Annotated in this window: 223 protein-coding genes, 5 tRNA genes, 3 rRNA genes, 9 pseudogenes and 1 riboswitch (1 of these 241 running past the window's edge); of the genes and pseudogenes, 179 read left to right on the forward strand and 61 right to left on the reverse strand. The window is 55.1% G+C overall.

The features are described from left to right. Positions 1–142 precede the first annotated feature (142 nt). Together I5P96_RS05330 and I5P96_RS05335 are read right to left on the reverse strand one after the other, a co-directional pair. Positions 143–1924, reverse strand: a complete 1782-nt coding sequence (locus tag I5P96_RS05330; protein ID WP_223383493.1) for an AAA family ATPase — start codon at positions 1922–1924, stop codon at positions 143–145. Between the two features lie 122 nt (positions 1925–2046). Then, a complete protein-coding gene (locus I5P96_RS05335; RefSeq protein ID WP_223383494.1) occupies positions 2047–2397 on the reverse strand; it encodes a multiprotein-bridging factor 1 family protein in 351 nt (116 codons plus the stop codon). 320 nt (positions 2398–2717) lie between these two features. Between I5P96_RS05335 and I5P96_RS05340 the strand changes: the two genes are divergently transcribed. From I5P96_RS05340 to I5P96_RS05400, 13 genes are all read left to right on the forward strand, one after another. After that, positions 2718–3074 (forward strand): sigma-70 family RNA polymerase sigma factor, encoded by a 357-nt coding sequence (locus I5P96_RS05340; RefSeq protein WP_263286904.1) that lies wholly within the window; start codon positions 2718–2720, stop codon positions 3072–3074. Between the two features lie 794 nt (positions 3075–3868). After that, positions 3869–4717: a PRD domain-containing protein gene (locus I5P96_RS05345; protein ID WP_223383495.1), complete on the forward strand. Its 849-nt coding sequence runs from the start codon at positions 3869–3871 to the stop codon at positions 4715–4717. 88 nt (positions 4718–4805) lie between these two features. Further along, positions 4806–6881: a PTS transporter subunit IIABC gene (locus I5P96_RS05350; protein ID WP_223383496.1), complete on the forward strand. Its 2076-nt coding sequence runs from the start codon at positions 4806–4808 to the stop codon at positions 6879–6881. A gap of 216 nt (positions 6882–7097) precedes the next feature. Continuing rightward, entirely contained in the window at positions 7098–8603 is a 1506-nt protein-coding gene (locus I5P96_RS05355; protein ID WP_223383497.1) for a DNA methylase, read from the forward strand. Next, on the forward strand, positions 8584–9087 hold the full coding sequence (locus I5P96_RS05360) for a hypothetical protein (RefSeq protein WP_223383498.1): 504 nt from the start codon (positions 8584–8586) through the stop codon (positions 9085–9087). The genes I5P96_RS05355 and I5P96_RS05360 overlap by 20 nt, the downstream gene beginning before the upstream one ends. Positions 9088–9177: 90 nt before the next feature. Then, positions 9178–9393: an HFLK protein gene (locus I5P96_RS05365; protein ID WP_223383499.1), complete on the forward strand. Its 216-nt coding sequence runs from the start codon at positions 9178–9180 to the stop codon at positions 9391–9393. Between the two features lie 117 nt (positions 9394–9510). Beyond that, entirely contained in the window at positions 9511–10236 is a 726-nt protein-coding gene (locus I5P96_RS05370) for a MerR family transcriptional regulator (RefSeq protein WP_223383500.1), read from the forward strand. Positions 10237–10337: 101 nt separating this feature from the next. Beyond that, positions 10338–10715 (forward strand): desulfoferrodoxin family protein, encoded by a 378-nt coding sequence (locus I5P96_RS05375; protein ID WP_223383501.1) that lies wholly within the window; start codon positions 10338–10340, stop codon positions 10713–10715. Positions 10716–10984: 269 nt separating this feature from the next. Beyond that, positions 10985–11650: a DNA/RNA nuclease SfsA gene (sfsA, locus tag I5P96_RS05380; protein ID WP_223383502.1), complete on the forward strand. Its 666-nt coding sequence runs from the start codon at positions 10985–10987 to the stop codon at positions 11648–11650. Positions 11651–11893: 243 nt separating this feature from the next. Then, a complete protein-coding gene (locus I5P96_RS05385; protein WP_223383503.1) occupies positions 11894–12331 on the forward strand; it encodes a radical SAM mobile pair system MarR family transcriptional regulator in 438 nt (145 codons plus the stop codon). Beyond that, complete coding sequence (locus I5P96_RS05390) at positions 12328–13020, forward strand: radical SAM mobile pair protein A (RefSeq protein WP_223383730.1); 693 nt, start codon at positions 12328–12330, stop codon at positions 13018–13020. The genes I5P96_RS05385 and I5P96_RS05390 overlap by 4 nt, the downstream gene beginning before the upstream one ends. Further along, complete coding sequence (locus tag I5P96_RS05395; RefSeq protein ID WP_223383504.1) at positions 13005–13928, forward strand: radical SAM mobile pair protein B; 924 nt, start codon at positions 13005–13007, stop codon at positions 13926–13928. Before I5P96_RS05390 ends, I5P96_RS05395 begins: the two co-directional genes overlap by 16 nt. A 91-nt stretch (positions 13929–14019) precedes the next feature. Next, entirely contained in the window at positions 14020–14463 is a 444-nt protein-coding gene (locus I5P96_RS05400; protein WP_223383505.1) for a GNAT family N-acetyltransferase, read from the forward strand. Between the two features lie 241 nt (positions 14464–14704). Here I5P96_RS05400 and I5P96_RS05405 read toward each other — a convergent pair whose 3' ends face one another. Genes I5P96_RS05405 through I5P96_RS05420 form a run of 4 tightly spaced genes read right to left on the reverse strand, consistent with a single transcriptional unit; the run spans position 14705 to position 20616 of the window. Further along, the gene (locus tag I5P96_RS05405; RefSeq protein WP_223383506.1) at positions 14705–16306 is read right to left on the reverse strand and encodes a glycoside hydrolase family 36 protein; all 1602 of its coding nucleotides are present in this window, start codon (positions 16304–16306) and stop codon (positions 14705–14707) included. Continuing rightward, entirely contained in the window at positions 16299–17684 is a 1386-nt protein-coding gene (locus tag I5P96_RS05410) for a glycoside-pentoside-hexuronide (GPH):cation symporter (protein ID WP_223383507.1), read from the reverse strand. Before I5P96_RS05410 ends, I5P96_RS05405 begins: the two co-directional genes overlap by 8 nt. Continuing rightward, positions 17675–20056, reverse strand: coding sequence for a glycoside hydrolase family 2 protein (locus I5P96_RS05415; protein WP_223383508.1), 2382 nt, complete (start codon positions 20054–20056; stop codon positions 17675–17677). Before I5P96_RS05415 ends, I5P96_RS05410 begins: the two co-directional genes overlap by 10 nt. Continuing rightward, a complete protein-coding gene (locus I5P96_RS05420) occupies positions 20053–20616 on the reverse strand; it encodes a TetR/AcrR family transcriptional regulator (protein WP_055191230.1) in 564 nt (187 codons plus the stop codon). Before I5P96_RS05420 ends, I5P96_RS05415 begins: the two co-directional genes overlap by 4 nt. A gap of 248 nt (positions 20617–20864) precedes the next feature. Here I5P96_RS05420 and I5P96_RS05425 point away from each other — a divergent pair, with 248 nt between their 5' ends. The 9 genes and pseudogenes from I5P96_RS05425 (at position 20865) to I5P96_RS05460 (ending at position 24975) form a co-directional block, all read left to right on the forward strand. Further along, complete coding sequence (locus I5P96_RS05425) at positions 20865–21383, forward strand: ClbS/DfsB family four-helix bundle protein (RefSeq protein ID WP_223383509.1); 519 nt, start codon at positions 20865–20867, stop codon at positions 21381–21383. A gap of 130 nt (positions 21384–21513) precedes the next feature. Further along, complete coding sequence (locus I5P96_RS05430) at positions 21514–21963, forward strand: low molecular weight protein-tyrosine-phosphatase (RefSeq protein ID WP_223383510.1); 450 nt, start codon at positions 21514–21516, stop codon at positions 21961–21963. A 12-nt stretch (positions 21964–21975) separates the two neighbouring features. Further along, positions 21976–22095, forward strand: a pseudogene (locus I5P96_RS05435) (pentapeptide repeat-containing protein); the annotation flags it as partial. Positions 22096–22133: 38 nt separating this feature from the next. Beyond that, a complete protein-coding gene (locus I5P96_RS05440; RefSeq protein ID WP_223383776.1) occupies positions 22134–22310 on the forward strand; it encodes a hypothetical protein in 177 nt (58 codons plus the stop codon). Positions 22311–22394: 84 nt separating this feature from the next. Then, positions 22395–22976 (forward strand): methyltransferase family protein, encoded by a 582-nt coding sequence (locus I5P96_RS05445; protein WP_117950083.1) that lies wholly within the window; start codon positions 22395–22397, stop codon positions 22974–22976. Between the two features lie 58 nt (positions 22977–23034). Then, complete coding sequence (locus I5P96_RS14195) at positions 23035–23166, forward strand: hypothetical protein (protein WP_263286906.1); 132 nt, start codon at positions 23035–23037, stop codon at positions 23164–23166. 48 nt (positions 23167–23214) lie between these two features. Beyond that, a complete protein-coding gene (locus I5P96_RS05450) occupies positions 23215–23841 on the forward strand; it encodes an alpha/beta fold hydrolase (RefSeq protein ID WP_223383511.1) in 627 nt (208 codons plus the stop codon). Positions 23842–23873: 32 nt separating this feature from the next. Further along, positions 23874–24263: a C-GCAxxG-C-C family protein gene (locus I5P96_RS05455; RefSeq protein ID WP_223383512.1), complete on the forward strand. Its 390-nt coding sequence runs from the start codon at positions 23874–23876 to the stop codon at positions 24261–24263. 184 nt (positions 24264–24447) lie between these two features. Beyond that, complete coding sequence (locus I5P96_RS05460; RefSeq protein ID WP_156057662.1) at positions 24448–24975, forward strand: isochorismatase family protein; 528 nt, start codon at positions 24448–24450, stop codon at positions 24973–24975. Here the strand turns inward: I5P96_RS05460 and I5P96_RS05465 are convergent. Further along, entirely contained in the window at positions 24897–25328 is a 432-nt protein-coding gene (locus I5P96_RS05465; protein ID WP_223383513.1) for a hypothetical protein, read from the reverse strand. The genes I5P96_RS05460 and I5P96_RS05465 overlap by 79 nt on opposite strands. A 75-nt stretch (positions 25329–25403) precedes the next feature. On the opposite strand from I5P96_RS05465, the gene I5P96_RS05470 reads away from it, so the two are divergent. From I5P96_RS05470 to I5P96_RS05485, 4 genes are all read left to right on the forward strand, one after another. Continuing rightward, positions 25404–26186, forward strand: a complete 783-nt coding sequence (locus I5P96_RS05470; protein WP_097774740.1) for a ZIP family metal transporter — start codon at positions 25404–25406, stop codon at positions 26184–26186. Between the two features lie 246 nt (positions 26187–26432). Continuing rightward, positions 26433–27044, forward strand: a complete 612-nt coding sequence (locus I5P96_RS05475) for a class I SAM-dependent methyltransferase (RefSeq protein WP_223383731.1) — start codon at positions 26433–26435, stop codon at positions 27042–27044. 132 nt (positions 27045–27176) lie between these two features. Then, the gene (locus I5P96_RS05480) at positions 27177–28019 is read left to right on the forward strand and encodes a class I SAM-dependent methyltransferase (RefSeq protein ID WP_118552579.1); all 843 of its coding nucleotides are present in this window, start codon (positions 27177–27179) and stop codon (positions 28017–28019) included. Further along, positions 28016–28309 carry a GNAT family N-acetyltransferase gene (locus I5P96_RS05485; protein ID WP_223383514.1) on the forward strand — a complete coding sequence of 98 codons (294 nt, stop codon included), beginning with the start codon at positions 28016–28018 and terminating at the stop codon, positions 28307–28309. Before I5P96_RS05480 ends, I5P96_RS05485 begins: the two co-directional genes overlap by 4 nt. A 133-nt stretch (positions 28310–28442) precedes the next feature. Here I5P96_RS05485 and I5P96_RS05490 read toward each other — a convergent pair whose 3' ends face one another. Next, a complete protein-coding gene (locus I5P96_RS05490) occupies positions 28443–28850 on the reverse strand; it encodes an argininosuccinate synthase domain-containing protein (protein WP_317850515.1) in 408 nt (135 codons plus the stop codon). A 183-nt stretch (positions 28851–29033) separates the two neighbouring features. Between I5P96_RS05490 and I5P96_RS05495 the strand changes: the two genes are divergently transcribed. Then, positions 29034–29720: a sigma-70 family RNA polymerase sigma factor gene (locus I5P96_RS05495; RefSeq protein WP_223383515.1), complete on the forward strand. Its 687-nt coding sequence runs from the start codon at positions 29034–29036 to the stop codon at positions 29718–29720. A gap of 28 nt (positions 29721–29748) precedes the next feature. On the opposite strand, the gene I5P96_RS05500 is transcribed toward I5P96_RS05495, so the two are convergent. Both I5P96_RS05500 and holA read right to left on the reverse strand, forming a co-directional pair. Then, entirely contained in the window at positions 29749–30366 is a 618-nt protein-coding gene (locus tag I5P96_RS05500; protein WP_097793328.1) for a toprim domain-containing protein, read from the reverse strand. Continuing rightward, positions 30363–31391, reverse strand: a complete 1029-nt coding sequence (holA, locus tag I5P96_RS05505) for a DNA polymerase III subunit delta (protein ID WP_223383516.1) — start codon at positions 31389–31391, stop codon at positions 30363–30365. The genes I5P96_RS05500 and holA overlap by 4 nt, the downstream gene beginning before the upstream one ends. A gap of 271 nt (positions 31392–31662) precedes the next feature. Between holA and I5P96_RS05510 the strand changes: the two genes are divergently transcribed. Continuing rightward, complete coding sequence (locus I5P96_RS05510; RefSeq protein WP_207686422.1) at positions 31663–32349, forward strand: rhomboid family intramembrane serine protease; 687 nt, start codon at positions 31663–31665, stop codon at positions 32347–32349. A gap of 60 nt (positions 32350–32409) precedes the next feature. Here I5P96_RS05510 and I5P96_RS05515 read toward each other — a convergent pair whose 3' ends face one another. Both I5P96_RS05515 and I5P96_RS05520 read right to left on the reverse strand, forming a co-directional pair. Continuing rightward, entirely contained in the window at positions 32410–33285 is an 876-nt protein-coding gene (locus I5P96_RS05515; RefSeq protein WP_223383517.1) for a UTP--glucose-1-phosphate uridylyltransferase, read from the reverse strand. A 41-nt stretch (positions 33286–33326) separates the two neighbouring features. Next, a complete protein-coding gene (locus tag I5P96_RS05520) occupies positions 33327–34307 on the reverse strand; it encodes an RING finger protein (protein WP_223383518.1) in 981 nt (326 codons plus the stop codon). A gap of 311 nt (positions 34308–34618) precedes the next feature. Between I5P96_RS05520 and prfB the strand changes: the two genes are divergently transcribed. Continuing rightward, positions 34619–35740, forward strand: coding sequence for a peptide chain release factor 2 (gene prfB, locus I5P96_RS05525; protein ID WP_097793334.1), 1122 nt, complete (start codon positions 34619–34621; stop codon positions 35738–35740). A 56-nt stretch (positions 35741–35796) separates the two neighbouring features. Here prfB and I5P96_RS05530 read toward each other — a convergent pair whose 3' ends face one another. Further along, positions 35797–36345 carry a DUF1836 domain-containing protein gene (locus tag I5P96_RS05530; RefSeq protein WP_097793335.1) on the reverse strand — a complete coding sequence of 183 codons (549 nt, stop codon included), beginning with the start codon at positions 36343–36345 and terminating at the stop codon, positions 35797–35799. Positions 36346–36505: 160 nt separating this feature from the next. Between I5P96_RS05530 and I5P96_RS05535 the strand changes: the two genes are divergently transcribed. The 18 genes from I5P96_RS05535 (at position 36506) to I5P96_RS05620 (ending at position 58074) form a co-directional block, all read left to right on the forward strand. Further along, the gene (locus I5P96_RS05535; protein ID WP_097793336.1) at positions 36506–37345 is read left to right on the forward strand and encodes a DegV family protein; all 840 of its coding nucleotides are present in this window, start codon (positions 36506–36508) and stop codon (positions 37343–37345) included. 68 nt (positions 37346–37413) lie between these two features. Further along, positions 37414–38943: a cardiolipin synthase gene (cls, locus tag I5P96_RS05540; protein ID WP_223383519.1), complete on the forward strand. Its 1530-nt coding sequence runs from the start codon at positions 37414–37416 to the stop codon at positions 38941–38943. A gap of 152 nt (positions 38944–39095) precedes the next feature. Continuing rightward, on the forward strand, positions 39096–40112 hold the full coding sequence (locus I5P96_RS05545) for a hypothetical protein (RefSeq protein ID WP_223383520.1): 1017 nt from the start codon (positions 39096–39098) through the stop codon (positions 40110–40112). Positions 40113–40341: 229 nt separating this feature from the next. After that, positions 40342–41181 carry a transporter substrate-binding domain-containing protein gene (locus tag I5P96_RS05550; protein ID WP_223383733.1) on the forward strand — a complete coding sequence of 280 codons (840 nt, stop codon included), beginning with the start codon at positions 40342–40344 and terminating at the stop codon, positions 41179–41181. 87 nt (positions 41182–41268) lie between these two features. Continuing rightward, positions 41269–41916 carry an amino acid ABC transporter permease gene (locus I5P96_RS05555; RefSeq protein ID WP_187116962.1) on the forward strand — a complete coding sequence of 216 codons (648 nt, stop codon included), beginning with the start codon at positions 41269–41271 and terminating at the stop codon, positions 41914–41916. Between the two features lie 15 nt (positions 41917–41931). Then, on the forward strand, positions 41932–42714 hold the full coding sequence (locus tag I5P96_RS05560; RefSeq protein WP_097793340.1) for an amino acid ABC transporter ATP-binding protein: 783 nt from the start codon (positions 41932–41934) through the stop codon (positions 42712–42714). 105 nt (positions 42715–42819) lie between these two features. Beyond that, complete coding sequence (locus tag I5P96_RS05565) at positions 42820–43701, forward strand: D-alanyl-D-alanine carboxypeptidase family protein (protein ID WP_223383521.1); 882 nt, start codon at positions 42820–42822, stop codon at positions 43699–43701. Between the two features lie 197 nt (positions 43702–43898). Beyond that, positions 43899–45254, forward strand: a complete 1356-nt coding sequence (locus I5P96_RS05570; protein WP_223383522.1) for an MATE family efflux transporter — start codon at positions 43899–43901, stop codon at positions 45252–45254. Positions 45255–45350: 96 nt separating this feature from the next. Then, positions 45351–47573, forward strand: a complete 2223-nt coding sequence (locus tag I5P96_RS05575; protein ID WP_223383523.1) for an ATP-dependent RecD-like DNA helicase — start codon at positions 45351–45353, stop codon at positions 47571–47573. A 141-nt stretch (positions 47574–47714) separates the two neighbouring features. Further along, complete coding sequence (locus I5P96_RS05580) at positions 47715–48740, forward strand: rod shape-determining protein (protein WP_097793345.1); 1026 nt, start codon at positions 47715–47717, stop codon at positions 48738–48740. A gap of 159 nt (positions 48741–48899) precedes the next feature. Then, on the forward strand, positions 48900–49256 hold the full coding sequence (locus I5P96_RS05585) for an OadG family protein (protein ID WP_097793346.1): 357 nt from the start codon (positions 48900–48902) through the stop codon (positions 49254–49256). A gap of 15 nt (positions 49257–49271) precedes the next feature. After that, positions 49272–50480, forward strand: coding sequence for a sodium ion-translocating decarboxylase subunit beta (locus I5P96_RS05590; RefSeq protein WP_118552563.1), 1209 nt, complete (start codon positions 49272–49274; stop codon positions 50478–50480). A 160-nt stretch (positions 50481–50640) separates the two neighbouring features. Beyond that, positions 50641–53280 carry an ATP-dependent helicase gene (locus tag I5P96_RS05595; protein WP_223383524.1) on the forward strand — a complete coding sequence of 880 codons (2640 nt, stop codon included), beginning with the start codon at positions 50641–50643 and terminating at the stop codon, positions 53278–53280. Positions 53281–53283: 3 nt separating this feature from the next. Continuing rightward, positions 53284–54060: an FAD-dependent thymidylate synthase gene (gene thyX, locus I5P96_RS05600; protein ID WP_223383525.1), complete on the forward strand. Its 777-nt coding sequence runs from the start codon at positions 53284–53286 to the stop codon at positions 54058–54060. Then, positions 54057–54731: a dTMP kinase gene (locus I5P96_RS05605; RefSeq protein ID WP_118552560.1), complete on the forward strand. Its 675-nt coding sequence runs from the start codon at positions 54057–54059 to the stop codon at positions 54729–54731. The genes thyX and I5P96_RS05605 overlap by 4 nt, the downstream gene beginning before the upstream one ends. Positions 54732–54793: 62 nt before the next feature. After that, the gene (locus I5P96_RS05610) at positions 54794–55606 is read left to right on the forward strand and encodes a hypothetical protein (protein WP_223383526.1); all 813 of its coding nucleotides are present in this window, start codon (positions 54794–54796) and stop codon (positions 55604–55606) included. A gap of 13 nt (positions 55607–55619) precedes the next feature. Beyond that, positions 55620–56756 (forward strand): endolytic transglycosylase MltG, encoded by a 1137-nt coding sequence (gene mltG, locus I5P96_RS05615; protein ID WP_223383527.1) that lies wholly within the window; start codon positions 55620–55622, stop codon positions 56754–56756. A gap of 97 nt (positions 56757–56853) precedes the next feature. After that, positions 56854–58074, forward strand: a complete 1221-nt coding sequence (locus I5P96_RS05620) for a peptidase U32 family protein (protein ID WP_223383528.1) — start codon at positions 56854–56856, stop codon at positions 58072–58074. A 53-nt stretch (positions 58075–58127) separates the two neighbouring features. Here the strand turns inward: I5P96_RS05620 and I5P96_RS05625 are convergent, their stop codons facing one another. From I5P96_RS05625 to htpG, 5 genes are all read right to left on the reverse strand, one after another. After that, positions 58128–58895 carry a copper homeostasis protein CutC gene (locus tag I5P96_RS05625; RefSeq protein ID WP_223383529.1) on the reverse strand — a complete coding sequence of 256 codons (768 nt, stop codon included), beginning with the start codon at positions 58893–58895 and terminating at the stop codon, positions 58128–58130. A 91-nt stretch (positions 58896–58986) separates the two neighbouring features. After that, on the reverse strand, positions 58987–60486 hold the full coding sequence (gene galT / locus I5P96_RS05630) for a UDP-glucose--hexose-1-phosphate uridylyltransferase (protein WP_223383530.1): 1500 nt from the start codon (positions 60484–60486) through the stop codon (positions 58987–58989). Then, positions 60483–61769 carry a galactokinase gene (locus I5P96_RS05635; protein WP_223383531.1) on the reverse strand — a complete coding sequence of 429 codons (1287 nt, stop codon included), beginning with the start codon at positions 61767–61769 and terminating at the stop codon, positions 60483–60485. The genes galT and I5P96_RS05635 overlap by 4 nt, the downstream gene beginning before the upstream one ends. 299 nt (positions 61770–62068) lie before the next feature. Beyond that, the gene (locus tag I5P96_RS05640) at positions 62069–63190 is read right to left on the reverse strand and encodes a 5-bromo-4-chloroindolyl phosphate hydrolysis family protein (RefSeq protein WP_223383532.1); all 1122 of its coding nucleotides are present in this window, start codon (positions 63188–63190) and stop codon (positions 62069–62071) included. 99 nt (positions 63191–63289) lie between these two features. After that, a complete protein-coding gene (gene htpG / locus I5P96_RS05645) occupies positions 63290–65218 on the reverse strand; it encodes a molecular chaperone HtpG (protein WP_118552552.1) in 1929 nt (642 codons plus the stop codon). Between the two features lie 213 nt (positions 65219–65431). On the opposite strand from htpG, the gene I5P96_RS05650 reads away from it, so the two are divergent. The 3 genes from I5P96_RS05650 to I5P96_RS05660 all read left to right on the forward strand — a co-directional run bounded on the left by I5P96_RS05650 (position 65432) and on the right by I5P96_RS05660 (position 67337). Further along, the gene (locus tag I5P96_RS05650) at positions 65432–66217 is read left to right on the forward strand and encodes an alpha/beta hydrolase (RefSeq protein ID WP_223383533.1); all 786 of its coding nucleotides are present in this window, start codon (positions 65432–65434) and stop codon (positions 66215–66217) included. Between the two features lie 124 nt (positions 66218–66341). Then, complete coding sequence (locus I5P96_RS05655) at positions 66342–66776, forward strand: hypothetical protein (RefSeq protein ID WP_223383534.1); 435 nt, start codon at positions 66342–66344, stop codon at positions 66774–66776. 33 nt (positions 66777–66809) lie between these two features. After that, entirely contained in the window at positions 66810–67337 is a 528-nt protein-coding gene (locus I5P96_RS05660) for an HD domain-containing protein (RefSeq protein ID WP_223383535.1), read from the forward strand. A gap of 63 nt (positions 67338–67400) precedes the next feature. Here I5P96_RS05660 and I5P96_RS05665 read toward each other — a convergent pair whose 3' ends face one another. Beyond that, positions 67401–70595 (reverse strand): ABC transporter ATP-binding protein/permease, encoded by a 3195-nt coding sequence (locus I5P96_RS05665; protein ID WP_223383536.1) that lies wholly within the window; start codon positions 70593–70595, stop codon positions 67401–67403. 378 nt (positions 70596–70973) lie between these two features. Here I5P96_RS05665 and I5P96_RS05670 point away from each other — a divergent pair, with 378 nt between their 5' ends. The 5 genes from I5P96_RS05670 to I5P96_RS05690 all read left to right on the forward strand — a co-directional run bounded on the left by I5P96_RS05670 (position 70974) and on the right by I5P96_RS05690 (position 77574). After that, the gene (locus tag I5P96_RS05670; RefSeq protein ID WP_097793362.1) at positions 70974–71276 is read left to right on the forward strand and encodes a hypothetical protein; all 303 of its coding nucleotides are present in this window, start codon (positions 70974–70976) and stop codon (positions 71274–71276) included. After that, positions 71266–72018, forward strand: a complete 753-nt coding sequence (locus tag I5P96_RS05675; RefSeq protein WP_223383537.1) for a response regulator — start codon at positions 71266–71268, stop codon at positions 72016–72018. The genes I5P96_RS05670 and I5P96_RS05675 overlap by 11 nt, the downstream gene beginning before the upstream one ends. 15 nt (positions 72019–72033) lie before the next feature. Continuing rightward, positions 72034–72831, forward strand: coding sequence for a sensor histidine kinase (locus I5P96_RS05680; protein ID WP_223383538.1), 798 nt, complete (start codon positions 72034–72036; stop codon positions 72829–72831). Between the two features lie 410 nt (positions 72832–73241). Next, positions 73242–76169: an acyl-CoA dehydratase activase gene (locus I5P96_RS05685; RefSeq protein ID WP_223383539.1), complete on the forward strand. Its 2928-nt coding sequence runs from the start codon at positions 73242–73244 to the stop codon at positions 76167–76169. 85 nt (positions 76170–76254) lie between these two features. Further along, a complete protein-coding gene (locus I5P96_RS05690; RefSeq protein WP_223383540.1) occupies positions 76255–77574 on the forward strand; it encodes a 2-hydroxyacyl-CoA dehydratase in 1320 nt (439 codons plus the stop codon). A gap of 87 nt (positions 77575–77661) precedes the next feature. Here the strand turns inward: I5P96_RS05690 and I5P96_RS05695 are convergent, their stop codons facing one another. Together I5P96_RS05695 and I5P96_RS05700 are read right to left on the reverse strand one after the other, a co-directional pair. Then, a complete protein-coding gene (locus tag I5P96_RS05695) occupies positions 77662–78888 on the reverse strand; it encodes a 6-phosphofructokinase (protein WP_118552543.1) in 1227 nt (408 codons plus the stop codon). A 91-nt stretch (positions 78889–78979) separates the two neighbouring features. Further along, the gene (locus tag I5P96_RS05700; protein ID WP_118552542.1) at positions 78980–80203 is read right to left on the reverse strand and encodes a 6-phosphofructokinase; all 1224 of its coding nucleotides are present in this window, start codon (positions 80201–80203) and stop codon (positions 78980–78982) included. Between the two features lie 350 nt (positions 80204–80553). On the opposite strand from I5P96_RS05700, the gene I5P96_RS05705 reads away from it, so the two are divergent. Then, the gene (locus I5P96_RS05705) at positions 80554–81600 is read left to right on the forward strand and encodes a GDSL-type esterase/lipase family protein (protein WP_223383541.1); all 1047 of its coding nucleotides are present in this window, start codon (positions 80554–80556) and stop codon (positions 81598–81600) included. A gap of 53 nt (positions 81601–81653) precedes the next feature. On the opposite strand, the gene I5P96_RS05710 is transcribed toward I5P96_RS05705, so the two are convergent. Both I5P96_RS05710 and typA read right to left on the reverse strand, forming a co-directional pair. Next, entirely contained in the window at positions 81654–82181 is a 528-nt protein-coding gene (locus I5P96_RS05710; protein ID WP_223383542.1) for a nitroreductase family protein, read from the reverse strand. Between the two features lie 179 nt (positions 82182–82360). Beyond that, the gene (gene typA / locus I5P96_RS05715; RefSeq protein WP_223383543.1) at positions 82361–84184 is read right to left on the reverse strand and encodes a translational GTPase TypA; all 1824 of its coding nucleotides are present in this window, start codon (positions 84182–84184) and stop codon (positions 82361–82363) included. 261 nt (positions 84185–84445) lie between these two features. On the opposite strand from typA, the gene I5P96_RS05720 reads away from it, so the two are divergent. Further along, complete coding sequence (locus tag I5P96_RS05720) at positions 84446–86053, forward strand: MBL fold metallo-hydrolase RNA specificity domain-containing protein (protein ID WP_223383544.1); 1608 nt, start codon at positions 84446–84448, stop codon at positions 86051–86053. A 39-nt stretch (positions 86054–86092) separates the two neighbouring features. Here the strand turns inward: I5P96_RS05720 and I5P96_RS05725 are convergent, their stop codons facing one another. The 4 genes from I5P96_RS05725 to I5P96_RS05740 are packed head-to-tail and all read right to left on the reverse strand — an operon-like array spanning position 86093 to position 88721. Beyond that, complete coding sequence (locus I5P96_RS05725) at positions 86093–86683, reverse strand: HD domain-containing protein (protein WP_223383545.1); 591 nt, start codon at positions 86681–86683, stop codon at positions 86093–86095. Positions 86684–86698: 15 nt separating this feature from the next. Further along, on the reverse strand, positions 86699–87331 hold the full coding sequence (locus tag I5P96_RS05730; RefSeq protein ID WP_223383546.1) for a CatA-like O-acetyltransferase: 633 nt from the start codon (positions 87329–87331) through the stop codon (positions 86699–86701). Between the two features lie 18 nt (positions 87332–87349). Then, a complete protein-coding gene (locus I5P96_RS05735) occupies positions 87350–87724 on the reverse strand; it encodes a PAS domain-containing protein (RefSeq protein ID WP_207686453.1) in 375 nt (124 codons plus the stop codon). A 13-nt stretch (positions 87725–87737) separates the two neighbouring features. After that, on the reverse strand, positions 87738–88721 hold the full coding sequence (locus I5P96_RS05740; protein WP_223383547.1) for an RluA family pseudouridine synthase: 984 nt from the start codon (positions 88719–88721) through the stop codon (positions 87738–87740). 170 nt (positions 88722–88891) lie between these two features. Here I5P96_RS05740 and I5P96_RS05745 point away from each other — a divergent pair, with 170 nt between their 5' ends. The 4 genes from I5P96_RS05745 to I5P96_RS05760 all read left to right on the forward strand — a co-directional run bounded on the left by I5P96_RS05745 (position 88892) and on the right by I5P96_RS05760 (position 95124). After that, positions 88892–89617, forward strand: a complete 726-nt coding sequence (locus I5P96_RS05745; RefSeq protein WP_223383548.1) for a RadC family protein — start codon at positions 88892–88894, stop codon at positions 89615–89617. A gap of 361 nt (positions 89618–89978) precedes the next feature. Then, a complete protein-coding gene (gene uvrB / locus I5P96_RS05750) occupies positions 89979–92036 on the forward strand; it encodes an excinuclease ABC subunit UvrB (protein WP_223383549.1) in 2058 nt (685 codons plus the stop codon). Beyond that, positions 92023–94956 (forward strand): excinuclease ABC subunit UvrA, encoded by a 2934-nt coding sequence (uvrA, locus tag I5P96_RS05755; protein WP_223383550.1) that lies wholly within the window; start codon positions 92023–92025, stop codon positions 94954–94956. Before uvrB ends, uvrA begins: the two co-directional genes overlap by 14 nt. A 90-nt stretch (positions 94957–95046) precedes the next feature. After that, a tRNA-Pro gene (locus I5P96_RS05760) sits at positions 95047–95124 on the forward strand. Between the two features lie 134 nt (positions 95125–95258). Here the strand turns inward: I5P96_RS05760 and I5P96_RS05765 are convergent. Next, positions 95259–96356, reverse strand: coding sequence for a tyrosine-type recombinase/integrase (locus tag I5P96_RS05765; RefSeq protein WP_223383551.1), 1098 nt, complete (start codon positions 96354–96356; stop codon positions 95259–95261). 14 nt (positions 96357–96370) lie between these two features. After that, positions 96371–96958: pseudogene (locus tag I5P96_RS05770) on the reverse strand (MFS transporter); the annotation flags it as partial. 88 nt (positions 96959–97046) lie between these two features. Here I5P96_RS05770 and I5P96_RS05775 point away from each other — a divergent pair. Then, the gene (locus tag I5P96_RS05775) at positions 97047–97910 is read left to right on the forward strand and encodes a helix-turn-helix domain-containing protein (protein ID WP_223383552.1); all 864 of its coding nucleotides are present in this window, start codon (positions 97047–97049) and stop codon (positions 97908–97910) included. Positions 97911–98028: 118 nt separating this feature from the next. Here I5P96_RS05775 and I5P96_RS05780 read toward each other — a convergent pair whose 3' ends face one another. From I5P96_RS05780 to thiT, 3 genes are all read right to left on the reverse strand, one after another. Continuing rightward, positions 98029–98937: a DUF4300 family protein gene (locus I5P96_RS05780; protein WP_223383553.1), complete on the reverse strand. Its 909-nt coding sequence runs from the start codon at positions 98935–98937 to the stop codon at positions 98029–98031. A 465-nt stretch (positions 98938–99402) separates the two neighbouring features. Continuing rightward, positions 99403–99478, reverse strand: a tRNA-Ala gene (locus tag I5P96_RS05785). Positions 99479–99629: 151 nt separating this feature from the next. Then, positions 99630–100202: an energy-coupled thiamine transporter ThiT gene (thiT, locus tag I5P96_RS05790; RefSeq protein ID WP_097793405.1), complete on the reverse strand. Its 573-nt coding sequence runs from the start codon at positions 100200–100202 to the stop codon at positions 99630–99632. Positions 100203–100288: 86 nt separating this feature from the next. After that, positions 100289–100391: riboswitch (TPP riboswitch) on the reverse strand. A 110-nt stretch (positions 100392–100501) separates the two neighbouring features. Here thiT and I5P96_RS05795 point away from each other — a divergent pair. Beyond that, on the forward strand, positions 100502–100750 hold the full coding sequence (locus I5P96_RS05795; protein ID WP_097793406.1) for a sporulation transcriptional regulator SpoIIID: 249 nt from the start codon (positions 100502–100504) through the stop codon (positions 100748–100750). 54 nt (positions 100751–100804) lie between these two features. Here the strand turns inward: I5P96_RS05795 and sigG are convergent, their stop codons facing one another. The 3 genes from sigG to I5P96_RS05810 all read right to left on the reverse strand — a co-directional run bounded on the left by sigG (position 100805) and on the right by I5P96_RS05810 (position 103250). Further along, complete coding sequence (sigG, locus tag I5P96_RS05800; RefSeq protein ID WP_223383554.1) at positions 100805–101569, reverse strand: RNA polymerase sporulation sigma factor SigG; 765 nt, start codon at positions 101567–101569, stop codon at positions 100805–100807. Positions 101570–101651: 82 nt separating this feature from the next. Beyond that, the gene (sigK, locus tag I5P96_RS05805) at positions 101652–102341 is read right to left on the reverse strand and encodes an RNA polymerase sporulation sigma factor SigK (protein WP_223383734.1); all 690 of its coding nucleotides are present in this window, start codon (positions 102339–102341) and stop codon (positions 101652–101654) included. An 81-nt stretch (positions 102342–102422) separates the two neighbouring features. Beyond that, positions 102423–103250, reverse strand: a complete 828-nt coding sequence (locus I5P96_RS05810) for a sigma-E processing peptidase SpoIIGA (protein WP_223383555.1) — start codon at positions 103248–103250, stop codon at positions 102423–102425. A 250-nt stretch (positions 103251–103500) separates the two neighbouring features. On the opposite strand from I5P96_RS05810, the gene I5P96_RS05815 reads away from it, so the two are divergent. From I5P96_RS05815 to I5P96_RS05845, 7 genes are all read left to right on the forward strand, one after another. Further along, positions 103501–103577, forward strand: a tRNA-Asn gene (locus I5P96_RS05815). A gap of 475 nt (positions 103578–104052) precedes the next feature. Beyond that, positions 104053–106443: a peptidase domain-containing ABC transporter gene (locus tag I5P96_RS05820; RefSeq protein WP_223383556.1), complete on the forward strand. Its 2391-nt coding sequence runs from the start codon at positions 104053–104055 to the stop codon at positions 106441–106443. A gap of 105 nt (positions 106444–106548) precedes the next feature. Beyond that, on the forward strand, positions 106549–106989 hold the full coding sequence (locus tag I5P96_RS05825) for a hypothetical protein (RefSeq protein WP_097793411.1): 441 nt from the start codon (positions 106549–106551) through the stop codon (positions 106987–106989). 885 nt (positions 106990–107874) lie between these two features. Beyond that, positions 107875–108240 (forward strand): endonuclease domain-containing protein, encoded by a 366-nt coding sequence (locus I5P96_RS05830; protein ID WP_223383557.1) that lies wholly within the window; start codon positions 107875–107877, stop codon positions 108238–108240. Positions 108241–108296: 56 nt separating this feature from the next. Then, complete coding sequence (locus I5P96_RS05835) at positions 108297–108752, forward strand: hypothetical protein (RefSeq protein ID WP_097793412.1); 456 nt, start codon at positions 108297–108299, stop codon at positions 108750–108752. A 2-nt stretch (positions 108753–108754) separates the two neighbouring features. After that, positions 108755–109864, forward strand: coding sequence for an HlyD family secretion protein (locus tag I5P96_RS05840; protein ID WP_223383558.1), 1110 nt, complete (start codon positions 108755–108757; stop codon positions 109862–109864). Between the two features lie 40 nt (positions 109865–109904). Further along, positions 109905–111398 (forward strand): Ig-like domain-containing protein, encoded by a 1494-nt coding sequence (locus I5P96_RS05845; RefSeq protein WP_223383559.1) that lies wholly within the window; start codon positions 109905–109907, stop codon positions 111396–111398. An 81-nt stretch (positions 111399–111479) separates the two neighbouring features. Here the strand turns inward: I5P96_RS05845 and I5P96_RS05850 are convergent, their stop codons facing one another. After that, positions 111480–111998, reverse strand: a complete 519-nt coding sequence (locus I5P96_RS05850; protein ID WP_223383560.1) for a GNAT family N-acetyltransferase — start codon at positions 111996–111998, stop codon at positions 111480–111482. Between the two features lie 312 nt (positions 111999–112310). Here I5P96_RS05850 and I5P96_RS05855 point away from each other — a divergent pair, with 312 nt between their 5' ends. From I5P96_RS05855 to rmuC, 3 genes are read left to right on the forward strand one after another with little or no spacing between them, the layout of a single operon-like run. After that, a complete protein-coding gene (locus I5P96_RS05855; protein WP_223383561.1) occupies positions 112311–113411 on the forward strand; it encodes an alpha/beta hydrolase in 1101 nt (366 codons plus the stop codon). A 25-nt stretch (positions 113412–113436) separates the two neighbouring features. After that, positions 113437–114918 (forward strand): transglutaminase-like domain-containing protein, encoded by a 1482-nt coding sequence (locus I5P96_RS05860; protein ID WP_223383562.1) that lies wholly within the window; start codon positions 113437–113439, stop codon positions 114916–114918. 59 nt (positions 114919–114977) lie between these two features. Then, positions 114978–116333, forward strand: a complete 1356-nt coding sequence (gene rmuC, locus I5P96_RS05865) for a DNA recombination protein RmuC (protein WP_223383563.1) — start codon at positions 114978–114980, stop codon at positions 116331–116333. A gap of 297 nt (positions 116334–116630) precedes the next feature. On the opposite strand, the gene I5P96_RS05870 is transcribed toward rmuC, so the two are convergent. Continuing rightward, the gene (locus I5P96_RS05870) at positions 116631–117011 is read right to left on the reverse strand and encodes a helix-turn-helix transcriptional regulator (protein WP_223383564.1); all 381 of its coding nucleotides are present in this window, start codon (positions 117009–117011) and stop codon (positions 116631–116633) included. A 407-nt stretch (positions 117012–117418) separates the two neighbouring features. Here I5P96_RS05870 and I5P96_RS05875 point away from each other — a divergent pair, with 407 nt between their 5' ends. Then, positions 117419–118378 (forward strand): calcium/sodium antiporter, encoded by a 960-nt coding sequence (locus tag I5P96_RS05875; RefSeq protein ID WP_112147770.1) that lies wholly within the window; start codon positions 117419–117421, stop codon positions 118376–118378. A gap of 281 nt (positions 118379–118659) precedes the next feature. Here I5P96_RS05875 and bilR read toward each other — a convergent pair whose 3' ends face one another. Genes bilR through I5P96_RS05890 form a run of 3 tightly spaced genes read right to left on the reverse strand, consistent with a single transcriptional unit; the run spans position 118660 to position 122763 of the window. Then, positions 118660–120585, reverse strand: coding sequence for a bilirubin reductase, long form (bilR, locus tag I5P96_RS05880; protein ID WP_223383565.1), 1926 nt, complete (start codon positions 120583–120585; stop codon positions 118660–118662). Positions 120586–120615: 30 nt separating this feature from the next. Further along, a complete protein-coding gene (locus I5P96_RS05885) occupies positions 120616–121371 on the reverse strand; it encodes an alpha/beta hydrolase family protein (RefSeq protein WP_097793439.1) in 756 nt (251 codons plus the stop codon). Between the two features lie 3 nt (positions 121372–121374). Continuing rightward, positions 121375–122763 carry an MFS transporter gene (locus tag I5P96_RS05890; protein ID WP_223383566.1) on the reverse strand — a complete coding sequence of 463 codons (1389 nt, stop codon included), beginning with the start codon at positions 122761–122763 and terminating at the stop codon, positions 121375–121377. Positions 122764–122977: 214 nt separating this feature from the next. On the opposite strand from I5P96_RS05890, the gene I5P96_RS05895 reads away from it, so the two are divergent. The 3 genes from I5P96_RS05895 to I5P96_RS05905 all read left to right on the forward strand — a co-directional run bounded on the left by I5P96_RS05895 (position 122978) and on the right by I5P96_RS05905 (position 124430). Beyond that, a complete protein-coding gene (locus I5P96_RS05895) occupies positions 122978–123808 on the forward strand; it encodes a helix-turn-helix domain-containing protein (RefSeq protein WP_223383567.1) in 831 nt (276 codons plus the stop codon). Then, entirely contained in the window at positions 123805–123981 is a 177-nt protein-coding gene (locus tag I5P96_RS05900) for a hypothetical protein (protein ID WP_223383568.1), read from the forward strand. Before I5P96_RS05895 ends, I5P96_RS05900 begins: the two co-directional genes overlap by 4 nt. Positions 123982–124241: 260 nt before the next feature. After that, positions 124242–124430, forward strand: coding sequence for an antitoxin VbhA family protein (locus I5P96_RS05905; protein ID WP_005939815.1), 189 nt, complete (start codon positions 124242–124244; stop codon positions 124428–124430). Positions 124431–124689: 259 nt separating this feature from the next. Here I5P96_RS05905 and I5P96_RS05915 read toward each other — a convergent pair. Further along, a tRNA-Ala gene (locus tag I5P96_RS05915) sits at positions 124690–124751 on the reverse strand. A 383-nt stretch (positions 124752–125134) separates the two neighbouring features. On the opposite strand from I5P96_RS05915, the gene I5P96_RS05920 reads away from it, so the two are divergent. Both I5P96_RS05920 and I5P96_RS05925 read left to right on the forward strand, forming a co-directional pair. Then, on the forward strand, positions 125135–125323 hold the full coding sequence (locus tag I5P96_RS05920) for an antitoxin VbhA family protein (protein WP_005939815.1): 189 nt from the start codon (positions 125135–125137) through the stop codon (positions 125321–125323). Positions 125324–125325: 2 nt separating this feature from the next. Next, the gene (locus tag I5P96_RS05925; RefSeq protein WP_223383569.1) at positions 125326–125934 is read left to right on the forward strand and encodes a Fic/DOC family protein; all 609 of its coding nucleotides are present in this window, start codon (positions 125326–125328) and stop codon (positions 125932–125934) included. Between the two features lie 154 nt (positions 125935–126088). On the opposite strand, the gene I5P96_RS05930 is transcribed toward I5P96_RS05925, so the two are convergent. Genes I5P96_RS05930 through I5P96_RS05940 form a run of 3 tightly spaced genes read right to left on the reverse strand, consistent with a single transcriptional unit; the run spans position 126089 to position 129895 of the window. Continuing rightward, on the reverse strand, positions 126089–128638 hold the full coding sequence (locus tag I5P96_RS05930) for a S8 family peptidase (protein WP_223383570.1): 2550 nt from the start codon (positions 128636–128638) through the stop codon (positions 126089–126091). Beyond that, positions 128620–129645: an AAA family ATPase gene (locus tag I5P96_RS05935; RefSeq protein ID WP_223383571.1), complete on the reverse strand. Its 1026-nt coding sequence runs from the start codon at positions 129643–129645 to the stop codon at positions 128620–128622. Before I5P96_RS05935 ends, I5P96_RS05930 begins: the two co-directional genes overlap by 19 nt. Positions 129646–129694: 49 nt before the next feature. Continuing rightward, positions 129695–129895, reverse strand: a complete 201-nt coding sequence (locus I5P96_RS05940) for a helix-turn-helix transcriptional regulator (RefSeq protein WP_223383572.1) — start codon at positions 129893–129895, stop codon at positions 129695–129697. A 133-nt stretch (positions 129896–130028) separates the two neighbouring features. Here I5P96_RS05940 and I5P96_RS05945 point away from each other — a divergent pair, with 133 nt between their 5' ends. The 28 genes and pseudogenes from I5P96_RS05945 to I5P96_RS06085 all read left to right on the forward strand — a co-directional run bounded on the left by I5P96_RS05945 (position 130029) and on the right by I5P96_RS06085 (position 149856). Beyond that, positions 130029–130283, forward strand: a complete 255-nt coding sequence (locus tag I5P96_RS05945) for a hypothetical protein (protein WP_097793444.1) — start codon at positions 130029–130031, stop codon at positions 130281–130283. A 4-nt stretch (positions 130284–130287) separates the two neighbouring features. Next, on the forward strand, positions 130288–131151 hold the full coding sequence (locus I5P96_RS05950) for a DUF6017 domain-containing protein (protein WP_223383573.1): 864 nt from the start codon (positions 130288–130290) through the stop codon (positions 131149–131151). Positions 131152–131155: 4 nt separating this feature from the next. Next, positions 131156–131983 (forward strand): ParA family protein, encoded by an 828-nt coding sequence (locus I5P96_RS05955; RefSeq protein ID WP_223383736.1) that lies wholly within the window; start codon positions 131156–131158, stop codon positions 131981–131983. Then, a complete protein-coding gene (locus I5P96_RS05960; RefSeq protein ID WP_117554525.1) occupies positions 131940–132869 on the forward strand; it encodes a ParB/RepB/Spo0J family partition protein in 930 nt (309 codons plus the stop codon). The genes I5P96_RS05955 and I5P96_RS05960 overlap by 44 nt, the downstream gene beginning before the upstream one ends. Positions 132870–132928: 59 nt before the next feature. Continuing rightward, the gene (locus I5P96_RS05965) at positions 132929–133378 is read left to right on the forward strand and encodes a hypothetical protein (protein ID WP_223383574.1); all 450 of its coding nucleotides are present in this window, start codon (positions 132929–132931) and stop codon (positions 133376–133378) included. Positions 133379–133385: 7 nt separating this feature from the next. After that, the gene (locus I5P96_RS05970) at positions 133386–133823 is read left to right on the forward strand and encodes a DUF3846 domain-containing protein (RefSeq protein WP_223383575.1); all 438 of its coding nucleotides are present in this window, start codon (positions 133386–133388) and stop codon (positions 133821–133823) included. A gap of 24 nt (positions 133824–133847) precedes the next feature. Beyond that, the gene (locus I5P96_RS05975) at positions 133848–134312 is read left to right on the forward strand and encodes a PcfB family protein (protein WP_223383576.1); all 465 of its coding nucleotides are present in this window, start codon (positions 133848–133850) and stop codon (positions 134310–134312) included. Beyond that, positions 134309–134611 (forward strand): annotated as a pseudogene (locus I5P96_RS05980) (conjugal transfer protein TraG); the annotation flags it as partial. The gene I5P96_RS05975 and the pseudogene I5P96_RS05980, both read left to right, overlap by 4 nt. Positions 134612–134660: 49 nt before the next feature. Then, positions 134661–136508, forward strand: a complete 1848-nt coding sequence (locus I5P96_RS05985; RefSeq protein WP_207732025.1) for a recombinase family protein — start codon at positions 134661–134663, stop codon at positions 136506–136508. A gap of 79 nt (positions 136509–136587) precedes the next feature. Then, a complete protein-coding gene (locus I5P96_RS05990) occupies positions 136588–136782 on the forward strand; it encodes a transposon-encoded TnpW family protein (protein WP_071143486.1) in 195 nt (64 codons plus the stop codon). A 154-nt stretch (positions 136783–136936) separates the two neighbouring features. Then, on the forward strand, positions 136937–137239 hold the full coding sequence (locus I5P96_RS05995; RefSeq protein WP_071143485.1) for a hypothetical protein: 303 nt from the start codon (positions 136937–136939) through the stop codon (positions 137237–137239). 70 nt (positions 137240–137309) lie between these two features. Then, positions 137310–137921 carry a recombinase family protein gene (locus I5P96_RS06000; RefSeq protein ID WP_071143484.1) on the forward strand — a complete coding sequence of 204 codons (612 nt, stop codon included), beginning with the start codon at positions 137310–137312 and terminating at the stop codon, positions 137919–137921. Positions 137922–138216: 295 nt separating this feature from the next. Continuing rightward, positions 138217–138477 (forward strand): annotated as a pseudogene (locus tag I5P96_RS06005) (topoisomerase C-terminal repeat-containing protein); the annotation flags it as partial. Between the two features lie 133 nt (positions 138478–138610). Continuing rightward, positions 138611–138850 carry a peptide-binding protein gene (locus tag I5P96_RS06010; RefSeq protein WP_000635249.1) on the forward strand — a complete coding sequence of 80 codons (240 nt, stop codon included), beginning with the start codon at positions 138611–138613 and terminating at the stop codon, positions 138848–138850. A gap of 48 nt (positions 138851–138898) precedes the next feature. Beyond that, on the forward strand, positions 138899–138982 hold the full coding sequence (locus tag I5P96_RS06015; protein WP_001814874.1) for a 23S rRNA methyltransferase attenuation leader peptide: 84 nt from the start codon (positions 138899–138901) through the stop codon (positions 138980–138982). A 124-nt stretch (positions 138983–139106) separates the two neighbouring features. After that, positions 139107–139844: a 23S rRNA (adenine(2058)-N(6))-methyltransferase Erm(B) gene (gene erm(B) / locus I5P96_RS06020; protein ID WP_001038795.1), complete on the forward strand. Its 738-nt coding sequence runs from the start codon at positions 139107–139109 to the stop codon at positions 139842–139844. After that, positions 139789–139967: pseudogene (locus I5P96_RS06025) on the forward strand (rRNA adenine methyltransferase); the annotation flags it as partial. The gene erm(B) and the pseudogene I5P96_RS06025, both read left to right, overlap by 56 nt. A gap of 861 nt (positions 139968–140828) precedes the next feature. Then, positions 140829–141203: a hypothetical protein gene (locus I5P96_RS06035; protein WP_072851246.1), complete on the forward strand. Its 375-nt coding sequence runs from the start codon at positions 140829–140831 to the stop codon at positions 141201–141203. Positions 141204–141305: 102 nt separating this feature from the next. Next, entirely contained in the window at positions 141306–141641 is a 336-nt protein-coding gene (locus tag I5P96_RS06040; RefSeq protein ID WP_071143482.1) for a DUF3847 domain-containing protein, read from the forward strand. A 214-nt stretch (positions 141642–141855) separates the two neighbouring features. Further along, positions 141856–143370: a MobQ family relaxase gene (mobQ, locus tag I5P96_RS06045; RefSeq protein WP_071143644.1), complete on the forward strand. Its 1515-nt coding sequence runs from the start codon at positions 141856–141858 to the stop codon at positions 143368–143370. Beyond that, on the forward strand, positions 143367–145250 hold the full coding sequence (locus I5P96_RS06050; protein WP_071143481.1) for an AAA family ATPase: 1884 nt from the start codon (positions 143367–143369) through the stop codon (positions 145248–145250). The genes mobQ (I5P96_RS06045) and I5P96_RS06050 overlap by 4 nt, the downstream gene beginning before the upstream one ends. Before the next feature lie 137 nt (positions 145251–145387). Continuing rightward, positions 145388–146866 (forward strand): annotated as a pseudogene (locus I5P96_RS06055) (VirD4-like conjugal transfer protein, CD1115 family); the annotation flags it as partial. A 134-nt stretch (positions 146867–147000) separates the two neighbouring features. Then, positions 147001–147141, forward strand: coding sequence for a Maff2 family mobile element protein (locus I5P96_RS06060; protein ID WP_044954258.1), 141 nt, complete (start codon positions 147001–147003; stop codon positions 147139–147141). A gap of 245 nt (positions 147142–147386) precedes the next feature. Further along, on the forward strand, positions 147387–147899 hold the full coding sequence (locus I5P96_RS06065) for an RNA polymerase sigma factor (protein ID WP_118564522.1): 513 nt from the start codon (positions 147387–147389) through the stop codon (positions 147897–147899). Further along, complete coding sequence (locus I5P96_RS06070) at positions 147892–148596, forward strand: zf-HC2 domain-containing protein (RefSeq protein WP_005946129.1); 705 nt, start codon at positions 147892–147894, stop codon at positions 148594–148596. Before I5P96_RS06065 ends, I5P96_RS06070 begins: the two co-directional genes overlap by 8 nt. 116 nt (positions 148597–148712) lie before the next feature. After that, a complete protein-coding gene (locus I5P96_RS06075) occupies positions 148713–149213 on the forward strand; it encodes an RNA polymerase sigma factor (protein WP_003533431.1) in 501 nt (166 codons plus the stop codon). Beyond that, the gene (locus I5P96_RS06080; RefSeq protein ID WP_117465429.1) at positions 149191–149388 is read left to right on the forward strand and encodes a helix-turn-helix domain-containing protein; all 198 of its coding nucleotides are present in this window, start codon (positions 149191–149193) and stop codon (positions 149386–149388) included. Before I5P96_RS06075 ends, I5P96_RS06080 begins: the two co-directional genes overlap by 23 nt. Before the next feature lie 42 nt (positions 149389–149430). Further along, on the forward strand, positions 149431–149856 hold the full coding sequence (locus tag I5P96_RS06085) for a hypothetical protein (protein ID WP_117823063.1): 426 nt from the start codon (positions 149431–149433) through the stop codon (positions 149854–149856). 102 nt (positions 149857–149958) lie between these two features. On the opposite strand, the gene I5P96_RS06090 is transcribed toward I5P96_RS06085, so the two are convergent. After that, positions 149959–150252, reverse strand: coding sequence for a hypothetical protein (locus tag I5P96_RS06090; protein WP_181968636.1), 294 nt, complete (start codon positions 150250–150252; stop codon positions 149959–149961). Between the two features lie 43 nt (positions 150253–150295). On the opposite strand from I5P96_RS06090, the gene I5P96_RS06095 reads away from it, so the two are divergent. The 17 genes and pseudogenes from I5P96_RS06095 (at position 150296) to I5P96_RS06175 (ending at position 164122) form a co-directional block, all read left to right on the forward strand. Then, positions 150296–150694 carry a plasmid mobilization protein gene (locus I5P96_RS06095; RefSeq protein WP_192919790.1) on the forward strand — a complete coding sequence of 133 codons (399 nt, stop codon included), beginning with the start codon at positions 150296–150298 and terminating at the stop codon, positions 150692–150694. Next, entirely contained in the window at positions 150666–152285 is a 1620-nt protein-coding gene (locus I5P96_RS06100; RefSeq protein WP_202191447.1) for a relaxase/mobilization nuclease domain-containing protein, read from the forward strand. Before I5P96_RS06095 ends, I5P96_RS06100 begins: the two co-directional genes overlap by 29 nt. A gap of 174 nt (positions 152286–152459) precedes the next feature. Then, on the forward strand, positions 152460–152654 hold the full coding sequence (locus tag I5P96_RS06105; protein ID WP_006573562.1) for a hypothetical protein: 195 nt from the start codon (positions 152460–152462) through the stop codon (positions 152652–152654). Beyond that, positions 152644–153384, forward strand: a complete 741-nt coding sequence (locus tag I5P96_RS06110) for a phage replisome organizer N-terminal domain-containing protein (protein ID WP_117568906.1) — start codon at positions 152644–152646, stop codon at positions 153382–153384. The genes I5P96_RS06105 and I5P96_RS06110 overlap by 11 nt, the downstream gene beginning before the upstream one ends. Continuing rightward, entirely contained in the window at positions 153381–154220 is an 840-nt protein-coding gene (locus I5P96_RS06115; protein ID WP_008402238.1) for an ATP-binding protein, read from the forward strand. The genes I5P96_RS06110 and I5P96_RS06115 overlap by 4 nt, the downstream gene beginning before the upstream one ends. Positions 154221–154232: 12 nt before the next feature. Further along, entirely contained in the window at positions 154233–154424 is a 192-nt protein-coding gene (locus tag I5P96_RS06120) for a transposon-encoded TnpW family protein (protein WP_005946147.1), read from the forward strand. A gap of 134 nt (positions 154425–154558) precedes the next feature. Then, entirely contained in the window at positions 154559–156166 is a 1608-nt protein-coding gene (locus I5P96_RS06125) for a recombinase family protein (protein WP_223383579.1), read from the forward strand. An 87-nt stretch (positions 156167–156253) separates the two neighbouring features. Next, positions 156254–156349: pseudogene (locus I5P96_RS06130) on the forward strand (Maff2 family mobile element protein); the annotation flags it as partial. 214 nt (positions 156350–156563) lie between these two features. Beyond that, positions 156564–157430 (forward strand): VirB6/TrbL-like conjugal transfer protein, CD1112 family, encoded by an 867-nt coding sequence (locus I5P96_RS06135; protein WP_223383580.1) that lies wholly within the window; start codon positions 156564–156566, stop codon positions 157428–157430. A gap of 13 nt (positions 157431–157443) precedes the next feature. Beyond that, on the forward strand, positions 157444–157809 hold the full coding sequence (locus I5P96_RS06140) for a PrgI family protein (protein ID WP_112146658.1): 366 nt from the start codon (positions 157444–157446) through the stop codon (positions 157807–157809). Then, a complete protein-coding gene (locus I5P96_RS06145; protein ID WP_117950435.1) occupies positions 157781–160153 on the forward strand; it encodes a VirB4-like conjugal transfer ATPase, CD1110 family in 2373 nt (790 codons plus the stop codon). Before I5P96_RS06140 ends, I5P96_RS06145 begins: the two co-directional genes overlap by 29 nt. Continuing rightward, a complete protein-coding gene (locus I5P96_RS06150; protein ID WP_223383581.1) occupies positions 160150–161883 on the forward strand; it encodes a C40 family peptidase in 1734 nt (577 codons plus the stop codon). The genes I5P96_RS06145 and I5P96_RS06150 overlap by 4 nt, the downstream gene beginning before the upstream one ends. Positions 161884–161897: 14 nt before the next feature. Continuing rightward, complete coding sequence (locus I5P96_RS06155; protein WP_117930454.1) at positions 161898–162161, forward strand: DUF4315 family protein; 264 nt, start codon at positions 161898–161900, stop codon at positions 162159–162161. After that, positions 162145–162879: a DUF4366 domain-containing protein gene (locus I5P96_RS06160; RefSeq protein ID WP_117930453.1), complete on the forward strand. Its 735-nt coding sequence runs from the start codon at positions 162145–162147 to the stop codon at positions 162877–162879. The genes I5P96_RS06155 and I5P96_RS06160 overlap by 17 nt, the downstream gene beginning before the upstream one ends. A 61-nt stretch (positions 162880–162940) precedes the next feature. Beyond that, positions 162941–163258 (forward strand): annotated as a pseudogene (locus tag I5P96_RS06165) (toprim domain-containing protein); the annotation flags it as partial. 88 nt (positions 163259–163346) lie between these two features. Next, positions 163347–163607, forward strand: coding sequence for a DUF6061 family protein (locus I5P96_RS06170; protein WP_081028504.1), 261 nt, complete (start codon positions 163347–163349; stop codon positions 163605–163607). 158 nt (positions 163608–163765) lie between these two features. Next, positions 163766–164122: a hypothetical protein gene (locus I5P96_RS06175; RefSeq protein ID WP_055187024.1), complete on the forward strand. Its 357-nt coding sequence runs from the start codon at positions 163766–163768 to the stop codon at positions 164120–164122. 190 nt (positions 164123–164312) lie between these two features. Here the strand turns inward: I5P96_RS06175 and I5P96_RS06180 are convergent, their stop codons facing one another. The 5 genes from I5P96_RS06180 to I5P96_RS06200 form a co-directional block, all read right to left on the reverse strand. Further along, on the reverse strand, positions 164313–164828 hold the full coding sequence (locus tag I5P96_RS06180) for a hypothetical protein (RefSeq protein WP_055187025.1): 516 nt from the start codon (positions 164826–164828) through the stop codon (positions 164313–164315). Positions 164829–165023: 195 nt separating this feature from the next. After that, the gene (locus I5P96_RS06185; protein WP_055187026.1) at positions 165024–165413 is read right to left on the reverse strand and encodes a hypothetical protein; all 390 of its coding nucleotides are present in this window, start codon (positions 165411–165413) and stop codon (positions 165024–165026) included. A gap of 31 nt (positions 165414–165444) precedes the next feature. After that, a complete protein-coding gene (locus I5P96_RS06190) occupies positions 165445–166191 on the reverse strand; it encodes a hypothetical protein (RefSeq protein WP_133300985.1) in 747 nt (248 codons plus the stop codon). Positions 166192–166456: 265 nt separating this feature from the next. Beyond that, positions 166457–166591 (reverse strand): cyclic lactone autoinducer peptide, encoded by a 135-nt coding sequence (locus I5P96_RS06195; RefSeq protein ID WP_165852945.1) that lies wholly within the window; start codon positions 166589–166591, stop codon positions 166457–166459. A 68-nt stretch (positions 166592–166659) separates the two neighbouring features. Then, positions 166660–167238, reverse strand: coding sequence for an accessory gene regulator B family protein (locus I5P96_RS06200; protein WP_097783063.1), 579 nt, complete (start codon positions 167236–167238; stop codon positions 166660–166662). A 179-nt stretch (positions 167239–167417) separates the two neighbouring features. On the opposite strand from I5P96_RS06200, the gene I5P96_RS06205 reads away from it, so the two are divergent. The 16 genes from I5P96_RS06205 to I5P96_RS06280 all read left to right on the forward strand — a co-directional run bounded on the left by I5P96_RS06205 (position 167418) and on the right by I5P96_RS06280 (position 181583). Next, a complete protein-coding gene (locus I5P96_RS06205; RefSeq protein WP_097783064.1) occupies positions 167418–168116 on the forward strand; it encodes a LytR/AlgR family response regulator transcription factor in 699 nt (232 codons plus the stop codon). After that, complete coding sequence (locus I5P96_RS06210; protein ID WP_097785098.1) at positions 168113–169381, forward strand: GHKL domain-containing protein; 1269 nt, start codon at positions 168113–168115, stop codon at positions 169379–169381. The genes I5P96_RS06205 and I5P96_RS06210 overlap by 4 nt, the downstream gene beginning before the upstream one ends. A gap of 75 nt (positions 169382–169456) precedes the next feature. After that, on the forward strand, positions 169457–169774 hold the full coding sequence (locus tag I5P96_RS06215; protein WP_055185906.1) for a DUF3847 domain-containing protein: 318 nt from the start codon (positions 169457–169459) through the stop codon (positions 169772–169774). Between the two features lie 269 nt (positions 169775–170043). Next, entirely contained in the window at positions 170044–171618 is a 1575-nt protein-coding gene (gene mobQ / locus I5P96_RS06220; protein WP_117527543.1) for a MobQ family relaxase, read from the forward strand. A 783-nt stretch (positions 171619–172401) separates the two neighbouring features. Continuing rightward, complete coding sequence (locus tag I5P96_RS06225; protein WP_117527459.1) at positions 172402–172584, forward strand: hypothetical protein; 183 nt, start codon at positions 172402–172404, stop codon at positions 172582–172584. A 93-nt stretch (positions 172585–172677) separates the two neighbouring features. Continuing rightward, positions 172678–174303 carry a recombinase family protein gene (locus I5P96_RS06230; RefSeq protein WP_223383582.1) on the forward strand — a complete coding sequence of 542 codons (1626 nt, stop codon included), beginning with the start codon at positions 172678–172680 and terminating at the stop codon, positions 174301–174303. Continuing rightward, positions 174290–176116: a DNA topoisomerase gene (locus I5P96_RS06235; RefSeq protein ID WP_411703510.1), complete on the forward strand. Its 1827-nt coding sequence runs from the start codon at positions 174290–174292 to the stop codon at positions 176114–176116. The genes I5P96_RS06230 and I5P96_RS06235 overlap by 14 nt, the downstream gene beginning before the upstream one ends. Next, positions 176116–177387 (forward strand): YodL domain-containing protein, encoded by a 1272-nt coding sequence (locus I5P96_RS06240; RefSeq protein WP_223383584.1) that lies wholly within the window; start codon positions 176116–176118, stop codon positions 177385–177387. The genes I5P96_RS06235 and I5P96_RS06240 overlap by 1 nt, the downstream gene beginning before the upstream one ends. Further along, positions 177377–177580 carry a transposon-transfer assisting family protein gene (locus I5P96_RS06245; protein ID WP_117930574.1) on the forward strand — a complete coding sequence of 68 codons (204 nt, stop codon included), beginning with the start codon at positions 177377–177379 and terminating at the stop codon, positions 177578–177580. The genes I5P96_RS06240 and I5P96_RS06245 overlap by 11 nt, the downstream gene beginning before the upstream one ends. A 110-nt stretch (positions 177581–177690) precedes the next feature. Continuing rightward, on the forward strand, positions 177691–178440 hold the full coding sequence (locus tag I5P96_RS06250) for an SDR family NAD(P)-dependent oxidoreductase (RefSeq protein WP_223383585.1): 750 nt from the start codon (positions 177691–177693) through the stop codon (positions 178438–178440). An 86-nt stretch (positions 178441–178526) separates the two neighbouring features. Further along, positions 178527–178874, forward strand: a complete 348-nt coding sequence (locus tag I5P96_RS06255) for a DUF6054 family protein (protein WP_223383586.1) — start codon at positions 178527–178529, stop codon at positions 178872–178874. Between the two features lies 1 nt (position 178875). After that, positions 178876–179235 (forward strand): DUF2500 domain-containing protein, encoded by a 360-nt coding sequence (locus I5P96_RS06260; RefSeq protein ID WP_154259971.1) that lies wholly within the window; start codon positions 178876–178878, stop codon positions 179233–179235. 33 nt (positions 179236–179268) lie between these two features. Continuing rightward, positions 179269–179991, forward strand: a complete 723-nt coding sequence (locus I5P96_RS06265) for an AAA family ATPase (RefSeq protein ID WP_005921747.1) — start codon at positions 179269–179271, stop codon at positions 179989–179991. Between the two features lie 21 nt (positions 179992–180012). After that, positions 180013–180948, forward strand: a complete 936-nt coding sequence (locus I5P96_RS06270; protein WP_223383587.1) for a hypothetical protein — start codon at positions 180013–180015, stop codon at positions 180946–180948. 61 nt (positions 180949–181009) lie between these two features. Beyond that, positions 181010–181339: a hypothetical protein gene (locus I5P96_RS06275; protein ID WP_223383588.1), complete on the forward strand. Its 330-nt coding sequence runs from the start codon at positions 181010–181012 to the stop codon at positions 181337–181339. 82 nt (positions 181340–181421) lie between these two features. Beyond that, entirely contained in the window at positions 181422–181583 is a 162-nt protein-coding gene (locus tag I5P96_RS06280) for a hypothetical protein (protein ID WP_015537708.1), read from the forward strand. Positions 181584–181585: 2 nt separating this feature from the next. Here the strand turns inward: I5P96_RS06280 and I5P96_RS06285 are convergent, their stop codons facing one another. Continuing rightward, complete coding sequence (locus tag I5P96_RS06285) at positions 181586–182308, reverse strand: hypothetical protein (protein ID WP_223383589.1); 723 nt, start codon at positions 182306–182308, stop codon at positions 181586–181588. A 130-nt stretch (positions 182309–182438) separates the two neighbouring features. Between I5P96_RS06285 and I5P96_RS06290 the strand changes: the two genes are divergently transcribed. The 16 genes and pseudogenes from I5P96_RS06290 (at position 182439) to I5P96_RS06365 (ending at position 197629) form a co-directional block, all read left to right on the forward strand. Beyond that, the gene (locus I5P96_RS06290; protein ID WP_223383590.1) at positions 182439–182795 is read left to right on the forward strand and encodes a TnpV protein; all 357 of its coding nucleotides are present in this window, start codon (positions 182439–182441) and stop codon (positions 182793–182795) included. Between the two features lie 161 nt (positions 182796–182956). Continuing rightward, complete coding sequence (locus I5P96_RS06295; RefSeq protein ID WP_411703511.1) at positions 182957–188728, forward strand: DEAD/DEAH box helicase family protein; 5772 nt, start codon at positions 182957–182959, stop codon at positions 188726–188728. Then, a complete protein-coding gene (locus tag I5P96_RS06300; RefSeq protein WP_117930520.1) occupies positions 188725–189057 on the forward strand; it encodes a plasmid mobilization protein in 333 nt (110 codons plus the stop codon). The genes I5P96_RS06295 and I5P96_RS06300 overlap by 4 nt, the downstream gene beginning before the upstream one ends. After that, positions 189020–189442, forward strand: a complete 423-nt coding sequence (locus I5P96_RS06305; protein WP_411703512.1) for a hypothetical protein — start codon at positions 189020–189022, stop codon at positions 189440–189442. The genes I5P96_RS06300 and I5P96_RS06305 overlap by 38 nt, the downstream gene beginning before the upstream one ends. Before the next feature lie 53 nt (positions 189443–189495). Beyond that, positions 189496–190881, forward strand: a complete 1386-nt coding sequence (locus tag I5P96_RS06310; protein ID WP_117930519.1) for a relaxase/mobilization nuclease domain-containing protein — start codon at positions 189496–189498, stop codon at positions 190879–190881. A gap of 242 nt (positions 190882–191123) precedes the next feature. Next, positions 191124–191336, forward strand: a pseudogene (locus tag I5P96_RS14285) (site-specific DNA-methyltransferase); the annotation flags it as partial. Positions 191337–191467: 131 nt separating this feature from the next. Continuing rightward, entirely contained in the window at positions 191468–191656 is a 189-nt protein-coding gene (locus I5P96_RS06320; RefSeq protein WP_002596317.1) for a helix-turn-helix domain-containing protein, read from the forward strand. Further along, entirely contained in the window at positions 191649–192341 is a 693-nt protein-coding gene (locus tag I5P96_RS06325) for a response regulator transcription factor (protein WP_008705950.1), read from the forward strand. Before I5P96_RS06320 ends, I5P96_RS06325 begins: the two co-directional genes overlap by 8 nt. A 5-nt stretch (positions 192342–192346) precedes the next feature. Further along, on the forward strand, positions 192347–193264 hold the full coding sequence (locus tag I5P96_RS06330) for a sensor histidine kinase (protein WP_117930518.1): 918 nt from the start codon (positions 192347–192349) through the stop codon (positions 193262–193264). A 134-nt stretch (positions 193265–193398) separates the two neighbouring features. Beyond that, positions 193399–194325, forward strand: coding sequence for an ABC transporter ATP-binding protein (locus I5P96_RS06335; RefSeq protein WP_117930517.1), 927 nt, complete (start codon positions 193399–193401; stop codon positions 194323–194325). Continuing rightward, positions 194318–195103, forward strand: a complete 786-nt coding sequence (locus I5P96_RS06340) for an ABC transporter permease (protein ID WP_024738632.1) — start codon at positions 194318–194320, stop codon at positions 195101–195103. Before I5P96_RS06335 ends, I5P96_RS06340 begins: the two co-directional genes overlap by 8 nt. Positions 195104–195105: 2 nt before the next feature. Further along, positions 195106–195885: an ABC transporter permease gene (locus I5P96_RS06345; RefSeq protein WP_055186327.1), complete on the forward strand. Its 780-nt coding sequence runs from the start codon at positions 195106–195108 to the stop codon at positions 195883–195885. A 7-nt stretch (positions 195886–195892) separates the two neighbouring features. Beyond that, on the forward strand, positions 195893–196354 hold the full coding sequence (locus I5P96_RS06350; protein ID WP_055186328.1) for a hypothetical protein: 462 nt from the start codon (positions 195893–195895) through the stop codon (positions 196352–196354). A 208-nt stretch (positions 196355–196562) separates the two neighbouring features. Continuing rightward, a complete protein-coding gene (locus I5P96_RS06355) occupies positions 196563–196736 on the forward strand; it encodes a hypothetical protein (RefSeq protein ID WP_223383592.1) in 174 nt (57 codons plus the stop codon). A 104-nt stretch (positions 196737–196840) separates the two neighbouring features. Then, entirely contained in the window at positions 196841–197272 is a 432-nt protein-coding gene (locus tag I5P96_RS06360; RefSeq protein ID WP_223383593.1) for a winged helix-turn-helix domain-containing protein, read from the forward strand. Positions 197273–197410: 138 nt separating this feature from the next. Continuing rightward, positions 197411–197629, forward strand: a complete 219-nt coding sequence (locus tag I5P96_RS06365; RefSeq protein WP_117930408.1) for a hypothetical protein — start codon at positions 197411–197413, stop codon at positions 197627–197629. Positions 197630–197716: 87 nt separating this feature from the next. Here I5P96_RS06365 and I5P96_RS06370 read toward each other — a convergent pair whose 3' ends face one another. Next, positions 197717–198076, reverse strand: a complete 360-nt coding sequence (locus I5P96_RS06370) for a helix-turn-helix domain-containing protein (protein WP_394803416.1) — start codon at positions 198074–198076, stop codon at positions 197717–197719. 422 nt (positions 198077–198498) lie between these two features. Here I5P96_RS06370 and I5P96_RS06375 point away from each other — a divergent pair, with 422 nt between their 5' ends. The 9 genes from I5P96_RS06375 to I5P96_RS06415 all read left to right on the forward strand — a co-directional run bounded on the left by I5P96_RS06375 (position 198499) and on the right by I5P96_RS06415 (position 203737). Continuing rightward, on the forward strand, positions 198499–198723 hold the full coding sequence (locus I5P96_RS06375; protein WP_223383594.1) for a hypothetical protein: 225 nt from the start codon (positions 198499–198501) through the stop codon (positions 198721–198723). Beyond that, positions 198713–199039 (forward strand): helix-turn-helix domain-containing protein, encoded by a 327-nt coding sequence (locus tag I5P96_RS06380; protein WP_223383595.1) that lies wholly within the window; start codon positions 198713–198715, stop codon positions 199037–199039. Before I5P96_RS06375 ends, I5P96_RS06380 begins: the two co-directional genes overlap by 11 nt. A 412-nt stretch (positions 199040–199451) precedes the next feature. Then, positions 199452–199697, forward strand: coding sequence for a hypothetical protein (locus tag I5P96_RS06385; protein WP_223383596.1), 246 nt, complete (start codon positions 199452–199454; stop codon positions 199695–199697). Beyond that, the gene (locus tag I5P96_RS06390) at positions 199675–200664 is read left to right on the forward strand and encodes a hypothetical protein (RefSeq protein WP_223383597.1); all 990 of its coding nucleotides are present in this window, start codon (positions 199675–199677) and stop codon (positions 200662–200664) included. Before I5P96_RS06385 ends, I5P96_RS06390 begins: the two co-directional genes overlap by 23 nt. Beyond that, the gene (locus I5P96_RS06395; RefSeq protein WP_223383598.1) at positions 200661–201458 is read left to right on the forward strand and encodes a DUF6551 family protein; all 798 of its coding nucleotides are present in this window, start codon (positions 200661–200663) and stop codon (positions 201456–201458) included. The genes I5P96_RS06390 and I5P96_RS06395 overlap by 4 nt, the downstream gene beginning before the upstream one ends. A 5-nt stretch (positions 201459–201463) precedes the next feature. Then, positions 201464–201874, forward strand: a complete 411-nt coding sequence (locus tag I5P96_RS06400) for a type II toxin-antitoxin system PemK/MazF family toxin (RefSeq protein ID WP_097783512.1) — start codon at positions 201464–201466, stop codon at positions 201872–201874. Beyond that, positions 201846–202007, forward strand: coding sequence for a hypothetical protein (locus I5P96_RS06405; RefSeq protein ID WP_154244677.1), 162 nt, complete (start codon positions 201846–201848; stop codon positions 202005–202007). Before I5P96_RS06400 ends, I5P96_RS06405 begins: the two co-directional genes overlap by 29 nt. Before the next feature lie 117 nt (positions 202008–202124). Continuing rightward, on the forward strand, positions 202125–202829 hold the full coding sequence (locus tag I5P96_RS06410; RefSeq protein WP_223383599.1) for a recombinase family protein: 705 nt from the start codon (positions 202125–202127) through the stop codon (positions 202827–202829). After that, positions 202826–203737 (forward strand): zinc ribbon domain-containing protein, encoded by a 912-nt coding sequence (locus I5P96_RS06415; protein WP_223383600.1) that lies wholly within the window; start codon positions 202826–202828, stop codon positions 203735–203737. Before I5P96_RS06410 ends, I5P96_RS06415 begins: the two co-directional genes overlap by 4 nt. Before the next feature lie 188 nt (positions 203738–203925). Here the strand turns inward: I5P96_RS06415 and I5P96_RS06420 are convergent. After that, positions 203926–204001 (reverse strand) — tRNA-Ala (locus I5P96_RS06420). Positions 204002–204310: 309 nt separating this feature from the next. Between I5P96_RS06420 and I5P96_RS06425 the strand changes: the two genes are divergently transcribed. The 5 genes from I5P96_RS06425 to I5P96_RS06445 all read left to right on the forward strand — a co-directional run bounded on the left by I5P96_RS06425 (position 204311) and on the right by I5P96_RS06445 (position 209621). Beyond that, entirely contained in the window at positions 204311–205057 is a 747-nt protein-coding gene (locus tag I5P96_RS06425) for a YkgJ family cysteine cluster protein (protein ID WP_223383601.1), read from the forward strand. 158 nt (positions 205058–205215) lie between these two features. Then, positions 205216–206229, forward strand: a complete 1014-nt coding sequence (locus I5P96_RS06430; protein WP_223383602.1) for an ABC transporter substrate-binding protein — start codon at positions 205216–205218, stop codon at positions 206227–206229. A gap of 142 nt (positions 206230–206371) precedes the next feature. Next, positions 206372–207313 carry an ABC transporter permease gene (locus I5P96_RS06435; RefSeq protein ID WP_223383603.1) on the forward strand — a complete coding sequence of 314 codons (942 nt, stop codon included), beginning with the start codon at positions 206372–206374 and terminating at the stop codon, positions 207311–207313. Further along, on the forward strand, positions 207306–208100 hold the full coding sequence (locus I5P96_RS06440) for an ABC transporter ATP-binding protein (RefSeq protein ID WP_223383604.1): 795 nt from the start codon (positions 207306–207308) through the stop codon (positions 208098–208100). The genes I5P96_RS06435 and I5P96_RS06440 overlap by 8 nt, the downstream gene beginning before the upstream one ends. A gap of 33 nt (positions 208101–208133) precedes the next feature. Continuing rightward, on the forward strand, positions 208134–209621 hold the full coding sequence (locus I5P96_RS06445) for a GGDEF domain-containing protein (protein ID WP_223383605.1): 1488 nt from the start codon (positions 208134–208136) through the stop codon (positions 209619–209621). 67 nt (positions 209622–209688) lie between these two features. On the opposite strand, the gene I5P96_RS06450 is transcribed toward I5P96_RS06445, so the two are convergent. The 3 genes from I5P96_RS06450 to I5P96_RS06460 form a co-directional block, all read right to left on the reverse strand. Next, entirely contained in the window at positions 209689–211026 is a 1338-nt protein-coding gene (locus I5P96_RS06450; RefSeq protein ID WP_223383606.1) for an FMN-binding protein, read from the reverse strand. 234 nt (positions 211027–211260) lie between these two features. After that, on the reverse strand, positions 211261–212349 hold the full coding sequence (locus I5P96_RS06455) for a sugar kinase (protein ID WP_118554189.1): 1089 nt from the start codon (positions 212347–212349) through the stop codon (positions 211261–211263). A 687-nt stretch (positions 212350–213036) separates the two neighbouring features. Continuing rightward, a complete protein-coding gene (locus I5P96_RS06460; protein ID WP_223383607.1) occupies positions 213037–213954 on the reverse strand; it encodes a radical SAM protein in 918 nt (305 codons plus the stop codon). Between the two features lie 134 nt (positions 213955–214088). Between I5P96_RS06460 and I5P96_RS06465 the strand changes: the two genes are divergently transcribed. The 7 genes from I5P96_RS06465 to I5P96_RS06495 all read left to right on the forward strand — a co-directional run bounded on the left by I5P96_RS06465 (position 214089) and on the right by I5P96_RS06495 (position 224559). Continuing rightward, on the forward strand, positions 214089–216095 hold the full coding sequence (locus I5P96_RS06465; RefSeq protein ID WP_223383608.1) for a fructose-1,6-bisphosphatase: 2007 nt from the start codon (positions 214089–214091) through the stop codon (positions 216093–216095). 270 nt (positions 216096–216365) lie between these two features. Then, complete coding sequence (locus I5P96_RS06470) at positions 216366–217652, forward strand: UDP-N-acetylglucosamine 1-carboxyvinyltransferase (RefSeq protein ID WP_223383609.1); 1287 nt, start codon at positions 216366–216368, stop codon at positions 217650–217652. Positions 217653–217805: 153 nt separating this feature from the next. Continuing rightward, positions 217806–218594 carry an MBL fold metallo-hydrolase gene (locus I5P96_RS06475; protein ID WP_223383610.1) on the forward strand — a complete coding sequence of 263 codons (789 nt, stop codon included), beginning with the start codon at positions 217806–217808 and terminating at the stop codon, positions 218592–218594. Between the two features lie 531 nt (positions 218595–219125). Beyond that, positions 219126–220636: ribosomal RNA gene (locus I5P96_RS06480) — 16S ribosomal RNA — on the forward strand. A gap of 266 nt (positions 220637–220902) precedes the next feature. Next, a 23S ribosomal RNA gene (locus I5P96_RS06485) occupies positions 220903–223737 on the forward strand. A 125-nt stretch (positions 223738–223862) separates the two neighbouring features. Beyond that, positions 223863–223979, forward strand: a 5S ribosomal RNA gene (rrf, locus tag I5P96_RS06490). The 16S, 23S and 5S rRNA genes sit together here, the layout of an rRNA operon. 61 nt (positions 223980–224040) lie before the next feature. After that, positions 224041–224559: a GrpB family protein gene (locus I5P96_RS06495; RefSeq protein WP_223383611.1), complete on the forward strand. Its 519-nt coding sequence runs from the start codon at positions 224041–224043 to the stop codon at positions 224557–224559. Between the two features lie 66 nt (positions 224560–224625). Here I5P96_RS06495 and I5P96_RS06500 read toward each other — a convergent pair whose 3' ends face one another. Both I5P96_RS06500 and I5P96_RS06505 read right to left on the reverse strand, forming a co-directional pair. Then, entirely contained in the window at positions 224626–225957 is a 1332-nt protein-coding gene (locus tag I5P96_RS06500) for an MATE family efflux transporter (RefSeq protein WP_223383612.1), read from the reverse strand. Between the two features lie 198 nt (positions 225958–226155). Then, the gene (locus tag I5P96_RS06505; RefSeq protein ID WP_223383613.1) at positions 226156–226887 is read right to left on the reverse strand and encodes a hypothetical protein; all 732 of its coding nucleotides are present in this window, start codon (positions 226885–226887) and stop codon (positions 226156–226158) included. A 169-nt stretch (positions 226888–227056) separates the two neighbouring features. Between I5P96_RS06505 and yfcE the strand changes: the two genes are divergently transcribed. Then, positions 227057–227602 carry a phosphodiesterase gene (gene yfcE / locus I5P96_RS06510; protein ID WP_118552796.1) on the forward strand — a complete coding sequence of 182 codons (546 nt, stop codon included), beginning with the start codon at positions 227057–227059 and terminating at the stop codon, positions 227600–227602. Between the two features lie 42 nt (positions 227603–227644). On the opposite strand, the gene I5P96_RS06515 is transcribed toward yfcE, so the two are convergent. Together I5P96_RS06515 and I5P96_RS06520 are read right to left on the reverse strand one after the other, a co-directional pair. Further along, positions 227645–228091: a DUF6773 family protein gene (locus I5P96_RS06515; RefSeq protein ID WP_223383614.1), complete on the reverse strand. Its 447-nt coding sequence runs from the start codon at positions 228089–228091 to the stop codon at positions 227645–227647. A 3-nt stretch (positions 228092–228094) separates the two neighbouring features. Beyond that, positions 228095–228292: a helix-turn-helix transcriptional regulator gene (locus I5P96_RS06520; protein ID WP_097792410.1), complete on the reverse strand. Its 198-nt coding sequence runs from the start codon at positions 228290–228292 to the stop codon at positions 228095–228097. Between the two features lie 304 nt (positions 228293–228596). Here I5P96_RS06520 and I5P96_RS06525 point away from each other — a divergent pair, with 304 nt between their 5' ends. After that, complete coding sequence (locus I5P96_RS06525) at positions 228597–228854, forward strand: heavy-metal-associated domain-containing protein (protein ID WP_118552798.1); 258 nt, start codon at positions 228597–228599, stop codon at positions 228852–228854. Positions 228855–228874: 20 nt separating this feature from the next. Here the strand turns inward: I5P96_RS06525 and I5P96_RS06530 are convergent, their stop codons facing one another. Beyond that, a protein-coding gene (locus I5P96_RS06530) for an ATP-dependent DNA helicase (RefSeq protein WP_223383615.1) crosses the window boundary here: on the reverse strand, positions 228875–230686 show its 3' portion. Its footprint extends 696 nt past the window's final position; 1812 of the gene's 2508 nt are visible here — the last part of the coding sequence; its start codon lies beyond the right edge, outside the window — the gene reads right to left on this strand; it ends in the stop codon at positions 228875–228877.

A 230686-nucleotide genomic window follows, 5' to 3' on the forward strand; every position in this document is an offset into this window, starting at 1 on the left:
ATCAGAATAATTGAAACAGAATGATTCCATAACGAAAGCCCGTCTGCGCTGCCACATATCGTGGCTTGCAGACGAGCTTTTTCGTTTGGCCGGAGAAAAATTACCATACCTCACATGCGAAGCATAGATGGAAAATCGGGCCTTAAAGATTTCGAAGGTATTCTTCAACGTTTTGGTATTGGATGCCGTTCAGGATCTGATCTTCACCACGGTAGAGAACAAATTTTCCGGTGATGGGACCATAGCGATGTTCTGTTTGGGCACATTTTTCAGAGTCGATCAAATGGCGGTATTGGAATGGGGCGATTTCCCTACTGTGCTTGATCTCAAAAATCTGGCAGGAACCGGCGGCAGGATCGAACACCACCATATCAAATTCACCAATAGGAAACTGAAGTACAAAAACTTCCTTTCCGGGGTTTGCTATCTTGGTTTCCAAAAGAACAATGTCTTCCAGCATTCGTCCTTTGATCTCAGTGAGAATACGCTCTTGTACGGCAGTGCGTTCCGGCAGGGAGAGGGCACTGAAGGTTTCATCCAGAAGAAGACTGTGAATCAGTGCGGATGCCTGAGCGTAACGGAGACCGGGTTGAGCGATAACGGTTCGAGTGGACTTCGTATTTACCTTTGGAAGATGACGGATATCAATATCCCGTGTGAGATCCAATAGGTCCAGATATTCTTTGATTTCTGCTGCATGGTCTTCATCCAAAACCACAGTTTGTTCTGATTTGTTGAGAATTTCCAGAAGATCCCGTAAACGGTCTGTTACCGCAGAAAGATCAATGTGGTCGAGGATGTCTATAGGATTGCTGCGGTCCCGGCGAAGGTTGTTTGCGGAAACACCGAGATCATGAGATTTGAAATCCTGTGTTAATACCTCCAGCGTAAAGCGGTGATTGATATCTTTGACAACGCGATTGATGGCACTGGTTAACTCATTTTTATCGTATAGGTCGCGTAAATTTCGGAAATGGTCTTCATATTGATAGCAGCGCAAAGAGTGTTGAATGTTATGCGCGATGGCTGTGTCTACATATTCATCGGCGCGTTCTTTGCTGGCAAATGTGGAGCTCTCATTATAATGAACACCGCCAAGGCTCATTGTACCGCCATAACGGATGTATTCATCAATGCCGTGAATCCCCAGAACGGATTCAAATTCGCGGTAGGGAATAAAGGTAGTGTGCAGAAGAATACAACGGTCATAAAGCTGTTCGTCCTCGGTAAACAGAAAGCCGAGAGAGTCTGTGCCTGAAAGTACAATTCTCATGCCGCTTGCTGCAAAAATATCAGAAAACAGTGCAGCACCCTCGATGAAATCGTCCAGCAGGGTGACTTCATCCAGGAATACATATTGAAAGCCCTGCGATTCCAAAACCTTTAAGTCGGTATTTAAGGCAGCAAGCGTATCCTGAGCAGTGATTTGGATGAATGCAGACTTCATCAAGTCTGTATCATTCATTTCGGCGAGGGCTTGCCGAATCATAGTTGTTTTTCCGGTTCTGCGCAAACCATAGAGAATAAAAACTTTGTCCTGTGCTTCACCGTATAGAAAATTATGCAACTGTTGAAAGCACTCTCGTTTTTTGTATCGTTTGACAGAAGCAGAGAATGTGCGCAGAGCGGCACCAATGCGGACATTTGTGGTAAAAGCAGCAACGTGAGTCGGTGCTGCCTTCGGCAACATCTTTTTCAGTGCCTTCAGCTCCTGCTCTAACTCTTTTCGCTGCTCAATCTGTGCGCGAAAAGAATCTAACACTTCAGCGGGGATGTACTTTTCATGGCGCTTCTTATTTTCTGTCCAGCGATGATAATAATATTCGCGCCCGGTTACAGTTTTCTTTACAATCGAACCGGGAGGAAGCATGGCGATTTTTTGCGCCAACTCGTTCATGTGAACCTGCAATTCGCTCTGTTCCATAAGGTGCCTCCTATTCTGTTGAAATAGCGTCTATAAGTATTATACCCCCTTGTACCCTTTTACACAAGGGTATAAAGGGGTATAATGAAAAATTCTTTTGACCGGAGAAAAATTACCATACCTCACATGCGAAGCATAGAAAGAAAATCGGGCCCAAGATTTTCGGCCAGAAGCCGGAAACACTTTTGGCTGATGGTTTTCTGTCCGGTCTCCCAGCAGCGAATACTTGTCCTGCCTACCTTGGTATGGTCGGCAAGCTGCTGACGGTTCCAGCCTTTTGTCTCCCGGTATCTGCGGAGGAAGTCTCCTCTGCCCCGGTGCAGAAACAGGGTGTAGTCGTCCAGAATATCCTCCACCGGGATGCCGTAAAGGGCGGCGAGCTTGTCCGCAAGTTCGGGCGTGAAGCTGCGGTGAAATGCGCCCGCTTTCCAGATCCCGATAGAGCCATTCCTCCATGCCCACCATGGCAGCAACCTCTTTTTGCAGCAGGTCAAGACCATAGCGGCACCAACGCAGACGGTCCCATGGGTTCGGGATGTCGGCGTAAGAATGGTACATACGGTAGAACGCCTGCGCCTCTACGGTGGTGCGGGGGCCTGCCAAAGTTACCTGTAAGATGTATAGAGGGGTTAGACCACGACCCTCACATGACACCCTCTGAAGTAGAAAAAAGGAACCGCTCTCTCGGCTCCAAAAAAATCTATTTTGACGTAGATGCGTCATTGCGTGAAAGAGGTGGATTCTCTTTTCCATCCCAAAGTGCGCTGGGGAGAGGATAGCAAATGAGCTGCGGATGCATTTTCGCAGGGAGCGCAGAAATGGTGTGGTCGTTTCCCTGCAGGAAACACTGGAAGCGGGAAAGGAGGACAGCGCACTGACCCTCTCGGACGTGCTGCAGGACGGCTTCTGCATGGAGGACAGCTGTGAGCAGCAGGACGAGGCCCGGCGGCTGCGGCAGCTCATCGAAGGGCTGCCGGCGCGGGAACGGAAGCTGATCCTGCTGCGGTACGGCCTGGCCGGTCAGCCGCCGCTGACCCAGCTGGAGACAGCAAAGCTGCTCCAGATCAGCAGAAGTTATGTCTCAAGGCTCGAGACCCACGCACTGGATCAGTTGCGCAAAGGCTGGCCTCAAGAATCACCGGGAGAATAAAGGAACGGCAGATGGAATATATCCTGTGAACCGGGTGGCTTATCTGGTGGGGCACCACCATAGACCGGAGCAGATCAACGGCATCGACTACCAGATTTTGATTGAGGCAGATTATATCGTCAATGCATCCGAAAACGGGTACAGCCAGCAGGCGATCCGATCTTTTATGGAACATACCATGAAAACAGTGTTTGGAGTATAACAGAGAAGTTTGCCGCAAAACGCGAAAAAAAGATTCCATAAGCAAGTGACCTGAAAAGGACACCACCAAGAAAACCCAGACCCGATAAACAAATATCGCCGAGGACTCTTCCCATTGTGGAGGTGTCCTCGGCGGCTTTTTTGTATATAGGGCAGCAATTCTTGACCGTTTTTTGTGAAGGTGATAAGTTACGAGATGGAGCTCAGCTTTCTCCGCAATAATCTCGATTGAAAACAACGGCACATATAAAGCAAAAAAGGAATATTCTTACTTGTCAATTTGCTGTAGAAAATCACCTGAGTTTGGGTAAAATTGACAAAGTCAAAAAGAACCCCCGTTTCTATCTTGACACTCCACAAAGAATATGGTATTGTAACTAAGCATAGAATAAATTTCCATTTAAGTGTTTAATTTGTTCGTGCTTTACAAAAAAGAAAATTGTACGTGAGCAGCGTCGTTGGATTGTTACCGTTTGGCGGGCTAGACCAACTCTGCATAGCACAAGCCGAAAGCGTGTTTCAGCCTTCGGTATGTTTGCTGTGTCGAGAGTGGTCTTTTTTTATTGCCTTTTTCAACCTGAGGAGGAGAAACAATGCAATATACCGTCAAAAAACCGATCAACAACAACATTCTGCGCGTGGTGGACCCCACGGGCTGTGAGTTGATCGTCACCGGGCGCGGTCTGGGCTTTGGCGTTAAGCCGGGCTATAAAATTGAGGCTGAAACCGTGGAGCGCAGCTACCGCATGACCAGCCCTGCCGTGCAGCAGAAGTTGGTGGAACTTCTGGAACAGATCCCGTATGAGCATCTGCTGCTCACCGATGAGCTGGTGGCAATGATCCGCAGCCGGGTGAACTACCCGCTGAACGAGAGCCTGCTCATCACGCTGGCCGACCACATCAGTTTTGCCATCCAGCGCAGCGAGCAGGGGATTCGCTTTTCCAACCCGCTGATGGCTCCCATTCGGGAATTCTACCCGGAAGAGTATCGCCTTGGCATGGAGTGCCTTGCCGCCATCCGCCAGCGCTGCCATGCAGACCTTTCGGACGACGAGGGCGGCTTCATTGCGCTGCACATCGTCAACGCAGAGCTCAACACCACCATGAGCGTGGTGAACGATGTCACCCGCTTTGTGGATGGCTGCGTGCAGGTAGTGGAATACTTTTACAACTGCCATTTTGACCGGGATGCACTGGATTTCAGCCGCTTTACCGTGCATTTGCGCTTTTTTGCACAGCGCGTATTTCAAGGAAAACAGGAGCAGGAAAACGATACCCACGACGAAGTGTTCCGCGCCCTGATCGCCCGCAATTGCAGCGAACACTACAAATGCGCCTGCTGCATTGCGGAGTATGTCCGCAACACCTGGCACAAGGAGCTTTCGGACGAGGAACTGGTGTTCCTTACGATCCATCTGAAACGGATTCGGATGGGGAAGTAAGCTTTCTTGCTTCACCTTTGATTCTTCACAGGTCTTTCCTGTGTGGATATATATGCTGGATACGAACTTGAGAAAAGGAGAACTGAAGATGAAAGACAAGATCTTTGGCGTGCTGCAGCGCGTGGGACGCAGCTTTATGCTGCCCATTGCACTGCTGCCTGTAGCGGGCCTGCTGCTGGGTATCGGCAGCTCGTTCACCAACGAAACCATGCTGGCGGCCTATGGCCTGAACAGCGTCATCCACCCCGGTACCCTGATCTACACCATTCTGGACGTGATGAGCCAGACTGGCAGCGCCGTGTTCAACAATCTGGCGCTGCTGTTCGCCATGGGCGTGGCCATCGGCATGGCCCGCAAGGAAAAAGAGGTCGCGGCCCTGTCCGGCGCAGTGGCCTATATCATTATGAATACAGCCATTCAGGCCATGATCAATGCGGCAGGCGGCGTAGAAGCGATGCCTGCCAACTCCACCACCACCATGCTGGGCATCACGACCCTGCAAATGGGTGTGTTCGGCGGCATCGTGGTCGGTCTGGGCGTGGCGGCGCTGCACAACAAGTTCTATAAGATCGAGCTGCCGCAGGTGCTGGCCTTCTTTGGCGGTACACGCTTTGTGCCCATCATCAGCTCCATCGTGTATTTGGTGGTCGGCATTGCCATGTTCTATATCTGGCCGGTGGTGCAGAGCGGAATTGCCGCGCTGGGTGCACTGGTACTGGCTTCCGGCTACGCAGGTACCTTTATTTACGGCCTGCTGGAGCGTGCGCTGATCCCCTTCGGGCTGCACCATGTGTTCTATATGCCGTTCTGGCAGACTGCTGTGGGCGGCACCGCCATCGTCGATGGCGTCACCGTGACCGGCGCACAGAACATCTTCTTTGCCGAGCTGGCTTCCAAGTCTACCACGGTGTTCTCGGTCAGCGCTACCCGTTTCATGGCCGGTAAGTTCCCCTTTATGATGTTCGGTCTGCCCGGCGCAGCGCTGGCGATGTACCAGTGCGCCAAGCCGGAAAAGAAAAAGGTGGCAGGCGGCTTGCTGCTTTCCGCAGCCCTGACCGCTTTCCTCACCGGCATCACCGAGCCGCTGGAATTTACTTTTATCTTTGTGGCACTGCCCATGTACGCAGTGCACTGCGTGCTGGCAGGTCTGTCCTTCATGCTGATGCACATCCTGAATGTGGGTGTGGGCATGACCTTCTCCGGCGGTCTCATCGACTTGGTGCTGTTCGGTGTGATGCAGGGCAACGCCAAGACCCACTGGGTGTGGGTGGTCGTGGTCGGCGCGGTGTACTTTGTACTGTACTACATCATTTTCCGCTTTATGATCTCCAAGTTTGACTACAAGACCCCGGGCCGCGATGATGCCGAGGAAGTCAAGCTGTACACCCGTGCGGACGTGAACGCCCGCAGCGCCGCTTCCGGCAGCACCGCCCCCGCAGGGGATGATCCGGTCAGCGCCCTGATCGTGGAAGGTCTGGGCGGTACCGCTAATCTGTCCGACGTGGACTGCTGTGCCACCCGCCTGCGCTGCACCGTCAAGGACGCTGCGCTGGTCAAACAGGATGTGCTCAAGGCCTCCGGTGCCTCCGGCGTGATCTGCAAGGGCAACGGTGTGCAGGTGGTATACGGCCCCAAGGTGGCCGTCATCAAGGCAAAGCTGGAAGATTATCTGGAAAATGCACCTAAGACCCCGGCGGCCCACGCAGCAAATGATACCGTGCTGTCTGCCTGCCTGAACGGCACTGTAGTGCCGCTGGCCGATGTGAAGGATGAAGCCTTTGCCAGCGGTGCACTGGGCGACGGCATTGCCATTGAGCCCACCGATGGTGAACTGGTGGCACCTGCTGACGGTGAGATCTCCTCCACCTTTGAGACCCACCATGCCGTAGGCATGACCACGACTGACGGTGCCGAACTGCTGATGCACATCGGCATCGATACGGTCAAGCTGGGTGGCAAGCACTTTACCTACCTCGTCAACGAGGGCGATAAGGTGAAGAAAGGTCAGCCGTTGATCCGCTTTGAACTGGAAGCCATTAAGGCCGAAGGCTATCCTGTGACCACACCGCTCATTGTCTGCAACACTGATGACTATGCCGCTGTCGCGGCTAAAGCCAGTGGCACCGTAAAGCAGGGCGATGCGCTGCTGGAACTGAAGCACTAAGCGTTTTTCTTCAACTGTAAGGCAGGGTTGTTATAAAGGGGGGCTGCTGCAAAATAGCCCCAACGAAAAAATGAGATAGACTTTCCCGAAAGGGGGGCCTATCTCATTTTTTGTTGTCTGAATTACGGATAAAATAGCCGCTCCATCTTGAAAACGGCGTAAAGATTTATTATAATAAGATAAATAGTTGTGAATTTTGCAAAGGAGGGCTGAATCATGGCAGCGCAGCGCACCTATCTGGCAATCGACCTGAAAAGTTTCTATGCCTCGGTGGAGTGCGTGGACCGCCATCTGGATCCCCTGACCACCAATCTGGTGGTGGCGGATGCCTCCCGCACTGAAAAAACCATCTGCCTTGCGGTGTCGCCCTCCTTAAAAGCCTACAAGATCCCCGGCAGAGCACGGCTGTTTGAAGCCGTTCAGCGTGTCCGGGAGGTCAACGCCCAGCGGTTGCAAACTGCCATCCGGCAGAAAAAGGCAGTCCGGGGAGAGGATGGCAAGTACCACTTTGCCCGCACCTCTTTCGATGCCAATGCCCTGAACGCAGACCCGACGCTGGGGCTGAGCTACATCGTTGCGCCGCCCCGGATGCAGCGATATCTGGACGTGTCCACCCAGATCTACAAGACCTACCTCAAATATGTGTCCCCGGCGGATATCTACCCCTACTCCATCGACGAGGTTTTTATTGATGTGACAGGCTATCTGCCTTATTATCACATGAGCGCCCATGAACTTGCCATGACCATGGTGCGGGAGGTGCTGACCAACACCGGCATCACCGCAACGGCAGGCATCGGCACCAACCTCTACCTTGCAAAGCTGGCCATGGACATTGTGGCAAAACACATCCCGGCGGACAAGGACGGCGTCCGCATTGCAGAGCTGGACGAGCAGTCCTATCGGTATCTGCTGTGGAACCATCGCCCGCTGACGGATTTCTGGATGACCGGCCCTGGTACCGTCAAACGGCTGGAAGCCCACGGCATTTATACGATGGGGGATTTGGCACGGTTTTCCATCCATGGAGAAGATCGTCTGTATGAAATTTTTGGCGTGGATGCGGAAATTCTCATTGACCACGCATGGGGCTATGAGCCATGTGGCATGGAGCAGATCAAAAGTTACAAGTCCAGCACCAACAGCATCAGCGAGGGACAGGTGCTGACCTGCCCCTACCCCAACGACAAAGCCAAGCTTATCGTTCGGGAGATGGCAGAGATTCTGATGTTCCGGCTCACCGAAAAGAAACTGGTGACGGAATCCCTGACTTTAGAGGTAGGCTACGATCGGGAGAACGTGGACAACGGCGGCTATCGTGGTCTGACCCAGACCGACCGCTACGGCAGGATCCTCCCCAAGGCAGCCCACGGCACGGTTCGGTTTGATGTCCCCACCAATCTGGGCAGCACCCTCATCAACGAAAGCGCAAAGCTGTTTGAGCGCATCACCGACCCGGCGCTGACGGTGCGGCGCATTACCCTCAACGCCAACAAGGTCACGCCGGATGAGGGTATCTATCAGGTGGACTTTTTCACCGACACCAAGAAGCTGGAAAAGGAGAAAAAGCTCCAGCAGGCCATGCTGGGCATCAAGAACAAATACGGCAAAAACGCCGTGCTGAAAGCCAGCAGCTACGAGGAAGGCGCCACCATGCGCCAGCGAAATGCGCAGATCGGCGGTCACAGCGCAGGAGGTTCAGATGGAAAACTACAAAAATAGCAAAATCGGGCGGGAGACCGCCCAAAAGTACGGGGACATCCTGGAAATGGAGCGCCCTCAGACCGAAGAATCCCTCCGCAAGCACCCTCGCATGACCCTTCAGAACCGTGCCAAGATCTTCTCGCCCTTCTCTCCGCTGCGGGGCTATGACGAGCAGCTTGCCGCAGAAAAGCAGCGCACCGAGCGGGTGCCCAAGCGCATTCTGACCGAGGAAGAAATGTCGGCTCTGTCTGATCGACTGATGCAGGTCACCAAGGGCATGACCATCACGGTGCGGTATTTCAAGGAGGACACTACCCACCCGGAGATTCCCGCAGTGGGCAACTACATCACCCTGACCGGCAAGGCAGACCGCATCGACCCGGTGTTCCGCACTTTGCAGGTGGGAGACACCGTGGTACCCTTTGAAGATCTGGTGGAGGTCAGCGGGGAAGGCATCATGGACATTGATGCGTATCTGGGAATCGGGGAAGGATGCGTTTGAAAAAATACCGAAAGAGAGTTTTATGGGACATCGCTTTCGGTAAAATGACCTCAGAAGAAGCAAAACACACTTCGGATGGAGGAAAATACAATGGCAAACGGTGATTACGGCTACTTTGGCAAAGGCGACACGGGCTATGCCCAGTACATGACGGCCTTCAACCGCAACTTTGGCGGTTCGTCTGGCGGCGGTGGCGGCGGAAACCACAACAATGGCGGCGGTGGCGGGGGAGATGGCAGCGGCTGCGGCTGCCTCATCGCCATTGCGGTGGTGGTCGTGCTGGTGCTCCTCGGCATGGGAAGCTGAGGGCATCCCCACGGTGCAGAGCTGCTTGTGGTAAACGACGGAAAAAACTAAAAAAGCACTTGACCCTGACGTTGCGTCATAGCGTATACTGAGCTTGTCGCAAGGGAGGAAAACGAAATGATGACTGTCAAGGAAGTGAGCAATCTGACCGGGGTGAGCATTCGGACGCTGCAATATTACGATAAAATCGGTCTGCTGCATCCGGCGCATCGAACGCAGGCAGGCTATCGCCTGTATGATGATGCTACACTGGAACGATTGCAACAGATTTTGCTATTCCGAGAACTGGAATTTTCACTGGAGGATATCCGAAAAATTCTGAAAAACCCGGAATTTGATCGGGAAAAGGCACTGGAACAGCAGATCACTTTGCTGACCCTGAAAAAACGGCATCTGGAAAAGTTGATCGCTCTTGCGGAGAAGATTCGGACAACAGGAGGAAATGTTATGGACTTCAACGCATTTGACACACAGAAGATCAGGGAATACGCAGAACGTGCAAAGAAAGAGTGGGGCGAAACCACAGAGTATCAGGAATTCGAGGCAAAAAACGCCCGGCGGACGCAGAAGGAATCTGGCAGCATCAACGAGCAGTTGATGGGGCTCGTAGCGGCATTCGGAACGCTGCAAACCAGAGAACCGGCAGACCCCGCAGTACAGGCACAGGTGAAGAAGCTGCAGGACTTTATCACGGAAAACTACTATACCTGCACGAAGCCCATTCTGCATCAACTTGGACAGATGTATGGTGCCGGCGGCGAGTTTACGGAGAACATTAACGCTGCCGGGGGAGAAGGCGCTGCAGAATTCGCACAGAAAGCCATTGAAATTTATTGCCGATAAGCAAGATTGTCTTGCGTGACCCGGTCACAGAAAATCCAACTAGGAAATGTTATCATATAGTCACAGGAAACACCAACAACATTCCGATGGAGGATTTGAATATGAAAGCAAAGTTTTATATCTGTGAGCACTGTGGCAATCTGGTCACCACCATCCACAACGCAGGCGTTCCGCTGGCCTGCTGCGGCGAAAAGATGAAGGAGCTGCTCCCCAACACGGTGGAGGCCAGCGGCGAAAAGCATCTGCCGGTGGCAGGGCTTTCCGGCAGCACCCTCACTGTTGCGGTGGGTGCAGTGGAGCACCCCATGGTGGATGTGCACCACATCCAGTGGCTCTTTGTGGAGACCGAAAACGGTGGACAGCTCCGCTACCTCGCCCCCGGGCAGGCACCCAAGGCGGTATTTGAGCTGGGCACCGAAAGGCCGGTGGCGGTCTACGCCTACTGCAACCTGCATGGTCTGTGGATGACGAAGCTGTAAGAAATAAACGGGCTCCTGCCAGTGGTTGAACGCTTGCAGGAGCCTGTTTTTTGCGTGCAACCAGAGGATCGATGCAGCGTTGAAAATGTTCTGCTTGACCTTGTGCAGAGGATGAAGTAATATACTCGTAAAAAACCAACGTACGAGGATATTGTACCGTGGCGGATTGGCTGCAACGCCACACCGACTGCGATAGGAAGGTTATCTTCTGCTGCTTTGATGCCCGGACGGCGCAGGCGGATCAGACAAAAATGAAAATGGAGTAAACATTGAAATACAGAGAGATCGTGGACGGTATTTTTCTTGACCGTCCCAACCGTTTTATTGCCCATGTGGACGTGAACGGTGCAGTGGAAACCGTCCATGTCAAAAACACCGGGCGGTGCAAGGAACTGCTGCTGCCCGGTGCAGCAGTGCGTCTGGAAGTGTCGGACAACCCGAAACGCAAGACAAAATACGACCTTGTGGCGGTCCACAAGCAGGAACTTGGCTGGGTCAATATGGACAGTCAGGCACCCAACAAGGTGGTAGGAGAATGGCTCTCAAAGCAGGAGTTTGACCTTGTCCGGCCGGAGTTTGCCTACGGAAAATCCCGCATCGACTTCTACATGGAAAAGGGCGAACAGAAATACCTGCTGGAAGTCAAAGGCTGCACACTGGAAGTGGGCGGTATCGGTTATTTCCCGGATGCGCCCACCGAACGGGGCGTGAAGCACTTGCACGAGTTAGCACAGGCACAGCGGGCAGGGTATCGGTGCGCAGTGGCCTTTGTGATCCAGATGGAAGGCATCACCGAGGTGAGGCCGAATGTTGGTACGCAGCCGGAGTTTGGCACAGCGCTGGCCGAAGCGAAAGCCGCAGGCGTGAGCGTGCTGTTCCTGCTTTGCCATGTCGGGCGGGACAGCCTGGAAATCGTGGAGCAGAGAGAAGCGTAAAAAAGGGAGGGAATGAAAGAACACTCTGTTTGCGTTCGTTCGATCATGAAGAAGGATCTCACAGAGATTGTTTTTATCCTTGACCGCAGCGGCTCTTTTTCGTGCAGGAACGTTTCTGTAGGGAGAAAGTGTGGTATACTGAACTCGACGAATCGGAATTTACTTCTACTTAGACATACAAACTGTTGACAGTAAAACTCCTATATAGTATTATTTGATAAAATACTATATAGGAGTTTTTGTGTGAAAATGAATGGCGGATTTCTTGTTACCAAAATAAAACAACTTGGAGATCGAATCTTTGAGAAGATTCTCAGCGAAAAGAATATGGATGCGTTTAACGGAGCCCAAGGGCGTATTCTTTATGTACTGTGGCAGGAAGATGGAATCTCAATCAGGTCACTCTCGATTAAATGTGGATTAGCGATAACTTCTCTTACTACGATGCTGGAAAGAATGGAAAATCAAGGGCTGATAAGACGTGTTCAGTCTGAAACGGACAAAAGGAAAACACTCCTGTTTCTGACTGAAAAAGCACATGCCTTAAAGGACGAATACGATTCTGTATCTGATAAAATGGGCAGTATTTACTACAAAGGTTTTTCGGAGGAAGAAATTACCCAGTTTGAGGAATGCCTCGACCGTATCAGAAAGAATCTTGAGGAGTGGCAGAAATCATGAGTGTTTGCATCAAAGATCAGATTCAAAACATGAATCTCGTCATCGGATGTACAGTGGGGTGTGCATATTGCTATGCCCGCAATAATGTGAAACGCTGGCATATGATTGATGACTTTGCTGACCCTGAATTCTTTCCGGGTAAGCTCAAGATGATGGAAAAGAAACGTCCGCAGAACTTTCTTCTTACCGGTATGAGCGATCTTTCCGGCTGGAAGTCAGAATGGAGAGACGAGGTATTTGAAAAAATCCGTGAAAATCCACAGCATCAGTTCCTGTTCCTTACAAAGCGACCAGATCTGCTGGATTTTGATACAGATTTGGAAAACGCATGGTTTGGTGTTACGGTGACGAGAAAAGCAGAACTGTGGCGTATTGACGCACTACGGGAAAATGTCAGAGCAAAACATTACCATGTTACCTTTGAGCCGTTATTCGACGATCCCGGCACAGTTGACCTTTCCGGAATCAATTGGATCGTTGTCGGCACCATGACCGGAGCTCAGAGCAGGAAGATTCATACGGAGCCGGAATGGGCATGGTCTCTGGCGGACCAGGCACATAAGCTCGGCATTCCGGTGTTTATGAAGGAAGACCTTGTTCCTATCATAGGGGATGAAAATATGATTCAGGAAATGCCGGAAGAATTTAATAAAGTGTTAGAGGTACAGAAATCATGGAAGAAGAAATAAATGGAATCCTCATTCGTGAGGTGGAAACAAAGAACATCATGACTAAGTCTAGTCTGCCGGTAGGTGGTTACTCGGTCAATCCCTATGTGGGCTGTACACATGCCTGCAAGTATTGCTATGCTTCTTTTATGAAGCGCTTTACCGGGCACACGGAAGAATGGGGCACTTTCCTTGATGTGAAGCATTGGCCGGAAATTAAGAATCCGAAGAAATATGCCGGACAGCGGGTGGTCATCGGTTCTGTGACAGATGGCTACAATCCACAGGAGGAGCAATTCGGGAATACCAGAAAACTTCTGGAGCAGCTGATCGGCAGTGACGCAGATATTCTGATCTGCACAAAGTCGGATCTTGTGGTACGAGATATTGATCTGCTGAAGAAGCTTGGACGAGTAACCGTTTCATGGTCGATCAACACACTAGATGAAAATTTCAAGAACGATATGGACTCTGCTTCTAGCATTGAGCGCCGTATCGCTGCTATGAAGCAGGTATATGAAGCAGGTATCCGTACAGTCTGTTTCGTATCTCCGGTATTCCCCGGTATCACGAATTTTGAAGCAATCTTTGAGCGGGTAAAGGATCAGTGCGATCTGTTCTGGCTCGAAAATCTCAATCTTCGAGGCGGTTTCAAAAAGACAATTATGGATTATATCGCCGGAAAATATCCTGATCTTGTACCACTTTACGACGAGATCTATAACAAGCATAACCGCAGCTACTTTGAAGCACTTGAAGTAAAAGCTGAGGAAATGGCTAAGAAGTATGATTGTCCCTTTGTGGATAATGAAATGCCTTATGGCAGAGTCCCGCAGGGACATCCGGTGATCGTAGATTATTTCTATCATGAGGAAATCCGAGGGACAGAAAATACCGGAAAAAGAAATCGTTCAACAGAAATTTTGTAAGAACTTTGAACGAGGGAGACTCCTTGTCCGAAGGGCAAGAAGGTGCAACCGAGAAGATTTAGAACAATTCCAGTTTGACGGAGTAATGAATATGAAAATCCGAGAAGTGAATGAGAATAAAAAGCAGTTTATATCATTATTGTTATTAGCTGATGAACAGGAGAGCATGGTTGATCGGTATCTTGAAAAAGGAACTATGTATGTGCTTGAAGACAATGATGTAAAAGCTGAATGTGTTGTCACCGATGAAGGTAATGAAATACTTGAAATCAAGAATATCGCAGTCGATCCGGAAAATCAGGGAAAGGGCTATGGCAAAGCACTAATTGATTTTCTTGCCGGTAAATATGCAGATGAATATTCTGTTTTGCAAGTTGGAACAGGTGACAGTCCATTGACGATACCATTTTATGAAAAATGTGGATTTGTTCGTTCTCACAAGATTCCCAATTTCTTTACCGATAATTATGACCACCTAATTAATGAGGGCGGTATACAACTAATAGATATGGTATATTTGCAAAGACATATATAACTTCCAGTTTACCACACGGGTACAGAGCTTTTGCTGCGGTACAAAACAAGCCGGGCGGTGAGATGAATCGCCGTCTGGCTTGTTGGCTGTGAGGGAAAGGCCACGATGGACCTTCCTGCATGGGGGTAAAACGCTGTCTCTGATGCGGCACTCCGGTCTTTTGCAGCCTGCTCCTTGCCAGAGCTGTGTGCAAAGCACAGTACACGGGCGGGTGCTGTTTTGTTGGGGTTTGTTCATGCCGTCAGAAGGGGGTAAAACATAATTTTTGCGGTGTTCCGTCCAGCAGATACCGGATATAGAGACGGTCGTTTTCCGCTTCTGCCTGCACCTGGGTGGCGTGCTCAAAGAGGGTGCGCAGACGGCGGTACTCTGCCCGCTGCGCATCCGTGTAGCGGGACGGCATATCCGAGGTAAGGAACACATTGCCCAGCAGGGCGTTGACCGTGGCAAGGGTGCGTTTTTGCTCTGCCGTCAACTTGCAGTTTTCCTCCCGGAGGAAGAACACATCCGGGTCGCTGCCATAGGCACGGCCATTGAGCTGCCGCCGGAATAGCGTGTTGTTGAGCGCCTGCTTTGTGGACACCCGCTCCCGGTGGAACAGGCGCATATACCACACATCGTCCCAGTCCAGCCCTACGTCACAGCTGACACGGCAGTAATCCACCAGCCCGAAAGCCGGCATCACCGGTACGCCGCAGCCGAGAATCTGCTTTTGCCCGCACCATGTGCGCAAAAGCTCCATAGCACGGTACATCCGGGCTGCCCGGCTCTCGCGGGCGTTGCCAAAGGGGGCAGCACCGTACAGAAAATCCAGCTTGACAAGGTCGAAGCCCCAGTCGTTCAGCACCCGGTCAAATACCCGGCGCAGATAATCCAGCACGGCCGGGTTGTCGATGTCCAGCGCATAAAAGCCGCTCCAGTTGCAGCCGCAGCACCACGGTGCACCGTTCACCTTCAGCAGCCAGTCCGGGTGCTGAAGGAAAAGGGCAGAGTCCTTTTCGCACACAAAGGGTGCAAGCCATAGCCCAGCCTGAAATCCGGCGGCGTGAATTTCCTCCACCATGCCTTTCAACCCGTGGGGGAATTTCTGTGCATCCGTTTCCAGCCAGTCGCCTACCTTCGGCTCCCAGCCATCGTCGATCTGGAACAGGTCTCCCAGACAAAGCAGGCTGCGACATCCGGTCAGATCCTCCCGGATGGTGTCCTCGGTGATGTCCTGATAGCGGTTGTACCAACTGGAATAGCCTGCCAGCTTCTTTTCAGTCCGGGGCTTGATGCCCATAGCCTGAAACCAGCCGTCGAACACCTCGGTCTCGCCGCCCTCGGCAAAAAACAGGTCAAGGAGTGGGAAACTGCCGCCGGGATGCTCCACCCCGGCGCAATCCCGCTCCAGCGTCAGCAGGGCGTTGCCGCTGTCGTAGCGGAGGATGGTGTAGCCCGGCTTCTCGTCCAGCGATGCGACCAGCCGAAACTGCTTGCCCTTGCGGAAATAGCAGTAGGAAAAGCCGTGGCTCTGCCCCTTTTGATGCCCATAAGGCGCAAAATGATAATCGCCGTAGCGGTCAAAGGCGTATTTCTTGCGCAGAAAGCCGGGGATGTGGTCGGTGCCGCGCAGCTTGCCGTTCCGGTCCAGCTCCGGGCTGTAGGTCCATGTCTGGTAGCCGTTCATGAACAGACGCTCGTCTGCTTCCATCGTCCACGGCAGCGTGGCACGCACCGCCTTCAGCGTCCCGGCGGGCAGGTCTGCCGTCAGATGCAGCGCACCGCCATTCTCCGTGACCGTGCAGTTGCCTGTCTGTACGCCGCCGGAAGTTTCCGCGTACCAGTGCAGCATTTCAGTCATGGTGCGTTTCCTCCCCGTGGAGCTGTGCGCTGATCTCGGCAGCGCGGGCATCGGTCAGAACAAACTTGCGGCGGAACAGCACCAGCGCACCAGCCAGCACCAGCATGGGCAGAACGGTCATCATCAGGCGCAGACCCAGCAGGGTTCCGGCGCTTTGTACTGCCACCGGGCCGGTCTCCTCCGTGTTGCCCACAAGACCGATGAGGTCCAGCCCGATGCCGGTCAGGAATACCGCCACGCCGGAGGCTGCCTTGACCACAAAGGTCTGCATGGAAAAGATCACGCTCTCCTCCCGGCGTCCGGTCTTGAGCTGACCGTAATCCACGCTGTTAGAAAGGAACAGGGTGGTCAGCACGGTCAACATTCCGTTGCAGGCGAACACCACCACGCCCGGAATGCACAGCAGCGCAAGGCTATGGGACAGGCCGGTCAGGCAGAACACCAGCAGGGTGGCGTAGCCGCACAGCGCCAGCACAAGGCTCAGATGGAATACCTGCGTGCTGCTGAACTTTTTGCGCAGCAAGGGGTAAAGCACCATCATGCCAAGGATCTGCGCCGCACCGCCCACGGTGGAAAACAGAGTGTAGGTGGCCTTCCAGCCCTCGCCGCCAAAGTCATATTTGAAGAAATAGATGATAAAGTTGGAGGTCAGATACAGTGCCGAGTTGATCAGCACGATGCTGCCCACCACGACCATAGCCTGATCGTTGCGGAACAGGGCGGAGAACATCTCCTTTACGGTGGCGGTCTTCATCTCACTGGGGGTAGTTTCTTTCATGGAAATGCAGCACACCAGCTCTGTCACTGCAAAAATTACCGCTACGATCAATGCCACCCAGCGGAAGCCGGCGCGCTCGCTGTCGCCGCCAAGGATGCCCACCAGCAGCATGGTGAACATGGCAATCAGGGCAGAGCCAACGCCTGCACAGGTACGGCCCACCATGGAGAGGTTCTCCCGGTCTTTTGGGGTGCGGGTCACGGCCGGGATCATGGACCAGTAGGGGATATCCATCATGGTATAGGTAACGCCCCACAGGATGTACACCACGCTGAAGTAGACCATCAGCGCTGCTTCGTCCAGCACCGGGGCGGCAAACAGGGCGTAGAGTACCAGCGCATTGAGCAGCGTGCCGGAAAAGATCCACGGACGGAACCGCCCCCAGCGGGTGCGGGTCTTTGCCACCAGAACCCCCATGAAGGGGTCGTTGAAGGCATCAAAGAACCGGGCAGCCATGAGCACGACGCCCACAAAGCTGGCCGAAAGCCCCAGCACATCCTGATAATAATACATGACGTAAGAAGCCGACAGGGCATATACCATATCCTTGCCCACGGCACCAATACCAAATGCGGTTTTCTGTTTCAGGGTCAGTTCCATACAGCGTCCTCCTTTTCAATGGTAAACCGCAGCACAACGGGCTGGGTCTGCGGTGCAGAAACAGTCAGCAGGGCTTCTCCGGCAGTGCCCACGGTGCGCAGATAGGTTCCGGTCATGCCGCCCTCGGCAACGGCGGTCTGTGGACCCACAAGGGCGGCGCTGCCCTCCACCGCAAACTGCACCGGGAACTGTGCATAGGGGGCTGGGGTGCCGTTCTCGTCCAGAATGCGCACCCGGACAGCCGCCATATCGTAAGTGTTTTTTTCCCGAAGAGCCGTCCGGCTGACCTTAACTTCCAAGTGCAGCTTTGCACTGGGGCAAAGGGTCACGCTGCGCACCACATTGCCGTCCTGTACAGCATCGAACCGCCAGCGGGTAGCCTCGCCGCCCCAGTTGCCGACGTACCTGCCGTAGAGGGCTACGCCATCCTCAAAGGTCATTTTGTAGTGCAGCATACACCAGCCGAATTTAACCTTGTAGGCAAGCGGCAGCCCCGCCAAGCCGTATTTCCCGGCAGCCAGCAGGCAGTCCCGCACAGCGGCCGCTTTGGACGGCGAAAAATGCTCCTGCGTTTCCAGCAGCTCGCCAATGGGATCGTCCATCACAAAGGGCGGATGCGGTAGGGCTGTCCACTCGCTGCGGCGCAGGGCGGTGACGAACACATCGTTTTTGTATAGCTTTACCTGCTGGGCATTGCTGAAAACATAGGCTGTGCCCAGCTGTCCGGCGGGGTTATCGCCGATGTCCATGGAGGAGCTGACCGCCAGCACCGGGTCAGCGTCACCCTGACTGGCATAGACTGCTGCCGCCAATTTGGGGTTGCGGAAGCTGTCCAGCACCCCGTGGTAGCAGATGCGGTCGCCGGAGCCGAAATCCTTATGGGTCTGGTAGTCGAACATACACCAGCCGAAGCACCCGGCGTGTTCCCCGCTGGCATAGGCGGCGTTCTGCACCCGGACATGCCGCAGGGCGTGCTCCTGCCGGTGGGGACCATCGTCAAAGGCTTTTGTGGGGTACATGTGACCGTTGCACTCCGAGATGAGCAGCGCCTTGCCCATATCCGGGGTCACGTCCTTTTTGGGCTTTGCGCCGGGCGTTACGCCGTTGTGGGAAAAATCGTTGTAGGCATAGACATCCTCCAGCAGATGGCTCTTTTCCAGATACCGCACGCCGGAGGTGGCGCGGCTTGGGTCCAGCTGATGGGCAATTTGATTGGTGCGGGTGTAGAAGGCATCGTCGTCCACGCTTTCGTTGATGCGTACGCCCCACAGGATGATGCTGGGGTGGCTGCGGTTTTGCAGGAGCATCTCTCGCAGCATCTCGCAGGCGGCGTCCTTCCAGTTGTCATCCCCGATGTGCTGCCAGCCCGGCAGCTCGGTGAATACCAGCAGACCCCGCCGGTCGCACTCATCCAGAAAATACGGACTTTGGGGGTAGTGGCTGGTGCGCACGGCGGTGCAGTGCAGTTCCTCCCGCAAAATGCGGGCATCCTCCCGCTGTAGGCTTTCCGGTGCGGCGTAGCCGATGTAGGGGTAGCTCTGGTGTCGGTTCAACCCCCGCAGGAAGGTCTTTTTTCCGTTGAGGTAAAAGCCATCCGCCCGGAACTCTGCGGTGCGGAAGCCAAACGTCACCTGTTTTCGGTCGATGGGCTGTCCGGCTGCGTTCAAAAGCTCTGCCACGGCATGATGTAGTACTGGGTGCTCGGTATCCCACGGCTGTGCGTCCGGGACGGAAAGCTGCATCTTCCCGGTTTCTGCCGCCTGTGCGGTCTGCTCTGCCAGCAGGGTGCCGTCTGCGGTCTCCAGCCGGATGCGGACCGCTACGGCTGCGGGCGCAAGCTCTGCCGTCCACTGCACCACAGCCTCTCGCAGGGTGGGCGTGTAGACGAACAGATCGGTCAGGCGGCTCTCTGCCGTAGCTTCCAGCCAGACCTCCCGGTACAGCCCGCCGTAGGTCAGGTAGTCGATGACAAAGCCAAAGGGTGGAATGGCCGGGTCTTCACGGGTATCCAATTGCACGGTCAACAGATTTTCACCCTCCCGGTCCACAAGGTCGGTGATCTCCACCGTAAAGCCGGTATAGCCGCCCCGGTGCTGCCCGGCAACCCTGCCGTTGACCCGCACCACCGCCTGATGGGCGGCTCCGTCAAAGCGGAGGAACAGCCGGGGCGCAGCCTGTACCGGCGGCACCCGGAACCGTTTGCGGTAGCCGCAGACCATCTCGTAATCGGCAGGCGAGGCATAGTGCAGCGGCACCTCCCGGCAGGTATGGGGCAAGCGAACGGCTTGTTGTTTTGGTACAGGCAGCCCCTTGCCAAAGGCTTCTGTCCAGTGTCGTGTAAACTCCCAATCCTCGCAAAAACTGTGTTTCATCGCGGCAGCACTCCTTCCAGTAAAATCGAGATCATTTCCTCCAGTACAGCCACATACTGCACCCCGCTTTCTGCCAGACTGCGGTCTGCCAGAAAGCTCTCGATGGACGCGGTGATCATCTGCCGCAGCACCGGCAGGGACACCGGACGCATGACCCCTTCAGCCACAGCCTGCTCCAGCAGCGCCATGGTGGGTTCCCACCCGTTTTCCAATTGACTGCGCACCCGCGCCGCCACCACCGGATATTTCTCGTCCAGCTCCTTCATCTGCCGCAGGTCCAGCGCAGCATATTCCGTCGGCATGGCAATGATGACTGCCCGCAGCTTCTCCTGCAAAGTGCCGCTGCCCGCCAGAATTTTCTGCTTGCAGTGGTGGATCTCCGCAAAGGCATGGTCTACCATATCCAGCAAAAGCGCCTCCTTGGAGGGGTAAACGGTGTAGATGGTCTTTTTGCTGATGTGCAGCGGCTCTGCTACCTGCTGCATGGTGAAATGCAGCCCCTGTTGACGGAATAACTGCATGGCCTGCGTGCGCACCAGCGCATCGAGCTTTTCCTGCATGAGCGTCCTCCTTGTGGAAACTGTGCTTGCTTTTCTGGTTTCCATTCTAGTGCGGAAACCGAACTAAATCAAGCAGTTTCCGCATTTTCTGCGTTCTGCCAAGAAAGTGCAGACATTTTGCAGCAGAATGACAAAAAGAACCCCGGCGTGCTTTGAAAGCTGCCGGTTTTTTTGCGTGCGAAAGCTTTTCAGTGGGGAGAAGGCATGGTATACTGGGTGCAGCGATATGGAATTCCGGAGGTGTTTTTTTGAGAACATACAACAACAAGGAAGAGCTCAAGGCTGAGATCAATAAAGCATTCGAGAAGTATATTTCAGAGTTTGATGACATCCCCGAAGCCTTAAAGGATAAACGGGTCGAGGAGGTGGACCGGACACCGGCAGAAAACCTTGCGTATCAGGTGGGCTGGACGACACTGGTTTTGAAATGGGAAACGGATGAACGAAACGGTCTACCGGTAAAAACGCCGTCGGAGGACTTCAAATGGAATCAACTGGGCGGATTGTATCAGTGGTTCACGGATACTTATGCACCGTTATCCCTGCAGGAGCTGAAAGCCCGATTGAAGGAGAATATGGATCGGCTCAATGCAATGATCGATGCCATGAGCGAGGAGGAGCTGTTCCAGCCGCATAAGAGAAAATGGGCGGATGATGCCACGAAAACAGCGGTGTGGGAGGTGTACAAGTTCATTCACGTCAACACGGTCGCTCCCTTCGGGACCTTTCGGACTAAGATCCGGAAATGGAAAAAGCTTGCGCTGTGATCTCCGCATTGCTGCACAGGATAAATATAAAGCGTATCTGGATTATTTTAGGATCAGGTATTAAGAAAAAGCATAGAAGCTGCGCTGAAAAACAGAAATTTGCAGAAACTTATGGAGGAATATAGAGATTATGATAAAAGTGCTTTTTATCTGCCACGGCAATATCTGCCGCAGCCCCATGGCGGAATTTGTGATGAAGGACTTAGTGGAAAAGGCGGGGCTTTCCGGGCAGTTTGAAATTGCCTCGGCAGCCACCAGCACCGAGGAGATCGGCAACCTGGTCTATCCGCCTGCCCGGCGCAAGCTGGCAGAGCACGGCATTTCCTGTGATGGCAAAACCGCCCGGCAGATGACCCGGCGGGACTATGAGAGCTACGACTATCTCATTGCCATGGACCACAACAACCTGCGGAACATGACCTGCTTTGTGGGCAGCGACCCCGATCACAAGGTGTCGCTGCTGATGGACCACACCCGCCGCCCCGGCGATGTGGCAGACCCGTGGTACACCGGGGATTTTGAAGCCACCTGGCAGGATGTGCTGGAGGGCTGCACCGCCCTGCTGGAAGAACTGCGATAAAAGGGGAAAAGTATGACGGAACGTTACTGCGAAGGCGAACGGTTTACCGGCCTGTCGTTTGCCGGGGAAATCTTTGAGCGCTGCGATTTTGCAGACTGCCTATTTGTGGACTGCTCCTTTACAAAATGTGAGCTGGACCACACCACCCTGAACGAGTGCCGGTTCGTGCGGTGCGAGATCACCGGGCTGCGGAGCGCATCCTCACCGGACAGGACCCGGAGAAGGTGGAAACCAAAGAGGTGCACATCAACGAGTACGGCACCGACGATTACAGCCGCCTTGCGCTGACCCGCCTGATGTACGACACCCGCATGAGCTGGGGCATGAAGTTTGCGGGCGAGGTGTAAGCACACACCTTGCCGCAAAAGGCTTTTTTGCGTGCGGAGACTATGGCATACGGAGAGCGACAACTCGGAATTTGGAGGTACACGATGATAATAAAAATTGTTACAATTTCACTGATGGCAGTGTTCTACATCTGCTATTTTGCAAAGCTGATTAGTCAGAAAAAGCAAGGCATAAAGACAGACCAATTAGGAAAAGGAAAAGAGGGATTTGTCAAATTTATAGAAGTAGCTCTTAAAATAATCACATATTTGCTTCCTGTAATACAGATTATCAGTATTGTGTTTTATTCGGGAACAGCACATATTGTGTTACAATTTACAGGAGTTGTAATAACAATGTTCGGTGTACTTGCTTTTATTGTTTCTGTTACACAGATGAAGGAGAATTGGAGAGCAGGTGTGCAAAAAGAAGAAAAGACCAATTTGGTAACAACGGGAATCTATTCTATTAGCAGAAATCCTGCATTTTTGGGTTTTGATTTAATGTATATAGGAATATTGTTTTCGTTCTTTAATTGGTTCCTTTGCTTTGCAACAGGTTTTGCAGTGGTATTTTTTCATTTACAGATAGTCAATGTAGAGGAAGATTTTTTGATAGAAGCATTCGGAAATGAGTACCTGCAATACAAATCAAAAGTATGCCGATATTTAGGAAGAAAAAGATAAATTCCAGTTTGCCGGGCAGACAGACATCTAAAAAACATGCAAAAACGAGGAAATTGCCATGGTACTATATTTTTCGGGAACTGGCAACAGCCGGTATCTGGCACGGCGCATTGCCGAAGGGCTGGATATGCCGCTTTACGACCTGAATGCCTGCATCAAGGCAGGGGATACTGCCCCGGTATCACTTTGAAGCGCTGGAAAGGAAGCAGCAGGACGCCTGAAGGAGAGCGGAAATTAGATGAAGTTTTTATACTTGCATGGGTTGGGACAAAAACCAGACAGTTGGGACAGAGTAATAAAAGAAACGAAGGTCTCAGACAGCAGCGTCTGCTTGAGTTTGGCAGAGATGCTGGAGGACAAAGCGGCCACTTATGGGGAACTGTATGCTGCATTTTCAGGAGAGTGTGATAAGGAACATGATGAAATCGTCTTGTGCGGGCTTTCCTTGGGTGCTGTTCTAGCACTTAATTATGCGATAGACCATCCGGATAATGTAAAGGCGCTTGTGTTAATTGCGGCACAATACAAAATGCCTAAAAAATTATTGAAATTCCAGAATATGCTGTTCCGCTTGATGCCAAATGCAACGTTCAAGCAATTTGGCCTCAAAAAAGCTGATGTGATCAGCTTGTGCGGCACGATGGCAGAATTGGATTTCAAAGATTCATTATGTAAGGTGTCCTGTCCGGCATTGATCGTTTGTGGGGAAAAGGACAACGCAAACAAAAAAGCCTCAAAGGAACTTGCCAGTTATTTGAGCGATTCCCACTTCCATGAACTTCTGAAAGCAGGTCATGAAGCAAATATAGAATCTCCGGAGGAATTGGCAACAGTGTTACAGGAATTTTATGATAATGTCGAATAAACTACGATTCATCAAAGAAAGAGGACTGTGAAATGAACATCGAAGAACGGGCGGCACAGGCTGCTGCATGGAAAGCTACTGGACAGTGCAACTGTGCACAGGCGGTGATGAAGGCGTTTGAGGATAAGCTGCCGGTGGATGCCGACACCCTGATGAAGCTGGGCGCAGGCTATGCCGCCGGCATGGGCTGCATGGAGAGCACCTGCGGCGCACTGATTGGCGCTGTGATGGTGGCGGGCATCGTCACCGACGGCAAGGGCACACCCCGCATTTCCAAGGAACTGCTGCAAAATTTTCAGGAAAAGTGCGGTGCTACCATCTGCAAGGATCTGAAGGGGATGGAGAACGGCGCACCGCTGTGCCCGTGCCCGGAGTGCGTCCGCAACGCTGTTCTGGCACTGGGCGAGGTGCTGGGAGAGTAAGATGAAGAAGATCTTGTTTGTTTGCCACGGCATTATGTGATACATACTGTGGGACCGATATGGAATGGGTGCTATTTGATGCTCATACCGAATCGGTGTATGAAGCAGAAGTTACGCTCTATTATAATATACGAATTTAGTTTATTTGAATCAAAGCAAAAAGCTCAAAAAGGAGAGATTATTCATGGTTTTATTGGTTGTAGATGCACAGAATGGTATCGTGGATGAACGCTTATATGAGTTCAGAAAGTTTGTTGGTAATATCAAAAAGCTGATTGGAGCAGCTCGAGAACAAGGCATAGAAGTTATTTATGTACAGCATGATGATGGACCTGATACCGGATTCTCTATCGGGGATGATGAGTTTGAGGTTTATTCCGAGTTTCAACCGATGCCTGATGAAAAACGGTTTATCAAGTCCGTATGCAGTGCGTTCAAAAAAGAGAGTGGTCTGCTTGAGTATCTGACTGCAAAGGAAGAAAAAGACGTGATGATTTGTGGCATTATGACTGATTTCTGTATCAATGCCACGGTAGAGGCTGGTTTTGAGCATGGCTTACACATGATTGTTCCTGCCTATGCAAATTCTACGCAGGACAATGAGTACATGACTAGGGAACAGGCTTACCATTACTATAATGAATTTCTCTGGCCTGAACGATATGCAGACTGCGTACCAATGGACAGGGCATTGGAATTACTCAAAAAATGATATAGCGTAAACGGTCTTTGCTGAATACCTTTGTTACCGAAATACATTACATAAACTTCAAGATTATGTTGCAGTAAATTCAATAAATTGGTCACATGATGCAGGCCGTACTCACTGCCATCGGCGGTGGTCAGAACTACGCCGTAGACCTTGTTGGCCTTGTAGTCCAGATCAAAACCGGAGATTTTCATCTCGTAGGTGGCATGGTGACCGTTGGTATTCAGCTCCACAGTGGTGCCCTCTACGGTGGTCTCGGTGGCGTGGACCTTGCCAAACTCCCACTTGCCGCTCAGCAGGTTATACCATGCGGTGATGTAGTAGGCAGGGGTCTCACTGAGCTTATAGTACCGCAAAGCCCTTGACCTTTTTGCCGGAGCGCAGTATACTTTTTATGCGGTTAGCTGTATTTAACCACAAGGAGGTACGACATGATACAAGACGCATTCTGGGGGATTTTGATCCCCTTTCTGGGCACAAGCCTTGGGGCAGGCTGTGTATTCTTTTTGAAAAAGTCCCTGAGCGACGGCATCCAGCGCGCCCTCACCGGCTTTGCCGCCGGAGTGATGGTGGCGGCATCGGTATGGAGCTTGCTGATCCCGGCTATGGAGCAGGCTGCGGATCTGGGCAGGCTGGCATTTTTCCCGGCGGCGGTGGGTTTCTGGCTGGGCATCCTGTTTTTGCTGCTGCTGGATCATCTCATCCCGCATCTGCACCAGAACAGCTTGCAGGCCGAAGGGCCAAAAAGCCAGCTCCAGCGCACCACCATGATGGTTCTGGCGGTGACGCTGCACAACATCCCGGAGGGCATGGCAGTGGGCGTGGTCTACGCCGGGTATCTTGCCGGAACGGCTCAGATCACTGCCGCCGGGGCGCTGGCACTTTCCCTTGGCATTGCCATCCAGAACTTCCCGGAGGGTGCCATCATCTCCATGCCCCTGCGGGCGGAAGGAATGAAAAAAGGCCGGGCGTTCTGGGGCGGCGTGCTGTCCGGTATCGTAGAGCCCATCGGGGCAGTGCTGACGATTCTGGCGGCAGGCATCGTGGTGCCCGCATTGCCCTATCTGCTCAGCTTTGCCGCCGGAGCCATGCTGTATGTTGTGGTGGAGGAACTGATCCCGGAAATGTCGCAGGGGCAGCACTCCAACGTTGGCACCGTGTTTTTTGCGGTAGGCTTCAGCGTGATGATGGTGCTGGATGTGGCACTGGGGTGACGGTTGGGGGTCTTGAAAACGAAATCTATTTCGGAATCTCCGAAAATGCCTGAACTTCTTGACAGCGACAACAGCAGGGCGTATTATTTTGGCAGAAGGGCCGCTGAGATGCGGCTTTTTATAGAACAAAAAGTTAGCTTTACCTAACTTTCGGCACGAGGAATTGCTGGCCTGTCATCCGGTGCAGTGGGCGCATCTGGTAAAAAGCATTGCATTGTGAACGGTAAACAGAAAGAGGGTGGCATTATGTCCTTTTTTGAAAACACCCGAAAGCCCGTAGGCTTTGGCGGGAAGATCATGGTTGCTATGATGAACTTTGGCCACAGCGCAATGGCGGCGTGGGGGCTGCGCTTTTTACAGCCTGCCCCGAATGCCATGGTGCTGGACTGCGGCTGCGGCGGCGGGGCGAACATCAAAACGCTGTTGAAGCTGTGCCCAAAAGGCAAAGTGCAGGGCATCGACTATTCGGCTGTCAGCGTAGAAAAAGCGCGTAAGGTCAATGCGGGTGCCATTGCGGCAGGACGATGCAACGTGCAGCAGGCAAGTGTGGCAGAACTGCCGTTTGAAGCGGAGCAGTTTGATGTGGTGACCGCCTTTGAAACGGTCTATTTCTGGCCGGAGCTTGCGCAGAATTTCAGAGAGATTTATCGAGTGCTGAAGCCCGGCGGAATCTTTTTCATCTGTAACGAAGCAAACGGTGAAACGACAAAAGACGACAAATGGACACAAATTATCAATGGGATGACCATCTATACGGATACTGCATTGAAAGAGTATCTGGAACAAGCAGGATTCTGTCAGATCCAAAGCCACAAAAATAAAAAGGGCTGGCTTTGCGTTACGGCGCAAAAGCGGTGAAACAGTGTAAGGAGGACGAAGCATAGGACGAAAAGAAGCGATCCGCAGTGCCTATCGTACGGTAGGCATGGCAGTCATAGCGGCGGTGCTGTCGGCAATGATGACTATTTTTCTTTACTGAGAGAGGAACCTATGAAATACAAAATTGAGAAAAACACTGTACAGGAGACGCTGATCCTCCCACTGTATTCCCGGAAGCTGTGCACAGAGCTGTATCCAAACCTTTATCGGGACGAAACAGCGGTGCATCTGATCGACCAGATTGACTACGACTTTTCAGAGGCAGAGGAAAACTCCCGCAGCCTGATGCAGCGCTTTGGTGCGCTGGAGGTCGCCATGCGGCAGAATGACCTTGCGTGGGAGGTACGGAATTATCTGAAAACCCATCCCAGCGCGGCGGTGGTCAATTTGGGCTGTGGGCTGGATAACACCGGCAGAGCCTGCGACAACGGCAGATGCAAGATCTACAATCTGGACTTCCCGGATGTTATCGCCTTGCGGCAGCAGCTGCTGCCCGCCGGGGAGCGGGAGCAAAACATCCCCTGCGACCTGAAAGACCCCGCATGGTTTGACAAGATTGATGCCTCCGGCGGGGCGGTGCTTTTTGCCTCCGGGGTGTTCTATTACTTCCTGACCCGGCAGGTCCGGGATCTGGTGCAGGGGATGGCAGATGCTTTTCCCGGCGGGGTGCTGGTGTTCGATGCCGCCAACCGCACGGCGGTGAAGATGATCGCCAAAACGTGGCTCAGGACGGCGAAAATCAAAGATGTGGGAGCATATTTCGCGGTTTCGGATGCGAAAAGCGAGTTTTCTCCATGGGACAGCCGTCTGCGGGTATCCAGCAGGGGCTATATGCTGGGCTACAACGATTTGAAAGACCCGTCCGTCAGCGGATTTTTCCGTTTTCTTGCAAAGGTTGGAGACAACGGAATGAAAATGCAGATCGTGAAGATCGGATTTGGAGACAGACAATGAAATACGCAGGGATGGACAAGGAAAAGAAACCCTATATTTTCGTTGGGCTTGTCTGTGTGCGGGAGCAGTATCAGGGACAGGGCTATATGCGAAAGGTGCTGGACCTTGCCTTTGCCGAGGGCGACCGGCTGGGCGTGCCGGTGATCCTGGAAACAGATGCAAAAAGCAAGTGCGACAAATATGTGCATCTGGGTATGAAACTTGCCGGAACACACGATCTTGGCACATATGGCAAGCTGTATGATCTGATTAAGTACCCGGAGCCGACCAAAGCAAACGGAATAGTGTGAGGAGAGGCGGCGCAATGAAGAAAGAAGAAACGAAACTGGTTATCCGCTGGTGCATACGATAAAACCAAAGGGAGTTCTGCCCGGACCTTCGTCCGTGACGGAACTCCCTTTTTGATTCGCAGAGTAAACCACTTCATTCCCCTTCTTTTTCGCTGTTTACGATAGCCTGCACCTTGGTGGGCAGACCATAGATGCTGATGAAACCGGTGGCATCGCTCTGCTTGTAGTCGCCGCCTGCGGCAAAGGTAGCGATGTCCTCACGATACAGAGAGTACGGCGACCAGACCCCTGCATTGATGAGGTTGCCCTTGTACAGTTCCAGACGCACCTTGCCGGTGACATGCTCCTGTGTGGCGGTGACAAAGGCACTCAGAGCTTTGCGCAGCGGGCTGAACCACTGGCCATCATACACCAGTTCGCCAAAGGTGATGGCCAGCTCACGCTTCTTGTGGGCGGTGAGCTTGTCCAGCGTCAGAGTTTCCAGCACGTCGTGGGCTTTGTACAGGATGGTGCCGCCGGGGGTTGTAGGTTTGTCAATGATGTGTTACACAGAGGGAGCAGAAGAAAAAGGGGGCCTATCTCATTTTTTGTTGTAAGCTGAAACTGTAATGAATCAGATTGCAGCAAGAACAGGATACAGGAAAGTGCAGCATGCAGACAACTTCTGAACCGTTTGTCCCCGCTCATACAGTGTAGGAGGACCATAGTTTGGGAGGTGCGTTGTATGCTGTTGACTCTGCTGCAATTTTTTGCCACGAAATTTCTGGTGCTGGCGCTGCATCTGGAAGCGGGGAGCTTCCCCAAGCCCCTGAGCGCGCGGGAAGAGGTCGAGACCTTTGCGGCCCTGCGGGCGGGCGACCCCACGGCGCGGGAAACGCTCATCCGGCACAATTTGCGGCTGGTGGTGCATGTGGCGAAAAAATACTACGCCCAGCCCAGCGACCAGGAAGACCTGATCTCCATCGGGACCATCGGCCTGATGAAGGCGGTGGATACCTTCGACTCTACCCGGAAGGCACGGTTCTCGACCTATGCGAGCCGCTGCATTGAAAATGAACTTCGGATGCACTTCCGGAGGGAGCGGAAAAGCGGGACCACCGTGTCGTTGCAGGAAACGCTGGAGGCGGGCAAGGACGACACGGCGCTGACCCTCTCGGACGTGCTGCAGGACGGCTTCTGCATGGAGGACAGCTGTGAGCAGCAGGACGAGGCCCGGCGGCTGCGGCAGCTCATCGAAGGGCTTCCGGCGCGGGAACGGAAGCTGATCCTGCTGCGGTATGGCCTGGCCGGTCAACCGCCGCTGACCCAGCTGGAGACCGCAAAGCTGCTGCAGATCAGCCGGAGCTATGTTTCCCGCCTGGAGACCCACGCACTGGAACTGCTGCGGGAAGGGTGGGGCGGATGCCGGTAAAAATTTTGACCTTCATCGCGGAGTGCTTTCACACCGAAGCAAAAAACGCCGCCTGGAACGCATCCAGTTCCTCGAACCGGTACAGGCGGTTCAGCGCCTCCACCAGTTCCTTTTTCGAGAGGCGGGGCGGCAGGCCCAGGGCGTTGAGCAGCGCATATTTCCGCTCGGCGCTGCCCGGTGTGCCGGAGAGCCCCCAGTCGTAGAGGTCGGCATAGGTGATGGCCCGGCCCTCCGGGCGGGGGGCAGCTGCGCCAGCCTCGGCACCGAGGGCATCCTTAAGCGCCTGCAGCACGATGGCGTCGTCCACGCCCTCCACGCCGAGCAGACCCTCTTTGCCGGGCTGCGGCTTCCGCTTTTCCTTGCCGTGGATGGCGGGCACGTAGGCCTGCACCACGTGTTCGGCCCCCACCAGATTGGTGATGTAGGTGCGGATGCGGAACCCGGCGGCGTCCGAATCCGTGAACAGGATGAGTCCGTTTTTCTTTGCCAGCGCCTTGAACAGCTGCTGGCGCTTTTTATCCTTATAAATGCCGAATCCGTCGGTCAGAAGGATCAGCGCGTCCGTCAGGTGGGAAAGGCGAGCCGCATCGTATTTGCCTTCCACCACCAGCACCCGGTCGGTGTGGAGAAGTTCTCGTTCGCTCATCGTCCGCTCCCCGCCAGCGCCAGACGGCAGAGAGCTGCTTCCAGCAGTACCTCCGCGTCTACGGGCTGGCTTTTCAATGATCTGTCCAGATCCAGCAGGACCTGCAAGCAGGCTTCCAGCTGGCCGAGGGTGTAGTGGCTGGCGGTCTCGGCCGAGCGCTTGAGCCGGTAATCGCTGCCCTTGTAGCCGAACTCCTTGAAAACGGTGCTGTAGCTCTTGCGTCTGGCGCTGCCCAGCTTGACCCGGTAGAGGTCCACATAGCTGCCGATGAGTGCCGCTGTGATGGCGATGGGCTCCTGCTGCAGCCGGAGCAGAGCCTGTAATTTTTTGCAGGCCCCGGTGGCGTTTTTGGCCGTGATCATCCGGGTCATCTCGAAGACATCGGCCTCCAGGCTCACGGTGCCCATCTCAGCCACCATGGCCGCAGTGACGGTCTGGTAGCCGGAGAGGGCGCAGAGTTTGTCCACCTCGTTTTCCAGCAGGAAGGGGTCTTCGCCGCAGCGCTCCAGCAGAGCAGTGGCGGCGCCTTCGGGCAGGGTAGCACCCTGCGCTTTGGCCCGCTCGATCATCATCACCTTGAGTTCATAGGGCTTGGGTTTGGCCAGCTCTTCGGCATAGCCGAGCTTTTTGCAGGCAGCGGTGAGCTTCTGCGCCCGCTTGCCGGTCTTGAGTTTGCCGCGCTCCAAAGGAAACACACTGCCCAGCACGACGACGGCATTTTCGAGGCTGGAAAGCGTTTCACACAGCGCATCCAGGTCTTTGTCGCTGTAGGCGGCGGGGTCCAGTTCAGGCAGGACCACCACGCGCCGGGTGCCGAAAAATGAGATGGTGCCCGCCGCCATGATGAGCTGTTCCAGCTCCGGGGCGGCACCGTCCAGTACGGTGGTTTCTTCGTCGCTGTCGGCCGAGAGCAGCCGCACGGCAGCCGCCACGGCCTGCCGCACCAGATACCGCTCGCTGGAATAAAAATAGTAGACCGGGCAGCCGCTTTCTGCCAGCTGCCGGAGCTTTGCTTCCGTTGCCAAAGGGGAGACCTTCTTTCGTTCTTGCGGGGGATCTTCTGCCCCGCAGATGCCAGGATATTCGATACCCATAGTGTAGCGGAGTTGCGGGGCGTTGTCAATGCGCAGTGCACAGGGGCCGGGCAAAAAATGCTGCCTGCCCGGACGTAAAAAATGCCGGGACGGGGCTTTTCGGGAACGGAAAAACATGATATACTGAAAACGCTTTTCCCAAATGTTCGGCAAAGAGGAAACGAACGGAAATGCAGGGGGCCGACCCTGCCGGAAGTAAAAAATGCCCGGCCTCCGCGGGCCGCGAAAGGATGAAGCCATTACGAAACGTGCTAAATTTACGTTGCAGCTGCAATACAACTCTCCGGTGATCCTCACCTTTTTTCTGCTGTCGCTCCTGGTGCTCTTTCTGGGCCAGTGGACGAACGGCTGGACGACCATGCACCTGTTCTGCGTCTACCGCTCCTCGTTCAAAGACCCGCTGTTCTATGTCCGGCTGTTCGGCCATGTGCTGGGCCATGCCAGCTGGGATCATTTCCTGAACAATATGCTCCTGCTCCTCGTCATCGGCCCGCCGATGGAGGAAAAATACGGCAGCATCCCGCTGCTGGAGGGCATCGTCTTTACGGCGCTGGTGTCCGGTGTGCTGCAATGCGCGCTCTTCCCCCGCACGGCCCTGCTGGGCGCTTCCGGCATCGTGTTCATGCTCATCATGCTGGCGTCGCTGTCCGGTTTTTCGGGCGGCATCCCGGTCACGATGCTGCTGGTGGCGGCGCTGTATCTGGGCCAGCAGGTGTACGATATCGTCTTCGTGCATGACAATGTCGCCAACTTCATGCACATCGTGGGCGGCATCTGCGGCACGGGGTTCGGCTACTTCTACGCCCTGCGCCCCCAAAAACGCCGCAAGGCGTCCGGGGCAAAGCCGGGCCTGAAATTTGAAAAGACCTCCCGGCACAGGAGCCGGTAAAGCAAAAGATCCCCTTCCGCGCGGCAGGACCATGCGGAAGGGGATCTTTGTGCAGATGCGTTACAGCGTCTTGCAGAATTCTTTCAGATAAGCGCGGAAGGCCTCGCCGATCTCCGGGTGCTGGAGCGACAGCTCCACCTGTGCCTCGGCGATCCTGAGCTTGTTGCCCATGTCGTAGTGCTTGCCGGTGAACTCCACTGCGGTCATGCCGCCATAATTGCGGGCGAACTCGGCCATGGCGTCGGTCAGCTGGATCTCGCCGCCGGCACCGGGTTTGGTGCGGGCAAGGATGTCGTAGATCTCCGGGGTCAGCAGGACGCGGCCCAGGATGGAGTAGTTGCTGAACTCCTGGCCCTTCTTGGGCTTTTCGATCATGTCATCCACGAAGAAGTAGTTGTCGTGGATGGGGGTGGTCTTCAGGCTGCAATAGCGGCTCACATCGGCCCAGGGCACAGCGGAGACGCCTGCGGCCGGACGGCCGAACTCCTCGTAGGCGCGGATGAGCTGGGCGCAGACCGGGTCTTCTCCCCAGATGACGTCATCGCCATAGATGACCACAAAGGGGTCGTCGCCGGTAAAGGCTTTTGCCATGCTCACGGCGTGGCCCAGGCCCAGGGTCTGCTTCTGGCGGACAAAGTAGATGTTGGCCAGGTTGGAGATGCCTAGGCACTCCTCCAGCATCTTCTCCTTGCCGGGTGCGGCCAGCTTCTCTTCCAGCTCCGGGCTGCGGTCGAAGTGGTCTTCGATGATGCTCTGGTTGCGGCCCAGAATGATGAGGATGTCGGTGATGCCGGAACGGACGGCCTCTTCCACCAGATACTGGATGGCGGGCTTGTCCACAAGGGGCAGCATCCCTTTGGGCATGGCCTTGGTGGCGGGCAGCACACGGGTGCCAAGGCCCGCAGCAGGGATGACCGCTTTCGTGACTTTTTTCATGATTCAAAACTCCTTCGCAAAACTATCGCAGGCTGGGTGCATCAGCCGTAGACCAGATTGAGCAGGGCGTCCACATTGGGGCCCAGCAGCAGGGTGCTGGCGCTGCCGATGACCATCAGCAGCAAAAAGCAGCCGAACACCGCCGCAAAGCTGACGCCGCCCTGTGCGGCCAGAACGGCCTTGCGCTGGGCTTCGTCCGGGAATTCAGAGCGGATCTTCCGGATGCGGTCTGCCGCGCTCTTGCGGTAGAGCCACTTGCCGTACATGCCGCGCACGACCATGAGCAAAAAGCTCAGGGCCGAGCACAGGCGGGCCAGCAGGACCATCGTGGAATCGCTCAGAGCGGGGGCCATGGTGCTGCCGGTGAGCTGCATCAGCTGCAGCAGGGTGGGCACGGCCAGCAGCAGCTCGGCTGCCAGGAAGCCGAACGCGGGCTTCCATGCCTTGCGGTAAAAGAAATAGAATGGCCCGAACAGCAGTGCCGAAAAACTCATGGAGATCTTGCTGTGCGCCAGCTGCATCCGGCAGTAGGTGCTCAGGTAGGCGGGGGACGCAGGGCCGATGTAGCTGGCCCAGTCCTTGCAGGGGATGCCGTCCAGCATCTCGTCCTTGCCAAAGGCGGCCTCATAGGCCTGCCGCATGGGGTCCTGGGGCATGGAGCCGGTCTCCTGATACTGGCGGTACAGGCTGGAATAATCAAAATTGCCCTCGCCGGGGCCGGCCGTGCGGTCGGCAGGCTCTTCGGCCCCTTCCGGCGGCAGCACGGCACCGCAGCAGCGGCAGTGGTCCTCGCTGCGCAGGGTGCGCTCGCCGCAGGCAGGGCAGGTGCACAGCTCGGATTCCTGATACGGGAACTTCCATTCGTATCCGGCGGCATGAGCCGGGCTGTGGATGCAGCGGCCCAGTTTTTCATAACAATCCCGGTGGTACGGTGCGCCGCAGTCGGGGCAGACGACGATATCGTCCTGCAGCGTCAGCGGCTTGCCGCAGCCCTCGCAGGGGCAGCCATAATATTTTGGCATAACTTCCTCCCATAAATGGTACTTGATGCTATTATACTCCCATCCCGGAGAAAAGAAAAGGTGAAAATCTTCAAATTTCCAGCATGATGGTGATTTTTCCTCTTTACTTTATCACGGATTCCCGGTATACTAATGAAGTATCTGTGTATAAACTGTATCTTTTTGTAGCCCTCTCAGCCATCGCTGCGCGATGCCAGCTCTCCCGCAGGGAGAACCCCTGGCGACCGGCTTTTGTGTTTGCCAGAATGCAAAGCGCGATGGACCCATGAGAAATAAGGGCGATACTTCTTATTTTTGAGAGGATATTGAGAATGATCACGACTGAAGAACTGAAAGTGAAGCTGGCCGAATACGGCACAGCGGTGAAGGACCTGGAAGAGGCCCTCGCCATCGAAGCCTCCCGCAAGCGCGTGCAGGAGCTGGAGCACACCATGTCCCGCCCCGGCTTCTATGATGACGCTGAGCTGAGCAAGAAGGTGTTCGACGAGGTGGGCGACCTGCGCGGCAAGCTGAACCGCTTTGAAAAGCTGCAGGGCCTGTACGATGACGCCGAAACCATGCTGGAAATGCTGGACGAGGAGTACGACCCGGAACTGATCCCCGAAGCCGAAGAGGCAGTCAACACCGTGGAGAAGGCGGTGGATGAGCTGCAGCTCATGACCATGCTGAACGGCGAGTACGACCACAGCAACGCCATCCTGACCTTCCACGCCGGTACCGGCGGCACCGAGGCGCAGGACTGGGCTGAGATGCTCTACCGGATGTACAACCGCTGGGCCGCTGCCCACGGCATGACCGTGGAAGTGCTGGACTATCAGGACGGCGACGAAGCCGGTCTGAAGAGTGCTTCGATGATGGTCAAGGGGGCCAACGCCTACGGTCTGCTCAAGAGCGAGAACGGTGTGCACCGCCTGGTCCGCGTCTCTCCGTTTGACGCCAACGCCCGCCGTCAGACGAGCTTTGCCTCGCTGGAAGTCATGCCGGAGCTGGACAACACCATCCAGGTGGACATCCGCCCCGAAGACATCGAGATGCAGGTCTACCGTTCTTCCGGTGCCGGCGGCCAGCACATCAACAAGACCTCTTCGGCTGTCCGTCTGATCCACAAGCCCACCGGCATCGTGGTCAGCTGCCAGACCCAGCGCAGCCAGTTCCAGAACCGCGACTACGCCATGGAGATGCTGAAGGCGAAGCTGTATCAGATCGCCCAGCAGCAGCACATGGACAAGATCGAGGACATCAAGGGCGTCCAGAACGAGATCGCCTGGGGCCACCAGATCCGCAGCTACGTCTTCATGCCCTACACCATGGTCAAGGATCATCGCACCAACTACGAGACCGGCAACGTGGATGCTGTCATGGACGGCGACCTCGACGGCTTCATCTTTGCATACCTCAAGGCCGCCAGCCGCGGGGAATTGCAGGACACCTAAATCTTATCAATAAGCAAAAAAGCCACGCGAAAGCGTGGCTTTTTTGCTTGCGTGTCTTACGCCAGATCCGCCAGGATGTCCGGCCAGAGAGCCTGCTCCTGGTGCATGACGGCAAATGCGCAGTCAAGAAACATCTTGTTGACGGCGGCGATGATGGTGCTACGGAGCAGAAGCTTCTCCTCTCCGGCGTCCGCGGCCAAGTCCCGGATGGTGTGGGTCAGGCCGAACACATAGGGCAGGCAGTTTTCCACTTCCTCGCAGAAATAGTCGTAGGCCTGCGCGGCAGAGTAGTGCTGGCGCTGCATTTTGAAGAGGGTGTCGATGTTTTCCATCGAGAGCACCGTTTTGGAGACGACGATGTAGATCAGGCCGGCCAGCTGCTCACGGGTGTATTTTTTCTTGATGGGGTGGCCGATGATCCCTTTCTTGACGTAGTTGCTCACCATGGAAGCTGTGAGCTCCACCCCCGGAAATGCACGAAAATACCCGTTGACGTACTGGACGGTCTGGTCGAGATACAGCCCGACAGAAGGCAGTTCTGCGTACCGCGGCAGGGCAAAATCCACGGCGCAGGCCGCTATGCGGCGGTTGGATTCATTGTTCATGCGGATAGTATAGCGTATTTTTCAGGCAGGGTCAACCGTCTTATGAAAACTTTTTGAAGATTTCTCGGAAACTGTTGACAGGTTTTTGAAAAACTGATATCATAGCTTCGACAACATGAAAAATGCGGCGGATTTTGCCGCTGGAATGGAGATACTGCTTATGAAGACCCGGATCGTTGTGGATTCTGCCGCAAGCCTGTATGCACTGGATGGCGTGGATTTTGCCTGTGTGCCCCTGAAGATCATCACCGATCACGAGGAATACCACGATGACGGCACGCTGGATGCGGTGGGCATGGCCACGACCCTGCGCACCTATAAAGGAAAGACCTCCACTTCCTGCCCCAACGTCGGCGACTGGCTGGCTGCTTACGAGGGAGCCGATGAGGTGTACGCCATCACCATCACCGGTACGCTGTCGGGCAGCTGCAATGCGGCCCAGCTGGCGGCGGAGGAATACCAGCAGGAGAACCCCGGTAAGCGGGTCTTTGTGCTGGACAGCCTGTCCACCGGCCCGGAGCAGGTCCTGCTGGCGGAGCATCTGCGGGATGAGCTGGCTGCCGGCAAGGAGTTTGACGCTGTCTGTGAAGAGATGCTGCGCTACCATAAGCACACCCATCTGCTCTTCTCGCTGGAATCGCTGGCCAACCTGGCCCGCAATGGCCGCGTGAAGCCCGCTGTGGCGGCAGTGGCGCGGATGCTGGGCATCCGGGTCATCGGGCAGGCCAGTGAGGCCGGTGAGCTGGACGTGATCTGCAAAACGCGCGGCGAGCACGGCGCATTGGAGCGCATCGTGCTGGAGCTCAAGGAGCACGGCTACACCAACGGCAAGGTGAACATCTCCCACTGCGGCAACCCTGCCGCTGCCGAGCGCCTGAAGCACATGATCGAGGCCGTCTTTGAGGGGGCCAGAGTCGTGGTGACGGAGTGCGGCGGCCTGTGCAGCTACTACGCCGAGCTGGGCGGCCTTCTGATCGGATACGAGGACGGAGAGGCTTGAAAAATCACCCGGACCGCGCTATACTAACTCCATCTTAAAGGGCCGCGTAGCGGCGGGGGAGGTACAGCGTGTTCAGACTGCCGATCGTTAAATTTTTCAGCCGCATCCTCAACCGTGCCACCATCACCATCGTGCTGGTGGCATTGCAGGTGCTGTGGCTGCTCTGGGCGTTCTGGGCCTTTACGACGGGCCGGGTCTGGCTGAACGGCCTGCTCAAGGCGCTGAGCATCGTCATCGTGCTCTACCTCGTCCGGAAAGACGAGAACAGTGCCTATAAGATCGGCTGGATCGTCCTCATCGGCCTGCTGCCGCTGCTGGGCGGGGCGCTGTATCTGGCCTTTGGCAACAAGGCTCCGGCTAAGGGGCTCCGCACCCGGATGCGGAAGGTGGAGCAGGCCCACACGGCCGATCTTGCGCCCCGGCCGGACCAGACCGACACGCTGGACCGCGTGGAGAAAAACCTGAGCCATTACGTGGAGACCTACGGCCCCTACCCGGCGTGGAAGCACACCGCCGCGCACTATTTCCCCTGCGGCGAGGCCATGTATCCCAGGCTTCTGGAAGACCTGGAACGGGCGGAAAAATTTATCTTTCTCGAATTCTTCATTGTAAAGTCGGGCACGATGTGGGACGGCATCGAGGCCATCCTCAAGCGGAAAGCCGCCGAGGGCGTGGACGTGCGGCTGATCTACGATGATTTCGGAAGTCTGCTGGGCCTGCCCAGCGACTTCGTCATCCGGATGGAGCGCAGCCATATCCGCTGCATCCCGTTCAACCCTGTGGTGCCGCTGGTGTCGCTGGTGATGAACCACCGCGACCACCGGAAGATCGTGGTCATCGACGGCAATGTGGCCTACACCGGCGGCGTGAACCTCGCGGACGAATATATCAACGCCGAGCAGCGCTTCGGCTACTGGAAGGACGCCGCCATCCGGCTGGAAGGGGCGGCGGTCTGGAATTTTACCGTCATCTTCCTCAACTGCTGGAACGCCTTCCGCCCGCAGGAGACGGACTACGCACCCTTTGCGCCGACCCACCTGCCGGAAAGTTCGGACGGCGTCGTTCAGCCCTACACCGACAGCCCGCTGGACGAAGAGCCGCTGGCCGAGACGGTCTACCTGAACATCCTGGCCCAGGCGCAGCGGTATGTGTATCTCTACACGCCCTATCTTGCTGTGGGTGAGGAGATGCTGGATGCCCTGAAGACTGCCGCCAAACGCGGCGTGGATGTCCGGCTGGTCCTGCCGGGCATCCCGGATAAGAAGCTGGTGTTCCGGCTGAGCCGGTCCTACTATGTGCCGCTCCTCCGGGCGGGCGTCCGCATCTACGAGTACACCCCCGGCTTCCTCCATGCAAAATGCTACGTCAGTGACGACCATCTGGCCGTGGTGGGCAGCATCAACATGGATTACCGCAGTTTGTTTTTGCACTTTGAGTGTGGGGCGCTGCTTTACAGCAACAGTCAGGTCATCGCCCTGCGGGAAGATGTGCTGGCCACTCTGCCGCAGTGCCGGGAGGTGCAGCTTTCCGACTGCCGGACTTCTCTGCCGGGCACCCTGCTGGACAGCGTCCTGCGGCTGCTGAGCCCGCTGCTGTAAAACCCTCTCCGTCAACGCCTGATGGCGTTGCCAGCTCCCCCGAAGGGCGAGCTGGCGAGCGAAGCGAGACGGAGAGGGGAAAACTACTGACGAATAAGAAGGACCCTGCCGGATATACTACTTCCAAACCCATCGGGAAAGGGAGCGTATCTATGAGAAAAAGCAAGGCTCTTTGGGGCTGTGTGCTGGCAGCAGCCCTGCTGCTGGCTGCCTGCGGGAAACCGAATGCCGGGTCGTCCGGCTCTGGAAGCATGAGCGGGAGCGGCGCGGCCTCGCAGACGACTGCCGCCTGGAAGACCGGCCTCGGTGTCGTCATGGAAACGGAAGACGAAGACCGCACCGGGAGCATCCGGCTGGCGGCTGCGGCAGTGCTGCTGGACGGCGACGGCAAGATCGCCGACGTGGAGCTGGATGAGCTGGAAACGACCATCGGGGCCGACGGCACCGGCGCGGTGCACCTGCCCACGGATTACCGGACCAAGCGGCAGAAAGGGGTGGACTACCCGCTGGCAGAGGCCTCTTCGCTGAAAAAAGGCTGGGCGGAACAGGCGGATGCCTTCGCGGACTACCTGACCGGCAGGACGCCGGAGCAGGTGTCCCTGCTGAAGCTGGATAACGATGGCAAGCCCACGGACGCTGACCTGTTGGCCGACTGCACCATCGCGGTGGACCGCTATCGGGATGCGGTGGTCAAGGCCTGCTCCAATGCCAGGGGGCTGGGCGCGGCCAAAGGCGACCGGGTGTCGCTGGGCGTGGAGGCGGTGAATGCCTCTTCGGATGTGACTGCCACCGATGACCGGGACGTCAACGCAGAGATCGACATCAGCCTTGTGGCCCTGACGCTGGACGCTGAGGGCCGTGTGACCAGCGCCGTGGCAGATATGGCCGAACCGGCCCTGACGGTGGCGTCCGATGGCGGCATCACTGCGCCGGACAAGGTGGAGACCAAGCTGGAACAGGGCGACCGCTACGGGATGCGGGGCGCTTCCTCCTTAAATAAGGAGTGGTACGAGCACAGCGAGGGCTTTTGCGGCTACCTCAAAGGAAAGACCCGTGCGGAGGTCGCCGCCATCCCGGCAGACGGCTCGGACGCCGACCTGATGGCGCTGTGCACCATCTCGGTGACCGACCTCCAAAAGGCTGCGCTGGACGCGATGCGAACCAAATAACGCTGCAAAGCACTTCACAAGAGCTTTTTCCGGAAGGGGAAGGCTCTTTTTGTTTGCGCGATTCGCACAGAAAGCACACCGGAAAGAGAACGCATTCCGGCATTGTGCGAAAAATCGGCCTTCCCCCTTGCAAAATCGTGCCAAATGCGGTATCCTAGATGCACAGTTTAGCTCTTTATCACGGTAAAGCGATAAAACAAGGGCGTTGGAGGAGGACTTTGGGATGAGAATGAAACGATTCCTTTCGATGTTTGTGGCGGGTGCGATGGCACTCAGTCTGGCAGCCTGCGGCGGGGCCGCATCCACGTCTACGGCTGCTTCGGCTTCCGGCTCTGCGGCAGGCTCTGCTGCATCCGCTTCGGCCGACAGCGACCTGGCCTACATCCAGGGCAAGGGCAAGATGGTCATTGGTTACACGGTGTATGCACCGATGAACTACACCGATGACGAGGGCAGCTTCACCGGCTTTGATACCGAGCTGGCCACCGCCGTCTGCGAGAAGCTGGGCGTGGAGCCGGAGTTCGTGGAGATCAACTGGGACACCAAGGTGGTCGAGCTGGACGCCAAGAGCATCGACTGCATCTGGAACGGCCTGACCCTGACCGATGAGATCAAGGAGAACACCGCCACCACCAAGCCCTACGCCAAGAACGCACAGGTCGTGGTCGTGAAGGACGGCACGGAGTACACCTCTACGGCGGATCTCGTGGGCAAGACTGTGGTCGCAGAAGCCGGTTCCGCTGGTGAATCGGCCATTGCAGACGATGCAAGCCTGTCGCAGGCCGATTACATCTCCAAGAGCGTCCAGACCGACTGCCTGATGGAGGTGGCCGCCGGTACCGCAGATGCCGCTGTGCTGGACCTGACCCTGGCCAACGCGATGATCGGTGAGGGCACCGACTACGCAGACCTGAAGATCGTCGATGAGCTGAACGCCGAGGAGTACGGCGTGGCCTTCCGCAAGGGCAGCGATGCCGCAGCGGCCGTCGATGAAGCGTTTGATGCGCTGAAGGCTGACGGTACCCTGAGCGCTCTGGCCGAAAAGTACGAGCTGACGCTGGCCGATTGATCGTAGATCGCAATGCAGAAAGCCGCTCCGTTCCGGGACGGTTTCCGGTTGGAAGTACAAAAAATTGATGGGTGTGTTTTTGTGTCTGTGATTCTTGGGCGCCTATCCGGCGCATTCCTGCTCAACTGTGAGCTGTTTGCCCTGACGCTGCTGTTCGCGCTGCCGCTGGGCCTTGTGGTGTCGTTTGGCTCCATGAGCCGCTGCAAGCCGCTGAGCGCCGCAGTCAAGACCTTCGTCTGGATCATCCGCGGCACCCCGCTGATGCTGCAGATCATCGTCATCTACCTTGGCCCCGGTCTGCTGGGGATGAGCAACCCCTGGCCCTCCGGCTCCGGCGGGCGGATGGTGGCAGCCGTGGTGGCGTTTGCCATCAACTATGCCTGCTACTTCTCGGAGATCTACCGCGGCGGCATCGAGGCAGTGCCCAAAGGCCAGACCGAGGCCGGGGAGGTGCTGGGCATGACGAAGACGCAGATCTTTTTCAAAGTCACGCTGCTGCAGGTCATCAAGCGCATCCTGCCCCCGATGGGCAACGAGATCATCACGCTGGTCAAAGATACCTCGCTGGCGAATACCATCGCCAACAAGGAGATCATCATGATGGCCAAGGAATACAGCGCAAAGGGCCTGATCTGGCCGCTGTTCTCCACGGCCATCTTCTTCCTGGTCTTCGTCGGTGTGCTGACCGTTCTGTTCAACTGGCTTGAGAAAAAGCTCGATTATTTCCGCTGCTAAGGGAGGGGTTCAATTATGGCATTGCTCGAAGCCTCCGGCATCGGGAAAAATTTCGGGGACACCCACGTCCTCAAGGACATTTCGCTCACTCTGGAGCAGGGCGAGGCGCTGGCCATCATCGGTTCGTCGGGTTCCGGCAAGACGACCCTGCTGCGCTGCCTGAATTTTCTGGAACGGCCGGACACCGGCGTCATCAAGGTGAACGGCGAGACCATGTGGGACGCCGCCGACCCCGCCACCCAGCGGGAGAGTGAAGTGCGCAAGAAGCGTCTCCACTTTGGTCTGGTGTTCCAGAACTTCAACCTTTTCCCGCAGTACACCGCGCTGCAGAACGTTATGCTGGCGGGCGAGCTGCTGGCCAAAGAGCGCCCGGACTACAAGGCCCGCAAAAAGGCCATCCATGCCGAGCTGGAGCAGCAGGCAAAGGAGCTTCTGGCCCAGATGGGTCTGTCGGAGCGGGCCGGACACTATCCGCACCAGCTGTCCGGCGGCCAGCAGCAGCGCGTGGCCATTGCCCGTGCGCTGGCCCTGCACCCGGACATCCTCTGCTTCGACGAGCCGACCTCGGCCCTCGACCCGGAGCTGACCGGCGAGGTGCTGCGCGTCCTGCGCGACCTTGCCGACCGCAAGACGACCATGATCATCGTCACCCACGAGATGCACTTTGCCCGCGACGTTGCGGACCGCATCCTCTTCATGGATGGCGGCGTGGTCGTGGAGGAAGGCCCCGCCAAAGAGCTCATCGACCACCCCCAGGAGGAGCGCACAAAGCAGTTCCTCGCCCACTATTCTGAATGACCACATCTGCCCCCGGAGAGGCTGCCTTTCCGGGGGCGGTTTTGCACTCCATGCAGGAAAACCGCCCGGACGACCGTTTTATGGAGTGAAAGGATGTGGAACTCGATGAAACGGAAGCGTTCTGCGCGGAACCGCCGGGCACGGCGGTGTCTGTTTTTGATCTTGCTGGCTCTGCTGGCACTGCTGCTGATGTGGCCCCGGACGGTCCATCTGGAGGGGCTGGTCAGCCCGTATGCCATTCTGGTGGATGCCGACAGCGGAGAGGCAGTGGCAGAAAAAAAGGCGGATGTGAGCATCTACCCGGCCTCGATGACCAAAGTGATGACGGCCCTTCTGGCCCTTGAGGCAAACCCAGACCTGGAACAGCCGGTGACGCTGCCGGAGGACATCTTCCCGGAATTGCGGGCCGATGGCGCATCCATGGCGGGGTTTCGGCCCGGTGAGACGGCCACCGTGCGGGACCTGTTATACGGTGCGCTCCTGCCCTCCGGCGCGGAGTGCTGCGAGGCGCTGGCGCGGGAAGTGAGCGGTTCGGAGGAAGCCTTTGTGGAGTTGATGAACCAGAAGGCGGCAGAGCTGGGGATGCGTTCCACCCACTTCTGCAACCCCACCGGCCTGCACGACCCGGAGCATGTCTCCACCGTGCGGGATATGGCCCGGCTGCTGCGGGCTGCGATGCAGAACGAGACCTTCCGTGCCATCCTGAGCGCCGGGCGCTATGCCGTCCCGGCGACGGGCCTGCATCCGGAGGGCTTTACAATGACGAGCACTTTCTGGGCAGAGCTGGGCGATGTCTCCCTGCGGAGGGGGCAGTTCCTGGGCGGCAAAACCGGCTATACCAGCGCGGCGGGGCTTTGTCTGGCCAGTGCCGCACAGGTGAAGGGAAAACGGTACATCCTCGTCACGGCGGGTGCGCGGGGGAACCACGGCACCGAGCCTTACCATATCGAAGATGCTGTCCGGGTCTACCGCCAGCTGACTCGCTGAGATATGAGCAGAATCACTAATTTTTACGAGGAATCTTTGTTGAAGCTTATCAAAAGGAGACTCTTGAAAAATTACCGCAATCTGATATAATCACATTCGTGAAAACCACAACGTCCTGCCCCTTTTCCGGCAGGGCGTTTTTGTCGGCAAAAAATCGGTTTTGTTGCTTTTGATGACCCCCAAAGGAGGGCACTGACATGACAAAAGATATGACACAGGGCAGCCCGCTCAGGCTGATCCTCGCCTTTGCGGTCCCGCTGATGCTTGGCAGCCTGTTTCAGCAGTTCTACAATCTGGCCGATACCATCATCGTGGGCCGGTTCGTCGGTGTGGAAGCGCTGGCGGCGGTCGGCAGCGTGGGCGGCCTGAACTATCTGGTGCTGGGCTTCGTCAACGGCATCGCCTGCGGCTTCTCCATCCCCATTTCGTGGACGTTCGGCGCAAAGGACTACCGTGAGATGCGCCGTTACACCGCCAATGCCGTCTGGCTGTCGATCTTCTTTGCGGCGGTGCTCACCGTGGTCACGGTGGCCATGACCCGCTCCATCCTGGTCTGGACCAACACCCCGGACAACATCATCGACCTGGCGGATGTCTACATCCGCACCATTTTTGTGGGCATCCCGTTCACCCTGCTGTACAATATGACCAGCGCCCTGATGCGCGCTCTGGGCGACAGCAAGCGCCCGCTCTACTTCCTGCTGGTGGCGAGCTTCCTGAACATCGGGCTGGACCTGCTCTGCATCATCGTGTTCCGGATGGGTGCCTTCGGTGCGGCGTTCGCCACCGTGTTCAGCCAGGCCGTGGCCGGTCTGGGCAGTCTGCTCTATATCCTCAAACATTACGGGGAGCTGCGCTGGTCCAGAGAAGAGGGGCAGCTCAGCAGGACGCACTGCGCCAAGCTCTGCAGCATGGGCATCCCCATGGGCCTGCAGTGCAGCATCACGGCCATCGGCAGCGTCGTGCTGCAGGGTGCCGTCAATGGTCTGGGCAGCGACATCGTGGCAGCACAGACGGCCGGCGGCAAGGCGGCGCAGTTCCTCGCCGTCCCGCTGGAGAGCATCGGCACGGCCATGACCACCTACGCCAGCCAGAACATGGGCGCACACGACCTGAACCGCGTGAACAGGGGCGTCAACACCGCGCTGGGCATCGGCGTGGTGTACAGCATCGCGTCCTTCCTCATCCTGCGCGTGGCGGATAAGCCCCTCATCGGACTCTTCTTGGAGAGCGATCAGACCGAGATCATGGCCAACGCCCAGAGCTTCATTTTCTGGAACAGCGTCTTCTATATCCCGCTGGCAGTCCTCATCATCTACCGCTATACCATTCAGGGGCTGGGCTATTCCAGCCTGGCCATGTTCGCCGGGGTGGCCGAGATGGTCGCCCGTGCGCTGGTGGGCTTCCTGTTCGTGCCGCTGTGGGGTTACTTTGCCGCCTGCATCGCCAGCCCCGTGGCCTGGTTCTTTGCCTGCTTCTTCCTCATCCCGGCCTACATCGTGGTGTACCGCCGCCTGAAAAAGGAAAAGCTGGTGCCTCACGCAAACCTGTAAGAATCAGAAGAAGCGTTTTGCGATGACTGCATTGCAAAACGCTTCTTTTTATATTATACTGATTATAATTATGCCACAGAAAGGGAGGTGGAGCCGATGGAGCAGGAACTGGAACAGATCGAGGGTACGGTCGAAGACATCATCTACGAAAATACGGACAACGGCTACACCGTCTTTGAGATCTCCGGCGGCGGCGTCCTCACGGTGGTGTGCGGCGTGGTGGGGGAGCTGCATGCAGGCGAGAGCGTCGTCTGCCGCGGCAAGTATGAAAACCACGCCACCTATGGCCGCCAGTTCCACGCGCAGGAGTGCGAGACCGACATGCCCAAGGATCTGGAAGCCGTCTATGCCTTCCTCGCCAGCGGCTCGCTGCCCTACATCGGAGCGCGCACGGCCACGAAGATCCTCGACAAGTTCGGGGCACAGGCACTGGAGATCATTGCGAATGACCCGGCCCAGCTGACCACCATCTCCGGCATCTCGGCGGACAAGGCCGACCGCATCCAGCAGGAGTTCAAGCGGATGTTCGGGATGCGGGAGCTCATCGCCTATCTGGCCCAGTTTGAGATCAGCCCCCGCCGCGCGATGGAGGTGTTCCGGGTGTTCGGCCCCAGCGCCATGAACGCCATCTCCTCCAACCCCTATCTGCTCTGCGGCGAGCCACTGCAGCTGGATTTCCGCCACGCCGACAGCATCGCCCAGTATTATCATATGGAAGGGGACTGCACCCAGCGGCTGGAAGCTGCTCTTCTGCGCACCCTGCGCCACAATGCGGGCAACGGCCACACCTGCCTGCCCCGTGCGCAGCTGCTGGAAACGGCCTCCAATTTCATCCACCAGCCGCCGGAAAAGCTGGCCAAAGCGCTGGACCAGTGCATCGAAACGGACGAACTCAGCGTCCGGATGTTTGAGGGCACACCCTACATCTACCTGCCCGACCTGCTGGCCGCTGAACAGGACATCGCCGACCGGCTGGCCCTGCTGGCCAAGCGGGAGAAGCAGACCGTCCGCGACCTGGACAAGAACATCCAGGTGTTGGAGCTGACCCAGGGCTTTGCCTATGCACCGCTGCAAAAAGAGGCCATCCGCAAGGCGATGACCGAGAACTGCCTCGTCCTCACCGGCGGCCCCGGCACCGGCAAGACCACCACTGTGAACGCCATCCTGCAATTGCTGGAACATCAGGCCGAGCGGGTGGCCCTCTGCGCCCCCACGGGCCGTGCGGCCAAGCGGCTGAGCGAGCTGACCGGCCGGAAGGCCTCCACCATCCACCGCCTGCTCGAAGTGGACTACACCGGCGGCGTGGTCAGCTTCATCCACAACGACAAGAACCTGCTCAAGTGCGATGTCGTCATCCTCGACGAGATGAGCATGGTGGACGTCAAGCTGTTTCAGGCGCTTATCGCGGCGCTGCGGTACAGCTGCCGCATCCTGATGGTGGGCGATGCCGACCAGCTGCCCAGCGTCGGCCCCGGCAACATCCTGGGCGAGGTCATCCGCTCCGAGCGGGTGCCCACCGTCTGCCTGAACGAGATCTTCCGGCAGGCCAAGCGGAGCCTCATCGTGGAGAACGCCCACCGTATCATTTCCAGTGAGCCGCTGCAAAAAGGCGGCAAGACCGACGACTTTTTCTTTCTGGAATCGGATGGCGATGCAGCCCAGAAGCTGGTCTGCGACCTTGTCACGACCCGCCTGCCCCGGAGCTACGGCTTCGACCCCGTCCGGGATATCCAGGTGCTCTGCCCGACCAAGCTCGGCCCCACCGGCACCCAGGCGCTGAACGTGGAGCTGCAGAACCTGCTCAACCCGGAGCAGAAGGGCAAACCCCAGCTGCAGAGCGCGGCCCGCGTCTTCCGGGTGGGAGACAAGGTGATGCAGGTGCGCAACAATTACGAGATCGTCTGGCAGCGGGTCGGCGGGGAACAGGGCGTGGGTGCCTACAACGGCGACATCGGCATCGTGGAATCTATCAACATGCGGGAGCGCTCGATGGTGGTCCGGATGGACGACCGGCGGTTGCTCTACCCGGCGGAGAACCTCAACGAACTGGAGATCGCCTACGCCATCACGGTGCACAAGAGCCAGGGCAGCGAGTTCCCGGCGGTGATCCTGCCGGTGGCGCAGGTGCCGCCCCGGCTGTGCTACCGGAACCTGTTCTACACCGGCGTCACCCGCGCACGGAAGCTCTGCATCGTGACCGGGCGGCGGGATGTCGTGAACCGGATGATGGGCAATGTGCGCCAGAACCTGCGGTACAGCGGCCTGTGCACCCTGCTGCAGCAGGCCCTGCCCGCCGAACAGCAGAAACTTGAGGAATGACGCAGGAAACCGCTGCTTTGTGTAAGAACGCGGGTGTACTTTTCCGCACGGTTATGTTATACTATAATGTGTTTGATTACCCGGCCGGGGAGACCGGCATTCAGATAGGAACAGGGAAAGCAGAGAAAGGATCTTCGTATTATGGCACAGAATGATATCGGTATCGACCTTGGTACCACGACCATCATCATCGCGCAGGAGGGCACTGGCGTGGTGCTCAATCAGCCCAGCGTGGTGGCGGTGGATACCCGCAAGAACTCGGTGCTGGAGGTTGGCGACAAGGCGCTGGCCATGGTGGGCCGCACCCCGAACTATATTTCCGCGATCTTCCCGCTGAAGGACGGCGTCATCAGCGACCACACCATGACCCGCGAGCTCATCTGCCGGTTCGTCAATCAGGTGTACAGCTCCCACATGGTCAAGCCCCGCGTGGCGGTCTGTGTGCCTGCGGCCATCACCGGCATCGAGAGCGACGCCGTGGTCGAGGCGGTCATGGCCGCCGGTGCGCGTCAGGTCTACCTCATTGACGAGCCCATCGCCGCAGCCCTCGGCTCCGGCATCGACATCACCCAGCCCGACGGCCGGATGATCATCGACATCGGCGGTGGCACCACGGATATCGCAGTGCTGAGCCTGGGCGGCAAGGTCAAGGCCACCAGCGTCCGCGTGGCGGGCAACCACTACGATGACGAGATCTTGAAGCATGTGCGCAACAAGTTCAGCATCGCCATCGGTCAGCGCACCGCCGAACAGCTGAAAAAGAACGTGGCCTGCTGCCCCCAGAAGGCCGATTTCAACGAGACGATGGAGGTCAAGGGCCGCAGCCTGCTGACCGGCCTGCCCATCCGGGTGAACGTCTCCACCAGCGACCTGTATGAGCCGGTCATGATGCTGAGCGAGCAGATCGGCACGGCGGCTCATCAGGTGCTGGAAAAGACCCCGCCGGAGCTGGCCGGCGACATCTTCCGCAACGGCGTGGTGCTGACGGGCGGCGGTGCCCAGCTGCACGGCTTGCCGGAGTACCTGAGCCAGGAACTCAAGGTCAACGTGGAGGTCTCGCCCGACCCTGTGAACTGTGTGGCGCTGGGCACGGCCATGAGCCTGAGCGTGCGCGACCGGCTGGAGACCGGCTTTACGGATGCGACTCCCCGCATCGGCCGCCGCTGAGCGAAAAGACGTACTTCACGGTTTGGAAAAAATTGCGATATTTTTTGTTCATCGTTGTTGAATCGTGCCGGAAAATATTGTATAATATTTTCAAATCGGTTTTTGCGGGCGGAGCCATGCGCTTTGACCGCAGAAGAATAAATGACTAGGAGGAAGAACATGAATCTGGGTTCTGATGTGGTTATCACCATTACCGGTATCGTATTGGTGTTTGCCATCCTTGTCCTGCTGATGGCGATCATCACGCTGGAGGGCAAGATCTTCGACGGCATGAATGTCAGGAAGGCAGCAGCAAAGGCTGCACCCAAGGCTCCCGCTGCAAAGCCGGCCGCACCTGTTCAGCAGGCTGCTGCTCCTGCTCCTGTGGTGGAAGAGGGCATCCCCGGCGATGTGGTGGCTGCGATCATGGCAGCGATCCACGCAATGGGCAACGGAAAGTACACCCTCAAGGCCGTGCGCCGCAGCAAGAATGGCTGGGGCAAGGCCGGTGTCAACGACACCACCGCACCTTTTTAACACAGGAGGAAGAACATGACACAGTTTATCAGCACTCTGGTCGGTATTTTCCAAAGCTCTGGCTTCGCCCGCTTCGGCGAGCCGGGCGGCTACCTGTACGCAATCATGATTTGCGTCGGCTGCTTCTTGCTGTACCTGGCCATTGTGAAGGAATTTGAGCCCCTGATCCTGCTGCCCATGGCGTTCGGCATGATCCTTGCCAACCTGCCCGGCAGCGGCATCATCCACATGCAGTATTTCGTCGGCGATGGTCTGGAACACCCGATGTGGGTCGAGATCCTGAACAACGGCGGTCTGGCCGATATGCTCTACATGGGCGTTAAGCTGGGCATCTACCCGCCGCTGATCTTCCTGGGCATCGGCACCATGACCGACTTCGCACCCCTGATCTCCAACCCCAAGAGCCTGCTGCTGGGCGCTGCAGCTCAGTTCGGCATCTTCGGTACCTACATGGGCGCCCGCCTGCTGGCAGCCACCGGCCTGGTGGACTTCACCCAGAAGCAGTCTGCTGCCATCGCCATCATCGGCGGTGCAGACGGCCCGACCGCGATCTTCGTCACCTCCCGTCTGGCACCGGAGCTGCTGGGCAGCATCGCCGTGGCAGCATACAGCTATATGGCGCTGGTGCCTGTCATTCAGCCGCCCATCATGAAGGCTCTGACCACTAAGAAAGAGCGTACCGTCGTGATGAAGCAGCTGCGCACCGTGACCAAGACCGAGAAGATCGTCTTCCCCATCATGGTCACCATCATCGTTTCCCTGATCGTTCCGGATGCCGCCGTTCTGGTCGGTATGCTGATGCTGGGCAACCTGATGAAGGAGTCCGGTGTTGTGGACCGTATCCAGAAGACCGCCGGCAACGAGCTGATGAACATCATCACCATCTTCCTGGCGCTGTCCGTTGGCTGCACCACCTCTGCCAACACCTTCCTGAACACCCGCACCCTGTTCATCATCGTGCTGGGTCTGATCGCTTTCTCCTTCGGCACCGCAGCCGGTGTTCTGTGCGGCAAGGTCATGTATGCACTGACCGGCGGCCAGGTCAACCCCCTGATCGGTTCCGCAGGCGTTTCCGCTGTTCCGATGGCGGCCCGCGTTTCTCAGAAGGTCGGCCAGAGCGAGAACCCCTCCAACTTCCTGCTGATGCACGCCATGGGCCCCAACGTCGCTGGCGTGATCGGTTCCGCCGTTGCTGCTGGTATTCTGATCAACATCTTCGGCTAAGCCCTGTTTTGGCAAATTGAAGATTCCAAACCGCCCATCTGTCGGCACTGCGCCGCAGATGGGCGGTTTTTTGTGCGGGAAACTCTGTGCAATAGGGATGAAATGTGATATACTATATCTTAGTGATTCATGGAAAATAGCTTAAAGAACAGGTGAAACAATGGCAATTGATCTCAGGCAGGAATTTTGCGCGCTGCGCGATACCTACATTGAAAAACAGTTCGGCCGCCTGAACGCGATGCAGCGGGAGGCTGTGTTTACCACCAACGGCCCGCTGCTGATCCTGGCAGGTGCCGGAAGCGGCAAGACGACCGTGCTGGTCAACCGCATCGCGAACCTCATCCGCTTTGGTGCGGCGCACGGCTCCCAGTGGGTGCCCCGCGAAGTGACCGAGGACGACGTCAAGGCACTGCGGATGGCCATCATGACGAACACCGATGCCCCTTCCTGGCTGGATGGGATGCTCCGCAAGGATGCGGTGCGCAGCTGGAACGTGATGGCAATCACCTTTACGAACAAGGCGGCAGGGGAGCTGAAGGAGCGTCTGCGGAACATGCTGGGCGGCGAAGAGGGCGACGAGGTGTTCGCCTCTACCTTCCACTCGGCCTGTGTGCGCATCCTGCGCCGCTGGGCGGAGGAGATCGGCTACCCCCGCAGCTTTACCATCTACGACACCGACGATGCCCAGCGCGTGATGAAGAGCGTATACAAAGAGCTGAGCATTGATGACAAATTCTTCCCGGTCAAGAGCGCCATCAACCAGATGAGCCGCTGGAAGGACCAGCTCGTCAGCCCCGAAGAGGCCCTGCGCACCCCGGCGCGGGATACGAAAGGGGCGCTGGCGGCCAAGGTCTATGCGGCCTACGAAAAGAAGCTGAAGGACGCCGGTGCGTTCGATTTCGATGACCTCATCTACCAGACCGTCCAGCTGCTGGCCGGGCATGAGGAGGTGCGGCAGTTCTACCAGAACAAATACCGCTATCTGCTTGTGGACGAATACCAGGACACCAGCGTGGCACAGTTCCGCCTGGTCAGCCTGCTCACCGGGCCGGAAAAGAACATCTGCGTCGTCGGCGACGATGACCAGAGCATTTACCGGTTCCGCGGTGCCACCATCGAGAACATCCTCAATTTTGAGCGCATCTATCCCGGCACAAAGACCATTCGTCTGGAGCAGAATTACCGCTCGACCTCCAATATCCTGAACGCCGCCAACTGCGTCATCCAGCACAACACCGAGCGCAAGGGCAAGACCCTCTGGACGAAGAACGGTGAGGGCGACAAGGTGCAGGTCTACACGGCGGAGAACGAGCAGGATGAGGCCATGCACATCGCGGATGTCATTGGTCAGCACCTCAAAGAGGGCGGGCATCTGGCAGACCACGCGGTGCTCTACCGGATGAACGCGCAGTCGGCCCCCATCGAAAGCTACTTCACCCGCGCCGGCATCCCGCATAAGATCGTGGGCGGCCAGCGCTTCAACGACCGCAAAGAGGTCAAGGACATCCACTCTTATATGTCCATCGTGGCCAACGCCCGCGACGACGTCCGCCTGCGCCGCATCATCAACGAACCGGCGCGGAAGATCGGCAACACGACCATCGAGGTCATCGCAGACCTTGCCGCGCAGGAGAACACGAGTATGCTGGAGATCATCAGCCATGCCGACCAGTACGCGCGGCTGGCCCGCTCCATCATGCCGATCCTGAAATTCTGGCAGATCTACGAGAAATTGCAGGAGTCGCTGGAAACACGGACGCTGGATGAATTTGCGTCCGACGTCATTGAGCTGAGCGGGTACAAGGCCATGCTCGAACAGGAGATCGCCAAGGGCCACGAGGACGCCGCCGACCGGCTGCAGAACCTGGGCCAGCTGGTCAATAACGTGAAAAACTACTGCGACCAGCACGGCGAGGAAGCCACGCTGGAAGGCTACCTCGAAGACATCGCCCTCATCAGCGACATCGACAGCTACAACGAGAGCAGCGACCAGGTGGTCCTGATGACCATCCACTCGGCCAAGGGGTTGGAATTTCCATATGTGTTCCTCATCGGCATGGAGGAGGGCGTCTTCCCCAGCGAGATGAGCAAATACTCCGAGGCAGACCTCGAAGAGGAACGCCGCCTGGCCTATGTCGGCATCACCCGCGCCAAAAAGGAGCTTTACATCTCCAACAGCGTGACCCGGATGCTCTATGGCCGCACCCAGCGCAACGAGCCCAGCCGCTTTTTGCGCGAGATCGAGCCGGAGTACATCGCGGAGACCCGCAGCCCGGCGCTGGAGCGCCGCTCTCAGCTGGGCGGCTGGGGCTCGGCCTACAGCGATACCGTGCCGGGCGGCGCGTCGGGCTACTCCGGTGCCTCCGGCTGGGGCCGCAGCCGTTCCGGCGGTTCCGGTTCCAGTTCCGGCAGCCGCTCCGGCTACCTGAATGCGGAGTACAACGGCGGAAGCCGGGGCTTCGGGGCCGACTACGCCGGGCGAGGCACGTCCGGGTCGGCCAGCGGGGACAGCCGCAGCCGTTCGGGCGGTTTTGGCTCCGGTTATGGCCGTGCCGCAGCCCCCAAGGCTCCGGCGAAACCGGTGCAGTTCACCGGGGCACCGGCGGCAAAGCCTGCCGCCAGCACCCCGAAACACTACGAGCCGGGGGATATCGTGGAGCATAAAGTGTTTGGCCGCGGCAAGGTGCTCAAGGTCAAGCCTGCCGCAGGCGACCAGATCGTAGAGATCAACTTTGAAAAGGTCGGCGTGAAAAAGACCATGGCAAACTTCGCGCCGCTGACAAAAATAACGGAGGAATGACAGATGATGACAGTCCGATTGATCGCGCATACGCCGGAGCCGGAAAAGGTGGTGGCCGCAGCGGCGAAGCTCTGCTATTCCGACGCCCACATCACCGACCTGCTGGACGGCCTGACCGAGGAGAAGACGGCCAGCTTCCTGACCATGCTCAGCGACCTTGGCCACGCCAGCCCCATAGAACATGCCAGCTTCACCTTTGGCATCGAGGGCGTCAGCCGCACCCTGCTGGCCCAGATCACCCGCCACCGCATCGCATCGTTCAGCGTGCAGAGCCAGCGCTATGTCCGGCTGGACGACTTCCGTTATGTCATCCCGCCGGAGATCGAGGCCATCCCCGAAGCGAAGGAAGCCTTTCTCGCCAGCATGAACGAGGACGCGGCGCGCTACCTTGACCTCGTGAAAAAGCTGGAGGAGGGCCACACCGCCCGCCTGATGGCAGAGGGAATGCCCGAAAAACAGGCCCGCGCCAAGGCTTCCAAGCAGGCCAATGAGGACGCCCGCTTCGTGCTGCCCAATGCCTGCGAGACCAAGATGGTCGTCACCATGAACGCCCGCAGCCTGCAGAACTTCTTCCATCTGCGGTGCTGCAGCCGCGCCCAGTGGGAGATCCGGGCGCTGGCCGAAGAGATGCTGCGGCTGGTCTACCCGGTGGCACCCCATCTCTTCCGCACGGCTGGCCCGGCGTGTGTTTCCGGCCCCTGCCCGGAGGGCAGGATGTGCTGCGGCAAGACCGCCGAGGTGCGGGCGCAGTATGCCGCTTTGAAGGGGGAACCCGTATGAGCCACGGAAAACTCATCGTGCTGGAAGGGCTGGACGGCAGCGGCAAGGCCACCCAGGCCAAGCGTCTGGCTGCAGCACTGGCCGCCGAGGGCAGGCTGGTGCGGGAGATCACCTTCCCGAACTATGCCAGCGATTCGAGCGCACTGGTCCGGATGTATCTGGCCGGACAGTTCGGCGCGAGACCCGACGACGTGAACGCATACGCAGCATCGAGCTTTTATGCGGTAGACCGCTATGCGGGCTACAAAGCCGACTGGGGGAGATTCTACGAAGAGGGCGGCATCCTCATCGCCGACCGGTACACCACCTCCAATGCGGTGCACCAGTGCTCGAAGCTGCCGCCGGAAGAATGGGAGCAGTTTCTGCACTGGCTGTTCGATTACGAGTTCCATCTGCTGGGGCTGCCCGCACCGGACTGCGTGATCTATTTACAGGTGGACCCTGCCGTGAGCCAGAAGCTGATGACCCAGCGCTACCACGGCGACGAGAGCAAAAAGGACGTCCACGAAAAGGATGTGGAGTATCTGGCCCGCAGCCGCAGAGCGGCTGAGTTCTGCGCCGCTCACCTGGGCTGGCAGACTGTGCCCTGCACCTGCGGGGACGGGATGCGCAGCATTGAAGAGATCGGGCAGGAGGTCCGCCGACGGGTGGACGCGGCCCTTGCGGAATAACGCACAATTGACCTGCGCCGGGCAGGCGCAGGGATACCCATGCGTAGGAGGTAGGTGTTTTTATGTACCGTTTGATGCAGCCGTCCGACCGGGCGGAGATCCTGGTGCTGTGGCAGCGCGAACATGGGGAGGACGAAACGTTCCTCGCCAACACCATCGAGCGCTTTGCCGGGGAGCAGAATGTCTATGTAGCGGAGGAAAATGACCACATCGAGGCCGTGGCTATGGCGGTGCCGGTCTCGCTGCAGGGGCGGCCTGGCTGCTGCCTGTACGGCCTGACCGGGCAGGGCAGCCTGATCCTGGCGGGCCTGGTAGACCACCTGTGCACCCAGCAGAAACAGAAAGGGGCCGGGTTCGTGGTCGTTGTGCCCAGCGGGAACGAGCAGGCGGCGCTATTGCAGGATAAGGGCTTCCAGTGGGCCTTCCCGCTGCGGTGCCTGCCCCGCGAGGTAGACCGCAACCTGTGGAGCCAGGCCGAGTTCGACACCGTCACGGCCAAAAAGCTCTGTGAGTTGCGGGCGAGATTCTGGGCCGACACCGTGCAGCTGCCGCCGGAACAGATGGCCGTGGTGCTGGGGGATCTGTACTCCCGCGGGGCCACCATCGTCTCGAACGATAACGGCTACGGAATATATTTCCGCAAGGAGGACACCCTTTATTTTGTGGAGATGATGGCCACCGGCGACCGTGCCGCAGAGATCCTGATGGAAGCGGCCCGCGAAAAAGAGGTCATCGTGGAAAAGGCCGTCATCACCGTAGGGGCCGCGCAGAACCTCTTCCTTGGCGAGGGCACCCGGCAGGATTATGGAATGATCCGCTTTGAGGGCGAACCCTTTGATGTGAGCGAGAGCTATATGCGGCTGATGTTGGACTGAAAGGAACATGCAGATGGCAAGTAACCATACGAGACCCCGCAAAAAAGGCGGTGCGCTGAAGATCCTGCTCGTGCTGCTGGTGCTCGTGCTGGCGGCGGCGGGCGGCGCATTCCTGCTGGCAAAGCGCGAGATCGACGGCGGCACCCGGCAGGACGCTGTGACCGTGGAGATCGCGCAGGGCAGCGGTGTGAGCACCATTGCCCGGCAGCTGAAGGAAGCGGGCGTCATCCGGTTCCCGCAGCTGTTCCGGTGGTACGTCAGCCGCAAAGACGCGGCGGCGAAGCTTCAGTACGGCGAATTTTCGCTGGAACCCGGCAGCTCCTACGATGCGCTCATCGAGGCGCTTTCCGAGTATGCCAAAGCAGATTCCGTCCGCCTGACCTTCCCGGAGGGCACGACGGCCATCGCCATCGCACAGAAGATGGAGCAGGCCGGGCTGTGTACCGCAAAGGAGTTTCTCGAAGAGGCCAACACCGGCGATTTCAGCGAATACACGTTCTGGCAGCATGTCCCCGATGACTCGGATGCCCCAGACCGTTTTTTGAAATGTGAGGGCTATCTCTTCCCGGATACCTACGAATTCCTCGCGGATGATACGGTGCACAACTACGTTGCAACGTTCTATTCGCATTTTGACCGGCAGTTCACCGACGCGATGTACAAGGAGCTGGATCAGCAGGGCCTGAGCCTTTCGGAGGTCATCACGCTGGCATCCTTCGTGCAGGAGGAGGCCGGCAACGACCAGGACAACAATGTGGCCCAGGTCTTCCGCAACCGTCTGGCAGAAGGCTCGCCCTACCCCAAGCTGCAAAGCAACACGTCCAGCTATGTCCAGAGCGATGCAGACAACAACTATCTCTGGAACTGGGTGGCCCCCTGGTACGGCGGCTGGGAGAAGATCCCCGAAAACATCCGCAATGCCTACGACACCTATACCTGCACCGGCCTGCCCGCCGGGCCGATCTCGAACCCCGGTCTGGCCGCCATCCGGGCTGCGCTGGCCCCCCAGCCCGATGCGGAAGTCCAAGACTGCTATTTCTTCGTGACCGACCTCAGCGGCCAGTATTACTACGCCCGCACCTATGCGGAGCATCAGACCAACTGCCAGAAGGCAGCGGATGTGAACCGTTCGCTTGCGGCAAAAAAATGAGAGCGAAGCCCTTGGGCCGGACAGAAAATGCAACGGTTGACCGGTTTGCCAGGGGCTCTCCCTTTGGGAGAGGGTAAGCTCGTTTAGGAGAATGATTATGTTACAGATCCCGGAACTTCTGTCCCCTGCGGGCGATTTGGAGCGCCTGCGCTACGCCATCAACTACGGTGCAGATGCCGTCTATTGCAGCCTGCCCGAATTTGGGATGCGCTCAGCCCCGGCCAACTTCACGCCGGAACAGCTGACCGAGGGCGTCATCTACGCCCATGCCCGCGGCCGCAAGGTCTATTTGACCATGAACACCCTGCCCACCAACGAAGAGGCCGACCGTCTGCCGGACGCCATCCGGAGCGCGGCCGCAGCGGGCGTGGATGCTTTCATCGTGGCAGACCTGGGTGTGCTGGAAGCCTGCAAGCAGTTCGCGCCGGATATTGATGTCCACATGTCCACCCAGACCGGCATCACCAACTGGGCCGCTGCCCGTGCGGCCTACAACCTGGGCGCCAAGCGGGTGGTGCTGGCCCGTGAGCTGACCTTGCAGGACATTGCCACCATCCGGGATAAGACCCCGCCGGAACTGGAGATCGAGGCCTTTGTCCACGGTGCCATGTGCATGAGCGTGTCGGGCCGGTGCCTGCTGTCCAACTATCTGACGGGCCGCGACTCCAACCGGGGCCAGTGCGCCCAGCCCTGCCGCTGGAAATACTACCTGAGCGAGGAGACCCGCCCCGGCCAGCTGTATGAGATCGGCGAGAACGAGGACGGGAGCTATATCCTGAACGCCAACGACATGTGCACGGCACCGTTCCTGGACCTCATCTGCAAGGCGGGCGTGGACAGCCTGAAGATCGAGGGCCGCGCCAAGACGTTCTACTACGTCGCCAGCGTGACGGCCGCCTACCGCCGCGCATTGGACCAGTATCTGGCCGACCCGATGAACGACAACTTTGAGCTGCCGGACGAGGTGCTGGCTGAGCTGACCCGCACCAGCCACCGCCACTATTCGCCGGGCTTCTACTTTGGCCGCGAGCAGGCCAAGCAGGCCACCGACAGCGCCACCTACATCCGCGAGTGGGAGTTCGTGGGCACTGTGGACAGCTGGGAGAACGGCATCGCCAGCTGCCAGCAGCGGGGCAAGTGGAGCCTGGGCGACACGCTGGAAGTGCTCTGCCCGGACGGCCGCAGCATCCCGCTGCACCCGGAGTGGATCCGGAACGAGGCAGGGGAGAAGGTGGAGTCCACCCCCCATGCGATGGAAAAATACACCATCCCCACCCCGGAACTGCCCCCCATGAGCCTGCTGCGGCGCAAGGTCTGAGATCTCCGTTCCATACAGCAAAAAAATCCCGCCATTTGGCGGGATTTTTTTCGTCAGAGCGTATCCAGAACGCTGCGCGCCTTCCGGATGGTATCTTCGCTCGTCTGCCACAGCTCGAACTCGGAGAAGCCGGGCAGGCCCATAGGAACGCCTTCCCGGCGGAAGGTCATCCGGCTGTCCAGCACCTGCTTGCCGGAAAGGTGGAAGCTGTGCGCACCGGTCTGTTTGGCCAGTGCAGGGAGGTTGGCCGGGGAGACGCCTGCGCCCACCAAAATCTCGATGCGCCCGGCGGCGCAGTCCACAAGCTGCCGGAGCAGGGGGGCCCCGGCGGGGGCGCTGGCGGCCTGGCCGCTGGTCAGGATGGTGGAAAGCCCCAGAGCACAGGCCGTGTCCAGCGCCGCGAAGGGGTCGCGGCAGACGTCAAAGGCGCGGTGGATGGTGAGTGCAACGGGGCGGCCCGCTTTGGCGGCGGCTTCACGGGCGGCCTCGTAGATGGGGCGCAGGGCCTCTGCATCCAGCGCACCGTCCGGGGTCAGCACACCGGTGACGATGCCGTCTGCCCCGGCGGCGACGAGGGCGGCGGCAGATTCTTTCATCTGGGTCAGCTCCCAGCGGTCGTAGCAGAAATCACCGAAGCGGGGGCGGAGCAGGGCGCGGACGGGCAGGCCGGTGGTCTCCTTGACCTGCCGCACCAGCGCAAGGCTGGGGGTGGTGCCGCCCACGATGAGGTCGGCGCAAAGTTCTAAGCGGTCTGCGCCGCCGTTCTTTGCCGCCAGTGCACTGGCGGTGCTGTCAACACAAACTTCTAATGTATAGGGCATGAAAAACCTCCTTTGATACAGCGGCCGGAACGGTCCATCAACAAGACCCGTCAACAGAAACTGCTGACGGGTCTTGTTCAGGAACAACAGGTCACTTTACGGATTCGAGGAAGCGTACGAAGCCTGCACGGCCTGCTTCGTCCAGCTTGTAGACACCGGCATCGGTCAGGACCTCAGCGAAGACATGGCCGACCTCGTCCTGCAGGATGAGGTGGACCGTATCAGCATTCAGCTCCGGGTGCCGGGCGAGGATCTCCTCGGCCCAGGCAGCGTGTTTTTGCAGGGCTTCGGGGTAGTCGGCCGTGGGCACATGCGCGGTCAGCAGGTCGGCCAGGTCGAACAGCTCCTGCTTCAGGCGGCTGGGCAGCACGGCCAGACCCATGACCTCGATGAGGCCGATGTTCTCCTTTTTGATGTGGTGGAGCTTGGCGTGGGGGTGGTAGACGCCCAGCGGGTGTTCCGGCGTGGTGATGTTGTTGCGGAGCACGAGGTCCAGCTGGAATCTGCCGTCCCGCATCCGGGCGATGGGGGTAATGGTGTTGTGCGGCTCACCGTCGGTCTCAGCGTAGACGAAGCAGGCTTCGTCGGTGTAGCCGCGCCATGCGGTCAGGATCTTGTCGGCCAGGTCCACCAGACGGGCGTCGTCCTCGCAGGTCAGGCGGATGCAGCTCATGGGCCAGTGGACGATGCCGGCTTCGACATCCTCGTAGCCGGGGAAGGTCCAGCTCTTCTCGATGGGAGCCTTGGCCATGGCGAACTCGTAGTGGCCACCCTGGAAGTGGTCGTGGCTCAGGATGGAGCCGCCCACGATGGGCAGGTCGGCGTTGCTGCCCACGAAGTAGTGCGGGAACAGCGCCACGAAATCCAGCAGCTTGCGGAAGGTGGCCCGCTCGATCTTCATGGGGGTGTGCTGGCTGTTGAACACGATGCAGTGCTCGTTGTAGTAGACGTAGGGGCTGTATTGCAGATTCCACGCGCTGTCGTTGATGGTCAGCGGGATGATGCGGTGATTCTCGCGGGCGGGGTGGTTCATCCGGCCCGCATAGCCCTCATTCTCCACGCAGAGCTGGCACTTGGGGTAGGCGCTCTGGGGGGCCAGCTTGGCGGCGGCGATGGCCTTGGGGTCTTTTTCGGGCTTGGAGAGGTTGATGGTGATGTCCAGATCGCCGTAAGGCGTTTTGGTGACCCACTTCAGGTCCCGCTTGATGCGGTAGCGGCGGATATAGTCGGTGTCCTGGCTGAACTTGTAGAACCAGTCGGTGGCAGCCTGGGGGCCTTCCTCCTCGTACCGCTCCTCAAAGTTGGCGCGGACGATGGAGGGGCGCGGGGTCAGGACGCCCATGAGTTTGGTGTCAAAGAGGTCGCGGGCGGTGGAGTTGTCCGCGCACACACCGCGCGATACAGCATCGTCCACCAGCGTTTTCAGGATGGATTCGAGGTCTTTGTAGCAGACTTCGCCCTCCGGCTCGGTGAAGCTGTCCAGCTGCATGGTCATGAGCAGCTGGTTGCGGATGTAGATTGCATCGTCCGGCAGGATGAGGCCGGTGTCCAGACCATAGTTGACGAGCTGCTGAATGGCAGTGGAGATCACAGGACAGCGCCTCCTTCCGGGCGGATGGAGAGGATGTGGCAGCGGCCCTTGCCAAGGATGGCCTCCATCTCAGCCTTGAAGGAATCGAGCCGGGTCAGCGGCACAAAGGCCTGCACGGTGCCTGCGAAGCCGCCGCCGTGGACGCGGACTGCGCCCTCGCCATGCAGGAAGTGCTTAGCGGCAGCGATGGTCACGGCCACCTCCTGATGCTCCTTATACCCGGCGGGGATGACGTTCTGCAGGTACTCCCAGCTGCTCAGACCGGACTCAGTGACCAGCGCAAGGAAGGTCTCGAAGTCGTCCGCGCGGAGGGCGTCCACCTGCTTTGCGACCCGGTCGTTGTCGGCGTAGACGTGGAAAGCGCGCAGGACGGCGCGGTCGCCGCACTGTCTGCGGCACTCCGGCAGGTTGGCAAGGAAGGTCTCGAACGGCACATCACGCAAAACTTCGCCGCCGCAGACCGCTGCCACGGCGCGGCAGTCGGCCGGGATGGCGGCATACTCGTCGGTCAGGTCGGCGTGGTCTGCACCGGAATCCAGGATGCAGAGCGCGAGGCCGGCCTTGGAGAAATCGACCTGTACAGGCTCGACCACGGGGTGGGCCGGGTCGGCAAAGTCGATGGTGATGATGTTGCCGACGCTGGAAGCCATCTGGTCCATCAGGCCGCAGGGCTTGCCGAAGTAGACGTTCTCTGCCCACTGGCCGATCTGGGCAATGGCGATGGGGGAGACCTTTTCGGTCATGAAGCAGTCGTTCAGGATGACGCCGATTAGCACCTCGAAGGCAGCAGAGGACGAGACGCCGCTGCCCTTGGGCACGTTGGAGGAGATGTAAACATCCAGACCGGAGAGGCTGGCCCCGCGCTCCTGGAAGGCCTTGCACTCGCCGCGCAGGATGGCGGCGCTGGTGTTTTCCTCCTCCTTGCGGGCCGTCAGGTCGGCCAGGTCGATGACGCACAGGTCATAGCCCTCGCTCTGGACGCGCAGCTGGTTCAGGCGGTTGGGGGCGGCGGCTGCGATCATATCAATGTTGACGCTGCCGGCCAGCACACGGCCGTGCTGGTGGTCGGTGTGGTTGCCGCCGATCTCGGTGCGGCCGGGGGCACTGTACAGCCCGGCCTCGGTGTGGGCACCAAACGTTTTTTCCAGCCCGTCCAGCACAGCAGCATAGCGGGCTGCCTGTGCGGGGGTCTGTTCGGGGGCGCAGCAGTACAGCGAGGCCAGACGCTCGGTGTGGGCGCCGCCTGCCAGCTCCTGCTTCCAGACAGAAACGGATTTCATCATGGCGAGTTCCTCCTCTGAACAAATCGTGCAAACTTCGTCACAGCCCATGCGGCGGGCCGTGGGATTCTTTCGATACTTCTATAATAAAGAATCTGTGCCCAAAAGACCATGCGTTATTGTTGCATCTGGATGCAAAGTTGCCAGAAAATCCGGCACGAAATTTGTGCAGAAATTCCTGCAACAGAGCTGAAAAAATCCTCCAAACCGGAAAAGCATTGGCCACAACCCACAAAGAACGGTCGGCTGCGGGTCAATCAGGGCCAGAGTTCCGATATGGAGGATTGGATTTTGCCAGCGGGTCAGTGAAAGTCCGGGCCGGTGAGGCCGTCGAGATTCAGCATCCCTTCCAGTGCAGCCACATCGGCGGAGACGTCCAGCGCGTCGGACTGGAACAGCTTGTCCAGCTGGTTTTCGAAGGCCGTGATGAGCAGGTCCATCGAGCGCTCGATGCTCTGTCTGGCGTCGGTGATGTTCTCGCCCTGCACATCCTGCGCCGAGAGCTGGGCGTAGGTGTTCAGCAGTTTGAGGGCCGTGGGCAGGTAGTAATCCATGAACTTTTGCAGCTGGGCCTTTTTATCCGGGTCTTTCTTGGCCAGAGCAAAGATGCGGGCGCTGAGCTCTTCCAGCCGGGAGATCTTGGCCGTCATCACCGGGTCGGGGATGGCATCGTTGGCGCGGCGCAGCTGCTGCTGAAGGGAGGCGTACAGGTCTTCCGGTTCCGCTTCCGGCTCCGGCTGCGGGGCCTTGGGCGGCTGGGGTGCGGCCCCGCGCACGACAAGGGTGTCGGTGCGGTAGTCGATGTAGGCATCGGCCCCGAAATAGCCGTGGTCGATGGCGTGTTCCACCGCAGCGCGGCCACGAACTGCGTCGATGCCGACCGCCGCGAACAACTCGCCCAGCGCGATGTTGTCCCGGTCGCCGACGATCTTGTCGAGCTTGCGTTCCAGCTTGCGGGCGCGGTCCATCCGCAGGCCGGTGAAGAGGGCTGCGCCGCCGCCGATGGTCTGGGCCAGCGCCGTCAGCAGCTCACCCCAGTCGATCTCATGGTCCCAGAAGAGCTCCTCCATGACATCGGCCAGGTCGCCGATGCCCACCAGCAGGAAGATGGCACCGAAGATGGTGCACAGGGTGATGAGGGTCTTGTGCCACTGCTTGGCGCTCTTCTGCTCCGCAGTGGGGACATCCTGGTCGGAGACCGTCTCGCTGCGCTGGCCGGAGGCGGCGCTCTGTGCGGTGCGGGCGTCCTCTGCGTGGCTGTCGCGGGCGGGGTCGGCGTTGGTCTGCTCCTTTTTCTCGGCATCCCGGTCGATGGCGCGCAGGATGAAGAACAGGATGCCCAGCCACGGCGACATGGCGAACAGCACCAGCAGAAGGATGGTGGGGAGATGGGCAAGGAAATGGTTGCTGCGTTTTGGCTCCATGGGGCAAATTCCTCCTAAAATGAAAAGAACCGTGTTCCACCTTATTATAGCGGAACACGGCTCTTTTGTTAAGGGATAATTTATCTGGGAGTAAACGCCTTATTTCATCAGGCTGCAAACAGCTTCGGCATACGCGGCGGGGTCATCCACAGGCAGGCCCTCGATGAGCTGTGCCTGTGCATAGAGCAGGTCGCTGTATTTCTTGAGCTTCTCGGTGTCGCCGGCCTCCTGTGCGGCCTTGAGCACGGCGAAGACGGGGTGATGGATGTTCAGCTCCAGCACCTTGTCGCTCTTGACGCCCTCGCTGCCGGGCTGCTTGGAGAGGACCTTCTCCATCTCGATGGAGAGCGGGCCGTCTGCGGAGAGGCAGACCGGGTGATCCTTCAGGCGGGTGGAGACCTTGACCTCCTTGACCTTGCCGTCCAGCGCATCCTTCATGGCATCGAACAGGGGCTTGTTCTCGGCGGTGGCATCCTCGGCGGCCTTCTTCTCGTCCTCGGTCTCAAGGCCCAGGTCGCCGCTGTTGACGTTCTTGAACTCAACGGTGCCGTCCTTGCCCTCGGCATCCTTGCGGGGATAGGTGCGCAGGATCTGCAGGCAGAATTCATCCACATCCTCGGTCAGCAGCAGCACGTCGTAGCCCTTATCCAGCACCAGCTCAGCGGCAGGGAGCTTGGCCAGACGGTCGGTGGAGTCACCGGCTGCAAAGTAGATGAACTTCTGCTCAGCGGGCATCTTGTCCACATACTCCTGCAAAGTGACCATCTTCTGCTCCTTGGCAGACCAGAACAGCAGCAGGTCGCGCAGCAGCTCGCCGTGCATTCCGTAATCGGAGTAGGCACCGAACTTGATCTGGCGGCCGAACTCCTTCCAGAAAGCCTCATACTTCTCGCGGTCGTTGGTCAGCATGGCGTGGAGCTCGTTCTTGATCTTCTTTTCCAGTGCGTTGTGGATCAGCTTGAGCTGGTTGTCCTTTTGCAGCATCTCACGGCTGATGTTCAGGCTCAGGTCCTGGCTGTCCACGATGCCCTTGACGAAGCTGAAGTAATCGGGCAGCAGGTCGCCGCACTTTTCCATGATGAGCACACCGGAAGCGTAGAGTGCCAGACCCTTTTCGTAGTCCTTGGTGTAGAAGTCGTAGGGGCGGTGGCTGGGCACAAAGAGCAGGGCGTTGTAGTTCGCAGTGCCCTCGGTGCGGCTGACGATGACGCGGGCGGGGTCGGTGTAGTCGTTGAACTTATCCTTGTAGAAGGCGGCGTACTCTTCGTCGGAGACTTCGCTCTTCTGCTTCTTCCAGATGGGCACCATGCTGTTCAGGGTCTCCAGCTCGGTGTAGGTCTCCCACTCCGGCTTGTAGTCATCGGGCTTGGGGTCCGGTTCGGGCTTCTGGCGGCTCTTCTCGCGCTCCATCTGGATAGGGTAGCGCACATAGTCGCTGTACTTCTTGACGATGGCCGCGATGCCATATTCATCGAGGAAATTCTCGTAGTTGTCGGTATCGGTGCTGGGCTTGATGTGCAGGATGATGTCGGTGCCCACGGTGTCCTTTTCGGCCGGGTTCATCTCGTAGCCGTCCGCACCGCTGGATTCCCACTGCCAGGCCTGGTCTGCGCCGTAAGCTTTGGAGATGACAGTGACCTTGTCGGCCACCATGAAGGCCGAGTAGAAACCGACGCCGAACTGGCCGATGATGTCGATGTTCTCGTCCTTGTTCTCTTTCTTGAAGTCGAGCGAGCCGGAGTGGGCGATGGTGCCGAGGTTGGACTCCAGCTCTTCCCTGGTCATGCCGATGCCGTTATCGGAGACGGTCAGGGTACGGCTGTCCTTGTCGCGGGTGAGCAGGATGCGGAAATCGCCTTTGTTCATGCCGACGGAGGTGTCGGTCAGGCTCTTATAATACAGCTTGTCGATGGCGTCCGAAGCGTTGGAGATCAGCTCGCGCAGGAAGATCTCCTTGTTGGTGTAGATGGAGTTGATCATCATGTCCATCAGCTTTTTGCTTTCCGCCTGAAATTCTTTCTTCGCCATAATACAAAACCTCTTTTGTTCAGATTCGGTGCCAGAGAGCCGGAGTTTGGGATGACGGCTTAGCACTCATAACTTTCGAGTGCTAATATACACCGCTTCGCATCAAAAATCAAGGGGTTTCATAAAAAGTTCAGAAATGTTTGCGGTTCTCTTTGCATTCCGGCTCCAAACCCATTATAATAGTCCCGACAAAGTCGGAAAGGAATGACTTCGATGCAGTTTGAAATGTGTGCGCTTCCCGGTGGAGGGAAGCTGGAACTTTATCTGCGCAGCCCGGCTCCGGCCATGCCGAACGCGCTGCGCCGTCCGCTGGTGCTGGTGGTGCCCGGCGGCGGGTACGAACACGTCAGTGCCCGCGAGGCCGACCCGGTGGCGCTGCAGTTTGCAGCGGCAGGGTATCACACTGCTGTGCTGACCTACAGTGTGGGCGAGGGGGCACGGAATCACCAGCCGCTGCGCCAGCTCCGCGCGGCCATCGGGCTGCTGCGACAGAACGCAGAACGCTGGGGCATCCTGCCGGACCGGATCGCCGTTTGCGGCTTTTCGGCGGGCGGGCACCTGGCGCTGTCCGGTGCGGTGCTCGACTGCCCCGGCGAGGCGGCAGACCGCAGCCGGAAGCCGGATGCCGTGCTGCTGGCCTATCCGGTCATCACGGCGGGGGAGTATGCCCACCGGGGCAGTTTTGTGCAGCTTTCGGGCAGCGAAGACCGGGCGGAGCACCAGAGATTCGGGCTGGAAGAGAAGATCACGCCGGATACACCGCCGGTCTTCGTCTGGCACACGATGGAGGACGCCACCGTCCCGGTGGAAAACACCCTGCTCCTCCTTGCAGCGCTGCGGAAGAACCATGTCCCCTGTGAGGCGCATCTGTTCGAGAAGGGGGTCCACGGCACCAGCATCTCCACCGCAGAGGTGGATGCCGCCAGCGCCCACCGCGCCCATTGGGTGCAGCTGGCGGTGGAATGGCTGAACGACACCTTCGACTTCCATCTGGAATAAACTGGATTTGTATAGTTCTACAAAAAATTCATGAAAAAATAGTTGACCTGCAACAAATTTTAGCGTATACTGGTCAGCGAAAACAAACGCCGGGCACACCGCCCGGAAGGAAGAGGGAACATTTATGGCAATGCGGCCGGAAATTTCTGTCAAGAACCTGATGATGCAGGCATTCCTGACGGGCTGGGAGCTCTCCGACAAGAGCATCTCGCAGGATGAATATCTTCAGAGCGCCATTCAGGTGATCGAGGTGCTCCAGGTGGAGCCGGAGAGCCTTTATGCCGAGGAGGGCCTCGGCCTGCCGGACGGCGAAGAGGTGGACCATCTGGACGACCTGCTCCGGGCAGACGGCCAGTGGATCTATTACGGCGTCGAGGCAGAGAACTTCTTCCTCATCCAGTGGTATCCGGATGTGGAGTCCGCCAAGGCCAAGCTCGCGGAGCTGGACGCCATGGGCGACGGCAGCCGGCAGTATCTGGTGGACATGAGCCTGAAGCGCGAGAACCCCAGCAGCGCCGAGAACTTCGGCAATTCCAACCCCGTCCAGCTCCGCTCCTGATGTTGTTTTTTAAGAGGAAAGGGACCCCAAGCAATGCAGCTTTCTCAGACTGAACGTGAGCAGCTTTACGCCATTCTGGAACAGTACGACCACCATCCCAAAGTGCAGGAGATGCGGGAGTTCATCCAGCATGGCGACGTGACCACCTATCAGCACTGCAAAAATGTGGTGCTGGTCAGCTTCTGGCTCAACCGCCGCTTCCATCTGGGTGCCGACGAGACCGCGCTGGCGGTGGGCGGCTTTCTGCACGATTTCTACCTGTACGACTGGCACAAGACGAGCAGCTTCCATGGTATCCGCCGCCTGTTTGAGATGCACGGCTTTTCGCACCCCGGCTCGGCCTGCGTGAATGCGGAGCATTACTTTCACATCACGAAGAAGGAGCAGGACATCATCCAAAGCCACATGTGGCCGCTGACCTTCCGGCATGTACCCACCTGCCGCGAAGCCATCATCGTCTGCCTGGCCGATAAGTACTGCGCTGTGGTGGAGAGCATGTTCCGCCGCGCCAAAGTCGCCACCACTGTGGGTGCGGATGGGGCCGGCGACACCGAGTGGTAATCACAAAACAACAAAAAAATCCTTCCGGCAATTGCCGGAAGGATTTTTTTGTTGTTTTGTGACTTATTCCGACCGCAGGGCCTTGACGGGGTCGGAACGGGAAGCGCCCTTGGCGGGGATGAAGCCGCCGAGGATGGTCAGCACGGTGGCCAGAACGATCAGCACAAGGGCTGCGTTCAGCGGCAGGCGGGCGACCACATTGGTGCCGTTGGAGATCTTCTGGATGAGCATATTGCCAGGGATGAGCAGGATCTCGCTCAGCACGACGCCCATCACGCCGGAGCACAGGCCGATGATGAAGGTCTCGGCGTTGAACACCTCGGAGATGTTCCGCTTGGACGCGCCGATGGCACGCAGGATGCCGATCTCCTTGCGGCGTTCAAGCACGCTGATATAGGTGATGACGCCGATCATGATGGACGAGACCACCAGCGAGATGGAGACGAAGGCGACCAGCATGTTGGAGATCATGTTGATGATCTCGGTCACGGAGGTCATCAGGGTGCCGACGACGTCGGTGTACTGGATGACCTTGTCGTCCGCGCCCTGGGACCGCATGTTGTCGTTGTAGGCGTCGAGCTTGGCCACGACGGACGCCTTGTGGTCAAAGTCCTGCGGATAGATCTTGATCTGGCTGGGGGCGTCGAGGTCGGCATAGCCCAGCGTCTGCAGGTTGCTGTCGTAGGTGGCGGTGGAGGAGAGCATGGCCGACTTCATCAGGTCGGTCAGGTCGTCCTCGCTCATGTTGAACTGGATGGCCTTCTGGAAGGCTGTGGCGTCGATCTTCAGCGCGCTCTCCATCTGGCTGCCCAGCTGGGAGAAGCTCTGCTGCATCTGGCTCTGGATGTTCTGGCTCATCTGGGTCATCAGCTTGGTCATGGCCGTCTGCATCGCGCTGCCCAGCTGAGCCTGCAGCGTCTCGGAGATCTGGGACGAGTAGCTTTCCATGAGGGTGGACATCGCCGTCTGCATGGCCTCCGAGAACTGGGCCTGCAGGGCGTCCTGGTCGAACAGTTCGCCCATGGCGTCGTTCATCAGGGTCTTGAAGGCATCGCTCTTGAGGTACTGAGAGAAGCTGATCTTGTTCAGGTTCAGGATGCCGTTCCCGATGACATAGTCCTTGTAGCCGACCAGAACCTTCTGGGCCAGCTCCTGCATCTTGTCTTCGGAGACGGAAAGGTCCATGTTGGCAAAGAGGTCGGTCAGGGTGCTCATGTCCAGGTCAGGCGTTTCGGTCAGATCCAGATCCAGCTGGAAATCGTCGGGGTCGAGCAGCGAGCCGAGATCGACCGAACCGTTGTCCAAATCGAATGCGCCGCTGAGGTCGAAATTCAGCTTGCTGGTGTCGAATTGGAAGGCGCTCTTGAGCATGTCGGTGTCGATGCGGAACAGGCTGCTCATATCAAAGGCGGAAGCGTCTTCGGTGCCGAAGGGTTCGCCGTTCATCACATTGATGGCAGGGGAGGCCAGCTGGTCTTTGACCATCTGAGAGTCGGCTGCGGCGGCGATGACGTGCTGGGTGAGGGCGGCCGGGTAGGCGATGCCGGAGGACAGCATGGAAGCAGAGGCATCCTCTTTGGGCTGCACGACGCCCACCACGGTCAGGGTCTCGCTGGATGCGACAAGGTTCTTCATGAAGTCCTTGTCGTCGGACTTGTCCACCCAGGCGTTGTGGTCGTCGTCGCGCAGATAGCGGTCGGCCGCGTTGACCAGTTTGAACTGGATGCCGATGAAATCGCTGTACCGGTAGGTCTTGAAGTCGGTGGGGACATCGACGTTCTGGTTCTGGGCGAACTGCTGGATCATCTTGTCCAGCTCGGCGCTGTCCCGCAGGCCGAGGGCGTACAGCGCATAGTCGGTGATGGTGCCGTCGGCACCCAGCACGGCAACGCATTCATTGTACTTCTCCGGCCAGCGGCCCGCCTTAACTTCATACTGGGAGTTGTAGAGCTCATCGCTTTCGGGCAGCTGATAGAACACGCTGGTGTTCATCATGGAGGACATCATGCTGTTGGTGGAGCTTGTGGAGCTGATGCCCAGGCTGGAGAGGGAAGAATCCGGGTTCACCTGACGGATGGAGCCATCGGCGTCTTCCCGGTAGATCTGGGGCTGCACATTATAAGAATACTCGATGGAGGTGGCGTCCTCGGCAATGGTGCAGTCGTCACTTTCGAGATAGGTCTTGAGGGACTTCAGGTCGTTGGAGGTGATGCCTGCTACCATCTGGGTGATGAGCTGCCGCACCGGGACCATCCCTTCCTCGGCGGTCGTGCTGGAAGCGGACGCCGGCGAGCCGGAGGTGAGCATCGAGGTCAGGTCCATGCCGCTGCTGAGAATTTGCAGCGGATATTCGGACAGGGTGGAGCGTTCGGTATCGTCGATATACTGGTTGACGCCTGCCGACAGGGAGATGATGAGCGCGATGCCGATGATGCCGATGGAACCGGCAAAGGCCGTGAGCAGGGTGCGGGCCTTTTTGGTCAGCAGATTGTTGAAGCTCAGGCTCAGCGAGGTGAGGGGAGACATGGACGAGCGGCCCATGCTCTTGTGTACTGGCGGGGCAAGCTGGGCGGCGTCCGGCTCGAAGGGGTCGGTGTCGGAGCGGATGACGCCGTCCTTCAGCTGGACGATGCGGGTGGCGTACTGGTGGGCCAGCTCCGGGTTGTGGGTGACCATGACGACGAGGCGGTCTTTGGCCACTTCCTTCAGCAGCTCCATGACCTGGATGCTGGTCTCGCTGTCCAGTGCGCCGGTGGGCTCGTCGGCCAGCAGGATGTCCGGGTCGTTGACGAGGGCGCGGGCGATGGCCACCCGCTGCATCTGGCCGCCGGACATCTCGGTGGGGTGCTTGTGCAGCTGGTTGCCCAGACCCACTTTCTGCAGTGCCTCGGTGGCCCGGCGGCGGCGCTCGGCACCCGATACGCCGGAGATGGTCAGTGCCAGCTCCACGTTGGCCAGCACGGTCTGGTGGGGGATGAGGTTGTAGCTCTGGAACACGAAGCCGATGGTGTGGTTGCGGTAGGAGTCCCAGTCGCGGTCGGTGTACTTTTTGGTGGAGATGCCGTTGATGATGAGGTCGCCGCTGTCATACCGGTCCAGACCGCCGATGATGTTCAGCAGGGTGGTCTTGCCGGAGCCGCTGGGGCCAAGGATGGCGACGAACTCGCAGTCGCGGAGGCTCAGGCTGACCTTGTCAAGGGCTGTCTGGACCAGGTCGCCGGTCTTGTACTGCTTGTGGATCTTTTTGAGTTGAAGCATGGATTCTGCCTTTCTGCAAACACGGCTGAGGGGAGTGCCAAAGCCGCCGGAACAAAAATATCACTTTATTTTATCAGAAAAATGTGAACAAATCGTGGCATCCCGACGGCTCCCGACAGGGGAAGTTCTGGAAGATAAGAGACAATTACTGTCCCTTGCTTTTGGGCGGAAAAGGTGGTATCCTTGACAAAGAAAAGCAGTTTCCATCGGCTTTTCTCTGGCGAAAAACGCGAGGCGAACCGGGCAGAGCAAACACCAAAACGACACATTTTGACGCTTTTTAGGGGATTGCATCTCTCTGTGCTGCTCTATAAAATAGGAATGAAAAGCCATAGACCGGAAGATTATGGCAACCACAGCAGCAAGGAGGAGTCTTTTATGGAACGAACGTATGCCCCGCTGATCCGGCAGTTCTCGTCGATCAAGGGCTATCAGGCCGCGTATACGCTGGTCTACGCGCTGGATGCGTCAGAAGGCGGCTGCCACCTGACGCTGGACCGGAAGGGCGAGCGGGAACAGCAGGTCAGCGAGTTTGTTCCGCTGCATCCGGAGGCAGGCTACCGGCTGCTGCAATATCTGTGTGAAAATGCCGTGCAGCCAGAGATCTGGGGCGATGTGATCGCAGACTGGCTCCCGGTGCTGGAAGCAGAGCAGAACGGAGGTGCCGCAGGTGCCCGGTGAGCGGGATGCGGAGAACCTGCGCGTCGCTCTGATGAGCTACGACGACCGGGAACTCCGCATCCGGAAGTTTTATCTGGAAGAGCAGAGCACCATCATCCGATGCACCTGCTTCCAGAGCGGGGAGCCTGTCCTGCAGGCGCTGCGGCAGGAGCGGTGCTTTGATGTGCTGGTGCTGAGCAGCCAGCTGGAGGATATGGACAGCCTGACCTTCCTCGAAAAGCTCAACCGCCTGCCCAGCCACCCGCCGCTCCTGTTGCAGGGCGACGGCTGGGCCGACGACATCACCGCCGCCCACCTGCAGCCGGGCAGCCGTTTTTACGGCGTCGGGCACGACCATCTGCGGGATCTTCTGCGGGGGCTGCTGGGCGTCCCCGGCCGGAACTCGATGCAGATCGAACGGTTCTGCACCCACCTGTACGAGCTGTGGAAGCTCCCGCAGCCGGACACCAATTGCGAATACCTCACGCTGGCGGTACAGATCGCCTGTTCAGCCGATGGAAAACTGGCGCTTTGCAAAGAAATTTTGCAGGGCGTCGCGGAACAATATCACATCACGGTGGCCGCTGTGGACAGCGGCCTGCGCCGTCTGGTCGAAGGGCTGGAGACACGGCACCCGGTGGAATGGGAGCACTTCAAGGCGGAAAACGGCCTGACCGGGCTCAAAGTCACCACCGGCAGGCTGGTCTACTCGCTGCAGCAGACCGTGCTGCGGCGCGGCATCATCGTGCGGGAACAGCGGTAAGGAGGAACGGTGGATATGTGCAGGCAGGACGAAGCGGGATTTCCGCAAAAACAGTTGGAAACAGCGTTTCTGCACTCACTGCGCCTGCTGGAACAGAACCGGGAATATTTACAGATGCACTTACAGCCGCTGAAGGATGCCCGCGCGACCCAGGCGCTGGAGGACATGGAGCAGGAAGCAGCCCGGCTGGAACGGACGTTCCGGGAGTTGATGGAGCTTTCGGCTCCGGAGGAACCGGTGCAGAAGCGGCCGGTGGACCTGTGCCGCCTGCTGGCGCAGCTGGAAGGGCTGCGCGGCGAGATCGACGCCCAGAGCAGCACGAAGCTCACCGTAGACTGCGGCGGGCTGGAGCAGTGCCTTGTCTGGGGCGACCGAGAAATGGCCGAACAGATCTGCTTTCACCTGCTTTCGAACGCCCTGCGTGCTGCCGCACCCGGCGGGAACATCCAGGTGTGCCTGCGGCAGACCGGGCAGGACATCCGCCTGACCATCGAGGACGATGGCTGCGGCCTGCCGGAAGGGGAGAGCTGGCTCGAAAACCGCCGCCGCTTTCTGGGCGGTGCGCAGGCGGGGCTGCTGCTCTGCCGCCGGTATTGCCGCCAGCTGGGCTGGGGGCTTGCCCTGCTGCCCCGCACACCGCAGGGCGTCCGGGCAGAGCTGACACTGCCGCTGCCCACCCGGCCGTTCCCCATCGAAACGACGGTCGAGTTCCGCTCGCAGCCGTCCCACCCGGACGAACACAGCACCACCGCGCTGCAGCATCAGCTCCGCCGCGAGCTGTATCTGCTCACCCGCAGGCACGCAGGGAATTGACCGCAGATTCCAAAGCCGTCCTAGGGCGGCTGCTGGACAAGGCGGTAGAAGAATATCTTGCAATGTGATCACGAACGCGCTGCGCATCGGGCGGGATGAATTGCCCACCGATGCGCAGCGCGTTTTGTCTGCTGAAATCCACTCTCAGTAAAGAATCTTAGCTGTTTTATGGAAAAATACGGCCGAAAGTTCCGTGAAATTAACAAAATGTTTAACTTTCTGAGCGGAAAATACTATTTTTTGCGTGTAAAATGGAAAACACCAATTGATTGTTTTCGCGGTTTTGAGTATAATACAACTGTATGCGAGTCCTGCAGATGATTCGCTAACGAACTACTTTTCGGGCAGAGGACGGCAGAGCGGCCCTGCCCGAAAACTGGCAGGAAGTTCCTTCAGGAGGAAAGAAAAACGTGAGAGTAGGTCTTGACATCGGCAGTACCACCATCAAGTGCGTGGTGCTGGATGAACATGATTCGATTGTATATTCGACATATGAACGTCATTACAGCCATATCCTGGAAAAGGCGCAGGAGCTGCTGCGCCGGATCGACGCCGAGCAGCTGCACGGTCAGAAGGCGCTGCTGAGCATTTCCGGCTCGGCGGGCATGGGCCTGGCAGACAGCTGCGGTGTGCCCTTCGTGCAGGAGGTGTTCTCCACCCGTGTGGCGGTCAAGCGGTTCGTTCCCGCAACGGACTGCGTCATCGAGCTGGGCGGTGAGGACGCGAAGATCCTGTTCCTGACCAACGGCACCGAAGTCCGCATGAACGGCAGCTGCGCCGGCGGCACCGGTGCGTTCATCGACCAGATGGCCACCCTGCTGAAGATGAGCGCTGACGAGATGAACAAAGCCGCCGAAAAGGCTGAGCGCACCTACACCATCGCTTCCCGCTGCGGCGTGTTCGCCAAGAGCGATGTGCAGCCCCTCATCAATCAGGGTGCCCGCACCGAGGACATCGCCGCCAGCATCTACAAGGCGGTCGTCAACCAGACCATTGCTGGTCTGGCACAGGGCCGCCCCATCCAGGGCAACATCCTCTACCTCGGCGGCCCGCTGACCTTCAGCACCGTGCTGCGCAAGAGCTTCGACGAGGCGCTGGGCGTTACCGGCACCTGCCCGGAGAACAGCCTGCTGTATGTGGCACTGGGTGCGGCGCTCTATGCAGACAAAGAGTTCAACCTTTCCGCGGTGGCCGGGGCGCTGGATGAGTACGCCGCTACGGCGACCTACGCCAGCGAGCCTCCGCTCTTCGCCAACAAGGAGGAGTATGAGGCCTTCCATGCCCGCCACATGTCTCACAGTGTGCCGCATGTGCCCTTCAGCGCACAGTGCGGCCCCGTGCACATCGGCATCGACTCCGGCTCCACCACCGTCAAGCTGGTGGTCGTGGACGAAAAGAGCCAGATCTTGTACACCAACTATCAGCCGAACCTCGGCAACCCGCTGCCCCTCATCAAAGAGCAGCTCATTAAGATCTATCAGGAGCACCCCGGCCTGCACGTGGCCAGCGTGACCACCACCGGCTACGGCGAAGAGCTGGTCAAGAATGCCTTCCGCTGCGATTACGGTCTGGTGGAGACGGTGGCGCACTTCACCGCCGCCAAATATTTTATGCCCGATGTGGACTTCATCATCGACATCGGCGGACAGGATATGAAGTGCTTCAAGATCGAGGATGGCGCCATCAGCAACATCTTCCTGAACGAAGCCTGTTCCTCCGGCTGCGGCAGCTTTTTGCAGACCTTCGCGCAGGCGCTGGGTTATGATGTCAAGGAGTTCGCCGCGCTGGGCCTGTTTGCCGACCGCCCGGTGGACCTGGGCAGCCGCTGCACCGTCTTCATGAACAGCTCGGTGAAGCAGGCCCAGAAGGACGGCGCATCCATCCAGAACATCTCGGCAGGTTTGTCCATCAGCGTCGTCAAGAATGCGCTGTACAAGGTCATCCGCGCATCCAGCCCCGAAGAGCTGGGCCGCAAGATCGTCGTGCAGGGCGGTACCTTCTACAACGAGGCCGTGCTCCGCGCCTTCGAGAAGGAGATGGGCGTCGAGGTCATCCGCCCCGACATCGCGGGTCTGATGGGCGCTTACGGTGCGGCGCTGTTCGGCCTGCGCCAGAGCGCCAGGAACCACAGAGAGACTTCCTCTATGATGACGCTGGAGGAGCTGCAGAGCTTCGACCAGAAGGTCGTCAGCGTCAAGTGCGGCGGCTGCGGCAACCACTGCCAGCTCACCGTGAATACCTTCGCCGATGGCCGCAAGTTCATCTCCGGCAACCGCTGCGATAAACCCGTGACCGGCAAGAGCGAGGACAACAGCCTGAACCTCTATGCCTACAAGCAGCAGCTTCTGGCAGGCTACAAGCCGGTGCCCGGTAAGCGCGGCTCCATCGGCATCCCGCTCTGCCTGAACATGTACGAGATGCTGCCGTTCTGGCACACCTTCTGGACCAGGCTCGGCTTTGCCGTTCACACCAGCCCGGTGTCCAGCCGCGGGCTGTATCTGGCCGGTCAGGCCACCATCCCCAGCGATACGGCCTGCTTCCCGGCCAAGCTCAGCCACGGCCACATCAAGGCTCTGAGCCAGATGCAGCTGGACGCCATCTTCTACCCCTGCCTGACCTACAACTTCGACGAGGGGCTGGGCGATAACCACTACAACTGCCCGGTGGTCGCGTACTATCCGGAAGTTCTGGCCGGCAACTGCCCGGAGCTGGAAGGCAAGAAGTTCATCTACGATTACGTGGGCATCCATCGCCCGAAGGACTTCGTCCGCAAGATGGCCAAAGAGGTCCTCCCGCGCTACTTCGGCGGCATCTCCGAGAAGGAAGTGCAGGCCGCAGCAGACGCCGCTTATGCCGAGCACGAGGCCCACATGGCCCAGATCCGGGTCAAGGGCAGCGAGATCATCGACGAGGCCCGCCGACAGGGCAGGCGCATCATCGTGCTGGCCGGCCGCCCCTACCATGTGGACCCGGAGGTCAACCACGGCATCGACCACCTCATCACCCGCCACGGCGCTGCCGTCATCACCGAGGACAGCATTTCGGACCGGGTGGAAAAGTTCCCCACCAGGGTCCTGAACCAGTGGACCTATCACAGCCGCCTGTATGCAGCGGCCAAGTACTGCACCACCCAGAAAGATATGGATCTGGTGCAGCTCGTCTCCTTCGGCTGCGGCGTCGATGCCATCACCACCGACGAGACCCGCGAGATCCTGCAGGAGGGCGGCAAGCTCTACACCCAGCTGAAGATCGACGAGATCACCAACCTGGGCGCAGTGAACATCCGCCTGCGCAGCCTGTTCGCGGCGCTGGATGAGCGGGACGAGGACCGGAAATAAAACCCTGACCTCTCAGGCGCGGCATAGATACAGGACAGCGCCGAGTTCCCTAAGGCAACGTTACAATGATACATAGGAGGAACCTATGGAATACAACTATCCCAAATTCACCCCGGAGATGAAGAAGACCCACACCATCCTCATCCCCAACATGGCCATCACCCAGTTCCGGCTGCTGGAATACGCGCTGCGGTTCGATGGTTACAAGTGCGAGATCCTCGGCAACTGCGGCAGCGCCGTAGCTCAGCTGGGTCTGAAATACGTCCACAACGACACCTGCTATCCGGCGCTGCTGGTCATCGGCCAGTTTCTGGACGCCCTGAACAGCGGCAAGTATGATCTGGAACACACCGCCCTGCTCATCACCCAGACCGGCGGCGGCTGCCGTGCGTCCAATTACATCCACCTGCTCCGCAAGGCGCTGGTCAAGGCGGGCTACCCGCAGATCCCGGTTGCCAGCCTGAACTTCTCCGGTCTGGAGAAGGACAGCGGCTTCCAGATGACCCTGCCGCTGGCGCGCCGGGCCATCGCCTGCATCTTCTACGGCGACCTGCTCTGCGCCCTGCGCAATCAGGTGGCCCCCTACGAGAATGTGAAGGGGAGCGCCGACAGGATGGTGGACCTCTGGGTCGAGCGGCTGGGCCGCGTCCTGCTGGCGGGCAAGGGCTATACCTCCAAAGAGATGAAGCATACCTTCCCGCTCATCGCAAAAGAGTTTGCCGCCATCCCCGTTACCCGTGTGCCGAAGGTCAAGGTCGGCGTCGTCGGTGAGATCTACGTCAAATACAGCCCGCTGGGCAACAACGACCTGCAAAAGTTCCTGGAAAGCCAGGATTGCGAGGTCAACTTCCCCGGCCTGATGGGCTTTGTGCAGTACTGCATTTTCAACATGGGCGAGGACCATGTCCTCTACGGCGGCAAGCTGGCCGTCAAGGTCGGCACCGACCAGCTGCTCAACTGGCTGGACAGCGTCGAGCGCGCCATGCTCAAGGCGACCGCCGATGCCGGGTTCTATGCGCCCGGCCCCTTCAAGGAACTGGTGGAAAAGCCCCACGGCATCATTTCGCTGGGTGCCAAGATGGGCGAGGGCTGGCTGCTGACCGCCGAGATGATCGAGCTGGTGCAGGGCGGCTACGGCAACATCGTCTGTGCCCAGCCGTTCGGCTGCCTGCCCAACCACATCGTGGGCAAGGGCATGGTGAACAAGATCCGTGCGCTGTATCCCGCTGCCAACATCACCCCCATCGACTACGACCCCAGCGCCACCAGGGTCAATCAGGAAAACCGCATCAAGCTGATGCTGGCCGTTGCCAAGGAGCACCTGAACGCCCCCGCCGCCCCGGCCCGGCCCCTGACCGCCGAGGAGATCGCGGGCGGTGCGCCGCGCGTCGAGACCACGGTGTGACCCGGCAAACGAACAGACAAAAAGGCCCCGTGCAGACCAATGTGTCCGCACGGGGCCTTGCTTATGCGCCGGGAAACAGAAGAGAAATCACTTCTTCAGGTAGATGTGGTGGGGCAGACCTGCAATGTACAGCGGGGTCAGCTCGGCCTGGATGAGGGGACGGGCATAATCCAGGAACTCCTCGGTCATCTGGGTGTGGTTGGCGTTCATCCAGCTCAGCGGCACCTTCTTTTCGAGGTTTGCGACCTCACTGATGGGGTGCAGCTCGGTGGTGCACTGATAGGGGTTGTTGGAGATGCGCTTCAGGGCAACCATCTGGCCGGTGACGCCCTCAAAGGCAGCCTTGGCGGCAGCACCGCCGACCTGATAGGCCTCGGTGATGTCGGTGCGGCTGGTCAGGTGGCCGGCGCAGCGCTGCAGGGTGGAAAGCTCGATGCTGCGGGTCTTGGTGTCCAGATTCCGGGCCACGACATTTGCCAGATAGCGGGCGGTGCCGGTCAGGGCCTTGTGGCCGAAGGCATCGACTGCATGCACATCGTCGGCCAGCTCGCAGACATAGCGGCCATCCTCCAGCTTGACGCCTTCGGAGACGGCGATGACGATGCTGGGCTTCTTCTCCTGCATGGTACGGACCTTCTCCACGAAGTGGTCCACATGGAAGGGCACTTCGGGCAGGCAGATCATGTCCACGCCCTCGCAGTCGTCGCTCTTGGCCAGAGCAGCGGCGGCGGTCAGCCAGCCGGCGTTGCGGCCCATGATCTCGACGACGGTGACGTACTTGGTGCCGTAGACGGTGGCATCCCGGATGATCTCCTTCATCACGACGCCGATGTACTTGGCAGCGGAGCCGTAGCCGGGGGTGTGGTCGGTGACCATCAGATCGTTGTCGATGGTCTTGGGCACACCCATGAAGCGGATGCTGCTCTGCACACGGTTGCCGTAGTCGGCCAGCTTGCCGATGGTGTCCATGGAGTCGTTGCCGCCAATGTAGAAGAAGTAGCCGATGTCCAGCTTCTCCAGAATGGCGAACAGCTTCTTGTAGACCGCCTCGTCGTCGTGCCAGTCGGGCAGTTTGTAACGGCAGCTGCCCAGGAAGCTGGACGGCGTGCGCTTGAGCAGCTCGATGTCGAGGTCGTCGGTCAGGTACTGAGACAGGTCTACAACGTTTTCCTCCAGCAGACCGGCGACACCGTTGCACATGCCGTAAACGACCTGTGCGCCGCGGTTCTTGCAGCTCTCAAAAACACCTGCCAGACTTGCATTGATGACAGAGGTGGGGCCGCCAGACTGGCCAACGATTGCATTTTTACCCATGATGATTTCTCCTTTTCTTCTGTTTCGGCTTTATATTATCGTGCAGGAGCACGAAAACAGACTGCGGGAAAGAGGATGCGGGGGGAAAAACTTACAGGCGGATGTGACGCGGGGTGCCGTTGACGTAAACAGGCGTCACCTCGTCCAGGATCAGCGGGCGGGCATATTCTTCAAATGCCGCCGTGACCTGCATCCCGTCCGGGGTGATCCAATCCAGCGGGACCTTCTTCTCAAGGTTCGCCACCTTCTGGACATCCACGGCCTCGGTGATGCACTGATAGGGATAGTTGGAGATGCGCTTGAGCGAGATCATCTTGCCGGTCTCGCCCGCAAAAGCAGCCGCAGCGGCCGCACCGCCCACGGCGTAGGCCTCGTTCACATCGGTGCGGCTGGCCAGATGGCTGGCACAGCGCTGCAGAGTCGAGAACTCGATGGCGCGGCTCTTGCAGTTCAGCCGGTCGTGGATGAGGTCGGACAGATAGCGGCTGGTGCCGCTGAGAATGGCCTTGTGGCCAAAGGCATCCAGCTGCCCGGCGGTGGAGACCAGATCGCACAGATAGGTGCCGTCGGCGGTCTTCACGCCCTCGCTGGCTGCGATGATGACATTGGGCTTGCTCTTTTGCAGCTCGTCCACCCTGGCCAGGAAGCGGTCCGCATCAAAGGGAACTTCCGGCAGCAGGATGAGGTCCGGGCCTTCGCAGTCATCACCGCCGGCCAGGCAGGCCGCACCGGCCAGCCAGCCTGCGTGGCGGCCCATGATCTCGGCCACGGTCACGCTGCGGATGTTGTAGACGGAAGAGTCCCGGATGACTTCCTTCAGGATGGTGGCAATGTACTTGGCTGCCGAGCCGTAGCCGGGGGTGTGGTCGGTCAGGCACAGGTCGTTGTCGATGGTCTTGGGCACACCGATGAACCGCACCGGGCTGCCCACCCGCGCGCCATAGCGGCTGAGCTTGGCGATGGTATCCATCGAGTCGTTGCCACCAATGTAGAACAGCGCACAGATGTCGTACTTGTCAAACAGGGTGAAGAGTTTAACGAACGGGGCGGCGTCCACATCCGGGTCAGGCAGCTTGTAGCGGCAGCTGCCCAGATAGCTGGACGGGGTGCGCTTGAGCAGCTCGATGCTCATGCGGTCGTTCAGCAGAACGTTCAGCTCCAGCATCTCTTCCTTGAGCAGGCCTTCGATGCCGTACTGCATCCCGTAGACCTTCTCAGCTCCCAGACTGATCGCGGCTTTGTAGACGCCTGCCAGACTGGAATTGATGACGGCTGTGGGGCCGCCGCTCTGGCCAATGATGACGTTTTTCGCCATGAGAACCTCCTTCTTATCCAAAAAACTGTTACGTCCCGCAAAACGGACGGCTGCGTTCGGAAACTGTTCCGGGTGCCCTGCACTGCTCCCGGAACAAGCGCAGCCATTCGCCGCAAGTCGTACAAAAAGAATGCAGGATGTGCAAGCACTTCAATGAAAACGGCACAATTCCTGCTACTCTTCTATTGTAAACCATTTGCCTGTTGTATGCAAGACCTGATTGGTTGCACAGGCAAAAAAATTATGATACAATAATGGTCATATGGCACAAAAAACGGTGCGATCCCGGAATGTGATGCAATTTTTGAGGGATACTACCCGTAAATATAAAAAAGGCAAGGGGAACGACGATGGGAATTTCACACGAATATCATTCGGCGCATGGCCGCGCCAGGCGCAGCCGTGCAGGGACCGGGCTGCGGCTGGCAGGGGTCATTGCAGCCATTCTGCTGCTCTCGCTGGCGGTGACGGCCATTCTGGAAAACGGTTCGAAGGAGAGCGAGCAGCCGCAGACCGCGACTTCCAGCGGCATGGCCGAGAACATTCTGGCTCCGCTGCCCATGCAGGGCGCAGCGGCCGACAGCACAGCGGGGGAGAGCGGGGAGACCGCAGCGGACTCCGGCAGTGCGGGCAGCACGGCGGATACCGGAGCCGCTGCCGTGACGTTGGAGACCTTCGGCCCGGCCCGGCAGACGGCGGGCGGCTACACGGTCAAGGCGCAGGACAGCAGCACCATCCGCCAGCCCAGCTGCGGGCAGGTGGACCTGAGCTATTTTGCGGATGCAGCCTTCCTCGGTGACAGCCTGACCGTGGGCTTTTCCGATTACAACATCAACCTGGGCGGTGCGCTCATCTGCGGCTACACGGGCGTCGGCCCGGACGCCATCGTGAACCGCAGCGCCGTCAAGAGCTCCACCCGCGGCGAGGAGGTCGCGCTGGATGTGCTGGCTGCTGCCCACCCGAAAAAGCTCTATCTTCTGCTGGGCACCAACACCCTGACCACGCTGGGCGCGGCAGACCGTTTCCTGGCCTACTATGGCCAGATGCTGGACCTGCTGCGGCAGACGCTGGGCAATGACTGCGTCATCTACGTCCAGTCCATCCCGCCGGTGCGCCCGGCCGCTGCGGCGGAAAAGCCCGGCCTTGCGTCGGACGTCATCCGCTCGGTCAATGAGCAGCTGGCCCTGCTGGCAGCGGACAAGGGCTGCGTTTACCTCGACCTGTGGGAGACCTTCGCCGACGGCGAGGGCAACCTGAAAGAGGTGCTGGCCGCTCCGGACGGCATCCATTTCTCGGCGGGCAACGGCTACGGTGCCTGGGTCACCTATCTGCGCAACCACGCGAAGTATTCGGCTGCCAATGCCTGGACGCCGGGCAGCGCCTACGCGGCAAATTAAGCACAAAAAGGAACGGCACACCGTCTGGTATGCCGTTCCTTTTTTGCGCCTGCTTATTCGGCCCAGAACACCCGGCCGTCCCGGCGGGGTGCGGGCTGCGGGGCTTCGCCGTCGATATAACCGACGACGCAGTGGCCGATGCCTTCCCACTCGCCCTCGACGCCGAGGTCTTTGAGCAGCTGCTTGTACTCCGGGCGTTCGAACTCCTCCTTGGCGCGGTGGATCCAGATACTGCCCAGACCCAGTGCGTGTGCGGCCAGCATCAGGTTGCCCATGACGAGGCTGCCGTCGTAGATGCCGGTGGGGCAGCTCTTGTCTGCCAGCACGATGAGGACCGCCGGGGCACCGTAGAAGGGGTCTTTGCCTTCCGGGAAGCCGCCGATCTCGCGGTTCAGGGCGGAGAGCCTGTCGCGCAGCTCCCTGTTGGTCACGGCCAGAATGATCGCGCCCTGTCGGCCTCTGCCGTTGGCGGCGTAAAGACCGGCCTCGATGATCTGCTGAAGCTCCTCTTTGCGGGGCATGGCGGGCTTGAACTGCCGGATGCTCCGGCGGGTCTCCATGGCCTGAATGATGTCGTTCATAACAAAACCTCCTTGTTTGTGTCTTTCACGCGGCACAGCGCCGCAGTGAGATGGAGTTTTCTTTATTATACAGAGAATGGAGCCGGTTTGCAAATAGAAAGGCAGACAAACACAAAAAACGGCACCGCAGGCCGTGGGGCTTGCGGTGCCGTTGAGCTGTTTTCGAAAAAGGGGAGCGCTTACTTCAGCTTGCTCTTGGCCTTCATGCGCTGGTCGTGGTTCAAGATCTGCTTGCGGATACGCAGGTTCTCCGGGGTGACTTCCAGCAGCTCGTCGGGTGCCAGGAACTCCAGGCAGCCCTCCAGGCTCAGCTTGCTGATGGGCACCAGACGCAGAGCGTCATCGGAGCCGGAAGCACGGGTGTTGGTCAGATGCTTGGTCTTGCAGACGTTGACATCGACGTCCTCGCCGGAAGCGGTGTAGCCGATGACCATGCCCTCGTAGACCTTCTCGCCAGCGCCGACCAGAAGGGTGCCGCGCTGCTGTGCGTTGAACAGACCGTAGGTGACAGCCTCGCCGGTCTCAAAGCTGACCAGAGAGCCGGTGGAGCGGTTGGCGATCATGCCGGCCCAGACGTCGTAGCCGTCGAAGATCTGGTTCAGGATGCCCTCGCCGTGGGTATCGGTCAGGAACTGGTTGCGGTAGCCGAACAGGCCGCGGCTGGGCATCCGGAACTCCAGACGGACACGGTCGGTGCCCAGAGACTCCATCTGCTGAAGGACGGCCTTGCGGGTGCCCAGACCGGTCATGACAGCGCCCTGATACTGGGTGGGCACGTCGATGACGACATGCTCCATAGGCTCGTAGGTCTTGCCGTCGATGATCTTGGTCAGAACGTGCGGGGGAGAGACCTGCAGCTCATAACCTTCGCGGCGCATGGTCTCGATCAGGATGGACAGGTGCATCTCACCACGGCCCATGACGCGGAAGGAATCGGTGGTAGCGGAGTCCTCCACCTTCAGAGCGACGTCCTTCAGCAGTTCTTTCTGCAGGCGGTCACGGATCTGGCGGCTGGTGACGAACTTGCCCTCGCGGCCGGCCAGCGGGCTGTCGTTGACGGAGAAGGTCATCTCGACGGTGGGGTCGTTGATCTTCACGAAGGGCAGCGGCTCGACCTGAGAGGGAGAGCACAGGGTGTTGCCGATGGTGACATCGGGCAGGCCGGAGAAGGCGACGATATCACCGGCGGTGATGTTGTCGCACGGCTGGCGGCCGTTGGCCTGGAAGTCGTACAGCTTGGTCAGACGGCCGCGCATCTTCAGGTCGGGATTGTGCCAGTCGCACACCAGGACCTCTTCGCCCACGCGGGCAACACCGTTCTGGATGCGGCCGATGCCGATGCGGCCCACGAACTCGTTGTAGTCGACCGAGGAGACCAGCATCTGGAACGGAGCCTCCGGGTCGCCTTCCGGCGGCTGGATGGTGCTCAGCAGGGTGTCGAACAGGGGGATCAGGTCGGTGCCCGGCACATCCGGGTCCAGGCTTGCGGTGCCCTGACGGCCGCAGCAGAACAGGATGGGGCAGTCCAGCTGCTCATCGGTAGCACCCAGATCCATCAGCAGGTACAGGACCTCGTCGATGACTTCCTTGATGCGGGCATCGGGGCGGTCGATCTTGTTGATGGCGACCACCAGGCTCAGGTTCTGCTGCAGAGCCTTCTGCAGCACGAAACGGGTCTGGGGCATGCAGCCTTCCGCTGCATCGACCAGCAGCAGAACACCGTTGACCATCTTCAGAACGCGCTCGACCTCGCCGCCAAAATCGGCGTGGCCCGGCGTATCGACGATGTTGATCTTGACACCCTTGTAGGTGCAGGAGCAGTTCTTGGCCAGAATGGTGATGCCGCGCTCACGCTCGATATCACCGCTGTCCATGACGCGCTCGGCCACGACCTGATTGTCGCGGAAAGCGCCGCTCTGACGCAGCATGGCGTCCACCAGCGTGGTCTTGCCGTGGTCAACGTGAGCGATAATGGCGACGTTGCGCAAATCGTTACGAACCATAAAATACAACCTCTCTATTTTGAATCTCTGTGTAGAAGTTACGTCATACGAATTAAGTTTATATCAGCAGGGGGTGGTTTGTCAAGATTGTATAAAAAATTTTTCGAAAATTCGGCGTTCTGCTTGATATTCCCGGCGCGATTTGGACGCATTGGAAAAAGAAAATATGTTATAATACAAGTGCAAAACCTCTCGGTCTCGCTTCGCTTGCTGCGGACGCGGTGCGAATGGCAGAGAGCATCGATCAGGAGGTGCTTTTGGATGAAACTGACATTTTTGGGCGCGAACCATGAGGTGACGGGCAGCTGTACCCTGCTGGAAGCCGCCGGGCAGCGCTATCTCATCGACTGCGGCATGGAGCAGGGCAGGGATACCTATGAGAATCAGCCCCTCCCCGTGGCCCCCGGCGAGATCGACGGTGTGCTGGCGACCCATGCCCACATCGACCACACCGGCCTGCTGCCGCTGCTGGCCCGCAACGGGTTCCGGGGCAGGATCTATGCCACCAACCCCACCGTGGAGCTGTGCGGCATCATGCTGCGGGACTCTGCCCACATCCAGGAGTTTGAGGCGGAGTGGAAGAACCGCAAGGGCAAGCGCTCCGGTGCCGAGCCGGTGGAGCCGATGTATACCGTCCAGGATGCCGAAGCGGCCATCAAGTTGTTCCGGGGCGTGGATTACAACACGAAACTGGAACTGGCCCCCGGCCTTGTGATCGAGTTCGTGGATGTGGGCCATCTGCTGGGGTCGGCCAGCATTGCGATCTGGGTGACGGAGAACGGCACCACCACCAAGCTCGTCTTCTCCGGCGACATCGGCAACCAGAACCAGCCCCTCATCAAGGACCCGACCTATCTGACCGATGCCGATTATGTGGTGATGGAATCCACCTACGGCGACCGGCTCCACGGCCCCCGCCCGGATTACATCGGCGAACTGGCCAGAATATTGCAGCGCACCTTTGACCGGGGCGGCAATGTGGTCATCCCCAGTTTCGCGGTGGGCCGCACACAGGAGCTGCTCTATTTCATCCGGGAGATCAAGGAAAAAGGTCTGGTCAAGGGCCACGGCAATTTCCCGGTGTACATCGACAGCCCGCTTGCCATCGAGGCGACCCGCATCTTCAGGGATACCGACCCTGACTGTTTTGACGAGGCGGCCCGCGCCCTGCTGGCCCAGGGCATCGACCCCATCCAGTGCCCCGGCCTGCGGGTCAGCGTGACCAGCGATGAATCCCGGATGATCAACGCTGACCGGGAGCCGAAGGTCATCCTCTCGGCCAGCGGCATGTGCGAGGCCGGCCGCATCCGCCACCATCTCAAGCACAACCTCTGGCGGCCGGAGTGTACCATCCTCTTTGTGGGCTATCAGGCCGTCGGCACACTGGGCCGCACCCTCATTGAAGGTGCTACCGATGTCAAACTGTTCGGTGAGGCCATCGAGGTGCGGGCGGAGATCTGCCAGCTGACCGGTCTGTCCGGCCACGCGGACAAAAACGGCCTGCTGGCGTGGATCAACGCCTTTTCGCCCAAGCCCAAGCGGGTCTTCATCGTCCACGGCGACGACGAGGTGGAGAACATCTTCGCCCAGACCCTCACCGACGAAGGCTTCACGGCCTGTGCGCCCTACAATGGGGCGCAGTGGGTCATCGGGGCTGAGGGGGCCGTCTGTGTGCAGGAGGGCACCAGAGTGCGGGTCGAGCATCGGCCCAGTGAGGGTGCCAGCCGCGCCGCCACGGTTTTCCAGCGCCTGGTCAGCGCAGGCAAGCGCCTGCTGCGGGTCATCGAACACAACGAGGGAGGGGCCAACAAGGACCTTGCCAGGTTTGCCGACCAGATCAACGCCCTCTGCGACAAGTGGGACCGATAAGAAAAACAGCAAAAGCCACGCGAAAGCGTGGCTTTTGTCTTACGTGGAAGGACGGTAGCTGTCCTTTTCCACAACATCATAAATGCTGCGCCCGGCAAGCTGCTCAAAATGAGCTTTCAGGGCAAGGTTCATGTCCCATTTGTTCTGGGGGTAATCGCCGTAGCGGCGCTTGACATCAGCCATCCGCTCCTCGATATCCACGACGCCGGTCGCATCCGCCAGCGAGTCGCAGAGCTGAATGAGCCGGTCGTAGTCGTCGTAGACCATGGTGGCGAGCTCCCGCTCAATAAGGGCCGTTTCTTTGGGTGTGGTGTCCCTGTGGCCGACATAGCTGGCAAGGGATTGGTCGTTGAACGAGTGGCTCATGCAGACGCGGGCCACTTCGTCATAGCCCAGCTCCATCATATAAGTGTAGCCGTCCGACACATGGCCGAGGTGCCGCTTGCCGTAGCGGCGGCCAATGTCGTGCAGCAGGCCCAGCACGAACGCCTTGTCCGGGTCCAGCCCGACGGCTGCGGCGATCTTCTCCGCGCAGTGAGCGGCGGTGCGGCTGTGGTCGCCCCAGGGACCGGGGTTGTGCGGCTCGGCCTCCGCCAGCAGGGCAATGGCTTCTTCACGGGTGGGGTACATACGCAGCCTCCTTTTTCACGGCTCCAGCGCGTCGATGGACGCCTGAAGCGTCTGGTAGAATCTGCCGAGGTGGACGCCGTCGAGGAAGCGGTGATTCACCTCTACCGACATCCCCAGCGTCTCGCGGCCTGCGCCGTCCGGGACGTATTTTCCCCAAGCAATGCGGGGGATGTTGTCGTCGCGGTCAAAATCGCGCTCGTTGGTCAGGGCCGTGAGGTCGAACCAGGGGGTGCAGGAAAAATAGATGAGGGCATCCAGCTCTTTGTCGTCCTGGTCGAGGAAGAGAGCCTGTGCCTCGCTGCGGGCCTTGGCGGCGGCGCAGAACTGCTCCAGCATTTCTTCCTGCGGCAGGGTGACGATGTGAAAATCCTCGCTGCCGGGTTTCAGGTCGGTAAAACTGGGGATGCGCTCGTCCAGTAGATAAACTTCGCCATCCCGGATGGTATAGCGGAAGTTCTCCACGGCATTGACGGCGTTCGTCGCGAGATACACGAGCGCATAGTAAAACGAGAGCCCGCGCTGCTTGGTGTAGGCGTGGAGGTTCGTCACATCCACCCGGAAAGTGACACTGTAAAACGGTTGGGACACCGCCGAGAAAAAGCCGAACTTTTCCGCGCGGGGCCAGGTGGAACGGTCGATCTTCTGCATGGCAATGCTCGCTTTCTCTTAAAAGGCGTACCGCTCCATCGTCTCCGGGCTGCGGAACTCGTGCTTTTCGTAGTAGCCGATGAGGGTGCCGTCGGCGTCCCGCAGGGCGACCATGTAGACGTCCTTGTTCTGCTTTTCGTTGTGATAGGTGTAGATGATGTTGTGCTCCGGGCTGGCCGCGAACCAGTCCACGACTTCCTGAATGCGGCTGTTCGAGCTGGCATTGTGGCAGTGGAGCAGGCTGCGGCCGATGAGCGCCGCGCCGCCGTGCTTGGCGTAATTGCGGACGGCGGCAGGGTTCATGTAGACGATGGTATGGTTCAGGTCACACAGGACGACCGATGCGGTGTCCTGGTCGATGACACTTTTGAAATAGGCGTTCAGGTTTTCCATGGAGAGTCTCCTTTTATTCTTTGCTCTGGTCCAGCGCGTCGAACTGCTTCAAGATCTGCGGGTCTTTCAGCTTGATGACCTTGCCGGAGAGGTAGTGCAGGGTGTTCTCCTCCGGGATATCGAGGAAGCGGACGCGGACGGCGCAGAGGGCCTGCGTTTTGGTGCCGGTGCGCTCGTTCATCTTGCGGTTGCCGTATTTGATATCGCCCAGCACCGGCTTGCCGAGGTAGGCGAGGTGAGCGCGGATCTGGTGCGTCCGCCCGGTGATGAGGCCGATCCTGCACAGCGCGAACGGCCCGGCGGTGCGCAGAACGTCCACGTCGGTGATGATCTGCTTCCGGCGCTCATCCTGAGACTGGTGCGCGTGGATGCTGACCTTGTTGTTCTTCTCGTCGTGCTCCCACCAGGCCGTGAAGCGGCCGCTCTGGGGGATGCCCACGGTGATGGTGTAGTATTCCTTTTTGAGCAGATCGGTGCGGATGATCTCGTTCATGTCCCGCAGAGCGGCGTAGCTCTTGGCTGCGATGACCAGACCCTCGGTGCCGCGGTCCAGCCGGTTGCAGATGCCGGGCTTGAAGCGGTTCTCGCCATGGGGGTCGTACTCGCCCTTCTGCGCGAGGTACTGGGTGAAGGCGTCCACCAGATTCGCGTCGCCGGTGCGGTCGCTGTGGCAGAGCAGGTGGGTGGGCTTGTAGAGCACGGCGATGTTCTCGTCCTCGTAGATGATTGTCACCTTGGGCTGATTGGGCTGCTTTTTGGGGGCTTTCGGTGCGGACTTCGCCCCTTCCGGCGGGAAGAACTCGTCGTTGATGTAAAGTTCGATGAGGTCGCCGGCCTGGATGCGGTCTTCGGGGGCGCCTTTTTTGCCGTTGACCTTGATGCGCTTATTGCGGAAGCTCTTGTACAGCAGACTTGTGGGAAGATCGCGGGTCACGCTCTGTACAAAGCGGGAGAGCCGCACACCGTCGTCGTTGGCGGTCGCAGTGTATTGTTTCATTCTTGTTCTGTTCCTCATGTTGAAGCGCGGATGGGCCGCGCATGGATGTGATAACCTTATAATAAACTACTCGTTTTCTGAAGTCAACGCGAAAATTTAGGCCGGGCCCTTGTGTTTTGCAGAAAATCGGGTACTATTAAGAGGAGAAAGCGCGCGAAAGGAGCCGACTTATGGCGGAAGATTCAAAGATCCATACCGGGCACCGCAGGCGGATGCGCAGCCGGGTGGCAGAGAACGGCTTTGCCAGCCTGGAACCGCATGAGGCGCTGGAATGCCTGCTGTACATCACCAACGCGCGGAAGAACACGAACCGGATGGCTCACGAGCTCATCGACCGCTTCGGTGATTTTGCCGGGGTGCTGGATGCCTCGGAGGAAGACCTGATGACGGTGGAGGGCGTTGGCCCGGCCACGGCCCGGATGCTGCATCTGATGCCCGATGTCTGCCGATACTATACCCAGTGCCGCACCGGCAGAAACGGCTGCCTGAAGACGACGGAACAGCTGGCGGAACACCTGATGGGCCTGTTTGCCGGGGCCGTGCAGGAGCGCGCCCTTCTGCTGGCGCTGGACAGCCGCAGCCGGGTCCGGGCGACGCTCTGGCTCAAGGACGGCACCAGCGACCGGGTGAGCCTTGCCATCAAAGACGTGGTGGCGGCAGCCTTGAAGGGCGGCACCGACCGGGTCGTGCTCTGCCACAACCACCCAAACGGCGTGGCGCTGCCCTCGCGGGAGGACATCCAGGCCACCGAGAACATCGTCCGGGCGCTGGGGCTCGTCCATGTTCTTCTGCGGGACCACATCATCCTGACCGAGACGGAGTATTTTTCCATGCGGGAGGAGAACCGCCTGCCGTTCTACGACCTTGCGACCGGGGAGATGTTAAGGCCGTACTGAGATGCAGGAAAGGCCGCATCTCCGGGAGCTTTTCCCGGCGGGTCAAAGGGCATTCCATGCCCTCCCCAACGCTTCGCGTCGGGTCCCCACCTCGGATACCCGCCGGGAAAACTCCCCTCGTGCGGCAGAGTCAGCTGGCAGGATGTCGGGTGGTCTCCCAAGCAAGTGTCCGACGGGTGGGACCCTGTTGCCGCAGGCAATAGGGCGGGGTATGGAATCCCCGTCTCACTTGCGGGGAGACTGCCCGATGTCCTGCTCTGTCCAAAAAACTTCTTGTTTACTTTATAAAATAGTTGTGCTATACTGAACACAAAAAGCACAACTATTTGTGGTTCCATGACAATCGAAAGGAGAGAGCGGCATGGCAGATGAAACCTTCCATCTGGTCTCGGACTATGCCCCGATGGGCGACCAGCCGCAGGCCATCCAGCAGCTTGTGGAGGGTGTGGAGCGCGGCGACCGCTGCCAGACCCTGCTGGGTGTGACCGGCAGCGGCAAGACCTTCACCATGGCGAACGTGATCGCCCAGTGCAACCGCCCCACGCTGGTGCTGGCCCACAATAAAACGCTGGCGGCGCAGCTCTGCACCGAGTTCCGGTCGTTTTTCCCGGACAATGCGGTGGAGTATTTCGTGTCCTACTACGATTACTACCAGCCCGAAGCCTATATCCCCAGCACGGATACCTATATTGAAAAGGACAGCGCCATCAACGATGAGATCGACCGCCTGCGCCACTCGGCCACGGCGGCGCTGTCGGAGCGGCGGGATGTTATCATCGTGGCGTCGGTGTCCTGCATCTACTCGCTGGGCGACCCCATCGACTACCGCAGCATGGTCATCAGCCTGCGCCCCGGCATGGAGATGGAGCGCGATGTGCTGTGCAAGCGGCTGGTGGACCTGCAATATGAGCGCAACGACATCAATTTTATCCGCAACAAGTTCCGTGTCCACGGCGACACGGTGGACATCTACCTGGCCTATATGAGCGATCTGGCCATCCGGGTGGAGTTTTTTGGGGACGAGATCGACCGCATCGTCGAGTTCAACCCTGTCACCGGGGCCAAGCAGAACGTGGTCAAGCATGTGGCAATCTTCCCGGCCAGCCACTATATCGTCAGCGCCGAAAAAAAGGCGAAGGCACTGGAAAAGATCCGCGCCGAGTGCGACGCGCAGGTCAAACAGTTCACTTCCGAGGGCAAGCTCATCGAGGCCCAGCGCATCCAGCAGCGGACGAATTACGACATCGAGATGCTGACCGAGGTCGGCATGTGCAAGGGCATCGAGAACTATTCGGCGGTGCTGTCGGGCCGTGCGCCGGGCAGTATGCCGACCACCCTGCTGGATTATTTCCCGGAGGATTTTCTGCTCTTCGTGGACGAGAGCCATGTCACCCTGCCCCAGGTCCGCGCCATGTACGGCGGCGATTTTGCCCGCAAGAAAACGCTGGTGGAGTATGGCTTCCGCCTGCCCTCGGCGTTTGACAACCGCCCGCTCAAATTCGAAGAGGTGGAGTCGAAGCTGAACCAGATCGTGTTCGTGTCGGCTACGCCCGGCGAGTATGAGCGGAAGAACAGCACGCAGATCGCGCAGCAGGTCATCCGGCCCACCGGCCTGCTGGACCCGCTCATCTCGGTGCGCCCGGTCGAGGGCCAGGTGACCGACCTGCTGGGCGAGATCAACGCCCGCACGGCGAAAAATGAACGGGTCCTCGTCACGACCCTGACCAAGAAAATGGCTGAAGACCTGACCGACTTTTTGACCGAACAGGGCGTCAAGGTCAAGTATATGCACCACGAGGTGGACACCTTCGAGCGGATGGAGATCATCAAGGACCTCCGCCTCGGCTCCATTGATGTGGTGGTGGGCATCAACCTGCTGCGCGAGGGTCTGGACCTGCCGGAAGTCAGCCTCGTTGCCATCCTGGATGCCGACAAGGAAGGCTTCCTCCGCAGTGAGACGAGCCTGATCCAGACCATTGGCCGCGCCGCCCGCAACGCGGAGGGTCTGGTCATCATGTATGCGGACGAGGTGACGGACAGCATGGAGCGCGCCATCACCGAGACCGAACGCCGCCGCGCCATCCAGATGGCATACAACGAGTCCCACGGCATCGTGCCCCGGACCATCGTCAAGGCCATCCCGGATTCCATCGAGATCAGCGACAAGGCCGAGAACGCGAAGATGAACACCCGGCGGATGGGCAAGCTGGAGCGGGAAGCCGCCATCGACCGGCTGACCCGCGAGATGAAGGAAGCCGCCAAGCTGCTGGAATTTGAGCATGCGGCCTTCCTGCGCGACCAGATCGACCGCCTGCGCCGGGGTGAGAACCCTACCGTGGACTCGGCTGCCGAGACCGAGCGCAAACAGAACCATGCACAGACACAGAGAAGAGGGAGAAAGTACCTTGGCAAACGATAAGATCGTCATCAAAGGCGCACGGGAGCACAACCTGAAAAATGTCAATTTGACCCTCCCGCGCGAAAAACTCATCGTCATGACCGGTTTGTCCGGTTCGGGCAAGTCGAGCCTTGCCTTTGATACCATTTATGCCGACGGCCAGCGCCGCTACGTCGAGAGCCTGTCCAGCTACGCCCGGATGTTCCTGGGCCGGATGGACAAGCCCGATGTGGACGAGATCACTGGCCTGTCGCCGGCCATTTCCATCGACCAGAAGACCACGAGCCACAACCCGCGTTCCACCGTGGGCACTGTGACCGAGATCTACGATTATCTGCGCCTTTTATATGCCCGCGTGGGTGTGCCTCACTGCCCGGTCTGCGGCCGGGTCATCAGCCAGCAGACTGTGGATGAAATGGTGGATGCTGTCCTGAAACTGGACGAAGGCACGAAGTTTCAGGTGCTGGCTCCGGTCGTCCGCCAGCGCAAGGGCACCCAGCAGAAGGAGCTGGACGCAGCTCGCCGGGGCGGCTACTCCCGTGTCCGCATCGACGGGGATCTCTATGACCTCGACGAGGAGATCACGCTGGAAAAGAACATCAAGCACACGGTGGAGATCGTCGTGGACCGCCTCGCCATGCGCAAGGGCATCCGGGGCCGCCTGGCTGACTCGCTGGAAACGGCTCTGGCTCTGACCGGCGGCATCGCAGAGGTGGATGTCATCGGCGGCGAGTGCATGACCTTCAGCCAGAACTTTGCCTGCCCGGAACACGGCATCTCCATCAGCGACCTGTCGCCCCGGCTGTTCTCCTTCAACAACCCGCTGGGTGCCTGCGAAAAGTGCACCGGCCTGGGCACGTTCATGCGGGTGGACGAGGAGCGCATCCTGCCCAACCGGAGCCTGTCCATCCGGCAGGGAGCCATCAAGGCCAGCGGCTGGTATTACGCCGAAGGCTCCGTCAGCGAGATGTACTATCTTGGTCTGGGAAAAAAGTACGGTTTCACGCTGGATACGCCCATCAATGAGATGAGCACGGAGGCCGTCAACGCCCTTTTGTACGGCACCAACGGCGAAAAGATCGAGATGCACCGCACCAACGAGTTCGGCAGCGGCGTCTACTACAACACCTTTGAGGGCATCGTCGAAAATCTGGAGCGCCGCTTCCGCGAGACGAACAGCGAGTGGATGAAGGAGGAGATCGGCAGCTTCATGTCCGGCGTCGAGTGCCCGGACTGCCATGGCCGCCGCCTGAAGCCGGTAGTGCTGGCCGTGACCATCGGGGACAAGAACATCAGCGAATTCTGCGAGATGTCCATCCGGGATGAACTGCGCTTCATCGCGGAAAATGAGCCGAATCTGACCGAAAAGCAGAAACAGATCGGCGGGCAGATCATGAAGGAGATCAAGAACCGCCTGCAATTTTTGCAGAGTGTGGGTCTGGATTACCTGACGCTGGCCCGCTCAGCAGGCACACTGTCCGGCGGCGAGAGCCAGCGCATCCGCTTGACCACCCAGATCGGCAGTGCGCTGTCCGGTGTGCTGTATGTTCTGGACGAGCCCAGCATCGGCCTGCACCAGCGCGACAACGACAAGCTCATTGCGACCCTGAAGGATCTGCGCGACCTGGGCAATACGGTCATCGTGGTCGAACACGACGAGGATACCATGCGCAGCGCCGATTATATCGTGGATGTCGGCCCCGGTGCTGGCGTCCACGGCGGCGAGATCGTGGCAGCCGGCACGGTGAAGGACATCTGCAAGGCCAAGCGAAGCATTACCGGCGACTATCTGTCCGGCCGCAAGCGCATCCCGGTGCCGGAGATCCGCCGCGCAGGGAATGGCAGCTGCCTGACCGTGAAGGGGGCCCGCGAGAACAACCTGCGCAACATCGACGTCCGTTTCCCGCTGGGCGAGTTCATCTGCGTCACAGGCATTTCCGGTTCGGGCAAGTCGAGCCTCATCAACGAGATCCTGTACAAGACGCTGGCCAGCGAGCTGAACGGTGCCCGCGCCCGCGCAGGCAAGTGCGATGGGGTAGAGGGGCTGGAATTTGTCGATAAGGTCATCGGCATCGACCAGCAGCCCATTGGCCGCACCCCGCGCTCCAACCCGGCCACTTATACCGGCGTGTTCAACGACATCCGCGCCGTTTTCGCCGAGACGCAGGACGCCAAGATGCGCGGCTACGGCCCCGGACGGTTCAGCTTCAACGTCAAGGGCGGCCGCTGTGAGGCCTGCGAGGGCAACGGCATCCTGCAGATCGAGATGCACTTTTTGCCGGACGTCTACGTCCCCTGCGAGGTGTGCAAGGGCGCCCGCTACAACCGCGAGACGCTGGAGGTGAAGTACAAGGAAAAGACCATCTCCGACGTGCTGAACATGACGGTGGAAGAGGCAGTGGTCTTCTTTGCCAACCAGCCCAAGATCGCCCGCAAGCTGCAGACGCTGCTGGATGTGGGCCTGGGGTACGTGACCCTGGGGCAGAGCGCCACGACTCTTTCGGGCGGCGAGGCGCAGCGGGTGAAGCTGGCCAATGAGCTGGCCCGCCGCGGCACCGGCAAGACGGTGTATATCCTCGACGAGCCGACCACCGGTCTGCACATTGCCGATGTCCACCGCCTCATTGAGGTGCTGCAGAAACTGGTGGATGCGGGCAACACCGTCATCGTCATCGAGCACAACCTCGACCTCATCAAATGCGCAGACCACATCATCGACCTCGGCCCCGAAGGCGGCAGCGCAGGCGGCCTGGTCATCGCAGAGGGCACCCCGGAGCAGGTGGCCGAAACAGAGGGCAGCTTCACGGGCCAATATCTCAAGCCGCTGCTGGAAAAGGACAAGCTGCTGCGCCAGCAGGAGGCCGAGGCAGCACAGAACGCGCCCGCCGCAAAGAAATCAAAAAAGAAAGAACGTACTCTAGAGGATTTTACAAAAATCTGAAAAAATTTCAAAAATCTGTTGACAAACACCCGTGATTCGCGTATAATATTTCCTGTCGCCACGCTTCGGTAGGGAAGCGGCGGTCGATATCCGGGTGTAGCGCAGTTTTGGTAGCGCGCTTGAATGGGGTTCAAGAGGCCGTGAGTTCGATTCTCGCCACTCGGACCATAAATCCAACGATTTCACGTTAGAAATCGTTGGATTTTTTTGTTTGTAGGCTGACCTCATTTGGTTTTGACCACAATTTTGACCACAATGCCAACGATTTTATCTGGTCTAATTAGTGCCGTTCCGTCCAATTTTCAGGCCGAAAACGCCTCACTGAACAACTGGATCGCACTCTGCCGAATGGATTCCTGAACATGGAGATAATGCTCAGTCATCTCGGTATCGGCGTGGCCTACGATACTCTGGATGGTCTGGATATCCACGCCCAATGCCTGCATCTGCGACACATAGGTGTGGCGGCAGCTGTGCGGCGTGAGCAAGCGGACATCGCCCGCTTCTTCCAGAGATTTGCGGAATACATCCCGGAAATGGGTGGGATTGCAGGGCAAGCCGGTTTTGGGACTTTCCCAGATGAACTGGTCGGTGGTATCCCGCAGCTTGATGGCACATGAGCGGACATTCAGCGGCACCGGAATATCCCGGATACTGTCTTTGGATTTCGGACTGCCAATGCTGACTGTACCTTTTACGACCTTTACTGCCTGCCGGATGTGAATGACAGAGCCATCTTCTTCAATAAACTGCGGCTCCAAAGCCAGAAGTTCCTGCATTCTCATTCCAGTGCCGAGTAAAAGCCGAATGCTCAATCCCATGCGGTCATCAGGCAGCACCTTCATCAGGTGTGCGACTTCCGCTGTGGTAAAGGCTTCCTTGCGTTTTGCGGTACCGGATGCCCGCATCTTTTCAGCAAGCCGGACCGGGTTGCGGCGCACAAGGTCATTGGCTTCTGCCTTTTGAAAGATCTGGTAGAGCATCCCTCGTGCCTTGCTGATGTAAGAATCCGAGCGGCCATCGCGCCGCATCCCTTTCAGGAAGATTTCGATGTCGATGGGGCGTATGACGGTCAAGGGGCGATGATAAAATCCCTCTTTGAGCATTTTCAGGCAGTATTTGTAGCTTTCCTGTGTCGTGGGAGCGATATTATCCCTGTGACCCTCGAACCATGTATCAGCCCAATCCTCAAAGTACAGGATCGTGTCCAGCTGGACACCGCTGATAAGCGCATCCTGATACTCTTTCAGTTTGAGCTTGACCTCCTTCTGGGTCTTGCCATAGAAGGTCTTGAAGCGCGGCGAACCATCTTTCTGGTAGCCGTCCATCATACGTAATTCCCAGCGACCATCGCTGCGGTGGCGAAGCGTACCCTCGCCGTGTGAACGTTTGCTTGGCATATTGCCTCCTTCCTGATCGAGATGCAGGATTCGGGCTGGATAGCCAGCGCGCTATCAAAATGACTTGCTGCCAGCAGCCAGCCGGTGATGGCAGTACCCAGACCGCCGCCCAGCTTCACACCGAGAGAAGTGCAGGAGTACATCGTGCCATCCACGCGCTTATGCTTCGTCAGCCAAGTGTACTCGGAGCAAGCAGCAATCGCAGCGTTCATATCGCCCTGCCAAGGACCCTGACCAAGAGCTGCGATTGCAGTAAAGAGCAGCATCAAGGTCACATTGCCGCTGCCCATGTAACCAGCTACAGCAACCAGTGCACGAGAAATCGTTGCCAGAGTATAGCTCATGACGTTCAGCTTATACATTCCATTCCACTTTGCAACCAAGGTCGGGGTGAACACCAGTGCGATGATCAGAGGAATGTTGATTGCCCAAGAGAATACACCGAACAGATTCTGGTTGCCAAGGATGTAGGTTGCATAGTAGGTGCCCATGCTGATCATGGCACCGTAGATCTGCTGCAAAATGTAGGTGACGCAAATCATCATATAATATTTGTTACCAGCAAGCAGCTTTGCAGCCTGAACCAGATTGTACTTTTCGTCATATGCACAAAATCAAAGAGTTTGTAATTTTTTGATAGAACATTTCCAAAATCACTGTAAAGTCTCTGAAGATGAGGAGGACGCAGGGATGTATTTCAACTCAGGATATTTGAACAACTCCCGTTTGGATTTCAAAGACTACTCAAAGCCGCTGGTCGTAGGCAGCTGCGGCACTTATCGCTTGAAAAAACGCCCTAAGCTACCTACTTTTTGGGCAAAGGGTCGCAGAGACTATCAAATCCTCTATGTGGCATCTGGTAAAGCGCACTTCTGGTTCGATGGTGTTGAGGAAGTGGTGACTTCTGGACACATGGTGCTTTATCAGCCGAAAGAAATCCAGAAGTATGTCTACTATGTAGAAGACCACCCAGAGGTGTTCTGGATTCACTTTACAGGATACGATGTCAAAAACATCCTGAACTATTACGGAATCCCCTTGGACAAGCACGTTTTTTACAGCGGCACACTGCCGGATTACAAAATGCTGTTCCGAAAGATCATCCGGGAACTGCAACAATGTGAATATGGCTATGAAGACTATATTGCTTCTCTCTTCAACATCATTCTGCTTTTAGTAAGCAGGCAACAGCAGGAAAGCGAGAAAACAACTACGAGCATCCCGGAAGAAATCGAAGCTGCCGTTGCATACTTTAACGAGAATTATAACACAAAGGTCAGTGTGGACGATTACGCAGAATCGCTGCATATCAGTACGAACTGGTTTATCCGTAATTTTAAGCAGTACATGAAAATAAGCCCTGCACAATACATCCTGTCCCTTCGGATGGTAAATGCACAAAGCTTATTGGAGAACACCGAATACAATATTGGAGAAATTGCAGAGATCGTAGGGTATGATAACCCACTCTATTTTAGCCGGGTATTCAAGAAAGAGTATGGTGTCAGTCCGGCACAGTACCGAAAGAATCTGGAAGAATCTACTGAAAAATGAGAAAGATTCCTTTACCAAAAGGACGCTGCCGCCTCTGGGTAAGAGGTTGCAGCGTCTTTTTGGTATCAGAGGGCGAATGATCTGTCAGACCGAACGGCTCTCAGCGAATTGGATACTTTTAGCTTGCATTTTCCTGTTCGTCAAGAATGCGCCAGCCGTCCATCAGGTCTGAATTTTCCATAATAAAGGTGTGGGCAGTATCCTGTCCCCACGAGTTGTCGTATTTCAGCATCAGATAATCGCTCAACTCGGTTCGATTTTTGAACTTCAACAAGCGATACGGCTCCTGAAAAGCGACCTTTTCAACGAAATATACTGCATCCGATGTGGGAAGCATAACGCCGACATGACCGATCATAAGAGAATTGTCCGTTTCAGAGAACTGATCGTGCAGGACAACGGAGACAAGACGAATCTTATCATCTTCTACGAAGGAGAGACCGCGTTTCTTCCATTCCTGCTGGATCGTTTTCAAATGGGTAGGAATATCGGTCGTATTAGTGGTTTTGACCGGGGCGAACAGCGCATCAAATTTTTGCCGTTCATCGCCGCAAAGGGATTCCGGGTCAGAATCCAGTGTTTCATAGTCCATAAACAGAGTGTCCTCGGCTGAGTCAAGGTCTGCCTTGCCTGTGACAGTGATAAAATCACCGAACAGCCCACAGGCGGTAATCCGACAGTTCCAGCCGGGGAAGGTATCGTATTTTTCTGCCCATGCGTCCTGCATGGAGTAAGGATCGTATTTCAGATCCAAAGGCTTGGCATTTTCAAAACCTGTGGTGAGCCATGCCGGGTCCACGGCATTGTTGAACTTCTGCACATGATCAAAGAAGGTCCGTATCCGCAGGTCAGATACGCCGGCATTCTGCAAAAGTTTGGAAAGAAGAGCCTGTGTATTAGAATCTGCCAAATTGGAGTATTCAATTTGCTGAAGGACGGGCTGAGAAGCTTTTTGAGTGCAGCCCCCTGCCAGAAATGCACCGCAAAAAAGTGCAGCGGAGCAGACAAGAAAAGTTCGACGTTTCAAAAATGGTCACCTCGTTGTGTTTTTCGGAAAGTTTCTTTGAGTGCCGGAGTCTCAACCATAGGCGAAGAGAGCAACGCCGTTGGTCTCGTAACGAATGGTATCACAGATAAACAAAGAAAATCAATGACTTCTGTCGTATTTGACCATATATAATGTTGCAGTATCCATATCCCATACGGCTAACGTCCATGTGGGGAAAGACAATGCGGCAGTTTTCTGAACGATTTTCTTCATGTCGGACACAACAGGAGTATACCCAAGTTAAAATAAGAATTTTCCGTTTTTTCCGAATGGAAGGTTCAAATCGCTTTCCAGTTTGAAAACGGTGTAAAGTCAGACGTTGGGGGTTGTATCGAAACCGCCTGCAAAAGCCTGAAAACGGTGCAGGCGAAGCAATGCAGCCCCCAAAAATCGGCTTCAACAAAAAGAAAAGCACCATACTTCCTACGAAGTACAGTGCTTTTTTGGTGGAGAATAGCGGGATCGAACCGCTGACCTCTTGCATGCCATGCAAGCGCTCTCCCAGCTGAGCTAATCCCCCACATGTTTGGTTTCGTGTCTTGCGACGTGAATTATTATACCAGCAGGAAGGGGCGCTGTCAACACTTTTTTCGAATTTCCTGCGAAGTTTTTGCGGAGAAAGGCGCCCCGGCGGGCGGTAGACCTGCCGGGGCGCGATGGTGCGTGAAAAATCAGGCTTTGGTGTACTGGCGGTCGAAGATCTGCGGGGCCACCTTGATGAGCAGCACAGCGGCCACCACGGTGAGCAGGGTCTCCGGCAGCATGTAGCTGGCATTGTAGACCAGGCTGTAGGTCCAGGCGCTCAGGCCCTCGTTCAGGTTGCCCCAGACGAGTACGCCGGAGAGGAAGCTGCACAGGAAGCGCAGCACACCGGCCATAAAGGTGCCGAAAGCCACGCCGACCATCCGATTCTTGAAGGGGCGGGCAAACAGCTCAGCCGTGCCCAGCGCCATAAAGGCGATGAGGTAGTCCAGCAGGACTTCGCCCAGGAAGTACAGGAAGGTGGGCGTCGGGGGCGCCCAGAAGCCCAGCAGCATTTGCAGGCAGCCGTTGACCAGGCCGGTGAACAGGCCCCACTTGACGCCATGGCGGAAGGACACCAGCACAAAGGGCAGCATGCTCAGCAGGGTGACGCTGCCGCCGTTGGGCATGGTGAAGATCTTGATGTTCGACAGCACGGTGCCGATGGCGATCATCAGGGCGCACTCCACCAGAATGCGGGTCTTGGAATAGGAATTCGACATTTTGGATTCGCTCCTCTAAAAATATAGTACACAAAAACAAAATACGCCTGCGATCAGCAGGCGTAGAGGCTTCGTTTGTGAAAGATGGGAACATTCCGCAAACTTACCTACGCCGGCATTACCCGGATCAGGTTCAAGGGTACTCCGCAGTGTGCGGATCTCAGCCTTTCGGCGCCCCTGTTTTCATGTCCGTCTCCCAGTATAGTCGTCCGACGCCAAAAGTCAAGCCCCGGCGAGCATATTGCGCCCCTCCGCCTCATATTTTTTACCAAGGAGTCTTGCGGAGGAGGGGACAGGGCATGAAAGTGGAACCGGAACAGCGGGCCGCACTGCTGGGGGAGTACATCGCAAAAAACAGCGCAACGGTGCGGGCCGCAGCGCGGGCGTTCGGGTGCAGCAAATCCACCGTGCACAAGGATGTTTCGTCCCGGCTGCGGCGGGTGGACCCCGACTTGTTCCAGCGGGTGCAGGCAGTGCTGGCCCGGAACAAGGCCGAGCGGCATCTGCGGGGCGGGGCGGCCACCCGCCGGAAATACGGCAAGAAATAAGAGCGGCGGCGCATCCTTATAGATAGGTTATATAAGGGTGTGCCGCTTTTGCTGCTATTTGCTGCGGAATTGTTCCAGCGCGGCCTTTTCGAGCCGGCTGACCTGCGCCTGGCTGATGCCGATCTCCCGCGCCACCTCCATCTGCGTTTCGCCCTTGAGGTAGCGCAGCTCCATGATCCGCTTTTCGCGCGGGGTCAGGGACGCGACGGTCTCCCGGAACTGCAGGCCGCTGATCCAGCTGTCCTCGCCGTCGGGGTCACGCACCTGGTCGATGACATACATGGCGTCGCCGCCGTCGGTATAGAGCGGCTCCTCAAGGCTGAGCGGTTCCACCACCGACTCCAGCGCCGCCGTCACCTCCCGGCGGGACAGGCCCGCCTGCTGCGCGATCTCGTTCACCGTAGGCTCCCGGCCCAGCTGCTTTTCCAGCCTCTCCCGCGCCTGCATGGCTTTATAGGCCGTATCCCGCAGCGACCGGCTGACCCGCAGGGCGTTGTTGTCCCGCAGAAAGCGGCGGATCTCGCCGATGATCATCGGGACGCCGTAGGTGGAGAACCGCACGTTCTGGGCCGGATCAAAGTTGTCAATGGCCTTGATCAGCCCGATGCAGCCTACCTGAAACAGGTCGTCGAGATTCTCGCCTCGCTGGGCGAACCGCTGCACCACGCTGAGCACCAGCCGCAGGTTGCCCTCGATCATCTGCTGGCGGGCGGCGGCGTCGCCCGCATGGACCCGCGTCAGCAGCTCCCGCTTCTGTGCTTCGGTCAGGACAGGCAGCTGTGCCGTATCCATCCCGCAGAGCTCGACTTTGTTGTACATCCGCGCCCCTCCGGTTTCGTTTTGACGTTACCGGAAGTATGGGGCGGGGGCAGGGGAATCATGCGTGGGAATTTTTGCCCGCTCAGTCCTCCAGCTTCTTTTTCAATTCCCGGATGATGCGTTTTTCGAGGCGGGAGATGTAGCTCTGGCTGATGCCGAGGGCGTCGGCGGCCTCTTTCTGGGTGCGCTCGACGCCGTCCAGCAGCCCGAAGCGCAGTTCCATGATCTGGCGCTCCCGCGGGGAGAGCAGGGCCACCGACTGCCGGAGGGTGGCCCGCTCGGCACTCTGTTCGAGCCGCTGGCTGACCAGATCCTCGTCGCTGCCGAGGATGTCGGAGAGAAGCAGCTCGTTGCCGTCGCCGTCCACGTTCAAAGGCTCGTCGATGCTGGCCTCCTGGCGGCGGTTGGAGCTTTTGCGCAGATACATCAGGATCTCGTTGCCGATGCAGCGGCTTGCGTAGGTGGCAAGTTTGATGTTCCGTTCCGGCGTGAAGGTATTGACCGCTTTGATCAGCCCGATGGTGCCGATGGAGATCATGTCCTCGGCAGGGACGCCGGTGTTCTCGTACTTTTTGGCAAGGTAGACCACCAGCCGCAGGTTGTGGGTGATGAGGTCATCCCGCGCGGCGCGGTCGCCTGCCATCATCCGGGCGAGCAGGGCTTTTTCCTGCTCCGGTGTCAGGGGCGGCGGCAGACTGGGCACCCCAGCAACATAGTGGGCGGCACCGGGGCAGACGAACAGGACGTACAGCCGACGGAAAAACGATAACAGGTGATTCAACGAAAAGCCTCCTTTTTGTGGGCGGGATTCCTGGGTGCTGCCAATGAGTGAGGGACTGAGAGGTTCAAAGGCTCATCGGAACGCAGCATCGGGTACAACGGCAGGCGAGATCAGCAGCTCCCAGCCGCCCGGCGGGGGCGGAAGGTCACAGAAGGCTGCATAGAGCGGCTGAGCCGGAGCCGAAGCCAGTATGGCCGGGACGGCGGGCAGGATGCAGTGCCCGGACACCGTGGTGCAGGGGACGAACCGCAGGCCGAGTTCGGGCGGCGGCAGGGTGGAAGGGGCCGCGAAGTAAGCGGATAAGTAGGTGTGCAGCGGGCCGGGCAGGGCGTTCTGCACGGCGGCAAAGCGCACGAGTACGACTTCCCGGCCTGAAAGCGGCTCCTGCACCGAGAAACCGGTGTCGCAGAAGGCCCGGAGTGGGAGGGATGCGCTGCCAATTTGCAGAGTGACGGGAAACGTCTGCCCGCCGTTCCGGCCCAGAAACCGCAGGATGCCCTGCACAGCCAGATACACGCCTCCGGCACAGGCCAGCAGCAGCCCCGGCGAGAGGGGAAGGTAGATGCTGAAATTGTTGGCCTGTGCGCCGGGCAGGAGCACGGCTCCTGTCAGCGCAAAATGAAGGGCTGCGAACCATGCCAGAAGCCGCAGAAAACACCGCCCGCCCGGAAACCCATAGCCAAGCAGGACGATGCCGACCCCGGAGGCCAGCTGATACCCGACTGACACCGGCCACGGCAGGGCAGGGGCCAGCAGGATGAGGGAGGCTGCCGCCCCGGCCAGCGCCCCGCCTACGACCCGCCCGCCCGACGTGCTCACGCCGCACAACAGGCCCGCCGCCAGCAGAAACAGCGCGGTCGTGAGAAAATTGACCAGCAGAAGAACATCGAGATAGATCACGGCCCGGATAAGCCCCGCCCCCTTTTGGGAGATTATAGCAGGAGGAGGACGAAAAATTTGCAGGAAACGGGGGAGCTGTCTGCGAAGCAGACTGAGAGGTTCATTCCCAATGCCTCTCCCTTTGGGAGAGCTGGCGCGTACCGCCTGAAAGCTTTTTTCATAAATTTTCGAAAAAGACTTGCAAAATATAGGCAAAAGAGGTATAATCCTACTCGCAGCAGCTTTTACCGCTGTAAAGCTCTGGATATATGCCTCTTTAGCTCAGTCGGTTAGAGCACCTGACTGTTAATCAGGGTGTCGCCTGTTCGAGTCAGGCAAGAGGCGCCAACAAATCGGCGGCGGGGATCACACCTGCCGCCTTTTTCATGGATGCAGGCTGTAACTATTTTGTGACATTTTTCACATTTTCTTCAAAATTAACGGTTTCTTAAAAAATGTCCTCTTGAAGAAGCTGTCAGATTGTGGTATACTGCATCTAAGCTTTAGGAAGTTTCCTGAAGCGTTTGGTAGATCAAAGGGTAGGCGCTCCCTTCTTTTTGATAGCAGCTTGGCCTCTGCTTTGCCCTGGTTCTCCGCAGGGCAGGGCAAAGCAGAGGGCTATGTGCTGCTTTTGATGGAGCGTGACAGAACCTTTTCTCCTGCGTCAAAATCTGCATCCTGTCTGCTGTCTGCGTGATGCGTACAAAGTCTTACTTGTACATTTCCGCACAATGTGCTAGAATATGGAAGGCAGTTTTGAATATTAGAACACAGAGAAGAGATCGTTTCCGAAGGTTGTCGGTCTCTTGTAAAGGAAACATCTATGCGTTATACCTATGTGCGGCAGCACGACACGACCGACTGTGCAGCTGCCAGTCTCGCAATGGTGTGCCTCCATTACAAAAAGGAAATCACCATCACCCGCTTACGCGATATGATGGGAACCGACATGAAGGGCACGAACCTCGTGGGCCTGCAGAAAGCCGCCAATGAGCTTGGCTTCAACACGGCCGCCGTCCGAGTGGACCGCGAGAATTTTCTGAGTGATTTCACACTTCCCTGCATTGCGCAGGTCATCACCGACCAGGGTCTGACCCACTTTGTGGTCATCTTCAAGAAGACCACGATCAAGGACGATGATGCCCGCCGCAAGCATGTGTTGAAGGAAGAAGAAAAAAAGGCTGACACTTCCAAGAAGTACAAGTGCAAGGATTACGTCGTCATCGGCGACCCTGCCAAGGACCTCGAAAAGATCAGCCTGGACGACTTCTATAAAAACTTCACCGGCGTTCTGCTGCTGATGAACCCCACATCGGAGTTCAAGGGCGGCAAGGCAAAGAAAGCTGGCACCAGCATCAACGGCACCAGCACCGATGCAAACGCCAAGGGGGATAAGAACACCGGCAAATACCACATGCTCAAGCGGTATGTCGACCTGCTCTGGCCCCAGAAAAAACTTTTTCTTTATGCAATCCTCTGTTCGGTGATCCTTACGGTCATCGGCATCGTCTCCACAGTGTTCAACAAAGCACTGATGGATGAAGTGCTTCCGTATGGGTTGAAGAACTTACTCGTCACCCTGATCCTCGTGTTCAGCGTGGTCAACCTCACGAGCAACCTGCTCAGCACGGTTCGCCAGTGGATCTTGATCTTCCTGTCCATCCGGATCGACATTCCGCTGATGCTGGGCTACTTCGAGCATGTGTACAAACTGCCGATGAAGTTCTTCGCAACGCGGAAGACCGGTGAAATCACCACCCGTTACTCCGATGCAAGCACCATCAAATCGGTCCTGACCAACATCGCGATGACCATCGTGATGGACGTGGTGATGGCCGTAGGCGTTGGCATCGTGCTGTTCCGGATGAACTCCTCGCTGTTCTCGCTCACCCTGTTCAGCACCGCGCTGAGCCTGCTCCTCGTCATCATCTTCAAGCAGCCGTACAAGCGGATCAATGAAGAGACGATGCAGCAGTCCGCAATGTTGAACAGCCGGATGATCGAGAGCCTGCGCGGCATTGAGACCATCAAGTGCAATGCCTGCGAAGACCGCGAGCTGGAAGCTCTGGAACGCGAGTACATCAAGAGCCTGAAGATCAGCCTCCGATCCAGCAAGATCAGCACCGGCCAGTCTCTGGTGTCGATGGTGATCTCTACCCTGCTGAATATGGTGACCACTTACGTGGGCATCATGCAGGTGTTGAATGGTGAGCTGACACTGGGCGGCTATATGGCATTCACCACGCTGTCTGGTTACTTTACTTCTCCGGTGAGCGACCTGATCTCGATGCAGATGTCGATTCAGGAAGCCGATATCTCCATGAAGCGCCTGACCGAGATCATGGATTATGAATCCGAGCAGGCCGAAGATGAAGAGCACACCGAGATGGAACAGATCGAAGGCGACATCGAATTCAAAGATGTCACGTTCCGATATGGCAACCGCAGCCCCGCGCTGAATCACATCTCCTTCACCATCCCGCAGGGACAGAAGGTGGCGCTGGTCGGCAGCAGCGGCAGCGGCAAATCGACCATCACCAAACTCCTGCTCAAGTATTATGAGCCGGAGAGCGGCGAGATTGATGTGAACGGTATCAACCTCGATGAGTATACCAACGCATCGGTACGTCGTGCGATCTCTTACGTCCCGCAGAATGTCGAGCTGTTCAGCAAGACTCTGTTTGAGAATATCCGGATCTCGCGTCCGGAAGCCACCCTTGAACAGGTCAAGGACGCCGCCAAGAAGGCAGATGCACATGAGTTCATCCGCAAGCTGCCGCTGCAGTACAACACCTATCTGGAGGAAGCCGGCAACGGCTTGTCCGGTGGTGAGAAGCAGCGCATTGCCCTGGCTCGTGCCTTCCTGAAGGACTCGAACCTCTACATTCTGGACGAATCGACCAGCAGCCTGGACTTTGGCACAGAGAATACCATTTTTGATATGATCTACAACCAGCTGGCTGATAAGTCGATGCTCATCGTGGCACACCGCCTGTCCACTGTTCGTGACTGCGACCAGATCCTGGTCATGGATCACGGTGAGATCGTGGAGCGCGGCACACACGATGAACTGCTGGCAAAACAGGGCAAGTATTACGAGCTTTGGAACTTGCAGCAGGGCATCTTCCGCCGCAAGAAGGAAGAGCCGAAACCCGTTGCTCACGCTGCAGTGGTCGAGGAAGACGACGATGGCGGCGAGGCGATCACTTATTAAGTTGCAATCGAGTGCGCACTCGATTACATAAAAATGGCTTTGGATGGTTGCGCAGCCTGAAGAAGTCTTAAATTCGATTCAATCATTTGAAGGGAGTAATTCATTATGATGATGCCTGCAAACTACTCTGTTATCGCAGAGAACGAGATGACCTATGTTGTTGGTGGTGGCGTGATCGAGGCTATCGGCGCTGTTACCGCTCCGATCTGGACTGCTGCTAACGTCAAGACCTTCAACACCAACATTGTTACCCTGGTGGGCAACGCTTTTGTTGACAACTTCGTCCACGGCACCGTTGGCTATGTCTTCTCTGAGGGCGCTTCTTGGAAGGGCCTGGGCGAGAGCCTGAAGGGCACCTTCGTTGCTAAGAATGGCCAGGCTGGTGAGACCTTCGCTAAGGTTCTGGGCAACGTTGCTGCTATCTACAACCTGGGCAACGCTACCGTTGCTAACAAGGCTGGCGACGTTAAGCTGTTCAAGTCCACTCCTTCCGCTAAGTACACCTTTAAGGATGCGGATGGCAATGTCGTTGGCTCTATTTGGTAATTAACCAAGCCTGAATAGGTAGAGTATTTCATTTGCACCGCCCTACATTGTAGGCGGGGCTGATGATAATGCCTCGTAATGGTGTGCCAGGAGGCGTAAGCCTTCTGGCACACCTTATTTTTATAAGGTCACTTATTATATCCCCTTGAAAAGCGTGGATGCAGACGGTCTGTCTGCGGCACCGGAGGAGTGTAATAGGTGATCGTGTGTGGAAAAAATTTGGGCCTCGTAGGAAAAGGGAGAGCGAACCCTCTCAGTCAAAGCCTGCGGCTTTGCCAGCTCTCCCAAAGGGAGAGCTTTTGGACGGAGTGAGAAACCTCACGGCACCGAAAAAACCTCTCCCCTTGGGAGAGGTGGCATTGCGAAGCAATGACGGAGAGGGCAAGGACGCTTGCGGGAGGCGAGCCCTCTCAGTCAAAGCCTAGCGGCTTTGCCAGCTCTCCCAAAGGGAGAGCTTTAAGACGGAGCGAAAAACCTCACGGCACCGAAAAACCTCTCCCCTTGGGAGAGGTGGCATTGCGAAGCAATGACGGAGAGGGTGAGGACGCTGGCGGGAGGCGAGCCCTCTCAGTCAAAGCCTAGCGGCTTTGCCAGCTCTCCCAAAGGGAGAGCTTTAAGACGGAGTGAGAAACCTCACGGCACCGAAAAAAACTCTCCCCTTGGGAGAGGTGGCATTGCGAAGCAATGACGGAGAGGGTGAGGACGCTGGCGGGAGGCGAACCCTCTCAGTCAAAGCCTGCGGCTTTGCCAGCTCTCCCAAAGGGAGAGCTTTTGGACGGAGTGAGAAACCTCACGGCACCGAAAAACCTCTCCCCTTGGGAGAGGTGGCATTGCGAAGCGATGACGGAGAGGGCAAGGCCGTCAGCAAGAAGAAAGGCGTTTTCCATGAAGGAGACGACGGTTGTTAAGAACTACAAAATGCTGCCCACGGCCCGAAGGCTGCGCCGCGAAATGACACCGCAGGAAAAGACCCTTTGGTATCAATTTTTGCGTACCTATCCTATAAAAATCTACAAACAGCGGATCATAGAGTCCTTTGTGGTAGATTTTTACTGCGCCCAAGCGCGATTGGTGATTGAATTGGACGGCGCACAGCATTATACTGAACAGGGGAAGGCTTATGACCAGGAGCGAAGCCAGATCCTGCGGGAGTATGGGCTGTATGTGCTGCGCTTTTCAAACCGGGAGATCGAAACGCAATTCCCAGAAGTGTGCCAGAAGATCCGCCAGACCATAGAAGCCAGACGCTGATATTTTCCATAGACGATGACCTATTGCAAAATCTAAAGAAACAGGTGGACGATACCATGAGAGAAATTCAAGTTGCAGAACACAAGACCCTGAAGCTGACCAATGTGCTGTCGCGCAAGGTGGAAGTTGAGGATATGGGCAATCTGGCCATTGTGCTGACCCAGATGCAGAACTTTATCCGCAGCCATGACGCCATGCCGGTTGGCCCCATCGTGCAGTGCGTGAAGATGCGCAAGGGCCCCAACCCCACGGCGGAGATCTACTTCATGCAGCAGGTCAACCAGCTGATCCCCCGGCTGGACCCCGGCTACCAGATGGACGCTCTGCTGCGGGTGCGCAACTGCCTGTATGCCCACTACACCGGCCCCATGAGCTACAGCAACCTCGCCAGCCAGAAACTGGATATCTATGCGTTCGAGCATGAGATCGAGACGACCGGCGATTCGTACACCGTCTATGTCAATCAGGACGACGACAACGGTGTGCTCGACGTCTTTATGGAGACCAAGTGATTATGACGACCATTCAGAACCTTTCCGACCTGCAGGATCGCCGCATCATGATGGAAAAGCGTGTGCCGCCCTTTGGCTACGCGATGATCCTTCTGGTGGCGGGCCTGCTGGTCTTCCTGACCATCTGGAGCACCCAGAACTACCGCACCTACGTCAGCCAATCGGCCGGCACGGTGCAGGCAAGCAACAAGACCTATATCATGTCCAGCTATTCCGGCTCCATCACCGAGCTCAACATCTCGGAGGGCAGCTATGTCAACGAGGGCGACCTCATCGCCCATGTCAAGAGCACCGACATCGACATGCAGCAGGACAGCTACAAGAGCCAGCTGGAGATCTATCAGAAGCAGAAGGCGCAGTACGAAAAGCTGCTGAAGTCCATTCAGGACGACACGAACTATTTCAGCGAGACCGACCTGGACGACCAGCCCTACTATTACCAGTACGAGAGCTACAAGAGCCAGGTGCAGCAGAAGGCTTTTGACGCTTCGCCCTATCAGGCGGCGGGCTACTCCGACGAGCAGATCAAGGCCCTGATGGAGCAGAACCAGAGCGAGATCGAGGCGCTGTACTACTCTACGCTGCAGTCCATCACCAGCAATCTGACCAGTGTGCAGACCAACATCGACAACATTCAGGCCCAGCTGGATACGCTGGCAAGCGGCGCGAACGATTACTACATCTATGCGCCCACGTCCGGCGTCATCCACATGGACACCCCCTATAAGGTGGGTATGGTGCTGAGCGCCGGTTCGGCACTGGCCACCGTGGCCAGCGAGAACAGCGATCAGGAGATCGTGGCGGCCCTGACCGTCAGCGACCGACCGCTCATCAACGTGGGCGACCCCTGCAAGATCGCCATCACCGGCCTGTCGGAGTATTCCTACGGCAACCTGACCGGCACGGTGACTTCCATTGACAGCGACGTGACCTCCACTGAGGCCGGCTCGTACTACAAGATGACCATCAAGCCCAACAGCACCTACGTGGTGAGCAACAGCGGCGACAAGGTCGATCTGGCCAACGGCATGAGCGTGACCGCCCGTGTCGAGTACGACAAGCTGACTTACTTTGAATATGTCATGGAGGCCCTGGGCGTTTTGTTCCGTTAAACAGCGTCCGCAAACTCAACGCCCAAAGAGGTACGATAGAATGAAACTGAACCTGAAACAGCTGGCCGTAAGCGCCGCCCTGCTGGGCCTGCTGGCCGCAGGCGCAGCGCTGCCCGCAGCCGCAGCCAGCCCCATTTCTGCCCCGGCTGCCATCACCTTCCCGTGGAGCCCTGTGGCGGCCGAGAGCGTGGAAACAGGGGACTATGCCCCCACCATGACCGTTGGCACGGCCCAGCAGCTTTCGCCGGTGGTCCAGCCGCAGAAAGCCGCCAGCCGCAACGGCGTGAGCTACGTTTCCGATAACCCGAACATCGTTTCGGTCGGGGAGGACGGCGTGGCGCAGGCGGTGGGTCTGGGCACGGCGAACATCACGGCCACCTGTGGCGATGTCAGCTGCACCTACACCATCACCACCCAGCCCGACAGCTCGATGATCGCGACCGAGATGGACATCACGCTGGCGTCCAGCACCATTGCCGTGGGCGACACCACGTCGCTCTCGCTGGCGGTGCTGCCCACCACGGCAGCAAATTATATCAGTGTCTCGCTGAGCTCCTCCGACCCCGGTGTGGCCACTGTGAACAACTTCGGCAAAGTGACCGGTGTGGCCCCCGGCAAGGCGACCATCACGGCCACCGCTGGGGATGTGACCTGCTCGGCAACCGTGACCGTCGTGGCGGCCTCCTCCAGCTCGGCGTCCACCGGCCCGGTGGAGTCCATCTCCCTGAATACGAACTACATGGTGCTCAAGCCGGGCGCTTCCGGCACCATCACCGGCTCGGTGGCCCCCTCTTCGGCCTCCCAGAAGCTGACCTTTACCAGCAAGGATAAGAAGATCGCCACCGTGAACGGAAGCGGTGTCGTGACCGGTGTTGCCACCGGCGCGACCTCCATCATCGTTTCCAACGGCAAGGTCTCTTCGTCGGTGACGGTCATCGTCAACCGCACGGCGTCTGCGTCCAGCAGCGGCACGGACAGCACCGGGGAGGGGACGGCTCCGGCGGAGACCGACCCCATCGTGGCCTCCATTGAGAATGCGGCCTCCGATACCATCTCCTACCCGCAGAGTCAGGTCCCGGTGTTGACCACCGCGATGCTGAACGCCCTGCGCACCACGGGCCGCACCCTCGTGCTGGAAGCGGAGGACTACACCCTGACCGTGGACGGCTCCACCATCCGCAACACCACCAGCGAGGTGAACACCGCGCTGACCTTTGCGCCCGACGAGTACGGCCTGCGCTTCACCCTGAACGAGGGCGAGGCCATGCCCTGCGGCGTGACCATCACCATGACCGGCGAAAATGCCGGGTACAGCCGCCTGTACCTGCACAACACCGTGAGCGGGAAGTGGCAGTTCCTCAACAGCTACAAGGACGGCGTGGCACATGCCGACGTGGCGGGCGAGTATCTGCTGACCAACCAGAATCTGCGCTTCACCAGCATCAACTGGACCTTCTTCATCGGTGCAGGCATCCTTGTGGTGGCCTGCCTCATCGCGTACGTCGCGGTCAAGAAGCGGTACTGGTTCTGGTAATTCCGCAGGGAATCAAAACAGAAAACGCAAAAAGCGATGGCCGTTTCGGGCCATCGCTTTTTTGCGTTGGAGAGTTTTGCTTTATAGTTTGAAATACCCCGCCGGTTCATCGTCCTGGCTGCGGTGCTCCATCAAAAAGGTATCGAGCCAGCGGCCATGGCAGTCCCGCGCAATGCGCTCGCGGCGGCCCACCAGGCGGAACCCGCATTTCAGGTGCAGACCTTTGGACGCTGCGTTGTCCTGCAAGACGGTGGATTGCAGCGTCCAGTAACCGGCCGCTTCGGCCTGCTGGCAAAGGGTGGTGAGCAGGTGATACCCCAGCCCCCGGCCCCGGAACCGTTCGCCGATGTAGATGCTGACCTCGGCCACGCCACGGTAGCACCAGCGGGGGTCGACCCGGTGCAGGGCCGTCCAGCCTGCCAGGACGCCATCGTCCTCCACCACAAGGCGGCATTCTTTGATGTGGGAGGCATCCCACGCGGGATAGGGCGGGCAGTCGGTCTGGAAGGTGGCGTGCTCGGTGGCGATGCCTTCCAGATAGATCTTGGATACTGCCGGCCAATCTTCCGGCGTCATGGGCCGGACTGTGATCTCATTCATACGTTCCTCTGAACGGAGCCGCAATGCTCCGCGATTCCTCAAAAATTCTTCCGATTCTTTCAGTATAGCAGACTTTCCGGCAAAGTACAATGTTTTTAGCCGGAAACTGCACACCTGCCCGGCAGTTGGCCGCCGGGTGCGGTGGCTTTGGGCAGGAGGTGGTCTTTTTTTATCCGAGATACCTTTTCGAAAACGGTCGGTTGTGCTACAATAGAAGAAAATTCTGGCTGCTTTCGCTCGTGCAGAGCGTGATGACAGCCCGGTTGGAGGAGACGTGCGCTCCGGGCCGGGGCAGCGTAAAGGAGAGTGCCGATGAAAAACATCCTGAGACGGCTGGCCGTGCTGTTCTGCCTGATGCTGGCACTGGCCCTGCCCGCCTTTGCCGAAGGGGAAAAGGGCGAAGCCAACATCACCTCGCAGACCACGATGAAGGAACTGCGCGAAAACCCCAGCATCAAGGGGTCGGGCATTTACACCTATGTATATGTCTGGGAGCGGGATTGTGGACTGCTGAAAAGCAGCAAAGACAACGATACGATGCTGGATGTGATCGGAAAAGAATCCATCAACAGCTGTGTGGCTGGGATGAACTTTCTGATCGACACGTATAATACAGGAACACAAATTACGTACAAACTCTATATGCCGGAAGAAATTGCAGAGGACAAGACGCGCGACCATGCGGAACTCTATTATTTCCCGGCAGATAAGCCCAATGCAAAATATGCGGTCGTGCTTTCGGGCAACGCTCTGTTTTACAGCGGCGAGATGCGGGGCGGTGTTTCCACTGCATGGGAACTGCATCAAAAAGGATATGCGGTATTTGCACTTCGGTATCGGATCGGAAGTGAAGCAAAGGACAACGCACCGATTCAGGACCTTGGCCGTGCGATTCAACTGATTACAGCCAACGCAGAAAAATTCGGGGTCCAGACGGAAGATTATGCGCTGCTGGGATATTCTTCCGGTGGTCAGATTGCGGGCGTATTCTGCGGGCAAGAAGTGGGATATCCTCGTTACAATGTGCCTCGGCCCGGCGTACTGCTGTTGGCGTATCCGATCAATAATTTCTATGAAGCAAAACCGATTTACCGTTGGCTGATCGATACGTATTCGGAAGATCTGCGTTACTACGATTATAATATTTCCGGCTGTGTGACACCGGATTTTCCGCCAACATATTTCTGGTATGGGTTGAATGACATTTTGTTGATGGCCTTCAATTATTATGAGCAGGGCCCGGCACTTCAAAAAGCACTGGCGAGAAATGGTGTTCCGTACCACGAAAGTGTGTACAAACGTGCGTTCCACGGTATTGGCATAGCAGAGGGAACGGATGCAGAAGGCTGGCTCAACGATGTCGCCGCCTTCTGGGAAGAGCAGACCGCGCAGGCGCAGCAGCCTGCCGCATAAGGATCAAGAAAGGAAGCGTTGTAGGATGAAGAACTGGAACGAGACGTTCCGCAGCCTGAATGTGGGCCTGCCGGACGATGTGGAGCGGCTGAAAGCCGCCGGGTATTATCAGGAGGCCATCGAGCGGATCGACGCCTATCTGGCCGAGGACTGGACGGTGACTCAGAACAGCCCCCGCAGCCAGGGCGCGGAACCGGTGGGAGAGGAGCTGCCCCAGAACCCCACGCCCCACGGTGTGGAGGCCCTGCGGGACGCGATGCTGGCCCAGCGGGAGATGATGCGCCGCATCCCGGCAGAATACTGCTACACCGAGGACGAAGCCGTGGCCCGGATGCAGGGAATGGTGCGGGACTTCACGCGTGAGGAGTTCCGGCTTCTCGTGAAGGAGGGCCGGGTGGACTGGCGGTTCGTGGAAGGGGAGAAGCACTACCTCGACCGCTTTGCCGAAACGCTGCTGGCGACCCGTGCCGACCTCGCCGCCCGCCAGATCGACCCGCCTGCCCCCGGCACTTCGGCGCGGGAGTTCCGCAACCGCCAGCATGAGCAGATGGAGCGGGACGGCCAGGCAAGCGCCCGTATCACCCTGAAGACCAGCGTTGGCATGTCGGACGAAGCCTTTGCCGCTGCACTGGCCGAGGCGAAGGCGGAGGGGCGGAACAGTGTGCATGTCCGCGCCTGGCTGCCCATCCCGGCCGCCTGCCTTTCCCAGAGCGAGATCGAGCTGCTGGACTGCACCGAGCCGCCTGCCCGCATCGCGGACGAGAACGCGCCCCAGCGGACGGTCTTCTGGGAGACAGACCTCACCGAGAACCGCCGCTTCGGGGTGGAGTACCGCTACCGGACCACGGCCGTCTACACAAATCCGATGGACATCCGGCCGGATGCACAGCAGCCGACCTTTGACACCGGCGAGGAAGCGCCGCACATCGTCTTCACGCCCTATCTGCGGGCGCTGGCCCACCAGCTGACCGACGGCATCACCGACCCGGCGGAAAAGGCAAAACGCATCTACGATTACGTCACCTTGAACGTGCGCTACCACTATCAGCCCGCCTACTTTGTGCAGGAGTGCCTGCCCGACCAGTGCGCCCGGAACCGCCGGGGCGACTGCGGCATCATGGCGCTGACCTTCATCACCCTCTGCCGTCTGGTGGGCATCCCGGCCCAGTGGCAGAGCGGCCTGTCCGTCTCGCTCACAGGTGTGGGCTGCCACGACTGGGCGATGTTCTACATCGCGCCCAAGGGCTGGATGTATGCGGACTGCTCGTTCGGCGCGTCGATGGCGCGGCAGGGCGATGAGAGGATGCGCCGCCACTACTTTGGCAGTCTGGACACCGGGCGGATGGTGGCGAACCGCGCCTTTGAGGCCCCCTTCGACCCACCCATGACCGGCTTCCGCTCCGACCCCTACGACAACCAGTCCGGCGAATGCGAGGTGGACGGCGTGGGCCTGTATGGCGATGCCCTTGACACCCGCAAGGAACTTGTGAACTACGAATTACTGTAAAAAACACCGGGCCCTGCCTTCTGCGGGACCCGGATTTTGATGATAGGAGAAAACCATCCATGGAATATCTGGCAGGACTTTACACCCTTCTGCTGGTCGCCATCTGCCTGGAACTGGCCGTGGTGCTCTGGCGCACCGGCAAAAAGCAGGGCAGCGTACCGGATCACGACGAGCTCAAGCGCTGGATGCAGCAGCAGCTGGATGCGCAGGCTAAGGAGTTTGCGGCCAGGCAGTCGGCCCTCGCCGAGCAGAATCACACCGCCCTGCGCAGCGTCAGTGAGACGCTGCAGACTGCGGTGCAGAACATGAGCACGACGCTGGCACAGGGGCAGGACAGCCAGCAGCAGCTTCTGGAACGCCGTCTGCGTTCGCTGGAAGCATCCAACACCCAGAAGCTGGAAGAGCTGCGCCGGAGCATAGCCGAGAGCATGACCGCCCTGCAGGCCGAGAACAACCGCAAACTGGATGAGATCCGCCACACCGTCGATGAACAGTTGCAGGATACCCTGCAAAAGCGGGTGAGCGAGAGCTTCAAGGCCGTCAACGAGCAGCTGGAACAGGTGTATAAGGGGCTGGGCGAGATGCAGAATCTTGCCGCCGACGTCGGCGGGCTGAAGCAGGTGCTCTCCGGCGTCAAGACTCGCGGCATCCTCGGCGAGATCCAGCTGGGGGCCATTCTGGAAGAGATCCTTGCCCCGGAACAGTACGAGACCAACGTGGCCACCATCCCCGGCAGCAGCCAGCGGGTGGAATATGCCGTCAAGATGCCGGGCGTGGACGGCAGCACGGTCTGGCTGCCCATCGACTCGAAATTCCCCGGCGACACCTACGCCCATTTGCAGGATGCACAGGCTTCCGGCGATGCGCAGGCGGTGGAGAATGCCCGCCACGCGCTGGAGCTTGTGCTGCGCAGCGAGGCAAAGGACATCCGCGAAAAGTACGTGGAACCGCCCTATACGACGACGTTCGGCATCCTGTTCCTGCCGTTTGAGGGCCTGTATGCCGAGGTGGTCAATGCTGGATTGCTGGAAGTGCTGCAGCGGGACTATCAGGTGAATGTGGCCGGCCCAAGCACTATGGCGGCCCTGCTGAACAGTTTGCAGATGGGCTTCAAGACGCTGGCGATCCAGAAGCGGTCGGGTGAGGTCTGGCAGCTGCTCGGTGCCGTGAAGACCGAGTTCGACAAGTTCGGGCAGGGGCTCTCCAAAATGCAGCAGCGCCTCCGCCAGACCGACGAAGAGCTTGACAACCTCATCGGGGTGCGCAGCCGCGCCATCAGCCGGAAACTGCGCAGCGTCCAGAGCCTCGATGAGGCCGCAGCGGCCACCCTGCTGGAGCTGGACGCTCCGCTCCGTCCGCTTTCCGGCGGGCAGCTCCCCCAGAGCGGGAGCCAGTGGCAGGACGGCGAACTCTGAGCTGGGCGAAAAAGCAGAAGGTGACGGAGAGGGGAAAGCCTGAATTTAAGCGGTGAAAAATGAAACCATCCGATGGATTATAGCAGTTTGCGTTTTTAATGCACAAGCAACATCCGCAAACTGCATATCGCAAAGATGCCGTTTTGATTGGCACTATTTTTGAAAATTGCGATAATGCGAAAGGCGGTGTAATGACCGCCTTGATGGGCGGCGATGGACGGATGCGATAAGCCGCAGCCAAAAACAAAAGGCCGCTGTGCCGGAGAAGTGCTCTGCGGTACAGCGGCCTTTTGCAATTTACTCGCACCCGTATAGACGAAAATATTGCTTGCTGGGTCGCTTTTCGTCCGGGGCGGAGTCCGGGGCGCTGCCGCTGCCGGAGTTCAGGATCGCCACGAACTGCTGCAGCTGCTTGAGGGAGCTGACACCCAGTTTGTCGTAGATGTTCTTGTTGTGGAAGCGCAGGGTGCTGTCCTTGATGTCCAGCTGCTCCACGATCTCCCTGGAGCGCAGCCCGGCGGCGTAGCCGTCAAAGATGCGGCGTTCGGTCTTGGTCAGGGTGGGGATGCCCGCCACGAAGGTCTGGAAGGCATCGGGCACCGACTCGTTGCGGCACACGTCTGCCAGCCGGGAAAGCTCGGTCTGCATCTGCTGGCGCTCTATCTGCAGCTCGTCCATCCGCCGCCGGGACTCCCGCCGGTCTTCCTCAAGCTGCCGGAACGCAGGCGAAAGGATGTGCCGGTGGAAGTAGATGCAGCAGAATACTACAAAAGACGAGCATTTCGACAACGCCCGCATGGAGCATATTTACCCCAACGCCAAAAAAGTGACCAAGGCAGAATAAATCCCATATTTACCCTTGCGCTTTTGCTGGAAAACAGGTATAATATTCTCTGGATAAAAGGGAGTAAGGGGCGTACTTTAGTTGAAAAACGGGTGCGCTGTGCTGCAGCGACACCCCCGGCAGAAATGCCCGATGCAGTACCGGATGCTTGAGACTTTTATCACATTTTCCCGTTTTGGGCTGGATGTGATAAAGGTCTTTTTTTGTGCCTCTGCCGCTATTATTAAAAAGGAGAGATATTATGCTGATCCCTGTTCTGTTATTTATCGTGGGTCTGCTGTGCCTGATCAAGGGCGGCGACTGGTTTGTGGACGGTGCCACCGGCATCGCCCGCCGCTTCCATGTGCCGGAGCTGCTCATCGGTGCCACGGTGGTGTCCATCGGTACCACCCTGCCGGAGGTCATGGTGTCCACCACCTCTGCCCTCACCGGTCACGGCGAGATCGCCTACGGCAACGCCATCGGCTCGGTCATCTGCAACGCTGCACTGATCGCCGCCATCACCATTGCGGTGCGCCCGGGCAAGGTTGACCCCAAGAGCCTGCGCACCCCGGTGGCCTTCTTCTTTGTGGCTGCCGCTTTCTATGCCGGTGTGGCCTACACCACCGGATCCTTCACTCGCCCGGTGGGCCTGATCCTGCTGGCCATGTTCGTGGCTTACATCGTGTGCAACGTGCTGGCTATGAAAAATGCCCCCGCCCCGGAAGAGGAAGAGCAGGCTGAGGAAGGCTCCTTTGCCAAGGAGTTGGGGCTGCTGGCCATCGGCGCAGTGCTCATTGCTGTGGGCGCTGACCTGCTGGTGGACAACGGCACCCTCATCGCACAGGCGCTGGGCGTGCCGGAGTCGGTCATTGCGCTGACCTTTGTGGCACTGGGCACCTCGCTACCGGAGCTGGTCACCGCCATCACCTCGCTGGCCAAGGGTCACGGCGCGCTGTCGCTGGGCAACGTCATCGGTGCAAACGTGTTCAATCTAGTGCTGGTCAGCGGCGTGTCTGTCACGCTGGCACCCTTCAGCATCCCGCAGAACTCCACCATCGCAGGCATGAACGCCTCGCTGGTGATGGATATCCCGGTCATGTTTGCCGTGATGCTGCTGCTCACCCTGCCCGCTCTGATCAAGGGCAAGCTGAGCCGCCCGCAGGGCATTGCACTGCTGTGCATCTATGCCGCCTTCTGCGCCGTGCAGTTCAGCATCTGATCTGTTGTAAACGTAAAATATTTAAGGCTGCTGCACAGGGCTTTGTGCAGCAGCCTTTTTATGTGGGATGATTTTGAATGCGCTCCGCGACATCTTCCCCCGGAGCGGGTGGAAGTCTTTCCTCAAAGGGAGAGCCAAGAGCACTGCCGATTGGGAGAGCGGACACGGGAGCGCCTGAGAGGGCGAGGCAAAACCCTGACGGCTTTGCCTGAGAGGGTAAAAAAGTGGGTCAGAAGCGCCCACAGGCGTTTCTGACCCACAAATAGAACGATATTTTTGTTTTACAGCTGGCAGGCGGTATCGTAGCCGGTGCGGATGGCGTTGGAGATATCCGCAGCCTTGCCGGCGGCATCGCCAATGGAATACACCGGGATGCTGGCAGCTTCCAGCGCAGCAGCGTCAAATTCGTTGGAGCGTGCGCCCATAGCCAGCACGATGTAATCGCAGGGGATGGTCACCTCTGCGCCGTCCTTGTTCTCGCAGACGACGGCGTCCATGCGGAACTCCTTGACCTTGTGGCTGGGGTACTGCTCCACGCCGTAGGTCTTATAGTTTTCCAGCAGGGTGGGCAGAATGGTAGTGCTCTCGCCTGCGGCGATCTTGTCCATCATCTCGATAACGGACACCTTGCAGCCGCGGGCAGCCAGATACTCTGCGGTCTCGCAGCCCACCATGCCGCCGCCGATGACGGCAACCGTGCCGTACACCTGCTGCTCACCGGCCAGAACCTTCCATGCATCGGCCACGTTCACGCTGTCGATGCCGGGGATGCGGGGTGCGGCGCTGTGTGCGCCCACAGCGTTGATGACGGCCTCGAAACCGGCATCCTTCAGCTGCTCTGCGGTGCGGGTCTGACCCATGCACAGGTGCACACCGGCGTTGCAGACCGCGTGGATCAGGTCCTGTGCGGCGCGGCGCATCTCCTCCTTGCGGGGAGGTACGCAGGCAATGTTCAGCTGGCCGCCCAGAGTGGTGGTCTTTTCAAACAGGGTCACGTCATGGCCGCGCAGTGCTGCCACACGGGCGGCTTCCAGACCGGCAGGGCCGCCGCCGAGGACGGCGATCTTCTTTTTCTGCGCTGCGGGCTGGATGCTGCGGGTGTTCTCGTAGCCGTTCTCCGCGTTCAGCACGCAGGAGAGGAACTGACGGTTCTGGATGGCATCGGTGCAGCCCTTGTTGCAGCTGATGCAGCGGCGGATATCGCAGGCCTTCCCGGCAGCGATCTTGGTGCCCCAGTCGGGGTCTGCCAGCAGCGGGCGACCCATGGCAACTATGTCGGCCATGCCGCTCTCGATGACACGCGCAGCCATTTCGGCATCCACGATACGACCCACGGCGCTGACCGGCACATGGACGGCCTTTTTGATGTCCCCGGCGATTTTGACGAAGAAGCCGTAGGGCTGTACGCCCATGGGAGGAATGGTGTCGGCCATGTTGCCGGTGTGGTTGGCCTGCGCAACGTGGAACATATCCACGCCGTCCTCTACCAGCCACTGGGCAAACTGCACGGCGTCGGCTTCGTCAATGCCGCCCTTGCCGCGCTGCGGGGTGACGATGGACAGCTTGTAGTCGATGACCATATCCGGCACAGCCTTGCGGATGGCGCGGGTCAGCATGCGGGCAAAGCGGACGCGGTTCTCCAGACTGCCGCCGAACTTATCGGTGCGGTGGTTCATGCGGGTGGAGCACAGGCAGCCGTTCAGGCGGTCGCCGTGGATCTGGATGACGTCCACACCGGCCTTCTGTGCACGCACTGCGCAGGCGCACATCTTATCGATGATGGCCATCAGCATCTCCTCGCTGACCTCATCGGTGAAGAACATCATGTCGTGATGCAGGCGCTGACGCATCTCATCAAACTTTTTCTGCATAAACAGACTGTTGATGGCGTCTACGTCGTACTCCGGGTGGAAGAGCTGGACGCCCAGCTTGGTGCCGTAGGCGTGTACGCTGTCGGCCAGTGCCTTGAAGGCAGGGATCTGGCTGTCGTCAAACAGCTTGGGGGTGGGAGAAAAGCTGTTGATGGGTGCCACATCGCCCAGAACGATGTAACCCACACCGCCCTTTGCCAGACGGGTGTAGAAGCCCATGTCCTGCTCGCTGATCATGCCGTTTTTCTCGTAGCCGGTGGTCAGCGGGGGGAACATGATGCGGTTCTTAAAGGTCTGTCCGCCCACCTCGATGGGCTGCAGAATCACGTTTTGCATACGAAAACCTCCTTGCAGATACGCTTTGCTTTACAGATTTGCTTTGATGAATGCTGCGGTCTTTTCCTCCACGGCGGCACGGGCTGCCAGCGTGGCAAAGTTGTGGCCGCCGCCTGCAATGGTGTCCACATCGGGTGCGGTGTACACCTGTGCGTAACGGTTGCAGGTGCCCTCGTCCACCAGACGGTCATCGTCGGCGCGCAGCAGCAGCACCGGGCCGTTGTAGCCCTTGGCCTCGGTAAAGGGGTCGGGGTGCTTTGCCATCTCGTAGTTAAAGGCCATCTTGTAGCACAGACCCTCCATGTCGGCGTAGTCCTTGCCGGTCTGCATAATGCCGTCGGCGCGCTGGGCGCAGCCGAACCACATCCCGGCGCCCGGGCACAGCAAAATCAGGCCGTGGGGCTGGATGACCGGTGCGCAGGAGGCGGCAATGTAGCCGCCCATGCTCTGGCCGGAGAGGAACAGCTTTTCGCTGTCCACATAGGGCTGTTCAGCGGCCCATGCAAAGATATCCTGTGCATCGGTGTGCAAGCCGTCAAAGCTCATATCCTCGAACTCGCCGTCGCTCTCGCCGTTGCCGTAGAAATCGAACCGGGCGCTGCCGATGCCCTGCGCTGCCAGAGCGCGGGACAGATGGGTGTACATGGACTTGTAGCCGCTGCAGCTGCCGGCAAAGCCGTGCAGATGCACCACAAAGGGTACCTTGCCCTCGGTGTCGGGCAGGGTCACGATGCCGCGCAGGGTGTGGCCATTGCGGTTTTTAAACTGAACCTGTAAGATCTTCATGGTTTACTTGCTCTCCTTTGCGGCGCGGCGAGCCTTCAGCTCGGTCAGCATCTCAGCAGTCTTCTGCTTGGTCAGGGGGTAGACGAAGAACAGGATGGCAACTGCAATGCCGTAGCCCAGGAAGTAGACGCCGGTGTAGCTCTTCCAGATGGCGTTCACAACGCCTGCGGTCTGCACAGCGCCTGCGGTAACGTTGTAGCCGATGGCACCCAGCACAAAGCTGGACAGGCTGCCGGAAATGGCGCTTGCAAGCTTGCGGAAGAAGGAGTAGGTGGAGTAAACGATGCCCTCGTTGCGCTCGCCGGTCTGCAGCTCGTGGTAGTCGATGGCGTCGTTGACCATAGCCCAGATCAGCACCTGCATGCCGGAAGCGCCCAGATAGCAGATACCGTTGATGACGATGAAGATCACAGGGTTGTGGACGGGGAAGAAGAACAGGATGCCGAACACGATGGCGGCAAAGCCAGCGCCCATGCAGCACCACTCCTTCTTGCCGAGCTTGTTGGCCAGAGGCTGGGTGATGGCAAAGGACAGCACAGCGTACAGCACGCTCAGCATACCGGAGACAGCCTGAATTTTAACGTTGCCGAAGAAGTCCTTATACAGGTAGGTGTTCAGACCGTTGACCACGGAAGCACCGATCATGCCGGTCAGGCTGAAGAACATAACGCCCAGCAGAGCCTTATTGTGAGAGATCTCCTTGAGCACATGCAGGTAGTTCAGCTTTTCTCCCTGCGGACGCTCAGGCACTTCCACGCGCTCCTTGCACCATACGCAGGTGATCTGCAGGCACAGCAGACCCAGCATAGCGCAGATGCAGGCCAGCATCAGGAAGCGGCCAGCCACGGGCTGGTTGTTCACATACAGGAACAGGGGGCCGACCATGACCATAACGGTCATGAAGATGGTGCCGCCAAGGCTGCGGTAGCGGGACAGTGCGGTGCGCTGGCTGACATCATCGGTCATCACGCTGGACAGAGTACCGAAGGGCACGTTGACGCAGGTGTACAGCGCCTCGTACAGAACGTAGGTGACGAACATGTAGGCCAGACGCAGGCCGTAGTTGATATTGCCTACATTGACAAAGCCAAGGATGCACAGCACTGCCATGGGGAAGGAGAAGGCGCGGATCCACGGGATGAACTTGCCGCCCTTGGTGGCCTTGCGGGAGTCCACGATGGCACCGATGATGGGGTCATTCACGGCGTCCCAGATCTTGGTGATCAGCAGCAGGATACCCACGTGGAAGGGGTTGACCTGCAGGATCAGGGTGTAGAAGATCGACAGATACATGGCGCGGTACTGCTCGGTGAAGCAGCAGCCCAGATCGCCCAGCGTATAGCCGATCTTGTCCTTCATGGAGAAGGGTCGGATGGTCTTTTTCTGGTCCATTGTGTTTTATCCTCCTTAAAAACAGTGAAACCACGAGACATTTCGCACAAGTCTCTTTTCTACGTTTGCATTATACGTTAATTTTTCATCAATACATATCCAAAAAATGATTGAAAACTATCGCATATTGATGTATTATGCAATTATAACAGTTGTACTTTTCTGTTGTGTACAACAATCTGTTACACATGACGGTTTCATGGAGGACTTTTTGGTGAATTATACAGCCAAGCGTTATCTTTTTGAGCAGAGCGCCGTCCGGGAATTTTATTCCGGCGCGTATTATGATTTGTTTCTGGTCATGCGGGGCAGCGGTGTGTTCCGGTGCAGCGAGGTGGTGCTGCCCGCACAGCAGCAGAATCTCATCATCTTCAAGCCCGGTCAGGGCGGCAGACTGGAATACGCCGGTGCTTACGGCCCGCTGGAACTTATTCGGGTGCAGCTGTCCCCCCAGACGCTGGCGCAGCTTTCGGACGCAGATACCGACCTTGAAAAAAGCTTCAACGTGGTGCCCTTCCGGCAGGTGGCTGTGCGCCCGGATAGCCAGATCTATATGCTGCTGAAAAACCTTGCCCGGAAGCTGCTGATGCTCCCGCAGGAGCGCACCCAGTTCGGTGCAGCGGTGTTCGAGCACGGTATTTTGCAAATGTTTGTGGTGCTGGCGCTGCGTGCCTGCATCCATGCGGAGTTCCACACCGCATCGGTCAGCCGCCACCACCTGATGTTGGACGAGGTGTTTTTGTTTATTCAGGCGCACCTGACCGAGGAACTGACGCTGGAGCGGCTGGAAAAGGAGTTTTTCGTCTCCCGGGAACATATTGCCAGGGAATTCAAACGCCAGACCGGGCAGACGGTGCACCGCTATATCGTAAAGGCGCGGTTAGACCGCTGCTGCACCCTCATCGAGCAGGGGCTGCCCATCACCGAGGTGTACAAGACCAGCGGCTTTGGCGGTTACAACCACTTTTTCCGCGCCTTTAAAAAGGAGTACGGCATGACCCCCAAGGAGTACTTCCACACCACCCGGCAGGACGCCCGGGGATGAATCCGGCAAAAGCAGCGCCGTCTGCGCCTGTGAAAAAAGCCGCCCGGGAAGATCCGCAGATCCTCCCGGACGGCTTGCTTATCCTATTTTTTCTTTTACTTGCGGTGGGTGAGGCAGTTCAGCGCCATCCCAACGACCTTTCTCGGTCGCAAGTATGGTCTCCAAGCCGCTGATTTTCAAGATGAAGCTGTTTGGGGCGTAATATGGTTGGCGGACAAGTGAGCTACAGGCCCTTGAGATAGTACTCACATGGGGCTCAGATGTATCGCATCCCGATTCAAAATAAAATACGATATAACGTAAAAGCGCAACTTCCACTCTTGATGAATGAAAGCTGCGTTTTTTATGTTTGACAGCAAGTTATAGATTGACAAGAGGACGCATACACGATAAACTTTATATAGTATCATGTGGATTAAAAGGAGACTCAACCATGAGTGTCAAGTATACTACCCCTGCCCAGCACAAGAGCAACCTCCGCAATGTGTATGGAACCTTTGCCATTGAGGGAATGACCATCAGCAAAGATACACGCAGCAACCTTGATCGCATTGGCAGCGGTCAAGCCAGCTATCAGCAGGTCGTGAACGAACTGCGCGCAAAGTACGCGAAGAAGGGCTGATTATGTTCTCAAAGACTGAACATCATTCATCCCTTCCGCGAGGGAAATGGCCGCAGCACCCGTGAATTGATTCGCTGCATGGCGTTGGAATATGGTCTGCATATTAACTGGGGCAACACTGACCGAGAAACTTTGATCAACGCTGCAATCGCCGCCGTAGATGATGATATGGCGTTCTGTGATGTTCTAAGACAGTGCGTTGAAACGAAAAACTAGCAAAAAATGTCCTGCCGGGATACGGCAGGACATTTTGGTTTTATGGACCTAGAGGGATTCGAACCCTTGACCTCTCGGATGCGAACCGAACGCTCTCCCAGCAATATCGTTTTTGTGCACACCTCGCACACCGCGAGAAAGGAAAAATCAACGTATGTTCGTCTATATAAAACATCCTGCCATCCAAACGACCTTTCTCGCTCGCAAGTATGGTCTCCAAGCCGCTGATTTTCAAGATGATGCAGTTTGGGGCGTAATATGGTTGGCGGACAAGTGAGCTACAGGCCCTTGAGATGTAACTCATATGGGGTTCAGATGTATCGCATCCCGATTCAAAAGAAAACACGATGTACCGTAAAAGCGCAACTTCTACTCTTGATGAATGGGAGATGCGTTTTTTACATTTGACAACAAGTTGTAGATTGACAATAGGACTCATACACGATAAACTTTATATAGTATTATGTAGATCAGAAGGAGGCCAAACCATGAGCGTCAAGTACACTACCCCTGCCCAGCACAAGAGCAATCTCCGCAATGTGTACGGCACCTTTGCCATTGAGGGAATGACCATCAGCAAGGACACGCGCAGCAATCTTGACCGCATTGGCAGCGGTCAAGCCAGCTATCAGCAGGTCGTGAATGAACTGCGCGCAAAGTACGCGAAGAAGGGCTGATTATGTTCACGAAGTATGATGTCTACACCACAGTGCAGTCCATGTACTGCTACCCGGATACGGATGTTCTGATCAACAAGTTGAACATTCATGATAAAGCCGAACTCAAACAGGCCGAAGAAGAATTTACTGCAGTCAAGCAAATGGCTCTGTTGCAGGAGCCAATCAAGGGACGTTTTACCAAAACTCACCTATTTCGGATTCACCGCTTCCTTTTTGAAGATGTGTACCCCTTTGCAGGGCACATCCGCAAAGAACAAATCAGCAAGGGCGACACGATGTTCTACCTGCCAGACCTGATCGACCGAGAATTGGAGCGTGTGTTCAAAAACATTCACTCCAAGAAGCTGCTTGCCGAACAAGATAAAGAAAAGCAGATTCAAAATCTGTCGCAGACAATGGCGGAACTGAATATCATTCACCCTTTCCGTGAGGGAAATGGCCGCAGCACCCGTGAACTGATTCGCTGCATGGCATTGGAATATGGCTTGCACATCAACTGGGGCAACACCGACCGGGAAACCTTGATCAACGCCGCAATCGCTGCCGTAGACGATGATATGGCATTCTGTGATGTTCTACGGCAGTGCATCGAAAAGAAAGATACATAATAATAGTCTACGAACCAGAATGCATAATCTGTATAAAAAGCCGCTTCTTTTCATTTTGAATCGAAGCGGCTTTTTATATTAACAATTCAAGAGCACCTGTAAAACAACGAGTACAACTTTCATGAATCTTATAGTTGATAATATACGGTTGTTGTCAACTATCCTGAATTTCAACACGCTGATGAATTTTTGTAGCCACATCGGTATAGAGGTCTACATCAAAACCTTCTGCGACTTCAAAACTAACGAACAAACAATAAGGTATTGCTGTTTTTACTTTTTTACAAGCATCAGCTTTGCAGTTCACTTTGATGATAAGATCCTCATCGTTCCAGACAATTGCTTTTTCACCAACAAAAATCTCGTGCTGCAACGAGCCCTTCCGAACGGCTTGCCATTCAGTATTTAGTCGGTCAGGTACGAGACCTTTTCCATTATCATCAACGTCAAACCACAACTGTATGCCGCGATAAGCCTGTTTATTAGGAACAACAGGAGAAAGATAGGCCAATGTAACGGTTAGCTTTCTTTTCATCAATCGAGACGAAAAATCTACTGGCAGAGGTAGTCTAAAAACTTCGCCCTCATCGATTTTAACTTCTCCTAATCCGATGAGAGTTATACGTTCTTTCGTACACTCAACAACACGGTCTATATTGGGTATTCCATTCCCAAGCCATTTACTCAATTGTTTCGGTGAACTTCCCATTGCAAGGGAAAGTTTTTCAGCAATAGGTTCCCATGAAGCACCATGGGTAAGCATAGCTTTCAACAGAATAGCTGTGGATTCGGGAAGTATACCTACTCCCGTTTCTTCGAGAAACAACTGATTTAGAACATTATAACATTTCGCAGCTTCATGTGTTATTTGAGCTGCTGCATCGCTTGTTCCTGAATAGAAAGCGCAACCATCCTTACTACCAGCTTCATACGGTGCAGCGGATAAACATCCCGGTTCGCGTGTAGACGTAATCCATGTGCTTGTTCCGTCATGATTTTTTCTGATGAATTTTCTACCACCGTAATAAAACAGATCTGGAGCAATAGTTGATCGATACCCTTTTCCAATTGCAGACATTGGAGATGGCATTCCTTTATCGACCGCCCAAATGCAACGAGAATTTTCAGCGGGGCTTGTGAAATCATCGTACAATGCGCCAATTGTCAATCCGTTCAAGCTTTCAGAGGGGGAAAGTATTTTTAGATTCCATTGGTTATTATTAATGGCATCGCCAAAAACTTTGTTTCGCTGACTCATATTAAGAGCTTTTAATTCATCGAACGGCTTGTTCACAAAATCTATGATTTCAGGATGATTTCCAGCACTTATTATGAACAGAATTTTATATTTATAAGCAAGAAAATCGAGCAAACGCGCAATTGGACTCATTATCCCTGTTAGTTGACGCACAGGATCACCAATAGACAAATTGATTACTTTAGTATTTGGTGCGGTAGCTGGTGATTCTCCATCTCCTTCCATCATTCGCTTTATTGCTCGGTGAAGAGTATCAATGAGCATATGATCATCAGGGATGCCTTCTTCCATTCCCTCAAAGCAAGGCTTCGGGCGTAAAATCGGACGCACATATACAGGACTGCTAATAGGCGTATCATTTCTATTAAGATCCCCGTAAATAGCAAGCGATACCATAGAAGTACCATGAATGCGATATTTACTCTCATAGTCTGTGGCATAATCATCTGGATCATCAATAATAACACGGTTCCGAAGCAATCGATGATTTTGCATAGGCATTCCATCGAAAACAGCGACAACAGCGTCGCCCACTGGCAGCGGCGATTCCTTTGTTAGTGTACATACTTCCGAATCGTTTTCGGAGATAAATGCAGACTGGCAAACAGGCCGAAAAAACATAATGTCGTCAACCTTTGACAACTCAATTTCTTCATAGTTATTAACCAATTCTTCAATAGCTATCCTAGGAAGTTCAACCAACATACCATGATAAAATATATCACTTATTACACACTCCTGAATTATACGTCCCCCTAAAGATTGTATTTCACGAGAAATTGTATCCACTGCTATATGCCTTTTTTGAAAATCAGATCTAAAGAATAATTCGATTTCAAAAGGGACTGGAGAATTTCCGTCAAATTCCAATGATTCACGCCAATAATCTATAGCATGCGTTTCTGCAATCCTGTCCTGCGCATTCCACCTTCTTATATTTTTTATATGGGTAAAGACATCACGAAGTCCTGCAAAACCACGTTTAAATACATCGGTTTCACCATCCTGATACCTTTGCCACAGTGACAACAGCTGAGACATCGCCTGTTGGTTAGACATTATGCAATATAGTTTGCCATTTAAAAGACCTTCATCTCTTTGGCCATTTCTCGAAATCGAGTAAAAATCATCATCTGGTAAAAAAGAGTCTGTTTCAATATCAAACATCCATTCGAGACCATCTGTGTTTTTTACTGCAGTATAAAAATTATCGACTGTTCCAATTATTTCAAAAACAAGAGCAAATTCGGGATTTATCCCTGTTGGTGATTGCTGGATTTTTAGATTTTTCTGTTCAAAAGCAGCTTGGAGAACATTAAAAGACGGTTGCAATCGAGCAAATTGTCTACTGAAAGAAGGCTTCATAATTCTTGGAAATGACGGGGCTTTGCGTTCGCGATCTGCGCGTTCCGGAGACGGAAACAATATTAAAGGTCTGTCTGGCATGTTTCTACTCCTTCCTGATTTTTGTGTGCAGTAATTACTTGTGACTGCCAACTACGAATGGATTTCTCCGTGATTTCTTTTGCATTCCCATTTGGCAAACTTAAAATATATTGTCTGTAAATTGATAGTGCAAATTCTTCGGCTTCTGCATAACTTACTCCTAGTGTTTTTTTTGCTAGTGTGCTTGATTGCAAACCAAATCGAAAATCTTTCTCCTTTTCAAAGAAACGATAATATTCATCCAAATTACTTCGAGTTGGCTTCGGAATTTCTAAACGAATCTGAAATCTTCGCCAAGCCGCTTTATCAAGTAGAGTATCATGGTTTGTAGCAGCAACCACGACAACATAGCTTGGAAGCGCATCGATTTGCATTAGTAAAGAGCTTACAACACGCTTAATTTCACCTGTTTCATGGACATCGCCACGTTCTTTTCCAAGTGTTTCAAATTCATCAAAGAACAGAACGCATTCTCTTGTTTTAGCATATTCAAATAATTTAGAAAGCCTTGATGCGGTTTCTCCGAGGTAAGAACCAATAATTCCTTCATATCTAACTGTAAGCAATGGAACCATTAGAGATTCAGCTATTGCCTCGGCTAGTGAAGTCTTTCCATTTCCGGGAGGGCCAATTAGTAATAACTTGTTTCGCGGCTCAATACCATAGGATTGCAATAAATCAGAACGATTTTGCTCGTTAATTAAATCTCGGCAAGCCGTTTTAACATATTCTGGCAGAATCAGATGCTCCATTCTTTTTCGCGGGATTTTTTCAGAAAAAAGCAGTTGTTCATTTATATTTCCGCGAACAATAGAGGGTGCGCTTGTACTTTCCCTTGCAATTGGTCTGCGAGAGTTTTTTAATAGCTCATCAATCTTTGTTGCAAGAACTGTATGCTGTTTCGCACGTTCCTCAGCGCATAAAGCTTCTGCTGCTTTTCTAAAACTCGTGGGATCATTAATTAATCCATATTTCACCAATTCACATAGCAAATCTGCTCTTGCCATAATTGAATACCTCCTAAAATTTCCAATAATTCATAATTGGCAAGCGGCATTACAGCAGGCCATTAGGAATATCAATGAAATTATTCTCACAAAAATCAAGAAAACTTTTGGTTGCCAGATTACTTGGTATAACGTGACCATTTTCCCAACGGTTAATTGTCGAGTAGCTTACGTTAATCGCGGCAGCTAATTGTTTTTGACTCAAGTTGAGATTCTTACGTACAGAAATAACAAATTCAGAAAATGTCACAATCGGTCCTCCAGATATAGCATGTGCTATATTATATCTACTGTTATAGTATAGCATGTGCTATACTTCTTTACAATAGAGATAATATAAACTTTTAGGGCCTATTGATGATTTATAAAAAAGGAGGATGCCAATGGATAAAGACTTTATGCTGAACTATTTTAACAAAGCCGTACAGCCTGAATGGGAGGAACTGCTGAAAACACCGCGCTACCAACCGGCAGCAAGTAAGCGTGACGCAATCGAACGGGAGTTCTTTCGGATGCTGAACGATGAACAGAAACGCAAGTACCTTGATTTGGAATCCGCAGTCATACTGGCAGAATGTGACATCGCAGAAGCTATGTATATGAAAGGTGCCGCAGATCGTGAGCTGATGATCCGTTAATGCCATGAGTTACGACTACTTCTACGGGCAGTCGGGCGAACTGTTTTCCTACTTCCGTATTCCGAAAGCACTCTTTCAGGACTGCCGCTTCCGGCAGCTCTCCACCGATGCCCGGACACTGTACGGCATTCTGCTGGACCGCATGAGCCTGTCGGTCAAGAACGGCTGGCTGGACGAGCAGGGGCGGGTGTATATCATCTACACCGTCCGGGAAGTGCAGGAATCTCTCTGCTGCGCCGAACACAAAGCGGTCAAGCTGTTCCGGGAACTGGAGGGCATCGACCTCATCGAGCGCAAACGCCGTGGTCTGGGCAGACCCAGCCTGATCTACGTCAAGGACTTTTCGTCTGGACTGCAAAAAGCGCAAGTACAGAATTGCCCAAACAGCAATTCTGGTGCTGTCGAAAGCGCAATTCTGGAGCAGTCAAAACCGCAAGCAAATAAGACTGATAAGAATAAGACAGAGTGGAACGATCCTGACCCTATCTATTCCGGGGGCATCCGGGAGCAGCTTGAGGATTATTTTTATCAGGCGTTGGAGGTAGACCTTCTGCTCCGGCTTTGCCCGGACGAGGAGGACACCATCTACCAGATCGTCGATTTGCTTGTGGACACCTGTTCCACCAAACGCAAGATGTTGCGGATCGCCGGAGATGATAAGCCCACCGAGGTAGTACGCAGCCGGCTGAAAAAGCTGAATGCCGACCACATCCGCTTCGTGCTGGATTCTCTGGCAGAAAACACCGCCCCGGTGCGGAACATGAAGCAGTATCTGCTGGCAATGCTCTACAATGCGCCCACCACCATGAACCTCTACTATCAGAACAAGACGAACCACGACTTTGCGCGCGGTTCTCCGGGGAGGTGATGTTATCGCAAAGAAAGCTACGATTATTGCAGTCACCAATCAAAAAGGCGGTGTTGGGAAAAGCACCACCTGTGAAAATCTTGGCATCGGGCTGGCGATGGAGGGCAAGAAAGTTCTGCTGGTGGACACTGACCCACAGGGCAGCCTGACCATCAGCATGGGCTGGCAGCAGCCCGATGAACTGCCCACCACCCTTTCCACCCTGATGGCAAAAGCCATGAACGACCAGCCCATTCCGCCCGGCGAGGGCATTTTACACCATGCAGAGGGTGTTGATTTGATTCCGGCGAACATCGAACTGGCAGGGCTGGAAGTGGCTCTGGTGAACAGCATGAACCGGGAAAAGATGCTGAAACAGGTGCTGGACAGTGCCAAACGGGAGTACGATTTTATTCTGCTGGACTGTATGCCCTCGCTGGGGATGCTCACCATCAACGCACTGGCGGCGGCAGATACTGCCCTGATTCCCGTGCAGGCGCAGTATCTTTCGGCTAAAGGTCTGGAACAGCTTTTGCAGACCGTCCAAAAAGTCAGAAGGCAGATCAACCCCAAGCTGAAAATTGAGGGCATCCTGCTGACCATGACCGACAGCCGTACCAACTACGGAAAACAGATCAGCAATCTGATCCGGCAGGCATACGGAAAACACCTAAAGGTGTTTGAGCAGACCATCCCCCGGTCAGTCCGTGCGGCGGAAACCAGCGCCGCAGGCAAGAGCATCTTTGCCTATGACCCAAAGGGCAAGGTGGCAGAAGCCTACAAATCTCTTGCAAAGGAGGTGCTGGCGGATGCCAATCGACAGCGGAAACTTAGCTCTGAAAGGGCTAGATGATCTGTTCTCCACCGAGGAAAACAGACAGGAAGAACAGCGGGAACAGGTACAGCAGATTCCCATTGATGCGCTGCACCCCTTCACCAACCACCCTTTCAAGGTGCTGGACGATGAAGCCATGACCCGGACGGTGGAGAGCATCGCACAGTACGGTGTGCTGGCTCCGCTGATCGCCCGACCTCGCCCGGACGGTGACGGCTACGAGATCATCTCCGGGCATCGCCGTCAGTATGCGGCGAAACTTGCCGGGCTGGACACCCTGCCGGTTATCGTGCGGCAGATGTCGGACGATGCTGCCGTGATATTGATGGTGGATTCCAATTTACAGCGTGAACACATCCTGCCCAGCGAACGAGCTTTTGCCTACAAAATGAAGCTGGAAGCTCTAAAAAATCAAGGTGCTAGGTCAGATTTAACTTCGTGCCAAGTTGGCACGAAGTTCCGGGCAGATGAATCGCTTGCAGAAGATTCCGGCGAAAGTGCCCGTAATGTCCAGCGCTTTATCCGTCTGACCAACCTTATCCCGGAGTTGCTGGACATGGTAGACGAGAAGAAGATCTCCTTCAATCCCGCTGTGGAGCTATCCTATCTGGACGAAAGCCAACAGCGGGATTTTTTAGAAGCCATGCAGGACACCCAGAATGCGCCGTCCTTATCGCAGGCGCAGCAACTGAAAAAGATGGCACAGCAGGGAGCGTTCAGCTACGAAAAAGCCTTTGATGTGATGGGACAGGAGAAAAAGAGCGAGAAAGACACCGTGACCATCAAAAACGAGACCCTGCGGAAGTATTTCCCCCGCAGCTACACGCCCAAACAGATGGAGGAGAAGATCATCCAGCTTTTGGATGCGTGGCAGAAAAAACAGCAGCGCCGCAACGAGCGCTGACCCGTAACGCAAGACCCCATGGGGTCTTTTTTGTTTGCAAAAATTTGGAGGTAACGCCTATGAACAACACGATTCCTTTTCACTCCGCACCCCATGCTCCGCAGATCACGGTGGATGTGAGCATTCTGACCATGCTGAAGCAGGCGGCATCCTGTTTGACCGAGGCAGCAGGCAGGGATGTGTACCTTGCCGCTATCGGCCCGGACATGGAGCTGACCATTATCATGGAGGAGGATGCCCCTTCCGTTCTGCCTTGTTTTGACGAGGATGATGCTCTGATCACCGTGAAGGGCGCGCCGCTGTTTATCAGCTACAATCCGGCGCAGGTCCTCAAGCTGGCAGGCAAGCGGTACCTGACCGGTCCGGTCATCTTCTACCGCACCGATGGGCACAGCACCATCGTATCCCTGACGGTGGAGGATATTTACCGCTTTCAGACTTATCTGGAAAGCCACAGCACCACCCTGATGGCAGATGGGCAGAAGCTGACCTGCATCTGCATCGACTGAGGTGTGAATGGAACAGAATGAAAACACCCTGTCGGTGCTGAAAATTGCGCCGGGACAGCGTCCGCAGCAGGTCGAGATTGATAACGACCTGAAAGCCTTGCAGCAGGCAGTGGGCGGCTCGGTTGATGCTGTTTACCCCTTTGCAGACCCGGTGGCTATCATCTGCAATGACGAGGGCAAACTCATGGGTCTGCCGTTGAACCGTGCCCTGCGGGACGAGGACGGGCAGATGTATGACGCCGTTGCCGGAACCTTTCTGGTGGTGGGGCTGGGCGAGGAGGATTTTGCATCCCTGACCCCGGAACTGGCGCAGAAGTACGAGCAGCTTTTTCATCAGCCGGAAGCCTTTCTGAAACTGGGCAACCGTCTGCTGGTGCTGCCGGTGCCCGATGAACCGCCCACAGAAAAGCCCCGCACCAAGCCCCCGGCAGAGCATGACCGCTAAAATCACCCTGCTGCACGGGAGGTGATGGCAGTGCAGGAAGAAATCGAACAAAAGTCATTCAACATTATGATCTCCACCACGAAGCTGTCTGCCCGGACCGTTCTCCGGGCGGTAAAGGTGGCGTTTCAGCTGTACCATTCCAAAGTATCCCAAGGCAAGCAGAGCGTCCGCACTCTTCTGCGGCAAAACCGGGGTGTGTCCAGCGTGGAGATCAGCAAAACGGGCATCCGTGGTCTGGAACGCTACGCCAAAAAGTACGGCATCGACTACGCCATCCGCAAGGACACCTCCGAGGTGCCGCCCCGGTATCTGGTCTTTTTCAAAGCCCCGGATGCAGAAGCCTTTCACTCGGCGTTCAAGGAATATTCGGCATCCCTGCTGAACAAGGACAAAAGACCCTCGGTGCTGGCACGATTGCAGGAGCTGGTGCAGGCAGCGGCAGAACTCCCCGGCAAAGTCCGGCACAAGGAACAGGAGCGGGGGCTGTGACCACGAAAAAGCTGACAAAGCTGCTGGCGCTGTATCTGCCCTATCTTTTGCTGGGGCTGGTGGCAACGAACTTTGGTGAAGCATGGCGGCTTGCTGAGGGCAAGGAACTGGGCGATAAGATCATGTCCATGATGGGCACCATCCCGGTGGCATTTGCAAACCCGCTGCCAAGCCTGCATCCGCTGGATTTGCTGGTGGGCTTGTGTTGCGGCACAGGGTTGCGCCTTGCCGTCTATTTGCGTGGAAAAAACGCCAAAAAGTACCGCCATGGCATGGAGTACGGCTCTGCCCGGTGTGGTGCATAATCTTAACTGTAAGGAAAACTATGTGGACGCAGGAGGTATGCACATGAACGAATATAATAAAATTACAGCCCTTTACTCCCGCCTTTCCGTCGGGGACGAGGACAGAGATGGCGGCGAGAGCAACAGCATTGTAAACCAAAAGGCATTTCTGGAACGGTACGCCCAACAGCAGAGATTAACCAATATCCGGCACTACATTGACGATGACGAAAGCGGCAGGTTCTTTGACCGCTCTGCCTATTCCCGCATGATGGAGGATGTGGAAAACGGAAAAATAGGCGTCTGCATTATGAAAGACCTGACGCGCTGGGGGCGTGATTATCTCCAAGTCGGCAATGCAATGGAGGTATTCAGACGGAACAATGTCCGCTTTATCGCGGTCAATAACGGCATAGACAGCGACAATCCCGATACATTGGAGTTTGCGCCCTTTATCAATATCATGTCGGAGTGGTACGCAAAGGACATCAGCAAGAAAGTAAAAACGGGTATCAGGACCAAGGGTGCAAGCGGCAAACCCATCGCCACCGAAGCCCCATACGGATATATGAAAGACCCGAACAACAAGGATTTTTGGATAATCGACGAGGAAGCCGCCGAAGTGGTACGCTTGATTTTCCGTCTGTTTATCGGCGGGAAGAACAGAAACCAAATTGCCGTATATCTCAAAAACGAGCAAATCCTCACGCCTACGTTCTACCTCAAACAGCACGACAGAGGGACAGCGAAAAGCAGACCGCTGAACGAGGAAAATCGCTATAAATGGAACAAAGCAACCTTAACCAAGATACTCACAAGGCAGGAGTATTGTGGTGATGTTGTCAATTTCAAGACCACAAAGCATTTTCGGGACAAGCGCAACCACTATGTAGATAAAAGCGAATGGCAGATAACCGAGAATGTGCATGAGCCGATTATCGACCGCGCCGACTTTGAAACCGTACAGCGGATTTTGGAAAACGCGCCTGTCAGACGCCCTAACGGGGACGGAGAAATCCACCCTTTGTCGGGCTTGATGTTCTGTAAAGACTGCGGCGCAAAAATGCACATTCGCATAGATTACAGGAACGGCGGCAAGCGTCATGTTGCCTTTTGCAGCGAGTACCACAAGGGCAAAGCCAAAAATCCCAAATGCAATTCCCCGCACATCATAGACGCTGATTTAGTCATGCAGACTATCGCGGATGTTCTGAAAAAAGTTGCAGAATACTCCATAAGCAACCGGGAGGAATTTGAAGCATTAGTCCGAAAAAACCTTGATATGCAGCAGACGGACAAGAGCAAAAAACAGCAGAAGCGTATTCCGCAAATTACAACACGCCTTGAACAGATTGACAAGGTGCTGAATAAACTCTACGAGGATAACGCCCTCGGTGCTATCCCACAAGACCGATACGAGCAAATGTCACAGAAATATTCGGAGGAATACTATACGCTGAAAGCGGAACTTGCAGAACTCAAAGAACAGTTATCCGCGTTTGAGGACGCAGGAGGATGGGCGCATAAGTTTTTGAAGCTGATAGAACGCTACGCCGCCTTTACCGACCTTACCCCCGCCATTCTCAATGAATTTATCAGCAGAATTGAAGTGCATGAGCGCGATAAGAAAAGGGCAAAACAAGCTGTTCAGCATATCGGGATATATTTCAGCTATATCGGCAAGTTTGAAAACGAACTGACACAGCTTGCAGAGCCGACAGAGGAAGAAATCCGGCAAATGCGGGAGAAAATCGAAGAAGCCCAAAAGGAAAAGAGCCGCGCTTATCATCGGAACTACTCAAAGGAATACCGGGCGAAAAACCTTGAAAAACGCCGGGAGTATGAACGCATCAAGGCGCGGGAATATCGGGCAAAGCGAAAGGCGCAAGCCGCTGCGCTGCCCGTATCGTAAAACAGAATAACCGACAGCAGAAAGGGATTTTCCAACTATGGGAAATCCTTTTTTTGCACCCAAAGGAAGGAGTGACCCAATGACAGAAAAGAAAACCACAACCACCGCGCAGAAGCAGCCGGATGGTATCATCACAACACAGCGGAACGGACAGACCATCGTTGCGGAGTTGTTTTTCAATCACAGAAGCGCAGAAACATTCCGCGACAAGCTGCTGAAAGCGATACTTGCCGACTATTCGCATTTTTCTGCGTCTGACGGTCAAGAGCCGTAAAAACGGAATATTTGACGATTGGAGCACTCTGGACGAGGAATGTATCGCCAGAGCATTTTCTATTGAAAAAACGCCGTTTTTCCCAAGTCAAGAGCCGAAGAAAACACCCGAAAAATGCCCCTACTGCGTAACAGGGGCGCAGAAAGGAGAGTTTATGAAAACAGGACTGAAAAAGCAGGAAAAGACCACCGATATTTGGTTTGACGAGAAAGACCCCCTTATCCATATCCGCACCCACAACACCGACTTGAAGAACAGGCTGACCGCGTACAGCCGCCGCTTCCCCTCTGTCTGTAAGCTGACCGACAGCGACCCGGAAACGGGCTGTATGGAGTTTGAGATTGCAAAGGGACGCTTCTCTTTCCGTCTGACCGCACCATACAGCGAGGAACGCAGACAGGCGGCAAGCGACTATGCAAAGAAGCATGGTATTTCAGCCGGGAAAAGCAAGCCATGACACAAAGATACAGTAAAATTATTAGGTAAGGACGGTTGATGTCTATGTAAAACGAACAGGAGGATAAAAATTGACTGGAAGCATTTACGGCTATGTGCGTGTCAGCACAAGAGAACAAAACGAGGACAGGCAGCTTATCGCCTTACGCGAGGTAGGCGTTTCAGATAAGAATATCTTTATGGATAAGCAATCCGGCAAAGATTTTGAGCGTCCACAGTACAAAAAGCTGCTTAGAAAAATGAAAAAAGACGACCTGCTCTATATCAAGAGCATAGATCGTCTGGGACGCAACTATGAAGAAATCTTACAGCAATGGCGTATCATCACAAAGGACAAGGGCGTTGACATTGTGGTTTTGGATATGCCCCTGCTTGATACGCGCCGGGGAAAAGACCTTATGGGAACATTTCTCTCGGATATTGTGCTTCAAGTGCTGTCCTTTGTGGCAGAAAACGAGCGCACCAATATCAGACAGCGGCAAACAGAGGGTATCGCGGCAGCAAAGGCGCGGGGTGTGCGCTTTGGGCGACCACCACGCCCCTTGCCGGATAACTTTCATGCTGTTTATCAGAGGTGGCGTGCCGGGAAAATTACCGGCACAGCAGCCGCAAAAGAGTGTGGTATGCCCCTTGCGACCTTTCGCTACCGGGCAGAAATCTACGAAAAAGCCAAATTATTGTAAATAGGCGGTTTTACAGAAAGGTGTACTTTCCTGTAAACCGCCTATTGCTTATAGGTATTTAATATTATACTTCTTCAGACGGCGTTTTTCAAGTCTTGAAATGTAAATATTCGTTTATATCCCGGCTAATTTGTCGATAAAATGCGTTTACAGGAAAGTACACGTTACTAAAGGGAATGGAGATAAATTATTAGATATACTACTGACAGCTTCCAAGAAGCTAAAGAGGTCCCTAGCGCCTACGGGGAATTTGTATCGATAAGGGGTACAAATTCCCACTAAGCGCTCGGGACCCCTTGTAGGAAAATGTCCTAAGTGTGGCAACAATATTGTATTAAAAAAATCGTTTTATGGTTGTTCAAATTATCCTGAATGTAAGTTTGCTTTAGCTGAACATTTTAGAAAGAAAAAACTAACCAAAACGAATGTAAAAGAATTACTGGAGGGAAAAGAAACCCTGGTAAAAGGAATCAAAAACAAAGAGAAAAAGCCCTACAATGCCGTTGTAAAAATTGGGGAAAAGGGATATATTGATTTTATATCTTTCTCAAAATAAACATAAAAGCCCTTTAAAGAGGGCTTTTATATATTAATCACAAATCACTTATCACAAATCACTTATCACAAATCACAAGTGATTTGTGATTGTTGATGATAAAATAAGAATAAGAAGAAATAGAAAGAAGTGAGTGATTGTGGGAAATTTAGGCGCACAAAAAGAAAAACGAAATGATACACCAATCAGTGCAAAAAAAGATATAATGGGAGATAAGACGGTTCGTGTTCGTGCTGACTTGCACCATATCATAAAAATCGAAACAGCAAAGAATGGCGGAAACGTAAAAGAAGTTATGGAAATAAGACTTAGAAGCAAACTTAAGAGTGTGTTGATAGTGCATTATCTTAAAATTTTGTATAATAGGAATTGAAGTTAAATTAGATGCTAAAAATTTGTAATTAAGAAGGAGGGATTCGTCATGTTGGTATTCCAAATGCGTAATGTAGATAAAACATCTACTGTTTTGAAACAGACTAAAAACAGTGATTACGCAGATAAATAAATACGTTAGATTAATTCCTACCAGTGACTAATCTTATGACTTTTTAAACAGATAACTAAAATTACAAACAAATCGTTTAACTTCTGTATTTGTTTATAGATGTAATCACTTCAGGAGAGATTATATGAACAAAAATATAAAATATTCTCAAAACTTTTTAACGAGTGAAAAAGTACTCAACCAAATAATAAAACAATTGAATTTAAAAGAAACCGATACCGTTTACGAAATTGGAACAGGTAAAGGGCATTTAACGACGAAACTGGCTAAAATAAGTAAACAGGTAACGTCTATTGAATTAGACAGTCATCTATTCAACTTATCGTCAGAAAAATTAAAACTGAATACTCGTGTCACTTTAATTCACCAAGATATTCTACAGTTTCAATTCCCTAACAAACAGAGGTATAAAATTGTTGGGAATATTCCTTACCATTTAAGCACACAAATTATTAAAAAAGTGGTTTTTGAAAGCCGTGCGTCTGACATCTATCTGATTGTTGAAGAAGGATTCTACAAGCGTACCTTGGATATTCACCGAACACTAGGGTTGCTCTTGCACACTCAAGTCTCGATTCAGCAATTGCTTAAGCTGCCAGCGGAATGCTTTCATCCTAAACCAAAAGTAAACAGTGTCTTAATAAAACTTACCCGCCATACCACAGATGTTCCAGATAAATATTGGAAGCTATATACGTACTTTGTTTCAAAATGGGTCAATCGAGAATATCGTCAACTGTTTACTAAAAATCAGTTTCATCAAGCAATGAAACACGCCAAAGTAAACAATTTAAGTACCATTACTTATGAGCAAGTATTGTCTATTTTTAATAGTTATCTATTATTTAACGGGAGGAAATAATTCTATGAGTCGCTTTTTTAAATTTGGAAAGTTACACTTTTTAATAACGGAGGGAATGGAATGAAAAAACTTGTAACCTTGCTTCTTTCGCTTGCTTTAGTGCTATCTCTTGCAGCTTGTGGCGGAGAAGCGACACCTGACGCATCTGACGATGCCCCCGCTTCTTCTCAAAATGAAGAAAGCACCGAAAACGACAACACCGAAAATCAAATCGTATTTGAGGAAGTTGTTGCCATTGACAACGCAGAGTGTGCGGTAAAAATTACCGAAATCGACCCCGATAATATGTGGGGCTACACTCTGAAAGCACAGCTTGAAAACAAGTCCACAGAGAAAACCTATATGTTCTCTGTCGAGAGTGCTTCCATCAATGGTGTTCAGTGCGATCCAATGTTTGCAAGCGAGGTAGCTGCTGGCAAAAAGGCTAACGAAGAAATCAACTTTAGCACCGATACTCTTGAGGAAAATGGTATTGTTGAATACACAGATATTGAATTGACTTTCAAGGTGTATGATAGCAATGATTGGTCTGCTGACCCTGTTGGAAAGGAAACAATCCATGTCTATCCATACGGAGAAGAAAACGCTGTTGCATTTGTGAGAGAAGCACAGGCTACTGATAATGTGATTATCGATAATGATTATGTTACTGTTATCGTAACAGGCTATGAAGATGATGAGATATGGGGCTATACTGCCAATCTGTTCTTGCTGAACAAGACAGACAAAACGGTAATGTTCAGCGTTGATGACGCATCTGTAAACGGCTTTATGGCAGACCCATTCTATGCAACTTCTGTTTCTGCCGGAAAATGTGCATTTAGTTCTATGGCATGGTCTGATACAACTTTAGAGGAAAACGGAATTACCGAAGTGGAAGAAATCGAAGTCCTGTTTAGAGCATACGATGCTGATGATTTTATGGGCGAAGATTTTGCAAATGAGGTAATTACATTAAATCCGTAACGAGATGAGGTGTGCAACATGAAAACGGCAAAATTAGTAATCGGAATTATCAGCATGGTTTTATTTGTTTTAGTAGCTTTTCAATCTTGCGCTGCCGGATTAGGAAATGCTTTAGCAGATAACGGCGAAGTAAGCGGAACATCAGGAATGTTGCTTGCTTTCTGTATGCTGATTGCAGGCATCGTTGGAGTAGCAACCCGAAAGAGCAAAGGCGGCGGAATTGTTGCCGGAGTATTCTATCTGTTGGGCGGACTGCTGGGAATTGTAAATTACGGTAGCTTCTCTGACCTTGCTATCTGGTCTGTCCTTTGTTTCATTTTCGGAGCTGTCTTTATTTTGGGCTCCTTGAAAATGAAGAAAGCAGATAAAAGTAACACAGACGCGGCAGAATAATATTATTCAAATAACAATAACATAATTCCCCAACAGGGCGACTATTTCCAAACCGAAGTAGCCGCCCTTTTCTTTTACTAAAAATCAAAAAGGAGGGCTACCATGTCGAAGAAAAAACCACCGACCACCATCGAGGAATGTAACGCCGAAATGGAACTGACACAGAAGAAAATCCGGCAGTATGAGAACAGGAACAAAATGCTTGACCGCAAACTTGCCATTGAGAAGCGCAAGGAGCGCAACCACCGTCTTTGTTCGCGGGGCGGCTACCTTGAAAGCCTTGTCCCGGCACTCATTGATATGTCAGAACAGGAAGCCCGCGACTTCCTCTACACCGCGGTTTTCAGCGACAAAGCGCAGGAGTTTTTGAGAAAACGAGCCGGAGAAGCGACACCGAAGAATTACCCTTGCACACAAGGGCGCACTTATACACCCTAACGGGCGTGTGCGCTCTGCCGAGGGCTTTATCTCCGCACCGGGCATTATTGCCTTGTGCAGAGATTGGCGGCTTGCGCCGCGACAGGGAAACCTACACTTTCCCTGCGACAGCTTGCGCTGTCTACCCTTTTGTGTACCCCACGAAAGCGAACACCTTGCTTTGCAAGCTATTCACTTTCATGGGGTTTTGTTGACCGTATCGGGAGGTGATACTATCGCAATCTACCATTGCAGCATTAAGATTGTCAGCCGGGGAAAGGGCAAATCTGCCGTAGCCGCAGCAGCCTACCGCGCCGGAGAGAAGCTGACAAACGAGTGGGACGGACTGACCCACGACTATACAAGAAAAGGCGGCGTTGTTCATTCTGAAATCATGCTGCCGCCCCATGCCCCACCCTCTTTCTCTGACCGTTCTATTCTATGGAACAGCGTGGAGCAAATCGAAAAATCGAATAACTCACAGCTTGCGAGGGAAATCGAAATCGCCCTACCTGTTGAACTTTCAAGAGAGGAACAGACCCGCCTTGTCCGGGAATACTGTTCCTCTCAATTTGTTTCCAAAGGAATGTGCGCCGACTTCAATATCCACGACACAGGCAACGGCAACCCACACGCTCATATCCTTTTGACTATGCGCCCCCTTGATGAAAAAGGCACATGGGCGGCGAAGTCAAAAAAGGAATATGTCCTTGACGAAAATGGGGAGCGCGTAAAGCTGCCAAGCGGCAGATACAAGACGCGCAAGGTTGACCTTATGGACTGGAACAGGCAGGAGAACGCCGACCTATGGCGCAAGGCGTGGGCTGACCTTGCCAACGACTATTTAGAGCGAAGCGGCAGCGCGGAGCGTATCGACCACCGCAGCCATGCAGAGCGTGGTATTGAGGAACTCCCCACCGTCCACATGGGTGTTGCAGCTTCCCAAATGGAGAAGAAAGGCATAGCCACCGACAAGGGAGAAATCAACCGCATGATACAAAAGACCAACCGACTTATGCGGGAAATCCGGGGCTATATCGACAGCTTGAAAGAATGGCTTGCGGAGGTTTTCGCCGCTAAGAAGCAACTGCAAGCTGCCCCGCACTCTCCCGATATTGCCACGCTGCTTACAAGGTATTTGAGCATTGAACGAGAGAAAAGCCGGAAGTATTCACAGGGCTGGCAGCAACAGCATACTGCCGGGGAATTGCAAAAAATCAGCAAGGCGATTGTCTATCTGCAAAGCAAGGGCATTGCTACCCTTGAAGATTTGGACGCTGCCCTTTCCTCTGTTGATGAAGAAGCAAAGCGGCTGAATACAAGCGTTGTTGCCAAGCAGAAGCGCATGAGGACATTGGAAAAGTTTATCGAGCATGGCAGCAACTACAACCGCTTGAAGCCCATTCACGATGAACTGAAAACGCTGAAAAACGGATGGGGCAAAAAGAGAGAAAAATTTGAGCAAGCCCACGAAAGCGACCTCATTATCTGGAACGCCGCCAACCGTTTCCTGCACGCAAATCTGCCGGAGGGTACAAAGTCTTTCAAGGTGTCCGAGTGGCAGAAAGAATTTGACGAACTGAAAGCCCAATCCACAGGCGAATATGAAGAACTGAAAACAAAGCGCAGCGAGGTTAAGGAGTTACAGCAAATCCGAAAGTGCATTGATATTGTAGAGCAAGCCGAGCAGCGCACACAGGAACAGACACACCAAACACCAAGACGCAAAAAGGAGGATATTTCCCTATGACCTACACCAAAGAACAGATTGACCGGGCAAATCAGACCGACCTTGTATCATTCCTGCAAGCCCAGGGCGAACAGCTTGAACGCGCCGGACAGGAGTACCGTTGGAAACGGCACGACAGCTTGACGGTCAGAGAAAACAGATGGTATCGGCACAGCCAGAGCAAAGGCGGCGGTCCGATTGATTTTGTCATGGAGTTTTACGGCAAAAGTTTTCTTGAAGCCGTTGAAATGCTGATAGGCGAACGGGGCGAAGCACCCCCACCCGTCTATCTGCAATTCAGACTACCACCCAAAAGCCCCGACAACCAAACAGCGAGGAACTACCTTACAGCCGCCCGGCGCATTGATGAAGATGTGTCGGGCTTTTTCTTTTCCTGCGGCGATCTCTACGAGGAAGCCGCCCACCATAACGCCGTATTTGTCGGCAGAGATGAAAGCGGCATACCGAGATATGCCCACCAACGGGGAACGGTGGGCAGCTTCCGGCTTGATGTGAAAGGCAGCGACAAGACTTTTAACTTCTGCTACCGGGGCGAGGGCGAAAGGCTTTTTGTCTTTGAAGCCCCCATTGACCTGTTATCTTTCCTCTGCCTGTTCAAAAAGGAATGGCAGAAACAAAGCTATCTGTCATTGGGCGGCGTGAGTGAAAAAGCCCTGCTGCGTTTTCTCTCTGACCGTCCGAATATCAAGACCGTCTATCTCTGCCTTGACAGCGACAAAGCCGGGACAGACGCTTGCAGCCGCCTTAACAGCATTATCCCCCAAGGCTACACCGTCAATCGCCTTGTACCGTTGTTCAAAGACTGGAACGAGGTTTTACAGCGTAAAGAGGAAATTACAGACGGAAAATATCTGCGCGAAGCTGTCTATGGCTTGCGTGAGCCGCAACAGGAAGAAACCGTTGAAATTATCCGCATGAGCGAGGTTGACACACAGACCGTTGAATGGCTATGGGAGCCGTATATCCCTTTTGGAAAGGTAACAATCGTACAGGGCAACCCCGGCGAGGGAAAAACCACCCTTGCCCTGCGCCTTTGCGCCGCCTGTACCAACCGCAAGCCCTTTCCGGCTATGGCAGAGCATGAGCCTTTTAATGTTATCTATCAGACCGCAGAGGACGGTTTGGGCGATACCGTCAAGCCGCGCCTTATGGAAGCGGACGCAGACCTTGACCGGGTACTTGTCATTGACGAGGGCAAACAGGAATTGTCCTTATCCGATGAACGCATAGAAAGGGCAATCCGGCAGACCGGGGCGCGTCTTATAATCCTTGACCCCATACAGGCGTATGTAGGCGAAAAAACGGATATGAACAAGGCAAACGAAATACGCCCTATCTTTCGCCGCCTTGCCGAAGTTGCAGAGCGTACCGGGTGTGCCGTTGTGCTTATCGGGCACTTGAACAAAGCTGCCGGAGGTCAGAGCGCATACCGGGGATTAGGCTCTATCGACTTCCGAGCCGCCGCTCGTAGTGTGCTGCTCATAGGGCGCGTGAAACGAGAGCCGAATGTGCGCGTTATCATTCACGACAAATCTTCCCTTGCACCGGAGGGTAAGCCTATGGCGTTTTCGTTGGGCGCGGAAAGCGGCTTTTCATGGATAGGCGAATATGACATTACCGCTGATGAACTGCTGTCCGGCACAGGCGGCAACACCGAAACCAAGACCGAGCAAGCGGAAAGGTTGATACTCGATTTACTTGCAGACGGTAAGGAAATGGCAAGCGAGGATATTGTCAAGGCGGCAGCCGAAGCCGGAATATCCGAAAGAACGGTACAAAATGCCAAGCGCAGCATGGGCGGCATATTGGGCGCAAGGCGCGTTGGAAGTCAATGGTACAACTTCATCAAGAAGAAGCAGCCGCCCGAAACTGCAAAATGAAAGTGCAAAACGCAGAGCCTTTGCACCTTGCACTTTCGCACTTTCACTTTATCAACTCGCCCCATGTTGACCGCATGGGGCTTTTCTCTTGAAAAAATCCTGTTTTGCGTCAATAAATTGCGAAAAGCACTTGACAAAACGCTTCATGGGGCAATGCCAAGGACATTGAGCCGTTCATGGCTTCTAAGTTTGCCGACAACATCATCCTGACTAAAACAGAACGGTTGATGATGTCCAACCGCCCGCCTGACCCCAAGAACGCCCGAAACAAAAACGTGCTGGTAGTGGGCGGTTCCGGCAGCGGTAAGACGCGGTTTTGGCTGAAACCGAATCTGCTTCAGTGCCACAGCTCCTATGTCGTCACCGATCCGAAAGGAACTATCGTTCTTGAATGTGGCAACGCAATGTTGAAGAACGGTTACAAGCTGAAAATCCTGAATACCATTAACTTCAAAAAGTCGATGCACTACAATCCCTTCGCCTATGTCCACAGCGAAAAGGACATTCTGAAGCTGGTTACGACCCTGATGACCAACACCAAGGGCGAAGGGTCCGGCGGGGACCCCTTCTGGGAGAAAAGTGAACGTCTTTTGCTGACCGCCCTGATCGCCTATCTGCATTATGAAGCCCCGGTGGAGGAGCAAAACTTCGCTACTCTGCTGGAAATGCTCAACACCATGCAGGTGTTGGAGGATGACGAGGAGTATCAGAACCCGGTGGATCTGCTGTTTGAAGAACTGGCAAAAAAGAAGCCCAACAGCTTTGCCGGGCGGCAGTATAAACTTTACAAGCTGGCTGCCGGCAAGACCGCAAAATCCATCCTGATCTCCTGCGGCGCACGGCTTGCGCCCTTCGATATTCAGGAACTGCGTGACCTCACCATGTACGATGAGCTGCAACTGGACACGTTGGGCGATAAGAAAACAGCGCTGTTCCTCATCATGAGTGATACGGACAGCACCTTCAACTTCCTCATCAGCATGGTCTACACCCAGCTTTTCAATCTGCTGTGCGACAAGGCAGATGATGTGTGCGGCGGCAAGCTGCCTGTCCATGTGCGGTGTCTCATCGACGAGTGCGCCAACATCGGGCAGATTCCAAATCTGGAAAAGCTGGTGGCGACTATCCGCAGCCGTGAGATCTCCGCCTGCCTTGTTTTACAGGCGAGAAGCCAGTTGAAAGCTATCTACAAGGACAACGCAGATACCATCGTAGGCAACATGGATTCTCAAATTTTCCTCGGCGGCTCCGAACCTACCACCCTGAAAGACCTGTCTGAAATGCTGGGCAAGGAAACGATTGATGCGTTCAACACCTCAGACACCCGTGGCAACAGCCCCAGCTATGGTACTACGTTCCAGAAGATGGGGCACGAATTATTGAGCCGGGATGAGCTGGCGGTGCTGGACGGCGGCAAGTGCATTTTGCAGTTGCGTGGTGTCAGACCGTTTCTTTCTGACAAGTACGACCTGACCCAGCATCCCAACTACAAGCTGACCTCCGACTACGACCCAAAAAACACCTTCGATATTGAAAAATATCTGAACCGCAAAGAAAAGATCCACCCCGGTGATGAGTTCATCGTGGTGGACGCTGATTCGCTCCCGTCTGCCTGACCCGGTAGGCGGTTTTATTTTTGACCGGAGAGGTACACCAGCAAGCTCACTTTGCCGCAGTTTGCGGCTTAACAACAACGGCTTCAGGTGTGTACGGACGGTCTACAACTTTCATTTATAAAGGAGAAACGACTATGGAATTCTTTAACTCTGCTATCGAAGTTCTTCAGACTCTGGTTGTCGCTCTGGGTGCCGGTCTCGGCGTGTGGGGTGCCATCAACCTGCTGGAAGGTTATGGTAACGACAACCCCGGCTCCAATGCTCATGTACGGTAGAGAAGCACAAAGCAAAACAAGGATAGCCAGCCCTGCCACTATTCCGAAGTCAGGGGAACGCAATAGAAAAATTTATAGCTGTATGCTATACTTAATTAGCATTTGAACATATCAAGCTGACACAGCAATCTCTTTACTTGCCGTTAATGCGCGTCTACCAATAGTCCGCACAAAGCAAGAGTAGCGTAAAGGTATAAAAATTTCAAACTTCTTTGTAACGAAATTCCGATTTCTCCGTCTAACCTATGAAGCTGAAGGAGGTGATGACAAGTATGGACTATGAAAAGCTCTATAAAGCCTACTATTTACAGGTATACTCGTATACTATTTCTCTTGCCAAAAATCGTGAGATAGCAGAGGAAATCACGCAGAACACATTCTATAAGGCTGTTTCTACAACATCACAATTCAAAGGTAAGTCAGATGAATTGACATGGCTCTGCTCCATAGCAAAAAACCTTTACCATGATGAAATGCGAAGCCGTCAGCGAGTAGCTGATGTGAGTGAAATCAATGACTTGCCATCAAATGAAAATGTTGAGAACTCAGTTGCAGATTCTGACATGGCGTTCCGCATACACCTCGTTCTTCACCGTTTCGAAGAACCATACAAAGAAGTCTTTCAGCTTCGCGTATTCGGGGAACTATCTTTTTCACAAATCGCTGCAATTTTTGGAAAAACAGAATCATGGGCGAGAGTTACTTATCATCGTGCAAAGCTAAAAATTCAAGAAAGGATGGATGAAAAGCATGAGTAAACAATGCGATATTGTTCGAGATATTCTTCCGCTGTATGTTGACGGTGCTTGCAGCGAAGCAAGCGCAGAGATGGTAAAAGAGCATTTGAACGCCTGTGCTGACTGTAACGCAATTTATCAGAAATTGCTTTCTCACACGAGCGAAGATGTTCTTCACGAAGAAAGCGAAAGCGTTATTATGCGCCATGAGGCAAAAGAAAAGCAGAGAGGCAGAAAAAAGATAACGATTGCTGTTCTCGTTTCCATCGCTCTTTGTATCATTGCAATTTTTACAGCTCTCTTTCTGTTACCTATAAACATTGCTTATGAGCCTGTCAAAATCGACTTCCCATTTGAGGTTGAAGATGTCGAAAACGTTGAAATGTACCACTATGACGGAGTGCCTGCATCAGCAGAAAAGAAAGTAGTTGTTGCTGAAAATGATATAAAGACCCTGTATGATAAGTTCAAGGGCTTATCCCTAAAAGACAAAACGACTGAGGAAACTGCCGGAGCAGATGTGACCAGCTTTAGATTTAACCTCTCAGATGGAACAAGCTACGATTTGATTTACGCCTGCTATGGGGTTAAAAACGGCGAATTGAAGTCAGCAGCAGGCGGTTTTAAGTATTTCACAAGTGCGGATATCGGCTCTTATTGGAACAATTTGAATACGGAACTTGAGGCAATTCCTATCAATGAGAGTGAATTGCCGTGAGCAGATAGCAAACCCAGCCGAGCCTGTCAACGGTCAAGATGAACGGCGCAAATGCGCCGCCGTTGACAGCCCCGCCCGTCTTTGCTGTTCGGTAATCAAGAGGGCGACAGCACAAGATGCTGCCGCCCTCTGCCATTATTCAGAAAGGGGGATTTTCCATGACCGAACACGAAAAGTATCAAGAACATATCCGGCATACACACGATGCCTTTTGCAAGACTGTTATTCGCCACGCTGCCATAGACGCAGCCCGGAGCATACGGAGCCGCCGCAAGCGGGAAATCTCGCTTGAATATCTGATAGAAGAAAAACACTATCCATTCAGTACCACAGATAAATACTTTGCGGAGCAATCCGGCATGACCAGCTATCCGCTTTTCGTCTGTGGTCAGATGGTGCTTTTGGAAAGTCCAGAGCTTGCCGCAGCCCTGTCCGCACTATCACAGATGGAACAGGAAATCATTTTCTTGTACTACTTCCAACGATTGACGCATAGGGAGATTGGACGGAGATATGGACGGGCTGGCAACACAACCGGGCGGCGTATTCAGATGATTTTACGGCGGCTACGGGCAGAGTTGGAGGGTTTGTCCTATGAGCCAGATACTTCCCTATGAGACAATCGTTAAGGCAAGCGAGGGCGACCCGGAAGCTGTTGCCGCCGTCCTATCCCATTATGCGGGATATGTCCGCTCTTGTGCGAAAATGGACGGACAGATTAACACGGATGTGCAGGAGCATATCGTCAGGCAACTGATAGAAAGCCTGTTGAAGTTCCGCTTTGACCGCTAAACAGAAAAGTTGTATAATTAGAGCCTGACAAATTAAACTTCAATGAGGGTAGAGCAAATGGAACAGATTATCAATTATAGAGACATACCCACAGATAAAAGGATTGACATATTAAATGCTCTTGAGCGAATAGGTTTTTTTCCGGCATACGGCGGCGTGAGAACAATGCAGCAAATTATGGAAAAGTCAGTTCCAGGTTCAGGCCCACAATTCTATTTCGTTTTCCGTGAAAATGAGTTGATAGGGTACAATTTTCTCATTGGGGACACTAAGAAATATAAAGCGTTCCCATGGCTTGCTATTAGCAATATGGATGAGCAGAAGTTGACTGTTTGTGAAGAACTGATGAAAATACAAATTGCCTTTTTTGAAGATCTCGGAATGCAAAAGATAGCAGATCATTGCGTTAGGATTATGGAAGATTACAGAAAAGGAATTGGAAAGCGGAAAGAAAGCGATTGCAGATAAATTCCATTTGAAAAACGGCTGACAATTTAATACCGCCGCCCATCACAGCGGCAGATAAGCAGTAAATCTTGAAAAGGTTTACTGCTTTTTTTGCGCCCATTTTCAAAAATCTTTGGCAAACCACACCACCGGATTGTTGTAGGGAGCAGATAGGGAAAACAAAAAAATTTCCGTGCGTTTGCCAAAACGCCCCCTTTTCACCGTTGTAGTGGTGAACAGCGGGCAGAACACGCCGCCGCAATCGCTATATTGGTGGAGCAAGCCAGTATATCCGCAAACCAGAGCCGCCGAGGAAAGCGGTAGTTTTTTAGAGCAAGATTCTACCACAGTGCCAAAATCCGCATATCTGCGGTTTTGCCCCCTTTGGTAAATCTTGTTGGGGAGTGCCTTCCCCAAACCCTGCTCATGCGCCCTGTCGGGCGAGAAAGGAGGTCAACGCTTGAAGAAAAAATACAACACGCCCCACCGCTGCCATGTGGTCAAAACCCGCATGACCGAGGAAGAATACGCCGACTTTACCGAGCGGCTGAAACACTATGACATGAGCCAAGCCGAATTTATCCGGCAAGCCATTACACGGGCGACCATTCGCCCCATCGTTACCGTTTCCCCGGCCAATGATGAACTGTTGTCCGCCGTTGGCAGGCTGACCGCCGAATATGGAAAAATCGGTGGCAACCTCAATCAGATTGCCCGCGCCCTCAACGAGTACGGCACACCATACAACGCCCTGTCCGTTGAAGTCCGCGCCGCCATTTCTGACCTTGCTGCCTTGAAGTTTGAAGTCCTGCGAAAGGTAGGTGACGCTGTTGGCAACATTCAAACATATCAGCTCTAAAAATGCGGACTATGGCGCAGCCGAGCAGTACCTCACCTTTGAACATGACGAGTTTACCATGAAGCCCACCCTTGATGAAAACGGGCGGCTCATGCTCAGGGAGGACTATCGAATAGCCACGCTGAACTGCGGCGACGAGGATTTTGCCGTTGCCTGTATGCGCTCCAATCTCCGCTATGGGAAGAACCAGAAGCGGGAAGATGTAAAAAGCCACCACTACATTATCAGCTTTGACCCACGGGACGCGGTGGACAACGGTTTGACCGTAGACCGGGCGCAGGCGTTGGGCGAGGAATTTTGCCGGAAGCAGTTTCCCGGACACCAAGCCATTGTCTGCACCCACCCGGACGGACACAACCACAGCGGCAATATCCATGTGCATATCGTTATCAATTCTCTGCGGATAGCCGAAGTTCCATTCTTGCCCTATATGGACAGACCGGCAGACACCCGCGCCGGGTGCAAACACCGCTGCACAGACGCGGCGATGGAATACTTCAAAGCCGAAGTCATGGAGCTGTGCCACCGGGAAAATCTCTATCAAATCGACCTTTTGCATGGCAGCAAAAGCCGCATTACCGAGCGTGAGTATTGGGCGCAGCGGAAAGGGCAGGTAAAGCTGGACAAGGAAGCTGCCGCCTTGCCAGCCGAGGAGCAGCCAGCCAAGCCCACGAAGTTTGAAACAGACAAGGAAAAATTGCGGCAGGCCATACGCACCGCGCTGTCCTCTGCCGCAAGCTATGGCGAGTTCGCCGCCGTTCTCTTGCAACAGGGCGTGACTGTCAAGGAGAGCCGAGGGCGGCTATCCTACCTCACGCCGGACAGGACAAAGCCCATTACCGCCCGCAAGCTGGGAGATGATTTTGACCGCGCTGCCGTTCTTGCCCTTTTGGAACAGAACGCCCACAGAGCCGCCGAGCAGACCGCAACCGTACCCGAATACCCCCGCAACATAAGGGAGCGTTTGCAGGGCAAAAAAGCTGTCCAAACCACCCCGGAAAAGGACGGTATTCAGCGCATGGTTGACCGGGCAGCGAAGCGAGCGGAGGGAAAGGGCGCGGGCTATGACCGCTGGGCGGCAGTCCACAATCTGAAACAAATGGCGGCTACCGTTGCCGCCTACGGGCAGTACGCCTATTCGCCGGAGGAGCTGGACGCAGCCCTTGTATCCGCCAATGCGGATTTACAGGACAGCACCGACAAGCTGAAAGCCCTGGACGCTGCTATCCGGGAGAAAAAGGAACTTCAGACACAGGTGCTTGCCTATGCCAAGACCAAGCCTGCCCGTGACGGTCTGAAAGCGCAGAAAACGGAAAAAGCCCGCAGCGCCTACCGGGAACGGCACGAAAGCGATTTTATCATAGCGGACGCAGCCACCCGTTATTTTCGGGCGCATGGCGTTTCCAAGCTGCCAAGCCATAAAGCCCTGCAAGCGGAAATCGAGCAGCTTACCGCCGAAAAGAACGCCCATTACAACGAATACCGGGAGAAAAAAGCCCGTGTCAAGGAGCTGCATACCGTGAAAAGCAATCTTTCTCAAATCCTGCAAGGCGAGAAAGACAGAGAGAAAAAGCACGAACATGAGCGTTAAAAACCGCCCCGAAACGATACCAAAACGGGGATATGCCCTGCACCCTATCCGCAATACTGCCCACCTTTGAAACGGGGCGCACAGCGCAGGAAATCCCCGAAAATGACACCGAGAAACTACATTTTTACCGACCTATCCGCTTATACCAGCGGAAACGGCAGAAAGGAGCGAGAAATGCCACGCATGAGCAAAAAGCGGCGGTTGGAATGGAGCTTTTTCCTCAACCACCGAAACCGTATTACCTACAATGACCTTTGCCGGGGCTGCACACACGGCTGCAAGCAGAGCTTCCGGGCGATTATCGTCCTCTGCCCCCGGTATTTCTCTAAGAGATGGAAACACAGGGAGGACACCGCCAATGGCAGATAACCGCAAATATTACTACCTCAAACTGAAAGAAAACTTCTTCGACAGCGATTCCATTGTGCTGTTGGAGGACATGAAAGACGGGATTTTGTATTCCAATATCCTCTTGAAGCTGTACTTAAAATCGCTGAAAAATGGCGGCAGATTGCAGCTTGACGAGCATATCCCCTATACCGCCCAGATGATAGCCACGCTGACCCGTCACCAAATCGGGACGGTGGAACGGGCATTAGCCATCTTCCAGCAGTTAGGGCTTGTGGAGCAGCTTGACTGCGGGCTGCTTTATATGACCGACATCGAGCTGATGATCGGTCAATCCTCTACCGAAGCGGAACGGAAACGCGCCGCAAGGCTTGAAAATAAGGCACTTTTGCCGCCGCGGACAAATGGCGGACATTTGTCCGACATTCGTCCACCAGAGATAGAGATAAAGAAAGAGATAGATATAGAGTTAGAAAAAGAGGGAGAGTTAAAGGGACAAGCCCTCGCCCGCAGCTATGGCAGATATGAGAATGTATTTCTGACTGATACGGAGCTTTCCGAACTGCAAGCGGAGCTGCCCGAAAAATGGGCGTACTACATTGAGCGGCTTTCCGGCTATATCGCGTCCACGGGCAAGAAATATAAAAACCACGCCGCCACTATCCGCAGATGGGCGGCAGACGATACCGCAAAGGCTGCCCCGAAAAAGGGCATACCCGAATACACCTGCAAGGAGGGCGAGAGCTTATGAGTAATCTGTTTACAGAACGAGTTTTGAATATGGCGGCTGTTACCCCACAGCCGGAGGACTACACGGGCGAGGACGGACTGCTTTACTGCGGCAAGTGTCACACTCCGAAAGAAGCCTACTTCCCGGAAAAGCAAGCCGCCCTGTTTGGGCGTGACCGCCACCCGGCAGAATGTGACTGCCAGAAAGCCCAGCGTTTGGAGCGTGAAGCCGCCGAACAGCGCAGAAAGCACCTTGACACCGTGGAGGACTTGAAACGCCGGGGATTTACCAATCCTACCATGCAGGAATGGACTTTCGCCAACGACAACGGGAAATGCCCGCAAATGGAGATTGCACACTTCTATGTGGAGCATTGGGAAATCATGCGCGAGGAAAATATCGGCTATCTGCTATGGGGCAAGGTCGGCACAGGAAAAAGCTATTTTGCCGGGTGTATCGCTAATGCCCTCATGGAGCAGGAAGTCGCTGTCCGCATGACGAACTTCTCTGCGATTTTGAATGACCTGACCGCCAGCTTTGAGGGGCGCAACGAGTATATCGAGCGTCTTTGCCGTTTTCCTCTGCTTATCATTGATGATTTTGGAATGGAGCGCGGCACAGAGTACGGTTTAGAACAGGTCTACAATGTGATTGACAGCCGCTACCGCAGCCGCAAGCCCTTAATCGTTACCACCAATCTGACATTGGACAGCCTGCAAAATCCGCTGGACACCGCCCATGCCCGGATTTATGACCGCCTTTTGGAAATGTGCGCCCCTATCCTCTTTACGGGAGAAAACTTCCGCCGTGAAACGGCGCAAGCCAAGCTGAACAGACTAAAAGAATTGATGAAATGAAAGGAGTTGCCTATGGCAGAGAACAAGCAGAATACCACCCCGGAACGCCGCCCGGACTGTGTGACAGAGATCCGCATGGGCAACACCGTCCTTGTCGTTTCCGGCTTTTTCAAAAAAGATACCACCGACACCGCAGCCGATAAGATGATGAAAGTGCTGGAGGCGGAAGCAGCCGCAGGACACAAAGCCCAGCTTTCGCCCTAACGCTACAAGCCGCACAGAAAAATCGTCATTTTACCGGGCGGTAAAGAAGCAGAAGCCGCTATACAGACAGCCGCCCCATGTGGTATAATCGAAATACGGAATAGTGGGGCTGGCTGTCGGAAACGGAGGATTTTATGTTAAGACAGACCACCCAGAAAATCACTGCCCTTTATCCAAGACTATCCCATGAGGACGAGCTGCAAGGCGAAAGCAATTCCATTTCCTACCAGAAGCGTATTCTTGAAACCTACGCAAAGCAGAACGGTTTTTCCAATCTGCGCTGGTACACGGACGATGGCTATTCTGGTGCGAACTTCCAAAGACCGGGTTTTCAATCCATGCTTGCGGACATTGAAGCCGGGAAAGTGGCTACCGTTATCGTAAAGGATATGTCACGGTTAGGGCGAAACTACCTGCAGGTGGGAATGTATACCGAGATGATTTTCCCACAAAAAGGCGTCCGTTTTATCGCCATCAACGATGGAGTAGACAGCGCACAGGGCGACAATGATTTTGCCCCTCTGCGGAACATTTTCAACGAATGGCTGGTGAGAGATACGAGTAAGAAAATCAAAGCTGTAAAACGGTCAAAAGGCATGAGCGGCAAGCCTGTTACGAGCAAACCCGTGTACGGCTACCTCATGGACGAGGACGAAAACTTCATCATTGACGAGGAAGCCGCACCCGTGGTCAAGCAGATATACCGTCTGTGCCTTGCCGGGAACGGTCCGACCAAGATAGCCCGTATGCTGACCGAGCAGGAAATCCCAACGCCGGGAACGCTGGAATACCGCAGGATGGGCAGCACACGCCGCTATCACCCCGGCTATGAGTGCAAATGGGCGACAAATACCGTGGTGCATATCCTTGAAAACCGGGAGTACATGGGCTGTTTGGTGAACTTCAAGACGGAGAAACCGTCCTACAAGACCAAGCACAGCATAGAAAATCCCATTGAGAAACAGGCAATTTTCGAGAACCACCATGAGCCTATCATCGACACCCAGACATGGGAGCGTGTGCAGGAATTACGCAAACAGCGCAAGCGTCCGAACCGCTATGATGAAGTGGGCTTGTTCTCTGGTATGCTCTTTTGCGCGGACTGCGGCAGCGTCATGTATCAGCAGCGTTACCAGACCGATAAGCGGAAACAGGACTGCTATATCTGCGGGAACTACAAGAAGCGCACCCATGACTGCACCGCACATTTTATCCGCACCGACCTTTTGACTGCAGGCGTTCTCTCCAATCTACGGAAAGTGACGAGCTATGCGGCAAAGCATGAAGCCCGGTTTATGAAGCTGCTGATCGAGCAGAACGAGGACGGCGGCAAACGCCGGAACGCCGCCAAGAAAAAGGAACTGGAAGCTGCCGAAAAGCGTATCGGTGAACTTTCCGCTATTTTCAAGCGGCTGTATGAGGACAGCGTAAGCGGTCGCATTTCTGACGAGCGTTTCACGGAGCTTTCGGCAGACTATGAAGCCGAACAGCAGGAATTGAAAGAGCGTGTTGCCAGAATACAGGCGGAGCTTTCCAAAGCACAGGAAGCTACCGTAAACGCAGAAAAGTTTATGAACATTGTCCGCAAGCATATGAACTTTGAAGAACTGACCCACACCCTCTTGCGTGAGTTTGTAGAGAAAATCGTTGTGCATGAGTGCAGCTACGATGAAAACGGCACACGCAGACAGGATATTGAGATTTACTATTCTTTCGTCGGCAAGGTGGACTTGCCCGAATGACCGCCTGCCCTATCCGATACCAAAGACAAGTATCGGATAGGAAAGGCAAAATTTTTTACACTTCTATTACTTCTTTATCACAAATAAGCAAAGTCTCAGGGCATGAAGCAGCTCATGGCTGGCGGCGGTGTCGCTCTGGTGGGCATCACCCTGATTCCTCTGCTGTCTGGTCTGTTCGGCTAAGAGCCGCAGGCGGGTTTATCCCGCCTGTACATACGCAATCGCTCTATCTCTGCTGTGGATAACAGCCCTTTATCATAAGGAGCGCATTGTGATACGAATCTCCACCCATCCATGAAAGGCGGTGCTATTATGCAGTTTTTGACCCACATTATTTTTCTCCTGAACCTTCTTAAGACCCTCATCAACCACTTCAGCTAAGGACGGTGACTGCTGAATGGAAACCGTTCTCAAAGCCATTGCCGACTGGATCAAAGGCATCCTGACGGCAGGCATCATGTCAAACCTGTCCGGCCTGTTCGATGATGTGAACACGCAGGTCGGCAATATCGCCCAGCAGGTGGGCACCAAGCCCTCTAGCTTTGAGCCGAGAGTGTTCGCCATGATTGAAGCCCTCTCCCGGAACGTGGTGCTGCCCATTGCAGGCATCATCCTGACCTTCATCGCCTGTTATGAGTTGATCGAAATGATCACCCAGCACAACAACATGGCGCAGTTTGAGCCTGCCCTCATCATGCGCTGGATCTTCAAAACGGCGGTGTCGGTGTGGTTTATTTCCAACACCTTCGATATTGTGATGGCGGTCTTTGACCTGACACAGAAGGTGGTGTCTGATTCCAGCGGCATCATTGCTGGAAACACCCGTGTCAACGACATTGGCTTGTCGATGCTGCAATCCAGCCTGATGCAGATGGATGTAGGCCCCCTGTTCGGGCTTTTCCTGCAAAGTTTCTTCATCGGCATCACCATGCGGATCTTGAGCATCATCATTTTTGTCATCGTGTACGGAAGAATGATTGAGATCTATTGCATGGTGAGCCTTGCACCCATCCCCATGGCGACTTTCGGCAACCACGAGCAGAGCCACATGGGGCAGAACTATTTGAAATGCCTGTTTGCGCTGGGTTTTCAGGGCTTTCTCATCCTCATCTGCGTAGCAATTTATGCGGTGCTGATCCAGAGCGTAGCGATTTCCGGGGATGCCATCAACTCCATTTGGAGCATTGTGGGCTACACTGTTCTGCTCTGTTTCAGCCTGTTCAAGACCAGTTCCGTGACAAAATCCGTTCTCGGAGCGCATTAAAGGAGGTGCTTTATTGGCTGCGTATATTTCCGTCCCCCGTGACCTGACGAAGGTGAAATCGAAGGTCGCATTCAATCTGACCAAACGGCAGCTCGTCTGCTTTGGCACAGCGGCTCTCATTGGAGTGCCGCTATTTTTTGTTCTCCGGGACTCCGGCGGCAACACTGCCGCCACCCTCGGCATGATGGCGGTGATGCTGCCAGCGTTTTTCCTTGGGATGTACGAAAAAAACGGTCAGCCCATGGAAAAGCTGCTGTCGTACTATGTGCAGTCCCGGTTTGTCCGCCCGAAGATTCGCCCCTACAAGACCAACAACTACTATGCGATTTTGATGAAGGGAGGCGCAACCTATGATTCCGTTTTGGAAAAAGACCGGTAAGGACGGCAAGAAAAAACCGCAGAAACCCGCCGTGCCCCGGACCGCCCAGCAGTCCATCCCCATGCAGCGGATGTTTGAGGACGGCACCTGCCGTGTCCGTCCCGGCTACTACACCCGCACCATCCAGTATCAGGACATCAATTACCAGCTCGCCCAGCAGGAGGATAAGACGGCGATTTTCGAGGAATGGTGCAGTTTTCTGAACTTCTTCGATTCCAGCATCAAGTTTGAACTGTCCTTTGTGAACATGGCAACCGACAGCACCGAGTTTGAGAAAAGCATCCGTATCCCGTACCAGCGAGATGGTTTCGATGATGTTCGTGCGGAGTATTCCCAGATGCTGCGCCAGCAGCTTGCCAAGGGCAATAATGGTCTGACCAAGACCAAATTCATCACCTTTGGCGTAGAGGGCGAGAGCATGGCGCAGGTCAAGCCCCGGCTCGACCACATCCAGAACGATTTGCTCAACAACTTCCACCGGCTGGGGGTGCAGGCAAAGCCCCTGAACGGTGTCCAGCGGCTGAAACTCATGCACGATATGTTCAACATGGACGGCGCATCCAAGTTTCATTTCGACTGGAAAGACCTCGTAAAAAGTGGGCTTTCGGTGAAGGATGCCATTGCGCCCACCGCCTTTGCCTTCAAAAATTCCCGGACGTTCCAGATGGGCGGCATCTTCTGCGCCGCCAGCTTTTTGAGCATTACGGCATCGGACATCAGCGACCAGCTTTTGAAGGATTTTCTGGATATGGATTCCAGCCAGATCGTCACCATGCACATCCAGTCCGTTGACCAGAACCGTGCCATCAAAACCGTCAAGCGCACCATCACCGAACTGGATCGTAGTACCATTGAGGAACAGAAAAAAGCCATCCGTTCCGGTTATGATATCGACATTCTTCCGTCGGATCTGAAAACCTACGGCAGAGATGCCAAAGCCCTGCTGAAAGAATTGCAGAGCCAGAACGAGAGAATGTTTTTGGTGACATTCCTCGTTTTGAACACCGGGCGCACGGAGCAGGAACTGGAAAACAACGTCTTTCAGGCAAGCTCCATCGCTCAGAAGCACAACTGCAACCTGTGCCGTCTGGATTTCCAGCAGGAGCAGGGGCTGATGAGCAGTCTGCCGCTGGCAGATTGCCAGATTGAGATTCAGCGCGGTCTTACCACTAGCAGCACCGCCATCTTCATTCCGTTTACCACGCAGGAACTGTACCAGTCCGGCAAAGAAAGTCTGTACTACGGACTGAACGCCCTGTCCAACAACCTCATCATGGTGGACCGGAAGAAGCTGAAGAACCCCAACGGCCTGATCCTCGGCACTCCGGGAAGCGGCAAAAGTTTCTCGGCAAAGCGTGAAATCGCAAACGCTTTTTTGGTGACGGACGATGATATTATTGTGAACGATCCAGAGGGAGAGTATTCTCCTCTGGTGAATCGGCTGAAAGGTCAGGTTATCAAAATCAGCCCCAACAGCACCCAGTTCATCAATCCCATGGACATTAACGCCAACTATTCGGAGGAAGATAATCCGCTTTCCCTGAAAGCTGACTTTATTCTTTCTTTGTGTGAACTGGTGGTGGGTGGCAAGGAAGGGCTTCTGCCGGTGGAGAAAACCGTCATTGACCGCTGTGTGCATCTGATCTACCGCAAATATTTTGCCGACCCCTGCCCGGAGAATATGCCCATCCTTGAGGACTTGTACAATGCCCTGCTCCAACAGGACGAGAAAGAAGCCCACCATGTTGCCACCGCACTGGAAATCTACGTCAAGGGCAGTCTGAACCTGTTCAACCACCGCACCAATGTGAACGTCAACAACCGCATCGTCTGCTATGACATCAAGGAACTGGGCAAACAGATGAAGAAGCTCGGTATGCTCATTGTGCAGGATCAGGTGTGGGGGCGTGTCACGGCAAACCGTAGCAGCGGAAAGTCCACACGGTATTATATGGACGAGATGCACCTGCTTCTGAAAGAGGAGCAGACTGCGGCGTATTCCGTGGAGATCTGGAAGCGTTTCCGCAAGTGGGGCGGTATTCCCACAGGGCTGACTCAGAACGTGAAAGACCTTCTTTCTTCCCGTGAGGTCGAGAATATTTTTGAAAATTCGGACATGATCATCATGCTGAATCAGGCGGCAGGCGACCGGCAAATTCTCGCAAAGCAGCTCAACATCTCGCCCCATCAGCTTTCCTATGTGACCCACTCCGGCGAGGGCGAGGGGCTGCTGTTTTTCGGCAATGTCATTCTGCCGTTTGTGGACCGTTTCCCCACCGATTTGGAACTCTACCGCATTATGACCACCAAGTTGGGTGAGGTTTCGGAGGGCACACAGAAATGAGCAATCCGAAGCTGAATCACAAAGAGGAAACGTCAACCAAAAAGACCCGTTCTCCCCCGAAAAGAGCCAAGGTGGAGCAGTCGGTGCCCAAAAAGAAAAAGCTGAAAACCGATGCGGAAAAGGCAGCAGAAAAAGCCCAACACTTGAGGTTCGGCAAGGCGGAGCTGACCCCTGACGAGTTGAGCCGGTTGAGCAAGGCGCAGAAGCGGGAGATGTACGCTGCCCATGCCGCCCGCTCTGCGGTGCATCACGAAGTTGACCAGTACGAGGATGAAAACGTCGGTGTGCAGGCGTTGAGCGAGGGCGAAAAAGCGGCAGGAAATGTCCGTGATATTTCCAAAAGCCGCTATGCCCGGAAGCTCAAGAAGAAAGCCAAGATGCAGGGCAAGAAGGGCACCAAAACCGCAAAATCTTCTGCACGAGAGCCGACTGCAACACAAGATGCAGGCGCATCCAGCACCGGCGAGGGCGGCTCCAACTGGCTTTCCCGGTGGCGGCAGAAACAGGACATCCGGCAGAGCTACTATGCCGCCGCCCGGTCAGGCACGGCGGCGCAGACCGCAGGTGGCAAAGCAGCATCCAACGGCGCATCTGCTGCTCGGTCCAGCATTGAACAGGCGGTAGAAAAGGGCAAAACTGCCGTCAGCACTGCCGTGAAAGGGCTGGTGAATGCCGCCAAGGGCAACGCACACGTTCTGGTGATCGTGGGCGTTTTTCTTTTGCTCATTCTCATGGTGATGTCCGGCTTTTCCTCCTGCGGCATCCTCTTTTCCGGCGGCACACAGGTGTCCGGGCAGACCATGTACTCCGCCGAGGATCGGGATATTCGCGGTGCAGAGCAGGACTATAAGAAGCTGGAAAAGGAACTGGACAAAAAGATCAAGCGAACTCCCGCCGATCACCCCGGCTACAACGAGTACCAGTACCATCTTGACCCCATCGAGCATGACCCGTGGCAGTTGACTTCTTTTCTCACGACCCTGTATGACGATTACACCCGGTCGGAGGTGCAGGGCAAGCTGAAGGAAACCTTCAAAAAGCAGTACAAGCTGACCACATGGGTAGAGGTGCAGACCCGGTATATGACCGTCTGGGTCATCAGCCCGGCAGGAATCCCGGTTCCCACGCAGGTGCCCTACGAGTACAAAATCTTCCACACCAAATTGGTGAACCGAGGCTTGGAGGTGGTCATCCGGGAAGAACTGGACAACGACCAGTGGAAACGCTACGAGATTTTCCAAGACACCTTGGGCGGCAGACCCTACCTGTTCAACGGCGGTCTGCCGCCCGGTGGCTCTGATGGCTCCGGCACACCGGGCATTGATTATCAGATTCCGGCAGAAGCCCTGACCGACAGCGAATTTGCCGCCATCTACAAGGAAGCCCAAAAGTATGTGGGCACACCTTACGTCTGGGGCGGCTCTACCCCGGAAACCGGGTTCGATTGCAGCGGTTATGTCTGCTGGGTCTACAACCAGAACGGCTACGATGCGGGGCGCACCACCGCCAACGGTCTGTGGAACAAGAGCCAGCACATTTCCGAAGCCGAAGCAAAGCCTGGCGACCTTGTTTTCTTCGAGGGAACGTATGATACGCCGGGGAAAAGTCACGTTGGAATCTACCTCGGCAACGGCATGATGGTCAGTGCCGGAGACCCAATCAAGTACGCAAACATTCACTCGTCCTACTGGGAGAAGCATCTCGCCGGATTCGGACGGCTTTCAAAATGATTGGAGGAGTTACTATGAGCGAAAAATCGGATAAGCTGCGGGCAATGCTGGCAAAAGAGAAGGAGCGCCGCATCAAGCTGAACAACCGCATCGAGATCCTGGAGCGGCGCATTCAGGAGGAGGATTCCGCCGAGGTCAACGAGATGGTACGGACTGCAAAGGTCACGCCGGAACAGCTCGCCGCCCTGCTGCGGCAGTCGGCCACCACCACCCCGAACCCGGCTGCGCTGTCTGCGGTCGGCGCAACTTTCGAGAAGGAGAATGCAGATGAAGATTAAGAAACTGGGCGCACTGCTGGTATCGGCGGTGCTATGCGCTGGCATGGCGGCTCCCGCTTTTGCCTTTGAGGGCGAAGCTACCCCGGTGGAACAGCCTGTTTTGCCGGAGGTGATGGAAGATGTTGTTACCATCACGGATGAAACCTCCGGCGCACTGACCCCGGAGGGCAATCTGACACTGGTGGACGATTACCACACCAATTATTCGGATGGTTCCGGGCAGCAGTTCATCACGCTGGTATCGAAATCGGGTGCGACATTTTATCTGGTAATCGACCGGAACAGTAAAGGCGCACAAACCGTACACTTTATGAACCTTGTGGACGAAGCCGACCTGCTGGCACTGATGGAGGAAGAAGATGCGGATGCTTATACCGCCGAAAAGGAAGCGGCGGCGCAGGCGGAACAGGACAGGCTGAAAGCCGAGGAAGAAGCCAAGAAAGCCGCAGAAGAAGCGGCGGCATCCGGTACGGAACAGACTGGTGGCAACAAAGTTACGAAGTATGCCGCCACATTCTTAGGCGTTCTGGCTCTGGTCGGTCTGGCTGCTGGCGGCGGCATTTACACCTTTATGAAGCAGAAGCAGAAAAAGCAGGCTGAAAAAGAAGCTCTTGACCCCGATGCAAACTACACCGAGGACAAGGGCGATTTTGAGATTCCGACCGATGTGCCGGACGAGGACGAAACCCCGGACGAGCAGGACACTGAACCCATCTGATTTCAAGGCGGCGTTTTGCCGCCCTACATATTGCAATCCGAAACAGAATGGAGGGATTCTTATCGCAAAATTGATCGTGGCGGAAAAACCGTCCGTTGCCATGTCCTACGCCAAAGTCCTCGGTGCCACCAGCCGTCAGGATGGCTACCTTGAGGGCAACGGCTATCTGGTAAGCTGGTGCGTGGGGCATCTGGTTGAGCTTGCGCCGCCCAATGTCTACGATGCCAAATACGTCAAGTGGAACATTGCAGATCTGCCCATCCTGCCGCAAAAGTGGGAGTATCTGGTGTCTGCCAGTACCAAAAAACAGTTCGGCATCCTGCAAAAGCTGATGCACTGCCCGGATGTTGACAGCGTGATCTGTGCTACGGATGCAGGGTAGTGCGGTTAGGTGACTCAAGAGAAAGAAAAAAGAGACCTCATCTCGTCAAAAATCAAATTTCAAAATCATTAAAGGAGCTATTCAAATGAAACGAAATCAGAATTTCGACCATAATCACTCTCAAAAACTGCTTTCCTTCCGCTACAACATAGACACCAACCGAGTGGAAGCCCGGTTCACGGATGGCTCTGCCGTCGCCAACAGGATGCCCAACTGCCTCAGAACATCCTCAACCCGCTACTTTACAGTGGGGTTGACACGGAGGATTGAGTGTCATCGTTTTTTCATGGCTACCGCCGAAAATCATTGTAACGTATTTTGTGTTACAAATTGGTCAAGCGAATGATTATGATTAAAATTCTCTTACTCGCACAATAAGTCATTTGATAAACTGGTTAAAATGCCAAATAATTTCAAATCATAGTCCAACACACAACAAATGTGGTATAATAACAATATATTTAATGCTTTAACTGTGTTTGCAAAAAGGAAAAGAAGATAAGTATGGAGATTACATGGTTGAAAAATGAAGATAATGCCATTCAATACGTCTATGCCTCTGCTGTTCCCCAAAAAATACCATTAGACATTTTTAAAGAAATTGTTCAGAGCAGTAAAGAAAACTGTCTACCTGAATTTTATGTGATATCTGAACAGGGAAAGTATATCGGATATATTTTATTATTGGCCGATAAAAAAGAAGACATCCCTAAACCTTTTACATTTCTTGCATGTCATAATGGCGATACTCTGCCAAAAGAAACTCACAAAAAAATATTGGAATTTATCGGCAAACGGTGTCGTGTAAACAACTGGAATAAACTCGCTTGGTTGGCCGAACAAGAAATCCAGCAATTGTGATATCATCGTTTTTTAAGCTATCTCTCTATAAAAACTCCTTAAAGACATAAAGGCAAACTTGAATAAATAAATTTATCTAAAAGCCCCACCTACAATAGATATTCCAAATCGAAGAATCTACTGCAGGTGGGGCTTGTTCTATGTGATAAGCTATTTTGTAAAAATCAAATACGTAGATTATATGGCAGAATCATTTGGTGACACTGAAAGCTAATGTTGCGCCATCAACGACACTATACATATCGCCGTTAGCCGCAGTAGCAATTCCAGTAAACTCAACCTCCCATTTTCCTTTAGAGAGTCCATATTTTACATCTTCCGTACCGATTGTGCCGTATGCAGAAATGGCATGATCAAAGGTTCCAAAGGGTGTACCAAGTTTATTGAAATGCAGGTTACCTTCAAAGGAAACAATTACTGCACCCGGAACGGTAATCGTCCATTGGATATACCCTTCAGACAGATAATCAAGTGTACATGAACCAGCATCGCCCCAGAAGGTTTCGCGAGAAATTGGGACAAGTTTGAATGTTGCAGAGTTTACAGTTGTTCCTTTATCAATTTCGATACTAGATTTTTTGGAAGAAAGTGCTACAACGCCTGGTTCAACTGCAACAGCAGCAGGCATCAAAACTGTGTTGAAAACAACCAACGCAGCACTCGTTCCAGCCATTTTAAGGAATTCATTTCGGGTCATCTTTTTCATGTCGATTTGCTCCTTATATTTTATTGACTGTTACAAGTCACCCAGCTACAATTTGGATTCTTTTTCGCTTAATTCTGCACTGGAATCACCTCTTACAAAATTTTAGTATATTGGCATCATCGTGATCAAAAGCAATATCACTAACAGCCACCTCATCACACTATAAAGCCGCAAATTTTCAACTCAGGTGTATGCTCATCGGCAAATAAATGTGAACCATACGAATGCCGCTGTTAAACAACCTGCCAAAACCACTAAAATACAACTTGCCAACTTTGGCTCAATAGCAACTTTTTGATTTTCGCACAGCGCAAATTTCTGAAGTTCCTGAAATGTTGTTTGATTGACATTGCCGTGTATTGCTTTCCATGCAACGAAATGATTTGTAATCAGAAGATAATCTGAAACGATTCCTACAAAAACAATGGCAAAAAATGCTGCGGAAAAGAACCACATTCCATCGCATTGATTCACCGTCAGGATATCCTGAAGGCTTGCTGGCTTCAATGCCCATAAAGCCACAACATATAGCAATACTTCGCAGAAATCTCTTTGGAGTGGCCCTTTTTGCTTAAAGAATCCCATTACATGTTCTCCCTGTTCTTTGAAGTCACTATCAGCCACCAATGGCCTGATAATAATCCGTTTTAGACCGAATCAAAGAGCCATTTGACTTATATTCCTTGACAGTTTGATGATAGCAATGTGTATAGTAGCTATTGTCATAGGAAAATAGGACTTCATACGTAATAGAAGATATTGTCACTTTATAGCAGTCCGAGGACATACTCTGAAGCATCTGATCGAAAATAAACGATGCTGTAGAAGAAATAACTGCTGCTGGTGTGCTTCCCCATGCAGTTGCTAAAATACTGGCTACATCAGATGCTTTTTTGCATTTACGCAAATCACTAGCATAAACCGTATCGGTTGCACTTGTGCCAACATAGCGGTGCTTGAACTGCGACCCTGTCACCTCGCTTCCAGTGAGTGCAGGAATTTGTGCCAGCTGTCCGTTTTTGTAATTTTGCTGATCTTGATAAATTTCATAGAACAAGCTATAGTCACTTCTTGCAGTTGATGTTGTTGATTCACCAGATGCACCTACAACAACAATGTCCATCACATCATTAGGATGCACCGTACGCGTAATTCGTGTGATACCTCCATCACGAATTGTAAGCTGTTCAACAACATCTTTTCCATTCATCGAGTACGAAACAGAATAATTTGATCCTGTCAAAAGAGATTCGCTATTGCCATGATTTGTTGAATCTGCAAAGGCAATGGGCATAATGGAAGCAACACAAAGCAGCACCGCTAACACGCAGGAAATATAACGCAAATATGTTTTTGTTTTCATTTTGTTTTTTCCTTTCATGCATTCCTATAGAACAACGGACTCTCATCTGTGCATCGGAAACACCTCCGAAGTACATTGATTATCGATGCTCTCACTTTTTCAAGAGATATTTTCCAAATGCAAGGACGCCTAGAATATAGAAAAGCTGACGAACAATCAACATAATGAATGAAAGCAGCTCCAACATAATCGAACAGTTCCTTTTAGAAAATTATCAAGAAATATATCCCGTAAGAGTATCGCTATCTTACCTTTCATATGAATTTCAGTCATGCTCAAGCGATTCCGGGACATCCGGCTGATATGCCGTAAAGCCACAGGTGCTGTTCACGCTCAAGACTGCGAGAGCCATTGCCATAATGCAAGTGACCTTGCTCAAGAGCAACATAATCTTTTTCATTTCTGTTACCTCCGTTTGATATTTTTTAGAGCATTCATCTTCTGAAAACACATGAACGCCCTCGTACCTTAGGATATCTTCGCTTGTTTCTGAAAAAACGGAATGATTGCAAAAATCACTAAAACCCATTTTGAAATGTAGTATACCGTTATACTGCGGGTGTCCGGAAGCACATTGAAAATGGCAAACAGGAAATCTATTGACGAAAGAACAGATGCGACCATCTTATAGCTTAACCGCTTCTTTTTGCCTAAAGGCTTATTCGTTGCTTCTATCGGAGAGAAAAAGATAGCGATGCCCATAAGAGCTGCTGTTGTCAGGATACGAAAAAGGTGATTGGCTGCAATTACTTTACTCAGCAAAATGCAGATAAGTGCCAGTCCGGTAAATGCCAGATAGCATCTGGTGTGCGACGTTGCATGATATCCACCAATGTAGATTCTCTGCGGGATAAACCCAATCAAAAATGAAAGTGAGTATCGAACATCACCACACACGGCAGAGACGAGGATGACAAGCAAAACACTTACAACAGACGATATGAGCAACTCGTACCCATAGACATACGCATCCGCTTTTGATTCGTCTACCACTTTTTGTTCGCAGAAAAGACGGACTAATTTCTGAGACAGCGTGCGTTCCCACATTGCAGTTGCGCCACCTTATCTTCTGATTTTTGCTTCACTGTATCATAAATTTCAACAAAATCAAGAGGTTTGGCAAAACCGGTCGTTCTGGTGACAAAAGTGGTAAGTCAGGCTACTTGTAAGGAGCCTTTGCACAGTCTATAATAGTATCAGAACATTATTTTGTGGAGGTTGTCGAAATGCTGAAGTACCACGTTGCAGTCTGCGATGATGAGAAGTCAGACCTTGATGGTATTGTTCAAAGCGTCCAGCGATACGATGTGCAAGGTTGCTTTGACATTGAAACTTACATGGACGGAAACGAACTTCTGAGCGAATTGCAAATGCAGAAGAAATCCTTCGATTTGCTGCTGCTCGACATTGAGATGCCATCCAACGGTTTTCAGCTGGCACAATCCCTGATTCAAATGGAGAAGCATCCCTTGGTGGTATTTGTCACGAAGCGGCACGAGTATGCTGTGCAGGGATATGGCATTGCATTCCGCTACCTTGTCAAACCTTTGGATCAGACGCTGTTCGCTGCGGCGATGGACGCTGTCCTTCAGGAACTGAACTCCAAACATTTCACAATCGAATACGATGGTGTCACCATGTCCTTGGAAACATCAGATATTTACTTTCTGGAAAGCCACGGACATAAAGTTCTGATCCACTGCAAGGAGCAAGACCTTACATTGAGAATGAGCATTCCTGAAGCCTTGGAGCAGCTTCCCAAACGATGCTTCGTGTCGCCACACAAAAGTTATCTTGTCAATATGGAACACATTGTTTACGCTACTGGAACCGCTGTTTTTCTTTCCAGCGGACATCAGCTACCGATCAGCAGGAGGAAGCGTCAGGAGTTCAATCAGAACTTTAACGCTTATTTGGGAAGATGATACTTTATTATTTCGTTGAGTTTGCAGGGAGCTTTGCCAACATCGCTCTGTTGCTGCTTTTTATCGGTCGGCTATTTCCTAAAAAGGAGCCCGTTTCAAAATGGTTCTATGTGTATGTTGTGCTTATGATCGCTGGCCAGTGTGCACTAAGCTTATTCCCGGACTGGGTAACGCAGCGCACGATCTATCTTTTAGTTGGCGGATTTTTCCTCGCACTGCTGTTTTACGAAGTGCGACCATGGCAGGCGGTTTTTGCAAGCGGAGCTTTCTTTACGCTGATTGCTTTGGTGGAAGTGCTTGCAATGCTCCTGATCGGGCTGCGCATCCCTGATACCGATATTCTGATGCAGGCTGGGGCAGCACGGTTGGTTTATGTTGTTTTTTCAAACCTGATTCAAGTTCCACTTGTAGTCCTGATCTCACATTTTTTCAGTCGAAAGGGAAATGCTCTGCGCATCCTATGGCTGTTGCCAATTATTGCGATTCAAATCGCAAGCATCGCTGTCTGTTATGTGGCACAGTATCATGCTGCGGATGAGTATTTCCCGGATTATATGGTCGGCCTTATGGCTGTGCTTCTCCTTATAAACATCCTGATCGTGTTCTATGTGGAAGCTCTCCGGGAAAATGAACTGGAAAAATTCAAAGCCAAGTTCAATGAGCAGCAGTACAATCTTCAAATGGAATACTACCAGCAGCTCAAAGAACGTCAGGAAGAAGTCCGTTCTCTACGGCATGATGTGAAGAAATACATTCTGGCGATGCAGGCAGTTGCAGAACACGGCGATACCGAAGAACTTCACAAGATTGCACAAGCTGCCACGGATATTTTTGAGCGTTCCACAAATGTTTCTGCTGTCGGAAACCCTGTTGTTGATGCTCTTTTGAATTATTACCTACGCATCGCAGAGAAGAATAACATCAAGGTCAAACTGGATGTGACGATTCCTGAAGTTCTGACGATCTCATCGCTGTCTTTGAGCATCATCCTCGGAAATACATTTGACAATGCCATTGAAGCCTGTTGCAGTCTGCCAGCGGAACAGCGAACCATCCATTTACAGCTGCGCAAACAATATCGGAGCCTTTTCTATCGGCTGGAAAACCCATACAGTGATACTTCTCGCGGAATCCGCATCGGAGAACATCATGGTTACGGGCTAAAAAATATAAACCGTATCGTTCAGGAAAACCATGGTGACTTCTACACGAAAAAGAAAGACGGTGTATTTACGGTTCAAGTTCGCTTGAACTGCGAAAATTAAATATGTTTCCACAGCCAAATGATCAGCCTTTATACTGATTGTTTGGCTCTTTATTTTGTAAAGGAGCGTGATGCTATGACCCAGCCCAAATCCGACCTTGCCTATCTCCGCAGCGAAAAAGCCAAAGCGGAGCAGCAGCTACGCTACTACAAGCACCGTGAGAAAATTCTGGAACATCAGATACCGGAGCTGACCCGCAAAGCCCGTGTGCATCGTCTGTGTACCCGTGCCGGAATGCTGGAAAGTTTTCTGATTGCGCCGGAAGAACTCACCAACGATCAGGTGATGGAGCTGCTGAAAATTGCGTTCCGTCAACCAGAAGTTGCGCTGGCACTTGCAAAGATGATTCACGACTTGCAGGAACGCCGCAGCGTTTCAAACCCTTTAGAATAAAGGGCGCAATTATACACCGTTCCGGTGAAATTGCGGTCTTGCAGACGGCTCGATGAAATCGAAGCTGGCGTTTGTTCGCCAGCCCGATTCCATCCCAAGGAAAACTGCATTTTCCTTGCGCTGCCTTGCAGCTATCCTTTTGCGGATCCCGCCTTGCCCCGAAGTGCGCAGCACTCCGCATCAAGGCGGCGAGCAAAACCGAATACGATTTCCGACCGTTCAACAAGAACTATCTTGCTGGGCGGTCTTTTTGTTTGGGGGTGATGCCTATTTCGTGTCCGCATTTCAAAATCACCATCGTAAAACGCAGCCAAGGGCAGTCCGCTGTTGCTGGCGCAGCCTACCAGAGCGGCGAACGGCTGTTCAGCGAATACGACCAGAAAACGAAATTCTACAACAAGAAGAAAGAACTCGTCCACTCCGAGATCATGCTGCCGCCCCATGCGCCGCCCGGATATGCAGACCGGGCAACGCTCTGGAACGCAGTAGAATCCGTTGAAAATCAATGGAACTCGCAGCTTGCCCGCCGCATCGTGCTGGCACTTCCGAGAGAAGTTCCGAAAGACCAGTATCTTCCCATGCTCAAAGAATTTTGCAAAGAGCAGTTCGTTTCCAAGGGCATGATTGCTGACTTCGCCATCCATGACAAAGGCGATGGGAACCCACACGCCCACATTCTGCTGACCATCCGGGCAATGGACGAACACGGCAAGTGGTTGCCGAAAGCCCGCAAGGTTTACGACCTTGACGAAAACAGCGAGCGCATCCAGCTCCCATCCGGCAACTGGAAATGCCACAAGGAGAACACGGTGGACTGGAACGACCAGAAGTATGCCGAGGTCTGGCGGCACAGTTGGGAAGTTGTTACAAACCACTATCTTGAAGCCGCTGGCAGACCGGAACGTGTTGACCTCCGCTCATTCGAGCGTCAGGGAGTGCAGCAGATTCCGACCGTCCATCTCGGCCCCGCTGCTCACCAGATGGAAAAGCGAGGAATCGAAACCTTTCTCGGAAATCTCAACCGGGATATTCGCGCGGCCAACAGCCTGATGCAGTCCATTCGCAGCACTATCCGAGGTCTGCAACGCTGGATCGCAGACCTGACCGAAAAGAAGCAGATTCTTCTGGACGCACTGGAACAGGCCAAGGAGCCAACGCTGTCCGATCTTCTGGTGGACTATTTCAATCTCCGCAATGAGCAGCGCAGCGATTGGTCGAGCAAGGCGCAACTGAAATGTTCTGCCCGTGACCTCAACGAAGTCATGCAGGCTGTTGATTATCTGAAAGCCCACTCGCTGAACACGGTCGAGGACTTGAACGCTGCAATCAAAGACCTGAGCCAGACCGCCGCCCCGTTGCGTAAGCAGTTGAAGCAGAACGAGAACCGGATGCGGGCAATCGCCCAGATCAAGGACGCTGCTGCCATCCATGCCAAGCTGAAGCCCATCCACGATACCTTTCTAAAGAAGAACTTCAAGCTGACAAAGGATGCCTATGCAGCCCAGCACAAAGAAGAACTGGACGCTTTCAATAAAGCTGTCCGCACTCTGATGAAGCTGAACGGCGGCACGACCGTGGATTTTTCGGCATTGGATGCCGAATTTTCTGCGCTGCAATCGGGCAGCGCAGAGCTGCGCAGCCAGCTGGAAACTTTGCAGCCTGACCTGACCGCACTGAAAAATGTGCGCAAGTATATCGACCTTGTGCTGAATAAGCAGCAGCTTTCCGCACCGGGCGGCAAGACCCCAGAGAAAGAATCTGTGCTGAAGCAGTTGGAGCAGCTTCAGCAAGAAAAATCAAAACACAAAGCGATTACCGCCATGAACCGCGAAGAATCGCTCTAAATCATATTTCTGCCACTGATGTGTCATTGCAGTCTGTGGCAGGAATACATAGATTTTTTTACATTGTAAAACAATCCAAATGTGACTTTTTTGTTAATTCTCAAAATTATGGGTGTCTAAAGGTCTTTCTCGATGCCTACCAAGTGAGAGAAGAATTTCAAGGTGAGCATTTCTAAATGCAACAATTTGATTACAATCCTGCTTCGGATGCTACGAAACCGCTGTTCTCGTCGGCTACCTATTGAGCGATCTTTTTTTATTTCCGGCGTATGCAACGTCCCGGTTTCAGAAAACTCACGGCTAAGACTACTTATGAACTTTTTGTGAATTCTTAAAAGCGAGGGTGTCTTTTAGCTCCTCTCGATGGCTCGTATATAGAAGCTGATTTTTTGGAAACCCAACTTCCGCAGATTTTCCATACGTTCTTTGACAACAGAATAGTTCAATCGTCCGGTACGTCACAAAAGGTACTTCTGTAACTCGCAGCCCGGTCATGACGAAGACGGGGTGGCTGAAATGCCAATGATGCGGTAAAAATCCGCTGCCGGACGATTCCCCACTCCTAGGGAGCCGAGGGCGAATATGGGAGACCTATATCATATTAACGCAGACGAGTTTGTTCAAGCCCGCCTGCGATGGGGAGCTGGAGGAGATGCCGGCTCTCGTTACATCCGCTTCCTCAACGGAACCTTCCGCCCAATCAGCGGGGGTAAAACAAGAGGAGAAAGACGATTGGAGTCCATTCCTTTCCGCACTTGCAGCACATGAACAGGAGGTTTGCCCTTGAACAAAGAAAAATCCGAGAAGAAGTCTGCTGAACGCAGCCGTGCGCCGAGAAGTCCGAAGTCCGTGCGTCTGATCGTAGAACGCCACTATATTGGCAATGTGCCGATGAACACGCTTTTTCAACGGCTTGCAGAGGAAGAAATTCGGAAAACTGCCGAATCGTATCTTGCAGCTGGCTAATTGGACGTTTTACTGCGGAAAAGAGCTTGCATCATCGCACAGGTTTCGATACAATGTGATTGATGAGGTCTCTTTTCCATTATGGAGGTACACATGGAAAAGGACAAAAAAGTAACCGCTTTATACTGCCGCCTGTCAAAAGATGACGGGTCAGCCCATGAAAGCCTGAGCATCCGCACACAAAAGGCGATGCTTATGGAGTATGCCACACGCAACGGTTTCGGAAATTGCCAGTACTATGTCGATGATGGTTACAGTGGAACGAACTCTGACCGTCCTGCCTTTCAAGAACTGCTGGATGATATCCGGGATGGAAAGGTAGCGACCGTCATTACCAAAGACCAATCCAGACTTGGACGCAACCACATCGAAACCGGAACGTATATGGAAATCTTTTTTCCGGAACACGGTGTCCGCTATATTGCAATCAACGATGGTTACGATTCCAACGAGCAATCCCAGATGGATATTGCTCCGTTCAGAAACATCATCAATGAAATGTATGCCAAGGATACTTCCCGTAAAATCAAGAGTGCTCTTCGGACACGCAAGAAAAGTGGGAAGTATATCTCCAGCGGCGCACCGTTTGGCTATCAGAAAGACCCTGCCGACCACAACCACCTTGTGATCGACCCGAATACCGCCCCTGTTGTTGAGTATCTCTATTCATTGGCGGAGGAAGGACTTGGGCTTCACCGTATCGCCAAACGGCTTCACGATGAGAAAATCCTGAAGCCGTGCTACTACAAAAAAGAGATGTTTGGTCGCTTTGTCGATGATGAAAAGATGTATGATTGGGATTCTGCCTATGTCAGTCAAATTCTGCACAGCCCGGTCTACGCCGGACACATCATCTATGAAGCAAAACCTACTGTGTCCATGAAATCCAAGAAGCGACGTTATATCCCTTTTGAAGAACGTGCTATTGTTCCGAACACGCATGAAGCAATCATCCCACAAGACCGTTGGGAGAATGTGCAGCGAATCCTTTATAGCCGTTCCGGTAGTTTTATGTGCGATAAGACCGAATACGACAACATCTTCAAAGGAATCGTTCGCTGCGCAGATTGTGGCAGAACAATGTTGGTCAAAGTTGAAGCCCGCCGCAAACGCAATAACATTTTGGATCAGACATTTTATTGTTGCAGCACTTATCGGAAGTATGGTGCGAAAGCCTGCGCCTCTCACAACTTGGAAGCCCGTGTTTTGCATGAAGCTGTCCTTGCTGACATTCAGGCACACGCAAAGGCCGCTGTGGGCAACCGAGACGCCCTTGTGCGAAAAATTGCAGACCAGATGCACCTTCGGGTATCTTCTGACCGGGCGCAGCACAAGCGGGAATTGAAACAGTGTAAAGCAAGAATCGCAGAAATCGAAGATTTGTACGCAAAACTTTATGAGGATGTGTCAAAGGGGCTTCTCCCGGAGAAACGTTTTCAAATGCTTGCAGATCGCTATGACAAGGAACAGGCTGAACTGACCGAAAAAATCGAGCAGTACGAACAGGAAGGTCGTGCTGAACACGATCAGATGGATAAGATTCAGGATTTTATTGATGAAGTCAGCAAGTATGCTGGCATCACCGAACTGAACTATAAGATTCTGCACCAGCTGATCGACAAGATTCTGGTATCCAAAGCGGAAAAGGTCGATGGCGAATACGTCCAGAAAATCCAGATTTTCTACCGCTTTATCGGCCCATTGGATGCCATTGAGTAACAACGTCAGAAAAGTCACCTCCGAGAACTATCCAACAGATGCAGGACGCGAGGGAGAACTGATCTTCCGTTTGGTGTACCAGCAAGCAGGTTGCAAAAAGCCCTTTTCTCGCCTGTGGCTGTCCAGCATGGAGGAAAACGCTATCCGGGAGGGCTTCGCCAACCTGAAACCATCAACTGAATACGATGCGCTGTACAATGCAGCACTCTGCCGGGAACGTGCCGACTGGATGGTCGGCATCAATGCGTCCCGGCTTTTTTCGTGTCTGTACAACCAGCCCTTGGCGGTGGGACGTGTTATGACTCCGGTGCTTGCCATGACGGTGGTGCGGGAAGCCGCCATCGCTGCCTTTGTGCCGGAGAAATTCTACACGGTGAATCTGGAACTGACCAGCGGCTGCACGGCATCCAGCCGCCGTATTCCCGAAAAATCCGTTGCCGAAAACCTGCTGGAAGCCTGCCGAAAGGAGATGGTAGCAACGATCCAGCGCATCACCCGCAAGGAAAAATCCGAAAATCCGCCGCCGCTGTACGATCTGACCACCCTTCAGCGAGATGCCAACCGCCTGTTGGGATACAGCGCACAGCAGACGCTGGACTATGTGCAGAGCCTGTATGAGAAGAAACTTACCACTTATCCCAGAACTGATAGCTGCTATATCACCGACGATGACGAGGAAATGCTGGAGGAACTGACCGAGGAGTTGGAAAGTTTTCTCGACATTGCCCCGGAAGATGTGGACGAGGCGGTGCCCCGGACACGGCGCACCGTCAACAGGGAAAAAGTCACCGACCACCACGCCATTCTGCCCACTCGCAGTATGCTGCAAGCCGATCTGGGCTCACTGCCCAAGGGGGAGCAGAACGTCCTGAAGCTCATCATCGCCCGGACGCTGATGGCAGTCAGCAAGCCCTTCCGTTATCTGGAAACCCTGCTGACCACCGAATGTGCCGGGGAGAAATTTACCGCCAAGGGCAAGGAGATTCTGGAGGAAGGCTGGAAAGCAGTGGAGCGCAAGGTGCTGGCAGACATCCTGAACCGGAAACAGGAACTCACCGCCCTGCCCAACGCAGCGGAAAACGAGTGCGGCATCCTCAACGCCGAACTGAAAGAGGGGCAGACCTCGCCGCCGAAGCATTTTACCGAGGACCTTCTACTTCATGCGATGGAAACTGCCAGTGCGGATAGTATGCCGGAGGGTGTGGAGCGTCAGGGTATCGGCACTCCAGCAACCCGTGCCGCCACTATCGAAAAGCTGGTGCAGAAGGGCTTTCTGGAACGGAAAGGCACCAAGAAAACCAAGGTGCTGCTGCCCACGGATAAGGGAAAAGCCCTCATCACTGTGATGCCCGAAGAAATCCAATCCCCGGAAATGACCGCTGATTGGGAAACAAAACTGCTGCAAATCGAGCGCAGCGAAATGGAGCCAGAAACTTTTATGACTGAAATCAAAGAGATGATCTCCTCGCTGGTAACGACCACCGAGGCTGCGAAAGGAGCGAATGCGCTTATGAAAAACAAAATCATCGGTGTCTGCCCCAACTGTGGTGCAAATGTTGTGGAGCGTGAAAAGGGCTGGTTCTGCGAGAACCGGGAGTGCCGCTTTGTGCTGTGGAAGGACAATGCGTTCTTTAAGCGGCTAGGCAAGCGGCTGGACGCTCATGTGGCGGACAAGCTGCTGCGGGATGGTCGGGTCCGCCTGAAGGACTGCAAGAGTGCCAAGGGCAAGACCTACAACGCCACCGTGCTGCTGTCCTGTGAAGCGGATGGCCGCAGCAAGTTCAGTCTGGAATTTGAGAATGGGGGCTGCTGATGAAGGATGATGCCGTGATAAAGGACAACGAGGCGGTCTACCTCCTCAACGAGCAGACGTATCTGCATCTGCGGGAAAATCTCCAAGGTGTCGGGTACGAGGTTTTTGACAAGAATAGCCCGCTCCCGGTGGAGGAAGGGCAGATTCCGCGGGAAGCTCTGGGCAACACCCAGCGGCGCATCGAGACTGCCCGTGCGTACTATCTGGCAGAGCATCAGGATGAGCCTGTGGGGAGGATTCAGAATGTTGCGGTTACGACCTTAGAGAAGTTTCGCTCCGGGGTTCGCAGGCGCAGGAATCTAGCCCCGCGCTCTCTGCCGGAGAACGATGTGCGGTTCATTGACCCGCAGTACAATGAGCTGTTCCGGGTGCCGGACGGCAGCGTGGTGCAGATGACCTACCCGGATGGGCACCAGCGTTCCGAGAAGGTCGAATATCTCGATGACTATCACATGAAGATTGGTTCCTCTGTGCAGCACATCTGCGAATTTGCAGAGCGCATGGCACGCAGTCATGCCATCGTAGAGCCGGAACCTTTAACGCAGCAGGAGCAGCGGGCGTGGAATCTGGAATACGACTATTATCTCACTGTGCAGGCGGCAGATAATGGCTCGTGGGAGTATGCGCTCTATCAGGGCGACTGCTGCCTGTTGGAGCGTGGGAAAATTGACGCGCCCGAACTGATGATCGAAGAAGTGCGGGACGAAATTATGTACACTCACAACCTACGGAACAAGGACTGCATCACGCTCACGCAAGAGGAGTTTGCCCAGAAGCTCGCAGACCGAAACGAGATCCAGTCATACCGGATGAAGCAATTCCAGCAAAGCGGCCACGACTGCTATCTGGTCATGCAGCTGCATCAGGATGCAGACCCTGCGCTGCGCTTTGCCGCCATGCGCTATCTGAACAAGCAGAACATCGCTCCGTCCATTGAAAATTACGAGATCCTTTACCGGGGCAATCTCCCGGAAGGAAAGCGCAGCGTTCCGCAGGCAGAGCTGTTGGAACAGTTGTACCAGAAATTCAACTGTGCCCGCCCTCTGAATTACCATGGGCACAGCCTGTCGGTCAGTGATGTGATCATGCTGAATCAGGATGGGAAAATTTCAGCGCATTATGTGGACAGCATCGGCTTCAAGGAACTGCCGCGGTTTCTGGATAAAAAGCAGGAGCGCACCTCGGTGCTGATGAATCTCAGGGAAAAGTGCGATGCCCCGGAGTGCAATCCCACGGTATGCCGGAAAGTGAGGGATGCCCATGAACTTTAACCACGAAGAACTGATGCTGATGATGCTCTACAATACCGGCACCCGGCAGGGGCTAGTGCGGGAGCTGCGGCTGATGCAGTGCTACCTGATGCCGGATGAAACTGCTTTGCGGGAACTGTCAGAGCAGGTCATTGAAAAGCTGAAACGGCTGACGGATGCCGAGTTTGCAGGACTGGAATTTCCAATGAACTGATTTTTGCCGCCTGCGGGCGGCGTACATAAGAGCTTTCGCATCCTGCAAAGGTATGATATACTGAAGCTGACAGCTTTCAGGTCGCAGATAAAAGATAAGAGGTGCTTTTTATGGCAGGTTTGAAGGGAAAGACCGGTATCGTGACCGGCGGCAGCAGCGGGATCGGTTTCCAGATCGCAAATGTGCTGGCTCAGGCCGGCGCGACAGTTTATGTCATCAGCCGCACCGGCAAGCCCAAAGAGGGTGTAGGCGAAAGTGCACCGGGCGTTGTCCATCTGCAGGGGGACATCGGCAATGCAGAAGCTATGAAAACACTGGTGGCGGAGCTGGCCGCAAAGCATAACGACTGCCTGAATTTTCTGGTAAACAACGCAGGCGTCAGCTATAAATGCCGGGCCGAGGACTTTCCCATGGAGCAGTTTGATAATATCATGAATGTGAATGTCAAATATCTGTTCCAGATGAGTGTGATTTGCTACCCCTATCTGAAGAAAAGTGCGGACAAGGGCCGCATCATCAACATCACCAGCATGAGCGCCCATCTGGGCTTCAGCGAGGTGGTGCCGTACTGTGCCAGCAAGGGCGCTGTGCTGGCGATGACCCGCGCTCTGGCCGTGGAGTGGGCGCAGGACAACATCACCGTCAACAGCATCGCGCCGGGGTGGTTCCGCAGCAAAATGAACGAGCAGGTAGTGGACGCAGCCCGGGAGCAGAAAATTCTGAACCGGATGCCGCTGCACGCCTACGGTGACACCCGCGACTTGGGTAAGATGGCCGAGTTCCTGGTGGGCGATGGTGCCGCTTACATCACCGGACAGGATTTTGCCGTGGATGGCGGCGCACTGGCTTTCGGTTATTGAGAGGAGCTTCTCTGCAATTTTTCGGCAGCTTCGCTCGTATTCCAGATAAAGGAACCGAATTTCGTTGGCATAACGGAGGAACCATTATGGCAATCTTTGAAAAGACCATCCGAAACAAGAATTTTGACAAACTGCTTCGGAAGCTGGAACAGGAAATTCCGGACAGCAGTTGGTCGGCAGATTTAGAGGCAGGCAGTGATTTCAAAGAGGGCGATGCTCGGTGCAGTGTCCGTGTATTTGAGCGGTACAGCATGATGGGCGGCAACCGCCTGAGCCTGACGTTGACCATGTTCCAGAATGGGGACGGCCCCATCCGGCTGTCTGCGATTACGGCGGGCGGCAGTCAGGCAGTGTTTTTCAAAGTGAATACCATCGGAGAAGAATCCTTTCTGGAGGACGTAAAGAACCTGCTGGAAGAAATTTTGGAGGAATAAGATGTTTTACGCTGGAATTGATATGCTGTTCAGCATTCTGTTTCCCATCCTGTTCCTTGTGGTTTTGGGTATGATCCTATACACCATCATCGGAAATATCAGCACATGGAATAAAAACAACCATTCGCCGCGGCTGACCGTTCCGGCAACGGTGGTGGCAAAGCGAACGGAAGTTTCTCGCCACCATACAGACAATACGATGGCGCACACGTTCACGACCTATTATGTGACCTTTCAGGTAGAGAGCGGCGACCGCATGGAGCTTACCGTAAGTGGTTCGGACTACGGAATGCTTGTGGAGGGCGACATTGGAAAGCTGAGTTTTCAGGGCACCCGCTATCTTGGGTTTGAGCGGAGCTAAGTGTTTCTTACATTATATAGTATGGAGTGCTGTATGAACGATTTGTTTATCCAAGGGCTGACCATCGACTGGAACAGAGTTCGCCCATACAATTATGTTCGTCAGATTCCTGCCATCAGTGGAATCGACACTTTTACATTCCATAAGCCCATTACGTTCTTTGTTGGCGAAAATGGAAGTGGAAAATCTACGCTTCTGGAAGCAATCGCTGTTGCTTACGGCTTCAACGCAGAGGGTGGAACGAAGAACTATTCATTTTCCACATACAACTCCCATTCGGAACTATGTGAGGCTATGACGATTTCCAAGGGGTATCGCAGACCAAAGTTCGGGTATTTTCTCCGAGCAGAGAGTTTCTATAATGTAGCCACCAAGGAAATCGACTATTCCGATGACGATCATCCATCCAAAGGCTATCACCAAAAATCACACGGTGAAAGTTTCCTCGCCATTGCGCAGGACTACATGGGTGCAGATGGAGTCTATATTTTTGACGAGCCGGAAGCCGCTTTATCCCCGCAGCGGCAGCTCACGTTACTGATCAACATTTATCGGTGTGCCCAAGAAGGGGCGCAATTCATTATCGTATCACATTCACCCATTCTCCTCGGAATGCCTGATGCTGAGATTTTTAGCTTCGACAATGGCACGATTCATCCTTGTCAGTATGAAGATACGGACAGCTACGTTATCACCAAAACATTTGTAAATAATCGGCAGCATTTTTTGAACCAGCTTCTGAACGAAGAAACATAATGCCGGGAAAGGACATTCCATATGAGTGATTCTACGTTGAAAGAGCTTTGGCAGCAGGTCGCTGAAAAGAAAAGCTGCGAAGCAAAACAGAAAGAACTGACCGCCCAGAGAGATACGCTTGCTGACCGCCTGAAAAAGCTGGAAAAATCCAAGCTGGCAGAGCAGGCTGATGTGGACCGTCTGGAGGAACACAGCCTTGCCGCATTTTTCTATCAGGTCATCGGAAAGATGGATGAAAAGCTGGACAAAGAACGGCAGGAAGCCTATGCAGCCCGTGTCAAGTACGATGCGGCTCTCCATGACCTTTCTTCCGTTGATGCTGATTTAGCACAAATTCAAAATAGGTTGGCACGGCTGTCCGATTGCGAAAGGCAGTATCAAGCTGCTCTTTCCGAAAAAATCAAAAGCATCAAAGCATCTGCCCACCCTGCCGCACAGCAGGTTGCGGAAAGCGAAAGCCGTATTGCCGCGCTGAAAGTCCAAAAACGGGAGCTGCTGGAAGCTATCAACGCCGGAAAGACCGCCCTGCATACGGTCAATGAAGTTCTGGAAACCCTCGACAATGCCGAGGGCTGGAGTACATGGGACGTAATGGGCGGCGGTTTGATGGCCGATCTTGCCAAGTATGAGGAACTGGACGATGCACAGGAACAAATCGAACAGCTCCAAGTGGAACTGCGGCGGTTCAAAACTGAACTTTCCGATGTTGAAATCACCGCAGACCTTCAGGTTACGGTGGACAGCTTTTTGAAATTTGCGGATTTCTTCTTTGACGGCCTCTTTGCAGACTGGGCAGTTCTGGATCACATCAATCAGGCACAGAGCAGGGTGGAAAACACCAAGGGTCAAATCAAGCGAGTCCTCGCACTTCTGAAAAAGATGCGCGAAGATATTGACGTCCAAATCGCTGACGAAAAAGAAAAGCAGGAGCAGCTTGCGGTGGAAACTGAGCTGTAAGTTTGAAGAGTCCGCTTATGTGATATGATTCGATAAAACCGAATTTGCAGGAGGTGTTTCGATGAAAACAAGAAGGTTTGCTTTATGTCTGGCAACGGTTTTTCTGGTGGCGATTTATATCAATATTCAGAGAAGCCATACTTTCACCCTTTCAAACGATGAAGGCACCATAAAGACAGAACAAATACAGCCACTTTGGGGAACTGTAAAAGTGAGCGGTGATTGTGATACTGAGGTGGTCTTTACCGATGTAGAGACTGGAGAAAAATATAGAATCGGATATATTACACAGGGCGTAACGGAAAGAATCAAACTCGAAAGAGGCAAATGGTATAAGGTGGCGAGCGGAGGCAACCTTACACTGAATCCGGTAAACATTCGAGTCGAATAAATGTGAGTTCCTTGCGGGCAGCTATGAAAGCTGAAGCTGAGAAGAGAGTTTTGAATATTCACATATAAAGGAGTACAGTTCTATGAGTTACGGTTGGGCAACTGTTTTCACTTTAGCGGCATGGTTTGCAGGACTTGTGATTGATGCAAATGTGCGGGTCGGCGACCTCGGTTTACGAACAGTGCTTCCTGTCATCGTGATGGGGTGCTGCGTTATGAAGTACATAAAGGACAATAGCAAATAATCTTATCTCAATACACTTTCCAGCGGGCAGCCCCAAAACGGTTGCCCGCTATTTTTATACTCTAAAATCTGGAAAAGGAGGCTAAAATGCCAAGCAAAACCGAAGAATATCTCGCCCTTGCCCAGCGCACGGCGAACGGCTTGACCCGGTACTGGGAAAGCTGGACGGACTACCTGACCACTGCATCCCGACTGTACAAGTATCCCTTTGCAGCCCAACTGATGATCTATGCCCAGCGCCCGGATGCCACCGCCTGCGCCGACTTTGACATCTGGAACAATCGGATGAACCGTTATGTGCGCCGGGGTGCCAAGGGCATCGCCCTGCTGGACGAATCCAGCGGATTCCCCCGGCTGCACTACGTCTTTGACGTAAGCGACACCGGGGTGCGCCGCAATTCCCGTGACCCGGAAGTGTGGCAACTCGGTCCCGATTTGGTGCAGCCGGTTTCGGAAATGTTGAGCAAGACCTACGGCATCAGCGGAGAGCGTGTCATCCAGCAGCTTGCGGATGTTGCGGGGAAACTGGTGGCGGATTACTGGGACAACAACGGCGGGGACATTCGTGCCATCGTTGACGGTTCGCTCTTGATGGATTATGATGATGTCGGGGTGGAGATGCAGTTCAAGTCCGCCGCCGCCATCAGCGTCACCTACACGCTGCTGGAACGCTGCGGCTTTGAGCCTGCCGGGTGGTTCGACAAGGACGACTTCCGAGCCATCCACGAGTTTTCCACCCCAGACAGTGTTTACGCCCTCGGCGCAGCCGTCAGCGACATGAGCCGGGAGGTGCTGCGGAACATCGAGCGCACCGTCAAAACAACCATTCGCCGCCGCAATGCAGAAAGGAGCCAATATGAATACGAACAGCAGGAACGTGACCTACTCGACCGTCGGGGACTACCAGCTCCCGAACCTGATTCTGAACCAGTCCCGGAAGCCGCTGGGCAAGTACGGCAGGCTGCGCCGGACGTACCTGAAGGAGCATCGCCCGGTGCTGTACAACACGATGCTCCTGAACGGGAGCCTGTACCCACACCTGATGGAGGTGGAGCAGACAGCAGAGAACCGGATGCAACAGACCATGGCGCAGCTTCTGAAACAGACCCCAGCCCCGGACAAGGAGCAGAATCAGATGGCATGGGTGCAGCACATGAACAGCCTGAAAGCGCAAGCCGAGGAACTGGTGCTGACGGAGCTGATCTACAGCTAAGTTTTCTGGATGCCGTCCTCCCCACCGAAGCCCAGCAAATCGAAAAAATCGACCGAGCGGAGAGCGAAAAAACGCCCTCCGCTTTTGTCTTGTCGCAGGCTGAAATTAAAAACGAACTGCGTAAGCACGGTTCGGGATTTACGGGCGGCAAGCAGCGCATTATGGCGCTGTACCAGACCCAGCCTGACCGCAAACTCCGTGCCAAAGCACTGGCAAAGGAGTACGGCATTGGTGGGCACTCCCACGATTTTCTGGACGGGAGCCGGGGTTTTGTGAACCACGACTGGAAGGGACTGGAATTTGACCATTACCCTGACCACCAGAAAATCACCCTGAAATGGGCGCAGGTGGAAAAGTATATCGACCTGATGATCCAGTCCGACCGCTACCTGACCGACAAGGAAAAGGAACACTACGCACCGCTTGCGCTGGTCAGCGCAAAGCCGGACGCCACCCTGACCCGTGCAAAGAACCTGCTCCGGGAGTTTTGTCAGGAGGAGTACGACTCCGAGCCGGACTTTTCCGACCTGTCCAAGATCGGTATTGCCTACACCCACGCCACCGATGAGGATATTCCCATTCAAGTTAATGTGGATTTGGTGGGATACCGGGTGGAACGGTATCTGGGTGAAGTGCTGATCGACGAGCGGCAGTACGAAAGTCTGGAAGATCTGACCGAGACCGAGTTGGAGGCTCTGGACTTTTCGGAATTGATCAGCGTCACGGACGAGGAACTGGAGCACTACCACAGCAAGGCGAAGGAATACCCGGCACTGCTGCCGCTGGGCACTACCATCCACATGGAGGGACGAGCCTTCCGAGTGGATAGCGTCAATTTCGATAAGGACAGTGTGTCCCTGCAGGATGTGGCATTGGCAGAAATGCGGATGCCTGTTTTCCGGCAGGAACCGCTGGCGGTGGTGCGAAGCCTGTACGAACAGGAACAGACCGAACCGGAACTTTCCGACGAGGAACTAGGCGAACTGCCCATCTCTACGGTGATTGACGGCGAGGTGCAGACCTTCCCGGATGCCGCTGCCTTAGATGAAGCCCTGAACGCTGTGCCTGCCGGGAACTTCCGCATCACGGACGACCGTTTAGGCGAAGGCGGCGCAAAGCAGAAATATGCCCGGAACATTGAAGCCATCCGCACCTTGTTCAAGCTGGAACAGGAGCATCGTGGTGCCACCGCCGAGGAGCAGCAGGTGCTTTCGCAATATGTGGGCTGGGGCGGTCTGGCGGATGCCTTTGACCCCAGCAAAGATAGTTGGGCAAAAGAGTACGCCGAATTGAAAGGGCTGCTTTCCGAGGATGAGTACGCTGCTGCCCGTTCCAGCACCCTGAATGCCCACTACACCAGCCCCACCGTCATCCGTGGCATCTACGATGCCGTGGAGCGCATGGGTTTCCGCAGTGGTAACATTCTGGAACCGTCCATGGGTGTAGGCAACTTCTTTGGAATGCTGCCGGATAGCATGGCGGACAGTCGCCTATATGGTGTGGAACTGGACAGCATCACCGGGCGCATTGCGAAAAAACTGTACCCGCAGGCTGACATTACCGTAGCCGGTTTTGAGACCACCGACAGGCGTGACTTTTATGATCTAGCCGTGGGCAACGTACCTTTTGGTCAGTATAAAGTCAACGACAAGGCGTACAACAAGCTGGGATTTTCTATCCACAACTACTTTTTCGCCAAAGCCATCGACCAAGTGCGTCCGGGCGGCGTGGTGGCGTTTGTTACCAGTCGTTACACGCTGGACAGTAAAGATTCTTCTGCCCGCAAGCACATGGCAGAACGAGCCGATTTGCTGGGGGCCATTCGTCTGCCCAACAACGCTTTCCGCGCCAACGCTGGCACGGATGTTGTCAGCGATATTATCTTTTTGCAGAAGCGTGACCGCCCTGCGGACATCGAACTTGCATGGGTGCAGTTGGGCAAGACCGAGGACGGCTTTGCCATCAACCAGTATTTTGTGGACCACCCGGAGATGGTTCTGGGCGTACTCTCCACCGAAAGCACCCAGTATGGACGAGAGGAACTGACGGTTGCGCCCCTTGAGGGCATCAGCCTTGCCGACCAGCTTGCAGAAGCGGTACAGCATATTGAGGGGCAATACACCGAAGTTGAGGTAGAAACACCAGATATTGCGGATGCCGAAAATGAGAAGCACATTCTCCCGGCTGACCCGGAGGTCAAAAACTTCTCCTATACCGTAGTGGACGGCGAAGTTTTCTACCGGGAAAATTCCGTGATGACGCAGGTAGAACTGTCCGACACCGCCAAGGGGCGCGTCACCGGCATGGTGGAGCTGCGGCAGATCGTCAACGAACTGATTCAGCAACAGTTGGAGGATTACCCCGATGCCGACATCAAGGCAACGCAGGAGCGTTTGAACACCGCCTATGATGCCTTTACCGCAAAGTACGGTCTGCTGAACGACCGCAAAAATGGGCGGCTGTTTGAGCAGGATTCCTCCTACTATCTGCTCTGTTCGCTGGAAAATCTGGACGAGCAGGGACAGCTCAAGAGCAAGGCTGCGATGTTCACCAAGCGCACCATTCGCCCGGAGCGTACCGTTACCAGTGTGGATACCCCCAGCGAAGCGTTGGCGGTATCTATTGGTGAGCATGGCAAAGTGGATTTGCCCTATATGGCAGAACTGCTGGGCACTCCCGGTGAGTACGGGCGCATTACCACCGAACTTTCCGGTGTGATCTTCAAAGACCCTGCCGCCGACCCCACCGACCCGGAAGCGGGCTGGCAGATGGCAGACGAGTACCTGTCTGGCGATGTCCGGGCAAAGCTGCGGATGGCGCAGTTTGCGGCAGAGATCAACCCGGAGTTTGCCGTCAATGTGGATGCGCTGACCAAAGCGCAGCCCAGAGAACTGGAAGCCTCCGAAATTGATGTGCGCTTGGGTGCAACGTGGCTGGACCCGGATATTATCCAGAAGTTTATGACCGAGACCTTCCAAATTCCCTACTATCTGCGCCACGCGGTCAAGGTGAGATATTCTCCGTATACCGCCGAGTGGCGTGTAGAGGGCAAGACCGCCACCGGGCGGAGTGACATTATTTCCTCCGAGACCTACGGCACCAGCCGTGCCAATGCCTATAAGATTCTGGAAGAGACCCTGAATCTGAAGGATGTCCGCATCTATGACACCATCGAGGATGCCGAGGGCAAGCCCAAGCGTGTGCTGAACAAGCGGGAGACCATGCTGGCGCAGCAGAAACAGCAGGTCATCAAAGATGCTTTTGCCAACTGGGTCTGGCAAGACCCCCAGCGGCGCATTGCGCTGGTGAAACAGTATAACGAGTTGTTCAACTCTACCCGCCCCCGTGAGTATGACGGAAGCCACATCAAATTCGTGGGCATGAACCCGGAGATCACCCTCCGGGAGCACCAGCGCAACGCCATCGCTCATGTGCTTTATGGCGGTAATACGTTGCTTGCGCACGAAGTGGGTGCAGGCAAGACCTACGAAATGGCGGCATCTGCTATGGAAGCAAAACGCCTTGGTTTGTGCCAGAAAAGCCTTTTTGTCGTGCCCAACCATTTGACAGAGCAGTGGGCTTCGGAGTTTCTGAACCTCTACCCCAATGCCAAGCTGTTGGTGGCACGGCGCAAGGACTTTGAGACCGCCAACCGCAAAAAATTCTGCGCCCGCATCGCCACCGGGGACTACGATGCCGTCATCATCGGGCACAGCCAGTTTGAGCGCATTCCGCTGTCCTTTGAGCGGCAAGAGCGTATCATTCAGGAGCAAATTTATGAAACGCTTGCCGCCATCAACGAGCTGAAAGTCCACGCAGGCGAGAATTTCTCCATCAAGCAGATGGAAAAGACCCGGAAAACGCTGGAAGCCAAGCTGGAAAAACTGCGCTCCGATGAACGCAAGGACGATGTGATTACCTTTGAACAACTGGGCGTTGACAGGCTCTTTGTGGACGAAAGTCATTTTTACAAGAACCTCTTTTTGACCACAAAAATGCGAAATGTCGCAGGATTATCCACCAGCGAAGCCCAGAAGTCCAGCGATATGTTCGGCAAGTGCCGCTATCTGGATGAGATCACCGGCGGGCGGGGCGTGGTGTTCGCCACGGGTACGCCCGTGAGCAATTCCATGACCGAGCTGTACACGGTCATGCGGTATTTGCAGTACAGCACCTTGCAGCAGAAAAAGCTGACCCACTTCGACTGTTGGGCATCCACCTTTGGTGAGACCACCACCGCCATTGAGCTTGCCCCGGAAGGTACAGGGTACCGTGCCCGCACCCGGTTCGCCAAGTTTTTCAATCTGCCGGAGCTGATGTCCATGTTCAAGGAGGTTGCGGACATTAAAACCAGTGACCAGCTTCACCTGCCTGTGCCGGAGGCAAAGTTTGAGACCGTGGTGGCAAAGCCGTCCGACCTCCAAAAGGAAATGGTGCAGGAGTTGAGCAAACGTGCTGCGGAAATTCACTCCGGCAATGTGGATGCGTCTGTGGACAATATGCTCTGCGTCACCAACGATGGGCGCAAGATTGGTCTGGACGTTCGCCTGATGAATCCCATGCTCCCGGACGACCCCAACAGCAAACTCAACGTCTGTGTGCAGAACGTGCTGAAGATCTGGGAGGAGGGCAAAGACCAGAAGCTGACCCAACTTTTGTTCTGCGACCTCTCCACCCCGAAAAACGATGGCAATTTCAACGTCTACGATGATATTCGCAAAAAGTTAGTCGCCGCCGGTGTGCCGGAAAATGAGATCGAGTTTATCCACAACGCCGACACCGAAGCAAAAAAGGCGGCACTGTTCTCGAAAGTGCGCTCCGGCGATGTGCGGGTTTTGCTCGGAAGTACGGCAAAAATGGGAGCAGGCACCAACGTGCAATCCCGGCTTGTGGCGGTGCATCACTTGGACGTTGGCTGGAAGCCCAGCGACATGACTCAGCGCAATGGTCGCATCATCCGGCAGGGCAATATGAATAAGGAAGTCAAGGTGTTCAATTACGTCACGGAAGGGACATTTGATGCCTATTTGTGGCAGACCCTTGAGAATAAACAGCGATTTATCAGTCAAATCATGACTTCCAAATCCCCGGTGCGCTCCTGCGAGGATGTGGACGAGCAGGCACTTTCTTATGCAGAGATCAAGGCACTGTGTGCCGGAAATCCGCTCATCAAGGAGAAGATGGACTTGGATGTGCAGGTGGCAAAGCTGAAGGTGCTGAAAGCCGACCACCAGAGCCAGAAATTCCGCTTGCAGGACAAATTGCTGACCAAGTTCCCGGCTGACATTCAGGAAACGAACGCCCACATTGCCGGGTTGAAAGCCGATGCACAGCTTGCCGCCGCCCATCCGCAGGGCAAGGAGGAGTTTTGCGGCATGGTCATCAAGGGCGTTGCCTACGACGAGAAAAAGACCGCCGGTGAACGTTTGGTGCTTGCCTGTTCCGAACTGCCCAACGCCGAGGAAAAAGTCATCGGCAGCTACCGGGGCTTTGAGCTTTCTCTGCGGTTCGATGCTTTCCGCACGGAGTATCAGGCACTTTTGAAGGGGCAGCGAAAGTACACTGTGCCTTTGGGCACCGACCCACTGGGCAACATTATCCGGCTGGATAATTCGTTGAACAGCTTCCCGGAGCGCATCACCGCCGCCGAGAACGAGCTGACCACCCTGCATCAGCAGCAGGCGGCAGCGCAGATCGAGGTGGAAAAGCCCTTCCCTCAAGAGGAAGAGCTGGCAGAAAAGTCCGCACGGCTTGCAGAACTGAACGCCCAGTTGGATGTGGACGAAAAGAGCCACGAGCCGGAACAGGAGGAAGAACAGGAGGATGCACCTCGCCGCCCCTCGGTGCTGGCGGCACTGGAGGAAAAATCGGATAAGCCGGAGCCGGTGAAGCCCTTCAAAAGCTATCTGGACAAGGATGGTGATGCCCGGTGAAAGAAAAGCGGGACGAGATCATCATCCTGAGAACCACAAAAACCGAGAAGAACCGCATTTATGAAAAGATGCTGGGCATGGGCATCCGCAGCCTGAGCGCCTATATCCGCAAGATGGCACTGGATGGCTACTGCCTGAACCTTGACCTGCCGCAACTGCGGCGCATGGCATATCTTTTGCAGATGTGTAGCAACAACCTGAACCAGTACGCCAAAGCCGCCAATGAAAATGGTCGGGTCTACGCCGCCGACATGGAGGACCTGCGGCAGCGGCTGGATGAACTGATCGACATTGGTCGGCAGATTCTTTCCCGGCTGGCTGAACTCTAAAATTTTCTCCGCAGTTGGAGGACTGCGGGGCTACATAAGGGGGCGACATCCTTGCAATGCAGTGGCTGCCACCTTTATAATAGGGGTGAAAGAAAGGCAGGTGCTGGATATGAGGTTCGTTTTTAAGATAATCGTTTTTCCGTTTTGGCTGATTACTGCTTTCCTTGCGCTGATGCTGAAATGGACGCTGAACCTGTCAGCGTTTGTGCTGGCTCTGCCCATGCTGTATATTTTCGGCTGCGGTCTTTATACGCTGTACTGCCGGGAGTGGCTGCAGTTTTTGATCTTGCTGGTGGCAGAGTTTGGATGCTTCCTGCTCATCACCGCCGGAACAGTCATTGTAGAAGCCGTGGAATGGTTCAGTGGCTGGGTTGCAGAATTATAAAATCTTTATGCCGCCATTGTGCGGCATTTTCTTTTTGCCGGGAGGTGGTAGAATTGGCTGCAACACGTTTGATTGCACTGCACAAAAACAAGGGCAAGTCGGTTGCGGCCTGCTTGAAAAGCCGCACGGACTATGCGCAGAATCCTGACAAAACGAACAAGGGAGAGTTGGTCAGCAGCTATGAGTGCAGCCCATTGACCGCAGACGAAGAATTTATGCTCTCCAAACGCCAGTATGAGTTGATGACTGGGCGCAGACAAAAAAATGATGTGATTGCTTATCAGATTCGACAGTCCTTCAAGCCCGGTGAGATCACCGCCGAGGAAGCTAATAAGGTGGGCTATGAACTGGCCATGCGGTTTACAAAAGGCAAGTATGCGTTTATTGTCGCAACGCATACTGACCGGGAACACATTCACAATCATATTATTTACAACTCCACTGCGCTAGACAGCACCCGGAAATTCCGTGATTTTCTATTGTCCGGGCTGGCTGTGCAACGGTTGAGCGATTTGATTTGTCTGGAACATCAACTGTCTGTCATTGAAATCAAGCCGTACCGAGAGCGACAGGAGCGCACCCTTTATCCACCCAGAGAAAGTAATCGAGATAAGTTGTGTGCCGTAATTGACAACATTCTGCTGAACGAGAAACCTGCAAGTTTCGAGGGCTTCCTTCAAAAGCTGGAACAGCAGGGCTACGAAATCAAACGGGGAAAGTACACTTCGGTCAAAGGAACACGGCAGAAACGCTTTATCCGTTTTCGGACACTGGGCGCAGGATACAGTGAAGATGAAATCAAGGCGGTCATTGCCGGAGAAGCCGAACACCGCCCGCATCAGAAGCAGCCACCGAAAGAGCAGCCGTTCCACCTGTTGGTGGACATTCAGGCAAAGCTCTCCGAGGGCAAAAGCGAAGGCTATGCACGGTGGGCGAAACGCTACAATTTGAAAGAGATGTCCAAGACCCTGATTTTTTTGCAGGAAAATAAAATCGGCAGCATCGAAGAAATGCAGGAGCGTGTGGATGCCGCTACTGCTCACTATCACGAACTGGGCGATTCCATTAAAGCCTCTGAGAAGCGGTTGGCAGAAATTGCAGTGCTGAAAGCACACATCATCAACTATGCCAAGACGCGACCAGTCTATGATGCCTACCTCAAGACCGGATACAGCAAGCTCTTTCTGGAAACGCACCGCACGGAGATCACGCTGCACAAGGCAGCGAAGGCAGCATTTGATGAATCCAATTTGAGAACGCTTCCCAAGGTCAAAGAGTTAGACGCGGAATATTCCAACCTGCTGACAGAAAAGAAAGCACGCTACCCGGACTATCGAAAAGCGAAAGAAGAAATGCAGGAGCTTCTTCGTGCAAAGAGAAATGTAGAACTGTTCTTTGCAGAGGAAAAGAGCAGCGCAGAAAAAACGAAGTCCCGATAAATGAAGATAGCCTAGGATTCTTCCCTCGTGGAAGAGCCCTAGGCTATCTTTTTTGTTATAAAAGTGTTTAGAACAAACGCGCAGCCTGCATCAGCACGATGCAGAACAAATGGGGTTTGGGCACAGCCCAACAAGCATTTTGCAACGCAAAATAGCATTTGTATAGACGAATGCCCTGCTTGCCTACAACAATGCGTCCTTTTTGTCCGCAGTTTGAAATTTTTAGATTGGAGAAAAACGCCATGCTAACCTTGGAATGGATCGGTAAAAATAAAGTCGTGAACCATCATCAGGAAGTTCCCTTCCGGGTGCTGGAGCGGCAATACAGTTTTGATGAGCAGGGGCAGCACACCGAGAACAACGACAGTGAAAACACGATCATCCACGGCGATAATCTTGAAGCACTGAAAGCCCTATTGCCGCAGTATGAGGGCAAGGTGAAGTGCATCTATATCGTTATCTTAACCCCCATTCTAATGAGTATCCTAAGTTCAGAGAATGCAGTAAGATTAAACTTTATAATTCATATTATGTTTCTTGCATTATTCGAGATGAGGAACTATAATGTACTTTGTGGAGGTGCGAAATGGACTATATGACATTGAAAGAGGCCGCCGAGAAGTGGGGCGTGACACCTCGTAGAGTAAATTACTATTGCGCTGCTGGGCGTATCCCCGGCGCTGTAAAGATGGCTGGTGTTTGGCTGATCCCAAAGAACGCAGAAAAGCCGATTGACGGAAGGACAAAACAAGGGAAGGGGTTGCACCATGAATAAAATCCTGATTATAGATGATGACAGAGAACTGTGCGCTTTGATTAAACGTAGCGTACAAGCAGAAAACATAGAAGCTGATTTTTGTAATACCGGAAAAGAGGGCTTACAAAAATTAAGAGAGCAGGAGTATCAGCTCGTGGTGCTGGATGTGATGATGCCTGGTATGGATGGCTTTGAAACGCTGGAAGAAATCCGCAAAGAGAACAGTCTGCCGATTTTGATGTTCACATCTAAAAATGACAGCATTTCTAAAGTACGGGGCTTACGGGCCGGAGCGGACGATTATCTTACAAAACCGTTTGATATGGATGAACTGATTGCCCGTATTGCGTCTCTTATTCGCCGCTACACTCGCTTTAATCAGCAAGCTGGAGCCATACAAAAGCTAAATTTTGACGGATTGCAGATTGACCTTGAAAATCGTTCTGTTACTACATCAAACGGTACTTTTGAACTGCCCCCAAAGGAATTTGATTTGCTCCTGTACTGTGCAAAACATCAAGGGAAAATTTTGACCAAACAGCAGATTTATGAGGAAGTATGGGGCGAAGAATATTTCTATGATGACAGTAACATTATGGCGATTATCAGCCGACTGCGTAAAAAATTAGAAGTCAATCCTTCAAGCCCAAAGTATATACAAACGGTCAAAGGGATTGGCTACCGGTTTAATAAGGAGGTGTAGTCAGCATGGAAATTATCGTATTCTTGTCCATTGTGATTGCTGTTGTGGCTGTATTGACTTCCATCGTTCTCGTTCGGCGTGTAAAAAAACAAATAGCAGAAATGACCGATGTGCTGGTTGATGTGAAAAACGGAAATGGCAACCGGCGTATTCTATCTGCAACAAATGAACTGACAGCACCTCTTGCCTATGAAATCAATGAGATCGTTGTGGCCTATGAAAGCAGACTTTCAACTGTACGGCAGACAGAAGAAACCAACCGCCAGCTTATGACGAGCCTTTCCCATGATGTGCGAACGCCCCTTACTACTCTGATTGGGTATCTTGACGCTGCACACAAAGGACTGGTCACAGGAAAAGACCGGGATGATTATATTGAAACCGCCCGCCGGAAAGCCCATGATCTGAAAGAATATATTGATGTACTCTTTGACTGGTTCAAGTTAAATTCTAACGAGTTTGCTTTGGAGATCCAGAGTGTTGAGGCCGCAGAGCTGACAAGAAATATCCTCATTGACTGGATACCGATTTTTGAGGATAAACAGGTTGAGTATGACATTGATATTCCCGAACATCCTGTCCGGGTAAGATTGGATATGGACAGCTATATGAGGATTGTCAATAATCTCATTCAAAATGTAATCGCTCACAGCCATGCAGACAAAATCAAAATTGCCCTGTCAAAGAAGGAAAATAACATGGAGCTGCTGCTGGCGGATAATGGAGTGGGAATTGAGAAGGAAGATTTGAAACACATTTTTGAACGGCTCTATAAGTGTGACAAAGGACGGTCTGAAAAAGGAAGCGGTCTTGGTCTTTCTATTGTCCATCAGCTTGTAGAAAAGATGGGTGGGAGTATAACAGTTGAAAGTTTGCCGGGAAAAGGAACTGAATTTATGTTGCTTTTTCCTTTGGAGAGTTAAGCGGGTTCCCGTCTTTATGGCGGGAGCCTTTGTCATTTTACTGGATTTCAAATTGCAAGGTTAATGCAAGGTTGCGGCAAGGTTAATGCAAGGTTGGCATGATAGAATACCTTACAGAACAGGAGGTTTTGAATATGGATACAAATTATATCATTGAAACAAAAAATCTGACGAAGCAATACGGCTCACAAAAGAGTGTGGCTGACTTAAATATCCATGTGAAGTTTGGGAGAATTTACGGTCTGCTGGGCAGAAACGGAGCCGGAAAAACCACTACCATGAAAATGCTGTTGGGCTTAACGAAGCCGACTTCCGGGGAGGTCAAAATCTGGGGAAAGTCTTTGCAAGGGAACGAAAAGAAACTGTTGCCCCGTATCGGAAGCCTGATTGAGTCCCCCGGTTTTTATCCCAATCTGACCGGCACAGAGAACCTGCGTATCTTTGCTACTCTGCGGGGCGTACCAAACAATCATGCTATCAAAGATGCTCTGGATCTGGTAGGACTGCCCTACAAAGATAAAAAGCTCTTTTCACAGTATTCTCTTGGTATGAAGCAGCGGCTTGCCATCGCCCTTGCCGTTATGCACGATCCGGAGCTTTTGATTTTGGATGAGCCGATCAACGGCCTCGATCCCATCGGTATTGCAGAAGTACGCTCCTTTATTCGGGAGCTTTGCGACGCAAGAGGAAAAACTATTTTGATTTCCAGTCACATTCTTTCGGAGATTTCTTTGCTGGCTGACGATATTGGAATTATCGACCACGGCGCGTTGCTGGAAGAAGAAAGCCTTGCTGAGCTGGAGCAAAAAAGCAGTAAGCATATCCGTTTTACGCTCTCTGATACTGCACAGGCAGCAAGAATTTTGGAACGCAATTTCCATGAAAACCATTTTTCCATACAGGACGACCACAATCTGCGTCTACACAATATGGAGCTACCCGTGGAGAAAATTGTAACTGCTTTTGTAGAAAACGGATTGGAGGTATCAGAAGCACATACCTGTGAAGAAAGTCTTGAAGATTACTTCAAGCGTGTGACAGGGGGCGAAGGAATTGCTTAAACTAATCAAATGCGAATTTTTGAAATTGAAACGGAAGAAATTTATTCCGCTGATTATTTTGGCTGCGTTCCTGTTTCCAATCCCGCTGACTTATCTGATGACAACGCCCTCTATGATGGAGCGATATACGGATCGGGCAGATGCTTTCGATGGACTATTTAACATGGTGTTGGGATATGGTATCCAGTTTTTACTGCCCTGCATTATCGGAGTGATTGCCGCTATTCTGTTTTTTATGGAACGCGACAACGATACATTCAAAAATCTGCGTACAATTCCCGTAACCAGCACGCAAATGGTACTTGCAAAGATTATTGTCCTGTTTATCTTTGGAATTGTTTTTTGCGTAGCTTCTACCATTGCAACAATTCTTTGCGGAATTGGAACATTAGAAGTTTATGGAATTGGTTATAAGCTGTTTTTGGCGGTTGAAACGGGGATCTTCATTACGGCAGGAACACTCCCGTTGATTGTCCTTGTTGTCTTTTTCAGTAAGACCTATGTTTTTTCCATTTTGTTGTGTGTCTTTTACAGCGTTCTGAACATGAGTGCTACGGCATTGTTTGACACACTGCCTAAAACTATGTTATGGCTTCTGCCCACGCCACTGACTACATTTTGGAGTGCGGGAGATATGGCGGCTCATGGAATAAAAATGGACTTGGAGCAAATGACAGGGCTAATTCCCTCAACATTTCAAGTTGTATTCATTCTTGGGATTATGGCATTCGTTTCGTTCTTACTGATTGACAGATTATATAAGCAGAGGGGGGAATAAACATGGTTCGCATTGTAAAAACAGAATTTTATAAATTGAAAAGGTATCATATCCTTTGGGCGGGCGTTGCACTCATGCTCCTATCCGTCCTGCTGACCTTGTTTACCTCTATGGCGAATGATGGTTCCGTTTGGGATTTTGCCTATCTTACAGAACAGGTCATCAAAAACAATATGTCCATGATTTTTCCGATGTGTATCAGCCTAATTGCTGGATATATGATTTCTCGTGAGCAGACGGATGACACATTGAAAAATATTCTGACTGTGCCGATTTCTTTTAAGAAACTGTTGACCGGAAAATTGATTGTGTGCGGCGTATTGTCTATTATTTTCGGGCTGATATGCAGTCTGTTTACAATCATAGCAGAAATGATTGTGGGATTTCCCGGCTTTGAGATTTCCTTAGCTCTAAAAGCAACCTTGCAGATTACTGCGGTTAATTTCTTTTTATATCTTGCGGTTCTGCCGATTATCGCTCTTACTTGTCGGAGGGCAGGCAGCTTTTTAGTCGGTGTAATCATTGCTTTTGTCTATGGATATGGAGGGATGTTTGCCGCAGGAAATATGACATTAGCAAACCTTTATCCGATTACCGCAAGTCTTGGAATGGTAGGCTACCGTAGCTATGATACCGCAGTCAACTGGAATATCGGAACCTGTTCTTGCAGTCTTGCGCTTGCTGTCGTTATTTCTGCCATCTTGATTTTGTGCATGAAAGAACGAGAAGCAACCCAAACAAAGAAAAAGGCCAAAAAGGTAGCTCCAAAGAAAGGCTGGTGATGATTTTATGAAGAAAATAGTTTTAGCATTGGCATTTGTCCTTTTGGGAAGTTTTATGCTTTCTGACTGTTCAAAAGATGAAATTCTCGATCATTATAATAATATCGTTCAGTCGGCTGGAGCCATAGAGCTTACAGGAAAGTCATCTTTGGAAGGAACAAAAGAAAAAGGAATCGATGATTATACGGGAACTTATACGGCTGATTATGAGGATTTTTCAGATACAGAGTATTTGTTCGGAGGAACTTCCATAAAAAGAGAAGCCGGTAAGGAACTGTCTATTGACTGCACTTTGGAGGTTACGGAAGGTACTGCAAAAGTATTTTGGATTTCTGGATCTGATAAAGCAGTCACTTTGATTGAAACAACCGGAACTTATAGTGACACAATTACACTTCCTGATGGTGGAAATTATATCGGAATTGAATGCGAGAGTTTCACAGGAAGCATTGAATTAAATATTGAATAACATTCTGCCGGACGACGGCAAAAGAAAAAAAGCCGTCGTATGGCGGAAAACAATATTCCCTACAAGGTGCGGGCGGCACTGCTTCTGGTGCCGCTGAATACACCAATGCCTACCGGAGCAGTGACTCGATCCTTGTGGTACATTGCAGTTCGTTCCGGGGACGTCCACCGGGTGCAGCACTATCTTCGCACAGAAAGGGATACCTAAGATGGAGCAGTTATCGGCACGTCTGCTGTTAACGGCTGGCATCCTGCAGCTGATCGCAGGAGTGATTTTTGCCATTCTCCAAGTATGGCTCTATACCGACCTTCTCTGGGCAGGCGCGTTTGGATGCCTGCTGGCGGCTCTGAACTTTTGGGATTCCAAAAACGACGGCGGCTAAAGCATACGGCATCGTAGTACACAGTCAATGCGGAAATACGAGCTACACCCGATTTTCCATATCGAGTGATATAGATTTGGCTTTGGGGGAGGATTGTCTATTGTATGCAAAGAATTGAAGTTGTTGTTCGCATCACGAAGGATCACTGCCCACCGCAAGAGCAGACGATTTTTGAATGGTTCGATTTGATGCGGAATCCCACAGACGTTCTGAGAAGTCCCGGTCTGGAGATCAACTTGGAACACCACCGTGTTTTCAAACACGGAACGGAGGTGTATATGAGCCGTTATGAATACGGTGTTTTGAGTTTGATGGCACAGCATCCGGGCAAACTGTTTACAAAGGAGCAGATTTTTGAAGCAGTTTGGCATAAGGATAGCGATAGCTATTTGAGAGCCGTCACCAGCACAATCGGTCGAATCCGCCAGAAAATAGAGGATGACAAAGATCACCCCCGTTATATTAAAACGGTTTCCAACATTGGATATCAATTTGTCCCATCATCGGAATTGGTGCAATCGAATCGCAATCTGTAATAAAAGCCATACCGTGAGATCCCAGCAGGATCTTTCGGTATGGCTTTTGCGTTTTCTACGCTGTACGAAATCGGCATCCTTGCATAGATGACCATGAATATTCTAAAATAGAGATGACTTAATTCAGGAGGTCAGACCATGCGAACATTTGAAGAAGTATTGACCCACTTCCATAGCTTTTTAGAGTCTGCGACCTATTTGGACGTTGTTCCATGCCGCTGGGGATATGTAAGGCTTTTTAATGAGGGCGACCCTATCAATTTCAATGCAATTCTTTGCCGTACACCACAAGAACTATATACGGCATTGGAAAATGATTTGGAAACAGAGATTCAGGTCAGCTTGGAAATCGACTGAATTGGTATAAAATTGGTTTGCTTTTGGGTTCGTTTTGGTATAGTGACTTTGAAAAATGTGCTATACTGTACCACAAGCAAAACATTTTCAGGGATTTTCAATCTTACTGTAAAACTCTGTCAGATGCTTTGCCAGTGTGCGGGTCGAGTCCATTAAGGTTTCCCGCACTGCTTCTGGACAGGAAAGATAGATTAGATTGAACTCTTTTAATTCTATTTCCGTCTTGTCCATCCCCGGAGTGATCAGCGCATCAAGCGAAATCGGCAGAACACGAGCAATCGCCAAAAGAATTTCGTAAGACGGATTCATGCTGCCTTTTTCAATGTTGGCGATATGCTTCGTTGAAACATGGCAGCGTTCAGCAAGCTGTTCTTGGGTTAAACCTGCCAGCTTGCGCTCCTTGCGAACCTTTTCTCCAAGTACTTTCAAGTCAGAATTCGGCATCATCGTTCACCTCAATAGTATTGTATCGTTCTGGTGAATGACGCGGTATAACCTTGTATTTCCTGTGAGCAGGAAGTATAATGCCGATTTTTGCGTTTCCCGGTCGAGTTATAAAAAAACGGTAACTCGTCCGGGCGATTCTACGCGCCATCCGATCACAGTTGCCGTTTGTGGAGGTAACTGTGATTTTTTATTGGGGTAACGCATCAAAAAAAGCCTGTCTGCTGCCGTAGACCAGAATGCCAACAAACCGGCACAATCGTTCTGCTCTACCATCCACAATCGTGCTGATATGCTATATTGCGCCAGCTTCCCGCTATGGGAGGCTGGCGTTTTTGCGCTTTTGGAGCCAAAGTGCCGCAGTCCGCCAGTTTTCCTTGTCCGAATGACCACTTTACAAGAAGATAACTGGAGGATTATTGATAATGAAATCGACCTATTTGCTTCCGTGGTTCAAGATGACCACATGGTACTTCCGAATGTCTCGATTGCTGGAAGTTTCCAGCGTCAAAAAGCGCACCAAAAATCATAGTGCTGATGCCGACCGTATTTTCATGTTGGTGAAAAATCATGTGCTGGCCGTATCCGGCATGGGAGATGAAGCTCCGCCCACTCCCGGCGGAAGAAACGGAGGGAGTGATGTATTATGATCCTGCTGCAACGGGTGAACGAATCCAAAACCTCCGCAAAGACCGTGAAGTGACACAGGAGCAGCTCGCCATTGATTTGAACATCAGTGACCGCTACATGAGAAATCTGGAAAAGGGTGAGAAAGTTCCGTCTGTTGACCTCTTTGTGGAACTGCGGGAACGCTTTGGCTCCTCGCTGGACTACATCGTTTTGGGTGTGTCGGCATCCCAGCGGGAGCAGGAGTTGCAAGATCAACTGCATATGCTCCGCAAAGAGCTGAAAGAGATGCAGCGGCGGATTCTGGTCATGCTGGAAATGCTGGGCGAATCTGCTTAGCGTCACTTTACTGCTCTGAACCGGAACGATTGGTTCCGGTCAAAATCGCAAAACCGGAACTACTGGTTCCTAACGAGAATTTCAGTTTTCAAGTACACTATGGTCACAGCAAGGGCAGCTCCCTGATAGGGGCCGACAAGCCCGAAACTGTACCGTGTACCTTGAAAATTGAAGAAGCAGCTTTTCGGCACTTCCAGACAATGATACTTCCGTAATTCGCGGCCCGGTCAGAAAGCAGACGGGGTGGCTGAGATGCCAATGGAGCGGTGCAAATCCGCCGCCGAAAAGTTCCCACCTCCGGGGTGTCGAGGACAAATAGGAGAAAAACAGTATTTTTCAAACCACCAGTTGAGGATTTCTCGGCTGGTGGTTTTACATTTTCCATCAAAATACCGATATGGAGGAAATCTATATGAGTCGATTTCATAACAAAAGCGTAGATGAAGCCAATCTGACCACCCTCTGCCCGATTTGTCTGGATTCCTTTCGGGGGGCAAAGGGCGTTCGTGTCCGGCGCGCAGACCCTAAGCAGAAGATCAAGGATGTCTGCACCTACTGCCAGATTCGCTATGGTTTCGATTATTATGTACAGCCCGACAAGAACGCTGGGCAGTATATGAAGCGAGGCCATTTCGATGATGAATCTGAATGCGCTTAAAATCGACCCGGAGTTTCAGGGCAAGATTCCACCCCTGAACTTTGAAGAAGAACAACAGCTTGAGCAGAACATTCTCCATGAGGGACGGCTGCTGAATCCCATTATCATCTGGAATGGCTTTATTTTGGACGGACACACTCGCTACCGCATTCTGCGGAAGCATCCGTTCATTGCTTTCCAGATACAGGAAATTGAGCTGGATAACCGCTACGCAGCTCTCTCATGGATCTGCCAGAACCAGCTTGGACGCAGAAATCTTGACCCGGAGCGGAAGAAGTTCCTGATGGGCAAGCTGTATGAATCCGAAAAGCTGGCACGGGGCGGCTCCAAAGAGCGGGCACACGATGAGAACGGACGGTTCACCTCAATGGTTCAAAATGATCCATTGAGGGCAAAGCAGCTCTCCACCTGTGAGCGCATTGCCGCACAAAACGGCGTTGGGGCGGCTACCGTAAAGCGAGCAGAAAAATATGCCAAAGGCGTGGACGCAGCGGAAGATGCAGTCCCCGGTGCAAGAGAGGAAATCCTGACCGGGCGCATCAAGGCAACGGACGCAGAAATCACCGCCTTGGCAAAAATGCCAAAAGCAGAAATTCCTGCTGCTCTTGCAGAATTGCGGAAGCCAAAGCAGGAACGTCAGCCCCGAAAAGCGGAAACAACTTCTTCAAAACAAACGCTTTCTGAAATCAGCAAAACCATCCAAAGGCATCAACGCCAGCTTACCGAAGAAGAAAAGACTTTTCTGCAAGCATCCATTGACAATCGTTATCAGGAACGAGCCGTTGCAAACGGCTCCCTGATGATGTGCGAGGTGCAGGGTGCCAAAGAGGACTTCATTCGCCGCTGGAATACGATTTTCAAAGAATACCCGGATGTTTTTGAAGATTCGGACTGCCGCAAGATCATTCACGACTTGACCGAAGATGCTGTGCAGTATCTTCTGAAAATAAAGGAGAAAACGCTATGATGCTTTCTAACCTGAACCTTTCCAGTCTGCCGGAGTGCAACTTCGAGGTGCGGTACGTTGACAGCGTTCTGCTGAACCCCTGCGCCGAATATCAGCGGCTGCTCCGCATGGGCAAGGTTGCACGAATCGCAGCAAACTTTTCGGAGTACATCGCCAATGAGCCGAAGGTCAGCTACCGGGATGGCCGCTACTTCGTCTTTGATGGTCAGAACACCATTGAGGCACGGAAAACGTGCAACGGTGGGCGTGACCTCCCGATTCGCTGCAAGGTATTCTACGGCCTTTCTAAAGAGCATGAAGCTCTGCTGTTTGCTGTGCAGACAGGCATTTCCAGCGAACTGACCGCTGGTGAACAGCTTCGTGCCAAACTGGTGGCACACGAAGAAAACGCCTGCGATTTTGTTTCGGTAACGGAGGACACAGGTGTCCGCTTTGCACTGGATGGGATTCGTGCCCCGTGGAAAATCTACTGCATCCGCTCGGCTTACTACATCTACAAGAGTTACGGCGCTGCCCTTTACCGGGAAATGCTGAGTATCCTTGTGGATGCGTGGGATGGAGATTCGGATTCGTTCCTGTCTGGCATCCTGCACGGCATGGCTCGTTTTCTGGCTCTGTATCAGGGCGAATACAGCCGGGAGCGGCTGGTTGGCCGGCTGCGCACGGTGCATCCCAAGACCATCACCCGGCTGGCACAGAACGGCACTGGCAACGTGGCGGACCGCCACATGAAAAAGATCCTGTCCATTTACAACGGTGCTGGTCGTGCCCACAGTCTGCCTTGCAAGCGGTGATGAGCATGATCCCAGTCAACCGAAAATTTTTGCGCGGTGATATTTACTACGCCAATCTGGAGCCGCACCTTGGCTCCGAGCAGGGCGGTATCCGCCCTGTTGTCGTGGTGCAGAACAACACCGCAAACTGCTATTCGCCCAACCTCATTGTTGCGCCTGTCACATCCAATACTGCAAAGAAGCCCGATCACCAAGCCCACGTTCTTGTGGACGGTAATCGGGCTTTTTTGCAGCCCTCTATGATCTTGGCAGAATCTGTCCAGACCATCAGCAAGGGACGGCTGATCCGCCCGATGGGGCGGTTGAGCATCCCGGAACTCATTCGGCTCAATTATGCGCTGCTGTATCAGCTCGATCTGAACGAATGGGTATGGAGAAAGGAGGCCTATGAACGCTATCTGCGATACCACCGCTAAATCTGAAACACTTTCCGTCAAAGGCTGCAAAGTCAAGATCACTTATGCGTCTGCGGATACGGACTGTCTGGATGCGATCCAGAAGCTGCTGCAAACCACCATCCTGCGCACGGCAGGGCACACCGCTGCCTGACATCCTTGTGTTCCTTGAATGCGTGAGATAAGATAAAATCGAACTGAACCTTGAAAACAAAATATGGACGAAACACGTTTGATTTTTCCTTTCTCACTCAAAGAAAGAGAGATTGAAATGAAAAAACGTGTCTATACCTTATACCGTGTTTCGACAAAGGGACAGGTCGAGAAAGACGACATCCCCATGCAGAAAGAAGCCTGCCGCAACTTTGCAGAAAGTCAGGGCTGGGAGATCGTCAAGGAATTTTCCGAAAAAGGCGTTTCCGGCTTCAAAAAATCTGCCAAAGAGCGTGACGAACTCCAGAAAATTCAACAGGCTGCGATGGAAGGCAAGTTTGACATCCTGCTGGTGTTCATGTTTGACCGTCTCGGTCGCCGTGACGATGAAACGCCCTTTATCGTGGAATGGTTCACGAAGCAGGGCATCGAAGTCTGGAGCGTGAACGAAGGACAGCAGCGATTTGACACCCATGTGGACAAGCTGATGAACTACATCCGCTACTGGCAGGCATCCGGCGAGAGCCTGAAAACCTCTGTCCGTACCCGGACAAGGCTGGAACAGCTCACCGGGGAAGGCCACTATACAGGCGGCACCGTGGCTTTTGGCTACAAGCGTGTCCGCCTTGGTCGGGTGAACAAGAAGAATCAGGAAGTCTGCGACCTTGTGGTTGACGAAGCAGAAGCTGAGATCGTCCGGCTGATTTTCCACAAGTACGTTTACGAGGGCTACGGCGCACAGAAGCTGAGCCACTATCTTTATGAACAGGGAGTCGTAGGACGGAACAACAAAAATATCCCCAACACCAGCATCTTCGGATGATCAAGAATAAAGGATACACGGGGTACCTCTTCTACGGTGCGGTGGAGACGGAGTGTCCGCAGCTCCGCATCATCGAACCAGAGCTGTTCGAGCAGGCGCAGGAACTGCGGCAGGCACGCACTTGTGAGCGTGGCGGTACTTCACTGGGCACCAGCTCCAAAGCCCTGTTGACCGGGCTGGTCTACTGTGCCCACTGTGGTAACCGCTTGAGCCTGACCAGCAGCGGACGGACACACACCTACGCCGATGGGCATACGGTGAAAGAAGTCCGGCCGCGGTATAGCTGCTTTTATAAGATTCGGCATCCGGGTGACTGCGATGGGCAGTCCGGCTATGGTGTTTCCAAGCTGGATTCCATCGTGGAAGAAGTTGTCCGGCAGATCTTCGCGCAGTTCCGGGAGGTTTCCCGGAAGAAGCTGCTGGAATCGGTCAAGACCAACGATGCCGCCCGCATCCAGAAGAAAATCAAGAAATTTCAGAAGGACTTGGAAGCCAAACAGAAAGAGCTGGACGACCTGAAAGCCGAAACCATCCTTGTCATCCGGGGCGTAAGTGCCTTGGACAAAGAACTGCTGGGCACACTGGTAGCCGAGGCAAGAGAGGCTTTGGAAACTCTGGAAAAGCAGCTCGTGCAGGCACAGGAAGAATACGAAGAAGCCACCAAAACAGCAAAGCGTAGCAACTACATCTGCAACGAGCTGTTTACATGGGCGGATGTTTACGACACCGCCAACCACGATGAACGCCGCGCCATTTTGCAGCAGTTCATTAAGGAGATTCACGTCCGAAAAGACTATGAGATCTCGATTACGCTGAACGCCAGCTTCAATCAAGTGGAGCAGCTCAAGGCTGTGTCAATCTACGATGGTGCGGAAATTTTTGAAGAAATATCCGAGAAGGGGGCATAAAAGCGATGCGCTTGCCCGCAGCACTCTGCAAAATGCAAAGAAAGAAGCGTGAAACCGATGGATTTTCAAAAAGTACATGGATGACCCCGCCCGGTTCGCATCCGACTTCAGGGTTCGGAGCCCGGCACGGTCTGCCAAAGTTTTTTAAACATAAAAAACGCCGCATCGTACAAAACGATGCGGCAAATTGGTGGACCTAGAGGGATTCGAACCCTTGACCTCTCGGATGCGAACCGAACGCTCTCCCAGCTGAGCTATAGGCCCATATTTAGGGGCGTGACTCGGTTGGGCGACCAACCGACATACTCCCCATTCTAAAGCCCATAACTCTGTGGGGCACAAAAGCGATACGCTTGCACTCCCAGCTGAGCTATAGGCCCATATTGACAAGATGATTTGCGACGCTGTTAGTTTACCTCTTTTTGGAGAGTTTGTCAAGGAGTTTTGTGAGGCGGCGAAGGGAAGCAGATGAAAATGGTTGTAATTTCCGGAAAAGTGCGGTAAGCTGGAAGCAATCCAATCAAAACTGCACGGCCCCGGCGGGCCGTCAAACCGGAAGTGAGGAGAACCAGGATGCTCAAACAAAGTCAGATCGACCTCTGCGGGCGGGTGGATTTTACCCGCGAAGTGCCGCTGCTGGGGCGGGACGAGGCGTTTTCGTTTGCCTGCGCGGGCTGCGGGGATTGCTGCCGGGGGCGGGAGGACATCGTGCTGTCCGGATTCGATCTATGGCGGATCGCGGCGCGGCTGCGGCTGCCGACGCGGACGGTGGCGCGGGCGTTCTGCAAGGCGTCCATCGGGCAGGTGAGCCGTCTGCCGGTGCTGCGGCTGGCCCCGGTGCGGGAGGAGGGGAACAACTGCCCCTTCCTGACCGAAGACCACTGCGCCATCCATGAGGCAGAACCGCTGGTCTGTGCGCTCTACCCGCTGGCGCAGGAGATCACCAGGGAAGGGGAGGTCGGCTACTTTTTGCAGCCCACCCGCTGCGGCGGGCAGGTGTTTGAGGCAAAGGTGGGGGACTATCTGGCCCGGTACGATGTCCAGGCGCGGGAGGCGACGGATGTGCGCTGGGCGCAGACCTGCCTTGCGTTGGAAGACCGGGTGGAGGCGCTGGAAGCGCTCTTTGAGCCGGTCTTCCTCCGGCGGATGCAGCAGAAATTGTGGCAGGCGCTCTATTATCAATATGAGATCACGCAGCCGTTCCTGCCGCAACTGGAGAAAAATCTCGTCTGGCTGGAGGCGGAACTCGAAAAGCTGTCCGCGCTGCAACGGCGAAGGAACGCGCGTTTTGACGAATCCATCGAAAAAATCGAACGATAAAATTACTTCCATCGATAACTTGGGCTGCGGACGGATTGTATTCGGGCAGGAAATGTGATATACTTCACGAGTGTAAAGCGGACGTGAAAAGCCGCTTGAGAAAACGCTTTCCTGCGGCATCCTGTGGCCGCAAAACGGAAATTGAGGGAGTAATCATTATGCGTAAAATCACTCGTCGTTCGTTCCTGTCTGCTGCCGCTGTCTGCGGCGCAGCGGCTGCTCTGACTGCCTGCGGCGCAGCCTCCTCCACGGCTTCGTCTGTGGCTTCCACGGCCGCTTCGGCCGCAGCTGACGGCAAGAGCTATACCATCGGCATCTGCCAGCTGGTCGAGCATGCCGCTCTGGACGCTGCAACGCAGGGCTTTGAAGACGCCCTGACCGAGCAGTTCGGCGACAACGTGAAGTTCGATTTCCAGAATGCACAGAACGACTCCGCGACCTGTGCCACCATCGCCAACGGCTTTGTCTCCGCAAGCGTGGACCTGATCATGGCAAATGCAACGCCCGCCCTGCAGGCTGCACAGGCCGCCACCAACAGCATTCCCATTCTGGGCACCTCCGTCACCGAATACGGCGTGGCACTGGGCCTGACCGACTTTGACGGCACCGTGGGCGGCAATGTCTCCGGTACTTCCGACCTGGCCCCGCTGGACCAGCAGGCGGAGATGATCACCGAGTGGCTGCCCGACGCCAAGAAGGTCGGCCTGCTCTACTGCTCCGCTGAGGCCAACAGCCAGTACCAGGTGGATGAGGTCCAGAAGTATCTGGAGGCTGCCGGTGTCACCGCTACCCAGTATTCCTTCTCCGACTCCAACGACCTGGCTTCCGTCTGCCAGAAGGCTGCGGACGAGAACGATGCCGTCTATGTCCCCACTGACAACACCTGCGCTGCCAACACCGGCATCATCGACGGCATCTGCCGCCCGGCCAAGAAGCCCGTGTTCGCCGGTGAAGAGGGCATCTGCTCCGGCTGCGGCGTGGCCACCCTGTCCATCAGCTACTACGATCTGGGCTACACCACCGGTGAGATGGCTGCCAAGATCCTGACCGGCGAGGCCGACATTTCGGAGATGCCCATCGAGTACACCGATGTGACCAAGAAATACAACAAGACCATCTGCGAGGACCTGGGCCTGACTGCTCCGGAAGGCTACGAGGCCATCGAGGGGTGATCCGCACAGCAGGCGGCAGAGCAAAGGCTCCGCTGCTGCGGAAAACAGGATAAAATACAGCGGAGGAGAGCGGAAAACGTGCTTCTCCGCTTTTCCCGTATGAACGCGGGAACAAAAAAGTGTATCGTTTGGAGGTTTTATTTTGGAACTGCTTGCTAGACTTGCCAACCTGCCCGGTGCGCTGCCCGGCGCCTGTGCGCAGGGCCTCATCTGGGGCATCATGGCCATTGGTGTGTACCTGACCTACCGCATCCTCGATGTCGCAGACCTGACCGTGGACGGCTCCTTCGGCACCGGCGGCGCGGTCTGCGTCATGTGCCTGCTCTCCGGCATGAACGTCTGGGCGGCGCTCTTCGTGGCGCTGCTGGCGGGCCTTGCCACTGGTCTGGTCACCGGCCTGCTCCATACCTTTATGGGCATCCCGGCCATCCTTGCCGGCATCCTGACCCAGCTGGCCCTCTATTCCATCAATCTGAAGATCATGGGCAAGGCCAACCAGTCCATCAATGTGGACAAGTACGACCTGCTCCTCTCGCTGCGCTGGGTCAAGGAATTTGCCCTGCACAACCCCATCGTGATGGTCATCCTCGTCACGGCGGCACTCATCGGGGTGCTGTACTGGTTCTTCGGTACCGAGCTGGGCTGCGGCATCCGTGCCACCGGCTCCAACCCCGCCATGTCCCGCGCACAGGGCATCAACACCAGCTTCAATGTGGTGCTGGGTCTGGCCGTCTCCAATGGTCTGGTCGCACTGTCCGGTGCGCTGCTGAGCCAGTATCAGGGCTTTGCAGATGTCAGCATGGGCCGCGGTGCCATCGTCATCGGTCTGGCTGCTGTCATCATCGGTGAGGCCGTGTTTGGCCGCATCTTCCAGAACTTTGCACTCAAGCTGGTGTCCGTTTCGCTGGGTGCGATCATCTATTACATCGTCATCCAGCTGGTGCTGACCCTCGGCTTTGACGCAAACCTGCTCAAGCTGCTCAGCGCCTCCGTGGTGGCCATCTTCCTGGCGGTGCCTTACTGGAAGAGCCGGTACTTCGCAAAGCCGACTGCAAAAAAGAAGGAGGGTGCGAAAAATGCTTGAAATCCAGAATGTCTCCAAGACCTTCAATGCAGGTACCGTCAATGAGAAAACGGCCCTGAACGGGCTGAACCTGAAGCTGAACGAGGGCGACTTCGTCACCGTCATCGGCGGCAACGGTGCGGGTAAATCCACCATGCTGAACGCGGTGGCTGGTGTCTGGCCCATAGACGAGGGCAAGATTTTGATCGACGGCATCGACGTCACCAAACTGGGCGAGCACCAGCGCGCCGCCTACATCGGCCGCGTCTTTCAGGACCCCATGACCGGCACGGCCGCCACCATGCAGATCGAAGAAAACCTCGCCCTGGCCGCCCGGCGCGGCAAGCGGCGCGGCCTGCGGATCGGCATCACCAAGGCCGAACGGGAGCGCTACCGCGAACTGCTCAAGAGCCTGGACCTGGGCCTGGAAGACCGCCTGACCGCCCGCGTGGGTCTGCTGTCCGGCGGTCAGCGCCAGGCGCTGACCCTGCTGATGGCGACCATGAACAAGCCCAAGCTCCTGCTGCTGGACGAGCACACCGCCGCCCTTGACCCGAAGACGGCGCTCAAGGTGCTGACCCTCTCGGCCAAGATCGTGGAGGAGAACCACCTGACCACCATGATGATCACCCACAATATGAAGGATGCCATTAAGTACGGCAACCGCCTCATCATGATGTACGAGGGCCACATCATCTACGATGTCTCCGGGGAGGAGAAGAAGAATCTGCAAGTCTCCGACCTGCTGGCCAAGTTCCAGATCGCCAGCGGCGGCGAGTTTGCAAACGACCGCATGATCCTGTCCTGATTTGATTCTGAGGAAGGGGCGTCCTGCCTGTGTATGAGTGGGACGCCCTTTTTCCTCGTGGAGCTGACGCTGCTGTTTTTTCACTATTACATCTGTGCAATGCTCCTGACGCCGGAAGAAAACGCAGCCCTCAAGCGGGTGAAAGTGGTGCGGGCCATTTGCTGTGTGGGCCTTGCACTGGTGATCGTATCGCAGTTCACCGGGCTGTACTATACGTTCGATGCGTCCAATGTCTACCACCGCACTGCAGGATATCCCATTTCCATGATCGTTCCGACGGTGGCCATGGCGCTGGACGGCAGCCTGCTGCTGCAATACCGGGCGCGCATCAGCCGGGGCATGTTTCTGGCGACGGGGTCCTATCTGGTGCTGCCGCTGCTCGCGATCTCGATCCAGGTCGTGCACTACGGTCTGGCGCTGGTCGATCTGGCCATCAGCGTTGCGATGGTCCTGATGTTCCTGGTCTCCATCAAGGAGCAGAACGAAGAGATGCTCCGGCTGGAAACGAGCCGGGCGCATCTGGCGGAAAAGCTGGACATCGCCACGGTGCTGAACCGCTGCGTCGAGAAGCTCTCCGGCGGCGGGCACGATCTGGACAAGGCGACCCATGACCTGCTGGGCGTCATCAATGACTATTTTTGTGCAGACCGCAGCTATGTTTATGAGCTGGACGCAGCCCACGGCATCGCTGTGAATACCCACGAGTTCGTCCGGGACGGTGTGAGCGCCGAAAAGGACAACTTGCAGAAAGTTCCGGTGGAGATCATTGCCTCCTGGCTGGAGGCCTTTGAACGGGACGGGATCTATTTCATGGAGGATGTCGGGCAGGTAAAAGGCACGGAGCTGTACGCGATGATGCAGCAGCAGAATGTGCAGCGCCTGCTGGCGGTGCCACTGCGGCGGGAAACGCGCATCATCGGTTTTCTGGGCGTCGATAACCCCAGAGAGCATTCGCATGACCCGACGCTGCTGTCCTCTATCCAGTTCTTCGTCACCAACAGTCTGGAACAGAAAAAGGTGCAGGAAAAGCTGTATCGCCTGAGCTATCGGGATACCCTGACCGGGCTGGACAACCGCAACCGGTATATGGAGCTGCTGGAGGCAGGGAAGGAGAACGCGCTGAAACCGGTGGGCGGCATTTACATGGATCTCAACGGCCTGAAGCGCTGCAACGACTGCTTCGGCCATGCAGCGGGCGACGCCCTGATCTGCCGTGCAGCGGATGCGCTGAACGATGTGTTCCCCCGTAAAGCCTGCCGCATTGGCGGGGACGAGTTCGTGGTCATCTGCTGCCCGGTCACGCAGGAAAAATTTGAACAGCAGGTGGAAGCTCTGCGGGCGGCACTGGTCCGCCATCAGGTGGATGCAGCCATCGGCTCGTTCTGGCAGTCGTTGGTCGAAGACCTGCCCGCCTTCCTCCGCGAAGCCGACGACCGGATGTACAGGGAAAAGGAACGTCAGAAGCGCGCAGCGCGGCCCTCGGTTCAGGCGGACGGTTCTGGATCCAATACCATACAATAAAGCAGCGCCCGCCGGGAGATCTCCCGGCGGGCGCTGCTGTGTTCAGAGGAACGTTATTTTTCTTGCCTTACTTTGCGGCATCCACCAGCACACCAACGTAGCCGGCAGTATCCGCCAGCGTGGCACCGGAAACGGCGTCCACAGCCTTTTCATCTTTGCTCAGAGCCTCGGCGTCGGCAATGCTCATGCCGTTCACGTGATTCTGGATGGCGTCGTAGTTGGCATCCAGCGAAACGGTGGAACCAGCCTTTTCGGCCATCATCTTGCTGTAGTAATCGGCGTTGACTCGCTTGGACATCAGCACCTTGCCCTCGGCGTAGCCTGCGCCGAAGTCGGAGTCGGAGTTGGGCACACCGACGACCCCGGCGTCCGAACCGGCAAACTGGAACTCGTCAATGTAGCTCAGTACGATGGTGTTCCCGGCGGTGGCGACAGCGCCGGAGGTGAAGCACTTGGTGCCGTGGGCAGCCCCATAGACCACGTTCAGCTTCAGGTCCTCGGAGCTGCCGTTGAACTCCACGGCCTGCGTGGTCTGGGCGTTTTTGGCGGCATCCACGATGGCAGAGAGATAACCGGCGGTATCCACCAGCGTTGCGCCGGAGACGGCGTCCACAGCCTCGGCACCCTTGGCGGCCACATCCTCCAGCTCGGAGATGGTCTTGCCGACAGCAAAGTTCTGGATGGCGTCGAAGTTTGCATCCAGAGCGACCGTGGAGCCGCCCTTTTCGGCCATCATCTTGCTGTAATAATCAGCGTTGGCCCGCTTGGACATCAGAACCTTGCCCTCGGCGTAGCCTGCGGCAAAGTCGGAGTCGGAGTTGGGCACGGCGGTCACGCCTGCATCGGTGCTGGCGAACTGGAAATCGTCCAGGTAGGCGGCGAGGATGACGTCATCCTTCACCACAGCCACCGCTTCGGTGAAGCACTTGGTGCCGTGGGCGGAAGCATAGGCCTGACCGATCTGGATGCCGCCTTCCACCGGGACGATGGCGGCGGGCTCAGCGGGGGCTGCGGCAGCAGAGTCGGCGGGGGCTTCTTCGGCCAGCTCCACACCCAGTGCGGCGGCAACGGCCTTCCGGACGGCCTTGGTGGTCACCGTGGCACCGGCAACGCCGTCGATGGCGGGGCCGTTGGCGGCCACGACCTGCTTGGACAGCTCTTCCAGTGCAGCGCCGCCGATGCTCTCGGTCTCCTGTGCACCTTCCAGCTTGCAGTCGGTAACGGTGCCGTTGGCATCCACGGTCAGGGTGGCGGTGACAGCACCGCCAAAGCCTTCGGCAGAGCCGGTCTTAGTCACACCGGCAGCGGTGGAGCTGCTGCTGCCGCCGCAGGCGGCCAGAGAGACGCCAACAACGAGGCTCATGGCCACGGCAGCGCTCAGTTTGCGGATGATCTCCTGTTTCATGGGTCTTTCCTCCAGAGAAAAATCGGCTTGTGTTCGGTCCCCAGAAAAGGTCATACCTTTTCAAGGATGTTTACAAAAGATAACATATTTTGTAAGGTTCTGTCAAGAGATTTTGGCACATCCTTCGTGAAGAATGATAAATTGGGGTCAATTCGTGACGCTGACGGTATAAAAAAAGCCGGAAACCAACGTACAGCGGTCGATTCCCGGCAGACGGAAGCGCTGAGGCGAAACTCAACGCTTGATGTCGTAGTTCATGTTCATCAGGTTGCGGATGGAGCTTACATCGTCGGTGATGTTGGCATCGCCGTGGATGGTGTGCTTGATGGCGCTGCTGGCCACGGCAAAGTTGATCATATCCATGGCCTTGTAGTCGTGCAGCATGGCGTAGATGAGGCCGCTGGCGAAGGCATCACCGCCGCCCACACGGTCGAGGATATTAAAGGTGAACAGCTTGCTCTCGAAGGTGTGGCCCTCGTACCACATAAAAGCCTTCAGGCTGTTCTCGCTGCCGCTGTGGGCATAGCGTACATGGCGGGCGATGCACTTCAGGTTGGGGTAGCGCTCAATGAAGTGCTGGAAGATCTCGTCCTGCTGCTCATAGCTGGGCTGCAGGGGCACACCGTCCTTCCAGTCGCCCTTGGAGTGGTCGGTCTCGTCCTTCCACAGGTGGTAAGGCTCGATGCCCAGCAGCACATCCACATAGGGCAGGCACTCGGTGCAGAAGTCGCGGGCTTCCTCCCAGCTCCACAGGGTGGAACGGAAGTTGCCGTCGAAGCTGACGGTCAGGCCCTTCTTCTTGGCGGTCTTGAGCATGTCGATGATGAGGCCGCGGCAGTTGGGGGCCAGAGCCGGGGTGATGCCGCTCAGGTGCAGCCAGTCGAAGCCATCCAGCAGAGCGTCCAGATCGACCTGCGAGAAGTCATACTCCGTGATGACGCTGTGCTTGCGGTCGTAGATGACCTTGGAAGCGCGGATGCCGTAGCCGGTCTCCAGATAGTAGGTGCCCAGCCGGTTCGAGGGGGTCTCGTCCGGCTCGGTCAGGATCATGGGGGTGCAGTGGACATCGTTGGAGCGCAGCCAGCGCACGGCGCTCTTGCCCAGACTGTTGTTGGGCACGACGCTGAAGAAGGTGCTGTCCACGCCCAGGTTTGCCAGCGCCAGTGCGATGTTGGCCTCGCTGCCGCCGTAGCTGGCCTCGAAGCTGGAAGCCATGCGGATCTTTTCGTAGTTCGGCGGGGTCAGGCGCAGCATGATCTCACCGCAGGTGATGAACTTCTGCCCGCTGGTCTCACTGCCAAGGATCGGATTGTAGTGTTCCATAACGCTCCTCCTAAAAAGTCGTTGCTTTATACCGTAACGATGTGAGAACACATTGTTGTATCCATTATACCGCACCCCGAAACAGATAGCAAGCAAATGCCGCGGATGAAAAGAGAAAATAAGCGGGGATTTTTGGCGGTTTTGACGAACCCTCTCCGTCACCTTCGGTGACAGCTCCCCCAAAGGGGGAGCCCTTGGCAGGCCGGGCAAGGTGTGCTGTTCGCTTGGGCCCAATTGGGCGCAAAGCGCCGGGCCCTGCCCGAATGGGCAGCAACAGCGGAACAATGCTCTGACAAAGGGCACTTGGCAAACAGCCGTGAATCTCAACAGCGGAGCCCGGTCGTTTCCGGACGCGAAAAACTTTGCTCGTCCAGCACGGCCACTACCAGCTCGCCAGTGGCTCCCCTACCAGGGGAGCTGGCGCGAAGCGCCTGAGAGGTTGTACCACATGCCGCGTTTCCGTTTCGCTTTACCGTTTTCCGGCAGGCTTATCCTTTGTACAACCTCTCCGTCACCTTCGGTGACACCTCTCCTGGTAGGAGAGGCTTTGGCATTGCGCAAACTTCATCTCTTCGCCAGTGGCTCTCCTACAAGGAGAGCTGGCGGGCGTAAGCCCGACTGAGAGGTTGTACGAAGGGAAACCTGCCCTCTGAGAACAGGCTGACTGCGAAGCGCCGACGGAGCGTGTTACACCCCCGTCAGATCAAAGCTGGGGGTATACTCTTCTTTGGCACTGCTCTTCTGCTGCATGTAGCCGTCCGAAAGGCCGAGGTCCATGGCGTAGTTGACCACCCGGCGGTATTCGTAGGTGGTGATGCGCCGCCCGATGCCGTGGTCGGCGGCTTTATAAAAAGGTGTGTACTGGCTCATGACGCTGGGCAGGAAACAGCCGGGGTCGGCGCGATTCCAGGCGGCCATCTGGTCCAGTACGGCGAAGCTGTCGTCCACGTGGCCGGGCAGGGCCAGATGCCGCAGGATGACGCCTTTTTGCAGGATGCCGTCTGCATCGAAGACCGGGTGCCCGGCCTGCGCCATCATGGCTTCGATGCCGGGTCTGGCCACCGCAAAGTAATCCGGCGCGGCCGAAAGCTCGGCGGACAGGGCAGGGGAGACGTACTTCAGGTCGGCCAGCCAGATGTCGATATACCCACGCCAGCGCTCAATGCTCTCCAGCGTCTCATAGCCGCCGGTGTTGCAGACAATGGGGAGGTGCAGCCCCTGCGCCCGCGCCAGGTCGAGCGCAGCGATGATCCACGGCTGCCACTGGCCGGGCGTGACCAGATTGATGTTGTGCGCGCCCTGCGCCTGCAGGTCCAGAAAGATCTCGGCCAGATGCCCGACGGAGATCTCCTTGCCGAGCCCCTCGGCGCTGATGGGGTAGTTCTGGCAGAAGCAGCACTTGAGGGTGCAGCCGGAAAAGAACACCGTGCCGCTGCCCCGTGTGCCGCTGATGCAGGGCTCTTCCCAGAAATGGAGGGCGGCGCGGGCGGCTTTCAGCGCACCGCCTGCCCCGCAGAAGCCGATCCGCCCGGCGGCGCGGTCCGCGCGGCACTGCCGGGGGCAAAGCGTGCAGGCTTCGGGTGCGAAGTGGGTGGTTTTGGGCATACTATCTAAGTCCTTTGCGAAAGTTTTGAACAAATTGCTCGCTTCTATTATACCATTTTTGGGCGCAGTTGTGGTATACTATGGTTGAATATTTCATGCGATGAAAGAATACTGCATAATTTGGGGAGGACGCTATGCGCACTGAAAATGAGGAGATCCGAGACCACCTGAAATATCTGGCTCTGCTGGCGCGGGATTACCCCTCGCAGGCGGCAGCAGCCAGCGAGATTATCAGCACACAGGCTTTGCTCAAGCTGCCCAAGGGTACGGAGCACTTTATGAGCGATCTGCACGGCGAGAACGAGGCCTTTGTCCACATCCTGAACTCGGCGTCCGGCGTCATCCGCGAAAAAGTCGATATCGTGCTGGGAGATACCATCCCGGAGGCGGCCCGCGCCGAGCTGGCCACCCTCATCTATTATCCCAACGAAAAGCTGCCCCAGCTCAAGGCCCGCTGCGCCGATGAGGACGGGCTGGACCAGTGGTATACCGAGACGCTCCTGCGCCTCATCGACATCTGCCGTCTGGTCTCCTCCAAACATACCCGTGAACACGTCCGCGAATGCCTGCCCGCAAGCTGCGGCTACATTCTGGATGAGCTGCTCCACGCCCACTTCGAAGACCACGATAAAGATCTGTACTACGGCCAGATCGTGGGCAGCATCATCGAGAACGGCCGGGCTGACAAGTTCATCGTTCGCCTGTGCGAACTCATCAAGCGGCTGGCTGTGGACAAGTTACATATCGTCGGCGACCTGTTCGACCGCGGCCCCCGCCCGGACATCATCCTGGACCTGCTCATGCGCCACCACAATGTCGATATCCAGTGGGGCAACCACGACGTGGTCTGGATGGGCGCGGCTGCGGGCAGTCCCATCTGCATCTGCACCGTGCTCAAGACCACGTTGGCCTACCACAACCACGGGATGCTCGAAGACTGCTATGGCATCAACCTGCGGCATTTGCAGCGGATGGCGGAGCAGTTCTATGGCGACGACGACCTGTCCCTCTGGATGCCCCACACCGATGCGGCCCGCGGCCCCTATACGCCCGGTATGCTCCACCGCTGCGCCGTCATGCACAAGGCCGTCACCATCCTCATGCTCAAGATGGAGTGCTGCGTCATCGACCGCAACCCCGATTTTAAGATGAAGGGCCGCGACTTCCTCCGCCATATCGACTGGGAGAAGGGGACCGTCACCGTAAACGGCAGTTCCTACCCCCTGCGGGATACGAGCTTCCCCACCGTAGACCCCACCGACCCCGCCCGGCTCAATCCGGACGAGCAGGTGGTGCTGGACAAGCTGGTCCAGTCCTTCCGCCAGAGCGAGAAATTGCAGCAGCACATCGAGTTCCTCTACGCCAAGGGCAGCGTCTACCACATCGAGAACGGCAACCTGCTCTATCACGGCGTCGTGCCCATGACCCGCAGCGGCAGCTTTGCCGTGGAGCGGTTCGAGGGGCACAGCTACTCCGGACGCGCCCTTATGGATTATTGCGACGAGCGCGCCCGCCGGGGCTACTTTGGACCGGAAGGCTCTCTTGTGCGCCAGAGCGGGCAGGACTTTTTGTGGTATCTGTGGTGCGGCAAGCTGTCGCCGCTGTTCGGCCGCAGCGCTATGACCACCTTTGAGCGGCTCTACATTGCCGACCCCGCCACCCACGAGGAGGTCAAGGACCCCTATTATACCTGGTACAACGAGGAGGCCGCCTGCCGCCGCATCCTGTCCGAGTTTGGCCTGCCCGGCGCGAGCCACATCGTCAACGGCCATGTGCCCGTCCGCGAAAAGAGCGGCGAGAGCCCGGTCAAGGGCGGGGGCCGTCTCGTCGTCATCGACGGCGGCTTCTGCCGCGCCTACCACGACAAGACCGGCATCGCGGGCTATACGCTGGTCTACTCCAGCCGCACCATGTCTCTGCGCACCCACCAGCCCTTCGAAAGCACCGAAAAAGCCGTAAATGAGAACATCGACATCCTCTCGCAGAAAAACATCCTGGAGACCGAGAACCACCGCATCCTCGTGGAGGAGACCGATGAGGGTGAGGTGCTGCGGGAGCGGGTGTATGACCTGAAACAGCTGGTCAAGGCCTATCAGTTGGGCTGGCTCAAGGAGACACATTGCGAAGACTGCATCTGGTAAAGGTGGCCTGCTTCGTGCAGCCTGACAAGATTTTTGTAAAATTTTTGAAAAAACAAACAAAATAACTGAATATCTGCGTTTTTTCTGGGCAAAACAGAAAATAATCCCTGCTGTGCAAATGGGTCTTTGCTTTTTGGCCGAAGTCGTGTATAATAAGATAGCATATCTTGAGAGCGTATGCCCAATGGAATGCATCGGATTTTAATGTGACGAGAAACAAAAGCCCTTTGGGGGCGCACACGCAAGCCCCACGACAAGGAGATCATAAAATTGGAAAAATTTGTTATTACGGGCGGTAAGCCCCTGCACGGTGCGGTCACCATTTCGGGTGCCAAAAATGCGGCTGTGGGCATCCTGCCTGCCACCATTCTGGCAGGGGACGTCTGTGTCATCGAGAACCTGCCCGACATCAGCGATGTGGCCGTCAGCCTGAAGATCCTGAGCGTCCTGGGGGCCCGGATCAAGATGCTGAACCGGAACACCTACGAGATCGACACCACCCACATCAGCTGCACCAATGTGCCGGACGATCTGTCCCGCCAAATGCGCGCCAGCTATTATTTCCTGGGTGCGCTGCTCTCCCGCTTCGGCAAGGCGCAGGTGGCCATGCCCGGCGGCTGCAACCTTGGCCCCCGCCCCATCGACCAGCACCTCAAGGCCTTCAGCGCTCTGGGGGCCGAGGACAGTGTGGACTACGGCATGATCACCGTCCGCGCCAAGGAGGGCCTGACCGGTGCCCACATCTTCTTTGATAAGGTCAGCGTCGGCGCGACCATGAACGGTATGCTGTCCGCTGTCATGGCCGAAGGCCAGACCATTCTGGAAAACTGCGCCAAGGAACCCCATGTGGTTGATCTGGCGAACTTCCTGAACATGTGCGGTGCCGATGTGCGCGGTGCGGGCACCGATGTCATCAAGGTGCGCGGCGTTCAGCAGATGCACGGCTGCACCTACAGCATCATCCCGGACCAGATCGAGGCGGGCAGCTATATGGTGGCTGCTGCAGCCACCGGCGGCGATGTCCTCATTGAGAACGTCACTCCGAAGCATCTGGAGCCGATCACAGCCAAGCTCCGCCGCGCGGGCGTGGAAGTGGAGGAGTTCGATGACTCTGTCCGTGTCCGCCGCACCGGCGACATCCTGCCCCTGAAGATCAACACCATGCCGCACCCTGGCTTCCCGACTGACATGCAGCCCCTGATGGGTGTGCTGCTCAGCGTGGCAAAGGGCACCTCTACCATCACGGAGAGCGTGTGGGACAACCGCTTCCGCTATGTGGACGAGCTGCGCAAGATGGGCGCAAACGTGCAGGTGGACGGCCAGGTCGCCGTATTCGAGGGCGTGGACAAGCTCAGCCCGGCCCCGCTGCGCGCTTCCGACCTGCGTGCAGGTGCTGCTATGGTCGTGGCGGCCCTGATGGCAGACGGCACCAGCGAGATCGAGGAGATCGGCCACATCGAGCGCGGCTACGAGAACATCGTGGAGAAACTGCGCGGTCTGGGTGCCGACATCAGCAAGGTGGACCGTGCGCCTGCTGCGCTGGAATCGGCCATGTAACGGAATAACCCTCTCCGTCATCGCTGATGGGATGCCGCTTCTCCTGATAGGGGAGCTGGCGGACGAAGCCAGACGGAGAGGTTGTACAGAGAATCACAGAATTTGAACCAGCCTGCTGCGTCTTTGCAGCGGGCTGCTTTTATGAGGAGACCAATGGCAGAATTTATCTCATTATACTCCGGCTCGTCCGGCAACAGCAGCGTGGTGCGCTGCGGCGAACGATATCTCATCGTGGATATGGGAAAAGGCGTCCGCACCACAGGCGCGGCCCTCAAAGCACTGGATCTGAACATCAGCGACTGTGCGGGCATCCTCGTCACCCACGAGCACAGCGACCATGTGAAGGGACTTTCCACCTTCCTGAAAAAGAACCCGCTGCCGGTCTACGGCGCAGCGGCTACGCTGGATTTTCTGGACGCCAACGGCATCGTGCCCGTTTCGTGCGAGATGCACAGCGTCTCCGGCGGGGAAGAGGACATCGGCGATTTCGGCGTCACGGCTTTTCCCACCAGCCACGATGTGCCCTGCGTGGGCTATCGCATCCATACCCCGGACGGCAAGACTATGACCATCGCCACCGACCTCGGCGTCCTGACGCCGCCGGTGCACGAGGCGCTTTCCGGCTGTGACCTTGTTGCGCTGGAAAGCAACTACGACCTGCACATGCTGCGCAGCGGGCCGTACCCTTATTACTTACGCTCCCGCATCGAGTCTACCCGCGGCCACCTCTCCAACGACGAGTGCGCAGCAAAGCTCCTGGAACTGGTGCAGGAGGGGTGCAAGAAGTTTGCCCTCTGCCATCTTTCGCAGGAAAATAATACCCCCATGCTCGCGCTGCAGACGGTCTTCAACACCTTTGGTGCGGCCGGTGTCATCCCCGAAAAGGACTGCGTCGTCCAGACCCAGCGGCGGAATGAGGTCAGCCCGGTACTGGAATTTTGAGAAATAACGTTAGAAAAACACCGAAAAATGGCCCAACTGATACACTTTGCCGCGATTGGATGGAAGATGAGACCCAAGAAAATGAAGGAAATTCAAATTTCCTTGAAAAAACTTGTAAAAAAGTGTTGACATCCACCCCAGTGTATGGTATTATATTTGAGCGCCAAGCGCTGAGACAAAAGAATGACTTCTGAAGTTCCAGCTGAGAAGCGAAAGAAAAGAACCAATAGACGCTGAAAGATTCCAGTCAGTTCTGAGGAATCGGAAGCGGACCAAGTTCAGAACGTTCGAAACGCTTCGAAAAAAGTGCTTGACAAAAAATCACTTCTGTGATAAAATAATCAAGTCGTCAGCCGGTCGGCTAAGGCGCACAGGACCTTGAAAATTGAACAATATCGAAAAACTTGTAACGGAACCTATTTTCGTGTTGGAAAAACACGGTAAACAATTCCAAACAAAGTAATTCACACAGGACGCAAGCGATTGCGTGCTGAGCGAAAAAGATTTAACACTTTTAAGTGATAAATATCATTTATAAAGAGTTTGATCCTGGCTCAGGACGAACGCTGGCGGCGCGCCTAACACATGCAAGTCGAACGAGCAAAGAGGAGCTTGCTTCTCTGAGCGAGTGGCGAACGGGTGAGTAACGCGTGAGGAACCTGCCTCAAAGAGGGGGACAACAGTTGGAAACGACTGCTAATACCGCATAAGCCCACAGGTCGGCATCGACCAGAGGGAAAAGGAGCAATCCGCTTTGAGATGGCCTCGCGTCCGATTAGCTAGTTGGTGAGGTAACGGCCCACCAAGGCGACGATCGGTAGCCGGACTGAGAGGTTGAACGGCCACATTGGGACTGAGACACGGCCCAGACTCCTACGGGAGGCAGCAGTGGGGAATATTGCACAATGGGGGAAACCCTGATGCAGCGACGCCGCGTGGAGGAAGAAGGTCTTCGGATTGTAAACTCCTGTTGTTGAGGAAGATAATGACGGTACTCAACAAGGAAGTGACGGCTAACTACGTGCCAGCAGCCGCGGTAAAACGTAGGTCACAAGCGTTGTCCGGAATTACTGGGTGTAAAGGGAGCGCAGGCGGGAAGACAAGTTGGAAGTGAAATCCATGGGCTCAACCCATGAACTGCTTTCAAAACTGTTTTTCTTGAGTAGTGCAGAGGTAGGCGGAATTCCCGGTGTAGCGGTGGAATGCGTAGATATCGGGAGGAACACCAGTGGCGAAGGCGGCCTACTGGGCACCAACTGACGCTGAGGCTCGAAAGTGTGGGTAGCAAACAGGATTAGATACCCTGGTAGTCCACACCGTAAACGATGATTACTAGGTGTTGGAGGATTGACCCCTTCAGTGCCGCAGTTAACACAATAAGTAATCCACCTGGGGAGTACGACCGCAAGGTTGAAACTCAAAGGAATTGACGGGGGCCCGCACAAGCAGTGGAGTATGTGGTTTAATTCGACGCAACGCGAAGAACCTTACCAAGTCTTGACATCCTGCGACGGACATAGAAATATGTCTTTCCTTCGGGACGCAGAGACAGGTGGTGCATGGTTGTCGTCAGCTCGTGTCGTGAGATGTTGGGTTAAGTCCCGCAACGAGCGCAACCCTTATGGTCAGTTACTACGCAAGAGGACTCTGGCCAGACTGCCGTTGACAAAACGGAGGAAGGTGGGGATGACGTCAAATCATCATGCCCTTTATGACTTGGGCTACACACGTACTACAATGGCGTTAAACAAAGAGAAGCAAGACCGCGAGGTGGAGCAAAACTCAGAAACAACGTCCCAGTTCGGACTGCAGGCTGCAACTCGCCTGCACGAAGTCGGAATTGCTAGTAATCGTGGATCAGCATGCCACGGTGAATACGTTCCCGGGCCTTGTACACACCGCCCGTCACACCATGAGAGCCGGGGGGACCCGAAGTCGGTAGTCTAACCGCAAGGAGGACGCCGCCGAAGGTAAAACTGGTGATTGGGGTGAAGTCGTAACAAGGTAGCCGTAGGAGAACCTGCGGCTGGATCACCTCCTTTCTAAGGAGTCAGGCAGGAAGGAAGCATCGAAGATGATTTCTTCCTGGAACAGGTGACAGAGACAAGTAGAGTAGATATTGTTCGATTTTGAGGGCCCTGAAGGGGAACTCAAAGACGTACCTTGAAAACTGAATAATAACTGCGAAACAAAGATTATAGTAAGTTCTTTTTAAGAAATATTACAATTTCAAAAGGAAGGGTAACATAATCTTCGTTGGCAAGAGAGAATCAAGAGGATACCAAATGTTCTTAAAGAACGTTTGAAAGGTCAAGCGAACAAGGGCGCAGGGCGAATGCCTTGGCACTGGGAGCCGATGAAAGACGTGATAAGCTGCGATAAGCTTCGGGGAGCTGCAAATAAGCATTGATCCGGAGATTTCTGAATGAGGAAACTCACCTGGGTTCATACTCAGGTACGATCTACTGAACTTCAAAATAGGTAGATCGAGGGAACCGCCTGAACTGAAACATCTAAGTAGGGCGAGGAAGAGACATCAAACGAGATTCCGTAAGTAGTGGCGAGCGAACGCGGAAGAGGGCAAACCGGGAGTCGAAAGACTTCCGGGGTACGGACTGCTTTTAGGACTCAATCTGTTAACCGAACGGCATGGGAAGGCCGGTCAGAGAGTGTGAGAACCACGTAGGTGAAAACGGAAAGAGCTGCGCAGAATCCAGAGTACGGCCAGACACGTGAAACCTGGTCGGAAGATGGGGGGACCACCCTCCAACCCTAAATACTACCCAGTGACCGATAGCGTATAGTACTGTGAAGGAAAGGTGAAAAGCACCCCGGGAGGGGAGTGAAAAAGAACCTGAAACCCTGTGCCTACAAGCACCTAGAGCACGTCAATGTGTGATAGGGTACTTTTTGTAGAACGGTCCGGCGAGCGATTGTATGCAGCAAGGTTAAGGTCTTCAGGACTGGAGCCGAAGCGAAAGCGAGTTTGAAAAGGGCGTTAAGTTGCATACAATGGGCCCGAAACCGGGTGACCTACCCATGGTCAGGTTGAAGTGGAAGTAAAATTCCATGGAGGACCGAACCGACCTCCGTTGAAAAGGCGGCGGATGAACTGTGGGTAGCGGAGAAATTCCAATCGAACCCGGAGATAGCTGGTTCTCCCCGAAATAGTTTTAGGACTAGCCTCAGGTTAGATATCTGGAGGTAAAGCACTGAATAGCCTAGCGGCCGAGAGGTTAGCGAAGCTTATCAAACTCAGAATGCCAGAATATTGATGCCTGGGAGTCAGACAGTGTCAGATAAATGTCATTGTCAAAAGGGAAACAGCCCAGATCTACAGCTAAGGTCCCAAAGTCAGGTTAAGTGGAAAACGATGTGAAGATACGCAGACAACCAGGATGTTGGCTCAGAAGCAGCCACTCATTCAAAGAGTGCGTAATAGCTCACTGGTCGAGCGTCTTTGCGCGGAGAATTTAACGGGGCTAAACCTGGCACCGAAGCTTAGGCAATCCAGCAATGGATTGGGTAGGGGAGCGTTGTATACGCGGCGAAACAGTAGCGCAAGCGGCTGTGGAGTGTATAGAAGTGAGAATGCCGGAATGAGTAGCGCGAATGCAGTGAGAATCTGCATGGCCGAAAGCCTCAGGTTTTTGGAGGAAGGTTCGTCCGCTCCAAGTTAGTCGGGAGCTAAGGTGAGGCCGAAAGGCGTAGCCGATGCACAGACGGTAGAGATTCCGTCACCACCAAAAGAGTTAAGCACAGGGACACATAAGAAGTCTCAGAGCCGGGTGTTGGTTCCGGTAGAGATCGAGGGAAAATAGTACCGAAGTCTGGGATGGAAGATGGCGAGAAAAGCTGTGTGGATTTCTGAGGTGCCCGTACCGCAAACCGACACAGGTAGGTAGGAAGAAGATTCTAAGGCCAACGGGAGAAGGGATGTTAAGGAACTCGGCAAATTGACCCCGTAACTTCGGGAGAAGGGGTGCTCCAGAGATGGAGCCGCAGAGAATCGGCCCAAGCAACTGTTTACCAAAAACACAGGTTTGTGCTAAATCGAAAGATGACGTATACGAGCTGACGCCTGCCCGGTGCTGGAAGGTTAAGAGGAGATGTGCAAGCATTGAATCGAAGCCCCAGTGAACGGCGGCCGTAACTATAACGGTCCTAAGGTAGCGAAATTCCTTGTCAGGTAAGTTCTGACCCGCATGAAAGGCGTAATGATTTGGGCACTGTCTCAACAGCCCGCCCGGCGAAATTGTAGTACCGGTGAAGATGCCGGTTACCCGCGACAAGACGGAAAGACCCCATGGAGCTTTACTGTAGCCTAATATTGGGTTTCGATGTTGCATGCACAGGATAGATGGGACTCTGGGAAGTGATCGCTTTGGCGGTCATGGAGAGGACGTTGGGATACCATCCTTGCGATATTGGAATTCTAACCTGCGGCTCTGAATCGAGTCGGGGGACATTGTTAGGTGGGCAGTTTGACTGGGGCGGTCGCCTCCTAAAGAGTAACGGAGGCGTTCAAAGGTTCGCTCAGCTTGAACGGAAATCAAGCAAAAGAGTGCAAACGCAGAAGCGAGCCTAACTGCGAGACTGACGGGTCGAGCAGTAACGAAAGTTGGAGTTAGTGATCCGGTGGTATGTGAGTGGAAATGCCATCGCTCAACGGATAAAAGTTACCCTGGGGATAACAGGCTGATCTCCCCCAAGAGTCCACATCGACGGGGAGGTTTGGCACCTCGATGTCGGCTCATCGCATCCTGGGGCTGTATTCGGTCCCAAGGGTTTGGCTGTTCGCCAATTAAAGCGGTACGCGAGCTGGGTTCAGAACGTCGTGAGACAGTTCGGTCCCTATCTGTCGTGGGCGCAGGATATTTGATGGGAGCTGTCCCTAGTACGAGAGGACCGGGACGGACGTACCTCTGGCGCACCAGTTGTTCCGCCAGGAGCATAGCTGGGCAACTACGTACGGATCGGATAAACGCTGAAAGCATCTAAGCGTGAAGCCGACCCAAAGATAAGATATCCCATTGCTTAAAGCAAGTAAGATCCCTTGAAGACTACAAGGTTGATAGGCACGATGTGTAAGTGGAGTGATCCATTCAGCAAGTGTGTACTAATAGATCGAGGGCTTGACCACAATTCGCTTGAGACTCAAAGAGTCAACGAAAAAATGTTAGCAGTGATTATTCAGTTTTGAAGGCACGTCCTTCTAAAAACACTGGACAAACAGTAGACTGTATGGTATACTGAACCAGTCATATGGTCGGTGACGATGACGGTGAGGTCCCACCTGTTCCCATTCCGAACACAGTAGTTAAGCTCACTCGTGCCCAAGATAGTTAGCTGGAAACGGCTTGTGAAAATAGGTAGTCGCCGACTTGATCGAAACGCTCTAAGAGAAATCTTAGGGCGTTTTTGTTGCAGAGAGAAGGAGAGAAACATGAGAACAACGCATGTCGTCGTTTTGCCCTATGATCCCAAATGGAAAGAGGACTTTTTCGCGATCCGGGCGGAGCTGGAAGCCGCGATGGGGGAGCTGGCTCTGCGCATCGAACATGTGGGGAGCACCTCCGTGGAAGGAATGTCAGCAAAGCCCTGCATTGATGTGGACGTGGTCATCCCGGACAGGACATGCCTGAAGGCGGCCATTGAGCGGCTTGCATCCATTGGATACGTGCACGAGGGAAACCTCGGCATTGAAGGGCGGGAAGCCTTTTGCTATACCGGCAAACCGTATTTGCAGCTGCATCATCTGTATGTCTGCCCGGCAGATTCCGAAGAACTACGCCGTCATATCACGTTCCGGGAATTTCTGCGCCAGAATCCGGTCGCTGTGAAGTGGTACAGCAGCGTGAAAGAACAGGCTGCACAGCGTTTCCCCGATGACATCGAACGGTATCTGGAATATAAGTCTCCGTGCATTACGGAGCTTTACCGGATGTGCGGTCTGGAAGAGTGAAACAAAAACGCCCCGCCGCTGGGAGTGCATCCCATGCGGCGGGGCGGTCGTGCTTTCAGGGCAGGCTCAGCGCTTTGAGACAGCTCTGTGGTAGACGACGAAGGCGATGGCGGCAGAGCAGGCCTCCGTGATCCAGAAGGCGTGCCAGACGCCGGTGGGGCCAAGGGTGCGGCAAAGCACCCAGGCCAGCGGCATGATGAAGAACACATAGCGGCAGAGGGAGATGACCAGCGAAGGCACCCCCTTGCCCAGACCCTCCAGTGCGCCGGAAGAGGTGGTGGAGACTGCCGAGACAACGAAGCCCAGGCAGATGATGCGCAGGGCCGTGGTGCCGATGGCGATGGTCTCCGGGTTGGAACTGAACAGGCCGATGAGGGAACCGGAGATGGTCAGGCAGAGGACGGTGCCAACGGCCATGATGGCGGCGCTCAGGCCCAGCGTCAGGTTGTAGAGCCTGGCGACGCGGCCATGCTCCCTTGCACCGTAGTTATAGCCGACCAGTGGACGCATTCCCTGCACGATGCCGTTGGCGGGCAGGTACAGAAAGGTCTGGAGTTTGTAGTAGATGCCCAGAACCGTGACGTAGCTCTGTGAGAAGGCTGCCAGCAGGCCGTTGAGGAAGGTGACCAGCAGGGAGGGCAGGGCCAGATTCAGAATGGCCGGGATGCCGATGGCGTAGAGCTTGCCGTCCAGTGCGGGCTCGAAGTGCAGATGCCTGCGGCGCAGCCGGACCGGGAGGTCGGAGGTGGCGTAGCAGTAGAGGTAAATGCAGAGGGTGACGAGCTGGCCGAAGTTGGTGGCCAGCGCTGCACCGGCAATGCCCAGGGCAGGCACCGGGCCAAGGCCAAAGATGAGCACCGGGTCCAGTGCAATGTTGCAGACGCAGCCTGCGATCAGCGCGATCATCGTGGTGTTCATCCGGCCTACGGCCTGGAACATCTTCTCGAAGGCAAGGTCGGCCATGTTGACGATGGAGAACAGGAAGACGATGGTGGCGTAGAGGACGCCCATCGAGACCAGCGACTCATCCGAGGTGAACCGGCGCAGAAAGCCCGGCATGATGGCGATGCCCGCCACGGTGCACAGCAGGCCGTGCAGGATCGAGAGGGCCATGCCGTGGGTGGCGGAGATGTCCGCCTTTTCGCGGTCGCCTGCACCGAGGTGGAGTGCGATCTGCGCGTTGATGCCAATGCCGAAGCCGATGGAGATGGCGTTGACGAGGTTCTGCACCGGGAACACCAGCGACAGGGCCGTCATGGCCTGCTCGCTGATGCGGGCAACGAAGAGGCTGTCCACGATGTTGTACAGCGAGTTCACCAGCATCGAGATGACGTTGGGCAGGGCCATAGAGACCAGCAGCGGGAGCACCGGTCTGGTTTTCATAAAGGTATCGTTCATTTTCTGCTTCCTTTCTGAGGGGATCAAACGGACACGGCCCGCGGTGCCCCCAAAAAGGCGCAAAAAAAACGCCGCACAATGGGGCGCTTCCGCGAACCATTGTGTGGCGAAAAGTAGCTCTGAAATGAATGCTGTAAAAATCCACACGATATTTTAGGAACCTTAGAATATCACGTTGGAAGGCGATTGTCAAGAGGGTCAGCCGAGAAGCTGGCTCTTGAGGGAAGCGTACATGGCGCTCTTCTGAGCCTTATAAGAGGCCTTGACCTGATCGGCAAGCTCGGTGCTCTGCCCATTTTCCTGAAGCAGGGTGCGCATTTTCTCAACGATCGCATCCACCTGCTTGTCACAGTCGGCTTCGAGCTTCTGAAGCTCACTGCTCTTGCCCATCACGATGGAGACCTTCCGGGTGGCCGTCTGCTTGTCGGCAGGCAGAGCGTGATACTCGTCCTTTGCGGACTGGATGGCGCTGTTCAGGCCGCTCTCGGCATTGGCCTTGACGGCGTAGAGCTGGTTGATGAGGGCCTGAAGCTCCACATCGTAAGAAGACGGAGCCTCAGCCGGGGAAGCAGAAGTAGAAGAAGCGGAGGGAGCCTGCGCAGCTGCGGCATCCTCCGGAGAAACCGTGGCCGCATCGGAGGCGCCGGAAGAGGGGAGGTTGAAGCGCTTCTGCTCCAGTTCGGCCAGCGTGGTGTTGCCGGAGATCAGCTCCTCCATCTCCTCATGGGTCAGGGAGGCGAGCAGCTCAGACGTCTGCGCAGCGGTTGCGCCGGTGGCTGTCGTGTCGGAAGACTGGGCGGGTGCAGCAGGAGCGGAAGCGGTTTCGGCGGTGCTGCCTGCCGCGTCCTCTGAACAGCCGGTGAGGAGCACCGTTGCACCAAGGGCCAGTGCGGTCAGGAAGACCAGAGTGTTCTGGGAATGTTTTTTCATATCAAAACCTCGTGGTAAAATCATTTTTTGGAAAAATACAACGCCTATACTGTACCACGATTTCCCCATTTTGGCAAGAGACGATTTTTCGTGGCTGCGGCAAATGCTTGACAGCCCGCAGCGCAGACCCTATAATGGGGCCAACGGAACTGCAAAGGAAGATGGAACGATGAAATGGATGATCGCATCCGACCTGCACGGGTCGGCCAAATACTGCCGCCAGATGGTCGAGGCGTTCGAGCGGGAGGGCGCAGACCGCCTGCTGCTGCTCGGCGACCTGCTCTACCACGGACCCCGCAACGACCTGCCCGACGGCTACGCGCCCAAGGAGGTCATCCCGCTGCTGAACGGCCTGAAGCCGAAGCTGTGCTGTGTGCGGGGCAACTGCGAGGCTGAGGTGGACCAGATGGTGCTGAGTTTCCCGGTGATGGCGGATTACTGCATCCTGCCGGTGGGGGAAAAGCTGGTCTACGCCACACACGGCCACATTTATAATAAGAAGAACCTGCCGCCGCTGGCACCGGGGGATGTGCTGTTGCACGGCCACACCCACGTCCCGGCGTGGGAGAGCTTTGGAGACGGGAACCTCTACCTGAACCCCGGCTCGTTGAGCATCCCGAAGGAGAACAGCCCCCACAGTTATATGACGCTGGAAGACAGCATATTCCAGTGGAAGGAGCTGGCGAGCGGGGAAGTGTATCACGAAATCGTATGATAAACGGAAAAAGCCAGGCATTGCCTGGCTTTTTCCGTTTGTTTACTCTTCGTCCTTCGGGTTATCAAGTTCCTTGCGGCGCTTCTCGGCGACGTGCATACAGACTTGCAGGAGCACGAAGCTGAGAATGCCGGTAATGACACCGGGAAGGAGCGCGATCAGCCAATGGCCGTAGGCAAGGCCGGTGACGACAGTGACTACGACGCATGCAAACAAGGAACCTACCACGTTGGTGGTGGTATTTGCGCAGATGTGGCTGTCCCACAAGCCGTTGCGCAGGCACTCGATGATAGAGTAGCAGCAGCCGGCCATGAAGACAACGAACTCGCCGACCCACTGACTGCTTGGTGTGCGGAGAACGATCTGCACGAGGATGGCGAGGAGCAGCCCTGCCCACAGCAGCCAGAAGCCCCGTGCTTCGATGCGGAGCATGGTTTGCTCCTGCATCTCGTCAAACTGATTTTTCTTGCTGTACAGTGAAAATTTCATCGTTTATTCCTCCCAGAACAATTCGTCCAGTGTTTTGCCCAGGATCTTGCAGATGCTGCGGCAAAGGTTGATGGTGGGGTTATACTCGCCCTTTTCGATGGCGTTGATGGTCTGGCGGGAGACGCCCGCCGCTTCGGCCAGTGCGCTCTGGGTCAGATCCTTTTCGGCGCGGGCCGCTTTCAGTTTCAGATTTTTCGGCATGTTGTCACCTCATACAATGGGATGGGAGGGGGAGCTCGTACCCTCTGACCAGAGCATATCACCTACACGACAAAATGTCAAGTATAATTTACAAAATGTCGGCAATACTGGGTTGCGTTTCGCAGGGAATCGTGGTATGATAGCACTGAAAAAAGAAGGAGGAGCTTCTTACCGGCGGTATTCTGTGCAGGCGGAAGGAGCCAAAGCCTTTTTTGTTTCTGTTGAAGTTAGCTAAAACTAACAAAAATGACAAAAACCGGACATCATGGCCCGGTCTTGATGCGATCCAGAGAGGAGAACCGAAATGGTGGAAACGATCTTGAAAGTCCAAGGGATGATGTGCGGCATGTGCGAGAGCCACATCAACGACGTGGTGCGCAAGACGGCGCAGGTGAGCAAGGTGTCGTCTTCCCACACCAGAGGCGAGACGGTTATCGTCTCGGAGCAGGCACTGGATATTGAAACGCTGAAACAGGCCATCGCCGCCACCGGCTATACCGTGACCGGTGCCGAGACCAGACCCTACGAGAAGAAGGGCTTCTTCTCGTTCTGGAAAAAATAAAGGCCCGCGGGCAGTTCCGATCAACGGCTGCTTCCCTGCCCCCAGAAGCGGTCCAGCTCCTCTTTGAGGGTCTCGGTGCCGTTCAGGTACTTGAGGTGCTGCCAGTGGCGGGGGAACAGGCGGGTGTACTCGCTGCGGGCGAAGCGGTCGTCCAGAAGGAGGACGACGCCCCGGTCTCCGGCGGTGCGGATGACCCGCCCGGCGGCCTGCAGCACCTTGTTCATGCCGGGATACCGGTAGGCGTAGTCGAAGCCGGTGCCGGACTGCTCGTCGTAGTAGCGGCGCAGGATCTCCTGCCGGGGGTTCACCTGCGGCAGGCCGACCCCCACGATGGCACACCCGATGAGCCGGTCGCCGACCAGATCGACGCCCTCCCCGAAGATGCCGCCCATCACCCCGAACCCCAGCAGTGTCTGCGCAGGGTCCGGGGTGAATTTTTGCAAAAATGCCGCCCGTGCCGCATCGTCCAGGCCGCTCTCCTGCGCCAGCGTGGCGATGCCCGGATACCGGGCCGTGAAGTCTTCGTAGACCCGGCGGAGGTAGGCGTAGCTGGGGAAAAAGGCCAGATAGTTGCCCACTTTTCCTCCGGCCAGCGCCGCCAGTGCGTCCGACACGGCGGGGATGCTGGCTTCCCGGTCCCGGTAGCGGGTGGAGATGCCGGGCAGGCAGTACAGCCCCAGATGGTCGGGCGGGAAGGGACTTTCCAGAGCGACGGCGCGGGCATCCGGACAGCCCAGAACGCCCCGGTAGTAGCCCGGCGGGGTGAGGGTGGCGCTGAACAGCGCCGCCGCCCGCCCGCAGCCAAGGCTCGCGTCCACAAAGGCCGAGGGGTCGAGGCAGAGCAGTTCCAGCTCCAGCTCGCTGCCGCGGGCTGTGAGCTGGGTGACGAAGTGGGTGTCGTACCGGTCGGCTGCGCGGGTGATGTCCTGCACGGCAAAATAAAGTTCCAGCAGCCGGGCGTGGGCGTCGGCATCGGGGTTTTGCTCCAGCCAGTCCTGCAAAGGGGCCTGCAAGGCGTGGAGCGGCTTGAGCAGGGCGTCGGGCAGCTCCCGGAAGAAGACCGTGCCCTCCTGTGCCAGCAGCGGTTCGGGCAGGGCGATGCCCGACGCGGGGGTCTCATCCAAAAGGCTGGTCTGCCCGGCGGCGTCCGCTGCGGGCGGGGAAACACCCCGGCGGGGAGCCAGCACGGCCACCTGCTTCCGCGCTTCGAGAAAGGCCCGGTCGGCGCGGGAAAGGGCTGTTTTCAGGCTGCTTTTGCCCCGGCCGAGGGCGCGTTTGGCGTCGGTGAGGGCAGACTTTGCAAACCCTGCCGAGTACATCGCGCGGGCCCGGTCGGGCAGATTGTGCGCCTCGTCGATGAGAAAGAGCCAGTCGCCCGCCGCATCGAAGAAGCGGTGGAGCCGGACCACAGGGTCAAAGAGGTAGTTGTAGTCGCCGATGACGACGTCGGCCCACGCGCTCAGGTCAAGCCCCAGTTCGAACGGGCAGACCGTGAACTGCCGGGCGGCGGCTTCCAGCGCGGCGCGGTCGAACTGCGGGGCACCGTCCAGCAGGGCGGCAAGGGCATCTTTGATCCGCTCGTAGTAGCCGTTGGCGTAGGGGCAGGCTTCGGGCAGGCAGGCGGGATGGCCCTCGGCGTCCTTGCAGAGGCAGACCTTCTCCTTGGCCGTCAGGGTCACGCTGCGCAGGGCCAGCCCCGGTGTGCTGGAGTGGAGCCGCGCGAGGGCATCCTCGGCAGCGGCCTGGGTCGTGCTGCGGGCCGTGAGGTAGAACAGCTTTTCGCCGCTGCCCGCGCCGATGGCCTTGAGGGCCGGGAAGAGGGCGCTCATGGT

This window comes from Faecalibacterium prausnitzii, from assembly GCF_019967995.1.
Classification (GTDB): Bacteria; Bacillota; Clostridia; order Oscillospirales; family Ruminococcaceae; genus Faecalibacterium; species Faecalibacterium prausnitzii_E.

What these genes read in the sequence shown, in the direction of transcription:
- I5P96_RS06240 (WP_223383584.1), top strand. Translation starts at nt 176,116, where the DNA reads ATGAAGGATGATGCCGTGATAAAGGACAACGAGGCGGTCTACCTCCTC.
- I5P96_RS05635 (WP_223383531.1), bottom strand. Translation starts at nt 61,769, where the DNA reads ATGATGAAATCCGTTTCTGTCTGGAAGCAGGAGCTGGCAGGCGGCGCC.
- I5P96_RS05535 (WP_097793336.1), top strand. Translation starts at nt 36,506, where the DNA reads ATGAAGACCCGGATCGTTGTGGATTCTGCCGCAAGCCTGTATGCACTG.
- I5P96_RS05460 (WP_156057662.1), top strand. Translation starts at nt 24,448, where the DNA reads ATGGTTTTATTGGTTGTAGATGCACAGAATGGTATCGTGGATGAACGC.
- I5P96_RS05960 (WP_117554525.1), top strand. Translation starts at nt 131,940, where the DNA reads ATGCCAATCGACAGCGGAAACTTAGCTCTGAAAGGGCTAGATGATCTG.
- I5P96_RS06465 (WP_223383608.1), top strand. Translation starts at nt 214,089, where the DNA reads ATGCGCACTGAAAATGAGGAGATCCGAGACCACCTGAAATATCTGGCT.
- I5P96_RS05700 (WP_118552542.1), bottom strand. Translation starts at nt 80,203, where the DNA reads ATGGCGAAAAACGTCATCATTGGCCAGAGCGGCGGCCCCACAGCCGTC.
- I5P96_RS05995 (WP_071143485.1), top strand. Translation starts at nt 136,937, where the DNA reads ATGAAAACAGGACTGAAAAAGCAGGAAAAGACCACCGATATTTGGTTT.
- I5P96_RS05735 (WP_207686453.1), bottom strand. Translation starts at nt 87,724, where the DNA reads ATGGAAAACCTGAACGCCTATTTCAAAAGTGTCATCGACCAGGACACC.
- I5P96_RS05690 (WP_223383540.1), top strand. Translation starts at nt 76,255, where the DNA reads ATGGAATACAACTATCCCAAATTCACCCCGGAGATGAAGAAGACCCAC.
- I5P96_RS05500 (WP_097793328.1), bottom strand. Translation starts at nt 30,366, where the DNA reads ATGAGCGAACGAGAACTTCTCCACACCGACCGGGTGCTGGTGGTGGAA.
- I5P96_RS06035 (WP_072851246.1), top strand. Translation starts at nt 140,829, where the DNA reads ATGAAAACGGCAAAATTAGTAATCGGAATTATCAGCATGGTTTTATTT.
- I5P96_RS05765 (WP_223383551.1), bottom strand. Translation starts at nt 96,356, where the DNA reads ATGCCAAGCAAACGTTCACACGGCGAGGGTACGCTTCGCCACCGCAGC.
- I5P96_RS06360 (WP_223383593.1), top strand. Translation starts at nt 196,841, where the DNA reads ATGCAAAGAATTGAAGTTGTTGTTCGCATCACGAAGGATCACTGCCCA.
- I5P96_RS05595 (WP_223383524.1), top strand. Translation starts at nt 50,641, where the DNA reads ATGGCAATTGATCTCAGGCAGGAATTTTGCGCGCTGCGCGATACCTAC.
- prfB (WP_097793334.1), top strand. Translation starts at nt 34,619, where the DNA reads ATGATCACGACTGAAGAACTGAAAGTGAAGCTGGCCGAATACGGCACA.
- I5P96_RS05720 (WP_223383544.1), top strand. Translation starts at nt 84,446, where the DNA reads ATGAAACTGACATTTTTGGGCGCGAACCATGAGGTGACGGGCAGCTGT.
- I5P96_RS05375 (WP_223383501.1), top strand. Translation starts at nt 10,338, where the DNA reads ATGAAAGCAAAGTTTTATATCTGTGAGCACTGTGGCAATCTGGTCACC.
- I5P96_RS05520 (WP_223383518.1), bottom strand. Translation starts at nt 34,307, where the DNA reads ATGCCAAAATATTATGGCTGCCCCTGCGAGGGCTGCGGCAAGCCGCTG.
- I5P96_RS06390 (WP_223383597.1), top strand. Translation starts at nt 199,675, where the DNA reads ATGATGAATCTGAATGCGCTTAAAATCGACCCGGAGTTTCAGGGCAAG.
- I5P96_RS06500 (WP_223383612.1), bottom strand. Translation starts at nt 225,957, where the DNA reads ATGAACGATACCTTTATGAAAACCAGACCGGTGCTCCCGCTGCTGGTC.
- I5P96_RS05890 (WP_223383566.1), bottom strand. Translation starts at nt 122,763, where the DNA reads ATGGACCAGAAAAAGACCATCCGACCCTTCTCCATGAAGGACAAGATC.
- I5P96_RS05515 (WP_223383517.1), bottom strand. Translation starts at nt 33,285, where the DNA reads ATGAAAAAAGTCACGAAAGCGGTCATCCCTGCTGCGGGCCTTGGCACC.
- I5P96_RS06275 (WP_223383588.1), top strand. Translation starts at nt 181,010, where the DNA reads ATGAAAACAAGAAGGTTTGCTTTATGTCTGGCAACGGTTTTTCTGGTG.
- I5P96_RS05495 (WP_223383515.1), top strand. Translation starts at nt 29,034, where the DNA reads ATGCTGTTGACTCTGCTGCAATTTTTTGCCACGAAATTTCTGGTGCTG.
- I5P96_RS05410 (WP_223383507.1), bottom strand. Translation starts at nt 17,684, where the DNA reads ATGGAACTGACCCTGAAACAGAAAACCGCATTTGGTATTGGTGCCGTG.
- I5P96_RS06175 (WP_055187024.1), top strand. Translation starts at nt 163,766, where the DNA reads ATGGAGATTACATGGTTGAAAAATGAAGATAATGCCATTCAATACGTC.
- I5P96_RS06495 (WP_223383611.1), top strand. Translation starts at nt 224,041, where the DNA reads ATGAGAACAACGCATGTCGTCGTTTTGCCCTATGATCCCAAATGGAAA.
- I5P96_RS06115 (WP_008402238.1), top strand. Translation starts at nt 153,381, where the DNA reads ATGAGTAATCTGTTTACAGAACGAGTTTTGAATATGGCGGCTGTTACC.
- I5P96_RS05430 (WP_223383510.1), top strand. Translation starts at nt 21,514, where the DNA reads ATGATAAAAGTGCTTTTTATCTGCCACGGCAATATCTGCCGCAGCCCC.
- I5P96_RS06170 (WP_081028504.1), top strand. Translation starts at nt 163,347, where the DNA reads ATGAAACGAAATCAGAATTTCGACCATAATCACTCTCAAAAACTGCTT.
- I5P96_RS05900 (WP_223383568.1), top strand. Translation starts at nt 123,805, where the DNA reads ATGAATCCGGCAAAAGCAGCGCCGTCTGCGCCTGTGAAAAAAGCCGCC.
- I5P96_RS06250 (WP_223383585.1), top strand. Translation starts at nt 177,691, where the DNA reads ATGGCAGGTTTGAAGGGAAAGACCGGTATCGTGACCGGCGGCAGCAGC.
- I5P96_RS05925 (WP_223383569.1), top strand. Translation starts at nt 125,326, where the DNA reads ATGTTCACGAAGTATGATGTCTACACCACAGTGCAGTCCATGTACTGC.
- I5P96_RS06155 (WP_117930454.1), top strand. Translation starts at nt 161,898, where the DNA reads ATGAGCGAAAAATCGGATAAGCTGCGGGCAATGCTGGCAAAAGAGAAG.
- I5P96_RS05580 (WP_097793345.1), top strand. Translation starts at nt 47,715, where the DNA reads ATGGCACAGAATGATATCGGTATCGACCTTGGTACCACGACCATCATC.
- I5P96_RS05650 (WP_223383533.1), top strand. Translation starts at nt 65,432, where the DNA reads ATGCAGTTTGAAATGTGTGCGCTTCCCGGTGGAGGGAAGCTGGAACTT.
- I5P96_RS06335 (WP_117930517.1), top strand. Translation starts at nt 193,399, where the DNA reads ATGGATACAAATTATATCATTGAAACAAAAAATCTGACGAAGCAATAC.
- I5P96_RS06205 (WP_097783064.1), top strand. Translation starts at nt 167,418, where the DNA reads ATGCTGAAGTACCACGTTGCAGTCTGCGATGATGAGAAGTCAGACCTT.
- I5P96_RS06060 (WP_044954258.1), top strand. Translation starts at nt 147,001, where the DNA reads ATGGAATTCTTTAACTCTGCTATCGAAGTTCTTCAGACTCTGGTTGTC.
- yfcE (WP_118552796.1), top strand. Translation starts at nt 227,057, where the DNA reads ATGAAATGGATGATCGCATCCGACCTGCACGGGTCGGCCAAATACTGC.
- I5P96_RS05680 (WP_223383538.1), top strand. Translation starts at nt 72,034, where the DNA reads ATGTGCAGGCAGGACGAAGCGGGATTTCCGCAAAAACAGTTGGAAACA.
- I5P96_RS05390 (WP_223383730.1), top strand. Translation starts at nt 12,328, where the DNA reads ATGAGTGTTTGCATCAAAGATCAGATTCAAAACATGAATCTCGTCATC.
- I5P96_RS05350 (WP_223383496.1), top strand. Translation starts at nt 4,806, where the DNA reads ATGAAAGACAAGATCTTTGGCGTGCTGCAGCGCGTGGGACGCAGCTTT.
- I5P96_RS06180 (WP_055187025.1), bottom strand. Translation starts at nt 164,828, where the DNA reads ATGAAAAAGATGACCCGAAATGAATTCCTTAAAATGGCTGGAACGAGT.
- I5P96_RS06520 (WP_097792410.1), bottom strand. Translation starts at nt 228,292, where the DNA reads ATGCCGAAAAATCTGAAACTGAAAGCGGCCCGCGCCGAAAAGGATCTG.
- I5P96_RS06280 (WP_015537708.1), top strand. Translation starts at nt 181,422, where the DNA reads ATGAGTTACGGTTGGGCAACTGTTTTCACTTTAGCGGCATGGTTTGCA.
- I5P96_RS06455 (WP_118554189.1), bottom strand. Translation starts at nt 212,349, where the DNA reads ATGGAACACTACAATCCGATCCTTGGCAGTGAGACCAGCGGGCAGAAG.
- I5P96_RS06410 (WP_223383599.1), top strand. Translation starts at nt 202,125, where the DNA reads ATGAAAAAACGTGTCTATACCTTATACCGTGTTTCGACAAAGGGACAG.
- I5P96_RS06290 (WP_223383590.1), top strand. Translation starts at nt 182,439, where the DNA reads ATGAATACGAACAGCAGGAACGTGACCTACTCGACCGTCGGGGACTAC.
- I5P96_RS06230 (WP_223383582.1), top strand. Translation starts at nt 172,678, where the DNA reads ATGGAAAAGGACAAAAAAGTAACCGCTTTATACTGCCGCCTGTCAAAA.
- I5P96_RS05420 (WP_055191230.1), bottom strand. Translation starts at nt 20,616, where the DNA reads ATGCAGGAAAAGCTCGATGCGCTGGTGCGCACGCAGGCCATGCAGTTA.
- I5P96_RS06080 (WP_117465429.1), top strand. Translation starts at nt 149,191, where the DNA reads ATGAGCCAGATACTTCCCTATGAGACAATCGTTAAGGCAAGCGAGGGC.
- I5P96_RS05725 (WP_223383545.1), bottom strand. Translation starts at nt 86,683, where the DNA reads ATGTACCCCACCCGTGAAGAAGCCATTGCCCTGCTGGCGGAGGCCGAG.
- I5P96_RS06270 (WP_223383587.1), top strand. Translation starts at nt 180,013, where the DNA reads ATGAGTGATTCTACGTTGAAAGAGCTTTGGCAGCAGGTCGCTGAAAAG.
- I5P96_RS05560 (WP_097793340.1), top strand. Translation starts at nt 41,932, where the DNA reads ATGGCATTGCTCGAAGCCTCCGGCATCGGGAAAAATTTCGGGGACACC.
- I5P96_RS05345 (WP_223383495.1), top strand. Translation starts at nt 3,869, where the DNA reads ATGCAATATACCGTCAAAAAACCGATCAACAACAACATTCTGCGCGTG.
- I5P96_RS06325 (WP_008705950.1), top strand. Translation starts at nt 191,649, where the DNA reads ATGAATAAAATCCTGATTATAGATGATGACAGAGAACTGTGCGCTTTG.
- I5P96_RS05330 (WP_223383493.1), bottom strand. Translation starts at nt 1,924, where the DNA reads ATGGAACAGAGCGAATTGCAGGTTCACATGAACGAGTTGGCGCAAAAA.
- bilR (WP_223383565.1), bottom strand. Translation starts at nt 120,585, where the DNA reads ATGCAAAACGTGATTCTGCAGCCCATCGAGGTGGGCGGACAGACCTTT.
- I5P96_RS06265 (WP_005921747.1), top strand. Translation starts at nt 179,269, where the DNA reads ATGAACGATTTGTTTATCCAAGGGCTGACCATCGACTGGAACAGAGTT.
- I5P96_RS06350 (WP_055186328.1), top strand. Translation starts at nt 195,893, where the DNA reads ATGAAGAAAATAGTTTTAGCATTGGCATTTGTCCTTTTGGGAAGTTTT.
- sigG (WP_223383554.1), bottom strand. Translation starts at nt 101,569, where the DNA reads ATGTACAACAAAGTCGAGCTCTGCGGGATGGATACGGCACAGCTGCCT.
- I5P96_RS06460 (WP_223383607.1), bottom strand. Translation starts at nt 213,954, where the DNA reads ATGCCCAAAACCACCCACTTCGCACCCGAAGCCTGCACGCTTTGCCCC.
- I5P96_RS05470 (WP_097774740.1), top strand. Translation starts at nt 25,404, where the DNA reads ATGATACAAGACGCATTCTGGGGGATTTTGATCCCCTTTCTGGGCACA.
- I5P96_RS05905 (WP_005939815.1), top strand. Translation starts at nt 124,242, where the DNA reads ATGAGTGTCAAGTATACTACCCCTGCCCAGCACAAGAGCAACCTCCGC.
- I5P96_RS05610 (WP_223383526.1), top strand. Translation starts at nt 54,794, where the DNA reads ATGTACCGTTTGATGCAGCCGTCCGACCGGGCGGAGATCCTGGTGCTG.
- I5P96_RS05835 (WP_097793412.1), top strand. Translation starts at nt 108,297, where the DNA reads ATGAGAGAAATTCAAGTTGCAGAACACAAGACCCTGAAGCTGACCAAT.
- I5P96_RS05840 (WP_223383558.1), top strand. Translation starts at nt 108,755, where the DNA reads ATGACGACCATTCAGAACCTTTCCGACCTGCAGGATCGCCGCATCATG.
- I5P96_RS05445 (WP_117950083.1), top strand. Translation starts at nt 22,395, where the DNA reads ATGATAATAAAAATTGTTACAATTTCACTGATGGCAGTGTTCTACATC.
- I5P96_RS05710 (WP_223383542.1), bottom strand. Translation starts at nt 82,181, where the DNA reads ATGAACGACATCATTCAGGCCATGGAGACCCGCCGGAGCATCCGGCAG.
- I5P96_RS06330 (WP_117930518.1), top strand. Translation starts at nt 192,347, where the DNA reads ATGGAAATTATCGTATTCTTGTCCATTGTGATTGCTGTTGTGGCTGTA.
- I5P96_RS05360 (WP_223383498.1), top strand. Translation starts at nt 8,584, where the DNA reads ATGGAAAACTACAAAAATAGCAAAATCGGGCGGGAGACCGCCCAAAAG.
- I5P96_RS06260 (WP_154259971.1), top strand. Translation starts at nt 178,876, where the DNA reads ATGTTTTACGCTGGAATTGATATGCTGTTCAGCATTCTGTTTCCCATC.
- I5P96_RS06320 (WP_002596317.1), top strand. Translation starts at nt 191,468, where the DNA reads ATGGACTATATGACATTGAAAGAGGCCGCCGAGAAGTGGGGCGTGACA.
- I5P96_RS05395 (WP_223383504.1), top strand. Translation starts at nt 13,005, where the DNA reads ATGGAAGAAGAAATAAATGGAATCCTCATTCGTGAGGTGGAAACAAAG.
- I5P96_RS05695 (WP_118552543.1), bottom strand. Translation starts at nt 78,888, where the DNA reads ATGGGTAAAAATGCAATCGTTGGCCAGTCTGGCGGCCCCACCTCTGTC.
- I5P96_RS05585 (WP_097793346.1), top strand. Translation starts at nt 48,900, where the DNA reads ATGAATCTGGGTTCTGATGTGGTTATCACCATTACCGGTATCGTATTG.
- I5P96_RS06195 (WP_165852945.1), bottom strand. Translation starts at nt 166,591, where the DNA reads ATGAAAAAGATTATGTTGCTCTTGAGCAAGGTCACTTGCATTATGGCA.
- I5P96_RS05340 (WP_263286904.1), top strand. Translation starts at nt 2,718, where the DNA reads ATGCATTTTCGCAGGGAGCGCAGAAATGGTGTGGTCGTTTCCCTGCAG.
- I5P96_RS06370 (WP_394803416.1), bottom strand. Translation starts at nt 198,076, where the DNA reads ATGATGCCGAATTCTGACTTGAAAGTACTTGGAGAAAAGGTTCGCAAG.
- I5P96_RS05945 (WP_097793444.1), top strand. Translation starts at nt 130,029, where the DNA reads ATGGATAAAGACTTTATGCTGAACTATTTTAACAAAGCCGTACAGCCT.
- I5P96_RS06380 (WP_223383595.1), top strand. Translation starts at nt 198,713, where the DNA reads ATGTATTATGATCCTGCTGCAACGGGTGAACGAATCCAAAACCTCCGC.
- I5P96_RS06120 (WP_005946147.1), top strand. Translation starts at nt 154,233, where the DNA reads ATGGCAGAGAACAAGCAGAATACCACCCCGGAACGCCGCCCGGACTGT.
- I5P96_RS05860 (WP_223383562.1), top strand. Translation starts at nt 113,437, where the DNA reads ATGAAGAACTGGAACGAGACGTTCCGCAGCCTGAATGTGGGCCTGCCG.
- I5P96_RS06405 (WP_154244677.1), top strand. Translation starts at nt 201,846, where the DNA reads ATGAACGCTATCTGCGATACCACCGCTAAATCTGAAACACTTTCCGTC.
- I5P96_RS05475 (WP_223383731.1), top strand. Translation starts at nt 26,433, where the DNA reads ATGTCCTTTTTTGAAAACACCCGAAAGCCCGTAGGCTTTGGCGGGAAG.
- I5P96_RS05830 (WP_223383557.1), top strand. Translation starts at nt 107,875, where the DNA reads ATGAAGGAGACGACGGTTGTTAAGAACTACAAAATGCTGCCCACGGCC.
- I5P96_RS05590 (WP_118552563.1), top strand. Translation starts at nt 49,272, where the DNA reads ATGACACAGTTTATCAGCACTCTGGTCGGTATTTTCCAAAGCTCTGGC.
- I5P96_RS05875 (WP_112147770.1), top strand. Translation starts at nt 117,419, where the DNA reads ATGCTGATCCCTGTTCTGTTATTTATCGTGGGTCTGCTGTGCCTGATC.
- I5P96_RS06110 (WP_117568906.1), top strand. Translation starts at nt 152,644, where the DNA reads ATGGCAGATAACCGCAAATATTACTACCTCAAACTGAAAGAAAACTTC.
- I5P96_RS06235 (WP_411703510.1), top strand. Translation starts at nt 174,290, where the DNA reads ATGCCATTGAGTAACAACGTCAGAAAAGTCACCTCCGAGAACTATCCA.
- I5P96_RS05670 (WP_097793362.1), top strand. Translation starts at nt 70,974, where the DNA reads ATGGAACGAACGTATGCCCCGCTGATCCGGCAGTTCTCGTCGATCAAG.
- I5P96_RS06065 (WP_118564522.1), top strand. Translation starts at nt 147,387, where the DNA reads ATGAAGCTGAAGGAGGTGATGACAAGTATGGACTATGAAAAGCTCTAT.
- I5P96_RS06015 (WP_001814874.1), top strand. Translation starts at nt 138,899, where the DNA reads ATGTTGGTATTCCAAATGCGTAATGTAGATAAAACATCTACTGTTTTG.
- I5P96_RS05620 (WP_223383528.1), top strand. Translation starts at nt 56,854, where the DNA reads ATGTTACAGATCCCGGAACTTCTGTCCCCTGCGGGCGATTTGGAGCGC.
- I5P96_RS06295 (WP_411703511.1), top strand. Translation starts at nt 182,957, where the DNA reads ATGGCGCTGTACCAGACCCAGCCTGACCGCAAACTCCGTGCCAAAGCA.
- thiT (WP_097793405.1), bottom strand. Translation starts at nt 100,202, where the DNA reads ATGTCGAATTCCTATTCCAAGACCCGCATTCTGGTGGAGTGCGCCCTG.
- I5P96_RS14195 (WP_263286906.1), top strand. Translation starts at nt 23,035, where the DNA reads ATGGTACTATATTTTTCGGGAACTGGCAACAGCCGGTATCTGGCACGG.
- I5P96_RS05990 (WP_071143486.1), top strand. Translation starts at nt 136,588, where the DNA reads ATGACAGAAAAGAAAACCACAACCACCGCGCAGAAGCAGCCGGATGGT.
- I5P96_RS05950 (WP_223383573.1), top strand. Translation starts at nt 130,288, where the DNA reads ATGAGTTACGACTACTTCTACGGGCAGTCGGGCGAACTGTTTTCCTAC.
- I5P96_RS06190 (WP_133300985.1), bottom strand. Translation starts at nt 166,191, where the DNA reads ATGAAAACAAAAACATATTTGCGTTATATTTCCTGCGTGTTAGCGGTG.
- I5P96_RS05855 (WP_223383561.1), top strand. Translation starts at nt 112,311, where the DNA reads ATGAAAAACATCCTGAGACGGCTGGCCGTGCTGTTCTGCCTGATGCTG.
- I5P96_RS05825 (WP_097793411.1), top strand. Translation starts at nt 106,549, where the DNA reads ATGATGATGCCTGCAAACTACTCTGTTATCGCAGAGAACGAGATGACC.
- I5P96_RS05965 (WP_223383574.1), top strand. Translation starts at nt 132,929, where the DNA reads ATGAACAACACGATTCCTTTTCACTCCGCACCCCATGCTCCGCAGATC.
- I5P96_RS05795 (WP_097793406.1), top strand. Translation starts at nt 100,502, where the DNA reads ATGAAAGTGGAACCGGAACAGCGGGCCGCACTGCTGGGGGAGTACATC.
- typA (WP_223383543.1), bottom strand. Translation starts at nt 84,184, where the DNA reads ATGGTTCGTAACGATTTGCGCAACGTCGCCATTATCGCTCACGTTGAC.
- I5P96_RS06210 (WP_097785098.1), top strand. Translation starts at nt 168,113, where the DNA reads ATGATACTTTATTATTTCGTTGAGTTTGCAGGGAGCTTTGCCAACATC.
- I5P96_RS05885 (WP_097793439.1), bottom strand. Translation starts at nt 121,371, where the DNA reads ATGAAGATCTTACAGGTTCAGTTTAAAAACCGCAATGGCCACACCCTG.
- I5P96_RS05740 (WP_223383547.1), bottom strand. Translation starts at nt 88,721, where the DNA reads ATGAAACAATACACTGCGACCGCCAACGACGACGGTGTGCGGCTCTCC.
- I5P96_RS06150 (WP_223383581.1), top strand. Translation starts at nt 160,150, where the DNA reads ATGAGCAATCCGAAGCTGAATCACAAAGAGGAAACGTCAACCAAAAAG.
- I5P96_RS05930 (WP_223383570.1), bottom strand. Translation starts at nt 128,638, where the DNA reads ATGCCAGACAGACCTTTAATATTGTTTCCGTCTCCGGAACGCGCAGAT.
- I5P96_RS06185 (WP_055187026.1), bottom strand. Translation starts at nt 165,413, where the DNA reads ATGGGATTCTTTAAGCAAAAAGGGCCACTCCAAAGAGATTTCTGCGAA.
- I5P96_RS05355 (WP_223383497.1), top strand. Translation starts at nt 7,098, where the DNA reads ATGGCAGCGCAGCGCACCTATCTGGCAATCGACCTGAAAAGTTTCTAT.
- I5P96_RS05775 (WP_223383552.1), top strand. Translation starts at nt 97,047, where the DNA reads ATGTATTTCAACTCAGGATATTTGAACAACTCCCGTTTGGATTTCAAA.
- I5P96_RS05510 (WP_207686422.1), top strand. Translation starts at nt 31,663, where the DNA reads ATGCCCGGCCTCCGCGGGCCGCGAAAGGATGAAGCCATTACGAAACGT.
- I5P96_RS05660 (WP_223383535.1), top strand. Translation starts at nt 66,810, where the DNA reads ATGCAGCTTTCTCAGACTGAACGTGAGCAGCTTTACGCCATTCTGGAA.
- I5P96_RS06125 (WP_223383579.1), top strand. Translation starts at nt 154,559, where the DNA reads ATGTTAAGACAGACCACCCAGAAAATCACTGCCCTTTATCCAAGACTA.
- I5P96_RS05405 (WP_223383506.1), bottom strand. Translation starts at nt 16,306, where the DNA reads ATGACTGAAATGCTGCACTGGTACGCGGAAACTTCCGGCGGCGTACAG.
- I5P96_RS06255 (WP_223383586.1), top strand. Translation starts at nt 178,527, where the DNA reads ATGGCAATCTTTGAAAAGACCATCCGAAACAAGAATTTTGACAAACTG.
- I5P96_RS06515 (WP_223383614.1), bottom strand. Translation starts at nt 228,091, where the DNA reads ATGAAATTTTCACTGTACAGCAAGAAAAATCAGTTTGACGAGATGCAG.
- I5P96_RS06445 (WP_223383605.1), top strand. Translation starts at nt 208,134, where the DNA reads ATGAGTGGGACGCCCTTTTTCCTCGTGGAGCTGACGCTGCTGTTTTTT.
- I5P96_RS05575 (WP_223383523.1), top strand. Translation starts at nt 45,351, where the DNA reads ATGGAGCAGGAACTGGAACAGATCGAGGGTACGGTCGAAGACATCATC.
- I5P96_RS05480 (WP_118552579.1), top strand. Translation starts at nt 27,177, where the DNA reads ATGAAATACAAAATTGAGAAAAACACTGTACAGGAGACGCTGATCCTC.
- I5P96_RS05745 (WP_223383548.1), top strand. Translation starts at nt 88,892, where the DNA reads ATGGCGGAAGATTCAAAGATCCATACCGGGCACCGCAGGCGGATGCGC.
- I5P96_RS06425 (WP_223383601.1), top strand. Translation starts at nt 204,311, where the DNA reads ATGCTCAAACAAAGTCAGATCGACCTCTGCGGGCGGGTGGATTTTACC.
- I5P96_RS05820 (WP_223383556.1), top strand. Translation starts at nt 104,053, where the DNA reads ATGCGTTATACCTATGTGCGGCAGCACGACACGACCGACTGTGCAGCT.
- I5P96_RS05970 (WP_223383575.1), top strand. Translation starts at nt 133,386, where the DNA reads ATGGAACAGAATGAAAACACCCTGTCGGTGCTGAAAATTGCGCCGGGA.
- I5P96_RS05450 (WP_223383511.1), top strand. Translation starts at nt 23,215, where the DNA reads ATGAAGTTTTTATACTTGCATGGGTTGGGACAAAAACCAGACAGTTGG.
- I5P96_RS05655 (WP_223383534.1), top strand. Translation starts at nt 66,342, where the DNA reads ATGGCAATGCGGCCGGAAATTTCTGTCAAGAACCTGATGATGCAGGCA.
- I5P96_RS05530 (WP_097793335.1), bottom strand. Translation starts at nt 36,345, where the DNA reads ATGAACAATGAATCCAACCGCCGCATAGCGGCCTGCGCCGTGGATTTT.
- I5P96_RS06355 (WP_223383592.1), top strand. Translation starts at nt 196,563, where the DNA reads ATGGAGCAGTTATCGGCACGTCTGCTGTTAACGGCTGGCATCCTGCAG.
- I5P96_RS06070 (WP_005946129.1), top strand. Translation starts at nt 147,892, where the DNA reads ATGAGTAAACAATGCGATATTGTTCGAGATATTCTTCCGCTGTATGTT.
- I5P96_RS05665 (WP_223383536.1), bottom strand. Translation starts at nt 70,595, where the DNA reads ATGCTTCAACTCAAAAAGATCCACAAGCAGTACAAGACCGGCGACCTG.
- I5P96_RS06345 (WP_055186327.1), top strand. Translation starts at nt 195,106, where the DNA reads ATGGTTCGCATTGTAAAAACAGAATTTTATAAATTGAAAAGGTATCAT.
- I5P96_RS05455 (WP_223383512.1), top strand. Translation starts at nt 23,874, where the DNA reads ATGAACATCGAAGAACGGGCGGCACAGGCTGCTGCATGGAAAGCTACT.
- I5P96_RS05605 (WP_118552560.1), top strand. Translation starts at nt 54,057, where the DNA reads ATGAGCCACGGAAAACTCATCGTGCTGGAAGGGCTGGACGGCAGCGGC.
- I5P96_RS05365 (WP_223383499.1), top strand. Translation starts at nt 9,178, where the DNA reads ATGGCAAACGGTGATTACGGCTACTTTGGCAAAGGCGACACGGGCTAT.
- mltG (WP_223383527.1), top strand. Translation starts at nt 55,620, where the DNA reads ATGGCAAGTAACCATACGAGACCCCGCAAAAAAGGCGGTGCGCTGAAG.
- I5P96_RS06085 (WP_117823063.1), top strand. Translation starts at nt 149,431, where the DNA reads ATGAGGGTAGAGCAAATGGAACAGATTATCAATTATAGAGACATACCC.
- I5P96_RS06135 (WP_223383580.1), top strand. Translation starts at nt 156,564, where the DNA reads ATGGAAACCGTTCTCAAAGCCATTGCCGACTGGATCAAAGGCATCCTG.
- I5P96_RS05845 (WP_223383559.1), top strand. Translation starts at nt 109,905, where the DNA reads ATGAAACTGAACCTGAAACAGCTGGCCGTAAGCGCCGCCCTGCTGGGC.
- I5P96_RS05550 (WP_223383733.1), top strand. Translation starts at nt 40,342, where the DNA reads ATGAAACGATTCCTTTCGATGTTTGTGGCGGGTGCGATGGCACTCAGT.
- I5P96_RS06245 (WP_117930574.1), top strand. Translation starts at nt 177,377, where the DNA reads ATGAACTTTAACCACGAAGAACTGATGCTGATGATGCTCTACAATACC.
- I5P96_RS05705 (WP_223383541.1), top strand. Translation starts at nt 80,554, where the DNA reads ATGGGAATTTCACACGAATATCATTCGGCGCATGGCCGCGCCAGGCGC.
- I5P96_RS05565 (WP_223383521.1), top strand. Translation starts at nt 42,820, where the DNA reads ATGAAACGGAAGCGTTCTGCGCGGAACCGCCGGGCACGGCGGTGTCTG.
- I5P96_RS05625 (WP_223383529.1), bottom strand. Translation starts at nt 58,895, where the DNA reads ATGCCCTATACATTAGAAGTTTGTGTTGACAGCACCGCCAGTGCACTG.
- I5P96_RS06075 (WP_003533431.1), top strand. Translation starts at nt 148,713, where the DNA reads ATGCTGCCGCCCTCTGCCATTATTCAGAAAGGGGGATTTTCCATGACC.
- I5P96_RS05415 (WP_223383508.1), bottom strand. Translation starts at nt 20,056, where the DNA reads ATGAAACACAGTTTTTGCGAGGATTGGGAGTTTACACGACACTGGACA.
- I5P96_RS06450 (WP_223383606.1), bottom strand. Translation starts at nt 211,026, where the DNA reads ATGAAACAGGAGATCATCCGCAAACTGAGCGCTGCCGTGGCCATGAGC.
- I5P96_RS06040 (WP_071143482.1), top strand. Translation starts at nt 141,306, where the DNA reads ATGTCGAAGAAAAAACCACCGACCACCATCGAGGAATGTAACGCCGAA.
- I5P96_RS06415 (WP_223383600.1), top strand. Translation starts at nt 202,826, where the DNA reads ATGATCAAGAATAAAGGATACACGGGGTACCTCTTCTACGGTGCGGTG.
- I5P96_RS06050 (WP_071143481.1), top strand. Translation starts at nt 143,367, where the DNA reads ATGACCTACACCAAAGAACAGATTGACCGGGCAAATCAGACCGACCTT.
- I5P96_RS05920 (WP_005939815.1), top strand. Translation starts at nt 125,135, where the DNA reads ATGAGCGTCAAGTACACTACCCCTGCCCAGCACAAGAGCAATCTCCGC.
- htpG (WP_118552552.1), bottom strand. Translation starts at nt 65,218, where the DNA reads ATGGCGAAGAAAGAATTTCAGGCGGAAAGCAAAAAGCTGATGGACATG.
- I5P96_RS06365 (WP_117930408.1), top strand. Translation starts at nt 197,411, where the DNA reads ATGCGAACATTTGAAGAAGTATTGACCCACTTCCATAGCTTTTTAGAG.
- I5P96_RS05640 (WP_223383532.1), bottom strand. Translation starts at nt 63,190, where the DNA reads ATGGAGCCAAAACGCAGCAACCATTTCCTTGCCCATCTCCCCACCATC.
- I5P96_RS05935 (WP_223383571.1), bottom strand. Translation starts at nt 129,645, where the DNA reads ATGGCAAGAGCAGATTTGCTATGTGAATTGGTGAAATATGGATTAATT.
- I5P96_RS05730 (WP_223383546.1), bottom strand. Translation starts at nt 87,331, where the DNA reads ATGCAGAAGATCGACCGTTCCACCTGGCCCCGCGCGGAAAAGTTCGGC.
- I5P96_RS06430 (WP_223383602.1), top strand. Translation starts at nt 205,216, where the DNA reads ATGCGTAAAATCACTCGTCGTTCGTTCCTGTCTGCTGCCGCTGTCTGC.
- I5P96_RS06105 (WP_006573562.1), top strand. Translation starts at nt 152,460, where the DNA reads ATGCCACGCATGAGCAAAAAGCGGCGGTTGGAATGGAGCTTTTTCCTC.
- I5P96_RS06525 (WP_118552798.1), top strand. Translation starts at nt 228,597, where the DNA reads ATGGTGGAAACGATCTTGAAAGTCCAAGGGATGATGTGCGGCATGTGC.
- I5P96_RS06505 (WP_223383613.1), bottom strand. Translation starts at nt 226,887, where the DNA reads ATGAAAAAACATTCCCAGAACACTCTGGTCTTCCTGACCGCACTGGCC.
- I5P96_RS05545 (WP_223383520.1), top strand. Translation starts at nt 39,096, where the DNA reads ATGAGAAAAAGCAAGGCTCTTTGGGGCTGTGTGCTGGCAGCAGCCCTG.
- I5P96_RS06385 (WP_223383596.1), top strand. Translation starts at nt 199,452, where the DNA reads ATGAGTCGATTTCATAACAAAAGCGTAGATGAAGCCAATCTGACCACC.
- I5P96_RS05370 (WP_223383500.1), top strand. Translation starts at nt 9,511, where the DNA reads ATGATGACTGTCAAGGAAGTGAGCAATCTGACCGGGGTGAGCATTCGG.
- I5P96_RS06475 (WP_223383610.1), top strand. Translation starts at nt 217,806, where the DNA reads ATGGCAGAATTTATCTCATTATACTCCGGCTCGTCCGGCAACAGCAGC.
- I5P96_RS06160 (WP_117930453.1), top strand. Translation starts at nt 162,145, where the DNA reads ATGCAGATGAAGATTAAGAAACTGGGCGCACTGCTGGTATCGGCGGTG.
- I5P96_RS05975 (WP_223383576.1), top strand. Translation starts at nt 133,848, where the DNA reads ATGGCAGTGCAGGAAGAAATCGAACAAAAGTCATTCAACATTATGATC.
- I5P96_RS06375 (WP_223383594.1), top strand. Translation starts at nt 198,499, where the DNA reads ATGAAATCGACCTATTTGCTTCCGTGGTTCAAGATGACCACATGGTAC.
- I5P96_RS05870 (WP_223383564.1), bottom strand. Translation starts at nt 117,011, where the DNA reads ATGGACGAGCTGCAGATAGAGCGCCAGCAGATGCAGACCGAGCTTTCC.
- uvrB (WP_223383549.1), top strand. Translation starts at nt 89,979, where the DNA reads ATGGCAGATGAAACCTTCCATCTGGTCTCGGACTATGCCCCGATGGGC.
- I5P96_RS06215 (WP_055185906.1), top strand. Translation starts at nt 169,457, where the DNA reads ATGACCCAGCCCAAATCCGACCTTGCCTATCTCCGCAGCGAAAAAGCC.
- I5P96_RS06400 (WP_097783512.1), top strand. Translation starts at nt 201,464, where the DNA reads ATGATCCCAGTCAACCGAAAATTTTTGCGCGGTGATATTTACTACGCC.
- I5P96_RS05850 (WP_223383560.1), bottom strand. Translation starts at nt 111,998, where the DNA reads ATGAATGAGATCACAGTCCGGCCCATGACGCCGGAAGATTGGCCGGCA.
- I5P96_RS06440 (WP_223383604.1), top strand. Translation starts at nt 207,306, where the DNA reads ATGCTTGAAATCCAGAATGTCTCCAAGACCTTCAATGCAGGTACCGTC.
- I5P96_RS06200 (WP_097783063.1), bottom strand. Translation starts at nt 167,238, where the DNA reads ATGTGGGAACGCACGCTGTCTCAGAAATTAGTCCGTCTTTTCTGCGAA.
- I5P96_RS05570 (WP_223383522.1), top strand. Translation starts at nt 43,899, where the DNA reads ATGACAAAAGATATGACACAGGGCAGCCCGCTCAGGCTGATCCTCGCC.
- I5P96_RS05400 (WP_223383505.1), top strand. Translation starts at nt 14,020, where the DNA reads ATGAAAATCCGAGAAGTGAATGAGAATAAAAAGCAGTTTATATCATTA.
- I5P96_RS06145 (WP_117950435.1), top strand. Translation starts at nt 157,781, where the DNA reads ATGATTCCGTTTTGGAAAAAGACCGGTAAGGACGGCAAGAAAAAACCG.
- rmuC (WP_223383563.1), top strand. Translation starts at nt 114,978, where the DNA reads ATGGAATATCTGGCAGGACTTTACACCCTTCTGCTGGTCGCCATCTGC.
- I5P96_RS05485 (WP_223383514.1), top strand. Translation starts at nt 28,016, where the DNA reads ATGAAATACGCAGGGATGGACAAGGAAAAGAAACCCTATATTTTCGTT.
- I5P96_RS06395 (WP_223383598.1), top strand. Translation starts at nt 200,661, where the DNA reads ATGATGCTTTCTAACCTGAACCTTTCCAGTCTGCCGGAGTGCAACTTC.
- I5P96_RS05985 (WP_207732025.1), top strand. Translation starts at nt 134,661, where the DNA reads ATGAACGAATATAATAAAATTACAGCCCTTTACTCCCGCCTTTCCGTC.
- thyX (WP_223383525.1), top strand. Translation starts at nt 53,284, where the DNA reads ATGATGACAGTCCGATTGATCGCGCATACGCCGGAGCCGGAAAAGGTG.